The sequence below is a fragment of the Ensifer sp. R1-3 genome, from assembly GCF_056739175.1.
On the sequence record NZ_CP096515.1, the window covers coordinates 2,035,258 to 2,262,756 of the forward strand.

Genomic DNA, 227,499 nt, shown 5'->3' on the forward strand with positions numbered 1-227,499 from the left:
AGGACGATATCAGGAGCTCCGCCGATCGCCTGTTTCAGCTTTTCCGGCGCCTCGGGATCGAGGAAATCCATCTGCAGGAAGCGGACGCCCGGGATCGGATCCATTTCGAGGAAGTCGATCGCCGCGACCCGCGGATCGGCATCGGTGGAGTTCGTCACCTTGGCGGCGATCTGCGACCAGCTACCGGGTGCCGCGCCCAGATCGATGATGCGCTTGGCGCCGGCAAGAATCTTGTGCTTCTCGTCGATCTCGAGGAGCTTGAACGCCGCTCTTGCGCGGTAGCCTTCGAGCTGCGCCCGCTGAACATAGGGGTCGTTGATGTGGCGCTCGATCCAGCGGCGCGAAGACGCCTTGAGCTTGCCCTTCTTGACCTTCTGTCCGAGCTTGCGGCCGCTGCGATTGCCGCCGATCGGGGATTTCGTCATGCCTCGGTTCCTTCGTGGCGCTTCACCCGTTCCTCGCCCGCCTGCGCAGAACCGAAGCTGCGCTGATGACGGCGCGGACGCCCCCGGCGCCAGGCCCCGTCATCCGCCATCATATCGGTCAGCAGCCCTTCGCGAAGCCCGCGATCGGCGACGCGCATGCGGCTCGACGGCCAGCGGCGGCGGATCGCCTCGAGAATCGCGCAGCCGGCAAGCACCAGATCGGCCCGGTCCGGGCCGATGCAGGGATTGGCGGCACGTGCGGCGAAATCCCAGGAGAGCAGGCGTGCCTGCATGGCCGAGACCTCGTCATCGGAAAGCCAGAGCCCGTCCACGCGGCGGCGGTCGTAACGCGGCAGGTCGAGATGCACGCCGGCGAGCGTCGTCACGGTTCCCGACGTTCCGATCAGATGGAAGCCGTCGCCGTAGGAGCCGCTTGCCAGCGCGTCGACCGAGGGGCTCTCGAAGCCGGCGAGCATGGCCTCGACCTCGCGCACCATCACCTCGAAACTCTGGGGCGTCACATGCTCGCCGCCGTGGCGCTCGGAAAGGGTGACGACGCCCACGGGCAGAGAAGTCCAGTGGGTAATGTGATTGGCAAGCCGGCTCGAGCGATTTTCGCCTATCCGGATGACGGCGATTTCCGACGATCCGCCGCCGATATCGAAGAGCACGACGGACCTGGTTTCGCGGTCGACGAGCGACGAGCAGCCGGACACGGCAAGCCGTGCCTCCGTCTCGCGATCGATGATCTCGAGTTCTAGACCGGTTTCCTCGGCGACGCGCTTCATGAAGGCTTCGCCGTTGGCAGCCGCACGCGCAGCCTCGGTCGCAATCAGCCGGCGACGGCGGATCGACCGGGCACCGAGCTTGGCGGCACAGACCTTGAGCGCTTCGACCGAGCGCTCCATCGCGTCGTCCGAAAGCCGCCCGCTGGCGCCGAGCCCCTCGCCCAAGCGGACGATTCGCGAAAACGCATCGACCACACGGAACTGGCCCGGCCGGGTCGGCTGCGCGACGAGCAGCCGGCAATTGTTGGTGCCGAGGTCGAGTGCCGCATAAAGCGGTGCCGGCGGCTCGCCCGGCGCGACGAACGGCGCACCGAGCCTCTCCGGACGCGCCTGCTGTTGCGCGGCGGCATCGCCGTTCCGAGGCCGCGCAGTATCGCCGGGCCGCTCGCCCGGCCGCAGGCTTGTCGTCGGGTTGTCCGCGGAAGCCAGCGGCCGCCCCTGAAGGCCGCGCCGATGGCGCGCCTTCCTGTTGCGCTTTTGGCCGCCCTTCTTGTCGCTGAGCGCCGCATCCAAAGCCGGCGCGCTTGCACCGGAGGCAACGGACTGATCTTGCGGTCTTGCTGATTTCGAACGCCGGCGCCGTTTGCGCTTGCGCGACGGCTCCGCCTCGTTCAGTGCTGCGGGACGCCCTGCTTCTCCGGACGGGCCGGATCCGCTGGCAATTGCAGACGGGGAACCGGACAGCTTACGCCGCCTCCGTTTGCCCTTGCCGCCCCGCGGCGCGCCTGTGCGCGCCTCGCTGCGGCCTGCTGCCGACGCCCCGGATTCAGACGGCTTCTCGCCGTGATCGGGGTCTTTCACTTGTCTCAACCATGGCGCCGCGCGAAGCCTGACGGCCGCTCAAGGCGCTCTCTCGATTTTGCGTTGGCGCGACTGTACCAGCGCCGCTTCTTTTCGCCAAACTTTTTTTGAAACCATAGCGGAGCGGGCGACCCCGACCGCCCTCCCCCTTCGGTTGCCGGACATCGATCAAGGATCGATGGACTTTCGAGCTCAACCCAAACCTAAAAGGACACAGCCCGGCCGCATTTTTTTGGCAAAAGGTATTTGCATCGGGCGTTCTTTTGTTTATAAGCCCGCCACACCGACGCGGCGGTACACCGCCTGCGGGCCTTGGGGAATAGGTTAACGGTAGACCAGCGGACTCTGACTCCGTTAGTCCTGGTTCGAATCCAGGTTCCCCAGCCAACTCTCCCTAAACGCCCTTGATTCCTTGATTTCCAGTCGTGCCGGATCCCATTTTAGCGTCATTGGCGACCTCTTCGTGCCAGCCCGCGCGGACGATCGGCCTCATTCGCAGTTTCTGCAGTATCATCGCGAGCAGGTGTTCAAGGGGTGAGGAAGCGGAAATGATTTCCGCTCTCCGTACAGATATCTACTCCTCGCCGAAAAAGTCCTCATCCAGCCGCTTGAACTCGACGGTGCGATAGCTGCGAACGCAGACGCCGTGCTCGATCATCAGGTCGGCCAATTCCTGGCCATCGATGAGGATCACCCGTTGGGCCAGATGCTTGACGTAGTCGCGCGCCGGTTGGCTGAAGGTGGAGGTGGTGACGAAGACGCCCTTGGTGGCGCCGAGGCCGACGAGACTTCCGACGAAGCCGTTCACGTCCGGGCGACCAACCGGGTTGTCGAGATCGTCAGCGACCCGCTCCGCGACCTCGGCAACGCGGGTCTCTCCCTCGGCGGCGAGACGCAACACGGGGAGCATAAGGCTCTGGTAGTCCGGAATCATCGAGTATGCTCCTCGACAAGGTTGAGGGTCGGACGTCACGCGCTCCTCACTACATCCATGAGCCGCGAGTAATCGGTTACAACATCATACTTGACGTGGTCGTTCGTCACAGAGCTTCCGATTCTCTCGAAGAATCTCCGGGCACACTCAATCTTCGTGCTCTCAAATTCGCGCAGCTTCAGTGAGGACAAGGTGCCCTTGGTCTCGGCGACGAAATAGATATGCCGGACCGAACTTTCTTTGAATGAGATGGCCCAATCCGGATTGTAGTCCCCCACTGGTGTCGGTATCGCGAAGCCTTTCGGAAGCTTGGCGTAGACGACGATCTCGTTGCTGATGTCCAACTGCTCGACGAACTTGCGCTCGGTATCAGAATCGAGAAGCGCATAGTCGTAGACATGCTTCTTCAATTTCTCGCTCGCTCTGGAGAAGTCCTGAACGATTTGGCTGGCCGTGAAGATATCGGTCTCATAGCGCTCGGCAACAGCATCGTAGGTCAAGCGCTCGATGACCATCGTTGCCTTCTGCTCAATGATTAGGCGGGAGGCATCGCTGATAAAGTGCTCCGGGTTTTCCTTGAACTGTGCAAATACACTCGGTTGTATCCCGGTCAGAATCTCCGCCATGGTCTGGCGGGTGAGTTGCGTTGCTTCTGCAAGCTTTGCCAGTAAATCGTACTTTACAAGTGAGGTGACCGTCTCAGCTTGATAGCTCGCTTGCTCGTTTTCACGGAAGCTTTTGCCATCCCCAACGGCATCATAGGTCAAGCCATCGCGTTGAATGCCGGCGGTAACGGTATATCGGAGCGGGGTCACCCGAAGATGGCTGTCTAGCGCGCTGATGCACTTGCCGATCAGTTCTGCTGGTTCAAATTCGACTCTGTATACGGCCTTTTGGTTGATCCGGCCCCAGAGCTCCTGAAATTCTTTCCGGTGGAAGTTGTCGTTAAGCGGGTTGCGCCTAGAGCGGCGGTCGTCCTGCATCTTTGGCAACTGCCGTTCGTTGAAGACGCCGTCAATCAGCCCCACGATCTGGTCGGTGTAGGGCTTCAAATCTTCCGGCAGTTCAGCCAGCGTCCCGTTTTCACGGGCGCTCTGATACTTCTCCGTGATGTTCTTCTGCCTGTCGACATATTCGTTTTGAACAAGATAGAACTCGATCCCCGCTGCCATGTCGGACGACACCTCGATCGACGCGCTCTCCGCCTCTATGAGCTTGCCCTTGAAATATTCTTCGTTCGCCTGGCGCGGTCGGGCTGTCAGTGCTTCGACCATTTCCTTCTGAAGCGCATCCACAAAATTCTTGTAGCTCTCGCTGGCAACAACCGTCAGCACGTTAATGTCGTGGACCGTGACTGGATTATCCATGCGGTCGCCGTTCTGGTCCACGCTCAAACGCAGACCACGACCGACTTCCTGGCGGCGTGAGATCTGGTTTTCACTGTGCTTCAACATGCACATCACGAAGACGTTCGGATTGTCCCAGCCTTCACGCAGCGCCGAGTGGGAGAAGATGAAGCGGGTCGGCTCCGCAAGCGATAGCAATCTCTCCTTGTCTTTCAGGATGAGGTCATATGCGTCCGGATCTTCCGACTGACCCCTGTTGTCGCCTGTTCTAGCGACATCGGGGTCTTTGAGGCGGTTCGTTTTCTTGTCGATCGAGAAATAGCCGTTGTGGGTCTTCGCGGGATCGATACCGGCTATCCGACTGCCCCTCGTAAGCGAGGGCGAGCTGATTCCGCAGATCATTGAAGCGGTTGTTCACCGGCGTCGCGGACAGCATCAGCACCTTGGTTTTCACCCCGGCGCGGATGACCTTGTTCATCAGCTTCTGGTATCGAGTCTCGCGGTCCTTGTAGACATCGTTATTCCGGAAGTTATGGGACTCATCGATCACCACGAGGTCATAGTTGCCCCAGTTCACCCGGTTCAGCGGAATGCCGAAGGATTCACCGGACGTGCGCGACAGATCCGTGTGGCAGAGGACGTCATAGTTGAAGCGGTCTTTGGCAAAGATGTTCGTGGTGAGATTGCTGTTGTAGTTCCGCCAGTTGTCCGCCAGCTTCTTCGGACAAAGAACCAGCACGGACTTGTTGCGGAGCTCGTAGTATTTGACCACAGCAAGCGCAGTGAAGGTTTTCCCTAGGCCGACCGAGTCAGCCAAGATGCAGCCGTTGTAGGTTTCAAGCTTGTTGATGATCCCCGTTGCGGCGTCGCGCTGGTAGTTGAACAGCTTGTTCCAGACGATGCTGTCTCGATAGCCGGTCAGATCATTCGGCAGAACGTCCTCATCGATATCCTCCAGGAATTCCCGAAAGATGTTGTACAGCATCAGGAAGTAGACCCGCTCAGGGGCGTTCTCCTGGTAGACGGACTCAATGTGGTCGCAGACCGCGTCAGTCACATCCCGGAGCTTGTCCGCGTCGTTCCAGATCTGGTTGAAAAGCTGGAGATACACGCTGGTATGCGCCGGCTCATCCATCCGGGTCACGAAGTTTGAGACCGCGTTGCCCTTCTGGTAACCGAGATCAACGGCTGTGAAACCGCTGATTGGCATGTAAGCAACGGCGGCGCCAATGGTCTCCACATGAGCGAATGGCTGCATTGCGGCCTGAGTACCGTTAGACTTGAACCGAACTTTCTTGCGGATCCACGCTGCACACTCCCGAGCCACGGCGCGTTGAGTGAGCTTGTTCCGAAGCTTGATCTCGAATTCGCTGCCATAAAGGCTGCTTTCCCGCCCCGCCTTTGGGATGAAGAACTCGCGTTTTTCTTTGCGCAGTTTGTCGGTCGCTTCCGTCGGCACGAATGTCGGAGCCGTGAAAATGAATTGTAGGCTTTCGATCTTGGACAGCTCAGACTTCAAGGCTTCATACGCATAGATCGAGAAGCACGACGCTGCGATCTTCACGCGAGAGCCGCGGCTCAACGTTTCCTTCAGATCATCGCCTAAGAGTTGGGAAGTGTTGTCGATGATTTTCATACGGCGCCGTCAAACCTGAAAGTGGAACTTGCAGAAACGGCACTGCTCTGACGCATGAAAAACACTCCTCGAGATCGCACCGATTCTTCCCTTCGCCAGTCAACCGTCGCACGGAGTTCACCGCATATGCTGAGAAAGATGGTTACAAAAAGGGGTCCATCGAGATCAAGACAAAAGTAGTCGGCGCGGGTGCTGCCGGTTTTGCTGGCAATGTTTTGATTGGCGGCGTCATCGGAATGGGTGTGGACGCAGCGACTGGAGCGGCGTTGGACCATTATCCCAACCCTGCGCATATCGAACTGGTCCCGCTGGAAAAGCGTGCTCCCGATAAGGCGGCCAAACCAAAAAGGCGGAAACACACGAGCACGGCTAAACCATCCGTATAGCGCCACGCTCTTCAGCGAACACAGGCCCGCCGCTCTTGACCGGCGGGCTTGTCGAGCGCCCCGCCATACCTCTCCTCGCAGCATCGTCGTTGCCTGCCATTCATCCGGCGTTCAGGGCCGATCTTCGAAACTAAGCGCTCAGAGATGCGTTGATCCGGCATTACGAGAATACGACGAAGGAGCCCGACCATGAAGCTTTTGACCATCGCAGCGGCGGCCGGCGTGGCTCTCACCCTGTGCGCCGGCAACGCGCTGGCCGACCCCTGGAAAGACGAAAGCGGTCACGGGCGCTGGCGTGGGTATCATGACGAGCCACGCTATGAACGAAGAGCATACAAGGAAGAGTATCGCCGCGGTCGCTGCAAGATCGAGCGGAAATGGGACGAGGACGAGTACAAGGAAGAGATCAAGTGCAAGCGCGGGCCGCGGCCTGCCTATGGATATTACCGGTACTGAACGCAGCTCGCGTGGCTATCCTCCGGTCGGGCGCCGGCGGCGCTCGCCGGCGGCCGGTCGGTGCCGCTTATCAGTCGACGCATCTGGTCCATGGCAGAGATCATCGCGCGCGGAGCCCGAAACATCCGGACCATTGACCATCGCTTGACAACGACAGCCAAAGGCCAGAAAACACGTTCCATGGGGTTGCGATCACCCCACGAGGCGACAGCCGAAGCATCGCGTCCGATAAACCGCCAGGCGGAGGACGCGCCATGTCTTCACTTCTCGAAATTTCCCCCGAAAAGCTTGCCCGCTTCATAGGCACCCCGAACTGCCCGGTCCTCATCGCCGTGCGCTGGTGCCGTGACGCGACTGATGAGATACACACATGGCCGTCGCCGAAGAAGGGAGCGTGGAATTGACCGAAACTGCACAGAACACCACCGCATCGGCTCAAGGTCAGGCTTTGAGCCATGGTATTTCCTTTGGCGAGGCGCTCCGGGTCTGGGCACGCGTGGCGGCTTTGAGCTTTGGTGGCCCAGCCGGACAGATCGCGATGATGCACCGCATCATTGTCGAGGAGAAACGCTGGATTGGCGAGACCCGGTTTCTACATGCGCTGAACTATTGCACCCTGCTGCCGGGGCCGGAAGCGCAGCAGCTTGCAATCTATATCGGCTGGCTCATGCACAAGACCAAGGGCGGTCTGGTCGCCGGAGCCCTGTTCGTGCTCCCCGGCGCCGTTGCCATCATGGTGCTGAGCTGGATCTACGCCATCTTCGGAAATGTCGGCGCCGTTCAGGCGCTGTTCTTTGGATTGAAGGCCGCGGTTCTGGCGATCGTGCTCGAAGCGGTTCTTCGTATCGGCCGCCGGGCGCTCAGGAACCGTGCCATGATAGCCCTTGCCGCCGGGGCATTCATCGCGCTCTTCCTGTTCCGCGCTCCCTTCCCACTGGTCGTCCTCACTGCGGGTCTCATCGGCTTTGTCGGCGGTCGAGCCGGCTGGGCTGCCTTTCAGGCGGGGAACGGACACGGAAAAGTTGGCAGCAGGCAAGTCGCTGATATCGAGACCGCGCTTGGCGAAGAGGTTCCGGCCCATGCACGACCCCCAATCAGCTGGTCGCTCAAGGTTGCCGGTGTCGCTCTCTTTTTGTGGTTCGCTCCGGTGCTGGCACTTGTCGCGTTGCTTGGCCCAGGCAATGTCTTCACCGACATCTCGATCTTCTTTTCGAAGATGGCGATGGTTACCTTTGGCGGCGCCTATGCGGTTCTCTCCTATGTCGCTCAACAAGCCGTCGAGCACTATCATTGGCTGAAACCCGGCGAGATGCTCGACGGTCTCGGCATGGCTGAGACGACGCCTGGCCCGCTGATCATGGTCACTCAGTTCGTGGGCTTCATGGGCGCCTACCGCGACCCCGGTCTGCTTCATCCATTGCTCGCCGGCACGCTCGGCGCGCTGCTCACGACCTGGGTGACTTTCGTGCCCTGCTTTCTCTGGATTTTCCTCGGCGCGCCGTTCATGGAAACGATGCGCAACAACAGGGCTCTGTCCGCCGCGCTGGCGGCGATCACCGCGGCGGTCGTCGGGGTCATCCTCAATCTGGCAGTCTGGTTCGCGTTGCACGTGCTCTTTCGCGAACTCTATGAAGCGCGCGGATTCGGCATGACGGTCGATGTGCCGGTTCTGAGTTCTGTGAACCTTGCCTCTCTCATCCTGACCGTCGGCGCGATTGTCGCGGTGTTCCGGTTCAAAATCGGCATGCTGACAGTCTTGGCCGGCTGCTCCCTCATCGGCCTCGTCTATGGATTGTTCATGGGGTGGATCTAGCTCCCGAAAACGCGATCCGGCAGCGCTTCGATTGAGAAGCGCGCAGGGCTCGAGGGAGGGGGCGCTCCGAGCGAAGGTATGAAGGCGGTGCAAAGCATTCATCCGGCCACCTATCTTTTTGCGGCGCGCGCCTTACGCGATTTTGGCGACGGGTTCGTCGCCATTCTGTTGCCGGTCTATCTGCTTGCTTTGGGATTTTCGCCGCTGCAGGTCGGCGTCATCGCGACCGCATCGCTCTCCGGCTCCGCACTCTTGACGATCGCGATCGGATTCCTCGGTGCGCGCCGTGATCTCCGCGGCTTGCTCCTGGCCGCCGCCGGCCTGATGGTCGCCTCCGGTGTCGCCATGTCTATCGTCAATGATTACGCGCTCCTGCTGGTGGTCGCCTTTGCAGGTACGATCAATCCATCGGCAGGCAGCGTGAGCGTCTTCGTCCCACTGGAGCATGCGGTGCTTACCCGCGAAGTGGCGAGTGCCGAGCGGACGCGCATGTTCGCTCGCTACAGCCTCGCCGGAGCGCTCGCAAGCGCCGTCGGGGCGCTCGCGGCAGCTCTACCGGATTTCATGACGACCTTCGGGTTCGGGCAACTGACCGCCATCAAGCTGATGTTCGTTGTCTACGCGCTTTTAGGTCTGGCTGGCGCAGTACTTTATGCCCGCATGCCTCCGCGCATCACCCGCGGCGAGCCTGCGAAAGCAGCACTTGGCCCTTCGCGCGCTATCGTATTCAAGCTCGCAGCCCTGTTCAGCCTCGATGCATTCGCTGGCGGGTTCGTGGTGCAGTCGTTGCTCGCCCTGTGGCTGTTCGAGCAATTCAATTTGTCGCTCGCGGAAGCCGGGGTGTTTTTCTTCTGGTCGGGCGTGCTGTCGGCCTTCTCTTTTCCTGTCGCCGCATGGTTATCGAAGCGGGTTGGCCTCATCAACACGATGGTGTTCACTCACATCCCATCGAGCATCGCCCTGATGCTGGCAGCATTCGCGCCTACCTTGCCGCTGGCGCTTGCCTTGCTATTGATACGTGCGGCACTCTCGCAAATGGATGTTCCGACGCGTTCATCCTATGTGATGGCGGTCGTGACCGAGGCGGAACGCGCCGCGGCCGCAAGCTTCACCTCGGTGCCGCGCAGTCTCGCCGCAGCGGTCAGCCCTGCACTGGCAGGCGCTCTCTTCGCTGCTTCGTTTCGTGCTTGGCCGTTCCTAATCTGCGCCGCGCTGAAGATCACCTACGACGTCCTGCTCTTGCTGCAGTTCCGACACCACAAGCCACCTGAGGAATACTGAGCCGACCGCCTCCTTGGGAGAACAGACGTGAGCCGCTCGCGTGGCTATCTTCCGGTGAGGCGCTCCGCACCAGGAACCACGCCGCGGCTGACCCGTTCTCCTTCTGCCGAAAGGAGAAGACGATGAGTACCAAGGATACCAATGCCACTCCGGAACAGTCGGAACCAGCCGACGTCCGTCAGCCGGCAAACCGAAAGAAGCACCGGGACGAGGAGTCGATCGCACCACCAGCGGTCCAGCCTCCAGGGGCAAAGGACACAAGTGAGAAACCCGAGGTGAACCCGGTCACCGGCGGGGCGTTGTAGCGCTCGCCGCGCCTATTTGACCACCTGCACGACGGTGCGGCTCTTCACATCCGCGATGACGCGCTTCTCGTTGACCACCGCAAAACCATAGCGCCTGTCGGCTGGAACCGTATTGAGAAAGACTGTTTCAGGCACCGGTTTGCCGACGGATATCTGTTCCTGCAGCACAAGCGGCCGTTGCGGAAACGGCTGCAGTTCGACGTATTCCGTCACGCCTGGCGGCGGCGGATCGATCGCCGCACCCTCAACGGGCCCTGCGACAGCCGCCACGGTCGTATCGGCAGCGCTGATTTCGTTTGTGCTTTGCGCTTGGGCAGGAGCCGCGGTCAAGAAAACCGCAACACCCAATGCAACGGAGCTCTTGACGAGGACAATTGTCATGAGAGCTACTCCAGCTACGAATCCCTTCTCATGAAGAATCGCCTGCCGAGAGCTTTGTTCCGGCGTGCCTGCGGCATCAGACCTTGGTCCTACACGGGAAGGTTAAAGGTCCTAGGACCGTTGCACGCTGCTCCTCGTGACGCATATCGCTCTGAGACGACCACGGCGGCATCCTCGTCAGCCGTCCACGTCGTCTGAAGGTCCCGGAGCCAACGCGATTGTCCCTTCTAAACGCTCCGGGACTCTTCATTTCCGTCCATACACGGGGGACCGTCTAAGCGGAGACCCGGCTTGGCCTGCGCACGGCCCTCACCTTCCCGCTGCTTCCTCCGCCACAGTAAAACCGGTCTCCGCCATCGGATTCGAGGCCGGAAACGCCTACACCCGGGGGCATCTCGAGCGTTTCGAGGACTTCTCCCGTTTCCGGGTCAAGGCGCCTCAGGTCGCTCTCGTCGCCTTCCCATGTGGCATGCCAGAGCTCGCCGTCGACCCAGGTGACGCCCGTGACGACTCGGTTGGATTCGATGGTGCGGAGAATCTTCCCGGTGTCGGGGTCGACCTGGTGGATCTTCCGCCCTCGATAATGGCCCACCCAGAGCGTTCCTTCAGCCCAGGCGAGGCCTGAATCGCCGCCCTCGGCAGGCGCCGGAATGGTGGCAAGCACGCGGCCGGTCGCCGGATCGATCTTCTGGATACGATCCTCTGCAATCTGGAACAGATGCTGACCGTCGAAGGCCGTTCCCGCATGTGCGGCGACATCGATCGAGCGCACCGTCTTGCCGCTCTCCGGATCGAGGGCGTTCAGCCTGTCGCCGGAGGCGAACCAGACGTGCCGGCCATCGAAGGTGACGCCGGCCACCTGCCCGGTATTCGGGAAAGGTCCGTATTCCTGAAGAATTTCTGCTTTCGATCGTTTCATCTTTCCATCCTCGTCGCTGTAATGTCTCGCATCCTAGTCGCTCGGTAGCGGGCCCGGGAGTAACAAGACTGTCGGGAAGCCCAGGACGGGCGGGGTCATCCAGCGAAGCGCCCGTCCGCGGCCGAAGGACTGCACCTTGCCGGCCGACGCAAGCTGCTCGAGTGCCCGCTGCACGGTGCGCGGGCTCGCCCCGAGCGCAATCGCCAGCGCCGAGCTCGACCACGATTCGCCGTCGGCAAGGAAGGCAAGCACCGCCGCATGTTGGTCTTCGACGGGCGGCGCCAGCACGACGATCTCACCGGCGGCGCGGGGTGAGAGCGCGAAACCCTGCTTCGTCGCCCGCACTTCCGCCAGAGACCGAAGCTCTGCCCGAAGGCGTCCGATCTCCACGCGCAACCGGGCGCGGTGGGATTCGTCTGCATGTCTCGCACGGAAGGCGCGCGCTAGGAGCGTTGCTCTCGGCACGTCTTCCGGCCAGGCTTCGCCGAGCGCACGCGCAAGCGCGAAGAGCACCGGGCGCGTGGCGAGCGAGACCACGCGCTTTTCGTTCCGCACCACATTGCGGCAGGCATCCACCACGAGTGCCCCGGAAGAGAGCAGCGTTTCGACTTCCTCGATGAGGAGAGACCGCTCACCGCCGCTGCCGATCAGGCGCGCGACCGGCGCATCCAGCACGAGCGATGCGCTTTCGACCTCAGCCGTCAGTGCCGGGATGTCGGCTTCGCGCGCGGCGCGTTCGGCTCGGGTGAGCGAGATCCGCGCGGCTTTCGCCTGCAGACGCCGTATGGCGATGCCGGCGATGACCAGTTCGCGGGCCGCCCGCGTCGCCGGGGGGAGCGGCATGCCGGAGTCGAGCTCCGCAAGCGCGCCTTCGGCCTCGTCCAGGCGGCCGATGAGAAGCAGGCGCCGGGCCTCGAGATTGCGCGCATGCGCGGCATTGACGTGATCGCCACGCGCTTCGAGGGTCGATCTCGCCGCTTCGAGCGTTTTCGTGGGCCAGCCGAGATCCCGCGAGACGAGAGCGATCTCGGCCTCGGCGACGATGCAGCGCGCACGCGCCACCGCCTGTCTCTGGCCGAAGGCATGCGCAGCACTTCTGAGAAGGGTCTTCGCCCGGCCGAAATCGCCGAGCTGCGCCATCGCAATGCCCCGAAGCGCGAGCGCATGGGCGTCGTCGCGCAAAGCCACGCGGTTCAGTACGCCGAGAAGATCGCCGGCCGCGAGCGCCCGTGCCGCAGCGGTGATCAGCGAGTCCATCGAAATCCCGTCACACTTGTCACTCTCACCGTTCGATCTCCGGCTCTAGTCTGGGTTCCTGTCGGTCGAGCAACCCGCCCCCGGGCAATGTACGACGACAAATGGCCAAAGGAGAAGAATGATGACGGCACATGCAATCGGAACACGGGAAGAATGGCTGGCTGCGCGGCTCGACCTGCTCGAGGCCGAAAAGAACCTGACGCGGCGAAGCGACGAGCTGGCGAAGTGGCGCCGGGAATTGCCTTGGGTACGGATCGACAAGGCGTACCGGTTCGAGACTGACGAAGGCGAGGCCTCGCTGCGCGACCTCTTCAAGGGGCGTTCGCAACTCCTCGTCTACCATTTCATGTTCGGGCCCGATTATACCGCCGGCTGCCCGTCCTGTTCGGCGATCGCCGATGGTTTCAACGGGATCGTCGTTCATCTCGAAAACCACGACGTCGCCTTCTCCGCGGTCTCGCGCGCGCCGCTTGCGAAGCTCACGGCCTATAAGCGACGGCTGGGATGGAGCTTCCCCTGGGCTTCTTCGGACGACGGCGCCTTCAACCGTGATTTCTGCGTCTGGTTCACCGAACAACAACAGCGCGAGGGCGGCATCGAGTATAATTTCCGCCGCGAGCCGCCAATCCCCGAGCAACCGGCGTCCGAGCCGCTCGCGGGCAGGACGGTCCGGGAATGGGACGCAAGCGGCAGCGAGGGGCCGGTCGCACAGATCGCAGCCATGACGGGGACCGACGTCGCCACCTATACACGCGACAGGCCCGGTGTCAGCGCCTTCGCGCTCGAAGACGGCATCGTCTACCACACCTACTCCAGTTATGCGCGTGGACTGGATGGGCTATGGGGCATGTATCAGTGGCTCGACCGGACCCCCAAGGGACGCAACGAGAACGGCATCTGGTGGCGCCGCCACGACGAATATGCCCAAGGGTGACCGTCCGATGCGGCTCGCAACGGGTACCGCCGCGCGTGGCCTGGCCGACTGGCTGGGCCTCGCCGCCGCACCGGCTTTCGCGGTCATGGCGCTTCTGACCGCCGGCGGTGATGCGGATATCTGCTCATCGATACAAGGTGCTTCGCTGCTGAGCGGAATGAGCAGCATGTATTTGCTGATGTCCGTTTTTCACCTGGCACCATGGCTGAAGCTGATTTCCGCAAGACGGGAAGCGCCAACCGATCCGGCGCTTCCGCGGATCACTCCGCCGACTTGAACTGCAGCGTGAACACGTTGCCGGCGATCTCGTCGGAGAGTGATTTCGAGAACTCCAGCGGCACGCAATTCTGGAGCGCCTCGGTGGCGGCGGTCACGAAAGCCTGCCGCTGCTTTTCGTCGCCGTTCACTTCGATCGCGGTCGGCCGGGGCGGGCCCATCAACGTACCGTCGCCGCGGAACCCGAACCTGAGGGTGACGAAGGAATCCTTGAAGCCTTGCGGCGGAGTCCAGCATCTGCCAAGCGCGGCTCCAAGGTCGGCCACCGTATAAAGCGGCTCGGCGTGGAGCCTCTCAGCCCCCGAAACGGCAAGGATTAGACCAGTGCAAGCCAGTCTCGCCATCTGCATCGTCTTCAGCCCCTGTCCCAGAGGATGGTGAAGCTAGAGCGGGATGAGGAAAAGTGTGTGCGGTTTTCCGCCCGCATCCCGCGTCTCAACCCACTAGAATCGATCAATTCATGCCTTTAGGCCGACGGCCTGAAACCATCATGATCTAGCAGATTCGGAAACGCCTGCAACAGGCCCGTATTCACATACGGACTTGCGCCTCAGCGGCGCTTCGTTTTCAGCGCCGCATGGCTCGTGAGGCTGAGAAAGACGGCCAGGAACATGATGCCGAGGATCTTGAAGCCCTCCTCGACGAAAACCAGTCCGGCGAAGTTTTCCGAAACCGCGTCCACCAGGAAGGAACAGCCGAGCGAGGCGACGGCGGCAGCAAGCAGGACCCACTGAATATTCCGGCGGATAAACCAGGCGTGATAACAGAGCGTCGCCAGCAACAGCATATGGGGAACAAGGACAAACGGCTCCGGGACCCCGGCCGTGGCAATCGCCTCATGAAGCATCAGAAGATCGTCGATGCCCATCAACCCGGAAAAGAGCCCGCCGGCGAGAAGCGTGCGTCGCAGATGCGGCGCGTCGTAGCCGGCTCCGGACCAATAGGCCTGGAGAGCAGCGATCCCTCCCGTAAACCAGAGAATGACGCCGAGATTGGAGACCAGCCCGAAATACTTCGGCTGCCCGGCAATCGCGTTGGGGTCGCGTACGAGGTCGTAGTAGTCGATGCCAAAAAGCCGGTCGGCGATGACGATCGACGTCAACAGCACGATGCAGGAGCAGATGACCAGGAGGGCGTAGTGGAAATCACCCTGTATTCGCCTCTCCCTTGTCAGGGCTTTGGCCGTGGTGATGCCTTCGACATCCATCTCGATCCTCCGCAACAGATGCCCCAGCCATGCCACCGCGGACGGTCAGCTGCCTTTGTGACAGTTTTATGACAAGGCGCGACCGGCGGTTGCGGACCTCCCGGCATGGTGGTCCGGGACGCGCGGCACGGTCCCGCACACAACGGAACCTTGCAGGTTTTCGGACGTTAATCGTTGCGTCGTGTGCCCACCGGCCCGCGACAAGGTCGCAATTTACTTGCGGTGGTACGGAACCCCTCCCCTAGGGTCATGCTGATTGGGGATCTATGCAAAGGCGAATTTGCAGGCGGGGTGACGGAGAGAAAGGATGTATGCCATGAACCAGCACGAAGAATTGCGGGAGAAGCCGCCGCTCGATCCTGCCACCGGCCAACCGACGCCGCGGGACCCGGAAGCGCCCGTGACCAGATCGCGCCGTAGCAGCTGGCCTTTGCTGGTCATCATTCTTGCCGGTCTGATACTCGCGTTGATCGCCTGGCTCCCGGCAGAGCTGACCAGGGATGCCGAGAACGAGCCGGTCGCGCCGGGCCAAACCGAGACGACCCCGTCCGACGCCACCCCGCCGGCCGCTCAACCCGCGCCTGCGGACCAGGCCGCGCCTACTGAGGCCGCACCTACGGACCAGGCGACGCCGCCCGCCGGGGGAACCACGGCGCCGGCAGCACCTGAGACCCAGACCCCGGCAGCGCCCGAGACGCCGGCAGCACCGGCAGCACCTGCCACGCCGGCACAGCCGCAGAGCGCTCCTGCGCAGTAGAACGACGAACGCCCCTTGTCGAGCGGGATGAAGCGGCTTGCCGCGCCATCCCGCTCTTCTGCAGTTAGATCCTCCCCGAGGGGTCGAGTGACGGAGCGGGTTCGTCTTTCATGAACGAAATCTTTGCCGACATCCTTGCCGATACCCAAACACCTTATCCGGTGATATTCGCGCGGCTCTTCGGCGCGGTCCTGCTCGGCGCAATGATCGGCGTCGAGCGTGAGAAGCGGCAGCGGCCGGCAGGGCTCAGGACCCATATTCTCGTCAGCCTCGCCTCCGCGATCTTCGCGGTGGTCGCCATCGAAAGCGTGCACATGAAAAGCCTTTCCGGCCCCGAGGTGCGCATCGATCCCATTCGCGTCGTGGAAGCCGTAACCGCGGGAGTGGCCTTTCTCGCTGCCGGCATGATCGTCTTTTCGAAGGGGGAGGTGAAGGGGCTGACGACCGGCGCCGGCATGTGGCTTGCCGGCGCCGTCGGTCTCTCGGTCGGCTTCGGCTTCTGGCTGATCGCGGCCTTCGCCGCCGTTGCGAGCCTCGTCGTGCTCTTTGTCCTCGGCCGGCTGGAGGTGGCGCTGCAGTGGAAGGCACCGGACGAGTTCTACAACACGGGTTCTACGTCGCAGAAGAATGAAGATGCAGGAGAAGACCGGCCCCGAGACCGGGACGATATACGCGAACGTTGATCGGAGCCGCCAATGGCGGCTCGATCAGCGCAGTTCGGAAATTGGGGTTGTTTGATACCCGCCCAAGGGGAGCGGACGGTTATCGAAGACCGCCCTCCCCTCCTTCAGGCCATGAATGACAGCAACGGCCTTGCGGGCTTCGTCCGGCGTCGCGAACAGCTGGCCTTCCAGGGACCAGACGCTGAATTTCACGGCCATGAACCGCAACCGTCCGTTCTCCGGAATCAGCGCGCCGACAGCCTCGCCGGCAAACTCCACCGTCTGCTTGCTCATCGTGTTTGAAACTCCTCCCTCGGCCGGGCAAAGCCCAAGCGGGCCGACTCTTGCGGTCAGCCGCAGGAGAAACACGCGAAGCGCAGGTTGGTTCCGGCGCCGAACGGAAAAAGCTTGAGCCATGAAGGATAAGGACCTCCGGATGGAAACCGCTCTATGCGAGGAAGCGCTCCGGCCGATACGGCGTGATGTCGATCACAGGCTTCTCACCCGTCATCGCCTGTGCCAGCGCCCGGCCGGTGACCGGCCCGAGCGTCATGCCGTGATGCGCGTGGCCGAAGGCGAACCAGAGGCCTTCGTGCCGTGGAGCTTTGCCGATAACAGGCATCATGTCGGGCGTGCAGGGGCGCGCGCCCATCCACGGTTCCTCGTCGCGCCGCTCGGCGAGCGGGAAGAACTCGCGAGCGACCCGCTCCGCTCGTGTCAGCTGCACCGGCGTTTTCGGCGCATCGCGCAACGCGAACTCGGCGCCGGTCGTCAGCCGGATACCGCGCAGCATCGGCGCCAGGAAATATCCCTTCTCGGCGTCGAGCACCCAGTTGTTGAGCTGAGCGCCCTCCCTGATGCCATAATGCATGTGGTAGCCGCGCTTCACGGCGAGCGGGAAATGGTAGCCGAGCTTTCGCGTCACCGTGTCGGCCCACGGCCCGAGCGCGACGACGACCTCCCGGGCTTCCAAAGGGCCGTCCGGTGTGGCGACACGCCAGCCCGCCCCTTCCAGAATATGCTCCAGCGTCGCCGCATCGCCGGAAACGAGCCGGCCGCCGAGCGACTGGAAGTAGGCGAGATATGCCTTGTTCAGGCTGTGCGGATCGCGGATCGACCACGGATCGGTCCAGCGCAGGCCGCCGGCGAGTTCGGCCTGGATGGATGGTTCGATCGTCTTCAGCTCGCTGGTCGAAAGCTTCTGGTGATTGACTCCGAAGCCGGCGGAAAGCCGCTCTGCGTCCTTATAGGCCGCGTCCCGCTCCTTTTCGGTGCGGAAAACCTTCATCCAGCCATCCTTGCGAATGAGGTCGCCGGCGCCGGATGCGTCGATCAAGTCCTGATGTTCCGCGATCGAATGTTCGATAAGCGGTGCATAAAGATGGGCTATCTTCTGGTGCTGGGTGAAGCCCGAGTGCCACCAGTAGCGCGCGAGGAACGGCACGAGACTGGGCAGCGCACGGAAGTGATAGCTGGCGTCGATCGTGTTGTTCAGGGCGTAACGGAAAAGCGCTCCGAAATTGTGCGGGAAGCCGTAGGGGAAGACGCCCTCGCGCTGTATCAGGCCTGCATTGCCGTAGGACGTCTCCTCCCCCGCACCGCGCCGGTCCAGAAGCACCACCGACTTTCCAAGCCGAGCCAGATGGATCGCGCTGGAAATGCCGACAATGCCGGCACCGAGAACCACTACGTCCGTCTTCATGTGCAGATGCTCTCCTATCCGTCAAACCGCCGTGCCGCGTCACTTCACGACGACAACTTCCAGGGATTTCGTGGGAGGTGGTGTCCTGACATGCGCGGCGGGTATTCGCATGAATAGCCAAGCGAGCCCGGCAGGGCAAGGGAACAGAGCGTCACACCGCAACTGGAAAGGGGTGGAGACGAGAGCTCCACCCCTTATCGTTCGGCACCAATTTGCGGGCGGCAAGCCCCGCCTGGAGGCTCACGTTCGCCGGATGAGACCCGCTACGAGCGAGATCACGAGGAATATGAGGAACAGGAAGAACAGGACCTGCGCAATTCCCGCCGAAGCGCCGGCAATTCCGCCGAAGCCGAGCACACCGGCGATGATCGCGACGATCAGAAACACGAGAGCGTAATAGAGCATCTGCTATCTCCTTGTCTGCGCTACCGAAATCGAAACGCGTGTCGGCTCGCCTTTGTTCCCGGATCGGCCCCGGCTGCGCGGCGCGAGGGTGTTTGCGTGGTTCAGAAAGCATTGATTAACCAAGAGAACCGCAAATAGAACGGAACTTATATTTCCCGTGCAAGCGAGAGGAACCTTCGAAAGGCGCTTGGCGTTGTTCGCATTGAAAGAATTTCCGGGAAGACAATGAAGATACCATCGCGACATATTTGGAAGACCGTAAACGAGGCCGGCCGTTATCAGGCGGATCTGCGCGATCGGAATCTTCATATAGGCAGGACGATGCGCGACCTTCAGCGCCACTCCGAGGAAAAGTACAACAAGCGGATCCAGGCACTGCTTGAAACTCTGGAACGTGCCGAACGCCAGTCGCATAAATGACGATCGCTCCGTGTCCCTCCGGCAACAGGCATGCGCCCTGGCGTCGTGCCGCGCGGAACAAAAGGCGCCAATCGGCGTTTTGGCGACAATAACAAGCGCCGCGGCGGCGGCATCCATGGGAGATGGGAATGCAAGCCTCGGCGGCGCCTGTTGTGATCACCCCTCCAGTGGGGATCGACGCTCAGATGAGCGTCGCAGCGGCTCCAGCCATGGCCTCGGCGCGCATTTCCGCCGAAGACTGTGCTCGGCAACTCCAGCAGTTCTGTATCAACCCTGAATAGGAACGCGTCATGAAGAAGCTACTCGTCGTCGCAAGCCTGATCCTTCCCCTGGCTGCCTGCACGCAAACCGAACGAGGTGCGGCGATCGGCGCTGCCTCCGGCGGTATCATCGGTGGTGCCATATCGAATGATGTCAGGGGAGCTGCGGTAGGCGCCGCTGTCGGCGGTGTCGCCGGAGCCCTTATCGGTCGTGCGAACGAGCCCGGCTATTGCGTCTATCGCGACCGCTACGGCCGCCGCTATACCGCGCGCTGCTGATACGAACGGCCAGCCGAGCCGCGCTCCGGCCGGCTCGGCTCGTTTCGTCGGTGGCCGACTGGCGTGAACGCTGCGACGTTACTCGCGCGGTCGTTCTTCGGCCTCATCCAGACGGTGCAGAAGGTCCAGAAAGTGCTGCGGCACCGGCTCGTTCTCCACCGCCTGGTAGAGCGCCTTCAGCTTCGAAGCGATTTGACCGTGAGGTTGCGTCGTCTCGGCGGGGGCGACCCCCGCTGGCACGGCGCCTTTCTTTGAGGACTTCTTCATCTTCCCGTTCCGTGCGGGCTGCAGTTCCGCGCCATTTCAGATCCGCGGTAACCTGATGTGGCGCTTTTCGTGCCTGTCGGGTTCAGCTTCGGCCAATCCCATCCAAGGCCGCACCAGCCGGTCGCCCAATTCATTTGCCGCGACTGTTTCTCAAGGCTTTCCATAAACCGGAATACGTGCTCAAAACATTTGAGGTATCCTGCTGCGCGCCGTCGGCAAGACAGGAACATATGCATAATAGTTTAGGAAGGTCTAAATGCCACTTTCCACAAGGATTGCGCCCCACCTCCCCTATCTTCGGCGTTACGCCCGTGCCGTCACCGGCTCGCAAGCAGCAGGCGATGCCTATGTCGCTGCCGTGCTCGAAGCGCTGATCGACGATCTCGGGCTTTTTCCAGCCGCGTCGAACGATCGCATCGGTCTTTACAAGCTGTTCTGTTCCCTGTTCGAAAAACTCAAGATCGACCGAACCCAGCTCGCCTCACCTTTCGCATGGGAGCAGAGGGCGGCCTCCAATCTCTCCCTCATCGCGCCGCCCCAGAGACAGGCATTCCTGCTCGTCGCCCTCGAGGGTTTCTCGACCGGCGAGGCGGCGGAAATCATGGGGCTTGACCAAGGCGCCTTCGGCAAGCTGCTGACCAGCGCCTCGGAGGAGATTTCGCGCCAGATCGCAACCGACGTGATGATCATCGAGGATGAGCCTCTCATCGCGTTGGATATCGAGGACATGGTGACGAGCCTCGGTCATCGGGTCACCGGGATCGCCCGCACGCGCCGCGAGGCGCTTGATCTCTATCACCAGACATCGCCAAAAATGGTGCTTGCGGATATCCAGCTGGCCGACGGCAGTTCGGGCATCGACGCGGTCAACGACATCCTGACGCAGGCGGCCGTACCGGTCATCTTCATCACCGCCTTTCCCGAACGGCTGCTGACCGGCAAGAAGCCCGAGCCGGCCTTTCTGGTAACCAAACCCTTCAACCCCGAAACCGTGAAGGCGCTGATCAGCCAGGCTCTTTTCTTCGACGAACATGCGCGAGCCGGAGCGAGCTAGATAACCCTTGAAGTCAGCATGAAGGGTCAGCCCGGCAACTGGCGTTCCGGCTGGGGCAGCAGGATCTGCTCGAATATGATCATCGCGATCAGCGACAGCGGAAAGGCGAGGAGCGCCCCGACAGCACCCCACATCCACGTCCAGAAAATGATCGCGACGAAGACCAGAAACGGATTGATATCGAAGCGTTGGCCGAGGATGGCGGGCACCAGCAGATTTTCCATGGCGAGGTGAACGGTGAAGAAGGCGACCGCCGGGGCGATGGCCACGATGAGCGCATCATGCGTCATCAGCCCGCCGACGACCAAAGAGAGGGTCATGAAGGTGACGCCGAGATAGGGAATGAAACTCGAGACGAAGGCGAACAGCCCCCAAAGCGGGGGCATCGCCAGTCCGCCGACCAGCGCAATGACCATGGTTATGAAGCCCAGCGCCAGATAGATCAGGCTGGCGGTCGAGAAATATTGCGTAAGCGCATCCTCGAGGGCGTTCATTACCCGGATCGCGCTCAGGCGACCTTCGCGGCTGGGAAAAGCGAGAATGATCGTGCTGCGCAGCTGAACGCGCCCGAGCAGGAAGAGTACAAGGGCGGCCAGGAAGATCAGGGTCTGCACCAGAGCGGGCGTCAGGCTCGCCGCCGCGCCGCCGATCAGCGGTCCCGCATTCTTGACGATGACGTCGGCAAAAGCCTCTTCTCCGCTGCCGCGGGCAAGCGCTACGTTTACCCATTCGAAGCGCTGCAGATAGGGCAGTATCCGCTCCATGAGGCCTTCGACGAGCCGCGGCGCCTCGCGCGCGACCTCGGTGATCGGCCAGAGGATGGCATTGACCAGGTATGACAGGCCAAGCAGAAAACATAGCGCCAGCAAAAGGCCGCCGAACATGGGCGGCAGCCCGAACCGGGCCAGTTCATCGGCAGCGCGGCCGAGAACGATGCCGATGACGACGGCGAGCGTGATCGGCAGGAGGATCGCTTCCATCGTATAGACGACTGCCGCGCAGGCGATCACGAACAGGCCGATGACGCTCCAGGCGCCGGCGAGATCGATGCTGTCGCGTTTTCTGGCGACGATCGCCGATGCCTCTGCCAGAGCGATTTCCCTCTCCGCTTCGCGCTTTCGTCGACGCTCGGCCGTCGTCCGCCCGGCTATGTCCATCGGCACCTACCTCTCAAACGCTCGTGCGGCGAACAGCCCGTTCGCGGATGCAGGACGGAGGTGGCGCACTCCACCGCAGGATGCCCCCCGCGAAGCGTTGCTCAATGTTGCTCAGGCGGGAACAGGTGGAGCGTGGCGGAAAGCAGGCCAAGCCCACCGATGATGATCAGCAATGTGTAGGCCACGTCCTCCGGCGTCCGCAGGAAGAGACCCATGCCAAGTACCAGCACGGCAAGCGCCGACACGACGAGCCGTGGCACCCAGTAGAGCATGTCTCAACCTCCATTGCGGAACGCACCGATAAACGCCGCAACTGCGGAAATCGTTCCTGCGCGACACGCGTGTAAGGACGGCAGCAAAACGCCGCCGGCCCAGGGGCCGACGGCGGGGAAAGTGGAGCGTATATCTGCTTGCGTGAAACGGCTTAGAGAGCTGCCGTCACGATGACTTCGACGAGATATTCCGGGGTTGCGAGTTTCGCTTCGCCGGTCGCGCGGGCCGGCGCGTGGCCCTGAGGCACCCAGGCGTCCCAGACCGAGTTCATCTTGGCGAAGTCCGCCATGTCGGCAAGCCAGACGGTCGCGGAAAGAATGCGCGTCTTGTCCGTGCCTGCGAGCGCCAGCAGACGATCGACCTCCGCCAGCGCCTGCTTCGTCTGGGTGACGACGTCGTCGCCGGCATTGCCGACCTGGCCGGCGAGAAAGACCGTGTTGTTGTAGACCACGGCCTGGCTCATCCGCGGGCCGGTTTCGAAACGCTTGATTTCCATAATCCTCATCCTGGTATTGAGCCGAACAACGGTCTGCCGGCATTTGGGTGATACGTATTTCCGCTCAGGCGGCATTCTTCCGGGCGAGCCGGGCCTTGATGCTGGCAACATCCGCCCGCGGCGTCGCCGCGAACAATGTCTTCGTATAATCGTGCTGCGGGTCGGAGAATACCGCGTCCCGGCTGCCATACTCGACCGCTTCGCCGTAATACATCACCATTACGTCATCGGCGATGTAGCGCACCACCGACAGATCGTGACTGATGAAGACATAGGTGAGCTTGAATTCGTCCTGCAGATCGGCGAGCAGGTTCAGAACCTGCGCCTGTACGGAGAGGTCGAGGGCCGAAACCGGCTCATCCAGAACCAGAAGCTTGGGATTGAGCATCAGCGCACGGGCGATCGCGATGCGCTGCCGCTGGCCGCCGGAGAACATGTGCGGATAGCGATTGTAGTGCTTCTCCTCGAGGCCGACCTTCTTCAACATCGCCATTGCCCGCTCGCGGCGTTCGCCTGCCGGGACCTTGGTGTTGATGATGAGCGGTTCCGCGAGAATATCGCCGATCTTCTGGCGAGGATTGAGGGAGCCGTAAGGGTTCTGAAAGACGATCTGGACCTTGCGGCGCATCTCCGCCGTCAGCCCTTCGCGGGCGATGTCGACCGTCTTGCCGTCGATCAACAGCTCTCCCGCGGTCGCCGGGTCGATGAGCGTGATGATGCGTCCGAGCGTAGACTTGCCGCAGCCGCTTTCGCCCACGATCGCGAGCGTCTTGCCCTCGTCGACCGTGAAGCTTACGCCCTTCAGCGCATGAACGGTGCGCGCCTTGCGGAACAGGTTGCCGGGAATGTGATAGTCACGCACCAGGTTGCGGGCTTCGAGAACATGGGTCATCGAGCAGCTCCCTCGAGCATTTGTTGCTCATTGAAAAGTTCGGAAATCGTCGGCAAGCGATCTCCCGTCGCATTCTCCGGCAAGGCCGAGAGAAGCGCGCGGGTGTAATTGCTCTTCGGCGACTCGAACAGCGACAGGACATCCGCCTCTTCGATCTTCCGGCCCTTGTACTGCACGATGACGCGATCCGCCGTCTCCGCCACGACGCCCATGTTATGGGTGATCATGATGAGGCCCATGCGGAATTCCTGCTGCAGCTTCATCAGGAGATCGAGAATCTGCTTCTGGATCGTCACGTCCAGTGCGGTTGTCGGCTCGTCTGCGATGAGCAGTTTCGGGTTGCAGGCAAGCGCGATGGCGACCATCACGCGTTGGCACTGCCCGCCCGACATCTGGTGCGGAAAGTGCCCGAGGCGCTCGGCCGGGTCGGGAATGCCTACCGCCTCGAAAAGCTCGATCGCGCGCTTGCGCCGCGCGGCCCGGTCGAGGCCCATATGTATCCGCAGCACTTCCTCGATCTGGAAACCGACGGTGAAGCATGGATTGAGGCTGGCGATGGGCTCCTGAAAGATCATCGCAATGTCCTTGCCGACGATCTTGCGACGGTCGGAGGCCGGCATCTTCAATAGATCCCGTCCGTTGAAGGCGAGTTTGTCCGCGGTCACCTTGGCGGTCCAGGGCAGAAGCCCCATGGCGGCAAGCATGGACACGGATTTGCCGGAGCCCGATTCCCCGACGATCGCCAGGACCTCGCCCTCATGCACTTTGAGCGAGACGCCGTCGACGGCTCGGAACGGCCCGGACGCCGTCTGGAATTCGACGACGAGGTTTTCGATTTCGAGAAGCGCCATGTCAGGACCTCTTCAGCTTGGGGTCTAGAGCGTCGCGCAGGCCGTCGCCCATCAGATTGATTGCCAGAACGGTCACGAGGATAGCGAGGCCTGGAAGCGTCACGACCCACCAGGCACGGAGGATGAATTCGCGTGCTTCCGCCAGCATCGTTCCCCATTCCGGCGTCGGCGGCTGCGCCCCCATGCCCAGGAAGCCGAGTGCCGCCGCATCGAGGATCGCGCTCGAAAACGAGAGCGTCGCCTGAACGATGAGCGGTGCCATGCAGTTCGGCAGGATGGTCTTGAACATCAGCCTCGCATGTCCGGCTCCGGCGACCTTCGCCGCCACCACGTAGTCGCGCGTCTTCTCCGTCATCACCGCCGCCCGCGTCAGGCGAACGAAATGCGGCTGGAAAACCAGCGCGATCGCGATCATCGCATTGGTGAGGCCCGGCCCCAGCACCGCCACCAGGACGAGCGCCAGCAGGAGCGAAGGGAAGGCCAGGATGATGTCCATGACCCGCATGATGACCGTGTCGATCCACCCGCGGAAATAGCCGGCGATGACGCCGACGAGGATTCCGCCGGTCAGCGACAAAACCGTCACGATGACGCCGACGAAGAGCGAGAAGCGGGTGCCGTAGATGAGACGGGAGAGCATGTCGCGGCCGACGGCGTCGGTGCCGAGCAGGAAAGTCGCGCGGCCGCCTTCCTGCCAGACGGGCGGGAGCAGCACCGCCTCACGGAACTGGATGGTCGGGTTATGGGGTGCCACCAGCGGAGCGAAGATGGCGAGCAGCACCAGGAACAGGAAGAAGAACAGGCCGATGACGGCGCCGCGGTTCTCCGAGAAATAATACCAGAACTCGGCGAGACGCGCCCGGCGCGTCGGATCGGTCGATATGGCGGTTGTTGCGGTAGCTTCGGTCATATCGCTCTCCTCAGTGCCGGATGCGGGGGTTGATCAGGCCGTAGAGCAGATCCACGGCGAGGTTCACCAGCATGATGACCGCGGCTATGATCAGGAGCCCGCCCTGTATGACGGCATAGTCGCGCCGGAAGACCGAATCGACCATCCATTTGCCGATCCCCGGCCAGGAGAAGATCGTCTCCGTCAGGATCGCGCCCGCCAGCATCACACCGATCTGCAGGCCGATGGTGGTGACGACAGGGATCATCGCATTGCGCAGCGCATGAATGCCGACCACACGGAAGGTGGAGAGCCCCTTGGCACGCGCGGTGCGCACATAGTCCTCGGAAAGCACTTCGAGCATTGCCGAGCGGGTCTGGCGCGCGATGACGGCGAGCGGAATGGTGCCGAGAACGATCGTCGGCAGGATGAGGTGATTGAAGGCCGACTGGAACGCCCCTTCCTGGCCGGACAATAGCGAGTCGACCAGCATGAAGCCGGTGACAGACGGGAAGAAGAACATCAACGAGATACGCCCGGACACCGGCGTCCACTGCAGAATGCCGGAGACCACGATGATCAACAGCAGGCCCCACCAGAAAATCGGCATCGAGAAGCCGATGAGCGCGGTGCCCATGATGATCTGGTCGAAGATGGACCCGCGCTTGACTGCCGCAACGACACCGGCGGGGATGCCGACGATCACCGCGAAGATGATGGAGCAGAGCGACAGTTCGACGGTCGCCGGGAAGAGCTCCATGAACTGATCGATCACCGGCTTCTTGGTGACGATGGACGTTCCGAAATCGCCCTGCAGAACGCCCCAGAGATAATCCAGGTACTGCATGACGATGGGGCGGTCGAAGCCCAATTGGTGGGAGATCTCGGCGTGCCGCTCCGGCGACATCACGCGTTCGCCGGAAAGCAGCGCCACGGGATCGCCGGGAAGCAGGCGGATGAAGGAAAAGGCGATGATGGAAACCCCGATGAAAGTCGGGATCAGAACTGCCAAACGCCCCAGAAGGAATCGGAACATAGTCAAACCTCATGCCAACCGTGGCCGCATGAGCGGCGCACTGGCAAAAAGGAAGAGGGGCGCTCGCCAGCGGCAAACGCCCCCTTCGGATCATTCGATAAGATTACTCTACAATATCAACGCCGTCGAAAGCAAAGTCGCCGAGCGGGCTCTGCACGAAGCCTTCGACATTCTTGCGCATCGGGACGATGGAGAGCGAGTGGTCGAGCGTCGCCCAGGGGGCTTCGCGCTTGAAGAGGACCTGCGCCTCCTCGTAGAGCTTGGTGCGCTCTGCCACGTCGGATGCTTCCTTCGCCTTCGTGACGAGTTCGTCGAACTCCTTGTCGCACCACTGCGCGCGGTTGTTGCCGCCGACAGCGTCGCAACCGAGCAGCGTGTCGAGGAAGTTGTCCGGGTCGCCATTGTCGCCCGTCCAGCCGAGGATGACCGCACCGTCGCGGTCCTTCGCCTTGGACTTCTCGAGATATTCCGCCCATTCGTAGGAGACGATTTCGACCTTGACGCCGACCTTGGCGAAATCGGCCTGCATCAGCTCAGCGGCACGGCGGGCGTTCAGCATGTAGGGACGCGCGACCGGCATCGCCCAGACCTTCATCGAAAGGTCCTTGACGCCGGCATCCTCGAGCATCTTCTTCGCCGCTTCCGGATCGTAGGTGTCGTCTTCGATGTGTTCGTTATAGGACCACATCGTCGGCGGGATCGGGTTGGTCGCCGGCGTGGCCTGGCCCTGGAAGACGGCGTCGACGATCGCCTGCTTGTTGATCGCCTTGTTCAGCGCCTTGCGCACTTCGACCTTGTCGAAGGGCGGCTGCGTCGTGTTGTAGGCGAGATATGCGACGTTGAGGCCGGCCTGCTCCATCACCTTGAGGTTCGGATCGGCCTTCATGGCTTCCACATCGGCCGCATTCGGATAGGGCATCAGGTGGCATTCGCCGGCCTGCAGCTTCTGGAAGCGAACGGCCGCATCCGTGGTGATCGCGAAAACCAGATCGTCGATCTTCTGTTTTCCGCCCCAGAAGTCCGGATGAGCCTTGTAGCGGATGACCGCGTCCTGCTGGTAGCCGACGAAGGCGAAAGGACCGGTGCCGAGCGGCATCTGGTTGAGCTGGTTCATCTTGCCTTCGGCCTGCAGCTTGTCGGCATATTCCTTCGACATGATCGATGCGAAGGGCATGGCAAGATTGGCGAGGAACGGCGCTTCCTTGCGCTTCAGCTTGATCTTGACCGTCATGTCGTCGACTTTCTCGACCGACTCGAGCAGTTCCGGCAGGCCCATGCCGGCGAAATATTCCCAGGAACCGCCGGTTACGTAGCCGTGCCACGGATGGTCGGACTTCCACTGGCGCTCGATCGAGAAGATCACATCATCGGCGTTCAGTTCGCGGGTGGGCGTGAAGAACTCGGTCGTCTGGAACTTGACGCCGGGACGCAGCTTGAAAGTATATTCGAGACCATCGTCGGAAATCGTCCAGCTTTCGGCGAGCCCGGGCTCGGTCTCCGTCGTGCCCTTCTTGAACTCGAGAAGACGGCTGTAAACGGTATGCGCGGCAGCGTCGAACGTGGTGCCGGCCGTATAGAGGCCCGGGTCAAAGCCTTCCGGCGACCCTTCCGAGCAGAAGACGAAAGTTTTCGACCAGGCAGTGCCGGCCATCAGCGTGGCAATCGCCGTCGCTGCCAAGAGAGTAGTGAGCTTTTTCATGAGCTTGCTTCCCAGATTTGTTTTTGTTCTCGCAATTTATCTGACGCGGCATGACGTTTACACCCGGTCAAGGCCGGATGGAACGACATTTGGCGTCGCAATGCAATAAGTCGCTTTGGAATTTTGTCTATGCGAAAAATTCTTCCGCAAATAGAACGTGCGGAACTATCCCCGACTTTCGCCGACAACCGCGGTTCCGGGGCAAGCAGCCCGAGTCGTGAACCCTTAAGGGGAGTGCAGATAAACTCTAAGCTGTGCTGTCGAAGGGAAGCATTCGACCTCGAAAGTGCTCACCACCGTTCGAGGTTCTGAGTTCGCCCGCCGGAAGCACGAGCCGCCGAGGCAACTGGAAGCAGCAGGTCGCGGGTGAGCTCCGTCACCAGCATGCGTGCCGCGGCATGCGTGGGCTTTCCGCCCGCTCTCACGTTGCTTCAGGGCGGAGCTTTACGGCCCGCAAGCTCGCAGACGCGAGTGAATTCAGGCGGCCGAGGTCTGCGGGCGCACCGGCTCTTCCAGGCCAAGGAGGAAGTTGATCTGCGGCCGGGCCTTGACCAGGTCGTCGATCGTGTATCCCTGAAGTACTTCGAAAAAGGCGTTCAGCGCCTTGCGCAGCGCGGCATTGAGGCCACAGCTGTCCACCAGCGGGCAGTCGATCTCGCCCGCCTCGAAGCATTCCGCCATGGCGAAACTGTCTTCCGTCACCTTCACGACGTCGAAAAGAGTGATCTCCGACGCCGGTCTCGGCAGGCGGACTCCGCCGTTGCGGCCGCGTACCGTCTCGACCAGGCCGGCTCTCGTGAGAGGCTGCAGGATCTTGAAAAGGAACAGTTCGGAAACGCCGTAAGCCCTGGCAATCTCGGGAATGCGGCTGAGCTTCTCGCCGTTCGCAGCGCAGTACATCAACATGCGTACCGCGTAGTTGGTTTGCTTCGTCAGACGCATTTTTTGCTCCGGATCCGATAAATTCGTGCCTCATCATATAGGACGGATCGTAGTTTGGAACAATTCCAAAAAGTGGAAAAGTTCACGAAGGTTATCTCTTCACCGTTTCGCTTGTTGACTGGCGCGCCTGCTGGCGGCAGAAATACGAGAAATATGATTGACTAAGTTAAGTTTAAAACACGAAAAAGGAGAGAACACCATGAATATTTCAAAAGCGCTGATCGGTGCGCTGTCCGTGGCGGCGACATTTCTTGCCTCGACGGCACCTGTCCGCGCCGATGGGGAGGTCAACATCTACTCCTACCGGCAGCCGGACCTCATTCAGCCGCTATTGGACGCCTTCACCAAGAAGACGGGCATCACGACCAACGTGCTCTTCCTCGACAAGGGTCTCGTCGAGCGCATTCAGGCCGAAGGCGCGAACTCTCCCGCCGACGTAATCCTGACCGTGGATATCAGCCGCCTGACCGAGGCCAAGGATGCGGGCGTGACGCAACCGGTCGCCAACGAGACCATCAACAAGGACATCCCCGACCATTTCCGCGATCCGGACGGCAACTGGTTCGGCCTGACGACGCGCGGCCGCGTCGTCTATGCCTCGAAGGAGCGCGTCGCTCAGGACGACATCACCTATGAGGAGCTCGCCGACCCGAAGTGGAAGGGCAAGATCTGCACCCGCGACGGCCAGCACTCCTACAATGTCGGCCTGTTCGCCTCCATGATCGCCCACCACGGCGAAGCCGAAGCGGAAAAGTGGCTCACGGGCCTCAGGAACAATCTTGCCAAGAAGCCGGACGGCGGCGACCGCGACCAGGCCAAGGCAATCTTCGCCGGGGAGTGCGACCTGGCGCTCGGCAACAGCTACTATGTCGGCCTGATGATCACCAACGAGAAGGAGCCCGAACAGAAGGAATGGGCCTCGGCGATCAAGGTTCTGTTCCCGAACACGAAGGACCGGGGCACCCATGTGAACATCTCCGGCATGGCGCTCGCCAAGAACGCGCCGAACAAGGAGAATGCCCTGAAGCTCATGGAGTTCCTGTCCGAAGGCGAAGCGCAGAAGATCTATGCCGAGCAGGTCTTCGAATATCCGGTGCTGCCGGGCGCCGAACCATCGGAAGTCGTCAAGTCCTTCGGTGAGATCAAGCCCGACACGCTGCCGCTCGCCGAAATCGCGGCAAACCGCAAGAAGGCCTCGGAACTCGTCGACAAGGTCGGCTACAACGACGGCCCGCAGGATTGACGGGAACACGCCGGATAGGTGCGACGACGGCGGGCGAATGCCCGCCGTTTTCGTCCGTGCCGGCGGAAGTGCTCCCTATTTCCGTTCGTGGCCGATCCAGTCCAGGATCGCCTTGCGCCGCTCCGGCGTCGAGGGATGCGTCGAAAAGATGCTCGTTCCACCTTTATCGTCGAGCTTCGTTTCCAGCAGTTCGAAGAAACGGGCGATCGCTGCCGGATCGAAACCCGCCTTCATCATCAGTTCGACCGAGTGCCTGTCCGCTTCCGCCTCTGCTGAGCGTGAGTAGGAAAGTGCGAGGAGGCCGCCGCCCTGCACCAGCATGTCCTCGGCTCCCGATCCGATATCGCCGGCGACCAGCATGAGGAGGGCAGTGATGCCGGCGGCACGATAGATCTGTCGAAGGCTGTGCTTGTGCGCGACATGGCCGATCTCATGGGCCAGCACGCCGAGGATCATCTCGGTATCTTCGCCCGCGAGTTCCACGAGTTCGTCGGTAAGGATCAGTGTTCCGTCAGGCAAGGCGAAGGCGTTCGGACCGAGCGCGCCGCCTCCGCGGAAGTGGAGCGTATAGCCCGCCTCTCCCCGTGCGGATTGCGACGCGACGCGGCGGAACCCTTCCACGATCCTGTTGCGCTTCGCCTCGTCGAGCTTCGACTTGTCCAGCAGGGTCCGATCCATCGTCTCCAGGGCGCTCGCCGACATGATTTGCGGCACGGCCGGCGGCGTGACGGCGATGGCAACCTCCACCAGCAAGGGCAGTGCCGAGCGATAAATCAGCGCGCCAAGCAGGATCGCGGCGGCGACGAAGGCGATCAGCCGCGGATGGAAGCGCTCCAGCCGGTGGATCGCTCCCTCGCTTGCGCGACCTTTCCCGGTTAGGAACCGGTCGACCGCGTCATTGTCGGCAGTCTCGAACAGCGATCCGTCCGGAAAGGTGACCCGGCGCGGAATGCGGCCTACCCGGGACGATATCTCGATCGAGTGCAGGTTGCCGCCCGCAAGCTCGCCGCCGCTTTCTCCGTCGACGACAAGGTGCCCTGCTCTCTCGACGAGGCTTGCGGGAACCGAGCGACTCGATCCCGGAGGATGCCACTCGCCTGAAGCGATCGTCGTGCCGTCAGAAGCCAAAGTCGAATCCTTCTATATCCATGAATTCGGCACCGACCGCCGAGCCCTCCTGCGCAATCTGCGACAAGAGTTCGCCGACATCTCCTTCGAATCGCACGCCCGTATGCTCGTTCACGTAGCGCGCCATCCTCACTGCCGCCCAGGGCCGCATCAGGCCGAGCGTAACAAGGGTAACGATCAGGTTTGAGACGGCGATCCAGGTATAGCGCAGGCGCGACAGGTCGCTCAACAGCCGATGCCTGCCGTCGAAAGAGGTGGCGGACCAGGCGACGTTGCGCACGCCGGCGCGGTAGATCAGCGCCGCCAGGCCGAAGATCGCGAAGAGAAGGAGGTAACCGAGCACAAGCAGCAAGCCGGTAAACCCCTGCAAAGCCTGGGAAGAGAGTTCGGCACCCTCTGCCACGGCGTTGACCAACGCCACGCCGAGGAAAACAAAGAAGCCGCCGATCAGCATGCCCAGCACCAGGACCGCGGCCGGGGCCACCCAGGTTCTGTAGAGCCGACCAAGAGGGGGATCGGTCGAAAACGGCTTCTGACCATAGCGCAGATTGTTGCCGACATAGCGGTAGGACCAGCGGCTGGCGAGCGGCGCCAAAATGCCGAGGGTCAAGGCCGCCAGGACCGGACCGATGATAAAAGCAAGGAACGCCCCGCCGGCGCCGCCGACGAAGTCGAAGCGCACGTTGCGGTAGCTCGTCACCCTTGCGCTGAAGCGCAGCCCCCGCGCGACGAGCCAGGGTACGAAGAAAAGCATCAGGACGCCGAGACCGATGCCGACGAGCGGCACGAATGTGAGCATGATGTTGTAGAGGACCAGATAGGCGAACACGATCAGGCGGCCGATGAGGATCTGCCCGCCACTCGCGTGATACTCGAACCCGCGCCCGAGCAGGATGGTGTTGCCGTAGAAATAACGATTGCGGCGGACCTTCGCCCAGGCCGAATAGATGCCGAGCGTTATGATCGTCAAAAGGATATTGACGATCCATATCCCGAAATATTCCCTGCCGCTTCCCGTGAAGGATAGGCGCTGGATATCCCCTTCAGCCGCGCGTCCGAAGCTGCGCTCGCCGGCATTTTGTGCCGGCAACGACTCTGCCATTGTCATGGTGCCCCCTACAAACCGATGCCTGCCGCCTCAGCGGCAGGTGCCGCTTGAATATTCGACGGCCATCCCCCAACGACCATCTGCTAGAGCACTTAGGTAACGGTTTTCCGAAGTGCGTATCTGACGAAGGATGCGAATCTGCGATTCGCATCGAGCACAACTGACGATAGTTTCCCTGCCGGATCTCGCGCAACAAAAAAGAGCCTCCCGAAGGAGGCTCCGATTGGAGGAGGAGAGCTTTGTTCGCGTTACCGCATCGTCGGTATCGAGAACTCGGCGCCGTCCTTGATGCCTGACGGCCAGCGCGAGGTGATGGTCTTGGTCCGGGTCCAGAACTTGATCGAATCCGTGCCATGCTGATTGAGGTCGCCGAAGGACGAGGATTTCCAGCCGCCGAAAGAATGATAGGCGAGCGGAACCGGGATCGGAACATTGACGCCGACCATGCCGATATTGATGCGGGAGGCGAAGTCGCGCGCCGCATCGCCGTCGCGGGTATAGATGGCGACACCATTGCCGTATTCATGCTTCATCGGCAGCGACAGGGCCTCTTCGTAGTTCCTGGCGCGGACGACCGAAAGGACGGGTCCGAAGATTTCGGTCTTGTAGATGTCCATGTCGGGTGTGACGTCATCGAAGAGGCAGCCGCCGATGAAGTGGCCGTTCTCATAGCCCTGCAGCTTGAAGTCGCGGCCGTCGACCACGAGCTTCGCACCCTGCTCGATGCCGCTGTCGATCAGGCTGCGGATGCGCTGTTCCGCCTCCTTGGTGACGACGGGGCCCATATCGGCCTTTTCGTCGGTATAGGGACCGATGCGCAGGCTTTCGACCATCGGCACGAGCTTGTCGATCAGCCGGTTTGCGGTTTCCTCGCCGACCGGAACAGCGACCGAGATCGCCATGCAGCGCTCGCCCGCGGAACCGTAGCCGGCGCCGATGAGGGCGTTGGCCGCCTGGTCGAGGTCGGCGTCCGGCATGATGATCATGTGGTTCTTTGCGCCGCCGAAGCATTGCGCACGCTTGCCGTTCATCGCAGCCGTGCCGTAGACGTAGCGGGCGATCGGGGTCGAGCCGACGAAGGAGACGGCGGCGATATCGGGATGCGTCAGAATCGCATCGACCGCGCCCTTGTCACCGTTGACGACGTTGAGGATGCCCGCCGGCAGACCGGCTTCGATCATCAGTTCGGCAAGGCGGATCGGCACGGAGGGATCGCGTTCGGAAGGCTTGAGGATGAACGCATTGCCGCAGGCGATCGCCGGGGCGAACATCCACATAGGGATCATGCCAGGGAAGTTGAACGGGGTGATGCCGGCGCCGATGCCGACCGGCTGGCGGATCGAGTACATGTCGATGCCGGGACCGGCGCCTTCGGTGAATTCGCTCTTCTGCAGGTGCGGAATGCCGATGACGAATTCGCAGACCTCGAGGCCGCGCACGATGTCGCCCTTGGCGTCGTCGATGGTCTTGCCATGCTCGCGGGAGAGCATTTCGGCCAGCTCGTTCATGTTGTCGTTCAGGAGCTGGACGAACTTCATGAAGACGCGGGCGCGGCGCTGCGGATTGGTTGCGGCCCACTTGGGCTGGGCAGCCTTGGCGCTCTCGACGGCGGCGGCCAGGTCCGCGTCGCTCGCCAGCGCCACGGTGCCTTGAACTTCGCCCGTTGCCGGGTTGAAGATGTTGCTGACGCGACCGCTCGTGCGGGCAACGCGCTTGCCGTCGATGAAATGACCGAGCTCATACATGAGTGTTCCTCCTGACCCTTGATTGTGCCCTCATGATCGCACTACGATTTCAACAATTCAATTTCCGAATTTCAGGAACCGTTGTGCGCAAATTAAAGTCCATGAAAGCGTTCGCATGAACTGGGACGACGTCCGGGTATTTCTGGCTGTCGCGCGGACGGGCCAGATCCTCGCCGCCTCGAAAAGGCTCGGCATCAATCACGCGACGCTCAGCCGGCGGGTTACCGCGCTCGAGGAAAGACTGAAAGCGAAGCTCCTCATCCGGCGTCCCAACGGCTGCGAACTGACGGCCGAAGGCGAGGTCTTCTTTGCCGCGGCCGAGCGCATGGAAACCGAGATGCTCGCCGCCCAATCGCAGGTCGGGCGGATCGACACGGCGATCGCCGGCACCGTGCGCATCGGCGCGCCTGACGGTTTCGGCGTCTCCTTCCTGGCGCCGCGTCTCGGGCGGCTCACGGCACGTTACCCGGAACTGAAGCTCCAGCTCGTTCCTGTTCCGCGCTCCTTCTCGCTGTCGCAGCGCGAGGCCGACATCGCGATCACCATCGAGCGGCCGGAACAGGGGCGGCTCGTCTCGTCCAAGCTCACCGACTATACACTGGGTCTCTACGCATCGGCAGAATATCTTGGCCGCTACGGCACACCCGGGTCTGTCGACGATCTCAAGAACCATCGCCGGATCGGCTATGTGGAAGACCTCATCTTCACGCCGTCACTCAATTTCTCCACCGAGGTCATGCGCAGCTGGGACGCCTCCTTCGAGATCTCCAGCGCCATGGGCCAGACCGAGGCGGTCCGCTCCAGCGCCGGGATCGGCATCCTGCACAATTATATAGCCCGGCAATATCCGGAGCTTGTACGCCTGCTCCCCGATAGGACGATCCGCCGCGCCTATTGGACGACCTATCACGAGAGCGCCCGCGACCTGGTGCGCGTGCGCACGGTCGCAGCGTTCCTGCAGGAAATGGTGACGGCGGAGCATCAGATATTCGTTTAGCGCGGGATGAGGAAAAATGTGCGGCTTTCCGCCTGCATCGCGCGTCTCAACTCGACCTGAAATCATCGCTGTCAGCCGAGCAGCATCTTCAGATGGTCGTTGAGGAAACGACCCTTCGGGTCCAATTCCCTTCGCAGCGCACGGAAGTCTCCGGCGCGCGGATAGAGATGCGTCACGTCGTCGGTGTCGAGGAAATGCATCTTCCCCCAATGCGGCCGCGAGTCGTATCCGCGCAGGATCTGGTCGACGTCCTTCAAAAACGCCCAGTAATCGATCCCCGGGCCGCCCGAGACGGAGAGCGTGATGCTGTCCTGGTGATGGAACGGGCTCATCCACGCCGGATCGCCGGCGGTGAAGCGATACTCGATCGGATAGATGCAGTTCGTATGCTTGTTGAGCATGAGGTCGCGCACGGCTCTGACGGCCGCCTTGCCGTGTTCCACGGGCACCGCATATTCGAGTTCGACGAAGTTCGGGACGTATTCGATGGGATAGACTTCCGAACTGTAGGCGATCTTTTCGAACTCGCTCTCCATCGGCGCCGCATCGGTGATGTCCATCACCTTCATTTCGCAGACGTCGGCCGATTTGTTCGTAGATGAGACGGCCGAGGTATCCGGCAGGCAGTAGAGATGGCGGCTTTCCGGCGTCGGGCACCAGAAGAATCCGAAATGCCGGTGGTTTTCCGCCAGTTCGTCATGGCGCTCCATGCAGGTCTCGAAGTCGTCACGCCACAGCCGCTCGTGCAGGTTATAGGCATCCATGACGTTGAGGGTCATGGACGAGATGATACCGAGCGTGCCGACCGAGACCTGCGCCGCGTGGAGGAGTTCTTCGTCACTCCCATCGATGTCGAGGATCTCCCCGTTCGCCTTTACGATTCGCATTCCGGCGATCGAAGAGGCCATGTTTCCGAGCTTGATCCCGGTCCCGTGGGTTCCGGTGGTAAAGGCGCCGGCGACCGCCTGGCTATCGATATCCCCCTGATTGATCAGCGAGAGTCCGTGCTGCTTCAGCGTCTTGCCCACCTCGTTGATGCGCGTTCCGCCTGCTACGGTAATCTGCTTGCGTGTCTTGTCGACCTTCTGAACGCCCCTGAGATCTGCGAGCGACAAAAGGAGACCACTGGTTCCGACGACCGGCGTGAAGGAGTGGCCCGAACCCGAGACGCGAACTCCGAGATCCCGCTTGTCCGCTTCTGCGACCAGCTCCGCCAGTTCGGCCTCGGTGCCGGGCGAGGCCTTGTACTGCGATACGCAGTACTGATTGCCGACCCAGTTCCGCCAGACTCCACCTTTCTCGAAAGCCATGTTTCTTCCCCTCACATCGCTGTAAAACAATTGTCTACGAACAGATGGGCGCCGCTGACAAAGCTTGCGTCGTCGCTCGCAAGATAAAGGGCGGCCTTGGCGACCTCGTCCGGCCGGCACATCCGGCCCTGTTGGGCGGCGATCGCTGCGTCGGAAACATCGACCCCGTAGCGGGTCAGTTCCTCGACTTCCCTCTGGCCGTGAGCCGTCTGGATAAAGCCGGGGCAAACCGCATTGCACCGGATGTTCCGGTCCCTGAACTCCACGGCGACGGACCGGGCGAACATGTGGCACGCCCCCTTGGTCGTATTGTAAAGGACCTCCATCGGGGTTGCCGCAACCGCCGATATGGAAGAGGTGCAGACGATCGATCCGCCCCCGGCGTCGATCATCTGGGGAAGGACGGCGCGGGTCATGAGGAACATGCTGCGCACGTTGACGGCCATCAGCCGGTCCCACTCCTCGGCCGTCGTCTCCAGGAACGGCCGAATGACGATGGTGCCAGCATGGTTGAACAGGACCGTGATCGGTCCGAGTTCTCCCGAAACCCTCTCCACCGCCTGCGTTACCTGACGTTCGTCCGACACATCAGCCGAGGCGAACGCAGCCCTGAAGCCCTCGCTGCGGAGGCGGGCGGCGACCGTTTCCCCTTGGCTCTGCGGGAGATCTACGATCCCGACCGCTGCGCCCTCCCGAGCGAAAAGTTCGGTGGCGGCGAGACCACACCCCCCTGCCCCGCCGCTGATAAGCGCAATTTTTCCATGCAATCGACCAGCCACCTGCTCCTCCAGCTGTCGTAGTGCTGCCTATGGCGCGGCTTGGAGGACGGCTCTCTTGGCGTTTTGGTGTCTGATGTCCGGCCGGCTTGCGGGCAGCTATGATGCTTGTTCCACGCTGTCACATTGCCGGAGGATGACGAGCAGGTCCATATTCCTGCGACGGATCGTGCGCTTATTCTCAGGAGAAACAGCAATCACGGATGATTTTGAAGAAAAATGGTACGGTTGGGGGGGATCGAACCTCCGACCTCAGGTGCCACAAACCTGCGCTCTAACCAACTGAGCTACAACCGCACTCGGCAAGCGACTCCAACTTCGTTTGGGGTCGTCGCTTGGCGGCTCACATACGGTCACTCACACCGATTTGCAAGCCTTAAGTTCAGATTATCCAGCAAAAAGACCGGATGGCAAGCCACCCGGTCTTTGCTTTGAATCCGATCGATACGGCGCGGCCGATCAGCCCTTCTTGAGGCTGGACATCGCCTTTTCCGCGGCATCCTTGCCGGGCTTGGCAACGTTCTCGGCGACCTTGCGCGTCGCTTCCTGCATCGTCTTCGCCTGCTCGACGGCAAGCTCGGCCTGCTTGCGGATGAAGGCGGTCTGCAGTTCGACGAGTTCGGAGAGCGACCTCACGCCGAGCAGAGCTTCCATGTGCGAGAGCGAGCTTTCGGCATTGGTGCGCAGCGCGTCGATGGCCTTGAGGCCGAGTTCGACGGTGCCCGACTGAGCGCTCTCGACCGTCGCTTCGACGGTCTTCGCTGCTTCTTCGGTCGCGGTCTTCATCTTGGCGTAGGCTTCCTTCGACTGCGCGGCGCCCTTTTCGGCGAACTCGCGGAAGCTGTCGGCAAACTTGGTCGGGTCGAAAGAGAGGGAAAATGCGTCTTCGGTCTTCCTGGTAGCCATTTCATGCGCTCCTTGGTGTGGCCCTCTTCAGAGGCGCCGTTTTGATTGATGGCCGTTCTATAGCCGATTTGGTTGTGCGTTGCAATAAATTTGTGCAGTGCACAATAAGCCATGCCCATTAACCTTCCGCGCCGAAAGACGTGGCCGAGGTCGTCCCGTTGCTGGACCCTCGCCGATGGGCTGGGTATTAATAGAGCGTTAACGCGCAAGCGATCCGTCAGTAGGTCTGCCGATGCCCGAAAGACAGTACCCCTTCATCGACATTGCCGTGCATGCACGGGTGCGGGAGCATTTTGCCCGGGGGGATGCGTCCGTCCTTTTTTCGAAGAATGTCGCGCGGGTGCTATGGGCCAACGACCAGGGCGCAAAGCTGTTCGGGACGGCCTCGGTCTACGATTTCATCGATACCGACCTCGACCCGAGCGATCTTTCGCTTCGCCAGCTGCGCGCCGCCGCGGCGCAGCTCGCGGCCGTCGGGGACCGCCGGCAGCTTCTGATCCGTATGGTATCGGGCTTTCGCCGGCTTCCGCTCAACGCCGCCGTGGAGATGATCCTCATCGGGCCCGGCGAAGAGGCAATCCTGTTCACCGTGCCCAACAACGGCAAGGCGCTTTCGACCGAAGCGCGCGCAGAGGCGATGATTGCTGGCCTCGACGGGCCGGACACGCATATGGCCGTGCTCGACGCCGATGGGACCGTCATTGCCGGCTCGCCCGGCTTCGAGAGTCTTGGCCTTTCGGCGGATATTCGCCGGACGCTCGTTGCAGCCGCTGCGAGCGACAAGGATCGGCTGATCAAGCGTCCGGTCGCGACGGAAAAAGGGCGCCTGCCGGCGGCAGTCGGCAAGATTTCGGACCATCCGGCGCTCCACCTGCTCTTCGCGGTCGAGGCAATTCTCGAGAAATCCGAGACCGGAGAGGCGATCGGCGCGGCGGCGGAGCAGGCTATCCCCGCCGCACCTGCGGCGCCCGTCGAAACACGAGAGGCGGTCCCCTCCTCCGCGGCACCGGCGGAGACGGAACAGCCGGCGGGCCGCCTCGAGGAAGCCGAGCCCGCTCCCTCGCCGGAGGCGGCAGCACCGGCAGAACACGAAGCGTCCGTCGGGGACGGCACCGACGACGAAGCGCAAGGGGAGCTCGCTCCGCAGGACGAGGCCGAGGCCGCCGATCTCGCCGAGCCTGAAACGCCGCTTGAAGCAGAACCGGCTTCCGGTGAACCGGCTGCCGATGCGGACCGTGGCGGAGAAACCGCCGACTTCGCTTTCGCAGCCGGCGGACGGGCGGTACGGTTCGTCTGGAAGATCGACGCGGAGGGACGTTTCAGCGAAATTTCCGAAGAGTTCGCGTCAGCCGTCGGCCCGAAGGCCGCCGACGTGATCGGCGTTAGCTTCACCGATCTCGCCGATCGCTACGATCTCGACCCCGACGACAAGATCAACGAGCTCCTGCATCGCCGCGATACCTGGTCCGGCAAGACGATCTTCTGGCCGGTCCAGGGAACCAATCTCAAGGTGCCGGTCGATCTCGCCGCTCTTCCCACCTATTCCCGTTCGCGCGAGTTCGACGGCTTCCGCGGCTTCGGCATCGTCAGGATCGCCGACGCTGTGCCGGACGCCAAGGCGGCCGGGCTTGCGCTCGACCGGCCGGCGCCGGCGCAGACCGCGCAGGCTTCAAGCGACATGTCGTCCGAGGGCGCCGGTGCGCCGCAGGCTGAGGCTGGCTCCAAGACCGGCCCTGCCGGCAGTGGGAAAGATGCGGCCGAGGCTGCACCGGACGTATCCGAAGACCCGTTCCGCGGCGAACAGCCGGCGCTGCGGGTCGTCGAAACGGCCGGCAGGCAGGCCTCCGACAAGGTCATCGATCTCGACGAGCGCCGACCGGCGGGAGCCGGCGCGCTGACCCGCGGCGAGCAGGCGGCCTTCCGCGAGATTGCAAGGCAGCTCGGCGAGCATTTCGCCCCTGACCAGCTGCCGCAGGAAGGCAAAGCCGAAGGCCGGCACGAAGCTGACACCTCCCCCAGCACGCCGGCTGACACGGAAGAAAGCCGACAGACGGAGAAAGCGGAGGCGCCAGGCGGATGGCACGATGCGACGCCGGCGGGCGAGACCCCTGCTGCGGCAATGGAGCCCGGCCTCACCGCACGCAATGGTGCAGCCATGAGCAGCGAGATCCTCGACAGGCTGCCGGTCGCATTGCTGGTTCACCACGGCGACGCTTTGCTGCATGCCAATGCGGAATTCCTGCGGCTGACCGGATATGAGAATCTCGAAGCCTTCGAACAGGAGGGTGGCCTGGAGGCCCTGTTCGCTCTCGGAAACGAGGCCGGCGCGGCAAAGCCGAACGGAACCATGACGCTGGTCCGCAAGGATGGCAGGCTCATTCCCGTCGGCGCCCACCTGCATTCGATCCGATGGGAAGGAAAGAGCGCGCTGATGCTTGCGCTGACCCCGGCCGGCGCAAGCGAAGCGGAGAAGCAGGCGCGCGAAGACGAAGGAGCGGCAGAGGCAAGCCGGCTTCGGATGGAGATCGACGAGCTCCGATCGATTCTGGAAACCGCGACCGATGGGGTCGTGGTCCTCGGACGGGACGGCGACATCCGGACGATGAACCGTTCCGCAAGCGCGCTCTTCGACTATGACGAGGCCGATATGCGCGGAAAGCCGTTCGCCGCGCTCTTCGCCCATGAGAGCCAGAAGGCAGTGATCGACTATCTCCAAGGCCTTTCCGGCCACGGTGTCGCAAGCGTGCTCAACGACGGCCGGGAAGTGATCGGCCGCGAAGCCGCCGGCGGCTTCATTCCGTTGTTCATGACCATCGGCCGGCTCTCCTCCTCCAACGGTTACTGCGCGGTCATCCGCGACATCACCCAGTGGAAGCGGACCGAAGAGGAGCTTCGCAACGCCAAGCGCGCCGCAGAGACGGCAAACGCCCACAAGACGGAATTCCTGGCCCGGGTCAGCCACGAGATCCGCACGCCGCTCAACGCCATCATCGGGTTTTCCGACATGATGGCGAGCGAGCATTTCGGCCCCATCGGCCATCCGCGTTATATCGAATATGCCGGCGACATCGGCCGGTCGGGGCGTCACGTCCTCGACATCGTCAACGATCTGCTCGACATCTCGAAGATCGAGGCCGGCGAGATGGATCTCGACTTCGGCGCCGTGGATCTCAACGAGGCCGTCTCCGAGGCCGTGTCGCTGGTGCAGCCGCAGGCCAATAGCCAACGCGTGATCATCCGCACTTCGCTGTCGGGATCCGTGCCCGAGGTCGTCGCCGACGACCGTTCGATCAAGCAGATCGCCCTGAACATCCTGGCGAATGCCATCCGCTTTACGCCGTCGGGCGGCCAGATTGTCGTGTCGACGTCCTACGAGGCTAATGGCAGCGTCATCCTGAGAATCCGCGACACGGGCATCGGCATGACCCGCAGCGAGCTCGACCAGGCGATGAAGCCCTTCCGCCAGGTCACGACCGGCGGCCGCAAGCGTGGCGACGGCACCGGGCTTGGCCTGCCGCTGACGAAGGCGATGGCGGAAGCGAACCGCGCGCAGTTCGCCATCACTTCGGCCCCGAACGAGGGCACGCTGGTGGAAATATCCTTTCCCTCACAACGCGTCTTGGCCAATTGAGACCGAATGCTGTAAGGAAATGTTGACCTGCGGGAGCCAGTTTGTCGGTTCTTGAAGGTTGAGGAAACTGCGGGCCGTTCCCTCACTCGTCATTTCGATCGGCATTGCTTCGGACGGATCGTTTGCACTTCACCGCCAAAAGCCTCAAGCGGCGCTACGCCAGCTCCGGCACCGGCCTTCACCATCCGCTCCTCACCGGCTGGGCCGGACTCGCCTCCGCCGTCGTGCTCATGCCGATTCTTGCCATTGCGTGGCTAGCCGTTTCCGGCGGCACCGCAGACTGGCCGCATCTCATCGAAAACGTGATCCCGCGTGCAACCGGTCGCACGCTTCTCCTGGTCCTGTTCACAGGCACCGCCACCGCCATGATCGGCATCGTCACCGCCTGGCTGGTGGCAACCTATGAATTTCCGTTACGCCGCTTCCTTTCGGCGGCCCTGGTGCTGCCGCTTGCCATACCGGCCTACCTTTCGGCCTATGCCTTCGGGGAGCTGCTCACCTTCACCGGCCCTGTGCAGGGCCTGGTGCGGGCCCTCTTCGGATTTCAGACGAGCCGCGATTACTGGTTTCCCGACGTGCGTTCCCTCGGCGGCGCGGTGCTCGTTCTGAGCTCGGTGCTCTATCCCTATATCTATCTCGCCTGCCGTTCCATGTTCCTCATGCAGGGCCGCGCCGCCGCGGACGTGGCGCGGACGCTCGGGGCCGGACCGCTGAAGGTCTTCTTCCGCGTCCAGCTTCCGATGGCGCGGCCGGCGATCATGATCGGCCTCACGCTCGTTGCCATGGAAACGCTGAACGATATCGGGGCGGTAGAATTTCTCGGCGTGCAGACCCTGACCTTCTCCATCTTCGATACCTGGCTCAACCGTGGCAGCCTCGCCGGCGCGGCGCAGATCGCCTGCATCATGCTGGTTTTCGTCATCGGCCTGATGATGGTCGAGCGGGCGGCACGCCGCAGACAGCGCTTTGCGAGCCAGAAGACCACGGCCGCAGTTCACGACGCCGCGAGGCTGAAACTTTCCGGCTGGAAGAAATGGGCCGCGACGGCCGCCTGCCTTCTGCCGATACTGTCGGGCTTTGCCGTTCCCTTCCTTGTTCTGGGCGACTATGCCCTGAAACGCCTCGACCAGTTCCTGGCGCCGCGCCTCCTGAGCGCGCTGCTGCACAGCATCCTGGTGTCCGGTCTGACAGCGTTTGCGACCGTGCTCCTGGGTTTCGTGCTCGCCTATGCCGCGCGCACCGGGCGTTCGCGCATCACCGATATCGCCGGGCGGCTCGCCTCCTTCGGCTATGGCGTGCCCGGTACCGTACTGGCGATCGGGGTGCTCTTTCCGCTCGCCGCCCTCGACAACACCATCGACGCCGAGATGCGGGGGCTTTTCGGGATTTCCACCGGCCTGCTCATGAGCGGCACCGGCTTTGCCATCATCTATGCCTGCACGGTCCGCTTCCTGACCATGGCGGAAGGGACGCTCGAGGCCGGCTTCCAGAAACTGTCGCCGCATCTCGATATGGCCGCACGCGCGCTCGGGCGCACGAGCGGCCAGACGCTGCGCGCGGTGCTCCTGCCGATGATGCGGCCCGCAGTGCTGACGGCCGCGCTCCTCGTCTTCATAGAAACGATGAAGGAGCTTTCCGCGACCATCATGCTGCGCCCGTTCAATTTCAATACGCTGGCGACGCTCGTCTACGAGGATGCCTCGCGGGCGAAGGTGGAAGACGCCTCCGTTGCGGCGATGATCATCGTCCTCGCCGGGATGGTCCCCGTCATCCTGGTGTCCCGGTCGCTCGAACGCCGGTCATAGATCACGTATTCCTGTGCGCGTCGCAGGGATGAGATGGGTGGGCAGAGGGGGGTGTCACCCGACCTAAAATCTCGTGATCTATGCAAGGGATCGCACCCTCTCCGCCCTCATCCCTGTGCTCGTCACAGGGATCCAGCGGCGCCGCGTCTGCGGCACGGGAAAGTCCCCAGCCCAAGGACTTGGGCTGGCCGGATTCCTGTGACGAGCACAGGAATGAGGAAGTCGGGGATGAGCCGGCACTACGACAACGTCCGCTTGCGGTATGCGAGTGAGTCTCACGGACTGCACCCACTCTTCCTTCCATTCTCCTGCCCCGCGTCAGCGGCGCGGGCAGAGGAACAGCGGCGCAATGGAGACGGATGTCAGCCCCAATTCAGCTCTTGAGTTCCTCGAGCGCCGCAAAGAGGTCGAGAGCTTCCGGGTTCGCCAGCGCTTCCTTGTTCTTGACCGGACGGCCGTGCACCACGTCGCGCACCGCCAGTTCGACGATCTTGCCGGACTTGGTGCGCGGGATGTCGGCGACGGCGATGATCTTCGCCGGCACGTGCCGCGGCGAGGCGCCGGACCTGATCCGGTTCTTGATCTCCCTGGTCAGTGCTTCGGTCAGCTCGACCCCGCGGGCCAGCCGCACGAACAGAACGACGCGGACATCGTCCTCCCAGTCCTGGCCGATGCACAGTGCTTCGGCGACTTCATCCATCTGTTCGACCTGATTGTAGATCTCCGCCGTGCCGATGCGCACGCCGCCGGGGTTCAATGTCGCGTCGGAACGGCCGTGGATGACGATGCCGCCATGCGGTGTCCATTCGGCAAAATCGCCGTGGCACCAGACATTGTCGAACCGGTCGAAATAGGCGGCTCGATACTTCGCGCCGTCCGGATCGTTCCAGAACATGACAGGCATCGACGGAAACGCCCTGGTGCAGACGAGTTCGCCCTTTTCCCCCCGCACCGGCTTGCCTTCGTCGTTCCAGACATCGACGGCGAGCCCGAGGCCGGGGCCCTGGATCTCTCCGCGCCACACGGGTTTCAGGGGATTGCCGAGCACGAAGCAGGAGACGATGTCGGTGCCGCCGGAAATCGAGGCGAGCTGGAGATCGGGCTTGATACCCTCATAGACGAAGGAGAAGCCCTCCGGCGAAAGCGGCGAGCCGGTGGACGTCATGAGCCGCAAGGACGACAGATCGTGCGTCCTTGCCGGGGTGAACCCGCCCTTGCGCACGGCGTCGATATATTTCGCCGAGGTGCCGAACACGGCGAAGCGTTCGGCGGCGGCATAATCGAAGAGCACGTTGCCGTCGGGGCAAAAAGGTGAGCCGTCATAGAGGCACAGAGTTGCGCCCACGGCGAGGCCCGAGGCCAGCCAGTTCCACATCATCCAGCCGCAGGTGGTGAAATAGAACAGCCGCTCGCCGTCCCTCAGCCCGCAATGGAAGCGATGTTCCTTGAGGTGCTGCAGCAGCGTTCCGCCGGCCGAATGGACGATGCATTTGGGTACGCCGGTCGTGCCCGAGGAGAACAGTATGTAGAGCGGATGGCCGAACGGCAGGCGCTCGAAGACAAGCGGTCCGGCCTGGAATCCGGCGATGAAATCGGCAAGCGTCACCCCGCCCTCGACGGTCGGCGCAAGCGCGGCGCTGTTTCCGGCATAGGGAACGATGACGGTGGGCGCGCCGAGCGACTTGGCCACCGCACGCACCTTCGAGTCCACGTCCTGCCGCTTGCCGTTGTACCAGTAGCCGTCGCAAACGATGAAGAGCTTGGGGGCGATCTGGCCGAAGCGGTCGAGGACGCCCTGCTCGCCGAAATCGGGCGAACAGGACGACCAGATGGCGCCGACGGAAGCGGTCGCAAGCATGAGTGCGATCGTCTCGGGCATGTTCGGCATCATCGCGGCGACGCGGTCGCCGGCGCCGATCCCCTGCGCCCTCAGCGCCTGTTGCAGACGCGACACCAGGGCGCGCAGTTCGTCCCAGGTCAGCCGGTAGCTCACCTTGTCCTCGCCGCGGAAGATCAAGGCATCGCCGCTCCCCGTCTTGCGCAGCAGGTTTTCGGCGAAGTTGAGCCTCGCTTCCGGAAAGAAACGGGCATCGAGCATCCGGTCGCCGTCGACGAGCGCCTTCTCCCCGCTTTCGCCGATGACCTTGCAATGTTCCCATACGGCGGTCCAGAACGCGCCGCGCTCGTTCACCGACCAGTCATGAAAGGCATCATAGTCGGCGAAGCTGCGCCCGAAGCGCTCCCCGCACCAGTCAATGAACTCAGCCATCGGGCTGCGTTCGACTATCTCCCTGTCCGGAACCCACAAAGGTCGTTCTGCTTGCATGCTCTCCTCCACTCTTCGGACTTTTCTATATCATGCTGCAGCGCGGTACAAACAGCGCGGATGCGGCTCCGCATGGTCGCGACGGCGACATTTTCATGTCAGTGGCATTTGCTTTATGCAAGCCGAAGTCCTATCCAAGCGGCTTACCCGAGGCGATGGCAAGTCCGACCGAATGACGAGGAAGATGTTCCAGATATTGCGCGATTCGCGCCTGTGGGCGCGGCTTCGTCGACGCCACCTCGTTTGGTCGGCCGCCATAGGCATCGCCCTCGCCGCCGCGTACAATGCCGCGCTGCCGCTCGTGGTTTCGACGACCGAGGCCCGCGCGACGATGGAGCGGATGCTCGACGACTGGTCGGGCGGGAAGAGCACGATCAGCGGCGAGCCGGAAGTCCGGTTCTGGCCGGAACCCCTGGTGACGCTCCCCGCAACGACGATCGTCTCCACCGGACCCGAACCGCGCCGGCTCGCAGAGATCGGCCGCATCACCGCTTCATTCAGCCTGCTTTCTGCACTTCGGGGCGAACAGGCTCTTGAGGAGATCACGCTCGTCGATCCGGTCATCACGCTCGAGCGCGGAGCGGACGGCGCCGTCAACTGGCAAAAGCCGGACTGGCTGGTGCCGCCGGGCAATGCCATGCCGCGGGATGAGGCTCCCTTCGGAGATATCACGATCGAGAATGGCCGCTTCCGCGTTGTCGACCGCCTGGCGGCGACCGGGGAGGGCGTAGACGTCGCGGGGATTTCCGGCACCCTCAAATGGCCTTCCTTCGGGGGGCGGCTGAGCGCACAATTTGCCGCGGTCATCGGCGGCGAAGCGGTAGGCTGGGCCTTCGTATGCGAAGAACCGCTCGCCCTCTTTGCCAGGCGCAACGCCGCTCTCAAGACATCGCTGACGTCGGCTCCGTTGACCTTTTCCTTCGAGGGCACCGGCAATTTCTCGTCGCAGCCTTTCGCCTCCGGCCATCTGCAGATGTCCGCACCTTCGCTGGCAGCGCTTGCCGCGTGGTACCGCGGGGCTCCGGATGCGGAATTGCCCCCGGGCGGATTCAGTATCGATACGAGGGTGACCACCGGTGAGACGGCGCTGAAGCTCGAGGAGCTCCAGCTGGCGATCGGCGAGGCCACGGCGACGGGCGTTCTGGACGTGCAATTGCCGTCCGGCAAAGGGCCGCGCGTGGAAGGCACGCTCGCCTTCGACCGGATCGATCTCAACGGTTTGCCATTGGCAACGCTGAAGCCGGCGCAGGGGGACGACCGCGGATGGCGGATGGCCCAGGCTCTTGTCGGGGGCTGGCGCCTGGATGTCCGGCTGTCGTCGCAGGAAGTCCTGGCCGGTCCGTTGCACCTGACCGATGTCGCGGCCGGGGTGATGATCGATGGAAGCCGGGTTTCGCTCGACATCGGAGACAGCACCTATGCGAATGGCAGGCTGAGCGGCCGCGCCGTGCTCTCGGAGAAAGGGGTGGGGCAAGGCGGCAAGCTGCAGGTGAACCTGAAAGACGCCGACTTCGCTGCGGTCCTCGACAGCTTCGGCCTCAAGGGTCCCGTTCCGACAGGCCGGGGCGTTCTCAGCGTCGATCTTGCCACCGGCCGCCCCCTCTGGGAGGCCGGCGTCGCCGATGTCTTCGGCCATGTCGATTATTCGCTCACCAATGGCAGGCTCGCCGATTTCGACGTTCACGCCTTCACCGATCTCGTGCGCAAGGGGGAATTCTTCTCCCTGTCGCAGGCAAGCGACGGCACGCTCGAGTTCCAGACGGCAGACATCGAGGCGAGCTTCGGCGGCGGCACCGCCCGGCTGGACCGGGCCGCTTTCGTCGGCCCCGCCGGCAATATTTCGGTGACCGGCGTCGTCCCCTATCGAAGCGGCAGTCTGGCCCTGGCGGGGACGCTCGCGGCCCCCGAGGCCGGCAAGGAGCCGCTGCAATTCTTCATCGGCGGCTCCTGGCCGAATGCGGTGATCTCGCCGCTTTCGGTTCTCCTCAGCCCGAAGTGACATCTATGCAATAACGCACTTCCGGACGGAAAACCGTTACACACTTTTCCTGGAAATGCTTTGAGGCGTGTTGAGATCGGGGAATCTCGCCGCGGCTTGTTTGATCTTCTCATCCCTGTGCTCGTCACAGGGATCCAGCCAGACCAAGTCCTTGGGCTGAAAGAATTCTTCCCCGCGCCGCAGACGCGGCGCTGCTCTCATCTCTGTGACGAGCACAGAGATGACGAGGAAGAGAGATGGCACTCCTCCGAGCAGCCGTCACAAACTCGAGATGAACCTCAACGCGCCCTCGCTCACCCAATCGCCGCGAAGGCTGCTCGCTCGTCCTTTTCGCGCTGGACTTCACGACGCTTCGTGACGATCGATGCGACGATCACGCCCAGCGCGACGATGCCGATCAGGATCGTGCAGATGGCATTGATTTCCGGCGTCACGCCGAGACGGACCTGGCTGTAGATCTTCATCGGCAGCGTCGTGGCGCCCGGCCCGGTCGTGAAGCTTGAAATCACGAGATCGTCGAGCGAGAGCGTGAAAGCGAGAATCCAGCCGGAAAAGACGGCCGGCGCGATCACCGGCAGCGTGATCGCGAAGAAGGTCCTGACCGGGGTCGCGCCGAGATCGAGCGCCGCCTCCTCGATCGACTGGTCGAAGCTCAGAAGACGCGACTGGACCACGACCGCGACGAAACACATGGTGAAGGTGATATGGGCGAGCGTGATCGTCCAGAAACCGCGGTCGAACCCGATCGCCACGAAGAGCAGCAGCAGCGACAGGCCGGTGATCACCTCCGGCATCACCAGGGGCGCATATACCATGCCGGAGAACAGAACGCGGCCGCGAAAGCGGGTGTAGCGCACCAGCGCGAGCGCCGCCAGAGTTCCGAGGACGGTCGCGCAGGTCGCCGAAAGGAGCGCCACCCGGATCGTTACCCAGGCCGCGTCAAGAAGTCCCTGGTTATGCCAGAGCTGGGTGTACCATTTGGTCGAGAACCCGGCCCAGACGGTGACCAGTTTCGACTCGTTGAAGGAGAAGATCACCAGGAGCACGATCGGCAGATAGAGAAAGCCGAAGCCCAGAACGACCGAGGCGATGTTGAAACGGGACCACTTCTCCATAGGTCACCTCTCCTCGCCGTCGGCTTTGGCCTGGATGTTCTGGAAATAGACGATCGGTATCACCAGGATCATGAGCAGGATGATCGCCACCGCCGACGAAACCGGCCAGTCGCGATTGGAATTGAATTCGCTCCACAAGGTCTTGCCGATCATCAGTGTTTCCGAGCCGCCGAGGAGGTCGGGGATCACGAATTCGCCGACAGCCGGAATGAAAACGAGCAGGCAGCCCGCCACCACGCCGGGGAGCGACAGAGGAAAGGTCACGCGCCAGAAGGCGGCGGCAGGCGTGCAGCCGAGGTCCTGGGCGGCTTCCGTCAGCGAATGGTCCATCTTCTCAAGCGCCGAGTAGATCGGCAGCACCATGAAGGGCAGATAGGAATAGACGATGCCGATATAGATCGCCAAGTTGGTGTTGAGGATGATGAGCGGCTGATCGATCAGGCCGACCGCCGACAGAAACTGATTGAGCAGGCCCTCCGGCTTCAGGATGGCGATCCAGGCATAGACGCGGATCAGAAAGCTCGTCCAGAAGGGCAGGATCACCATCATCAGCAGCGTGGGCCGCAGCGAACGCGGCGCCTTTGCCATGCCATAGGCGATCGGATAGCCGATCAGGAGCGTCAGGAAGGTCGAGATGGCGGCGATGACGACGCTCGACACATAGGCGTTGAAATAGAGGACGTCCTCCGTCAGCCAGACGTAGTTGTCGAGCGAGAATTCGCCGAGCTTCTCGATGATGCCGGAAAGGCCGCCGGCCAGGTCGAAGACGGGCATATAGGGCGGCATCGCAACGGCCGTCTGCGACAGCGAGATGCGGAAAACGATGAAGAAGGGGATGAGGAAGAAGAACAGGAGCCAGGCATAGGGAATGATTATGACCAGGCGGCTGACGAGGGCTGAGGCAAGTTTCGCCATGGCTTCAATCCTTCAATACGACGCCCGCGTCGTCGCCGAAGGAGATCCAGACCTGCTGGTCGTAGCCGAGCGGGTCCTCGACCGTCCGCACCGCATTCAGCGATGACGCCTTGACGACCTTGCCGTCCTTCAGCCGGATGTGAAAAACCGTCATGTCGCCGAGGTAGCCGATGTCCCATATCTCGCCTTCGGCGGCGTTCACCGGCGCATGCGCCGGCGGCTGTCGGCCGATTCTGATCTTCTCGGGCCGGATGGCGACGGCCGTCTTTGCGCCGTTCCCCGGTTTTTCCGGCGACGCCATCCGAACCGGGATACCGCCCGTCGTCTCGACACGGACATAGCCGTCTTCAGCCGAGGTCACCTTGCCGTCGAATATGTTCACGTCACCGATGAAGTCGGCGACGAAGCGCGAATTCGGCGCTTCGTAGATCTCCGCCGGCGTCGCCACCTGGACGACCTTGCCGTGGCTCATGACGGCGATGCGGTCCGCCATGGTCATCGCCTCTTCCTGGTCGTGGGTGACGACGACGAAGGTGAGGCCGAGTTCCTGCTGCAGGTCCATGAGCTCGAATTGCGTTTCCTCGCGCAGCTTCTTGTCGAGCGCGCCGAGCGGCTCGTCGAGCAGCAGCACCTTCGGCCGCTTTGCCAGGGAACGGGCAAGGGCGACGCGCTGGCGCTGGCCGCCGGAAAGCTGATGCGGCTTGCGCTTGGCGAACTTCTCCAGCTTGACGAGCTTCAGCATCTGCGCGACGCGTTCGGCGATGTCCGCTTTCGGCATTCCGTCCTGTTTCAGGCCGAAGGCGACGTTGTTTTCGACCGTCATGTGCGGAAACAGCGCATAGGACTGGAACATCATATTGACCGGGCGGCGATAGGGCGGGATGCCCGCCAGGCTCTGGCCGTCGAGGATGATTTCGCCCGATGTCGGCTGCTCGAAACCGGCCAGCATCCGCAGGAGGGTGGATTTGCCGCAGCCCGAAGCGCCGAGGAGCGCGAAGAATTCGCGCGTGTAGATGTTCAGCGAAAGATCGTCCACGGCGGTGAAGTCACCGAACTTTTTGGTGACGTTCTTGACGGAAATGAAAGGCTTGGAGGCGGGGTCCGCCCATGGCGCGAAAGAACGCCGGATACTTCCGAGAGACTTCATCATCTATCCTCGAATGGCACAGTCCATACGCAATGGCCGGCGCCGACACGTCGAGAGTTGAGCGCAGAAACTTACAAGAAAATTGCCCGGATTTGAGGTCCGGGCAGTTCGTTTTCGCTCCTACTGACCAGTGACGATCCTGGTCCAGAGCCGGGTCAATACCCTCTGCTCCTTGGCCTCGAAGGGCGTCGTGGTGAAGAGTTTCTGCATCACGGCATCGGACGGATAGATGGCGGTGTCTTCGAGCACTTCCTTGTCGAGGAACTGCTGCGAGGCCTTGTTGCCATTGGCGTAGAACACGTAGTTCGAGGCCTTGGCGATGACTTCCGGCTTCATCATGTAGTTGATGAACTCGTGCGCCTCGGCGACATGCGGTGCGTCGGCAGGGATAGCCAGCATGTCGAACCACATCTGCGCGCCCTGCTCCGGGATCGAATAGTCGACCGTCACGCCGGCCTTTGCCTCGGCCGCACGGTCGCGCGCCTGGAAGACGTCGCCCGAGAAGCCGACGGCCAGGCAGATGTCGCCGTTTGCGAGCGCGTTGATATATTCAGACGAATGGAACTTGCGGATATTGGGACGGACCTTCATCAGCAGGTCGGCTGCCTTTTCGAGATCCGCCTGGTTGTGGCTGTCGGGATTGAGCCCCAGATAGGCGAGCGCCGAGGGCATGATGTCGGTGGGCGAATCGAGGAGATGGATGCCGCAGTCCTTGAACTTCGCCGCAATCTTCGGGTCGAAAATCACATCCCAGTTCGGCTTCTCGTCCGTGCCGAGAATCTCCTTCATCTTCTCGACATTGTAGCCGATGCCGGTCGTGCCCCACATGTAGTCGACGGCGTATTCGTTGCCGGGATCGTACTGCGCGGTACGCTCCATGACCATGTCCCACATGTTGGAAATGTTCGGCAGCTTCGACTTGTCGAGCTTCTGGAACACCCCGGCAGCGATCTGGCGCTGCAGGAAATAGGCGGTCGGAACGACGACGTCGTAACCGGAACCGCCGGCGAGCAGCTTCGTTTCCAGAATCTCGTTCGAGTCGAAGACGTCATAGACGACCTTGATGCCAGTCTCCTTGGTGAACTCCTCCAGAATACTGTCGTCGATATAGTCCGACCAGTTATAGACATTGACGACCCGCTCCTGGGCGAAAGCCAGCATGGTGGATCCCGCAAGCACCGCGGTGGTCAAGGTTGCGACGATGAGTTTGGACATACAACTCCCCTCTTGATTATCGGCTCGGGACAGTAATCTTCTTCTCCAGTGCCGTTACGCCCCGTCTGTTGATCGTGCCGATGCGGAGGTTAGGCATCTTTCTCGATAAGCTCAAGGAGTTAGAGCGGTTCCGGGAAAAAAGTGGCTCGCGGTTTTCCAGCCCGAAATTCCCTCCTCTCACCTCATCCCTGTACTTCTCACAGGGGCCCAGCAGCGCCGCGTCTGCGGACGCGTAAGAGTTCAATCGGCCCAAGGACTTGGGCCGGCTGGATTCCTGTGACGTTTCGGGACTCGCGGTCGTATAACGACGTCCGCCTGCGGATTGCGCGCCATTTCGCGCGGGCTCACTGAAAGTCGAAGACGCTCAGCCCGGTGGCCATTTCGTCGAGACCGAGCGGTCGGGTGATCGGCGGTTCGGCGCGCGCCAGGCACCCCTGCCGCTCGCAAAGCCGGCAGGCCGGACCGATTGCGATCGCCGGCATGACTGCGGCGGCGCCATAGACGATCTCATTCGCGAAGGTGGCCTCGCAGCCGATGAGAATCGCCGTGCGCCGAACCCGTTCGTGGAAGGCGGCCTGCGGACCGTCGACGGTGCGGGCGACAGTGAGGAATACGGTGCCATCAGGCATCTCGACGCGGTCGACGAGAAGCTGGCCGGGCACGGCAAAGGCAGCCTGGACGTTGAGCTTGGGACAGCCGCCGCCGAAGCGGGCATGGGGAAATCCTTGCGCTCCGGCGCGACGCAGCCTGTTGCCGGCGCTGTCGATCTCCATGAGAAAAAACGGAACCCCCGCCGCGCCGGCCCGCTGCAGCATCGTGAGACGATTGGCGACCTGCTCGTAGGAGACCTGGAAACGCGCCGCAAGAACCGCGACATCGTATTTCATCCGCTGCGCGGCGGCGAGAAATGCCGCATAGGGCATCATCAGCGCATGGGCGGCATAGCGCGCCAGTTCGAAGCGGCCGATGCGCCGCGCTTCGGCGGTGGTAAAGCGGAACTGCTCGAGCTCGGCGGCAATCGCCTCGTGGCAGGCGATCGAAGCCACCTCGATCGCGATCTCGCGCAGCTGATCGAAAGGCGACAGACGTTCGGAGATGAAGAGGCGCATCGAGTGGCGGTCGAAGCGGCGGCGCAGGGTGGGCATAACGTGCACCGGCAGGGTCCGGACCGCAAGTCCGTGCTCCCTTCTCAGCCAAGCCTTCATTGCGCCTGAAAGATCGTCGCCGGGCGAGAGGCTTGCATGCAGGGCCTCCGCCGCCTCCTCTATGCGGACGAAGTGATTGGGCCGAGCCTCGAACGCCTCGCGGACTTCGTCCATCGGCAGCCGGGTATCGGCAAGTGCCGCCATATGTCCCTCGCCCGCCAGCAGAGCGGCGAGATCCCTCAGACGCGAGGCCTGTTCGCGGTAAGCGCGATAAAGCTTGACGATGCCGCCGGAGACGTTCGGCGCCGCTTCGGCGACCTCCACCAGCTCCTGGTCCCCCGGCAGTTCGCCGGCAAGCAGCGGATCGGCAAAGACCTCGCGCAGCTGCGCAAGACCGCTGCCCGCCTCACCCTGAAGCTCTTCGAGATCGACCTTGTAGACGGAGGCCAGTTTCAAGAGCAGCTGCACCGTCAGCGGCCGCTGGTTGCGCTCGATGAGATTCAAATAGGAAGGAGAGATGCCAAGCGCCTCGGCCATGGCCGTCTGCGTCAGCTGAAGGCCGTTGCGGATCCGCCTGACCCGCGGCCCCGCAAAGATCTTGTTCTCGGCCATTGTAATTCCCTTTACAAACCAGGCAGATGATCCGCTTTGACATCTTTTACAAGTTTACTTGCGGATACTGTCAAAGGCAAGACAAGCTAACCCGTTTCCGCCGGCTTGAAACGGGAATTCGATAGCGGGCTTCTGCAGCGCAATGTAAAAACTGTCACATGATCTTCCGGCCTAGAGAAGCCGTAAGACGAAAGCCGAAGACGAACCGATTTCACGAGGAGGCAGGTATGACTGATTTTTACAAGCTCGTTCCAAATGCGCCGGAGGGGCGCTTCGACGGAATCGAGCGGCCCTATTCCGCCGAGGATGTGAAGCGGCTCAGGGGCTCGGTGGAGATCCGTTATTCGCTTGCCGAAATGGGGGCGAACCGCCTCTGGAAGCTCATCCACGAGGAAGACTTCGTCAATGCACTCGGCGCGCTTTCCGGCAATCAGGCGATGCAGATGGTGCGCGCAGGCTTGAAGGCGATCTATCTCTCCGGCTGGCAGGTCGCAGCCGACGCCAACACCGCTTCGGCCATGTATCCGGACCAGTCGCTCTATCCGGCCAACGCGGCTCCGGAACTCGCCAAGCGCATCAACCGCACGCTTCAGCGCGCCGACCAGATCGAGACGGCGGAGGGCAAGGGTCTCTCCGTCGAGACCTGGTTCGCGCCGATCGTCGCCGATGCGGAAGCCGGCTTCGGCGGGCCGCTCAACGCCTTCGAGATCATGAAGGCCTTCATCGAAGCGGGTGCGGCGGGCGTCCATTACGAGGACCAGCTCGCGTCCGAAAAGAAGTGCGGCCATCTCGGCGGCAAGGTGCTGATCCCGACCGCGGCGCATATCCGCAATCTGAACGCGGCACGGCTTGCCGCCGACGTGATGGGCACGCCGACGCTGGTCATCGCCCGCACGGACGCGGAAGCGGCGAAACTGCTCACCTCTGATATCGACGAGCGCGACCGCCCATTCGTCGACTATGATGCCGGCCGCACCGTCGAGGGCTTCTACCAGGTGAAGAACGGCATCGAGCCCTGCATCGCCCGCGCGATCGCCTATGCGCCGCATTGCGACCTCATCTGGTGCGAGACCTCCAAGCCCGACCTGGAGCAGGCGCGCAAATTCGCCGAAGGCGTGCACAAGGCACATCCGGGCAAGCTGCTCGCCTATAATTGCTCGCCGTCCTTCAACTGGAAGAAGAACCTCGACGACGCGACGATCGCCAAGTTCCAGCGCGAATTGGGCGCCATGGGCTACAAGTTCCAGTTCATCACGCTCGCCGGCTTCCATCAGCTGAACTACGGCATGTTCGAACTGGCGCGCGGCTACAGGGATCGTCAGATGGCGGCCTATTCGGAGCTGCAGGAAGCGGAATTCGCTGCCGAAGCCAACGGCTATACGGCCACCAAGCACCAGCGCGAAGTGGGCACCGGCTATTTCGATGCCGTGTCGGTCGCGATCACCGGCGGCCAGTCGTCGACCACTGCCATGAAGGAATCCACCGAGCACGATCAGTTCCGCCCGGCAGCAGAATGAACGAGCGGGACGCGCGACACCCCTGCCCCGCCGCGCGTCCCCAACCAGACCTCGAAACTGAAGCGGGGATCAACGAAGTCCCCCGCGACCATCGCCCAAAGGAGCACTCCGATGACTGTACAGACACGCGTCAAGGAACGGGCCGAGGAACAATCATCGGCCATGACACCGGAACAGCAGGCGGCGATCCGCATGGTCGCCAACGACCTGCACCGCCTCAACCAGGCGGTGATGAAGGCCGTCGATGCGGGGGTTTCCGTAGAACTGGTCCGTTCGGCGCGCCATCACGGCGGCGACGGCAACTGGGGCGACCTGCTGATCCCCGTCATCGTCACGCAAGGCAGGCACTGATGGCTATCCTGACCTGGACAACGGTAGCACTCATCCTTTCCGCCCTGAGTTGCAGCCACTTCAACCGGCAGAGGCCAGCGGTCCGCGAGGCGCGCGCCGGCCGAGGTCGACGCAAATGAGACAAGGACCGGCCGGCCCCAGCGCCGGCCGGTCAAGGCTGGAGGCTCATGCCGAATTGCGCGGCGGGCGCTTGCCGGCAAAAAGGTCCGTATGGCTGCGCAGGAAACGTGTCATCCGGTCTACGACGGTGCGGATGTCGCGCCTGTGGCGGTCCTCGTTGTTCATGACGATCCACTGCCGGTGTCTGAGCGGCTCGATCTCGTCGCCCACCCGCTCGAGGAGGGGATCGAGATCGCCGACGAAACAGGGAAGCACCGTCCGTCCCGCGCCGGCTCGCGCGAGATCCAGCAAGGACCGAGGCCGTGTGACGGTTGCAACGATCCGGCCCGGCGCATGCTCGTGCGGCCATCTCAGATAGGCCGATATCGCATCCTCTTCGGCGACTGCGACCCAGCGCTCCACTCCGCCCGGCGCGTTCTTCTGCCGGTAGGCGGCATAGGCGACTTCGCCCACCGGCCGCGCCGCAAGATAGGTTTCCTCCGGCTCGAAGGCACGGATGCCGATATCGCTTTCGCGGTAGGCGAGATTCGCCCGCGCCTCGCCGATCGTCAGCGAAATGTTGAAAGCGTCCCGTTCCGTGCAGATGGCGGGAAAATTCTCGGCGATCAGCCAGGAGACCCATGTGCCGGCCGCGATGCGGACGACGGTCGCCCCCTCGCCCTCCTTCTGCCAGCTTTCGACCTTGCGGGCCGCGGCCTCCATTTCCTGCAACTGTTCGAAGAGAAAGCGGCCGTCTCCCGTCAGCGTGTAGCCGGTCTGGCTGCGGATGAAGAGCGAGCGGCCGGTGCGCTCCTCGAGTTCCAGCATCCGGCGGCCGACCGTGGCAGGGCTGAGTCCCGTCGCCTGCGCCGCCCCGGTCAACCCGCCGGTACGCGCAACCGTGACGAAGCAGCGGTAGATGTCCCAATCCGTGTTTTTCATAGCTGAAAAACATATGGCGAAATCGGCTGTATGTAAAACAATTCCGGATGCATAAAAAAGGGGATGCCCAAGAATGAAGGAGCATCACCATGGATATGATGGCAATGGCACTGCTGTTCGATATGGCCTCGAGGAACCGTCACTGGGACGAGAGGTTCGAGCCCCGGCCGCCGAGCCGCCGGCGGCGCTTCGCGAAACGCCTGCTTTCGGCAGTGTTCCGCAGGCGGCAACCGGCGGAGACAAGTGAAGGTTGCGCCGGCAGCTTTACTGTTTCCTGCGCAGGCGGCGTCAAATGAAAGCGCCGCGCATCCGGGATGCGCGGCGCCCTAGCAGCGTTTTGAATCCGATTAGGCCGCCCGGTAGCTGTGGTCGGCTGCGGCCACCGGCTCGAGCCGGAACTGCTCGACCAGCATCATCAGCGTATCCGCCTGATTGGCGAGCGCCCGGCTGGTGCCGGTCGCCTCCTCCACCATCGAGGCGTTCTGCTGCGTCATCTGGTCCATCTGGTTGACGGAACCGTTGACCTCGTTCAGGGCTGCGGCCTGATCGCGGCTGGCCGTGGCGATCATCTCGACATGCTGGCTGACCGTGACGATCTCGGCGCTGATCGAGGCGAGCACCGCGCCCGTTTCCTTGACGAGACGCGAGCCGGAACTCACCTCTTGGGTCGATTTGTCGATCAGCCCCTTGATCTCTCGCGCCGCCTCGGCCGAGCGCTGCGCCAGTTCGCGCACTTCCTGAGCCACGACGGCAAAGCCCTTGCCCGCCTCGCCGGCACGCGCCGCTTCGATACCGGCATTGAGCGCCAGGAGGTTGGTCTGGAAGGCGATATCGTCGATCACTTCGATGATCTGCTCGATCTGGCGGGAGGCCGCCTCGATGCGGCCCATGGCGGCGACGGCGTTGGTGACGACCGTCGCCGAACTGTCGGCGCTCCGCTTGGTATGAGACACGGCCTGGTTCGCCTCGTGCGCCCGCTCCGCCGAGGAGCGCACCGTCACGGTGATCTGGTCGACGGCCGCCGCCGTCTCCTCGAGCGAAGCGGCCTGAGCCTCTGTCCGCTTCGACAGCGCGTCGGCGGACCGATGCATGTCGGCGCCACCCTGCTGGATCGCCTGGGCATTGGCGCGAATCTGCGCCAGCGTATCCTGAAGGCGGAAGAGCGATCCGTTGAAATCCAGCCGCAACTGTTCGAGACGGCCGGCGAAGGGCACTTCGATCTGCCGCGACAGGTCGCCCTGTGCCAGGCGTCCGAGACCGGCTGCGAGTTCGCTCACGGCAAGATCGATCTGTCTGTCGAGCTCGCGCTTCTCGGCATCGTTGCGGCTGCGCTCGGCCTCGGCGCGGGCACGCTCTTCGGCGCTTTCCGCCTCGATGCGCACCTTGGAGAGCGCATTTTCCTTGAAGACGCCGAGGGCACGCGCCATGTCGCCGATCTCGTCTCGGCGCGTGCCGCCGTCGATCGAGGTATCGAGCGCGCCGTCCGCCAGCCGCCGCATGGCAGCCGTGATCTGGCCGATCGGCTTTTTCAGCGTGAGCGTGAGCGCGATGCCGGCCAGGAGCGCGATCACGACGCCGGTGATCGTCGCCGCAACGGAGATCTGATTGGCTTCCGCACGCTCGCTGCCGGCGGCGACCTTCTGCTGCTCGGCAAACCCGGTGAGGTCGCTCCAGATCTCGTTGATCGCGGCGCCCGCGGCCTCGAATTCGACAGTGCGCTTATCCGTGATCTCGACCAGCGCAAGGCCATCCTTCTTCATCCCGTCGATGATCGGCAGAAGTGCGCCGGCGGCCTGGTCGAAGAAGCTCATGCCGCTCGCGATGCCGCGCAGAGTTGTGAGGTTGGACTGGACTGCAAGGAACCTGTCGAGGAGCTTCTTGCGGCTTTCCTCGCTCGTCGTTCCGAGAAATGCCGCGGCGGCGATCTGAATGTCGGTAAGCGATGTGGAGAGCCTGCGTGTCGCGGTCAGTACCGACTCCGTCCCTGCGATCTTGCCGTCGAGCTCGCTGAATATCTGCGTCGCCTCGCGCATCTTGCCGACCGAAGCTGCCTCCAGCCGGAAGCTGGCGGTGCGGAAACGGTCGACATATTTGGAAAGGCCGGCGAGCGTTTCGGGGCCGGGCGGCGTCTTGATAAGGGCGCCGATCGCCCCGGAAGCAGAATTGACGGTTTCGGCAAGGGATTTCTCGCCCTTCGGCAAAAGCACGAAGATATCCCGTTGCGTGCGGCCTATGGCCGGGAAGTGACCCTCTGCGACCTTCAGCTTCTCCTCGACCGTTATCGCCCCGCTCACCGCGGTCGCGAATTCGGCGTAGAAGCGGCTGGCGCGTATGAGTTTTTCGGCGTTGCGCAGCATCGTCTTCGCCGCATTCTCGTCCTTGCGCACCGCGTATTGCAGCCGGTTCGCCTCTTCGTTGATCTTCGCCTGTTCGGCCGCCAGACGCTCCAGATCGGCCCTCGTCTCGGCCCGGAGCTTCTGCTCGCCCTCATGCAATGTCCAGAGCCCGTCGATGCGCGTCTCGATGTCGCTGGTCGCGGCAATGGCGGCAGCCAGCTCGTCCTCGCCGTTTCCGCCCGCAACCTGCGCCGCGGTTTCGGTCAGAACTTCCTTCTGCGTGACGATTGCGTCCTTGAGCATCCGCCGACTTTCGTCGGTTGTCTGCTGCAGGAAGTTGTTCATCTGGGCATAGACGTCCTTGAAGCCGCTCAGCGTCTTGAGGACGCTGTTCGAAATCTCCATGCGGCCCTGCAGCAGTCCAGAGGCATAAAGTCCGGTTATGCCGACGGCCGAGATGCTGACGACGAAGGGCAGGATGAAGAACAGAACCTTCGTCTGAATCTTGAAGCGGGCAAGTATCCTGTCGATGAACATGGAAAACACCTTGGCTACAGCGCGCGTTCGCCTCCCCGATGGCTCGAAGCGCTCCGGGGCGCGTCAGGTGAACGCACCAAAGGCGCTCGGGCGCCACCCGATGCGCAAACAGGCTGATGTTTTTCGGAAAAGTCATGCGGCGCACGCCGCCAGCCCGCCAGCAGTCATTGCGGGACCGCGCAGCCGGCTTGGCGGCGAGGACCTGGCGGTGCTCATTTGCTCGCCATAATCATTTCAAACGATTAAGAATTCCATAAGCGGAATTTGCCCCGTTGGGGGCGAAATACCGGTGCTCCGGCGCATCGACGTGGCGCGTCGGAAGCGACGCCTCAAAGCCAGGAAAAGAGAGCAACGGCCGTGACGGCAAACAGAGCGAGCGTCGCGAGGTAAGCCGTCAATTCGTTCTGCCCGCGGCTTTTCTCTGCGCGGGCGATGGCTATTGCACGGGGACGGCGGCGTTGCTGGTTCATGGCCTCTTGTCCTTGTCGCTGCAGCACCGAGCGTCTTGGGCGCGCAAGGTCGATGCAGCACTTCGAGTTGCCGGCAAAGACCGGTCTGCCTTTGCCGTTACGATCATGGTGCATCCATCCTGCGGCTGAAGAAAGTCCCCGAAATGGAAACAATGTGGTTTCCGCTTGTTGACTTCCGCTGCCCTTCGAGGCTGTCGCGCCATGATAAACAGGTTCAGTAATCTCCCTTATATTTCCCTTAAGAATGGCTGAAGAAGCAAATCACCAATTTTGCCGCACGGTTACACGTCTTGACCGGCGACGAAGCCCGAGGCCCAGGCCCATTGGAAATTGTAGCCTCCGAGCCAGCCGGTCACGTCGACACACTCGCCGACGAAGTAGAGGCCGGGGACTTCTTTTGCCTGCATGGTCCGGGAGTCGAGCGCACGCGTATCGACGCCGCCGAGCGTGACCTCGGCCGTCCGGTAGCCTTCCGATCCCGCCGGCTTCACCGCCCAAACCTGGATGGAGCTGGCAAGCGCGTCGATCGCCTTGTCGGAAAGGTCGGCAAGCATGCGCCCCGTCAGCTTCGCTTCGTCGGCGAAGAACTGCGCGAGCCGGCGCGGCAGGATGTCGGCAAGTGCCGTCTGGACTGCCTGGCGGCCGTTCGCCCGGCGCATTCCCTTGAGGATCGAGGCGATATCGATGTCCGGCATCAGCCGGAGGATGATCTCCTCACCCTCACGCCAATAGGATGAAATCTGCAGGATAGCCGGTCCGCTCAAGCCTCGATGGGTGATGAGGACAGCCTCGCGGAAGGCGGCCTTCCCGAACCGCGCCTCGGCATCGGCCGCGACGCCGGCAAGCGCGCCGAGCTTTGCGAGTTGCGCCTGGTCGAGTGTCAGGGGAACCAGTGCCGGCCGGGTTTCGACAACAGGCAGGCCGAACTGCTCCGCGATGCGATAGGCAAGACCCGTCGCTCCCATTTTCGGGATGGACTTGCCGCCGCTCGCCACGATCAGCGAGGCGGCGTCGACCGTGCCGGCGCTCGTCGTCACACGGAACCCGGAGGCGGTCCTCTCAACCTCGCCGATGCTGGTTTCGAGCCTCAGTTGCGCTCCCGCCTCCTTCATCTCCGCCATCAGCATGCGGATGATGTCCTTGGCCGAATGATCGCAGAAGAGCTGGCCGAGCGTTTTCTCGTGCCAGCCGATGCCATGGCGCTCGACGAGGGCGACGAAGTCCTGCGGCCGATATCGGGCAAGCGCCGACTTGCAGAAATGCGGGTTGCCGGAGAGAAAGTTCCTGGGGCCTGCATGGATATTCGTAAAATTGCAGCGGCCGCCGCCCGAGATGCGGATCTTCTCGCCGGGCGTCCTGGCGTGGTCGATGACGAGCACGCGGCGCCCGCGCTTACCCGCCTCGATGGCGCACATCATGCCGGCGGCGCCCGCCCCGATGATCACCACGTCCTGCTTTTCCGCCACGGAAGCTTCCTTCTGTTTCCGTATCCTCCTTTCCGGCGAGCAGGGCGAAAGTCAATCGCGTGCATCTAGCTAATTGCCAAACTGCGGCTATGATTGCGCTATCCGAAGCCAAACCCGGTGATTTATGTCTTCCAAGAGAAGTGTTGCCCAAGAGACAGCAAAGGTCAGCAAGAGTTCGAAGATACCCCTCGCCCTGCATGCCGCCCGTGGCGTGAAGACCTGGACCGAAGCGGTCGACTGGCTCAAGATCCGCGGCATCGAAGATATCGAGTGCATCACGCCGGACCTTGCCGGCGTTGCGCGCGGCAAGATGATGCCGACGTCCAAGTTCACGTCCAATACCTCGCTTGCCTTGCCCTCGGCGATCTACCGGCACACGATTTCCGGCGAATATCCGGAGGAGACGGGGCAATTCCGCTATGATTCCCGCGACAGCGACATCAAGCTCGTTCCGGACCTGTCCACCCTTTCCATCGTTCCATGGGAAAGCGACCCGACGGCGCAGGTCATCTGCGACATCGTCGGCTCGCAGGGCGAGCAGATCAGCTACACCCCGCGCAATGTGCTGAAGCGCGTCATCGAGCTCTACCGGCAGAAGGGCTGGAAACCGGTGGTCGCACCGGAGATCGAATTCTATCTCGTCGCCCAGAACGACGACCCGGACTATCCGCTGCGGCCGCCGAAGGGCCGGTCCGGCCGCTCGATCCTCGGCGGCCAGGGCTATTCGATCGCCGGCATCAACGAGTTCGACGAGCTCATCGACGACATCTACCATTTTTCCGAAAAACAAGGCCTCGAGATCGATACGCTGATTCACGAAGAGGGGCCGGCCCAGCTCGAGATCAACCTCAGGCACGGCGATCCGATCGAGCTTGCCGACCAGGTCTTCCTGTTCAAGCGGACCATCCGCGAAGCGGCGCTGAAGCACGGAATCTATGCGACGTTCATGGCCAAGCCCATGCAGGGCCAGCCCGGCTCCGCCATGCATATCCACCAATCGGTGATCGACATCGAGACCGGCCGCAACATCTTCTCCAATCCCGACGGCTCGCCATCTCAGGCGTTCTTTTCCTTCATAGGCGGCATGCAGCTTTACGTGCCGCGGACGTTGTCGATGATGGCGCCCTATGTGAACTCCTATCGGCGCCTCACGCCGGACATGTCGGCCCCGGTCAACACCGCCTGGGGCTATGACAACCGGACCACGGCGTTCCGTATCCCCGTCTCCGATCCGGTCGCCCGGCGCATCGAGAACCGCCTGCCGAGCTCCGATGCGAACCCCTACCTGGCGCTCGCGGCTTCGCTCGGCTGCGGCTATCTCGGCATCATCGAGGGCCTGCAGGCGACACCGCCCACGGAACACACCGCCAATGAGGGCGAAATCGAACTGCCGCGAGGGCTGCTCGAGGCGGTTTCGCTGCTCGAATCGGCTCCTGCGCTGGCGGAGGTGTTCAGCGCCGAGTTCATCGCCATCTATGCGGGCGTGAAGCGCGGCGAGTTCGAAACCTTCATGCAGGTCATCAGCCCGTGGGAACGCGAGTTCCTGCTCCTGAATGTCTGATCCGGAATAGCGTTCCATGACCTGGCAAAGCCCGATCTCGCCCGGATATTCCTGGTACGAGGCGACGATTCCCGAGCGGCCCGTCTTCCCGGTCATGCCGGGCTCCCGCAAGGCCGACGTCGCCATTATCGGCGGCGGCTACACCGGCCTGCAGGCCGCCTGCAATCTCGCCCGGAGCGGGACGGACGTCACGCTGATCGACGCCTGCCGCTTCGGCGACGGCGCCTCGGGCCGAAATGGCGGGCAGTTCGGCACCGGGCAACGTGTCTGGGCCGACGAAACGGAGGAGGTGCTCGGCCGCGAATGGGCGCAACGGCTCTTCGATATGGCCGAGAACGCCAAGCGCTATGTCCTGGGATTTGCCGAAGAGCACGCGATCGACATCGAATTCATGCCGGGCCAGCTCTCGGTCGGCCACAAGGCAAGCCTCGAAAGGGACTATCGCAACCACGTCGAGGCGATGACCGGGCGGTACGGCTATCCGCACCTTTCCTTCATGGATCGCGAGGAGACCGTGAGCCGGCTCGGCTCCAGCCATTACCACTTCGGTATCCGCGACACCGGGACCGGCCACATCCACCCGATGAAGCTGGTTGTGGGGCTCGCCAGACAGGCGGCGCTCGCCGGCGCCAATCTCTACGAAGGGACGAAGGCGCTCAAGATCGAGAAGAAGGGCGGCGCGGTCGTCATCGAGACGACAAGCGGCACGATCACGGCCGACCGGGCGCTGATCGCCTGCAATGGCTATATCGGCAATCTCGAGCCGGTGACCGCGAGCCACGTCATGCCGATCCGCTCCTTCATCGGCGCGACGACGGTGCTGCGCGGCCATCCCGAGATTCTGCCCGGCGGCGAATCGGTCGACGATTCGCGCTTCGTCGTTCGCTATTTCCGAAAATCGAAAGACGGGCGGCTGCTCTTCGGCGGGCGCGAAGCCTACACCGCCGACAATCCGCGCGACATTTCGGCGCACATACGCCGGCAGATCTGCGAAATCTACCCGGATCTCGCCGATGTCGAGATCACCCATGCCTGGGGCGGCTCGGTCGGCATCACCATGCCGCGCCAACCCTTCTGCCGCGAGGTCATGCCGGGCGTCACCACGATCGGCGGTTATTCCGGCCATGGCGTCATGCTCGCCAATTATTGCGGCAAGCTCTATGCCGAGCTCGCGCTCGGCAAGTCAACCGAGCTCGATCTGCTGAAGCAGCTCAAGATACCCGCCTTCCCCGGCGGGACGCGGTTCCGCTCGGCACTCCTGTTCCTGGCGCTCAGCTGGTACGCACTGCGCGACCGTTTCTAAAGGGAAGGCCGTCCCTGATTTCCGACGGTGGCGCAAAGTCCTTGAAATCCCGCATATTTCTGTTCCCCGGACGGCGGTGATATAAGGATCGGTGCGTCGGCAGCCGTGCGGCCGCCCATTTTGTTGCGGTGCACCCTAGCCATTTTAAATCGATTAGATTATACCAGCCCAGACCTCAACGAGATCGAGACATCCCATGAGCAGCCAGATCATTCCCGTCGAACCGTTTGACTATGTGGTGTTCGGGGGCACCGGCGATCTAGCGGAGCGCAAGCTGCTGCCGGCACTTTATCACCGTCAGATGGAAGGTCAGTTCACGGAACCGACGCGGATCATCGGCGCATCGCGCGCGAGCCTTTCCCATGACGAATACCGCAGGTTCGCGAGCGACGCCCTGAAAGAACACCTGAAGTCCGGGGAGTTCAACGAGGCGGAAGTCGAGAAATTCACCTCGCGTCTCTATTACGTCTCCGTCGACGCCAAGTCCGAGCAGGGCTGGGACGATCTGAAGAAGCTCCTGGAAGAGGGCAAGGATCGTACCCGTGCCTTCTATCTCGCCGTCGGGCCGGCGATTTTCAGCGACATTTCCGAAAAGATCCGCGATCACAAGCTTATCACGAGGAACACCCGCATCGTCGTCGAGAAGCCGATCGGCCGCGACCTCGCTTCCGCGACGGAGCTCAACGACACGATCGGCAAGGTCTTCCGCGAAGAGCAGATTTTCCGCATCGACCACTATCTCGGCAAGGAAACGGTGCAGAATCTGATGGCACTGCGCTTCGCCAACGCACTTTACGAGCCATTGTGGAATTCCGCCCACATCGACCACGTGCAGATCACCGTTTCCGAAGCCGTCGGGCTCGAGAATCGCGCAGGCTACTACGACAAGGCGGGCGCGCTGCGCGACATGGTGCAGAACCATATCCTCCAGCTTCTCTGTTTCGTCGCAATGGAGGCGCCGACGTCGATGGACGCGGAGGCCGTGCGCGACGAGAAGCTCAAGGTGCTTCGCGCGCTGAAGCCGATCACCGCCTCCAATGTCGAGCAGGTGACGGTCCGGGGCCAATACCGCGCGGGCGCATCGTCCGGAGGCCCGGTCAAGGGCTATCTCGAAGAGCTCGAAGGAGGCGTTTCCAACACGGAAACCTTCGTCGCGATCAAGGCCGAGATCAGCAATTGGCGCTGGGCAGGCGTGCCCTTCTATCTGCGTACCGGAAAGCGCATGGCGGGCCGCATGTCGGAGATCGTCATCACCTTCAAGCAGATCCCGCACTCGATCTTCGATCAGAGTGCCGGCCGGATTTCGGCCAACCAGCTGATGATCCGCCTGCAGCCGAATGAAGGCGTCAAGCAGTCGCTGATGATCAAGGATCCCGGACCGGGCGGCATGCGGCTGAGGAACGTGCCCCTCGACATGAGCTTCGCCGAGGCCTTCGCGGTCCGCAATGCCGATGCCTATGAACGCCTGTTGCTGGACGTCATCCGCAACAACCAGACCCTGTTCGTGCGCCGCGACGAAGTGGAAGCGGCCTGGCAATGGATCGACCCGATCCTCAAGGCCTGGGAAGCAACCGGACAGCAGGTGCAAGGATATACCGCCGGAACCTGGGGCCCGAGCCAGTCGATCGCGCTGATCGAGCGCGACGGCCGCACTTGGAACGATGCGATCTAGGGCCGATCATGAGCGCGAACATGCACATATTCGAAAATCCGTCCGCACTGGCCGAGGCCCTCGCGGATGACGTCGGTGCAAGGCTCGCCGCCGCGATCGCTGCGAGAGGCACGGCAAGCCTCGCGGTATCGGGCGGCTCGACCCCGAAGGCCTTTTTCCGGTCGCTGTCGCGTCGCGAGCTCGATTGGTCGAAAGTGACGGTCACCCTCGTCGACGAGCGCTTCGTGCCGCCGGAAAACGACCGCTCCAACCATCGTCTGGTTGCCGACAACCTGCTCAAGGACGGAGCTGCTGAGGCGCGTTTCGTTCCGCTCTATCAGGCGGCCGAGACTGCGGAAGCGGCCGCGGCGATCGCGAGCGGGAGGACGGCAAGCCTCGGCGCCCCCCTCGATGTCGTGGTGCTCGGCATGGGAACGGACGGCCATACGGCCTCGTTCTTCCCCGGGGGGACGCGCCTTGAAGAGGCGCTCGACCCCACGACGCCACGCGGCGTGATCACCATGGAAGCGGAAGGCGCCGGCGAACCCCGCCTCACCTTCACCTTCTCCAGCCTGCAGGATGCCGGCTATCTGGTGCTGCATATCGAAGGCAGCGGCAAGAAAGAGGTGCTTGCTCAGGCCGAAGCGTCCGGCGACGAGGCGGAGATGCCCATCCGGGCCATGCTTCGGCGGGCCGCATCGCCGCTGCAGATATACTGGGCGCCCTGAGGCGACCCGGAAAGCGCCGCAACGCTGTGGCGCTCAAAGCCGATGATCGATGAAAAAGAGGAGTCGTAAGACTCCGGAAGAGGATGTGTCCATGTCCGCCGATTCCCGCATAGCCGCCATTACCGCCCGCATCGTCGAACGCTCGAAGCCCCACCGCGAGCCCTACCTCGATCGCGTCCGCAGCGCTGCGACGAACGGACCGCACCGGACCGTTCTCGGCTGCGGCAATCTCGCGCATGGATTTGCGGTCTGTTCTCCCGCCGAGAAGGTGGCCCTTGCGGGCGACCGCGTCCCCAATCTCGGCATCATCACCTCCTACAACGACATGCTCTCGGCGCATCAGCCGTTCGAAACCTATCCGGCACTGATCCGGGAGGCCGCGCACGAGGCGGGCGGCGTCGCTCAGGTCGCCGGCGGCGTTCCGGCAATGTGCGACGGCGTCACCCAAGGCCAGCCGGGCATGGAGCTGTCGCTCTTCTCGCGCGATGTCATCGCCATGGCGGCCGGCATCGGCCTGTCGCACAACATGTTCGACGCGGCCGTCTATCTCGGCGTCTGCGACAAGATCGTGCCCGGACTCGCGATCGCCGCGCTCACCTTCGGCCATCTGCCCGCGGTCTTCATCCCCGCCGGACCGATGACCACGGGCCTGCCGAACGATGAGAAGGCCAAGGTTCGGCAACTCTTCGCCGAAGGCAAGGTCGGCCGCGACGAGCTCCTGGAGGCTGAGTCCAAGTCCTATCACGGCCCTGGCACCTGTACCTTCTACGGCACCGCCAATTCCAACCAGATGCTGATGGAGATCATGGGCTTCCACCTGCCCGGCGCCTCCTTCATCAATCCCGGCACGCCGCTTCGCGACGCGCTGACCAGGGAAGCGACGAAGCGGGCGCTTGCGATCACCGCGCTCGGCAACGAATTCACGCCCGCCGGCGAGATGATCGACGAACGGTCGATCGTCAACGGCGTCGTCGGCCTGCATGCGACCGGCGGCTCGACGAACCACACGATGCATCTCGTCGCGATGGCCCGCGCCGCGGGCATCGTGCTTACCTGGCAGGACATTTCGGAGCTTTCCGATCTCGTGCCGCTGCTCGCGCGCGTCTATCCGAACGGGCTGGCCGACGTGAACCATTTCCACGCGGCAGGCGGCATGGGCTTCCTGATCGCCCAACTCCTCAGGAAAGGCTTGCTGCACGACGATGTCCGCACCGTCTACGGGCAGGGGCTGAGCGCCTATGCGATCGACGTGAAGCTCGGCGAGAACGGCAGCGTCAAGCGCGAGCCCGCGCCGGAGGCAAGCGCCGACCCGAAGGTGCTCGCGACCGTCGACCGCCCGTTCCAGCACACCGGCGGCCTCAAGATGCTGAGCGGCAATATCGGCAAGGCGGTCATCAAGATCTCCGCCGTCAAGCCGGAGAGCCACGTCATCGAAGCGCCGGCCAAGATCTTCAACGATCAGGCGGAACTGAACGCCGCCTTCAAGGCGGGAAAGCTCGAAGGCGATTTCGTGGCCGTCGTGCGCTTTCAGGGGCCAAAGGCCAACGGCATGCCGGAACTGCACAAGCTGACAACGGTGCTCGGCATCCTGCAGGATCGCGGCCAGAAAGTCGCGATTCTCACCGACGGGCGCATGTCCGGTGCCTCCGGCAAGGTTCCGGCAGCGATCCACGTGACCCCGGAAGCGAAGGAAGGCGGCCCGATCGCACGTATCCAGGAAGGCGACATCGTCCGCATAGACGCGATCAACGGCAAGGTCGAGGTGCTCGTCGAGGACATCGCGCTGAAGACGCGCGTTCCGGCGCATATCGACCTCTCCGACAACGAGTTCGGCATGGGCCGCGAGCTCTTCGCTCCGTTCAGACAGATCGCCGGTGCGGCCGACCGCGGCGGAAGCGTGCTGTTCCATTAGGCAAGGCCCAGTCCGATCGGGTTATCGCGGGAACCGCCCCCTCTGGCCTGCCGGCCATCTCCCCCACAGGGGGCTACGGCATGCACATATCTCTACAGCGCCGCGCGTCTTATGAGACGCGCAAAGGTCGCTGTAGCACTTTGATCTGCTGCATGTTTTTGTCCTTTAATCGGATACGATTAAAGGAAACATGCAGTAGATTACCCCTCATCCGCCTGCCGGCACCTTCTCCCCGCAAGCGGGGCGAAGGAACAAGCGGCGCCGACTGAACCTCGCATTCACCGCCCGCTCGAGGGAGCGAGCGGGCGCGGCATATCCCTTCTCCCCGCCTGCGGCAGGGCTGTCCGGGGAAAGTTCCGGGTGAATCGAAATGTCGCAGGCGCATGCCCCGTCAGACGGCGTTTTTCCGTCTATTTTCTGGTTGTCGAGACTCAGAAAAGGAGACGGAGCATGCGGTTCACCCCTAGCATTTTCGCCCAGCTGCTGAAAGCGATTGATCGCCGCAGCTTTCAGGCGATTGTGGATCGTCATGCCGGGGATGCCTACGACAAGTGCTTTACCAGCTGGGATCATCTGGTGGCACTGATCTATGCCCAGTTGAGCGCCACGACCAGCCTGCGCGGGTTGGAGGCGAGCTTCAACGCCAACAGTCAGCATCATTACCATCTCGGCAGTGGCCGGCTGATGCGCTCGACGCTGTCGGACGCCAACCGCCGCCGCCCGGTCGCCGTCTTCGCCGAGACCTTCGCGCTTCTGGCCGGTCAGCTCGACCGGCAGACGCGCCGGGAGGGCACCAAGATGCTGCGGCTGATCGATTCGACCCCGATCCCGCTGGGTAAGCTGTACGATTGGGCCAAGTCGAACGGCCGCATCCGCGGCATGAAGCTGCATGTCGTCTATGATCCCAAGGCCGATTGTCCAGGCATCCTCGACATCACCGACGCCAACGTCAACGACGCCCAGATCGGCCGCACGATCACCATCGAAAAGGGCGCAACCTATGTCTTCGACAAGGGCTACTGCCATTACGGCTGGTGGACGGCGATCGCCGAAGCCGGCGCCAGTTTCGTCACCCGGCCGAAGACCAACATGGGACTGGCTTTGGTCGCTGAACGCCCCGTTGAGCAACCTCAAGGCGATGGCTTCCTGGTCCTCGAAGACAGCCAGGTCAGCCTCGCCAGCAAGGGCGATTCCAAGCTGCCGATCGGCTTGCGCCGGGTAATCGTCAAGCGCCAGGACGGCGATACGATCACGCTTCTGACCAACGACCTCGAGCGCTCCGCCGTCGAGATCGGCCAGCTCTATAAGGATCGCTGGCAGATCGAGCTTCTGTTCCGCTGGATCAAACAGCACCTCAAGATCCGCAAGTTCCTCGGCAACAACGACAACGCCATCCGCCTGCAGATCTTCGCGGCGATGATCGCCTATGCACTGTTGCGCATCGCCGCCCGCCTCGCCCGCGTCCCTCTACCGATCCTGCGCTTCACCGACCTCGTCACCCAGTGCCTGTTCCAGCGCAAAAGCATCGCCGAAATCCACAAGCCGCCGCAGGTCAATCCAAGCCGACCAAAACCCCGGACCATCCCAAACCAAATGGTCTTCCGCTATGCATGAATTTTCCCCGGACAGCCCTGCGCCTGCGGGGAGAAGGTGGCGGCAGCCGGTTGAGGGGCAATCCCACGCTCGGCCCTTCCCTCGAACCGCCAGGTTGTGGGGAGATGGCCGGCAGCCCAGAGGGAGTATAGCCCGCAAACCACACCGAGCATCGCCAGCGGACGGCCGCGTCATTCTCAGCGATAGATGTCGAGCGTGCGGTTCCGATGGTTCGGATGGGTGCTGTAGACGAAGATCCGGTTGAGGTCCCGCTCGCTCAGGAGCCGCAGGAAGCGCGCCTCGATGATGTTGTTGGCGTGGACCCGCCTCAGGAGGCAGCCGATCAGGGGAATGCGGGCGCTCGGTATGTCGAGATAGAAATTCTGCGGCAGCTGGAACTGGGTCAGGATGCCGATCAGGGCGCTGCTCCGGGAGAGCTTGATGATCTCGCAGCGGCGCGACGAGAGATGCTGCATACCCTTTTCGGTGAATTCGATCCGCGCCTCGTTCCGCGTGTCCTCCATCGGGAAATTCGCCTCCCGATCGTACATGAATGACTCTTCCTTGTTGAGAAAGTGCCGGTTGATCACGGGGGCTGCACTGCTCATCGAACTCGCCTTTCGCATTCCACTGCGACGACGCTAACCCATGAAATTTAACAGAGAGTTCAGGGCTGCATGCCGAAAATGCCCCCGTCCCCGCAGCCGATCTACGCCCGATAGCTCTGTCCATTGGTGTCGAAGAGATGCAGCTTGGCCTTGTCGGCCGTGAACCGCACCTTGTCGCCGCGGCCGACCCGGGCGATACCGGGCATCTTGGCGATGATCGGCTCGTTTTCGACCAGTCCTTCGATGTAGAGCAAGGTCACCTCGCCCAGCGCCTCGACGATCGAGACCGTGCCCTCGAACAGGAAGTCGTCGGCCTCGGTCGCCCGCAGGTCTTCCGGGCGGACGCCGAAGCTCGCCGTCTTGCCGTTTTCGGAGGCATTCGTCGGAACATCGAGCGTCACCGACTTTCCGCCCGCGAGCGAGACGGCGGTCTGTTGGCCGGTCGCGGTGATCGTCGCCGGGATGACGTTCATGGCCGGGGAGCCGATGAAACGCGCGACGAAGAGGTTTGCCGGCCGCTCGTAGAGTTCGAGGGGCGCCCCGACCTGTTCGATGTGACCGGCGGAGAGGACCACGATCCGGTCGGCGAGCGTCATCGCCTCCACCTGGTCATGGGTGACGTAGATCATGGTGGTGTCCGACATCCGCTCGCTTAGCTTGGCGATCTCGATGCGGGTCGCTACCCGGAGCGCGGCGTCGAGGTTGGAGAGCGGCTCGTCGAAAAGGAAGACCTTGGGATTGCGGCAGATCGCCCGGCCGATGGCCACGCGCTGCCGCTGGCCGCCGGAAAGCGCCTTCGGAAGCCGGTCGAGATATGGGGTGAGCTGAAGCATATCCGCGGCTCCACGCACACGCCCGTCGATCTCCTCCTTCGATTCCCTGGCGATGCGCATGCCGAAGGCCATGTTGTCGTAAACGGTCATATGCGGATAGAGCGCATAGGACTGGAACACCATGGCGATGCCGCGCTTCGAAGGCGGCACGTCGTTGACCCGCTCGCCGTCGATGAACATGTCGCCGCCGGTTATCTCCTCGAGCCCGGCGATCATGCGCAGAAGCGTCGACTTCCCGCATCCGGACGGTCCTACGAAGACGACGAACTCGCCTTCCTTGATGTCGAGATCGATGCCGTGAATTACGTCGACGGCCCCGTAGGACTTGCGGATATCTTTCAGCAGCAGGCCTGTCATGGCACCCTCCCCTCGGTTCTCAGGCCAGGCGCGCGAAAAACGCGCCCCAGGCCGGCAGCTTGACCTCGTGATCCAGTATCTCAGAGACGAAGCCGTGACCCTCGAGCGGCTCCAGCCGCTTCATCGGCAGTTCCTTCGTCGCAGCTTCGTCGCTCATGTTGAACAGGCAAAAGACTTTCTCGTTGCCATGGCTGCGCAGGAAGCCGAGCAAGGAGCCCCTGGTCTCGACGAATTCGATCTCGCCCTTGGCCAATGCCGGATTTGCCTTTCTGAAGGCGAGAAAGCGTCGGTAGTGATGCAGCACCGAGGCCGGGTCGCCCTCCTGCGCGGCAACCGCCCGCGGAATGTGGCTCTCCGAAATCGGCAGCCACGGCGTCGCGCTGCTGAAGCCGCCATCGGGCAGGCTCTCCCACACCATCGGCGTGCGGCAGCCGTCCCGGCCCTTGAAGTCGGGCCAGAACTGGATGCCATAGGGATCCTGGAGATCCTCATAGTCGAGCTCCGCCTCGGCGAGCGCGAGTTCCTCGCCCTGATAGATGCAGACGGTACCGCGCAGCGACATCAAAAGGCTGGCGAGCAACTTCGCATGCGCGTCGTGATCGGTGACGCCGTCGGCCCAGCGGCTGACGTGGCGGACCACGTCATGGTTCGAGAAGGCCCAACAGGCCCAGCCTTCGGGGGCCGCCCTGTGGAAGTCGCGCAGAACCTCGGCCACGCGCTGCGGCGTCAGCCGGTCGGGCGCCAGAAACTCGAAGGCGTAGCACATGTGCACCTTGTCGCCGCCCGACGTGTATTCGCCTGCGATCTCGAGGCCGCGCTGGCTGTCGCCGACCTCGCCGACGGCGGCGATCGCCGGGAACTCGTCCATAACCGCGCGGAAGCGCTTCAGGAACTCCAGGTTCTCCGGCCGGTTCTTGTCGTAGATATGCTCCTGATAGTTATAGGGATTGACCGCCGGCGCAGTCGAGGCGTTTCGGCGTTCGGGCACGAGCGCGGGGTTGTCGCGCAACTCGCGGTCATGGAAATAGAAGTTGATGGTGTCGAGCCGGAAACCGTCGACGCCCCGCTCCAGCCAGAAGCGCTCGACGGCAAGCAGCGCTTCCTGAACCTGCGGGTTATGCAGATTGAGGTCGGGCTGCGAAGTGAGGAAGTTGTGCAGATAATATTGCAGGCGGGTCGGATCCCACTGCCAGGCGGACCCGCCGAAAATCGACAGCCAGTTGTTGGGCGGTGTGCCGTCCGGCTTCGAATCCGCCCAGACGTACCAGTCCGCTTTCGCATTGCTGCGGCTGGAGCGGCTTTCGACGAACCAGGGGTGCCGGTCGGAGGTATGTGACAGCACGAGGTCGATCATCACCCGGAGACCGAGCCGGTGGGCCTCTGCGATCAGCGCATCGAAGTCTTCGAGCGTCCCGAAGATCGGGTCGACATCGACATAGTTTGAGACGTCGTAGCCGAAGTCCCGCATCGGCGACGTAAAGAAGGGCGATATCCAGATCGCATCCGCGCCGAGCCCTGCAATGTGGGGCAGACGGGCCGTTATCCCCTGCAGATCGCCGATGCCATCGCCATTGGTGTCCTGAAAGGAGCGCGGATAGATCTGATAGATCACCGCGCCGCGCCACCAATCCCTATCGGGCTCGAGGAGTGAGCTCGTCGTTTCGTTCATTGTCATGCTGTTCAGGGTTCCTTGTCTGAAATCGATCAGCCGCCCTTGACCGACCCAGCCAGCAGACCGCGCACCAGGTAGCGTTGCAGGGCGAAGAAGACGATCAGCGGAACGACGATGGTGATGAAGGCGGAAGCGGTGAGAATTTCCCAATTGCCGCCGCGGGAGCCGAGGAGATTGACCAGACGCCCGGTCAGCACCAGCTTGTCGTCCCCCGCGCCGAGGAAGACGATGGCGACGAGAAGGTCGTTCCAGGTCCAGAGAAACTGGAAGATGGCAAAGGAGGCGAGCGCCGGAAACGACAGGGGCAGAATGATCTTGACGAAGATATCGAAATCGCTGGCGCCGTCGACGCGCGCGGATTCCATGATCTCGCGCGGCAGGCCGGCCATGTAGTTGCGCAGGAGATAGATGGCGAGCGGCAGGCCGAAGCCGGTATGGGCGAGCCAGATGCCCATATAGGTCTTGGCGGAGACGCCGAAGAAGGCGCCGACGCCATTATAAAGCTGCAGCAGCGGAATGAGCGACATCTGCAGCGGCACGACCAGAAGGCCGACGACCACGGCGAGCAGCACCGCGCGGCCGGGAAAGGGCATCCAGGCGAGCGCGTAGGCAGCGAAGGCCGCAATCAGGATCGGAATGACGGTCGAGGGTACGGCGACGGTCAGCGAATTCAGGAAGGACCTGCCGATGCCCGCAGCACTCAGGACCTCGGCATAATTGTCGAGCGTGAAGCGCGGTGGCGTGGCGGCCGTAAAGAATATCCGCTGGCCGCGCGAACCCTCCATCCGCTGATCCGAAACGATTTCGAAGCTGCCGTCGGATTGTACCGTCAGCCTTTCGCCGTCGTTGAGCTCAGCCGTTTCGCCGGGCTTGAATTTAGTGGGTTCGCGGCTGGAAAATCCGAAGGCCGAAACCTCGCCCCGGCCCTCCAGCAGGTTTCCGGAAATCACGAACTTGCCGTCGCGCTCGACCTGGTCCTCGGCCGAGGGCGCGCGGACGACGGCATTGCGCGACGAGCTGGAAAGAGCCGTCCACCAGCCGGAAACGGCGAGCTGGTCCTTGTCGCGCAAGGAGGAAATCAAGAGGCCGGCCGTCGGCAGGGTCCAGAGCAGGACCAGAAGCAGGACGGAAAGATGCACGGCCCAGGTGAGCGGAGAACGCCTTGACGGATTCATCTCAGTGGCCTCCCGATTCCCTGGTCGCGTTGCGGATGTTCCAGATCATGATCGGGACGACCAGGATCATGATGACCACCGCGATTGCCGCGCCTCGGCCGAAGTCGCCGCCGCCGCGGAACATCCAGTCGAACATGAGATTGGCAAGCACCTGGCTCTGCCATTGCCCGTTCGTCATCGCCAGCACGATATCGAAAACCTTGAGGACCAGGATGGTGATGGTCGTCCACACGACGGCGATCGTGCCCCAGATCTGCGGCACCATGATCTTGAAGAAAATCTGCCAGCCATTGGCGCCGTCGATGACCGCCGCCTCGATCGTCTCCTCCGGAATGCCGCGCAGCGCCGCCGAAAGGATGACCATGGCAAAGCCGGTCTGGATCCAGATGAGGATGACCATCAGGAAGAAGTTGTTCCAGAAGGGCAGCGTGATCCAGGCCTGCGGCTCGCCGCCAAGCGCGACGACGATGGCGTTCAGGAGACCGATCTGTTCGGAGCCTGCGGCGCGGTAATCATAGATGAATTTCCAGATGACGGCTGCGCCGACGAAGGAAATCGCCATCGGCATGAAGATCAGCGTCTTGGCGATATTGCCCCACCAGATGCGGTCGGTCAGTGCCGCAATGATCAGGCCGAAGAAGGTCGAAAGCGCCGGCACGACGAGGAGCCAGAGGAAATTGTTGAAGATCGACTGGCGGAATTCGCCGTCATTGATCATCCAGGAATAGTTGCTCAGGCCGACGAAGTTCTGGCCTCCCCGACCGTGAAGGCTCAGCCAGACCGATTGGACGACGGGGTAGACGAGGTAGAGCGTCAGCGCCAGCAGGGCGGGGGCGAGAAACAGCCAGGGACGAATGCTGTTGGCGATACGCAGGTTGCGCGAGGCGACGGCCCCGAACTTCCCCTTGGAGGGGAAGATCCAGTCGAGAACGAGATTCGTGCTCCAGAAATAGGCCGCGCAGACCAGAACGCCGGCCACCATCGTCAGAATGGCAGCAATCAACTGTTCCATGACACATTCCTCCCCTCTCACGCCTTCGCAGGCGCCTGCTTCAGGCGCCTTGTATAACGGCGGCTGCTTTTATTGGCGGCCCTCTACAGCGCCGCGCGTCTTATCAGACGCGCAAAGGTCGCTGTAGCGCTTTGATCTGCTGCATGCTTTTGTCCTTTAATCGGATAGGATTAAAGGAAACATGCAGTAGCCGGAGGGCCGCCCAACGAGGAACAGGCGGACGATGCCCCCACCGTCCGACCGACCGGATCTTACTTGATGGAGTCCCATGCCTTCTGTACGCCGGCCGCGACGTCGGCCGAGGACTTGCCCCCGACGAAATCGACCATGCCGGTCCAGAAGGCGCCGGCGCCGATCTTGCCGGGCATCAGGTCGGAGCCGTCGAAGCGGAACGTCGTGGCGTTCAGCAGGATTTCACCCTGTTTCTTCAGCGGCGGATTTCCGTAGACGTCGACATTGACGCTCTTGTAAGGCGTGAGGAAGCTCGTCTGCGCCATCCAGACCTCGTGCGCGATCGGGGTCTTCAGGAACTCGATGAAGGCGCGTGCCGCCGGCGTGTCCTTGGTGATCATCGCAAGCGTGCCTGCGCCGAGCACCGGATTACCGAGCTCCTTTTTGCTTTCATAAGGCGGCATGTAGAAGAAGTCGGCATCCTCTCCGACGACCTTGCCTTCCGGGAAGAAGGACGGAATGAACGAGGCCTGGTGGTGCAGGTAGCACTTCGGCGGAGAACTGAAGAGGCCTTTCGGGCTGTCCCGGAAGTCGGTCGACGCCACCGCCGCTGCGCCGCCGTCGACGAAGGCGTCATTGCGCGCGAACCAGCCGAACTCCTCCAGTGCACCCGTGACCGCCGCATCCGTGAAGGGTATCTCGTTCTTCACCCATTTGTCGTAGGTCTCGGCGGGCTGGGTCCGCAGCATCAGGTCCTCGACCCAGTCGGTCGCCGGCCAACCGGTCGCGCCGCCCGAACCGAGACCGATGCACCACGGCTTTTCGCCGTCTTCGGCGATCTTCTCCGTCAGCGCTTTCAATTCTTCCATGGTCTTGGGCACTTCGTAGCCGGCATCCTCGAAGTTCTCCGGCACGTACCAGACGAGAGACTTGACGTCGATCTTGTACGGGAAGGCGTAAAGCGCGGACGTTCCGTCCTTGCCGTTATAGGTGGAGAGGTCGACCCAGGACTGGCCTGCAGCATAGTTGTCGAGGAGCCATTGCTTGGTTTCGTCGCCGAGCGGCGTCAGAAGGCCCTTGGCGGCCAGATCGGCGATGAGACCCGGCTGCGGCAGGATTGCGACATCAGGCGGGCTTCCCGCCTGCGTATCGATGACGATCTGCTGCTCGTAGTTTTCCGAGGAGGAATATTTGAGCTCCACGCCGGTCGCCTCGACGAAATAGGCGTAGACGCTCTTGAACAGAGCCTCGTCCTCGCCGCGCCAGGGACCGAAGATGGTGAGCGTCTGACCCTTGAGGTCGTGACCCTTCTTGAACTCCTCCAGGCTCGCCCAGTTGAACCTGGAATCCTCTCCCGGCTTGAATTTCAGGTCGGCGGCGCCGGCAGTCCCTGCAAGCCCAGCAGTCCCTGTAAGCAATGCGAATGCGGCCACGCCGATCAGCAATGATCTCTTCACCTCTTGTCCTCCCCCAAAAAGAAGCCCGGGCGGACGCCTCGGGCGAATGTCAAAGCGCGAATTCATGGCTCCGTTTATGCCGAGCATTCAAAGCGCTTTGAGTTCGATAACACTCCATCGCTGCAGAGAAAGAGTCAAGAGCTTTCCTTCCCCTGCAGAATTGTGCGGCATTTTTGCTTTGCGGCAACGTTTTGCGGCGCAAGATGCGGGTTTTTCGCTTTTTTGAAGCCGATCCCGATGATACAGGTCATCAGAGGTGCTTGCCGAAGCAAGAAAAATGAAAAAGATATTCAAAGCGCTTTGGAAGGATTCTCGCCATGCCGGTCAATCTCAAGCAATTGGCGGAACTGCTCGGCCTGTCCCAGACCACGGTCAGCCGGGCGCTGAACGGCTATCCGGAGGTCAATGCGGAAACGCGGGCACGGGTGCTGGAGGCGGTGCGCGAGACGGGATACAGGCCCAACCGTGCCGCACAGCGCCTCGCGACCGGGAAAGCCTATTCGATCGGGCTCGTCATGCCGATCGCAGCCGGAATCGATTCGGACATCCATTTCGGTGAATTCCTGGCGGGGCTGGCGGAGGAAGCGGTGGAGCACGATTTCCACTTCGTGTTGAACCCCAGTGCGCCCGAAGACGAGGAGGCGACATTCCGCCGGCTTGCAGCGAGCGGCAATGTCGACGCTGTCTTCATCGCCTATATGCGCGCCAACGATCCCCGCATCGAGATGCTGAAGGCACTTTCCATTCCCTTCGTGGTGCATGGCCGCTCCATCGGCGGTCCCCGGGACTATCCGTTCCTCGACGTGGACAATACCGGCGCCTTCTACGACGCCGCCAGGCTTCTCATCCAGCTCGGCCACAACCGCATCGCCCTGATCAACGGGCCGGAACACCTCACCTTCTCCATCCGCAGGAGGAAAGGGCTGGTGCGCGCGCTCGCGGAGAAGGGTCTCAACCTCGACGATGCGCTCGTCCATCACTCTGCGATGACCGACGAGCATGGCTATCGGAGCATGCAGCGTTTCCTCAAACGGCCGGCCCCGCCGACCGCCGTCCTTTGTTCCAGTACAGTGTTGGCGCTCGGCGCCGTACGGGCGATCAACCAGGCCGGACTCGCCATCGGCACCGACATCTCGCTCATCGCCCATGACGACGTGCTGCCGATGCTGAAACCCGAGAACTTCAGCGTACCGCTGACGACGACGCGCTCCTCGCTTCGCGCGGCAGGTGCACGCATCGCCAAGCGGCTGATCGGCGGCATCCTCAATCAGGGAGACTATCCCGAGCAGGAGCTTTGGCGCGCCGAACTGATCGTGCGTGCCTCGACGGGGCCTGCACCGGACAGATCACCCCTCCCCAACCCCTCCCCACAGGTGGGAGGGGCTTAACCCGCCGCATCCATCTCGCCTTTCCGGACCGTTCCAGCAGAGTGGACGGCCGAAAAGCATGTAGCGGGCGCAGCAACGAAGCCCCTCCCTCTTGTGGGGAGCTACGGCATGCACATATCTCTTGTTGTCCAGCCCTTCGCGGACTTACTCCGGAGTGGCGGCATCTGCATTTCCAGCTGTGCCGAGGCTTGCGGATGGGTCCTTGGGATCAAACCCGTATGCGCTAACATTGGCATTAGCGGTCACCCGCCCCTCATCCGACTGCCGGCACCTTCTCCCCGCAGGCGGGGAGAAGGGACAAGCGGCGCCAACTGAACCCCGCATTCACCGCCCGCCCGAGGGAGCGAGCGCGGGCGCGGCATATCCCTTCTCCCCGCCTGCGGGGAGAAGGTGGCGGCAGCCGGTTGAGGGGCAACCCCGACCGAGCGGGGTTGAGGCGGTTGGGTTCCCGAGGGATCCCTTTCATGAGCAGTATCCGCCGCACCGGCGCGCAAGAGATATGTGCATGCCGTAGTTGTGGGGAGGGGTTGGGGAGGGCTGTCTTAGACCCAAGCAGCAGTCAGAACTTCGGAGGCTTGCGGCCGGCCATGCGGCAGGCGGCGATGATCGTGTTCGCCATCAGCATGGCGATCGTCATCGGCCCGACGCCCCCCGGAACAGGCGTGATCACGCCTGCGACCTTCGCACACTCGTCGAAGGCGACATCGCCGACGAGCTTCGTCCTGCCCTCGCCGCGTTCGGGCGCCGGGACGCGGTTGATGCCGACGTCGACCACCATGGCACCGGGCTTGACCCAGTCCGCCTTGACCATCTCGGGGCGCCCGACCGCGGCTACCAGGATGTCCGCGTTGCGGCAAACGGCCGCCAGATCCTTGGTGCGCGAATGCGCCGTCGTGACCGTCGCATTGGCCGCGAGAAGCAGGGCGGACATCGGCTTGCCGAAGAGGTTGGAGCGGCCGATGACGACGGCATTGAGCCCGGAAAGATCATCGCCGTAAGTCCGGCGCACGAAGACCATCGCGCCGGCCGGCGTGCAGGAGACGAGCCCGCCTTCGAGGTCGCCGGTCGCGAGCTTGCCGGCATTGACGACATGCAGTCCGTCGACGTCCTTTTCCGGAAGGATCGACTGGATGATCGGTTCCGAGCGGAGGTGTTTCGGCAAAGGCAGCTGCACGAGAATGCCGTGGATTGACGGATCCGCATTGAGCTCGGCGACCAGCGCCGCGAGCTCCTCCTGCGAGGTCTCCTCGGGCAGCGTGTGCTGGACCGACAGGAAGCCGCATTCCTTCGCCATCCTGCTCTTCGCCGACACGTAAGTGTGGCTTGCGGGATCGTCCCCGACGATGACGACCGCGAGACCCGCGCGCACGCCCGTCTCGCTTTCCAGTGCGCTCGTGGCGGATTTCACGGTTTCGATGACCGAAGCAGCAACGTCCTTGCCATCAATCACAGTCGTCACGGCGTATCTCCCGATTAGTCCCGAACGCGGCACACTCTAGATCAAGCCGCATCCGGCGATTGCCTGCATGCGCCCTATGCTGTTCCAAACGCATAATTGCAAGTGCCCGGCGCGCATGGAAGCGCCATCCGCAGTGCGACGCGGCAATTTCGTTGTACCGATGAGAGATCGCCTTGCTCCCTGGGGCGCATCGACGATTCCGGCTTTTGCATTGCCGAGACCGGGCGTAAAATCCTCATTCGAAAGGCTGTTTTGGATTCAACCTCTGTTTAGGAAGATTTACTGTACTCATTGCATCGAATCGGCGCGGGCTTTGACGATGACGTCGGACGGCCAGGACAGTTTCATCCATTTTCAGACGAAGCTGGAAGATGCGTCGGATATCGAGCTCGTCGTCATCGTGCCCACGTTCCGGCGTCCGGATCATCTCGTCAAGACGCTGAGGACCATCGTCTCGCAGCGGCCCGATGTCCCCCTCGCGACCATTGTCGTCGAAAACGACGCGGACGGGCTGGCCGGCGCGCAGGCGGCCAAAGACTTCTTCAGCGGCCATTCCTTCGATTCCTCCGTCGTCGTCGCACGCCGCCACGGATATGCCCATGCCTGCAATGCCGGATTGACAGCCGCTCTCGAACTCTTTCCGAGAATCGGCCTCGTCGCCGTCATCTATGATGACGAGATAGCCGCTCCCGAATGGCTCGATTGTCTGATGGCGGTGCAGGAAGCCCATGACGCGGACATCGTCGGCGGTCCGCAGCTTCCGGTCTTGGGGCATCCTCAGGAACAGAAGTGGAAGCGCCACCCCGTCTTCGCACCTCCCTACCATGGGAGCGGGCCCGTACCCGTCCTTTACTCCGCAGGCAACGTCCTGATCACGCGACGGGTGCTCGACGGCATGCCGCGGCCGTTCCTGGATCCGGCGCTGAATATCGTCGGCATCGGCGACGCGGATTTCTTCGACCGGTGCAAGGCGAAAGGCTTCTCCTTCGCCTGGGCTGCGGATGCCTGGGTCGCGGAATCGGTTCCGGCTCATCACACGACGGCTTCGTGGACACGTGCCCGCAGCCTCGAGAAAGGTGCGATTTCGACGCTGATGGAGCACCAGCGCGACGCGACCTTCTCCGGACGACTGAAAACCCTCTGCAAGTCCCTATGGCTGCTGGCCTCGTCGCTGCCGGTAGGGCTCAGGCTCTGGAGAGAGACCGGCCTTGCCGCGGCCAGCCTCCATCCTCTCCACGTCGCGATCGGCCGGCTGACCGCCAGGATAGACGCGGACGATACGCGGGACGGCAATCGCGACAGGGACTGACGCAGTCGCCGGCAAAACGCGCGGCACGGCAGGCGTCAGTGCGCGCTCGTCGCCTGCACCGCGCTCTCCGGTAGCCGATCAGAGGCCCCCTGGCCGTTCCTGTCGAGGATCGGCACAGGCTTCTGATAAGGGCGGTTCTGGCTGTTGGCGACGCGTTCCACGTCCTCTTTGGTCAGATACTCGAGCTGCTCGACCAGAACTTCGGAAATGACCTCGCTTCCGAGCTTTCTGTTGAGGCCATCCTTGACCGCAACCTTGAAGGCAGCCAGGTCGAACGTAGCCGTATCGGCGACATCGATGAATCTCGAGCCCACGAGCATGTCGTAGAGCTCGTCGGTGACGAGCTGGCGCAGAGGCGCATGCAGCTTGGCGATACCTTCCCGCGATGCCGAAAAGGAGAGCTTGGCAAGGAAATAGCCCTGCACCGCACCGTCCTTGATGGACGGGATCGTTATCATCTCCCCGGGGACATATTCCTGCGACGCGCGCCGGTCCGCCTCCGCATCCGAAACCACCGGCGCCGAGGCATGCTGCATCGAAAAATAAACCGACCCGAGCGTGACGGCGCAGACCCAGACTCCGGTGAGGACGAGCTTCAACATCAGAAATCGCTGTAGCGGAATTGCGCTTCGGTATAGATGCCGTCCGCATCCGCATCCTGGGCGGCGGTCTTGAGGAGATCGACGACGGAGCGGACCGCTTCCAGGTGCGCCGCCACCTTCTGCGCGTTGACTTGCAGCTTGCTCCTGAGATGGCGCGTCTGCGCCGCGAAGGCCGGCGAGATCTCACCCGGCCCCGCGTCGCGATGAAGCATGGTCAACTCGTAGAGGCACCGGCTCTTGTGGGCATTCGACGTCTTGAGGTCGAATTCGGGGTCCGCACCGATACGGCTGTTCTCGTTGTCGATGATCATCTCCAGTCGGCCGAGAACATTTTGGATCCGCAGGTCGTTGGATGCCACAGCTTCCATAATCAACTCCCATATGCACTATCGCAGGGCGCGGGCGGAACGATGCCCAGGCATTCTTTCGCCCGCTTGTTTCGATTGGTATGAATGTACTTCGCCAAGCCGCTTCGCGGTCCGGGCGACAAGCATCAGGCCTGCTTCTTCTCTTCATCGTTGGGCAGGAAGGACGAGAGCGCCTTGCGCTCATATTCCTGGACCATGCCGGCGGCGAGGTTCCGGCTGTCGCCGTCGAGCGAGGCGTTCACCCGGTCGGTCGCATCGTCGCCTACCATCTGATCGGCGATGCCGATCCCGCCGCCCTTGGCAAGCACGTCGCCGATCTGCTCGGCCATCATGCTTTTCCAGATGTCGCCGGAGGTGCCCTTGCCGAAGACGTTTTCGCTTTCGCTCGGAAGCATGGATTTCACGAAATTCTGCAGGACCATCGCCTCGAATTTCCGATAGGTCTCCGGGATCTTCTTCGCTTCGGCCCGATTGCTGATGTCTCCAAGACCGCTCGATCCCTCGGCAGAATTGAGCACCGAAGAAACGTGCGCCGCGAAGCCATCGCCATTTTCCGCGAGGCTGGTCGCCTGAAAAGCGGCGCGATTGGCCTTGAGCCGCGCCTGGGCCTCCTGGACCTCAGCCGGATCGGCCGCGCGGACGACGTCCATCACCAGATCGCTGGGCGGAGAAATAGCCATGTCAGATCCTCTCAAGGCCGAAGCCGGCACCTCGTTTGCCGGGCAAGGCGATGTTCGTGAAGCGGAAAGCCACCCTTGCCGGCTCCCCGGTTGAGGCACTATCGCCCGTCAACCTTACCGGAAGCTGGCGCGCCGCCCGAGACGTGCTGGTCGATCAGGTCGAGGATCGAATTGTCGGCGGCTTCGCGGTCCTCCGACAGCCGGGCATCCTTCATGTGTTCCTCGAGCCGGTCGCCCTTGGCGCGTTCCTTCATCATGCGGGCTTCATGCACCTGCTGGATTCCGAGCAGCATCTGGTCCTTCTGCACGAGGCGCCCGAGTTGGGAGGCATAGTGACCTGAAAACACGCGATGCATCGGATGGGCCGAGCCCATGGCGTCGACCACGACGTCGATCGTTCCGGCAAGTTCGGTCCGTTGGCGGGCGGTCTCGGCCACTTCGCTTTCGGCCATCCGCTCCAGGTGCCGCTGGACGGCGACCAGGCGTTTCAGCTTTTCCGACCGCGCCTTCATCGAGCTAGCCGCCCTGCATGACGGGCGCGAAGCCGTCGGCGAAGAGACGCAGCATCGCGGCGATGCCGAGATAGAGAAGGAACAGGCCGCCCATGATGAGGTAGGGCTGGGAAATGAAGTAGACCGGTATCTGCGGCGCCAGCTTGTTGACCATCCCGATCGCCACGTTGAACAGCAGGCCGTAGATCACGAAGGGGCTGGCGAGCCGGAGCATGATCATGAAGGTCTGACCGAGCGAATTGGTGAGCGTGATCAGCGTGCCCTGCGGGTCGAAGCCGGCGCCGATCGGCATCACCCGGTAGGACTGCGCGATCGCCTCGAAAATCACGTGGTGGAAATCCAGCATGAAGAGAATCATCAGCCCGGCAAAACCGATCATGCTGGTGAGCTGGTTTTCCGCCGTATCCTCCAGCACGTCCGCCGCCGGCGGCGAGCCGAACCCCATCAGCATGGTGATCGCGGTGCCGGCGAACTGCAGCCCGAGCACGTAGTAGCGCGCGACGAGCCCGATCACCGCGCCGACGGCGGTCTCGGTCGCGACGAGGTAGAGATAGTCGTGACCCTTGCCCGTCACCTGCGGATAGATGTCCGTCCACATGATCGGCAGGATGGCCATGGAGAGCGCCACCGCGATGAACAGCCGTATCTGCATGGGGACGCGCGCGGTCGAGAATCCCGGCATGATCATGACGCAGCCGCCGATCCGGCAGAAGGCCGCAAACAGCGCCAGAACCGTGCCCTCGGGGTCGGTGATCATGAAATCGAGCCGATGATCTTGATCTCGAGTCCCTTGGCGAGCTCGACATGCGAGAGCACGGGCAACGTGGCGAAGAGGCGTTCGATGATCATGCGCACATAAGACCGGGATTCGGGCGAACTTACCAGTACGAAGGGCATGCCGCGGTCGAGATGTTCACGGATTACCTTCGTCGCCTGCTCGCTGAACTCCTCGAGATGGCGCGGGTCGATATCGAACTCGACGATCTCACCCTTGGCGTCGCGCTTGAGCGCCTGGTGGAAGACCATGTCCCATTTGTTCCCAAGCCTCAGCACGCGCAGCACGCCATTGTCGGCGAGATCGCCGCAGAGCTGCTGCGACATGCGCACCCGCACATGTTCGACGATCTGCTCGGTCTTGCGCACATGCGGGGCGAGCTCCGCCACGGCTTCGAGGATCAGATGAAGATTGCGGATCGAGACGCGTTCGGCGAGCAGCAGTTTCAGCACCGCCTGCAGGCCGGAATAGGACATGTGCGAGGTACAGATCTCGTCCGCGAGCTTGCGGTATTCCGGGTCGAGCCGTTCGATCAGCACCTTCACGTCCTTGTAGGAGAGAAGCTGCGGAAGATTGTTGCGGATCACTTCGCTCAAATGCGTCAGCACCACCGATACGTTGTCGATCGGGTGGAAGCCTTCGCGCTTCAGGTCTTCCGTGAACGTCTCGAGGATCGACACCGCCGGCATGCCGAATGCCGGTTCCCGGATGTCGTCGCCAGGCACGCTCGGCCGCCGCCCGCCGCCGGTAACCACCAGCACTTCGCCCACGCGGACCGTGTTGGAGGCGATCGTGGTGCCGTGGATGCGGACATGATAGGCCTTGTCGGGGATGGTGATGTCGTCGGAGACCTTGATCTCCGGAACGACGAGGCCGTATTGGAGGGCGAACTTCCGGCGCATCTTGCCGACGCGGAAGGCAAGCTCCTGATGGGCGCCCAGCAGCCTGGTGGAGACCTGTTTGCCGAGCAGCAGCTCGATCTCCGCGGTCTTCAGCACCGATTTGACCGAATCCTTGTCGCTTTCCTTGCTCTGCTGCGCCTTCGCCGCCTCCTCGTCCCGCTTTGCCGCCTTCTCGGCCTCGATCTGCTTCGGAATGAACCAGGCGAGGAAAGCCATGCCGCCGCCAAGCGCCGCAAAGGGGAGGAAAGGCAGGCCGGGCGTGACGGAGAGCAGGACGATCAGCCCGGAGGCAACCATCAGCGCCCGGGGATAACCGCTGAGCTGGCCGACGACCGCCTGGTCTGTGGAACCGGCGGTGCCGCCGCGCGAGACGAGCAGGCCGGCGGCGAGCGACACGATCAGCGCCGGGATCTGGGAGACGAGACCGTCGCCGACGGAAAGCTTGACGAACACATCGGCCGCCTCGCCGATCTCCATGTCATGCCGCAGATAGCCGATGATGATGCCGCCGAAGACGTTAATCGCGGTGATGATCAGGCCGGCGATCGCATCGCCGCGCACGAATTTGGACGCACCGTCCATGGCGCCGAAGAAGGAGCTCTCCTCCTCCAGCTCGCGGCGGCGGCGCTGCGCTTCCTTCTCGTCGATCAGGCCGGCCGAGAGGTCGGCATCGATCGACATCTGCTTGCCGGGGATCGCATCGAGGGTGAAACGGGCGCCGACTTCGGCGATACGCGTGGCACCCTTGGTGATGACGATGAAGTTCACCGTGATCAGGATCAGGAAGACGATGAGACCGATCACGAAGTCCCCGGACATGACGAGGCTGGCGAAACCGGAGATGACCCCGCCTGCGGCGCCATGGCCCTCATGCCCATGGGAAAGGATGACGCGCGTGGTGGCGATGTTCAGCGCCAGACGGATCATGGTCGAGATCAGCAGAATCGTCGGGAAGGACGAGAAATCGAGCGGCCGCTGGATCCAGAGCGCGACCATCAGGATCAGCACCGAGAACGAAATGGAGAAGGCGAGCCCGAGATCGATCAGGAAGGGGGGAATGGGCAGGAACAGGATCGACAGGATCATCACGATCCCGAGCGCAAAGCCGACGTCCCGGCTCTTGGGTGCAAGTTTCGGGATGGTCAGCGTCGCCTGTTGTGCCATGTCTCTTCCGTCTCTTCATGAGAGGCGGGCAGCGATCATAAGATCCTGCCCAAGGGTATGGCAGAGTCCTAGAGGGCCAAGCTTGCGCGAAGGTGGTATGGGGTAAGCGGGTTGTCGCCGATCTCTAAAACCCGCTCTGTATCCGCGAGAACACGATGTCGGTGAAGATCGATATCTGCGCGCCGACGAAGGGCGCGGAAATGGCGGCGGTGATCATCACCGCGAGAATCTTCGGCACGAATGTCAGCGTCATCTCCTGGACCTGGGTCAGGGCCTGGATGAAGGCGATGCCGACGCCGACCACCATTGCGGCGAGAACGGCAGGGCCCGAGGCCACGATCACTGTCCAGATCGCCGCCTGTACGATGTCGAGGGCATCTGCCTCATTCATGGGAACTCACTTCATTATGACGCCCGGACCGATGACGAGCTCCTTGCCCGTATCGAGCACCGCGATGATTCCATCGGAGTATAGTTTCACCTCCTTGACGACGCCAGTGGTCTTGCCGTCGGCGCTGGTGACGGTCCTGCCGATCACCGCGTCCGCCTCGCTGAGCGCCGTGCGCTGCAGCAGGCTCTCGAGGTTCTTGTTGGTCTTGATCGTCTGCTCCACCTGCGAGAAGGTCGCAAGCTGCGCGATCTGCTGCGTCGCGTCCATCGGCTGCGTCGGATCCTGGTTCTTCATCTGCGCTACGAGCAGCTTGAGGAAGCTCTCGTAGTTGAGCGTCGCCGCGCTGGCGTCGCCCGCCGAGTCCGTGGCGGAAACCGTGGGCGTGTAGCTGTTGGACGTGTTGTTTACGCCGCTTACCGCCATGGCGCGATCTCCTTGCGTATCTGTTCCACCGTCGCAGGCGTCAGTTCCTGCGCGTTGAGTATCTGGTCCTCGATCGGATAAAGCCCCCGGATCGCCTTCAGCGCCTCGAAGGCCCGGCCCTGCGTGACCAGCCCGTCGATGCGCTTGAGTTCCGCCAGCACCTCGTCGTGCTTGAAGCAGTTGAGCAGCATCACGATCGACTTGCGGAACATCGCGGTCGACTGGTCCGCGCCTTCCGGATTGATCAGGATCATCTGGGCGATGAAATAGAGCTGCCGCAGCGGTGTCGTCGCATCTTCGGGCTGCAGGACGTGGTTTTCCAGGAGGAAGGTCACGTCGTTCAGGAATTCGATCGCGACCTTGCGGTCGACGCGCAGCACTGCGCCGTTTACAAAGATCCTTTCGCCCGATTTCAGCGAAATACGCAGTGTGCTCTTCATTTCAGTCCATCCCTGATGATGGTGGTTATGTCGATTATGCCCTGGAAGTTGGAAGACTCGCGTTTGCGGATCTTCTCCGTCTCGTTCAGAATCCAGATTCCGATCGAGATGAGGTTGGCGCGCAGCTCTTCGTTGAGCTGGTTATCCGGCGCGCGCAGATCTTCGATGAAACGGATCCAGAGACGCCGGGTGAAGTAGACCGCTTCGATCGCTTCCCGGGTGTATCCGTCCTTTTCCTTCGCCGCCTGCAAGAGCGCGATGGAACGATCGAGAACCTGCTTCTCCCGATCCTTGGAAACGGCTACGCCTTCCTCCATGATCTCGGCGTATGCAAACTGATACATTCAGACATCCCTCATGCTTGTCCGCATCCTCTAGTCATTAGAGGAAGTCTATCAAACTCAACCGCTGGATCCGCGCCGTCAGTGTGTAGGAGGTCTCTACTTGCGTCAGCAGCGTGTTCATCCGTGTCGAAGCCTCGTAGGTGTCGACGCCTTCGAGATCGGTAATATGTGTGTTGATCAGCTTGATCTGGGCTTGAAGGGAGGTATTCGCCTTTTTCACGCGCGCTTCGGAAATACCGAGAGTGCTGCGCTCCGCCGTGATCTGCGTATTGGCCTGCTCGACATAGCCGAGCGCGGCCTCGCCGATATAGGCACGGACCTCGGAGCTGACATTTTCGTCCATCAGTTCCAGCGCGATCACGCTGGCGAGAGCGAATTTCCGGAAGCCTTCCGTCGTCGCATTGGTGGAGCTCTGCACCACTTCCGTCGTGCTGATGCGGCTCGTCATGTTCTGGCTCGATGCCTTGGACCAATCGGCAGCCCATTGCGCATCGCTTGCATAAAGCGGCTCGAGCGTGTTGGTGATGAAGTCCTCCATCTCCGCCTTCGTGAAATCGCTCATGGAGGCAATGCCGTTCGCCGACATGTAGGTGGCGAGCGCGGTGTCGAAGGTCGACTTCGCCGCAGCATTATAGTCCTCGAGGGGTCTCACATCGGTGTTGATGCCGGCGAAGAGAAATTCGCCGTTGAAGGACAGGTTCGCCGCCGACGAAAAGGCCGACATGGCGCTCTGTATTTCGGTCTTCTGGATCGCGAGCTGATCGGCGGCATCATTGCCCTTGAAGGTGACGAGGGTGTTGCGCACCTGCTGCGCCGCTTCGGCCATCGCGGAGAGGGCAGATTGCGAGGCGGCAAGCCGCTGGGTGACGACGGAATTGGTATCGACGAGCGTACCGAGCCGCGCGAGCTCGCGCTGCAGGCTCACGGACCGCGCCGCCGAGGAACCGAGCGCCAGCCCGACATCGGCGTGGCGGCCGGTCGTCACCTCCGTCTGCAGCTTCAGAAGTTCAGCCTGCCCCTGCTGGATGGTCAGCCGCATGGCGTTCTGAACGGCCAGGTTCGAAACGAAGGACGTCTTCATGATTACCTCACGGCTTCGAGAAGCGACGCCATCATGGCGTCGACGGTGCTGATCAACTTGGCCGAGGCCTTGTAGGACTGCTCCAGGTCGAGAAGCAGCGACAGTTCCTCGTCGATGCTCACCCCGGTCACGCTGCCGAGCGCCTCCTGCGTGCGCGCCAGCAACGCCGCCTTGTTGTCATCGGCCGTGGAGGCGCCGCTGCGTATCTGCTCGAACCAGCCGATGGAAGACGCGGCGAATTCCATGATCGAGCTCGTGGCGTCGAGCCCGGTCGCGCCGTCGAACGCCATGTCGCCGTCCATCGCAGTGACGAAACCGTCGAGCAGGACCGTATAACCGGCATTGCCGTCCGGGTTCGAAACGACGCCGTTGAAGCCGCCGTCGCGCAGGAGGAAGGGATTGGCCTTCGCCGCGGGATTGACCGAAAGGCTCGCGGCGAGCCCCGGCTGGACGGCGCCGGCGGCCGGTACGGTTCCGCCCGACCAGGTGAAGAGTCCCGGCAGGCCGCCTTCCTTGAACAGGGTGACGAGGCCGCGCGCCATCTCGTCGAGCTGCGACTGGAACGTCGGAGCGATGTCGTCGCGCAGCTGAAGCAGGCCTGCGAGCTTGCCCTGGGCACTGGTATCGGCGCCGCTGCCGGCAGCGAGCGGCACGCCGTCGATGAATATGCCGTTGCCGGTGACCGTAGCATCGTAAGCGCTCTTCGGCGCAAACGTGACTTCTCTCGGAAGCGTCTCGAAGAGAACGGTGCCGCCCGAGGTGTAGATGACGGTATCGTTGTTTGCCCGCGTGACGGTGGAGATACCGACAAGCTCCGATACCTGCTTCAGGATCTTGTCGCGATCGTCGAGCGCAGCGGTCGCGTCCGTTCCGGCAGCCGTCGCCTGTCTGACGGCATTGTTCGCCGTCTCGAACTGCGCGAGAAGGCGGTTCAGATTGGCGACCTCCTCGGCGATTTTCTTGTCCGAGTCGAGACGAAGGTCCTGAACGGCGGCCGACGTCTTGCTGATCGAGTTGGCAAGATCCGATGCATCCGACACCACGGTGGCGGCGATCGTCGCATTGCCGGGCGTCGACGCGAAAGTCTGCAGGCTGTTGCGGAAGGCCGAGAGATAGGTGGAGGGCGACGACTCGTAGTCATTGCCGCCGAGCGCCGATTTCATGATCTCAAGCCCGGACAGGAGGCTGCTCTGCGCGGAGGACTGCGAGATGCCGATCAGGTTCTGCTTGAGGAGCGCCTCGTTCTGCGCCCGATAGATCGATACGACCTGGGCGCCGCCCGGGGTGGTCCCGAGCATCGCCATGCGGCGCGAGTAGTCCGCATTGCCGGAATTGGCAATGTTCTTCGAGACCGTGGCGGTTTGTTGCGCCGTGGTGCTGAACGCGGATTGCGCAATGGCGATTGCAGAAGACAGCGACATGCCGGGGACCGTTTTCTCAGAGCACTCCCGGGAAGAGCCCGTAATGGGCCTTACGTCCGGAAGTGCGTAGTTTCGAAGTTGGAATTACCGCTTCAGATTGACGAGAACTTCGAGCAGTTCCGAACCGGTCTGGAAGACCTTGGAGTTTGCCGTGTAGTTGCGCTGCGACTCGATCATCGCCGTCAGTTCCTCGGCGATATCGACATTCGAGCTTTCGAGCGCGCCGGAGAGGATTTCGCCGAAATCGCCCGAGCCGGCGAAGCCGGTGATGATGACGCCGGAGTCGACGCCCTGCGAATAGACGTTACCGGATTCCGGCTTCAGCTTGTCCGGGCTCTGGACATTGGCGAGCGCGATGCGATAGCGCGGATCGAGCTTGCCGTTCTCGTATTTGACATAGACGATGCCGTCGGAGTCGATCTGGTAACCGGCAACCTTGCTCGGCGCATTGCCGTCGATATTGCCGCCGTCGGCATTGAAGGCGTAGCCGAGCTGCGTCGTCTTCGTCAGATCGATAGTGAGGGCCGAGAGGTTCGCGCCGGTGCCGGGAAGGGCCGTCATCGCCGATGTCGTCAATGTGGCAGGGGTCGCGGTAAGGGATCCGTCCGCGTTGAAATTCAGCGTCTGTGTACCGAGGACCGTTGACGACGTCCGGTCGACCACCTCGACGGACCACGCATTCGCGCCAGTTTTCTCGTAGTTGAAATCCAGAATGCGGGTATTGCCCTGGCTGTCATAGACGACGAGCGAAGTGGTGGAAACATCGCCCACGGCAGCACCCGAGGGCAGGTTCGCGCCCATGGAGCCCTTGGTCGAACCGGTCGCGATAAGCCCATCCGAAGCGAGATTGACCCTGGTCAGGCCATCGAAACCGTTGACGACGACCGTCGGGTCGACGCCGGCCTCGTATTCGTAGCCCATCAGCGTGAAGCCGGCGGCATTGACCAGATTGCCTTCGCTGTCCGGAACGAAGGAGCCGGCGCGGGTCAGATATTCCTGGCCATTGGCGCCTTCGACGATGAAGAAGCCGCCGCCGTCGATCGCCAGGTCGCTGGCCGAGGTGGTGAAGGTCGTCGCGCCCTGCTGCGAGATGCTGTAGCGCACCTCCGTCTGCACGCCGCCGGAATTATAGGATCCGTTGCCCGACGGCAGGATCATCGATGAGAATTCCGTCGATGCGCGCTTGTAGCCCGTGGTGTTGGCGTTCGCGATATTCTCGGCGACTGTGCTGAGCCGGTTGGACTGGGCGTTCATGCCGGACACGCCCGTTCTCATGGTACCGTAGAGACTCATATCGGATCCTCATTTCCTTGTTGCGGCGACACTAGAGACCGGGCCTTGCGTGAACCTGTCTTGAGCTATCCTCGCCCTGCCCTTCAGCGCTCAATTCCAGTCGATGCAGTAGCCAAGGAAACGCTTGGAATCGATCGGGTCGAAGCCGAGCTTCTTGCGCAGTTTCTTGCGCAGCTTGCTGATGTGGCTTTCGACGACATTCTCTTCGACGTCCTCGTCGAAGATGCCGTAGATCGCGTTGAATATCTGCGACTTGGACACCCGGCGCCCGCGGTTGGCGACGAGATATTCGAGAATACGTCGTTCGCGACGGGGAAGCGCGAAGACTTCGCCGTTGATCTCGGGATCGCGCCCGTCGGCAAAAACGCGGATGGGACCGATATCCGTGAAGTTGGCGATGGCCGTCAAACGCCGGCGGATCGCTGCGACGCGTGCGAGGATTTCCCTCGGATGCACCGGCTTGCGGACCACGTCGTCGACACCGCAGTCGAAGAGCGCAAGCGTGTTTTCCAGCGACGGCGTGTCGCTCATGGCGATGACCGGGGCACGGGAGCGATCCCGGATCGCGCGCGGCAGGGTCAAAGTGCTCTCCCCCTGCCCGATCAGGAAGGCTTCGACAGCGTCGATATCGGAATCGGCGGCGGAGCTTACCCACTCGCCGAACTCCCTCGGATCGAAGCCCGTCGAGGGAATGCCCTCGCGGCCGAACAGGGACGCGTAGCCGTCCTTCACAAGAGCTCTATCATCAACCACCACGATCATTCGCCCGCCTCCGAATCAGTATGGATGCCACATTGATACAGAGGTACGAATCCCGGGAATCGGGAACAACTAGAGGAAGTTAATGGGGGATTTTAATAGTTGATTAAGAATTGCGTGCCGATTTGGCCTATATCTAGTAGGTGATCGTTAACCTTACCACTAACATGATGTTGAAAAGTTAACGCGAGATGCTGAAATCGCTTGCGATCACAATCTGTCCGCATTGTCGCCACAATGAGGCAGCCGCTGCGGTAATGCAACCGCAAGTCGGTCATCGGCAAAACTGCTGCGCGTTCGGCGTCCACTTGCCATAGCCGGTCGCGACCAGGTTTGCGATGACGCGGCAGACGTATTTCTTCTGCGCCGGATCATTGTTGGGGCCGGCGTGATAGCGAGCGACCGCCATCGTCCAACTCTCGTGCCGGGCGCGCAGATCGGACAGGAAGCGGGCCGCATATTCGACATTCCTGCGCGGGTCGAGCATCTCCTCGGGAGAGCTGAAATGTTCGCCGTGAAAGTGGTAGTTGATCTGCATGCAGCCGAGATCGATGAGCTTGGCGCCCTCGGCACGCGCCGCGCCGAAACGCGTGAGGACATCCTGGACGCTTTGCCCGAAATAGGCCTTGCCTTCGATGTTCATCGCATAGGGCTGCAGGGATCCCTTTCGGCCCGTCTCGGTCAATCCGACGGAATAGAGAATCCCGGTCGGGACGCCGTATTTGGAGGCGGCGGATGCGATCTCGCGTTCGCAGACGCCTGCGCTCGCAAGGGCGCTACATGTAGACGTGGCCAGCGCGAGAACGCTCGGCACCGTCAGGCACATCGTCCGTAGCATCATTGCCCGCCCACCTTTCCGTCGCCGCCCGGCCGCCATCCCGCGGCTGACGCCCCTGGCCATCATCACCTGCCCGCTCGCGGCCCTCGTAACCGAGCTGTGCCTGAGCCTGGGACTGTCCGCCGCCGCCACTTGCGGAATCTCCGCCGCCGTTGAAGACGATGTTCACCTGGTCGACCGCAAATCCTTGCGCCCGCAGGGCCTTCACCATTTCGCTCTGATCGTCGCGCAACTGGCGGAAGGCCTCACCGGTTTCGACCTTCAGATCGACCTGCAGCTCGTCGTCCTTCAGCCTCAGCGTCGCCGTCACCATGCCGAGGTCGACCGGGTGCATCTGGATCTTCAGCGTATTGAGCGTCTTGCCGGCCTGGCTCCAGGCTTCGGGCTTCGTCGTCGCGGCGCTCGACTGCAATGCCTCGGCCCATCCGCTATCGCCGGCGATCGCGGTCGTCACCGACGTGGCGTTCTCGTTGACCGCAAGGCCGAGATAGCGGCGCGCCTCCAGGACGGTCACGGTCTCCACTCCGGGTTTGACCGACGATCGGCTGTTCTCCACGACGGCCCGCTCGCCATCCCGGGAAATGCTCATGGAAACGGCCTGCCCCTTACCGTCGGCACGGGCGAAGCGGAAAAACCGATCCGGCTCGCTGTCGCCGGTCACCTCCCCGGCCTGCAGATGCTCGCCGTCCGCCACGTCCGGAGATATGCCGCCTACAGCCTTTGCCGGACCGTCGGAGCCGTCTCGAACCGCCGAGGCGGGCTTTGCCCTGCCTTCCGGCTGCGAAGCCGCAGCCACCGCCGGTGCGGCGCCTGTAAGCATCGACAGGAGATCGGAGACGGTCCCGCCGACAGGCTCGGCATTCTCGTCACCTTCCGTCGCCGTCATACCCGACGCTTCGTCTATGGCGTCGCGCAAGGCATGCACTGCTTCGCGCGAGTGGGCTGCCGCCGGTTCCACCGGCTCGGCCGTTTCCTCGCCTGCATCATCGCGGCCGAGCGACAGAGGCGTCGTGCCGGCAGGGTGGCCGTGCTGCAATCGTTTCGCCGCCTGGTCCCGCGTAATGATCGCGCGCTCGGAGGCGGGTCGAGCGTCGGGCGATGCAGCATCCGCCATGGATGCCGGAACGTCCGCGCCAAAGCCGTCGACCTTCGGCACCGCCGAGGCGTTGGCGACGGGCTCACTTCGCGCTTCGCCCGCAGATGTCTGGCCGCCTTGCCCCTGCGTCCTGCGGCGGCCTGCATCGGCGATCGCCTCGCCAAACGCTCCGGGCTCGGCCTCCGGCTGACCCCGAACGCTCAGCGCCTGTGCCGGCCTGCTTGCGGCGGGCGCGCGCAAACTCTCGTCAAGAGGCCTCATTGTCCTTCCCCCTTCAGCAGCGCATCGATCTCATCGATCTTCGAACGACCGCTGGCAAGAAAGCCGTCGAAAGCCGGATCGCCTGGAGCGGCGGCATCGGCTTCGGCCGTCATCTCGGATGTCCTGCCGGGCGACTCCTCGACCGGCTGGCCGAATGGGCTCATGCCGCTTCCGCTTTCCTCCGCAGCCAACTCGCTTTGCTCCCCGGCTGGTCTTTCCGCTATAGGCGCGGGTGCTTGCGCCGGGCTTTCTCCCAATGGTGGCCGGACCACCGCATCGGCAACGGCCTTGGCCGCCTCGCGCAGAGCGCGGTCGCGCGGCGACAGCTTTTCGTCGGGGATCGCTTCGAGGGCTTCGGCGGCCGAGAAGACATCCGCGGACGGCACGGCCGCCAGCCCCTCGTAGAAGCTCGCAAGCACCTGCGATCGGGAACTGTCATCCCCCGCCAGTTCCTCGGCGCGCCTGGACGCCAGCCGCGCCAGGGCCTGGTTGCCGGCAATCGCGGCGCGGCGCGCCACCCTGAGATAGACCTCGCGCTGGCGCGCGCTGTCCATGAAGGAGAGTATCTCCGAGACGCGCCCATCGGCCGCCTCGTCGAAATGGGCGACCGCCAGCTCGACGAAGACATCGGCAAACTGGCTTGCATAGGGTGACGTCAGGTATCGCCGCGCATAGTTCAGCGCATAGCGAAAGCCCTTTTCCGGAAGGCCGGCCTGCGCCGCCAGCGAGACCGAACGGCGAAGGGCAGCCTCCTCGATTATGGTGCCCGGCGCCGTCAGGCGCGCCCAATCGTAATGTTTCATCGCCTCGATCGGATCCTGCTGCGACATGGCGTTGCCGAGGATCAGGAACAGATACGGACCGATGCGGGAATTCTTGTATTCCGGGGCGGCCTTGGTGAGATTCTCGACGATCAGAGGGCCCTTGCCGTTCAGATATTGCCTGAGCGCATCGGTTACCCGGGAATCGAAATTGCCCTCGATGTCGCGGTCGGCCAACAGGTCGAGCGTCGCCGGATTGCCGCCGCTCATGACATAGACGAGAGCCGCGTCGACATTGCGCGGATCGCGAAACGCCGAAGGACCGGCGGCTCTCAGCCGCTCGTCGATCGCGCCGAGCATGAAGCGCTGCATCTCGATCGCCGAATGGTCGCCGAGCACCACCGAATCCTGCACATATTGCAGCGACCTTATCATCTTGTAGGGCGTGAGCTCCTCCGTCCCGTTCGCGCGGGCAAGGCCAAGCGCGAGGGGAGCGGCAAGTGCCGACGCCGCAAGGAGGGTGCAGAGCCGCTTCAGCATTTCTCAGCCCTGGCCCGACTGCAGCAGGATTTCGATCCGTCGGTTCGCAGGCGCATAGGCATCGTTCGGCACCTGGAGCCGGCGGTCGGCAAAACCGCTGATCTGCTTCACGCGCTCTTCATCCAGGCCGCCGCGCACGAGCATGTAATAGGCGCTCTGGGCGCGTGCCGCCGAAAGGCGCCAATTGTCGTAGGTGCCATCCTTGAACGGCCGCCCGTCGGTATGGCCGCGAACCGCCACGGCGCCCGGGCGCTCGGCGAGCAGCCTGCCGATCTTCTCCATCGCGAGCACCAGCTCCTTTTGCGGCACGGCGGAGCCGACCGCGAACATCGGCGCATCCGTCTGCTCGCTGATCGTCACCAGCAGTCCGCCCTCGGCCGGGGTTACCGCCAGGCCTTCAAGGAGCCGCCCGGCCTCGCCGCCGAGCTCCTTTTCGATTTCGGCCTTAAGGGCTTCGGCTTCTTTCTGCGGATTTTCAGCCGGCGCTTGGTTCTCGGGTGCATCCGCGGCCTTTGCGCCCTCTGCCTTATCCGGCACGTTAGGCGCGGAAGCCGCTTCGCGGGCGCTGTTTGCCGCTGACGCCACATCGCTTTCGGCCGTGTTGCCTGCGTCCTTCACCTCCACCTGCTTGGTCCAGAAGTCCGGGTCGAAGGGATCGCGATAGGCTTCGCCGCCGGCGGCGCCGGTTGAAGGCCCGGACTGGGCCGCGCCGCCGTCGCCCTTGACGCTGATATTCGCCTCGTGACCCACTTCGCGGGCGATTTCGGACAGGACCGAGTAGGGATTTTCGAAGAAGTCGGCGTCGGAATATTTGGTCTCTTCGCCCGAGGTCGCCGTCAGCTGATCGCCGGTCTTGGCCGAACCGCCCGACTTCGTCTGTTCGCCGTCGACCTTGGAGCGCTGCTGCGTCTGTTCGCCCTGCGCATCCTTGGCAGGATCCTTGAGGCCCTTCTCGGCCGGCTTCTGATCGGTCAACTGCACCGGATTGAAATAGGCGGCGATCGCCGCCTTGGTCTCCTCGTTCGCGGCGTTGATCAGCCACATGACGAGGAAGAAGGCCATCATCGCCGTCATGAAGTCGGCATAGGCGATCTTCCACCCGCCGCCGTGATGGCCGTCGTGGTTGTCTGCCGAACGCCGGACGATGATGATTTCGTTCTTGCCGTTGTGATTGCTCTCGTCGTTCATGCCAGAACCTTGCGAACAGTATCGGACCACGCGGCCATTCGCGTCACCAGTATCGCCTCGCCTATTTCGACGGTCAGGTCGACGTCACCGCTTTCGACGTGACGGAACGCGGCCGTTTCGGGCAAGAGGGCTTTCAATGCTTCGAAAAGCGCAAGCGGCCCCCGCACCGTAATCGCGATCCCTTCGCCGGCAGCGAGGCCGTGCCGGACCATGCCGGCCAGGTTCTCGACCGCGCGCTTGGCGAGCGCCTCGTCCATGACCGGAGCAAGGACGCGCGCCGCCTGGTCGCCGAGCGCGAGCGCCAGCCGATCCGCCATTTCGCCGAAACCGGCGGCGATCCTGGCGGCTGCCTGTTCCTCGAGGCGCTGCTTCAGGGCCTCGGTCTCTTCTGCATGGCGCGCCTTGAGATCGGCGATCTCTTTCTGATGCTCGAGAGCGAGTTCGGCGCTGGCCTCGGCACGTCCCTGCGCAAAGGCTTCGCGGCGCTCGGCGTCGATATCGATCTCGGGCATGGCCGGCCTCGCACCGGCACGGTTCTCCGAAAGGCCGGTGTCGAGGTCCGGAAAATATCTCGGCGGTACCCGCGCGAGCTCGATCCTGGGCGGGCTGAAGTCCTTGAGATAGCGGGACAGCGACGCGCTCATCGGCACGCCTCCTGCCCGCACGTCACCAGCGTCGATGCTCCACGCCTTACCGGCAGAGGCTGCCCCAGCACCCGAAAATCCATAGAGCCTGACACGTCTTAAATGTCTCCTTCGGCCCCTCGCCCGAGACAGCGACAGGACCGGCATTCTCGATGTGCAACGGTTCGCCAAAAGCGGAGCCCACCGATGCAAGCGGCAGCCAAAACCCTCTTGGCCGGCAGTCGGACTACAGCACCGCGCGTCCCATCAGACGCGCAAAGGTCGCTGCTTGAATGACTGCGGAAGGGAGGCTATCCGGTCAAACTTGTGCGAAAATGAAGGTGTTGGACCGCGCCAGGGCAACAGCGCGGTCCAACCGGCTTCCGCCATGCCGATGACCGGCGGCGCGGCGGAAGGAAGGTTTGAAATCAGGTTTGGGGTGGGGCGTATTCAAGACCCCTCCCCGACCCCTCCCCACAGGGGGGAGGGGCAGGAGTGTGCCGCGCCGCGTCCGGTTCATTCACCCTCTCTTCCAGCAGTAGCGCGGCGAGAAGAGACGAGGGAGCGGCAGGTTAAGCCCCTCCCCCTTGTGGGGAGGGGTTGGGGAGGGGTGTTGTCCTCTCCCTCACGCGCCCAAACCTTCCCTTATTCCTGGAACAGGCGGAGGATGTTCTCGGAGGTGGTGTTGGCGATCGACAGTGACTGGATGCCGAGCTGCTGCTGCGTCTGCAGCGCCTTCAGCCGTGTCGATTCCTCGTTCATGTCGGCATCGACGAGACGCCCGACGCCCTTGTCGATCACATCCATCAGATTGGCGACGAAGCTTTCCTGCATCTCGATGCGGCTGGTGATCGCGCCGAGCGTGGCGGCGGAGTCGGTCAGCTGGCTGATGAGCTCGTCGACGACGCTGATCATGTCGCCCAGCTGCGCGGCGGTCGTTGCGTTGTCGATCTCGATCTCGGTCGCGCCCCCGGGAGCTGCGCCTGCATCGATGAGATAGTAATTGCGGGCCGTGCCGGTCGGCGTGGACTGAAGCGCATCCGCATTCACCGCCTTGGTTAGCATGCCGCGGCTTGGATCGGTGACGTCGATCAGAACGGACTTGGCGGTGTCGTAATTGAGCGTCGACACGGTAACGCTGCCGTCGGCGCTGCGGTTGAAGGAGGCGACGATCGATTTGGTGCCCAGTGCTGCAGAAGCACCGTTATAGAGCCAGTTCTCGCCGGAGAAGGAGGCCGACTGCGCGGCCGAGTTCAACTGGCTCTTGAGCTCGGCCACTTCCTTGTTGATCTTATCCTTGTCGACGCCCGGCTCGCTTGCCGCGACGAGCTTGGCCTTGATCTCGGTCATCACGTCGATGACCGTATCCATCGCCGAATAGAACGTATCGACCTTGGCTGCTCCGAGGCCCAAGGCGTCGTGAACCGTCGACAACGCGGCATTGTCCGACCGCATCGTGGTTGCGATGGACCAATAGGCGGCATTGTCGGCCGCGGTTTCCACGCGAAAGCCGGAGGAGATGCGGCCCTGAGTCGTCTCGAGATTATGGTTGATCGCGCGCAATGTCTGCAACGCCGCCATGGCGGCGGGGTTGGTCATGATGCTGGTCATTGGTGGTCACCCTGGGGCGCTATGCTGCCCTGGTTGGGGAAATCGGACCATTCCGGAAAGCCGGCAACGACGGTGAGGCGTCATGCGCGCTGACACCTTTTTGCCCTGGGTGACAGACCGCCGTTCTTAACGAACCATTAACGGAAATGGTTAAGAAAAAGTTAACAACGTTAACGGATCGGTAATGAAGGTGAAGAATTCGTTTAAAGCCGTCAGCCTGGCACAAGGTCGGCACCAAAACGAAAACCCGCAGCCCCTTCCAGGACCGCGGGTTTTTCTCCTTCAGAGCGGGACGAAGCCGCCCCCTAGCCGGGGCGCCGCTTACTGACGGAAGAGCTGGAGGATGTTTTCCGAATTGGTGTTGGCGATCGACAGCGACTGGATGGCAAGCTGCTGCTGTGTCTGCAGTGCCTTGAGCCTGGTCGATTCTTCGTTCATGTCGGCGTCGACAAGGCGGCCGATGCCCGAGTCGATCGAGTCGGTGAGCTTCGATACGAACTCTTCCTGCATGCCGATGCGCATGGAAATCGAGCCCAGCGCCGATGTGGCGCTGATCAGATCCTCGAGCGCTTCGTCGACGCCCCTGATCAGCGCGTCGAGGTTTGCTGCCTGCGCGGCGTTGGTGATGTCGATATTCTCGATCGAGGCAGGTGCAGGTACGCTGGCAGCCGGGCCGGCGGTTGTGTCTACGGCCCAGGAATCGGCGGTGATGGGAGCTGCAGCGGTCGTCACGGCAGCGACTTCCTGACCCGGTGCACCGGATGATGCAACCGCTTCGACCCAAACGCCCTCAACCTTTACATAGTTCACACCTCCGGCAAGGGCGTAGTTGCCCTGGAATACCGCGCCGCCGGCGATGAGGTCATCAACGGTGTAGGCCGCCACCGTATGCTCGGATACGACGCCGCCGGTGTTGATCGAAAGCGTGACGCTTGACTCGGAGACATCATAAACCTTGTCCAGAATCCCGTTGTTGCCAACGGTATCGAAGAGGACGGAGTTGCCGTCGAGAACATAGTCGATCGTCTTTACGGACACGACGCCCGAGGAATCGCGGACGAAAGAACCGACAACGCTCTTCGTGACGGGCGCAGTTAGATCCGCCTGGAGCCAGTTCTCGCCACTGAAGGAAGCGGCCGTTGCAATGCTCGTCAGCTGTTGCTTGAGCTGTTCGATCTCTTCCTGAATCTTGGCCTTATCGACACCATCTTCGGTGGCAGCGACGAGCTTGGCGCGAATTTCCTTCACCACCTCGACGGCATTCTCCATCCCGGCATAGGCCGTGTCGACCTTGGCCGCACCGAGACCCAGGGCATCCTGAACGGCGGAAAGCGCCATGTTGTCCGATCGCATCGTGGTGGCGATCGACCAGTAGGCAGCGTTATCCGAAGCCGTGCCGACGCGGAGGCCCGAGGACACGCGAGCCTGCGTTTCCTCCATGTTGGAGTCGATACCGCGCAGGGTCTGGAGTGCAGCCATCGCTGCAACATTGGTGAGAATGCTGGTCATTACGGGCCCCTTTGAATGGCTAGTTGGAAAGGGACATCCCGGCTGCCCCGGGGGAACGAACGCGAGGCATCATGCCGTTAACCCCTTCTTCGTCTTGGTTAACCGTTCGTTGCGTTGAGCCCAATTAGCGCAGTTATGGTTAACAAAGGTTAAACGGCTATTCGCCGAGGGAACGAGGAAAGGGGCCACACTTGATGAGCGCGGCCCCTTTGAAGGTTCGAACAGGGTGGCAGTCGCTCAATTCGCGACCACCTTTCCGAGTCTGATTAGCGGAAGAGCGTGAGGACGTTTTCCGAAGCCGAGTTAGCGATCGACAGCGACTGGATGGCGAGCTGCTGCTGAGTCTGCAGGGCCTTCAGGCGGGTCGATTCTTCGTTCATGTCCGCGTCGACGAGACGGCCGACACCCGAGTCGATCGAGTCCGAGAGCTTGTTGACGAAATCGCTCTGCAGGTCAATGCGCATGGCGATCGAGCCGAGGTCGGCGGCCGCGCTCGTCATGTCCGTCAACGCGGCGTCGACACCGCTGATCAGGGCATCGAGCGCAGCTGCACCCATTCCGACGATGTTGATTCCGGCAACGGACTGCCCGGCCGAAACGTTGGTGGCAGGGGCGTTGCCGACATCGACAACCCAGCTGTTTGCAGTGATGGTACCAGCTGCCGTCGTGGTGGCGGCAAGCTCCTGACCGGTGGCACCGGTTGCGGCCGTTTCAGCCCGAACCCAGACGTTGTCGACCTTGACGTAGCTGTTACCGCCCTGAAGAGCGTAGTTGCCCTGGAATTCCGCGCCGGCCTGGGTAAGCGATTCCAGCGAATAGGCAGCAACCGTGTGCTGGGATGCGACACCGTTCGTGTTGATCGTCAGCGTGACGCTTGCCTGCGAGACGTTGTAGACCTTGTCCAGGATGCCGGTGTTACCCACCGTATCAAACAGAACCGAGTTGGTGTTGAGGCTGTAGTCGACCTTCTTCACGGACACGGCGCCGCTTGCGTCACGGACGAACGAGCCGACCACGCTCTTGGTGACGGCGCCGCCGCTGAGGTCCGCCTGCAGCCAGTTTTCGCCCGAGAACGAAGCGGCCTCGGAAATGCTCGTCAGCTGATCCTTGAGCTGATCGATTTCTTCCTGGATCTTGGCCTTGTCGACGCCGTCTTCGGTAGCGGCAACGAGTTTTTTCTTGATTTCCTTCACGACTTCGATGGCCGATTCCATACCGGAATAGGCGGTATCAACCTTGGCAGCGCCGAGGCCGAGGGCGTCCTGTACGGCCGAAAGGGCCATGTTATCGGAGCGCATGGTGGTCGCGATCGACCAGTAGGCGGCGTTGTCAGCGGCCTGGCCGACGCGCAGACCGGAGGAGACATGCGCCTGCGTCTCTTCCATGTTGGAGCCGATGGTGCGCAGGGTCTGGAGAGCGGCCATTGCCGCAATGTTAGTGAGAATGCTCGTCATGGTTTAGTGCCCCTTGATGGCTGATGAGAAGGGACATTCCGGTTCCACCGGCGAAAGACGGTCAACGTCATGCTTGCTAACCAGCTGTTATTGCTGAAGTTAGCCCGTCCTTTCGATGGGTCTAGATAATCTCAGGTTGGTTAATGAAGCACTAAGCGCGAGAGAGATCTTGCGTAAATTTTTCAACCCATGCGCGTGCGCGCGTGCCATAGCATGTTTAAGAAATGGTGAAGCACGACTTCGCGACGAGACAATGCAAAAAACCGCGCTCGATCTCCGGGCGCGGTTCGAAGGAAGCGGATGCAGGCAAAAGCTTGCCTGCATCCGGCTATTGCATATCTTCTTAGCGGAAGAGCGACAGGACGTTCTGCGAGTCCGAGTTGGCGATCGACAGGGCCTGGATGGCGAGCTGCTGCTGGGTCTGCAGGGCCTTGAGGCGGGTCGACTCCTCGTTCATGTCCGCGTCGACGAGACGGCCGACGCCCGACTCGATCGAGTCCGAGAGCTTGTTGACGAATTCGCTCTGCAGGTCGATGCGCGAGGAGATGGAGCCGAGCGAGGCGGCAGCGCTGGTCATGTCTGTCAAAGCGGCGTCGACACCGCTGATCAGGGCATCGAGCGCAGCTGCACCCATTCCGACGATGTTGATGTTCGCGACCGACTGGCCGGCCGAAACGTTGGCGGCAGGAGCGTTGCCGACATCGACGACCCAGCTGTCTGCAGTGATGGTACCAGCTGCCGTCGTGGTGGCGGCGATTTCTTGACCGGTGGCGCCGGTTGCAGCGGTCTCAGCCCGAACCCAGACGTTTTCGACCTTGACGTAGCTGTTACCGCCCTGAAGAGCATAGTTGCCCTGGAACTCCGCACCGGCTTCGGTGAGGGACTCCAGCGAATAGGCAGCAACCGTATGCTGCGATTCGACGCCGTTGGTGTTGACCGTCAGCGTGACGCTTGCCTGCGAGACGTTGTAGACCTTGTCCAGAATGCCGGTATCGCCGACCGTGTCGAAGAGAACCGAGTTGGCGTTGAGGCTGTAATCGACCTTCTTGACGGCTACGGAACCGCTTGCGTCACGGACGAACGAGCCGACGACGCTCTTGGTGACGGCGCCGCCGCTGAGGTCCGCCTGCAGCCAGTTCTCACCGGAGAAGGAAGCCGCGTCGGCGATGCTCGTCAGTTGGTCCTTGAGCTGAGTGATTTCTTCTTGGATCTTGGCCTTGTCGACGCCGTCTTCGGTGGCGGCAACGAGCTTGGCCTTGATTTCCTTCACGACTTCGATCGCCGATTCCATACCGGAATAGGCGGTGTCGACCTTGGCAGCACCGAGGCCGAGCGCGTCCTGGACTGCGGAGAGAGCCTGGTTGTCGGAGCGCATGGTGGTCGCGATCGACCAGTAAGCGGCGTTGTCGGAGGCCGAACCGACGCGAAGGCCGGAGGAGATGCGGCTCTGCGTGTCTTCCATGCTGGAAGAGATCGAGCGCAGCGTCGAAAGCGCGGCCATTGCGGAGTTGTTGGTGAGAATGCTGGTCATATTCGTTTGTCCCTACGAAATACTGATTGGGGGGACATACCGGACTGAAAATCGCTACCGGTCCCGACGGTCCGGCATCATGCCACTCGGCTCCGCTCAACTCGTGATGGATACCAAACCCGTCGTGTGAGGACGAAATTCGCAGCCATTCATTGCCAAGTGTTTAACCGGAGAAGGGCGTGCCCGGTCCCGGCGAAGGTGTGGTTAATCGCCTGTGAAATCCTATGCTTAACGGATTCTTGCCGGACCGCCGTGCCTGGCGGCGGGGCCTCAGATAAAGGAGCGCACGAGGCTGCCGACCAGCAGGTTCCAGCCGTCGATCAGCACGAAGAACAGGATCTTGAAGGGCAGCGAAATCGCCGTCGGGGGAAGCATCATCATGCCCATCGCCATGGTGATGGTCGCGACGATCAGGTCGATCACGAGGAAGGGCAGCATGATCAGGAAGCCGATCTCGAAGCCGCGGCGGATCTCCGAGATCATGAAGGCCGGCACGACGGCGCGCAGGTCCACCTTTTCGTCGACGACGACGGTCTGGCCCTTCTCCCGGGCGATGTCGATGAAGAGCTGCAGGTCCTTGTCGCGGGTATTGGCCAGCATGAACTCGCGGAAAGGCTCCGACATCCGCTGCATCGCATCCGTCTCGGAGATCTCGTTCTTCAGGAGCGGATCGATGCCGTCGCGCCAGGCGCGGTCGAAGGTCGGCGCCATGACGTAGAAGGTCATGAAGAGCGCGAGCGACACCATGATCATGTTGGAGGGCGTCGTCGCCAGTCCCATCCCTGAGCGCAGGATCGCAAAGGCGATGACGAAGCGCGGGAAGCTCGTCACCATGATCAGGATACCCGGGGCCACCGAAAGAACGGTCAGGAGGCCGAAGGTGCGGATGATCCACGAGGCGACGGAGCCGTCGACCGGTGTATTCAGGATATCGGCGGGGAAGCTCTGAGCCCCGGCAATTCCCGACATCGCCATCATGGCGATTATGAAGGTGGCAAACCGGAGCATCAGCGAATCATTGGATGACGAAGGTGCGGAACATCACATTCGTTACGCGGCCCTCGGAGCGCAGGTCAACCCGCTCCTGGATGTCATCCCGGAGATATTGGAAGCCGCGCGGGCCTTGAATCTGCTGCAGCGACACGGTCTTCAGATAGGCTGCAATGTCCTGGTGTATCGTTTCCGCCAGCGCAACGTCGGGAGCGCCATCGAACTGGAGCGCGACCTCGAGGCGAACCCAGTTTTCGGCCGGATAGGCCAGGTTCGTCGTAATGGGATCGAGCTGCACGATGCCGTGTGCCACCTCTGACATTTTCGGTATGTCCGCCTCGCCGGTGGCGTTCGCAGGCAGTTCGGCCGCGGCTTCCGTCTTCTCCGCCGGCGGCGGTGCCAGGAGCATGCCGGCGAGCCAGCCGCCGCCGCCGGCAACGAGGGTCAGCACCGCCACGGCGGCGATGGTCATCAGCCGCGAGGGGGCGTTCGCTTCTTTGCTCTCGATTTCTTCCATCGTGCTTCCGGCCGGTCAGAGGGGCGAGACGAGATCGACGATCTGCTGACCCCACGGCGGCTGCTGGACCTCCGTCAGGCGGCCGCGGCCGCCATAGGAGATGCGCGCCTCGGCGATGCGGTCGTAGGAGATGACGTTGTCGGCATCCACGTCGCGCGGCCGGACGATGCCTGCGACATTGAGGATGCGCAGCTCGTGGTTGACGCGCACTTCCTGCGAGCCGCTGATCAGCAGGTTGCCGTTTTCGAGGACGCCGGTCACGACCGCGGCGACCAGCAGCCTGAGCTTCTCCGAACGCTCGGTCTTGCCGTCGCCTTCCGTCTTGGTGTTTGAGCCGTATTCGAGATCGCCCGACCAGGCGAAGTCGCTCGTCTGGGACTGTCCGCTTGCGCCGAGATTGAAGCCGCTCGAATTCTTGCGGCTGCGGTCCGTCTCGTTTTCGAAAGAGGCCTTGTCGTCGATACGGATGTCGACCGTCAGGATGTCGCCGATATTGATCGCCCGCGCATCCTTGAAGAGGGCCGCCTGCTGGTCGTTCCAAAGCGAGTACCCGTTCGTGACGTGGCGCGGCTGCTTCGGATACATGGCAAGCTGGGGCGTCTGCGTATATTGCAGGCCGCTGCCGATCGGGCTCATGGCCGGCGCCCGCCCGATCTCGTTGAAGGCCTGGTTCTGGCAACCCGCCAGGAGCCCTGCGGCCAGTACGGCCGTGATGCGCGTTCTCATGATGGCTCCTTGGAGGTATTGGGATCGCTCGCGCTCGAAATGATGTTGGTCAGCACCGCTGCCCTTTCGTCGCTCATTTCGCTCAGGATCAGCGACGACTGGCGCGGCGGCAGGCGCATGACGATTGCGGCCGCGATCTCCGGACGCACCATCTCGAGTTTGCCGGCGGCGGCATCCGGCTTCATCGTCTTGTAGATGTCGACAAGGCCAAGCTCCGCCTGTTTGAGGAAATCGTTGCGGCGCTTAAGCCAGTCCTCGTATTCCGCCCGGCGCGTCTCCAGCGTCGCGATCCGCTCATCGACATTCGCTCTCAGCTTCTCCAGGTCCTGGCGCTGCAGAACGTAGCGCTGGTCGCGCGCGGCGTCGGCGATATTGGTGCAGAACTTTTCGATTTCGCTCGCCGTCGCGCTGTCGGCCGGCGGCGCCGTGACGTCCTGCGCGAATGCACCGGGCATCGAAAGCAGGAGCGCGGCGGCGACCGGGCCCAGGAGAACGCGGCGCGCCTTGCCGAAAAGACGATCGAAGTTTCCGGTCATTGCAGAACAAGCTCCGCCTGTAGGGCTCCCGCCGATTTGATGCTCTGGAGGATCGCGATGATCCCGTCCGGCTTGACGCCGATGCTGTTCAGGCCCGCGACGAGCGAACGCAGGCTCGAGCCGTTGAGGATGGCGACCGTGCCGCCGTCGGCCTGCGCTTCGATCGTGGTATTGGGCTCGTAGGCCGTCTCGCCGCGCGAGAAGGGTTCCGGCTGGACGATCGTCGGCGTCTCGCTGACCTGCACCGTCAGCGTGCCGTAGCTGACGGCCACTTCGGCGACGCGGACGTCCTGGCCGATGACGATCGTACCGGTGCGTTCGTTGATGACGACCCGGGCCGGCGCGTCGGTCTCGATCACCAGGTTTTCCACGTCCGCCATCAGGCGCGCGAGATCCGCCATCTTCGGCTTCTGGACCAGGACGGACTGCGAGTCCAAGGCTTCGGCGATCCGGCCGCCAAATTGCGCCGCGGCATATCTGTTGATCGCCGCGGCCATGCCGACGGCGGTCGAAAAGTCCGGATTGCGCAGCTGCAGCACCAGGTTGAAGCCGTCCTTGAACTTCGACGGCAGTTCCCGCTCGATGATGGCGCCGTTCGGAACACGTCCCGCCGTGGTCACGCCCTGGCTCAATTGGGCGGCTTCACCTTGCGCGTTGAAACCGCTGACGACCACCGAGCCCTGCGCCACGGCATAGATCTGGCCGTCGGCACCTGAAAGCGAGGTCATGACCAGCGTACCGCCGCGCAGCGACGTCGCATCGCCCAGCGAACCGACGGTCACGTCGAGCCGGCTGCCTGGGCTCGCGAAAGGAGGCAGCGTGGCGGTGACGAGCACCGCCGCGACGTTGCGCGTGCGCGAATCCCCGCCCTGCGTGGAAATGCCGAGGTTCTGCAGCATGGCGCGGATCGACTGATCCGTGAACGGAGAAGAGCGCAGGCTGTCACCGGTGCCCTGCAGGCCGACGACCAGGCCGTAACCGATGAGCTGGTTGTCCCTGCCCGACTGCAGGGACGCGACGTCCTTGATCCGCGAGGCCGCATAGGCGGAAGTCAAGGTCGCGGCGAAGACCACCGCGAGGGTCAGCAGCCACTTGCATGCATTGATCTTCATTTCGCCACCACATGGATCGTGCTGTCCGCCATCACCGTCCCGGAGACGATCACGCCGGTATCGACGTTGCGCACGCGGATCAGGTCGCCGACCGCGGCATCCTGCAGCGGCGAGCCGGCGGCCGTTATCGTCAGACCGCCATTGTTGAAGACGAGGCGAACGGTGGAGCCGCGTTCGACCGCATATTGCTCGCGCAGCGCCGAGGCCAGGATGACCCGCCCGGGAAGAAGGGTCCGCTTGGTCACCATGCCGTCGACCTCGTCGATCGAGCGCACATAGCCGTCGCGCAGGTCCGGGTTGGTCACGTCGACCACCTCCAGCATGCTCGCATCGAGCTTTTCGCCGGGATAGATCGTCTGCTTCGGAATGACGGCCGTCGGCGGCTCGGCAAGGGCTGCTGCCGGCAAAAGCAGGCAACTCGCCATGGCCGCATACAGAACGGCACGTGCCGGCTGAGCGCGGCCGCCTGCAACTGCTTTTCCTCCGGGGGATCGGCGAAACATCATGTTTGCCTCCTCTTCCTGTTACCTCAGGTTCTTGCTCACCGTGGCGGCCATTTCGTCCGCGGCCTGGATGATCTTCGAATTCATCTCATAGGCACGCTGGGCCGAGATGAGGTCGGTAATCTCCTTGACCGGATCGACGTTCGAGGATTCCAGGTAATTCTGCTTGACCTGCGCAAAGCCCGGATCGGCCGGCGTGCCGACGATCGGATCCCCGGAGGCCGGCGTCTGACGGAACAGGTTCTCGCCCATCGGCTCGAGACCCGCCTCGTTGACGAAGTTCGCGATCGTCAGCTGGCCGATTTCCTGCAGTTCCGTATCGTTGCCGATCCGCACCATCACCTGGCCCGACGAGGTGAAGACGATCTCGGTCGCGTCCTGCGGCACGGTGACGCCCGGAACCACGGTATAGCCGTCGATGGTCACGAGCTGGCCCGTGGCATTGGTGTTGAAAGCCCCCGAGCGGGTGTAGACCGTCTCGCCATCCGGCGTCTCGATCTGAAACCAGCCGCGGCCGACAAGCGCCAGGTCGTAGTCGTTGCCGGTGTTGACGAGGCTGCCCTGGATATGAAGGTTGCGCACGGCGGAGGTCTGGACGCCCAAGCCGATGATCGCGCCTTCAGGCACGATCGCCTGGTTGGAGCGGTTCGGGACGCCCTGCGCCCGCTCGGTCTGGTAGAGCAGGTCCGAAAATTCTGCGCGCGCCCGCTTGTAGCCGGTCGTGTTGATGTTCGCGATGTTGTTCGCGATGACTTCGAGATTCAATTGCTGGGCGTTCATGCCCGTGGCGGCGATGGAAAGGGCTTTCATGTCTCTTTTCCTCAGATCTGCATGCGCGCGATTTCGAGATAGGCGGTGACCACCTTGTCGCGGATGGCGATTGCGGTCTGGAGAGACTGCTCGGCGCTCATGACGGCATCGACGACTTCGCGGGTGTTCGCCTCTCCGCGGATCGCCTGCAGCGAAGTGCCCTCCGCCGACTTCATCGAGCGGATGGCGTCCGTGGTCATGTTGCCGAGGACTTCGGCGAAGCTCCCCGCCTGTGGCGCGGCCGTGCCGGCGCCCGGCATGACGAGCGAGGCGGAAGAGGCCGGGCCGGCACCTTCGGTCTCCCTGATGGTGGAAAACGCGCCGACGGACTGAATTGCATCGATCATTATTGCGAAGCCCTCAACAGGTCGATTGTCTGGGAGATGAGATCGCGAGACTGCTTGATGGTCTGCAGATTGGCCTCGTAGGCACGGTTGGCCTCGCGCATGTCCGCCATCTCGATGAGGATGTTGACGTTCGGCAATTTCACCATGCCTTTCTCGTCGGCGGCCGGATTGCCCGGGTCGAACTCGATGTTGAAATCCGAATCGTCGGTGCCGAGGCGTTCGACCTCGACGAGGGACGCACCGCTTGCCCGGTCGACCTCCGCGGCGAAGCTGATCGTCTTGCGGCGGAAAGGATCGGCGCCGGGGGCGTCGCCGGTCGAGCGGGCATTGGCGATGTTTTCCGAGACGATGCGCAAACGCGTCGATTCCGCCTGCAGACCGGAGGCGGAAACTTTCAGTGCCGAGGTCAATGGATCCATGGTCGCTTACTTCCGTACCGTCATGAGAATCATCCGATGAAAGGACTTCACGAGCCCGGCATTGAGCTCGTAGTCGCGCTTGATCGCGCCGGTCTTCATCAATTCCTCTTCGAGCGCGACCGTATTGCCGGACTGCTGCACGGCGACATCGTCGAGAGCGCTGACTTCGGTCACATGCGCGGCTTCCGGGCTTTCGGTGAAATGGGCGCGGTGGGTCGCGGCCATCTGGATGCCGGTGTTCTGGAGCACGCTTTCGAAGGGCTGAACGTCTTTCGCCCTGTAGTGCGGCGTGTTGGCATTGGCGATGTTGCCCGCCACCACGTTCTGGCGAACGGTCAGCCACTGGGCCTGCCGCGACGCGAGTTCGAAAAGCTGAATCGGTTCCATCAAGAGCTCCTGCTGATGATGGCGAACCTAGGCCGGTAATCTTGCGTGGGACTTGTCGGGGATGCGGAAGAAACTATTTCGGGCGTCTCATAAGGCCCCTCCCCAACCCCTCCCCACAAGGGGGAGGGGCTACTTCTGCCGCACCCTCGCGGCCAGAAAATCAGCCTTTGCGTAATCCGCGAACTTGCGAAATGCTAGGCGCTCGCCGCAGGCGCCTAGCCCCTCCCCCTTGTGGGGAGGGGTTGGGGAGGGGTCTGGACGTACTTCGCCACACCTCGGCAAAGGCGCTACTTCGCCTCGAAGATCTCGCCCTTGGACGTGATCATCACCCAGCGGCCGTCGCGCTCCTCGAAGGTCGCAAGCCGGCTGTTGTCCGGCAACACCGAACCGATACGGACGATATACATGCCGCTCGCGTCCTCGATGAGCGCGCGGCCATTGGCGACGTGCATGAGTTTGAAGCTCTCTTTTCCGGGGAACGGCTGATCGGGAGCCCCCATGTCCGTGCCTTCGGCGGGATCCTGATCGAGCCCCGGCACCGTCGCCGTCGTCAGGCGATCGACCGCGGCGGCGGTCTCCTCGTCCATGTCCGTCATTGCCAGCGGCGACACCGACAGGATCTGCCGGTCCGGGCGCTCCGGCAGATCGCGCGTCGTTCCCTGCCAGAGCGAAGGCATCGAGAATTTCTCCGGATGCAGGTAGACGTACCACGGCAGGAACGTCGCACAGGCAGCCATGGCCAGGCCGATCGCACCGAGTATCTTGTCGATCAGCGGCATCCGGGTTTCGCGGCGCCGTTGGCGCACGATCTCGTCTGCATCGAAGTCCGTCAATTTCATCCCCTTCCGCGCAGGCCGGCGGCGCCCGGCTGATTGCCCATCGCGGCTGCCTTCAGCGCGTTGGCGAGATCCGTGAAAGCGTCGAAGGCAGGTCGTTCGCCGGGCATCTGCTTCAAGACGTCGTAGATGACCGGCACCTGCTTGATCGCCATGTCGAGATCGGCGTCGCCGCCCGGCCGGTAGCCGCCGATAAGCCTGAGGTCCCGGGTTTCCTCGAAGCGGTGGATCAAGGACTTCAGCCGGGCAACCAGCTTCTCCTGGTCCGGCGTCCAGGCTTTTCTGGCCAAGCGCGAGATGGAGGCGAGCGGATTGACCGGTGGGTAGCGCCCCTCTTCGGCAAGGCTTCGGTCGAGGACGATGTGCCCGTCGAGAATGCCGCGCGCCGAGTCGGCGACCGGGTCGTTGTGATTGTCGCCATCGACCAGGATCGAAATGATCGCCGTGATCGTGCCCGTTCCCTCGGCGCCGGGCCCGGCCCGCTCGAGCAGCCGCGGCAATTCGGTGAAGACCGAGGCCGGATAGCCGCGGGCGATCGGCGGCTCCCCCGCTGCCGTCGCCACCTCACGGATCGCATGGGCGAAACGCGTGACGCTGTCGACGATGAGCAGCACGTTGTCGCCCTTGTCGCGATAATGTTCGGCAATCGTGACCGCGGTCAGCGGCGCCATTTTTCTCAGCATCGGGCTCTCGTCGCTGGTGGCGACGACGGCGACCGATTTCGAAAGATTGTCGCCCAGCGTGTCCTCGATGAATTCGCGCACTTCGCGGCCGCGCTCGCCGACCAGGGCGATCACCACCTTGTCGAAGGCGTCGGCGCGGGCCAGCATGGAAAGCAGCGTCGATTTGCCGACGCCGGAGCCCGCGAAGATTCCGAGGCGCTGCCCGAGGCAGAGCGGGGAGAAGATGTCTATCGCCCGCACGCCCGTCCTGAAGCCCTGCTCCACCCGCTTGCGCGTCATGGATGGCGGCGCGGTGTTCGCGATCGAGCGGCGGATGTCGCCCTGCAGCAGCGCGCCCAGGCCGTCGATCGGCTCGGCCAGCGCATTGATGGTGCGGCCGCACCAGTTGTCGGTCGGCGCTATGCGGAAGGCGCCCTTGCGGATGACGACGTCATGGATGCCGATCGGGTCACCCGGTTCGATCGGGCAGACGACCACCCGCTCGGGCTCGACGCGGACGACTTCGCCGAGATGGGTGCCGGTCGTGCTCTTGTGCGCCACGAAGTCCCCGAGCCGGACGTGCCGCGACAGGCCGCCGACCGTGTAATGCCCCGGCGAAATCGTCTGGACATGACCGCCCGGTGCGATGGCAAAGTCGGGATTTGCATAGCGCTCGACCAGCCCGGCGAGTGCCGCGAGCGACGTCGATGTTGCAGTTTTTTCAGCGGCTTCGCGTGCCATCCGGCTTTCCGTCCCGTCCCGCCCCAAATTCCGTCGATAGAACCGTCAACGGCTGCCGCCGAGCGTCTCGATAGCCTTATCGAGCGATCCCTCACTGTCGCGCATAAGCGCGGTGACGTTGTCGAAGGCGCGGGTGATCATGATCAGCTGCGACATTTCCTGTATGGCGTTCACGTTCGACTCCTCCAGGAAGCCCTGCATCACGCCGACGTCGAACCGGTCAACGACCGGTTCCGGCTGGGCGGCCGGCATAACGGAACTGTTGTCGTAACGCATGAAGCCTTTGCTGAAATCCGCCTCGTAAAGCCCGAGCAGGGCGATCTGGACGCCGTTCTGGTGAATGGCACCATCGGCACCGACGGCAATTTCACCGGCACCGCCGTTCAGCTGGATCGGCGCGCCGCCGGCGTCGAGCACCGGATATCCCTTGATGGTTACGAGCTCGCCGGTCTCCGTCAGGGTGAACCGGCCGTCGCGCGTCAGCGCCGGGCCGCCGGGCGTGTCGATCGAGAACCAGGCGTCACCCTTGATGGCGAAATCGAGTGCGGAGCCGGTGCGCGCGAGCGCGCCGGTTTTGGTGCTCAGGAATTCCTCGCCCTCCGAAACATAGGAGACCTTTGTCGGCTTGGTGTCGCCCAGCACCTGGTTGAACTTCACTTCCGTCGCGCGGAAGCCGACCGTGTTGGAGTTGGCAATATTGTCGGCAAGCGTGTTCAGGCGCTTTTCAAGCGCCATCTGAGACGAAAGCGCGACATAGAGACCGGTCTGCAAATCAGCGTCCCCCGAGTTTCAGATTGTTGATGGTCAGGAGCAGGTCGGGAGAAATTCCGTAGCCGCTCGACGCGCCGAAAACCGCAAGTGGGTCATAGCCGTCGGAGGAATTGTCGATTTCCCAAAGAGCGGTGAAGCGGTCCAGGAACTCGGCTATTTTCCGAGGGTCCTTGAAATCCTTGAAATCGATCGCCGCCTCGTAGGCCTCAGCCTGGCGATCCACGTCGGCGGCCGCGAATTCGGCCGGCAGCTGCAGGACGGTTCGGACCACATGCGAGAGGGCCTCGTCGGCGATGATTTCGTAGCCATTGGCGATCGTCGGCGCCATGCGCTGGAAATAGAGCGCCAGCCGCACGCCGGTGTTTTCCTCGCCGGCCTTCTGCTCCAGCGTCTGGCGCGTATATTTTTCGGCCACACCCTTCTGCGCCCGCTCGAAGGCAGTGGCGGCTTCGCCGTGCCGGGCGAAATTCAACGACTCGACCAGCGCCTTGTAGCGCCCGTCGGCCAGCTTGTTGGCAAAGGCGTCGTCACTGTCGATGCCTTCGGCGAGCACCTTGCGCATGAAGGCCTTGGCATAGGCCATGTCCTCGAGGCCGTGCGCCTTCATCGCGTAGTTGTAGAGCCGGCTGTCGGCGAAGAAATCGTCGAGCGTTTTGATGCTGCCGATCTTCGACAGGTAGTACTCCGTCTCGCGGGCGACGTCCGGCTGCGCCGAAACGCGTTCCAGCGATTTCGTCAGGTCCGCAGTGATCAGCCTGTAGCTCGTATAGGTCGTCGTCACGATCGGCTCGCCCTGTCGCAATGAAGCGGGATGAGGAAATGTGTCCGGACCGGACGCGATTGCGGTCCGACCCTGGCCAACCCTGCCGGCGTTGGCTTGCGCGAACCTGTCCCGGACGCGGGGTTTCCGCGGCCAGCCTCACGCAAGGATCGAACCCTATTTCATCGGAGGAAATTCACGATCGCGACAGGTATCGGCATGAACATCATCATCGGGCTTCTTGTGACTTTCGGCTGTATCCTCGGCGGCTACATGGCGATGGGCGGCCACCTGGAAGTCCTCAACCAGCCCTTCGAGCTGATGATCATCGGCGGGGCCGGCATCGGCGGCTTCATCATGGCCAACTCGATGAAGGTGGTCAAAGACACCGGCAAGGCACTCGGCGAGGCCTTCAGGCACAAGGTGCCGAAGGAACGCGAATACCTCGACACGCTCGGCGTGCTCTACAGCCTGATGCGCGACCTGAGGACAAAATCCCGCAACGAGATCGAGAGCCACATCGACAATCCGGAAGAGTCTTCGATCTTCCAGTCCGCACCCACCGTCCTGCAGAACAAGGAGCTGACCGCCTTCATCTGCGATTATGTGCGCCTGATCATCATCGGCAACGCCCGCTCGCATGAGATCGAGGCGCTGATGGACGAGGAAATCCAGACGATCACCCACGACAAGATGAAGTGCTACCACGCGATGACGACCATGGGCGATGCTCTGCCCGCGATCGGCATCGTCGCCGCGGTTCTCGGCGTCATCAAGGCAATGGGCGCGATCAGCGAGGCACCGGAGGTGCTGGGCGCCAAGATTGCCGCCGCGCTCGTCGGAACGCTGCTCGGCGTGTTTCTTTCCTATTCGATCGTCGGGCCCCTCGTCGCGAACATCAAGTCCGTGCGGGAAAAGCAGAACCGTCTCTATGTCATCGTCAAGCAGACGCTGCTTGCCTACATGAACGGCTCGGTTCCGCAGGTCGCACTCGAATACGGCCGCAAGACCATCTCCGCCTATGAGCGGCCGTCCATCGATGCGGTCGAGCAGGAAATGATGAATCCCGGCGGCGGCAGCGAAAGCAAGGCGGCCTGACATGAGCACAAGCACCGCATCGAACGTCCATGCATTCGACAGGAGGCTGATCGCGCGCATGACCGGCGCGCTCGGCGATGACAAGGTCATCGGCCGAACCGCTCTCGAGCTGGCGCAGGTCTTCGATGAACGCCTGCCCGGTGTCCTGCAATCGGAGACCGGATGCGACGTCACGATCGCCTATGCGGGCTTCCGAACGGGGCTTCGCAACGATCTCATCGCGGCTCTCGGAGACGGAGTCCTGCTCGGCGATCTTTCACTGCGCAACTGGTGCGCGGACTTCCAGGTCGGCTGCGACAGCCCGGTTCTGATCGCACTCGTCGAGGCTCTGCTCGGGGCCGAACCAACGAGCATAGAGGAACCCGCGCCGCGCTCTCTGTCGAAGATCGAGATCGATGTCGCCTTGCCGGTATTTCACGGCATCGCCGAGGTCCTGCGCACCGCGGTGAACGCGCCCGGCGGGTTCGAGCCCGTCGTCGGCCGCCCGTACAACAGTGCGGAACGGGCAAAGCCTGATCCGGTGCTCGAAGATGTCTTCGCAGCCTCGATCGACATGACCATAGGCCTCGGGCCGGTGCTCTCCACCTTCTCCGTCATCGTCCCGCAAAGCACGCTCCTCAAGACCCGGATCGTCTCTCGGAAGGGTACGGCCGAGGACCGGAATGCGAAGACCGAATGGACGGAACAGCTGGAGGAGCAGGTCCGCCGATCGGCTGTCGCGCTCGAGGCACGCATCCGGCTGGAAAGCCTGACGCTCGACACGCTCAGCCGCCTGCAGGCCGGGGACGTCATCCCTTTCCACGACGGGCAGGATGTCCGCGTGGAGGTGAGCGCCAACGGGCGCGACCTCTATGTCTGCGAGTTCGGCCGTTCGGGATCGCGATACACGGTCCGGGTCAAGGATACCCACGGCTCCGAGCAGGACATCCTTCGCCACATCATGAGTTAATCCGCCCTCTCCCGGCAGAATGCCTGAGGCAAGCTTCAACTGGAATATTCGGCACATGGCACCCAAGAAAGCAGCACCCATCGCAGAACCGGCCGTATTCGCGGCAGATGCCGAGCTCGACCAGGCGATCGACGACCTGCGCGGCGTTCTCAAGAAGGACGGCGAGGCTGACTTCGGGGCAGATTTCTCCGCAGCCGGGCCGCTCGAACAGCCCATGGATTTCGGCAGCGACTTCGGTTCCGCCGACGGTGCTGGATTCGGCGGCGATTTCGCTGCCGGCTTCGGCGGCGGCCTCGCGGAAACCGGGGCAGCCAGCGGCTTCGACGCGGGCTCCGGGTTTGCCGGCGGGGATTTCGATGCGGCACCGACTGCCGGTGAAACAGCGCCCGGCAGCGGAATGACCGCCAACATGGACCTGATCATGGACATCCCGATCGATGTCCAGATCGTGCTCGGGACCAGCCGCATGCAGGTCTCCGGTCTCATGGCGCTTACCGAGGGCGCAACGATCGCGCTCGACCGAAAGATCGGCGAACCGGTCGAGATCATGGTCAACGGCCGGGTGATCGGCCGCGGAGAAATCACCGTTCTCGAGGGCGATGTGACCCGCTTCGGCGTCAAGCTCCTGGAGATCAAGGGCACTAAGAAATAGAGCGGGATGAGGAAAGGTGTAAGCGGTTTTCCGCCCGCATCCCGTTTCAACTCACTAGGAGCCCGATGACCGGGCGGGGATGAATCCATGACGGATTTCGGAAGTTTCGAGGCACAGGCTCAGGTGCTTGCACAACCGTTGAGCCAGACGGAAAAGGCGGCCGCGGTGCTGCTCGCCATGGGCAAGTCGATTGCCGGGAAGCTGTTGAAATTCTTCACCCAGAGCGAGCTGCAGGCCATCATCGCCGCGGCACAGTCGCTCAGAGCCGTCCCGCCGCACGAGCTCGAAGCCCTCGTCAACGAGTTCGAGGATCTCTTCACCGAAGGTGCAGGCCTCATGGACAATGCCAAGGCCATGGAGAGCATTCTCGAAGAGGGCCTGACGCCGGACGAGGTGGACGGGCTCCTCGGCCGCCGGGCCACCTTCCAGTCCTACGAGGCGAGCATCTGGGACCGGCTGATGGATTGCGATCCGGTGATCATCGCGCAATTGCTCGCCCGGGAACATCCGCAGACGATCGCCTATGTTCTGTCGATGATGCCGTCGAGCTTCGGCGCCAAGGTGCTGCTGCAGCTTTCCGACAAGCAGCGGCCCGAGATTCTCAACCGTGCCGTCAACATCAAGAACGTCAACCCGAAGGCGGCGGCGATCATCGAGGCGCGGGTTATCGAAATCATCGAAGAGATGGAGGCCGATCGCAACTCGCCCGGCCCGGCGAAGATCGCCGAAGTGATGAACGAACTCGAGAAGCCGCAGGTCGACACGCTGCTCGCCTCGCTCGAAACGATCAGCACCGATTCGGTCAAGAAGGTGCGGCCGAAGATATTCCTCTTCGACGACATCCTTTTCATGCCGCAGCGGAGCCGCGTGCAGCTCTTCAACGACGTCTCCACCGACGTCATCACCATGGCGCTCAGAGGTTCTGCGGCGGAGTTGCGCGAGTCTATCCTCGCCTCCATCGGCGCCCGCCAGCGGCGCATGATCGAATCGGACCTCGCCGCCGGCGACGCCGGCATCAATCCCCGCGATATTGCGATCGCGAGGCGCTCGATCACGCAGGAGGCGATTCGCCTCTCCGCAAGCGGGCAGCTCGAGCTCAAGGAAAAGGAGCCGGAGGCCGCCTGACGCCTCCAGCCTGCCGGTATATCGCGTTTGGTTTCCGATTTCTGTTGACCCGCGCGGGCTGCCGCACACCCACCCTTGCGCAGGGACCTGTCCGGGTTCACCACAACAGCGTGCGCTTGCGTCTGCTGCCACGATTCCCTCGCGAATTCGGGTCGAGCGGTAACCGGAAGCGTCGTTCAGATTGTCGCCTGCTGAGGAGCTTGCTGGTTCATGGCGGAAGAGCAGGACAAGGACAGTAAAACAGAAGCGCCGTCGGAAAAGAAGATTTCCGACGCGACCGAAAAAGGCAACGTCCCTTTCTCGCGTGAGGTGACCGCTTTCGCCTCGACGCTGGCAATCTACATTTTCGTCGTCTTTTTCCTTTCGGACGGCGCGGCAAACATGGCCGAGGCGCTGAAGGACATTTTCGAGCAGCCGGAAGCCTGGAGGCTCGATACGGCAACGGACGCCGTCGCCCTGATTTCGCATGTCGTTCTGAAATGCGCCGCGCTGGTTCTGCCGGTTTTCATCCTGCTCATCCTCTTCGGCGTCGGATCGTCGATCTTCCAGAACCTGCCGCGGCCGGTCCTCGACCGCATCCAGCCGAAATGGAACCGGGTATCGCCCGCGGCCGGTTTCAAGCGGATCTACGGCGTTCAGGGGCTGGTGGAATTCGGCAAGTCGCTGTTCAAGATAATTGTCGTTTCGATCGTCGTCGTCCTCGTGCTCTGGAACGATTATTTCGCCACGCTCGACATGATGTTCTCCGATCCGGTGACGATCTTCACGACGATGATCTCCGACCTCAAGCAGATCATCATCGTCGTTCTCTTCGCCACCGCGACGCTCGCCATCGTCGACCTCTTCTGGACGCGCCATCACTGGTACACAGAGCTCAGGATGACGAGGCAGGAGGTCAAGGACGAGCTGAAGCAATCGCAGGGCGACCCGATCGTCAAATCGCGGCTCAGATCGATGCAGCGCGACCGCGCCCGCAAGCGGATGATCTCCTCGGTTCCGCGCGCAACCCTGATCATCGCCAACCCGACCCACTATGCCGTAGCGCTGCGTTATGTGCGCGAGGAGAGTGACGCGCCGGTCGTCGTGGCTATGGGCAAGGACCTGGTGGCCCTGAAGATCCGCGAAATTGCGGAGAAGAACGGCATCCCCGTCTTCGAGGATCCGCCGCTTGCACGCTCCATGTTTGCACAAGTCTCGGTGGATAGTGTCATTCCACCGGTGTTTTACAAGGCAGTCGCCGAACTGATTCACCGGGTTTATGCAGCTCAGCCGCAACAAAGACGGGTGACATGATCTTGAAAAAGTGCCAATTCTCCGAAGAACGAGAACAGATAGTTGCGGAGGCGATCCGTCCGGTTGCGACCGAATTGCGCCTCATCGATGCTGCGGATTTCATCGCGCTCCTGCGCTTCGAGTCCTATGCGAGCATCGCCGATTTGGTGGAATCGGCGGCAGAGCTCTACTTCCTGCCCGGCACCGTGAACTTCGGCCTCGGCGGCAACTATAATCTCGACTGGGACAGTCGCCCGGAGGTCATCCTCGACCTCGAACTGAAGCCCCGCGGCGTCACGGTCTATGCGCGCCTCGTGCTCGCGGGCGATACGGCCGGCATCGAGATCAGCCACATCAACTTTCAACAGCCCTCGGGCGATCCGGACGAGAATACCGCCTTTCTCGCCAAGAGCCTGGCAGAATCGAAGTTCGTCAAAACCTATCCGCTGCCCCTGGCGAGCTGAGGAGCTGGCTAGCTGATATAGCCGAGGCGGATCGCCTTGGCGATCGCCTGGATCCGGTTGACGGAGTCGAGCTTCGTCGTCGCTGCCCCCAGATAGGCATTCACCGTGTGCACCGAGAGACCCATCTTCTCGGCGATCTCCTCGCTGATATGTCCGTCGCCGGCCATTTGCAGGCAGGCGATTTCGCGATCGCTCAAGGCCTCCGCCTTGAACAGACGCTTCTCGTCGGCGGCCAGGAGGTCTGCCATGATCTGCGCGCTGCGGCCGTGAAGCTCCACGATCTGTTCGCCCGAAGCATCGATGTAGCTTCCGGCGAACATCACATAGCCATTGCCCTGCGCGCCAAGCCGTATCGGAAAGGCGATGCCCGAATAGGGAAGCTTGCGCTCCCTCAGCCGCCGTGTGAACGGGCCGAAATCCGAGACTTCGGCGGTCTGATGCTCGCCCTGACCGTTCCAGAGGACCGGCAGCAACGAAAGATCGAGATGCTGGAGCAGTTCGTCGCCATAGAGCATTATCAGATCACGCGCGTTTTCCTCGCAAGAGGCTCCCCAGTTGTGGAGGACGCAGGTGAGCTTGCGCGTTGCAGGAAGGCCCCTGCCATTCGTTCGCAGAACGGCGAAATTCTTCGCGTTGATCTGCCGTTGCATGGCCTGCAAGCGCGTCACCAGAGTCGCTGCCCGCGCCGCGCGGGCGTTGCGGCCCGACCGGCCGGCGTCGTCGCGATCTTCGGTCGCGAGATAAGCCATCGTCACCGCTCCTAAACCAGATTGTTGCGCACGGCGTGGGCGATCGCTTCCGACCGCGTTCGCGTCGCCGTCTTGCGCATTACGCTGGTGATGTAATTGTTGATCGTGTTGCGGGAGATCCCGAGTATGACGGCGATCTCATCGCTCGTCTTGCCTTCGGCAATCCAGAACAGACATTCGAGCTCGCGCTCGGTCAGTTCGCATTCCCTATCGTGACGCACATCGGCTTTGATATTATGACTGGCGACATAGCCGGCAAGCACCGCGATGTCGCGCAGCGCCTCCTGGGAGAGGATCACGTCCTCGGGGAAGAGCAGCATCAAGGAGAACCGCGTGCGCCCCACGCTGAAGGTCACGGCGCAATAGCTCCGGCTGACCCCCCGCGGCAAGCCGATATCGTCGGGCATCGTATGGAAGGCCGGCTGCAGTTGGGCGAGGCACCTTTCCAGTTCGGTGATCTTCGCATGGAGCCCGGCGATGATCCCCGAAAGGCGCCGAACGATGTCGAACGGCCAGTCGGAACAGACGACAAAATCAAGTCCGCCGTCCTGCGAGACATCGTGCCGGGCGAGAAGGTAATGGGTTGCGCCGACATACTCCGTCAGCGCTGCCAATCCGTTGCCGAGACCCGCGCCCGAGGCCACTTCCCCAAGCCTTCGGATCAGTTGCTCCCTTGATATTTTGCGTCCACACACCCGCGGCGCAGCGGTCTCCGAAGACCAGACTGCGTCCGACCGCGACATTTCCATGACTTTCAGCCCCCGTGCCGGATTCGACGCCCTGAAATGTCACGCTTGCCCTGTCGTCCCCGACAGCCGGCTTCGCCGGTATTCTTGCCACCAAGCGAGTATCAGGACGCGAATCAATTGCTAAACTGTACATCGCCGCCCCCAAAAAGACAGGGCGTCCCGTTGCGCGATTACTTGGCAACCTTGCCCTGCGCATTCACGTATGCGTGAGCGGCCGGGCGCGCTTCTTTTCCGACCAATTCGCTAATCAAGGCATTGATTATTAACGGCATCCGGCGATCGCTGTGCGTGGCCGTGCAGTTGAAAATCCGTGACATCGGACGGGAGTTCGCCTTTTCGTTGCAGATCAGTTGCTCGCCGGACGCCTCAACTCTTCATCCAAGACTTACTTTAAGCCGGGGAATGTTGCCGAAATGCATCAAATCCTGCCGGGGTCATTGATAGCAACGCCGGGAATGCGGAAAGTCTGCTCACCAAATTATATTCAGCTCTTTCGAAGATATATTTTAATGCAACTCCGGAACCAGCAAACAACGCGGAGTAACGGGCTGCGCAAGCCGCAGCACGGAGAGCGCCGCGTGAATCTAAATTAATTAAAATTTGGTTTAAATTTGCCGACGGCCATCGGACGTGATTCCGGACGCGGGGCGGATTCTTTAGCCAGACTCCTCCGCGTCATCGCCAGCCGGAGCTAGACTCGCCAATACTCCCGGAAGGCCCGCTGCGCCGGCGCGGGCCGGATCGAGGCGCGCTCGCAACGGGCAAGTCCCGCCTGTTGGGCGGGACTTCGTTCCAATTCAGGTTTCCGCCGGCATCTTTCACGCCGCTCGGTCGACTGCCCATTTTCGCAGTATCTTCGCTGCCCGCTCTTCGCTGATCTCGACCATCCGGGCGAGGCGCCGCTCCGGCCCTTCCTTGACGCGGCGGTTGAAGCCGGCCTCGTCGCCGAGATTGAGCAGGTCGTCGCCGCCGTCGAAGCCGAAGTCGGAGCCGAAGCCCTCCATGAGGGCGCCCCCTGCGCCGGCGCCGGCTGGCGAGAAGTCCGGCAGTTCGAGCCCGGCGGCTTCGCCTTCGAGCTTGCCCGCCTGTCCGCCGAAGCCCAGCTGGCGGGCAAGCGGCCGCATCCCGAACCATACCACCAGGAAGGCGACCGCGACGAAGGCGAGCGCGTTGATGATGCCGCCGAGGTTGCGCGTCAGCATTTCCATGATCCCCGGGCCCGGCACCGCCTGGTCGAGGAGCTGTGTCTCCACGAAATCCATGGCGTTCAGCGTCACGACGTCGCCGCGGCCCGGATCTATCCCGGCGGCGGAGGAAACGATCTTCTGCATCTCCTGGAGATAGGCATCGATTTTCGCCTGATCTGCCGGTTCGCCGGCCATGGCCGCGAGGCGCCCGCGATTGACGACGACCGCGATCGACAGCCGCTCGATCGAATAGCTGTTCTTGACGGTGGCGATCGTCTTGCTGTTGATCTCGTAATTCGTCTGCTCTTCCTTCTTCTCCGCCTCGTCGCTCGACTGCTGACCGGCTCCGCCGCGCGGCGCCGCCTGGGGGACGTTCTGCTGTACCGTGGCGGCATTGTCCGGCTGCTGCTGGCTGGACTTTTGCTCTTCCTTGATCACGCGCGTCGAGCGCTCGACGCGCGATTCCGGATCGAAGACCGTCTCCTGAATCTGCTGCGCATCGGTGTTGAGCCTGGCGGTGACGCTGGTGCGGAAATTGTCCATCCCGAGGAATGGCGCGAGAGCATTGTCGATCTTCTTTTCGAGATCGGACTGGACGTTCTGGACGACGCCGAGTGACTGATTGAGCGCGCTGTTCGACGGGTCGTCGCCGGATGCGAGCAGCTGGCCGGTCGAATCGAGGACGGTGACGTCGTCGACATCGAGGCCCGGCACGGAAGACGCGACCAGATGCCGAATGGAGGACGCAGCGCTACGGCCGACCGTGGCGCTTGCCCGTATCATGACCGAGGCCGTCGGCGTCTGCTCTGCCTTGCGGAAGCTGCCGCGCTCCGGCATGACGATGTGGACGCGTGCGGCGGCGATGCCGGAAATCTGCTGGATCGTGCGGGCGATTTCGCCCTCGAGCGCCCGAACGCGGGTCACTTCCTGCATGAAGGACGTCAGCCCGAGCGAACCGACATTGTCGAAGAGCTCGTAACCGGCATTGGCGCTGCTCGGCAGGCCGCGCTCGGCAAGCAGCAGACGGGCCTTGCCGGTCATGCCGACGGGCACCTGGATGCTGCCGCCGTCGGTGCCGACTTCGAAGTCGACATTGGCCTCCGCAAGCGCAATGCTGATCTGGGTGACGTCGCTGCGTTCGAGACCGACATAGAGCGTCTCGAAGGACGGCCGGTTGACATAGATACCGGCACCGAGGACGAAGCCGATCGCCACGACGCCAGCCACGGCAAGCGCAATGAGCTTTCCTTGTCCGAGATTGCTCAGATTTTTCGTGAACGTCGAGAATTGATCGAACAGATTCATTCTGTTTCCGCACCCAGTATCGCAAGGCACCCGCTCCGATTATCCGGTCGGTACCCTGCGCAGATCCAACATTCGGGTTTGCTGGAAAAACGGCCTGCGCTCAGCCGTTCTGCATTAGCCGCGAATCTACCAGCCCCGGAAGCGAAGCTAGGCCACGAAACTTGCGCGAACTTGGCGAAGGGCAGGCATCGGCGAACTGTCGCGCAGCGCACCGCTCCGGTCGCGCGGCCGCCCCTCATCCGCCTGCCGGCACCTTCCCCCCGCAAGCGCTACGGCATGCACATATCTCTTGTTGTCCAGCCCTTCGCGGACTTACTCCGGAGTGGCGGCATCTGTATTTCCAGCAGTGGCGAGGCTTGCGGATGGGTCCTCGGGATCAAACCCGTATGCGCTAACATTGGCATTAGCGGTCACCCGCCCCTCACATGAGGAATTCGCTGTCAATCCCTGCCGTGTAAGAGGACTTTCCTCGTTGTTCGACGGGTGCGGTCTTCCTCTCGTCCCGACCTTGTGCGTTTTTCTGGGATCGGGGGTGGATCGGGGCAAGGGTCGGCCATCGGCCGGCCGCGCAGCGGCTTGCCCTTGCGGCGATCCACCCCCGATCCCACGATGGCGTGTCGGGTCCGTGGTTGCATGCCCGTGTGTCGAGGCATTGCCGCGTTGCCTGCGCTCGTTTTCGCGAGAAGCCGGGGAGCCCTTGTCACCATGCGCGTCGGACGGGCCGTTCGGCGCATAACCTCACATACGGTCGCCGCCGGCCGGCGGCTGCACCAATCTTCCGCTTGCAGCGGGAGGGCTCGGGAGAACGGGACCAGTCTCATCCACGGCGTTGTCTGCCAAGGGGCAGTCGGTTCGTTCACCCGGATTCTCCGAAGCCGATCAGGCTGCGGAGAAAGCGTGCAGCGGCATCAGGCGGTGGTCATCGCCATGCCCTCGATGTCGACGCCTTGGGTGACGTATTTCCACACCGCCACGAGAAGCTTGCGCGCCAGCGCTGTGATCATCACCTTTTTGAAGCGGCCGCCGTTCTGCCTGACCCGGTCGTGGAACCAGCGGCTGAGTGCGGTCTGCGGCTGATGGCGCAGCCACAGCCAGGCCAGCTGGATCAGCGTCGCGCGCAGCCGCGGATTGCCCGCCTTGGAGACGCCCTGCTCGTAATCGATCGTGCCGCTTCGCCAGGGCGTCGGCGCCAGTCCGGCATAGGCGGCTACTTGCCGGCGGTTGGCGAACGGCCGGAACAGGCCTTCGGTGAAGAGGACGCTGGCAAAGCCCAGGCCGATGCCCTTGATCTCGAGTAGCCGCGCCATGACGGCGGCGTCCGTCCCGGCGGCGGCCGCCTGCGCCTCGGCCGCCAGTGCCTTGAGCGCCGCCAGCAGCGCCTTCAACTGCTCAAGAAGCAATTCCAGCCGCTCGAGCAGCCGCGCGAGTTGCGCCTGCAGATGCGGCCCGAGCGCACGCCCGTCGCCGCCGCGCAGCTCCGCCAGGCGCTGCCGGCGGTCGCGGCGCAGCGGCCGGTAGTCGCGGATCCCCTGGGCGAACAGCAGGCCCTTGATGCGGTTGACCGCGCGGACGCGCTCGGCGGTCAATTCCTGGCGCTCCCGCACCAGCCGGCGGCGATCCTCATGCTCCGGCGTCGGCGCCTTGACCATCGCGCAGACGCGCGGCTCGCCGCGCTTGAAGGCCAGCAGCGTGCGCACCAGCATCTCGCCATCGATCCGGTCCGTCTTCGTCCGCCGGCGCCGCCGCGGCATGGCGATCGAGGCAGGATCGACGACATGGCTCTCGATCCCCTCGGCCTCCAGAGCCCGGTGGATCCAGAAGCCGTCGAGACCGGCCTCCTGGACGACGATCACCGGAAAGCGGCGACCGGTGCGCGCCTCGGCCTTGCGCCTGAGCGTCGCGAAGCGTTCGAGAAGCCCGGCCAGATCGCCGCCATCCACCTGGTGCCGCGACATCTTCTCGCCCGCGCCCGGCGACAGCGACGTCACCAGCCATGTCGACCGCGACAGTTCCAATGAAACGAAAATTGCGCCAAGATCAGTGCGGATAGTGCCCGTGCAATCGGGGCTTCGTGTAATCACAGCCATGAGACCCTCCAAGGTGCTGGGTTGGTAACACCACCACTTTGGCAAAAGCCGCGGCGCTATCCACCCCCTCATGGAATCTCATCCGCCTGCCGGCACCTTCTCCCCGCAGGCGGGGAGAAGGGACAAGCGGCGCCAACTGAACCCCGCATTCACCATCCGCCCGAGGGAGCGAGTGGGCGCGGCATATCCCTTCTCCCCGCCTGCGGGGAGAAGGTGGCGGCAGCCGGTTGAGGGGCAACCCCGACCGAGCGGGGTTGAGGCGGTTGGGTCCCCGAGGGATCCCTTTCATGAGCAGTATCCGCCGCACCGGCGCGCAAGAGATATGTGCATGCCGTAGCCCGCAAGCGGGGCGAAGGGACAAGAGGCATGCTCCACATGTCCGCTCTCCCTGCCTGCGCTAGGGTATATACATATCTGCTCCTCTGGCGGGAGCCGAGCCGTGGGGAGAAACCGGCTGGCTTCCAGTTTTGCGGTCTGCCGATGGCATCGTTTGGGATAGGTGAAGGTCAAGCCGCTTGTCGTCCCCACAAGGAGGGAGAATATTTGCGGCGGGGCCCGCTTCCCCTTCTGCGTTCTGCCCGTGGCATCGTTTTGGGCATGCGAAGGTCAAACCAATGTCGTCTGCCCCAAGGCAATGGTCCCGCGGGAGGGTCAGATGTATACAGGCCCTAGCCCGCGCGCGGGGAGAGGGTTAGGGTGAGGGGCGGGCGACCGCACGCCTCAGAAGGCCTCGAAGTCGCCAGCCGCCTTGGTCAGCGGCTGCGAATGCCCATGCCGGAGGATACCGCTGCCGAGCGCCTTCTTCATGTCGGCAAGCTTGACGAGGCTGACTGCGGTGGTGACGTCGACCAGGCAGGTGTCGGGAATGGAGGCGGTGATGGTATCGATGAACTCCGCGAGCCCGCGCGCCTTCTGCACCGCGAGGTCGATGCCCTGCAGCACCATGATCCTGTCCGCGCCGGGGCCGTCATCGCTCATGAGTTGGGGCTCTATGCGCTCGATCAGATAGGCGACGTCGTGGAGCTCCGTGACGACGCGCATCAGCACGTCCGGCAGCGATTCTTCCGCGTGAGGCTGGTTGTGGTCTTTCTGCATTGTTCCTCACATGGCCTCGGCCGGTATGATCAGAAGAATTCGATGGGGCTTTCGGCCGGCTTCGGCACGGCGGGCCTCTGGTCCATCTGAAGCGCCCGCTGTGCCTCGACGCCTGTCAGGGCATATTGGCGCGCGCGCCCGGACGACGGCCAGTATTCGAGCTTGCGCCCGTGGTCGCCGCCGGTGCTTTCGCCGACGATTCGGATACCCTCGTCCATCAGGAACTGGCGTGCGAAGGCGGCATTCTGCTCGCCGACGTTCGAGAAACGCGCAATCGTCCTGGCGCCGCCGAAGATTTTCGCCTCCAGCCGGTCGCGGCGCGCCCCCTGCTTCAGAAGGCCGTTGATGAGAAGCTCCATCAGGTGCACGCCGTAGCGCGTGGCGTCCGCGCCGGAACTCGGCGACGTCGCCGAACCCGGCAGCAGGAAGTGATTCATGCCGCCGACGCCGGCCGCCGGATCGCGCATGCAGGCGGCCACGCAGGAACCGAGAATGGTCGAAAGCACGATATCCGGATCGTTGACGACCTTGAACTCGCCCTGAATGACATGGACGCGCCTCCCGGCAGCCTCGGTGTTCATTTCAGCGCCCCGAACACGGCCTCGATCGCGGCTTTCATCTTTTCGATCGTGAACGGCTTTGCCAGCACGTTGTTGGCGCCGAGCGCAGCCGCCTTCTGCACCAGCGCGCGGTCGCCCTGTGCCGTCAGAATGATGAAGGCCGCCTTCTTGGTGGCGGGGTTTGCACGCACCGCCTGGAGCAGGCCCAACCCATCCATTTTCGGCATGTTGAAATCGGAGATCACTAGATGATGGGGATTCTGAGCCATGATCTTCATGCCCTGCTCCCCGTCACCGGCCGCGGTGATCTGCTTGAAGCCGAGCTGCTGCAGTGCGTCGCCCAGGAGCAGACGGCTCGTGACCTGATCGTCGACGATCAGAACTTTTATCTTTTCGGCGAGAGACATTATTCGATTCCTTCTTTTCGGGCAGCCGCCGTCTTCAAAATCTCCTCCCCGATCGATCCGAGGGGGAGCTGCGTTTCGACCGCGCCCAATTCATAGGCGACGCGCGGCATGCCGTAGACGACACAGGTCTTTTCGTTCTGACCGAAGGTGCGTGCTCCGGCATGCCGCAATTTCAGGAGACCGGCGGCGCCATCGCGGCCCATTCCGGTGAGAATCACCCCGATGGCGTTCCGGCCCGCCAGTTCGGCGACGGAATCGAACAGCACGTCGACCGAGGGACGATGTCCGTTGACCGGCGGATGATCCACCAGTCGGCAGCAGGGTGCTGCGGCATTATGGACCTCAAGATGGCGTTCGCCGCCGGGCGCCAGATAGACCCTGCCGACCTCGAGCCGCGCGCCATCCGTCGCCTCTTGGACCGTCGGGGCGCAAAGCCGGTTCAGCCGTTCGGCGAAGCTCTTGGTGAAGGTGTGCGGCATGTGCTGCGTGATCACCGTCGGCGGACAATTCGCCGGGAACTTCTGCAAGACCGTGATCAGCGCCTCGACCCCGCCGGTCGAGGCTCCGATCGCGACGATCTTGCGCCCTGCCCGGTAGTCGGAAACGGCTGTCGCCGCCGGCGCGGCCGCCCTGTTGCTGGTGATCATGGACTTGCGCTGCGAACGCGCGGCCGCCTTGACCTTTTCGGCGAGATCGCGGAACGGATGCGTATCCCCCGGCTGGGGCTTGCCGACGCAGTCGAAGGCGCCGATCTCGAGCGCGGCGATCGTCGCTTCGGCGCCCCTATGGGTCAGCGTCGAGACCATGATCACCGGCATGGGCCTCAGCCGCATGATCTTGTCGAGGAATTCGAGGCCGTTCATGTTCGGCATCTCGATGTCGAGGGTCACGACATCGGGGTCAAGCTGCTTGATCGCCTGACGCGCCTCGAGCGCGTCGGCAGCCTGACCGACGACCGCAATGTCCGGATCGGCATTGAGCACGGCGGAGATGAGGCCGCGCATGGTGGCCGAGTCGTCTACGACGAGAACACGTGCGGGAGCGCTCATGCCCGGCCCCCGTGGAACTTGCCGGTATGGCGATAGGTCGTGATGCCGATATTGTCGAACAGCGCCTTGGCATCCCCCGACACACGTTCCGAGTGGCCGATATAGAGGTGCCCGCCATTGTCCAGCACACCGGCGAAGCGCGACCAGATCTTCATCTGCGTCGGCTCGTCGAAATAGATCACGACATTGCGGCAGAAGATCACGTCGAACGGCCCCTTGATCGGCCACTGCGCCATGAGATTGAGTTCGTTGAAGGTGATCAGCCGCTTGACGCGATCGTCGACCTGCCACTTGCGGCGGCCGCCGGCTTCGACCTCGCTGAACCATTGCTTGCGCATGGCAGGGTTCACCGTCTCGAGCGCCGTCGCATCGTAGGCGCCGGCCCGCGCCAGCGCCAGGATCTTCGGGTCGATATCGGTCGCGAGGATGCGGAAGTCGTAGTCCGCAGCATTGGGCAGCAAAGACAACACCGTCAGCGCGATCGAATAGGGCTCCTGGCCATCCGAACACGCAGCAGACCAGATGCGGACGCGACCGCCGTTCTTCGCGCGGGCGATAAGACCAGGCAGAACGTCTGTTTTCAGGTGCTCGAAATGATGGTTCTCGCGGAAAAAGCGGGTGAAATTCGTCGTGAGATGCGAAAGCATGTCGCGGCGCGCCGCCGCACCGGCAGGCGAAGCGACGAGCTGGCAGTAGTCGCGGAACCCCTTCAGTCCGAGATTGCGGATATGCTTCGAAAGCCGCGAATAGACGAGCGATGCCTTGGATTCGTTGAGATAGATGCCGGCATCCGCGTAGATCATCGCGGCGATCTCGGTGAGATCGCGGCGGGTCAGCGGATATTCTCCGCTCGCGAGACATTCGTCCGGATACGGCCTCTGATCGATGTTGGCCTGGACCCTCATGCCGCCTCCCTTTCCTCGCTCGGGAAGACCGAGTCGAGCTCTACGAGGCAGATCATGCGCCCCTCTATCGCCAACACGCCGCGTGCGAAACTCCGCTCGAAATCGGACGCGATGTCCGGCGTCGGCTGAATATCGCGATCGGAGACGGTGAGAATGTCGGAAACGGCGTCGACCAGCAGGCCGACCACCCTGCTCTTGACCTGCGCGACGATGATCACGTGCCGAACCGTCGGCTCGGCCGCCTTCATGCCTAGCCGGGCGGAGAAATCGACGATCGGCAGCACGGCGCCGCGCAGATTGATGACGCCGAGCACGTAGGCGGGCGCATGCGGCATCGGGGTCGCCGGCGTCCATCCGCGAATTTCTCGCACCGACATGATGTTGACGCAGAATTCCTGGTCGCCGACGCGGAAGGCGATCAGCTCCCGTCCGCCATTGGTCAGATGTTTTGCGGCATTGGTCATGGGAATTATCCGGCTGCAGCAAGAGACATTTCAGGTTTCAGGGATTGCCCGCGCGACGCAGCGACGATGGCGTCGACATCGAGGATGAGTGCCACGCGCCCGTCGCCGAGAATTGTGGCCGCGGCGATGCCGGGCACATGGGTGTAGTTGGCTTCGAGGCTCTTGATCACCACCTGGCGCTGGCCCTGGATGGCATCGACCATCAACGCGCGCTGGCCGCCGCCTTCGGATTCGACGAGAAGCGCCACGCCTTCGACCGGGTTGGCCTGTGCCCCGCGGAAGTTCAGGATGCGGCCCACGTCTACGAGCGGGCAGAAGGAGTCGCGGATCGAGATCAGCCGCTGGCTGGAACCGAAGCTGTGGATCGCGGAGGCCTCCGGCTGCAGCGTCTCGACGATTGCCGTCAGCGGCACGACGAGCGTCTGGTTGGCGACGGTCACCACCATGCCGTCGAGAACGGCGAGCGTCAGCGGCAGACTCATGGTGAAGATCGAGCCCTGGCCCGGCTTCGAAGAGATGTTGATGCGGCCGCCGAGTGCCTGGATGGAGCGCTTGACGACATCCATGCCGACACCGCGGCCGGAAATGTCGGAGATCTTGTCGGCCGTGGAGAAACCCGCGTGGAAGATCAGGTTGTCGACCTCCTCGTCCGAAAGGTTTGCGTCCGCGGCAATGAGATCGTTGTCGATCGCCTTCTGGCGCACCTTCTCGCGATTGATGCCGGCGCCGTCGTCGGCAAGCTCTATGACGATGCGGCCGGAGCGGTGCTTGGCCGTGAGCCGCACGGTTCCTTCCGGGCTCTTGCCCGCGGCAACCCGCTTTTCGGGCGTCTCGAGGCCGTGATCGACCGCGTTGCGGATCATGTGCGTGAGTGGCTCGGCGAGCTTGTCGATGACCGTCTTGTCGACTTCCGTATTTTCACCCTCGGTGATGAGACGGACGGACTTGCCGGTCATGTCGGCGATTTCGCGGACGATGCGGGACATGCGCTGGAAGACCGGCTTGACCGGCTGAGCGCGGATCGCCATGACACTGTCCTGGATTTCGCGCGTAAGCTGCTGCAGTTCCTCCAGGCCCATATTGATCGACGACGTGCCGTTGGTGTCGTTTTCGATCACGCTCTGCGACAGCATCGCCTGGTTGATGACGAGTTCGCCGACGAGGTTGATCAGGCGGTCGACACGATCGAGATCGACGCGAATGGTCGGGGTCGCGGCGGAAGCGGCCTGCTGGGCGGCAGCCTGTGCCGCCGATGCCGATTGGGAATTGCGGGCATTCTCCGTGGAGACGCGCGCCGTGGACTGCGCCATTTGCAGGACGTTGCTCGCCGTCTGCGCCGCCGCGACGGCCGCATTCCGGGGGTCGCCCTCGCTGGCGGCGGCCCGGTCCTCTTCCCCGGCAGGCGCCTGGGCTTCGTCCTCGAGGATCGAAAGGTCGAAGGGGACGGGCTGCATCGGCAGGTCTTCGTCCATCCCGACCGTACCGCCGGCGAGCGCGACGTCGAGCTCGCAATCCCACTCGGCGAATTCGAACACGGAGCGGATCGCCTCTTCGCCCTTGTCGGTTGTGAGCGAAATCTTCCAGGAGAAATAGGCCTGCTCCGGATTCATCCGGTCCAGCGGCGGCAGAGTGTCCATGTCGCAATGGATGCTCATTTCGCCGAGACGCGAGAGATCGCGCAGGAGCAGCGTGGCGTCATTGCCCTTGGAATAAAGATCCGATTTGGGCTTGAAGACGATCTCATAGGTGGACGGTTCGATCGTCGGCTCGTCGCCTGTCTCGAAATCGTCGAAGGAGAAGGCAACGGGCTGGAAGCCTTCCTCGTTGACGACCGGAGCAGCCGGGGCAACGCCGGCCGGCGCCGTTTTCGGCGCGGACTCGGCGGCGGCTTGCGGCAGTTCGCCGTTGGCGAGCGCTTCGAGTTCCTTGATCAGTTGCCGGCTGCGCGCCTCGTCGACGCCGCCGCCGTCACGCGCGGCGTTGGTGAGATCGGCAAGCACGTCCGCCGATCTCAGCATGACTTTCAGGACGTCCTGATTGGGTTCCAGCCTGTTGGATCGAACGCAGTCGAGCGTCGTCTCGAACACATGCGCGAAGGAGACGAGATCGTCGAGCCCGAAGGCGCCGGCGCCGCCCTTGATGGAATGGACCGCACGGAAAACGGCATTCACCGTTTCCGGATCGCGATCGCCGTCATTGAGCTTGAGGAGACCCGATTCCAGTTCCGCGAGTTGCTCCTCGCATTCCTGGAAGAAAATCTCTTTGATTTCGTTCATATCCATTGGATGGCTGTCCCCGGATTTCAGGCCGTTACGCGCTCGATGGCATCGATCAGCTTGGTCGGGTCGAAGGGTTTGACGATCCAGCCGGTGGCGCCCGCCTGCCGCGCGCGGTTCTTCTTCTCCGCATCGCTCTCGGTGGTCAGCACGAGGATCGGCACCGCACGGTAGCGATCGTTCTTGCGCACACCCTCGATGAAGCCGAAGCCGTCGAGGCGCGGCATGTTGATGTCCGTTACGATCACGTCGGGGTTGGCCGTATCGAGCTTCTCGAGGCCCTCGACGCCATCCTCCGCCTGGATCGTTTCGAATCCGGCATTGTTGAGGGTGACGAGAAGCATGTTCCGGATCGTCCGGGAATCGTCGACAGTCAGAACTCTCTTCTTCATTGCTCAAATCTCCTTTGCCATCAGGGGACCGATGTCCGCCCCGATGAGCTGTGTCGTCTTGATGAAAGCGTCGGACACCTCGGCAAAGGTGAAAGACAGGCGATCCGCTTCCCAGCTTCTCGCGGCGGCCATGAGCACCTGGACACAAAGCGCCCCAACGCGCTCGACCGCGGACGCGTCGATCGCCACGGCGCCGCCTTTCAGTGCCAGGAGCCTTTCATGCAGCACCGTTGCCTCGTTCAGGTCCAAAACCGGAGCGAGCATCAGCGTGTTTCGTGCGGAGTTTCTGCTGGCCATTTTTCCCTCGCTTGAAATGCTCTACCTAGCGCCGCCATCCGGCCAGATGACGTTCGGACGTGACTTCGCCGAACGGGCTCGTGGTCTCGTCTTCCGGAGCCTCTATCCTCATCCGCGGGGCGAAGCTCGCGGCCGATCTCGCCTGACGGTCGAGATGAAAGCGACGGACGGTCTCGCCCAGTTCCACGATGACGCCGTGAAGATCGTCGGTGGACGCGAGGGCCGCGCCCGCGAGTGCGGCGCTTCGGTTCATCGCCTGCGCGACCCCGCCGATCTCCGAGGTTGCGGAGGCGAGATCGTTCACCTGACATTCCGCCTCGCGGGCAATGCCGGTGACGGCCTCGTTTATGGAGACTACCTGTTCGGCGATGCTGCTGATCGCGTGCTGGGTCCGGCCGACGATCTCGACGCCGGCCACGACCTGTCCCTTGGTTCCGGTCACGAGTTGCTTGATCTCGCGCGCCGCTTCGCCGGAGCGTTGCGCGAGCGCACGCACCTCCTGTGCGACGACCGCGAAACCGCGGCCGCTTTCGCCGGCCCGTGCGGCTTCGATGCCCGCATTGAGCGCCAGGAGATTGGTCTGGAAGGCGATCTCGTCGATCACGCCGATGATCTGACCGATTTTCTCGGCAGAAGCCTCGATGTCCGCCATGGCCGAGATCGCCTGGCCGGCGATCTCGCCGCTGCGCTCCACCGCGATGCGGGTTCGGCTTGCCTGGGCCTCGGTCTCGCCGATCCGGATCGCTCCGGTGCGGATCCGCTCGGTTACGGTGCCGAGGCTCACGAGATGCTGGTCGATGGCTTTCGCTTCTGCGCCGGCATTGCCTGAGAATTCGGCGGCACTGCCGCGCAGGTCCGAGACGATGGCCTCGGCCGCCGTGGCGCGTTTGTCGGCCGCGTGCAGCGCATCCCTGATCTGGCCCAATGCCGTGTTGAGGCCCGCCACGATCGGCTGGTAGGTATCCGGCGCATCTTCCGGAAGACGCGCGGTCAGGTCGCCCTCCCCCAGAGCCCGAAGAAAATCCGCGAAGAGTGTCTTCAACTCGCTTTCGTCGTCCCGGCGCTGCTCCGAAAGCTGGCGCTGGTGCTGCTGGCGCAGCGCGTTGAAACGCAGCGAAACCGCAATTTCCGTGTCGACGAAAGCGGCGCGCACGAGAGCGGCGACGAGGTCGCGGAGTTCCCTCCTGCGTGCCTTGCCGAGAGAGAGGATCGATTTCGGCCAGGCATCCTCGATCGCACCGAGGATAAGGTGCTCGAGCACGATCGCGTGGCTGGCGATCTGCCAGCGCGGGTCGAGACCCATGCGACTTTCGGTATCGGCAAGCACCTTCACGCGCTCGGCATAGAGCCCGTCGAAACGGGCGTCCGTGAGCACGTTCCAGTGCGACGACTGAAGATCGTGCAGGCGGTCGATCTGGCGGTCGCTGTCGAAGTGGCGCGCCGCATCGGGGCTCGCCTGCAGGCGGTGCGAGAGGGCTCGCAGCGCCAGTTCGATGCGTGGCGAAAGAGCCTGGCGGTGATCGCGCAGCAGCGCGCAGGCATCCTCGTCGAGACCGGCAAAGCGCAGGCGTTCCAGCAGGCTGCCCGCCTGGCCCTTTCTCGCCTGTTCTGACGCTTCCTGTTTCACGCTGGTCCCCGGCTGCTGATGCGTCCCGCATTCGAAATCCGCTGGGGAAGGGTCGCCGCCTGCGGCCGGTCACGCCCACCCGATGAGAGCAGCGCGCCCGGAAGCGCCCGCCATCGTCCGTCCCACAGTGATTTCAGTGAAAGTGGATACCGGACCGAAACCGGTACGGCGGTGCGGCATCATGCCTTGAGGAGAAGTCGAGACTTCCTATTCCGACGTGTTGGACCATGTTTATGGTTAATTCCTTGCTTGAAAGTTAATGCCTCCTGCCTCTTAACCGGAATCGCTAAAATTCAACCGGAGCTTTGCCGTCCACTATCGATGCAACGTTTTCTTTGAACGCAGCCACAGGTTTTCAATGATGAGAGTTTAGAATTGCGGATCTACTTGCCGTTCAGTATCGAAGCATACAGCGCCATGCGTCTCTCATCGGACGGGCAGAGGTCGCTAGAGCATTTGAAGTGCTGCATGTTTCTTGTGTCGTCTGCGATTCAAAACATGCAGGTGTAATGGCGCGAAATACGCGTTGAGTAGCATCTTCAGGCACAGGGCGGCATCATGACGGTGCACCACGGGACGTGAACAATGATTGTTCTTGGAATAGGCGCCATCATCACCGCAACGCTCGCAATGGCGGCGATATCGATCGTCGTCAATCTTGAGCACGGCCGCGCAACGAGCAGAACTTCCGTCTTCTGAGATTCCTTTACGGATCGCTCCGGACATGCGCGGCAGTGCGCCGGCGCCATGCCTCGGCATAAGCCGCATAGGCGTCCGGCTTGGCGGCCGGTATCGCCTCGGCCCCCGTCCTGACGCGGGCGCCCGCGACGAGGCAGGCGGCGCCAAGGCTCGTTCCCGTGCTGTTCAGCCTGTTGGCGAGCACCGGCCGGCCGGTGGCGGCCGCAAGCATCCTCAGATAGGCGTCGTTCAAGGCAAACGGCCCCTCGACCAGGATCTCGCCCCTTGCGCCGATCAGATCGAGGCAGGTCGCCGTCATCAGTGCAAGATGAAAGGAGACGACCGCGAGCCGTTCGGCGGGAGCGAGCTTGTCTTCGTCCGCCGTCCAATGGGGCCTCGCAGCCGGAAACGGCCCTGAACCACCCGGCAGCGACGGCAGCAGCATATGCCCTTGCTCCAGGACACTCGCTTCCGCCTCCGGCGAGGCCGTCGGCGGATCGTCGCCGATCAGCAGGGAATAGGCGCGCCCGCCCATGAAGCGGGCCGAAGGCACCGGATCGCCGAGTGCGTTGACGTTGATGAGCGTGTCGCGCCGCTCGTCGAGTTTCACGGGCTCGGCGCCGACCGCGAGCATCACGACCCAGGTCCCGGTCGAGGCTACGGAGAATGGCGCCTGGCGCGTAATGAGATGCGGCAGCAACGAAGCGTTGGAATCGTGAATGCCGCAGTGGACCGGCGTTTCCGGTGGCAGACCGGTCTCATCCGCAACCTGCCGAAGCAAGGGACCAAGCACGTCGCCCGCCCTTCGCACCGGCGCAAAGAGATGGCGCCAGCCCTGCTCGTCGACCATCGACGAGAAGGTTGCCGCCTTCGGGTTCCAGAGATCGGTGTGGCAGCCGAGCGAGGTCAACTCGTTCGTCCTGACCCCCGTCAAGCGGTAGGACCAATATTGCGCATAGGTGAGGATCGTCGCGACGCGGGCGAAATGCTCCGGAAACATGCGCTGCTGCCAGAAGAGCTGAGCGCCGACATTGAGCCCCATCGGCAGGCGAGCCGAACCGGTCTCCGTGAAGGGAGGGCGCGCCTTCTCATATTCCTCCGCGAGCGCATCCGGCCCGGTGAATTCATAGTCCAGAACCGGCAAGGCGAGTTCGCCCGCTTCGTCGAGCAGCACGGCGGTCGCGCCGTGCGTGGTCACCGAAATCGCTTCCACCGGGTGCTCGCGGTGAAGCGCCGCTAGACTGTCAAGAACGAAACGCCAAAGGCGCTCGGTGTCGAAATGCGGGTAGGGCCCGTCGTCGCTCACGCCATTGCCGGACTTGCGCACGGCGATTTCCTCGAAGCGCTCGAGATCGACCAGTGCGACCTTGGCGTTTGTCTTGCCGATATCGATGACGGCGACGGTTTTCATCATCATTTGAGGTGGAAGACGGTTTTGAGCGGCACGGCGACCGGCTCGTTGTCGGCGCGGGTCTCCATGATATCGGCCATATGGGCCCACCATTTCCGCATCACCGGATGCGACGGCAGGTCGCCCATCCTGTGATCGTCCGACCGCCAGAGCACGCCGAAAAGCAGGCAGTTCTCCTCATCGAGGTGGATCGAATAATCGGAGACACCGGCGTCCTTCAGGAGCGTGACCAGTTCCGGCCAGATCGCGTCGTGACGCGCCTGGTATTCGGCGGCCTTGCCGGGATGGAGCCGCATGCGGAAGGCATATTTTTCCATGACTTGCATCTCAATGAACGGGACGGCGGCGGGCGCGCTGCCAGAGGATCGGCAGCGCGATCACCGAAATCAGGAGCAGGCCGATGAAGATCGACATGACGATGCCGGGCACGTTCAGGAGGCCGAAGCCGAAGGTGACCATGCCCATGATCAGCGCCGCCAGAACGACGCCGGGTATCGTGCCGGAGCCGCCGAGGATATTGACGCCGCCGAGCACCACCATGGTCACGACCTCGAGCTCCCAGCCGAGCGCGATCGAGGGCCGTGTGGAGCCGAGCCGCGAAGTGAGGCAGACGGAGGCGAGCCCGGCCATGAGGCCGGTCAGCAGGAAGAGCGTGAACTTGACCCGCCCGACCCGAACGCCGGAAAAGAGTGCAGCCGTCTGGTTGTTGCCGATGGCATAGACGGCACGGCCGAAATTCGTCCTGTGCAGCAGGACTCCGTAAATGACGGCGAGCACGACGAAGAGCGTGAACTCGAAGGAGAAAACCCACCAGACATAGCCCTGGCCGAACCAGGCGAAGCTCTCGGGATAGCCGGTAAAGGCCTGGTCGCCGAGCACGATGAAGGACAGGCCGCGAAACAGGCTCATGGTGCCGATCGTCACCACGATCGACGGCAGGCCGAGGCCCGTGATCAGGAGCCCGTTGACGAGACCGCAGAGGAGACCGACGCCAAGGCCGATCGCGACGAGCGCCGGCGTGTCGAAACCGAGTTGCACGGCATAGCCCATGGCGGTCGAGGCAAGGGCGATGATGGAAGCGACCGAGAGGTCGATCTCGCCGGAGATGATCACCAGCGCCATGGCGAAGGCGATCATCGCCTTCTCGGTGAAGTTGAACGTAGCGTCGGAGAGGTTCCACGGATCGAGGAAATAGGGCGACGCCAGCGAATTGCCGAGGAAGATCACGATGGCGACCACGAAGAGCAGCGCTTCCCAGCTCTTCAGAAGGCGAGCGCCGCCTCCTTGCAGGCGATCGGGAATGTTGCGGGGAGAAATTTGCGCGTCCGCCATCAGACCGCCTCCGCTTTCTTGAGAATGACCCTGCCCTTGCGCCGCTCGGCGCGGGCGTTGACGGCGACCGCGATGATGATGACCGTTCCGGATATCGCCAGTTGCGCGAAAGGCGAGATATTGATGACCGGCAGAGCGTTCTTGATCACGCCGAGGAAGAGCGCTCCGAGGACCGCGCCCGCCACCGAGCCGATGCCGCCGGCAATCGAAATGCCGCCGATGACGCAAGCCGCGATGATGTCGAGCTCGAAGCCGGCCGCGATGTCCACATAGGCGACCGCATAGCGCGATACCCAGAGGTAGCCCGACAGACCCGCAAGCGCGCCCGAGAGACAATAGGCGAAGAAGCGCGTGCGTCCGACATCGATGCCGGTATAGACGGCTGCGTGCGGATTGCCGCCGACGGCATAGAAGGCGCGCCCGAGCGGCGTGCGACCCATGACCAGGAACATCAGCGCGACCATGACGAGCGAGAGCCAGGAAAGCACCGGCATGCCGGCCACATCCAGCCGCGGCAGCGCCTTGAAGGCGTCGCTCATCTCATGGGCATTGATCCACTTGCCGTTCGTCAGCACGAAGATGAGGCCGCGATAGATCGTCAGCGTCCCGAGCGTGACGACGATCGGGGGAATATTGAGCTTCCAGACCAACGTGCCGTTGATCGCCCCGAGGAAGCCGCCCAGCGCCATGACGGCGACAATGATGAGCGGTATCGGCAAGCCGGGAAAGGCGTTGTTCAACATGGCCGCGACCATGCCGCAGAGCGCGAGGTTGGCCGCCATCGACAAATCGATGCAGCGGGTGAGAATGACGGCCATCTGCCCGAGCGCCAGGATGACGAGGATAGAGGTGTCGCTATAGACGCGCGCGAGATTGGACGGAGCCACGAAAGCCGGAAAGCGCAAGGCGATCAGGGCAAGCAGCACGGCAATCGCGACGACGAGCAGGATTTCTCGGTTCTTGAGGAGCCTGGCCATCATGCGGCCCTCCCATCGGCTTGCGTTTCGATGCCTGCGGCGGCCCGCACCAGCTTCTCAGCGGTCAGTTCAGACCGCTCGTATCTTCCGGCGACGCGCCCCTCGCGCATGACGATGACGCGGTCAGACATCCCCATGATCTCGGGAATTTCCGAGGACACCATGATGACGCTCAAGCCTTGCGCCGCAAGCTCGCTCATGAAGGCATGAACGGCGGCCTTGGAGCCGATGTCGATGCCCTTGGTCGGCTCGTCGAGGATGATGACCTTCGGCCGGGTCGCGAGCCACTTGGCGATGACCACCTTCTGCTGGTTGCCGCCGGAAAGCGTGCCGACGTCCTGATCGAGCGCGGCGGCCCGCAGATCGAGGCGGGAGGTGTATTCGCGCGCCAGCGCGAATTCCTCGGCAAGCCGCAGGAAGCCCGAGCGCGAGGTGTGTGAAAGCGAGGGCAGCGTCACATTCTGGAAGATCGGCATGCCGATGATCGCCCCCTGCCGTCCGCGCTCTTCCGGCACATAGACGATGCCGGCGCGGATCGCCTCCGCCGGGCTGCGGATGACCAGCACCTCGCCATCGAGCTTCACGGCACCGGCGGACGGCCGGGTGATGCCGATCAGCGACTGCATGAATTCCGAACGCCCGGCGCCGACCAGACCATAGAAACCCAGGATCTCGCCGCGCCTGAGTTCGAAGTTGATGTCCTCGAATTCGGTCGGGTGGCGATAACCGGAAACGGTAAGCACCGGCTGACCGATGGTCACCTCCTTCTTCGGATAGACGGAGCCGACGGCGCGGCCGACCATCATGCGGACGAGATCGTCCTGGCTGACGTCGGCGATCAGCCCTTCGCCGATCATCGCCCCGTCGCGAAAGACGGTATAGCGGTCTGCGATGCGGAAGATCTCATCGAATTTGTGGCTGATGAACAGGACGGCCTTGCCGTCGGCCTTGAGCCGTTCGATCAGATCGTAGAGCTCGTGAATTTCCTTGTGCGACAGCGCGGCCGTCGGCTCGTCCATGATGACGACGCGCGCATCGACCGAAAGCGCCCGTGCGATCGCGACCAGATGCTTCTTGGCGATGCCGAGATCGCGCAGGCGGATCGTCGGGTCGAAATCGGCGCCCGCGCGGCGCAACAGGGCCTGAGCGTCGGCGTTGAGCTGCTTCCAGTCGATGAGGCCGAAGCGGTTGCGCGGTGCGTGGCCGAGAAAGATATTTTCCGCGACGGAGAGCTCGTCGAAGAGCACCGTCTCCTGATGAATCGCCGTGACCCCGGCGCGGGACGCCGCAAGGGCGGTCGGAAAGGTGGTCTCCGTGTCGCCGAGCCGGATGGTGCCCGCATCAGGCTGATAGATGCCGGTCAGTATCTTGACGAGCGTCGACTTGCCGGCGCCGTTCTCGCCGACGAGCGCCGTCACCGAGCCGGGATAGAGAGCGAGCGAGACATCGGAAAGAGCGCGCACGCCCGGAAAGGACTTCGATATGCCTTCAAGCGCAATGGCGGGCTTCATCCGCGATGTGGTTGTGTCCTGCAACAAGAGTGGATCCACCAGTTCAGTCGTTTCAATTGGGTGGCGGCCAAGCCCTCGATCACATGAGGCTGCCCCTCTCCTCGGGTTTAACCTGAGGACTAGCCCTCTCCCCGCAGGCGGGGAGAGGGCGGCCGGCAGGCCGGATGAGGGGCAAACACCCCAGCACGATCAGAAGATCTTCGCGAATTCCTCGACGTTCGAGGCATCATAGACGAACGGGTCGGCCATGGCGCCTTCGTTGTTCTCGTCGAGCTTGACCGTGCCCATGCGGCCCATCTTGAGTTCCGCGCCGGGCTTGGCTTCGGCACCGTTGATGAGGTCATAGGCGATCATCGTTGCCGAATAGCCGAGGTCGATCGGGTTCCAGATGGCGAAGGACTTCGAGGCGCCGGACTTCACGTGTCCGGCCATTTCGGAGGGAAGGCCGAGACCGGTGACGTTGATCTGGCCGATCTTGCCGGCGTCGGTCACGGCCTGCGCCGCGGCGACGATGCCGACGGAGGTCGGCGCGATGATGGCCTTCAGGTTCGGATGGGACTGGATGAGCCCTTGCGTCTCGCGATAGGACTTGTCGGCCAGGTCGTCGCCATAGACGGTGGCGACCACATTGATGCCTTTGTAGTTGCCCTGGACCTTCTTCATTTCGGCGATCCACGTATTCTGATTGGTCGCCGTTGCGGAGGCCGAGAGCACTGCGACATCGCCGCCTTCGGGCAGATTGTCGGCGGCGAGCTTGATGATCATGTTGCCGATCAGCGGGCTCGATGACGGATTGAGATGCATCAAGCGGCCTTCCTTGGCCACACCCGAATCCCAGGAGATGACCTTGATGCCGCGGTCCATCGCCTTCTTCAGTGCCGGGACGAGCGCGTCCGTGTCGTTGGCCGAAACCGCGATCGCATCGACTTTCTGCGCGATCAGCGAGTTGATCACTTCGATCTGGCCTTCGGCCGTCGTCGAGGTCGGGCCGGTATAGATGATCTCGACGTCGCCGAGTTCCTTGGCCGCTTCCTGAGCGCCCTTGTTGGCGGCTTCGAAGAAGCCGATGCCCAGTGCCTTGACGACAAGCGCGATCTTCTTGTTTTCCGCATGAGCGGCATTAGCCATCAGCGCCACGGCGACGGCGGCCGTCACCATCAATGATTTCAGGACTTTCATCGTTTTTTCTCCTCCCATGGGCCCGCATCCGGAGTGGCTGCGTCTTCCTGCCCGAACAATCATTTCCCGATCTTCACCCGGAAGCTCGGGACATCAGCTCCTCTCCCCATGCTTCATGCGGATGTCGAAGCCTTTTCGGCGTCGGCCTTTGCGCTCTGAGTGGCGACGATCAGGCTGACGCCGGCATTCTCAAGCATCGAGGCATGTCTGTCCTCGATACCTGAATCGGTAATGACGGTGGCGATGCGCTTGAGGCCGCACAGAATGAGGCTCGAGCGCCTGTGAAATTTCGAGGAGTCGACGAGCACGACGAGGTCGTCGGCCTGGTCGATCAGCTTCTGCTCGGCCTGGATCAGCAGCGGATCGGCCTCCATCAGCCCGAGAGGCCCCAGCCCCTGCGCCCCCATGAACATGCGCCGCGCATAGAAGTTGCGCGTCACGTCGTTCTCGAAGGGGCTCAATATGATGTTCTGCTCGCGATAGATCGTCCCGCCCGACAGCATCACGGTGTTCTTTGAATGCTTGAGCAGGTGTTCGGCGATCGGGAAGGAATTGGTGAAGACCTGCATCCGGCGATTGGCCAGGAAATGCACCATCTGAAAGGTCGTGGTGCCGCCATTGATGATGATCGGCTCGCCGTCCTGACAGAGCGCCACCGCTTCCCGGGCGATCGCCTGCTTCTCCCGCGCATGCAGACCTTCGTTCACCCGGAAGGGACGGCCGGCAAGGCCTACGAACTGTGGAGGGTTGATCGCTTCGGCACCGCCCCTGACGCGGCGCAGCCGCTTCTGCACATGCAGCGCCGCGATGTCGCGGCGGATCGTCGCCTCCGAGCTGCCGGTGAGATCCACCAATTCGGGCACGGTTGCGACCGGCTTTTCCTGCACCGCCGACAGGATGATCCTGTGTCTTTCTTTCTCGTGCATGCGCTCCTCCGATGCTCCGCATGCTTCCATCCATTCCGAGCATTGTCAATCACAATCAATCATGTTTTTCCATTGTGCGGCGCATCATGAACGTTTTTGATCGTTTTTGATTGACATCCGCGTAATCACCGTGTGATCTGGTGCCAATCATATGGCCGCGGTTCATGTTGCGGCAGCCAGATCAGCGGGAGGAGTTGGACATGCTCGACAAGCACCAGGGCGCGCGCCTTGCCAATCTTTGGGACGACGGCAAGGCGGCAGGAATGACCGAGCCGGAAAAGCTCCTCTACCGTTCGAACCTCCTCGGATCGGACAAGCGGATCACCAATTACGGCGGCGGCAATACCTCCGCCAAGGTCATGGAAAAGGATCCGCTGACCGGCGAAATTGTCGAGGTCCTCTGGGTCAAGGGCTCCGGCGGCGACGTCGGCACGATCAAGATGGATGGCTTCTCCACCCTCTACATGGACAAGCTCCGCGCGCTGAAGGGCATCTATCGCGGCGTCGAATTCGAAGACGAGATGGTCGGCTACCTGCCCCATTGCACTTTCAACCTCAACCCCCGCGCCGCCTCGATCGACACGCCGCTGCACGCCTATGTTCCGAAGCCGCATGTCGACCACATGCATCCGGATGCGATCATCGCCATCGCCGCCTCGAAGAACAGCAGGGAACTGACGAGCAAGATCTTCGGCGACGAGATCGGCTGGCTGCCGTGGAAGCGGCCTGGCTACGAACTCGGGCTCTGGCTTGAAAAGTTCTGCCAGGAGAACCCGGATGCGCGCGGCGTCGTGCTCGAAAGCCACGGCCTCTTCACCTGGGGCGACACGGCGAAGGAGGCTTACGAGACGACGATCGAGATCATCAACCGCGCCATCGCCTGGTTCGAGACCGAGAACACGGGTCCCGCCTTCGGCGGCCGGTCCAAACCGGTGCTCGCCGCCGCCGATCGCGCCGCCATCGCCAAGAAGCTGATGCCGGTGATCCGCGGTCTCATCAGCGCGGGGGAAAGCAAGGTCGGTCATTTCGACGACAGTCAGGCGGTGCTCGATTTCGTGACTTCGACCAGCCTCGAGCCGCTGGCGGCGCTCGGCACGAGCTGCCCCGACCACTTTCTGCGCACCAAGATCCGGCCGCTGGTCGTCGATTTCGACCCGGCGCAGCCGGATGTCGGCAATACCCTTGCGGGCCTGCCCGAGGCGATCGCCACCTATCGCGCCGACTACGCTGCCTATTACGAGCGCTGCAAGCGCGCCGACAGCCCGGCCATGCGTGATCCGAACGCGGTGGTCTATCTGGTGCCGGGCGTCGGCATGATCACCTTCGCCAAGGACAAGGCGACGGCGCGCATCTCGGCAGAGTTCTACGTCAATGCGATCAACGTGATGCGCGGCGCGTCCGGCGTGTCGACCTATGTCGGGCTGCCGGAGCAGGAAGCTTTCGATATCGAATACTGGCTGCTCGAAGAAGCCAAGCTGCAGCGTATGCCGAAGCCGAAGAGCCTTGCCGGGCGCATCGCGCTCGTCACCGGCGGCGCCGGCGGCATCGGCAAGGCGACGGCCAACCGGCTGATGCAGGAGGGCGCCTGCGTGGTGCTTGCCGATATCGACGAGACGGCGCTCGAAGCTGCTCAGACGGAGCTTTCCACCCGATACGGCAAGGACTTCGTCCGTTCCGTCAACATGAACGTCACGAGCGAGGCAGCCGTCGAATCGGGCTTCGGCGACGCGCTGCTTGCCTTCGGCGGCCTCGATATTCTCGTTTCCAATGCCGGCCTCGCCACTTCGGCGGCCGTGGAGGACACGACGCTGGCGCTCTGGAACAAGAACATGGACATTCTCGCGACCGGCTACTTCCTGGTCTCGCGCGAGGCTTTCCGCATCTTCCGCAACCAGAAGGCCGGCGGCAATGTCGTTTTCGTCGCCTCGAAGAACGGGCTTGCGGCCTCTCCCGGGGCGTCGGCCTATTGCACGGCGAAGGCGGCCGAAATCCACCTCGCCCGCTGCCTGGCGCTCGAAGGAGCGTCGGCGCAGATCCGCGTCAACGTGGTCAATCCCGACGCGGTTCTGCGCGGCTCCAAGATCTGGACCGGCGAATGGAAGGAGCAGCGGGCAGCAGCCTACAAGATGGACGTCGACGAGCTGGAGGCGCATTACCGCGAACGCTCGATGCTGAAGCTCAGCGTCTTCCCGGAAGATATCGCCGAGGCGATCTACTTCCTCGCTTCCGACATGTCGGCGAAGTCCACCGGCAATATCGTCAATGTCGACGCGGGCAATGCCCAGTCCTTCACCCGCTGATAGGGAGGCTCCGATGACCCTGATGATCAGCACATCCGTCCTCGATGCCGAGAATGCGAGCCGCCGGGACGCTCTGACACGTGACTATGAAAGCCTCGGCGATCGCCTCGCCCGCCGCGGCATCGATATCGATGCGGTGAAGGCCAAGGTCGCGGCCTACGGCGTTGCGGTCCCGTCATGGGGCGTCGGCACCGGCGGCACGCGCTTCGCCCGTTTCCCCGGCCCCGGCGAGCCGCGCAACATATTCGACAAGCTTGAGGACTGCGCCGTCATCCAGCAATTGACGCGGGCGACGCCGGCCGTGTCGCTCCACATCCCCTGGGACAAGGTCTCCGATCTTGGGGGCCTGAAGGAGAAGGGCTCGGCGCTCGGCTTGAGCTTCGACGCGATGAACTCTAACACCTTTTCGGACGCGCCCGGTCAGGCGCATTCCTACAAGTTCGGCTCCCTTTCGCACACCGATTCCGCGACCCGGCGCCAGGCGATCGAGCATAATCTCGAATGCGTCGAGATCGGCAAGGCGCTCGGTTCCAAGGCATTGACGGTCTGGGTCGGCGACGGCTCCAACGTCCCCGGCCAGAGCAATTTCACCCGGGCCTTCGAACGCTATCTCGACTCGATGAAGGCGGTATACGCGGCGCTTCCGGATGATTGGCGCATCTTCACCGAGCACAAGATGTTCGAACCGGCCTTCTACTCTACGGTCGTGCAGGATTGGGGCACGAACTACCTGATCGCACAGGAACTCGGGCCCAAGGCCTTCTGCCTCGTCGATCTCGGGCACCACGCACCGAACGTCAACATCGAGATGATCGTCGCCCGGCTGATCCAGTTCAAGAAGCTCGGGGGCTTCCATTTCAACGATTCGAAATACGGCGACGACGATCTCGATACCGGATCGATCGACCCCTACCGCCTGTTCCTCGTCTTCAACGAGCTCGTCGATGCGGAGACACGCGCCGCGGACGGGTTCGATCCGGCCCATATGCTCGACCAGAGCCACAACGTGACGGACCCGATCGAAAGCCTGATGACCAGCGCCATGGAGGTCGGCCGTGCCTATGCTCAGGCGCTTATCGTCGATCGCAAGGCACTTGCAGGCTATCAGGAGGAGAACGATGCGCTGATGGCATCAGAAACACTGAAGACTGCCTTCCGGACCGACGTCGAGCCCATCCTCGCCATGGCCCGCCTGGAAAATGACGGCGCAATCGCGCCGGTTGCCGCCTACCGGGCAAGCGGCTACCGCGCCAGGGTGGCGGCCGAGCGTCCTGCAGTCGCCGGCGGTGGCGGCGGCATCGTCTGAACGGCACCGTCTGAGCGGCACCGGCAGCGGCTTTCTCCGAACCAGAACGGTAGAAAGTCGCGGCAGCGGCGCAGAAGGCATTCCGCGCGGTCAAAAATTCAGCGCGCGACCAAATTGCCTTCTATCTCATTCCGAAACATGGTTTATCCTCTTCTTCAGATACAACGAGAGGGTGATTCATGGGCATTGAAAGCATTCTGGTATTCCTGATCGTCGGCGCGGTTGCAGGCTGGCTTGCCGGTTTGATCGTCAGCGGAGGCGGCTTCGGTCTGCTCGGGAATATCGTGATCGGCATCGTCGGCGCCTTCATCGCCGGCCTTCTCTTCCCGGCCATCGGGATCAGCATCGGCACCGGCATCTTTTCTGCCATTATTCACTCGACGATCGGCGCCGTGATCCTTCTGGTGCTGATTCGCGTCGTCAAACAGGCCTGATCCGCGTTTACCATCATACGGTCCGCGCCAGGCGTGGACCGGCCATCGCAAGCCAATGAGCGGAGGCGAAAATGACCGAACTCTACGCGGAAAAGATCGAAGACGCGCTCAAGTCGTACATCGCGGACCACCCCGGTACCCTGACGCGCGAACAGGCGATTTCCACGATTCTCGAAACCTGGTTCGCAAGCCACGGCTACCTGCCGTCGCAGCAGGAAGGGATGCGTCCCGAAGATCTCGATGCCTCGAATGACGACTGAAATGTGCCGCGCCCGAACGGCGGTTTTTAGCCATGCGCGGCCTGCACGCTGATTTCATCCAAAGTACAGATTGCCAGAAATGAGTCTTGCTTCCGTCAAACAGTTCTTTTCCCGGCACGCGCCGGACATCGACGTCATCGAGCTGGAGCAAAGCACCGCAACCGTGGCGCTCGCGGCAGAGGGTCATGGCGTCGAACCGGCGCAGATAGCCAAGACCCTCGCGCTCCGGGTCGGCGACGAAATCATCCTCATCGTCACGCGCGGCGATGCGCGCCTCGACAACAGGAAGTACAAGGCGCGGTTCGGAACCAAGGCGCGCATGCTCGGCTTCGACGAGGTCGAGGCGGAAACGGGCCATCCGGTGGGCGGGGTCTGTCCCTTCGGCCTCGCCAAGCCCCACAGCGTCTATTGCGACGAGTCGCTCAAGTCGTTCGACATCGTCGTTCCCGCCGCCGGTGCGACCAACGCCGCCGTCCATATCAGCCCGGAGCGGATGGCCGAGCTGACCGGTGCAAAATGGATCGATGTCTCGGCGGTGTAGCGTCTACGTGCCGCAGCACGCAGTGGTCCCGGAACAGCGGCCTTGGAATGGCCACATAGTTTAACTGAATGCTGGCACTCCCACCCCGCGAAGCAGGCCGATGAGTCGGAATGCCATCGCGCTGTAGATATGGAGCGGTACGGAGAATGAGAGCACTCGCATGCGCCTTCACCATCGCCATTATGGCGGCATGCCCGACGCAAGCGATGGACCGGTCCCTCGTCCGGCAATTCGAGAAGCTCGATCCCCAGACGCGGCTGGAGCAGCGTTGCGACACGGAAGCGATGGAGCGTATCGGCGCAGACAAGAACCGGTTCAAACCGGACAAGGTCATCGCCTATACCTTTGCCGATCCCGTCATGAAAGGCGACAAGATGAAGGCGACGGGCGCGGTATTCCGAAGCAAGGGGGACTGGTACAAGCTGGCATTCAGGTGCAAGACGGATTCCGAGCACCTCGAAGTGCTGTCTTTCGAATACAAGATCGGCGAACGCGTGCCGCGGGAGAACTGGAACCAGCTCTATCTTTACCCCTGAGGGAGCCGCACAATCTCGTCTAAAGGACCGCCATCAGGAACACGAAGGACCCGAGCGACAGTACGGCGATGATGCTCATCAGCACCTTCATCATGTGTTCCGTCATTTCGTACATCCTACCCAACTCCCCAGGAAGACGAATGCCGCACCTGCGCCGGACCGACGGGCCAGCCGGCCCGTCATCATCGACGTCAAGAATTTTGTAAGAAATTGGTTAACAAATCACTTCCATGGGCGTGATCCGGCTTGCTTCGCCCCGCGACCCGCATTGGCGCGCGATTAACGCAGGACCCCGCCTGTCTTCGAACCGCCCTGCGACTGCCCGCCTCCCGGGCCGCCCTGCGACACGCCGCCGCCATGCGCGCTACCGGGATTTGGTCCGTCCGGCCCGTTGCCGTAACCGTTGTTGCCCTTCGAACCACCACCGCCACCGCCGCCCGACTTGGCGATCGCATTCGAGGTGAGGCTCGTGGAAAGCAGCATGGTGACGGCGGGTGGCGTCACCACCGCGAAGCGCCCACAGTTCTTCAGAAACTCGCGCCGGTCTTCGTCGCTGCGCGACGGCAGCCCGTTTGGCATTTCGGAACTCATGGACGCCTCCCCTGTGCGTTGACTGTTTCGCCGAATTTACAGTAATATTTTGCCAGACAATAGTGTTACATTTGGGTGCGTCCCGGAATATAGAATACTATATAATCAATTGTAATTAATCACAGATAGCTACAAATATATATTTCCGCTTACATTAAAGAACGTTACGGGAAACCGGCACCTTCAGTTATCAATATCTGTCCTAGATCTTTCCTGACGGCCTCGACCGAAAGATGCGTCGTAGCTCGCGGATTTTCCGCTTGGCCTCCTGGCGCCGCGATGGGTATGGCGCACCGCCGTACCGGTCCCAGGACGGGTAGTGGGCGATCTCGGTCAAGAGCGTGAAAACGGTGAGGGGGACGACGAGATAATCCCTTCCAAGCTGGACCTGTCTGCGTTGCAATTGAAGCCGCGGCAGCTTCCCGGCAGACAAACCGGACGCCCCGCCTATCCCGAACAGCGTGTCGGCCGTCAGAATTTGCGTCTCGACCGCATGTCTTTCGTAGCCCCTGGCGAAAAGCGACATCAAATGCTCCCAGTCGACGCTGTCCGAGGCTGCGAGCTTCGACAGATCGAGAAGGTGTCGCAGATCGATCAGGCCGCGCCAGTAGTCGCCATCCTGGAACTGATCATGCAGGATCAGGAAGACGATCTGGGCAAAGGGCGTGGGAACGCGGACGTCTCCTCCATCGAGGGCTATCCTGCGGCTGTGCCCATACAGCCATTCGATGTCGCTGAAGGAGGCCGGCCCTTTCGGCCGGCATTGAAGATCGATGCTCCCAGCATCCGTCGGCCGCTCCAGGACTGCAGGCAGATGGAATTTGGGGTTTCCCGGCCATGAACCGCTGCCGGCGGCAAGGCGGATCTCGTAACCGATGTCCTGCAGTGCTCCAATCGATGAGGCCATGTCGGCGGGGCGGACGAGAATATCGATGTCGGTCAGCATCCGCGCTCCGATCTCGTCCGGCTTCTGTCCGACCAGGATTGCCGCACCCTTCATGAGGACCGGCTCCACGCCGATGCGGTTGAGGCAGTGTACCGCCTCGGTCAGTTGCGCCAGCAGTCTCCTGTTGCGCTCCGCGTTCCTGTCGTAAATCAGAGAGAGGTATCGGCGGACATCCTCGGGCACGTCCCCCGCATATTTCCTCGCCGCGAGAGCGAGCGAGGAAACCGTCAGGCTTTCATTCGCAAGCGCGATGACGTGCTCCCAGTCCACGTCAGCCGGAGGATTGCCTTTGAGGCAGGATGTGAGCGCAAGAAGGCTTCGGTAGCTACGACCCGTCATGGTGCCCGCTCAGCATCTCTACGGCCTCGTCCAGTCGCATATAGGAAAGCTCGATGGCACTGGCGCCGCGGATAGCGCCCAGCAGGGCGTCGAACTGCGACAGATCGAGGCGCCGTGTCGGCGTAAAGGCGCCGAGAAAGAGTTCCGACAGAACCCGCGCCGGTTCGACCGCGGCAAGTGCGGTCCGACCTTTGCGGCGGCGCAGAAGCGCGATGGTGCCGAGCGGTACCGCATCGTCAGACGCAAAGGGGACCGACGCAAGGTAGCGGACATATTGGTTGTCGAGGCGGCGATGAACCGGCGCCGCTTCGATCGTGCCGCGCATGCCTTCGAGGAGACCCCATGAGCCGCGCTTCAGAGCAGGGGCGAAGGGAACGCCCCGCAGCAGGCCGTCCGGCCTCATCAGCGCGATATCGTCGCCGCCGCAGGCAAAGCCTGCTTCGAGGAGCGCGAGGGCGAGGGTCGACTTGCCCGCGCCCGGCGCGCCGCAAATCAGAAGCCCCTTCCCGTTCTTCACCAGGAGGGCGGCATGAAGCGCGACCTTCGTGCCGAGGCTTGCCAGCACATCCTCCGTCAGCAGCGCTTTCAGCGCCGGCACCGCTTCGTTGACCGCGACGATCATACAGGGGGAACGGCTGCGGCTGACGCACACGCGGTTGCCGAACTTGGCCACCGCGTAGGAGGCCGACGGCTTCAGGCCCTCCGACGCCTGATGATCGAATACGGGCAAGATCAGATCGAGGAGACCTCTATCGTGATAGGCTATCGAGACGGCGGCTCCCTGCAGATCCAGCACATGCGTGTGCAGCGGCTCCCCCTCCTCGGCGTCGAAAGCAATCTCCAGCAGACCCTCGCCGGACATGTAAAGGAGGTAGTCCCACACCGATCTGCGCGCTTCGGCCCGGCCGGCGCCACGCGCCACGAGATCGGCCTCCAGCCGGCGCTGCGACATGGATTCGGCGAGAAGGCAGGTGAGATACGCCGTAAGATCGTCGACCTCAAAGATCTGCTGCGACGCTTCGACGAAAATCGTCTTGCGCTGTCCAAGCAGAAAAAATCGTGCCCCGTCGGAGACGCGGAACTTCATTCCAACTCCCCTCGCGCTGCCGCGTGCCTCGGCATGTTTTCGTATTTGTGGTCGAAAATTCGCGATCCCGCCAGCCCCGATGAGGCGCCAACGGCAGAGGATTCAATGGGATACTGCTAAAGATACATGTTTCGGCGGTGAAATAAGCAGCTTGGATTAGGGGCGCCGATGAGTGCCGTGGCCTCGAACTGCCCGCGCGGGGTTGGTGTGACGGCTGCGCACGGCCAACTCGTACAAACGATCGCTTTGCGCATTTATTGTGTGCATGTTCTTGCTACGCGATATTTTACGCATATATTTGCGCATAATGGAGGGCTGATGCCGAAATTTGAAGATGATCGCCGTAAGATAGTTTCCCGCCTTGAAAGTGAGGGCTGGCACAATATCGGCGGCGAAGAACATGATAATTTCGTTAAGGCCGGCCACAGGAAAATTCAGGTGCCTCGCCACTGTGTGGTTACGCAAGGCGTGGCGCGCTCGATAGCTAAGGCGGCGGGTTGGAAATGACCGGCCAACGGACGGAGACGGAAATGGCTAGGTTTTTTGCTCTACTGGACGGACATGATGGGGCTTACGGTGTCGCCTTTCCTGATGCACCGGGCGCGACTGCGATGGGCAGGACTGTAGATGAGGCATTGCGCAATGCTGCGGCCGCGATCGCCGATTGGATCGACGACGGCGAGGTCCCGGAGCCGCGAAGCATTGACGAACTGCGTCAGGACCCCGAGGTCGCCGAACAACTCGCGGATGGAGCGGCCTTCGTTGTCGTTCCCGCCATTGTCGAGGATAGCCGCCCGGTAAAGGCCAATATTTCGATGGAAGCCGGACTCTTGGCGGCTATCGACGAGGCCGCAAGTTCCGCCGGTTTGACACGTTCCGCATTTCTGGTGACAGCCGCGAGAGAGAAAATATTCGGCGGGTCGTTGCGCGACAGTGTCCGGGAAATGGTTAAGCGGGACGCACGTTAACGTCTGCGCCACGCGAAGGAGGCTGCACGTCCACGACGACCGGCGCCCCGCCAAATAGCCATCCATTGCGCTTTCTCGCCATCGCTTCTATCTAAATCAAAGAAATGGTGCCCGGAGGCGGATTTGAACCACCGACACGCGGATTTTCAATCCGCTGCTCTACCAACTGAGCTATCCGGGCATCTGCCTTGACGGCGGCAGTTTCCTTCGGGAAACCGCTGGGGCGTGTCGTTCGCCCCGGAAGCGAGCGGGGTTATAACATCTTGTTCGGCCGTGTCCAGCACCAAATGACTCTTTTTCGAAGGAATTTAGCTGCCCGCGGAAAAGTGGTGAAAGTCGAAGAAATTCAGAGAGATCGCCGGCGCCCGCGAATTCCCCGGGGCCGCTCGACAATAACGAACGTTTCGGTGGAGAGAAGAATTACCGTTCGTCGCCGTCGTCGGCCTTCGACTCGTCGTCGGCGACCGGGATCGCATAGGAACCGGACAGCCAGCGATTGAGATCGACGTTACGGCATCGCTCGGAGCAGAAGGGATAATGCTCGCGCACGGACGGGCGTCCGCACTCCGCACAGGGACGCGTTGCACGCAGGGGTTCTACGTTCGATCCGTTTTTCTTGCCTCCGCCGCGCATCTTCTCAGCCTTCCAGCCAACGATCATGCACGTCGTACCCTTCGCCGACGAGGAGATTGACGGTCTCATAGAGCGGCAAGCCTACCACATTGGTGTAGGAGCCGACCAGCTTCACGACGAACCCTCCGGCAATTCCCTGGATACCATAGCCCCCTGCCTTGCCGCGCCACTGGCCGGAAGCGAGGTAGCTCTCGATATCGAGCGTGGAAAGGCGCTTGAAGCGCACCTTGGTGTCGATCACCTTCTGGCGAAGCGTGCGGTCGGGCGTGACGAGGCAGATGCCCGTATAGACGCGGTGGCTGCGGCCCGACAGAAGGTGCAGTGCGCTCGATGCCTCGCTCACCAGTTCCGGCTTCGGCAGGATACGGCGGCCGACGCAAACTACGGTGTCGGCTGCGAGAATGTAGCTGCCGTCCCAGGCGGGGTCGCCGGTAATCGCAGAAAGCGCGGCCTTCGCCTTTTCGGCCGACAGCCTGCGGGCGAGCGACCGCGGATGCTCCGAACGCTTCGGCGTTTCGTCCAGGTCCATCGGCATGAGGCGCGCGGGCTCGATTCCCGCCTGCGCCAGGAGCTCGACGCGACGCGGCGATCCGGACGCCAGTATCAGTTTCTTGGTCACTGCCATCGATGCGAGCCGTTATTCCCGGATGTTTGCGTCAAGGTCATGCATGTCGCTGCCCAAAAGCGCTCAGCATTTCGGGGCGGCATGCATTGGCCGGAGCCTACTTGAAGCGGTAGGTGATACGGCCCTTCGTCAGATCATAGGGCGTCATCTCGACGAGCACCTTGTCGCCGGCCAGAACGCGGATACGGTTCTTGCGCATGCGGCCCGCCGTGTGGGCGATGATCTCGTGCTCGTTTTCAAGCTTCACGCGAAAGGTCGCGTTGGGAAGCAATTCCGTGACCACGCCCGGAAACTCTAGGACTTCTTCTTTCGCCATGCAGGACTGTTCTTTCTCGTGTTCAATAGCGGATGCAACAGGCATCCTCGAAAAGTTGCCGGAAACTACACAATCGCCGCGGCTTTGTGAACCGCTTTGATCAGGCTTTTTCGGGTAGCCGATCTTGGCGCACCGGATCGCGGCGCAAGGATCGGGATCATGCCGCCGGAGGACTGCCTTTCTGCTGGCTTTCCACGGCGAGACGGCTTGCGATCAGCGTCGCCAGATGATCGCGCACCGCCCGGTAGGCGGCCACGATCTGCTCCCGTGTGCCGGTCGCAACGGTCGGGTCGGGTGTCGGCCAATATACCACATCCACTGCCATGGATCGGGTCAATTCAAGCGCCATGTGGTGGGCTTCGGGCGCCAGCGTCACGATGAGGTCGAAGTAATCGTCCTCAAGCTCTTCGAGCGTGCGCGGCTGATGCCGGCCGATCGTCAGCCCGACCTCTTCGAGAACCACGTCCACGAAGGGATCGCGCTCGCCCTGCCGGACGCCGGCGGAGGCGACATAGGTCCCTTTCGGAAGCGCTACGCGGGCGAGCGCCTCGGCCATCGGCGAACGGATGGCGTTCATGCCGCACATGAAAAGAACCGAGCGGGGCGCTTTCGATTGCGGCGTGGCGGTCGCGATCATCTCCGCCTCCCCGTCAGCCGCGCCAGTAGAGCACGCAGACAAGCGTGAAGAGCCGGCGTGCCGTATCGAAATCCAGCCTGATCTTGCCCGACAGCCGGTCCATCAGGGTCTGCGAACCCTCGTTGTGGATGCCGCGCCGCCCCATGTCGATCGCCTCGATCTGGCTCGGCGTAGCCGACCGGATCGCCTGGTAATAGCTTTCGCAGATCATGAAGTAGTCCTTCACGATACGGCGAAAAGGCGTGAGCGAGAGGATGTGGGTGGCGACCTCGGTACCGCCGTCGGTCGAAATCCGGAAGACCAGCTTCGCGTCGACCAGCGACAGATTGAGCCGATAGGGGCCCCCGGGATGCCCGACGGGCTCGAACAGGTTTTCTTCGAGCAGGTCGAAGATCGCAACCGCGCGCTCGTGCTCCACGTCCGGCGTCGAGCGGCCGATCGTCTCGTCCAGCACGACATCGCAGAGCCGCAGGTTGCGATCGGCCTTCATCCCTCTTCCCCGAGATTGAGGCGGATGGCGACCGACCGGGCATGGGCCTCGAGGCCTTCCGATCTCGCCAGCGCGATCGCGGCGGGCCCGAGAATGCGCAACTGATCCGGGCCGAGCCGCAGGATCGAGGTTCGCTTCACATAGTCGAGCACGCCGAGGCCGGAGGAGAACCGCGCCGAACGCGCCGTCGGCAGCACGTGGTTGGACCCGCCCACATAATCGCCGATGACTTCGGGTGTGTGCCTGCCGATGAAGATCGCACCGGCATTGCGGATCGCGGGGACCATCGCGTCCGGATCGGCGGTCGCCAGTTCGAGATGTTCCGGGGCGATGCGGTTGGCGAGCGGCACGGCCTTGTCGAAATCCGGAACCAGGATCACGGCGCCGAAATCGCGCCAGCTCGCTGCCGCCGTCTCGGCGCGCGGCAGCGTCTTCAGCTGACGCTCCACCGCCTTTTCGACCGCGTCGCCGAAGGCGGCATCGTCGGTGATCAGGATTGCCTGCGCGCCGGCGTCGTGCTCGGCCTGGGCGAGCAGGTCCGCGGCGATCCAATCCGGATCGTTGTCGCGGTCCGCGATCACCAGCACTTCCGACGGCCCGGCGATCATGTCGATGCCGACGGTGCCGAAAACCTGCCGCTTGGCGGCCGCGACATAGGCATTTCCAGGGCCGACGATCTTCGCCACCGGCTCGATCGTCTCGGTGCCGTAAGCGAGCGCCGCCACGGCCTGCGCGCCGCCGATGCGGTAGATCTCCTCGACGCCGGCGAGGCGGGCGGCCGCGAGCACCGCCGGATTGATCGACCCGCCGCTGGCCGGCACGACCATGACGATGCGCGGCACGCCCGCGACCTTGGCCGGCAGGGCGTTCATCAGAACCGAGCTCGGATAGCTCGCCGTGCCGCCCGGCACATAGAGACCGACCGCGTCGATCGGTGTCCAGCGCGAGCCGAGGCCGACGCCCATCTGGTCTTCGTAAATGTCGTCCTTCGGCAATTGCCGCCGGTGATGCGCCTCGATGCGGGTCGCCGCGACCTTCAATGCGCCGAGTACTTCCGGAGCGACCGCGTGGATCGCCGCGTCTATTTCCGCCGACGTCACCGCCATGCCGGTTACAGTAAAGTCGATCCCGTCGAAACGCGCGGAATAGTCGGCGAGCGCCGCATCTCCGCGGGCGCGGACATCGTCGATGATGGCGCGCACGACGGCGTTGACGTCTTCGGAAACTTCCCGTTTGGTCGTCAGGAACGCGGCGAAATCGCGCTCAAAGCTCGTATCGAGATAGTTCAGCCTGATTGCCAATGCGATGATCCTTTTGGTGGTGGCCGGCGGGGACGCTCAAGCGGGAGTTCTCAATCCGGCGTCCTCAGGCGCCCTCGGGGTGGCGCGGCTTGAACGCCGTCTCCCAGGCGCCGCCGGTATCGGCAAACTGCACCTCGATGCACTCCACATCGAGCGCGATCGATGCCTCGCCCGCGAGCACCAGCTCGATCGTGCCTTCCGGCCCCTCCCCCTTGACGTCGAAACGCAGGGCGAGAAGATCGAGCACCGCTTCCATGTCGGTGCGATCGAAGCCGAGCGACCGCACGGCACTGACGCATTTGAACAGAAGGACGGCACGGCGCCGCTCGAAGCTGCGGCGCTTGCCCTCCGCCTTCTCCCAGACGAAGCGGTTGACCACCAGGGTGAACTGCCGGCGCCGGGCGTCGTAGGCGGTGCCCGCCACCTTGAAGACTGCGTCCTGCACATGGGCGGAGACGACACCAAGGTCTTCCTCGTCGAGTGCCAGCAGTTTCAAAGCATCCATGCGATTCATCCCGTCCGTTTTCATGCCCCGCATTTTAGCGGGCGATCGTCAAGGACATAGGACGTTGCGCCCGAAACCGCAACGGCTCGGGCGCGGGAAGTGACCGAAAGGGCTACAGCGGCTCCGCGCACCTGATTGGACGCGCCAGGCCGGATCAGTCGCTGACGCGCTCGACATGGGCGCCGCAGCGCGTGAGCTTCTCTTCGAGGCGTTCGAAGCCGCGGTCGAGATGGTAGACGCGCGAGACCATGGTCTCGCCTTCGGCAGCGAGGCCGGCGATGACGAGCGAGACGGAGGCCCTGAGATCCGTCGCCATCACCGGTGCGCCCTTCAGCCGCGACACGCCCTCGACCTTGGCCGTCTGGCCGGAAAGCGAGATCTTGGCGCCGAGCCGCGCCAGTTCCTGCACATGCATGAAGCGGTTTTCGAAGATCGTCTCGGTAATGTGGGAAACCCCGCTCGACCGGGTCATCAGCCCCATGAACTGCGCCTGGAGGTCGGTGGGGAAGCCGGGGAACGGATCGGTGACGATATCGACCGGCTTGATGCCGGCGCCGTTGCGAACGATGCGGATACCGCTGTTCGTCTCGCTGATCTCCGCGCCGGCACGGCGGATCGCCTCCAGCGCCGTGTCCAGGAGGCTCGCCTCGGTGTCTTCGAGAATGACGTCGCCGCCTGCCATGGCGACCGCCATCGCATAGGTTCCCGTCTCGATGCGGTCGGGCAGCACGCGGTGGCGGGCGCCCGAGAGCGAGCGCACGCCCTCGATGGTAACAGTGCTCGTGCCCTGGCCGCTGATCTTCGCGCCCATGGCGTTCAGGCATTTGGCGAGGTCGACGACTTCGGGCTCGCGTGCGGCATTGCCGAGCACGGTCGTGCCGTTGGCAAGCGTTGCCGCCATCATCAGCACATGCGTCGCACCGACGGAAACTTTCGGGAACACGTAGCGCGCACCGATGAGCCCGCCTGCCGGCGCCGTGGCGTTGACGTAGCCGCCATCGATCTCGATGTTGGCGCCGAGTGCTGCCAGTCCCTCTATGAAGAGGTCGACCGGACGCGTTCCGATGGCGCAGCCGCCCGGCAGAGACACCCGCGCCTTGCCTTCGCGGGCGAGCAGCGGCCCGATGACCCAGAAGCTCGCGCGCATCTTCGAGACGAGTTCATAAGGCGCCGTCGTCGAAACGATGTTGCGGCTGGTGAAATGCACCGTGCGGGCATAGCTCTCGCCCTGGCGCTCGCGCCGGCCGTTGACGGAAATGTCGGCACCATGATTGCCGAGGATGCGGATCAATTGCTCGACATCGGCCAGATGCGGGACGTTTTCGAGCGTCAGCGTGTCGTCGGTCAGGAGCGACGCGATCATCAGCGGCAAGGCGGCGTTCTTCGCGCCGGAGATGGGGATCACCCCGTGGAGTTCATTTCCGCCTACAATCCTGATGCGATCCATGAGACCTCTCGCACGGGCGCTGCCCGCCTTTCTGGAAAATCGATGCCGATCCGGCATTGTTGAAGGGCGTCTCTTTAGTGGAGATGCGGTGAAATTAGAAGTGCCTTGAAATGCGGGGGTGCAGGGAAAGCGAGGACCCGGAAGGCCCCGCCTGCCGCCGGTTGCAGAACCTAATCTTCCGATTCGTCCGATTTTGCGGCAGGCAATCCGGATGTCTCGTCCGCAGCACCCGCCCGGCGCGCGCGCATCTGCTGCTTGCGCCGCTGGAGATTGTCGCGCAGGTTCTTCGCCAGACGCTGCCGCCTCGCCTCGGCCTCGCTCGAATGCCCTGCGCCTTTTCCCCGCCCCGGCGCATGCTTATTGTGGTCGTCGCTCTGCATGGCCATCCATTACCGCAAAACCAGGGCCTTCGGAAGCGGCAAGCCGGCCAGGTGAGAGCGAAATCGGGGAAAACCGCGAAGCGGCTTCCGGGCCGGTCCGTGCCGCAAAAGGCTGCAATGGAAGAGCTTGCGCGCCCTGGACCGTGTGAGCCCGCCATCTTCCCGGCGTGGCCCGCCCAAAAACTTCGAAATGCGGCTTGCGCTCTCCCTCAAGCTATGGCAATAGGCCCCTCGCCTGATGCGGCTTGCCACGAAGCGCCGCCGGATGCTGCTATAGCTCAGGGGTAGAGCACTCCCTTGGTAAGGGAGAGGCCGAGAGTTCAAATCTCTCTAGCAGCACCAGTTTTCCTCTAGAGAACAGTTATTTGCCAGCCATGAAGGCCGATGCCTTACGCCTGCGTTTGCCGCGGCAGGTACCAGACGTCGACGGGGAGCCGCCGGCCCGCCAGGGCGGCTGATTTCAGGGACATCCAGCCGGCTGTCGGGATCGGGCCTTGCAGCCGCTCGATCAGCGCAAGCGAGATCACAAGCGGAGCGTCGAGCGACTTGGCCAGGGTTTCGAGTCTTTGCGCCACGTTCACCGCATCGCCTATCACGGTGAACTCGCTGTGGACGCCGCTGTCCAGAACGCCTCCGACGACCGTGCCGTAGTGCAGGCCGATGACGGCATCGAGGGTGGGATAGCCGTTCGAGAGGTTGTGGTTCCTCCAGTCGTCGAGCGCGTCGACCAGATCCAGCGCACAGGCAAGTGCCCGGTCGGCATCGTTTTCCATGGGCCGCGGCTGTCCGAATACGGCCATGACACCGTCTCCGATGAACTTGTCGACGGTCCCCCCATGATCGAAGATCGTCTGGGAGACGAACCGGCGGTATTCCGCCAGAACGGAGGCCAGATCGCCGGCGGTGGCAGTCTCGGCGAATCTGGTGAAGTCGCGCAGGTCGACGAACATGATCGCCGCGTTGCGCCGGCCGAGGCCGAAAGCATCGCCGCCTTTCTGCAGTTCCGCCACGATCAGCGGCGAGAAGAACCGCGAGAGATTGCGACGCCGCTGGTCCGCTTCGAGCGCCTCGTTGCGCGTCCGGTCGTGATCCCTCGCAAGCAGGTAGGTGGCAAAGGCTGTGAAGCCGAAGCTCACCGTCAGCCCGAAGTCCTGACTGAAGAAGGAAGAAAGCAGCGCCATGACGTCTCTGGCCCCGTGTCTCACCGCCGAGAGGGCCAGCATGGCCACCCAGGAAACGAGGACGATCCCGGAAAAAGTGAGAACGAGGCGGCGGTCGAGCTGGAGGCCGGCGTGGATGAGCAGGACGAAACCGACCACGAGGCTGGTCGTGGTCAGGTTATGGTCCTCGGAAGCCGGAGCGAGGATATAGGCGTAAAGGATCGCCGCGACGAGCAGCCCGTCCAGAACGACGAACAGCGTCTTGAGCCAGAAACGGCCGGGGAGAAACAGTGCGGTCGCGACCGAAACGATGCTGATGATGAAATAGGCGATGACGACGACGTAGTGCGTGTCTCTGGTTCCCTCGCTTCCACCGAGCAGGAGGTTTGCAATCAAGATCGCGAAGGCGACAAACCTCAGTGCGCTCGAGCGGATTTCCTTTGCGAAGTCCCAGGGTGCGTGAAGCGTATACGTCATGTCCTACCCGATCAGGGGTGATGCTTACCGGTTAGCCGGCAAAGCCGGATGGGGAGGCGGCGGCAATCCCGCCGCCTCCCCCCGGTGGACTACTTCACCTCGGTGACGGTCAGCTTGCCGTCGACGCGTTCGGCAACGAACTCGATCTGATCGCCTTCCTTCAGCTTCGACAGCAGGGCTTCGTCCTTGACCCGGAAGACCATCGTCATTCCAGGCATTTCGAGCTCCTTCAGGTCCTCGTGCATCAGTGTGACCTTCTTCGCCTTGGCATCGACCTTCTTGACAGTGCCTTTGGTGAAGTCGGCGGCGAAAGCGCCATAGGCCGTGCCGAGAGCGAGGGCGAAGGCCAGCGTGGACTTTACGATCGTTTTCATGTGAGACCCTTTCCTGAGGATTTATTTCTGTGCGACGGTCACGTCGCCGTGCATGCCCGCGTCGTAGTGACCCGGCACCAGGCACGCGATCTTGAACGTGCCGGCATTGGTGAATTTCCAGACGATTTCGCCGGACTTTCCGGGGGTGAGACGGATCGCATTCGGATCCTCGTGCTCCATGTCGGGGAATTTCTCCATCGCCGCCTTGTGCTCCATGACCTTGTCCTGCTGGTCGAGGACGAATTCATGCTCGAGCTCGCCGGCGTTCTTGATCGCGAAACGGACGGTCTGGCCCTCGCGGACCTGGAAGTCCGACGGCGCGAAGATCATCTGGCCGTCATCCGTCTCCTTCATGGTCACCCGGATCGTCTGGGTGACGTCGGCCTTCTTGCCGGGTTCCCCGACGGCCATGACCTCGTCATGACCGCCCTCGTGACTGCCGGAAGCGAGCGCCGGTGAGGCGAGCGCCGCGGCAAGAAGTCCGAAGATTGCAGCTTTCATCGTATTGTCCTTTGGTTGGTTGAAGATGGTCATGCGGTATCACCCGTGTTTGGAGTGCTTCGGCGTGATCTGGGTCTTTGCGTTGTCGGCCCTGGTCCAGTCGGGAAGCTCGCCCGTCCACTCCCAGGCCTGCGTTCCGGGCGGGTTTTCGTACCAGCCGGGATCGGAGTAATCGTCCGCCGAGATGCCCTCGCGCACCTTGACGACGGAGAACATGCCGCCCATCTCGATCGGCCCGTGCGGTCCCCAGCCGGTCATCATGGGTATGGTGTTTTCGGGAAGTTCCATTTCCATCTTGCCCATGTCGGACATGCCGGCCGTGCCCATCGGCATGTACTCCGGGCGGACTTTCCGGATCTTCTGCGCGACTTCCTTCTTGTCGACGCCGATGAAGGTCGGGATGTCGTGTCCCATGGCGTTCATCGTGTGGTGCGACTTATGGCAATGGATCGCCCAGTCACCCGCGTATTTGGCGTCGAATTCGTAGGCCCGCATGGCGCCGACCGGAATGTCGATGCTGACCTCCGGCCACCGCGCCTCCGGCCGGACCCAGCCGCCGTCGGTGCATGTGACCTCGAAATCGTAGCCGTGCATGTGGATCGGGTGGTTGGTCATGGTGAGGTTGCCGACCCGGACGCGCACACGGTCGTTCTTGGAAACGACGAGGGGGCTGATGTCGGGGAAAATGCGGCTGTTCCAGCACCACATATTGAAGTTGGTCATTTCCATGACGCGCGGCACGTAGGAGCCCGGCTCGATGTCGTAGGCGTTGAGCAGGAACACGAAATCCCGGTCGACCGGCATGAACTTCGGGTCCTTGGGATGGATCACGAAGAAGCCCATCATCCCCATCGCCATCTGCACCATTTCGTCGGAATGCGGGTGGTACATGAAGGTGCCGGACTTCACGAGATCGAACTCGTAGACGAAGGTCTTGCCGGGCGGGATGTGCGGCTGCGACAGCCCGCCGACCCCATCCATGCCGGACGGCAGGATCATGCCGTGCCAGTGGATCGTCGTCGGCTCCGGCAGCTTGTTGGTGACGAAGATGCGGACCCGATCGCCCTCGACCGCTTCGATCGTCGGTCCCGGCGACTGGCCGTTATAGCCCCAGAGATAGGCGGTCATGCCCTCGGCCATCTCGCGCTCGACCGGCTCGGCGACGAGATGGAACTCCTTGACACCGCTGTTCATCCGGTGAGGCGCGGTCCAGCCGTTGACGGTCACCACCGGGTTGTAGTCGGGGCCGGAGGCCGGACGGACGGGAGCTTGCGTTTCCGCCGTCTCCATGATTGCCGCTTCCGGCAGACCCATATTCGACGTTTTCGCCCAGGCGGCGGTGGATACCAGTGCGGCGCTCGCGCCGAGTAACTGTCGTCTGTTGAACATGTTCGGTTCCTTTCTCAGTTGCCGCTTTCGGCGGCCGCTGCGACCTCGGTTTCGCCGGAGGCTCCCCCGCCGTAAATCGCCGGAGCCAGATCCGCCTCGGCCAGCCAGAAGTCACGCTTGGCGTTGATCGCGAGCAGGATCGAATTGACCTTTTCGCGGCTGTCGGCGAGCAGTTCGAAGGTGCTGGTGATCATCCCGTTATAGGTGAGGAGGGACTGCTCCTCGATCTTGGTGCGCAGCGGCACGACGCTGTTGCGGTAGTGCCGGGCGATGTCGTAGTTGGCGCGGTAGGCCTGATAGGCCGAGCGTGCTTCCGAGCGGACATTGACCGCCTTCTCGGCGAGAAGGTTCGCCGCCCGCATATAGGCGAGCTCGGCCTTGCGCATACGCGCCTTGCCGCTGTCGAAGATGGGAATGGCGAATTCGAGATCGACCCGGCCGGTCGTCTCCGACGAAATGTCGCCGTCCTCCTTTGCCCGCTCGGTCTCGAAGCCGGCGAGGAGGTTGAGGTCGGTGACGTAACGGGTGGCCTCGGTCAGATTGTAGGATCTGGCCGTCGCCTCCAGGTCGAGCTTCGCCATCTGGAGATCGACACGGCGCCGCAGGGCTTCCGCCTCGATCTGGTCGCGCTTCATCAGGCCCTTCGGCAGGGAAGCCAGCCGGTTCGGCACCTGGAATTTGACGTCCGAACCCCAGAGGCCCATCAGCCGCGTCAGCTCCTCCTTGGCCAGACGCGCCTCGAGCCGCGCCTTGGCCCCTTCTCCCGCCAGTTCGGCGTAGAAGACATGCTCGCGGGCCTGCGACCCCTTCGTCATGGCCCCGCTCTCGCCGAGCTTTTCGGCAAGCTCGGACGCCGCGTCGGCCGCCGCCTGCGCCTGGTTGAGCTGGCCCACCGTTTCCCAAGCCGCTACGGCATTGATCCAGGCACGCCGCGTCTCGGAAGCAAGCTGCAACGTGCGCGAAGCGGCATCCAGCTGCGCCTTCCGGAACTCGGTGTCGGCGAGCGCGATATTCCTGTCGCGGGTGACGAGCGCGAGGATATTGGAGACGATCGCGCCCTCGACGGTCCGGAATGCGGTAAGCCCCGGCGTGCCGATTCCCGTAAGCCCGACACCGACGGTCGGGTTGACGAGCATTGTCGCCTGCCAGGCGTCGGCCGCCGACTCGCCGAGATCGGCATAGGCCGCCTGCAGCCCCTTGTTGTTGAGCAGCGCGACCTGGACCGCCGTCTCGACGTCGATGGTCTTCTTCGCCATCAGCGCCTTCACCCGCTCGGAGACGGAGCGGGCCTGTTCCTGGTTCTGCACCCATACGGTCTGCTTGCCGGCGGCTTCGGCCGTTGTCGCCGCGACCAGGGAAAACCCGGCATTCTTAACCGCGTACTCGCCAGCGGTAACGCAGCCGCCGAGTACCAGCGGCAGTGCGAGCGTCGCCGCCAGCTTCATCCTGGCTTTCATCATGATGCGCCTCCTTTCGGAGCCTGCGCATCGTTCTGGTCGCGCCATGGTTTGGGATCGACGGCCCTGCGGTCCGTATAGCCCGCGACAGGACTCGTATAGGCAACGGGGCGCACGTCGGCATCGTTGGCCGGGAGCTCCCCCGAAGCGATCACATCGGGAGGCAGAGTGGCGGCGCAACCGCTCGCAAGAAGCGGCAGGACGGCCACGAAAAACAGATGTTTCATGGATTTATCCGAATAGGAGATTGCGGCAGCGCTCGAGAGCAAGGCTTGCTCGCGAACACGCGTTCGACCCGTCAATCGGACGGGTGCATCCTATTCAGGCGCTTGGGGGCCGGTGCAGCAGCGGCATTTCGCCCGTCGTCCGGGCGTCGTCGACGAATTCCCGGACGGGGGATACGCGGGGTCCGCCAATAGCGTCGGTCGCCGCGAGAATCGCCATGCCGGCACAGAAGTCTTTGCAGCATTGCTGCTTCGCGGGCGTTTGGTCGCCTTCGGCAGAGGAGTCTTGATCGCCGTGCGAATGCACGCCGCTCGCCATATCGTGATGGTCGCTCGACTGCGCGATTTCAGATTTGGACCAGCCGCTGTGCATGGCTGCGGAGGAACTCGGCAATGCGTATACCGCCAGTGACACGAAAATCACCAGGCGGAACAGAATCAACAGCTTTTGCGTCGTGATTCGCAGCATGCCCATGCTCAATGCCTATCATCGGGCTCAAAATTGTCAATCTTCAGCTCACATCGACACGCAAGGCGCATCGACGTGTGGCGCGACTACAACGGGCGAACTTCGCCGCTGCAACCCGATTTCGAGTTCTAGGGCTTACAACGATGGCAAGGTCAATCGGAAAATTTCGGGGACGAGAAATAATTGAAAGTCTCAGGTGCCGTGGCATGCCCGCCACGGTCAGGAAATTGTTAACCATATTCTCCGTTCCTCGGGGAACAGCCCGGCCGGCGCCACAGGAATAACTCTATTCCGCGCTCTTTCGAACGCGGAAGCAAAACAACAGGTCGGAGAAGATGGATATGATCAAATCGGGTCTCGGCGTCACCGTCGCGGTTCTCGCCCTGTCCATCACAGTCAGCGGCATCCTGCATTTTGCGCTGTCCAGCTACCGCCCGGCGGCGAATGCCGCCGTGTCGCACGAAATCACCTCATCGATACCACGATGAAAGAGGCCGCCTTGTCAGGCGCACAAAGATCGCCCGAGGATATGCGTCAGGAAACGCGGCGACGCTGTTCCGGGCCGAAATCTCCCAGCTGAGCCAGAAGTTCGTCGCAGGAGCACTTCTTCGTGTCCATCAAGTCGAGAATGCGTTTGGCGGCCCTGTTGGCCTCCACACCATCCCTGCCGACGTTGTGCAGAGCGCACCAGATATCGAGCGCTCCGCGCATGACGTCCACGTCATCCGGAGAATAGGCCTGACGCACGAACCCCTCCCAAGGTGTACCTCAACGACCTCATCATGGGGCAATCGGGGGGAAATTCAAGGAAATAGTGAGGTACCGCAATAAGTCATATGATTGAGGGATTCGAAGCCGCAGCCGCCGGTTTCTTTTCTCTCGTCACACCCGTACGGATTGCTCCACGAAATCCTCGCTGCCGAAAAATTTCAGATAGCGCTCGACCTCGGCTGGATCCCCCGTCGCCTTGCGCGGGTTGTCCGAGAGCTTGACGGCCGGACGGCCATTTGCCTCGCTGACCTTGCATACGATGGAGATCGGGTTGAGGCCGTTGATTTCGGTCGGGGCGCAGCCGGCGAAATCATTCGTCAGGTTCGTTCCCCAGCCGAAGCTCATGCGCACGCGCCCTTCGAAATGGCAGTAGGTCCTGATGATCGTGTCGACGTCGAGGCCGTCGGAGAAGATCAGAAGCTTCTCCCGGGGGTCTCGGCCCATCTTCTTCCACCAGGCGATGATCTTCTCGCCTCCCTCGATGGGCGGGGCACTGTCCGGCCGGAAGCCGGTCCAGTCCGCCACCCAGACGGGTGCATCCCTGAGGAACGCGGCCGTCCCGAACGCGTCCGGGAGCACGATCAGGAGGTTGCCGCCATAGAGCTGGTTCCAGTCCTGCAGAACCTTGTAGGGCGCGGCCGCAAGCTCGCGGTCGTTGCGGGCAAGCGCCGCAGCCACCATCGGCAGCTCGTGCGCATTGGTGCCGACCGCCTCCAGATCATTGTCCATTGCCAGCAGCACGTTGCTCGAGCCTGTGAAGGACGAGCCGATGCCTTCCTTCAGCGCCTCGACGCACCAGCGCTGCCATAGGAAGCTGTGCCGCCGGCGCGTACCGAAGTCGGAAATGCGCAGGTTCGGATGCTCCCGCAACTGCTCGACCTTCGACCACATCTTGGCCTTGGCGCGGGCATAGAGGACGTCCAGCGTGAATGGGCCGAGCCCTTTCATCGCCGCGCGCGAGCGCAACTCGTTGATGATCGCGAGCGCAGGGATTTCCCACATCGTCGTCTCGGCCCAGCGGCCACGAAAGGTCAGTTCGAATTGGCCGTCACGACGCGACAGCGCGTATTCCGGAAGGCGGAATCTTGCGAGCCAGGCGAGAAATTCCGGCGAAAAGATCTGCGTGCGGCCATAGAAGCTGTTACCCGCAAGCCATATCATTTCTTTCTTGGTGAAGCGCAGGCCTCGCGCGTGGTCGAGCTGGTCGCGCAGTTCCTGTTCGTCGATCTCGTCGGCAAGGCGCACCGTCTTCGTGCGGTTGATCAGCGAAAAGGTCGCGTCCACGTCCGGATAGAGCTGCCAGATCATCTGCAGCATCAAAAGCTTGTAGAAATCCGTATCGAGCAGGCTGCGGACGATCGGATCGAGCTTCCAGGTATGGTTATAGACCCGTCGCGCGATATCGGTCTTTGGCATGCAATACGCTCCTCTTGGACCGTCATGACCCGCTCTGAAGCGAGGCGATCGTGGTCGATATCCTAAGTCCGAGCGGGGACGCGGCCGACGCCGCGCTTCCCCGTCCCGGGGGCGACTAGATCAGCCGGACGCCGGCATCGCGCATGCGCAGGGTCATGGCCGCAAGCGAGCCGTTCAGATCGATGCCACGGCAGGCGCCGAGCACCACCGACGTCGAAAAGCCCTTGGCGACCGCATCGAGTGCCGAGAAGGCAACGCAGAAATCGGTAGCCAGGCCGCAAAGCGTCACGCCTTTTATGCCGCGCTCGCGCAGGTAACCGGCAAGCCCGGTCGGGGTCCGGTGATCGTTTTCGAAAAAGGCGGAATAACTGTCGATCTCGCGACGGAAGCCCTTGCGTATGACGAGCTCCGCCGAGGTCCATCGCAGGGACGGATGAAAATCGGCACCGGCGCTCCCCTGGACGCAATGCTCGGGCCAGAGCGTCTGCTCTCCGTAAGGCATCGCCACGGTCTGAAACGGAGCCTTGCCCGGATGCGTCGAGGCGAAACTGGAATGGCCGGCCGGGTGCCAGTCCTGCGTCAGGACGACATGCGGCGACGCGTCGATGAGGCGATTGACGGCGGGCACGATTTCATCGCCGCCCTCGACCGCGAGAGCGCCGCCGGGGCAGAAGTCGTTCTGCATATCGATAACGATCAGGGCTTCGTCAGCCATTGCCTCTCGCAAATCCGGCCGAGCCGCATCGGCCATCAACAAATCGATCCCGATCACGATGATTCAGGTCGGATCGACCTAAGTCATGAACGTGATCGATTCTAATAAGTTAGAGCGGGATGCGGGCGGAAAACCGCATGCACTTTTCCTCATCCCGCTCTAAACCAGATCAACCATAGAACGCGCGCCGCGGCAAGCATGTTCGACGCTCGCGACGCGAATCCCGGCGAACCTGCGAACCTTATAAAGGTGATTGATTATAGGACGTTAATGCATGCCGGCCGAAAGCATTCCGCCGGCAACCGCGTCGACACCGCCCACGCCTGGTGTCGGCCTACTCCAACGTCAGTTGTTGAAATCGTTGAGATTGTCGGCGACGTTCACGCCGGAATTCACGATACCGATCGGCCGTGCCACGAAATCGAGGAACTTCGTGATGTCGACAGAGGGATGGCGCGAGGCGTAGATGACGTCGCGATTCTTGACCGGGAAGGTCTGACCGACGATGAGGCTGTCCGGTTTCGTCATGTCGAACCGGTAGACGACCGGGTAGCGCCCGACGCGGTCGGCCTTCATGCCCTTGCTCAGCAGCTTGTGAAAACGCTCCTGCCCGAGCAGGCTCATGACGATATCCGGCTCCTCGTAGCGGAACACGAAGTAACCCTTGGCATCCACCGTCCGATCCGAGCCGCCGCCGGCGAGCGCCACGGCCTCGAGCAGGTTGAGATCGTTGGCGCCGAATTCGACGCGCTGATTTGCCCGCACCTGGCCGAGCACCGTGAAGGTGCGCGGATCGCGCGTCACGAAGATCTGGTCGCCCGGCTTTACGTGAATGTTTTCCGAGGGGCTCTCGATGATCGATTTCAGCAGGACCGTGCCGGTCTTCTTGCCGCGCACCAGCGTCACATAGGTCTCGTAGGGCTGCGCCGATGGGCCGCCCGCCTTCGCGATGACCTCGTTGATCGTCTCGCTGACGAGATTGAGAGGCACGACCGAAGGACGGCCGACGGCACCGGACACCGTGACGATGCGCGACGCCGTCGACGTCGACGTCACGATCACGTCCGGCTCGACGGCCTTCTGTTTCAATGCATCGAGGATCGCCTGGCGCGCCTGCTCGAGCGTCAGGCCGGCAAAACGGACCGATCCGACATAAGGAATTGCCGCCTTGCCATCGGGCTGGACGACGAGATCGATGCTCGTCTGCTTCGATTCAGTTGTGGAAAACAGCCCGTCGCTGCCCGCCTCGAAGATCGTGACCTTCAGCTGGTCACCAATGCCGATGACCACCTGACCGACGCCGCCGCCGATGCCGAAGCGGCGGCTGAGGGTTGTGGAAACATATTCGGAAACGAGCCGCGCCGACTGGCCATCGACATCTACAATATCAAATACCGTCGCGTTCCTTCTGCCGATCTCCGAGCCGGACTGGCCGGCATCCGAAACGATATCGGTTGTCAGAGGGCCCTCGCCCGGCACGGCCTGGCATCCCGCAAGCGCAGTACAAAGCAGAAGGGCAGTCACTCGTTTCACTACGACACTCCGTGTTCGGCACAGCAATGATTCCATACAGATATCTGCGCCGCATTTTCCCGGCAGGGAATCCGCCGATCTCTGAAAAGCACAAAGGCCGTCCCACAACAAGCCACCTCGCCGCGACAGCCGGCAAAATAATCGAGACTGCGCTCTTCCGGCCATACCGCCTCGATATTGGTTACGAACCGTCGCCGTAATTGTATTGGATGGATCGCAGGAGACGTATATCTAGCCCTTCGGGGTTGAAAGCTAGGCACTATGAGTTAAAAGCTCACTAATACAGCGCAGGGGATAAAACCGGGGATACCCGCAGAGCAGGAATGTCGCCGATTGCAATTTACGTTAGACCTTGCAATGGGCTAAGACAATTTTAACGGCAGTTCAGAGCGTTCGATCTTACATGACGGTTGAAATCATAGGGCGTGCATGCCTTGCCCCGGGAGCGAAATCTCCGCAGGCGCTGTTCAAAATCCTTCGTCAGGGCAAGTGCACCGTGACCCGCGTCCCTTCGGACCGCTGGGACCTTGCGCGTTTCTGGCACCCGGTCATGGGCACGCCCGGCAAGACCTATTCGTTTGCCGCCGGCGTTCTCGACCATATCTACGATTTCGATCCCGCCGTTTTCGGGATGTCGCAGCGCGAGGCCATGTATATGGACCCGCAGCAGCGGGTTCTGTTGCAGCTCGCCTGGCGAGCGCTCGAGGACGCCAATATTTCCGTGGCGTCGCTGCACGGTGAAAATGTCGGCGTCTATGTCGGCGCCTCCAGCCTCGACCACGCCAATCTGACGGTCGACGATCCGGCTGCCGCCGGGCCCTACTTCATGACGGGCAACACGCTGTCGATCGTCTCCAACCGTATTTCCCACGTCTTCGGCCTGAGCGGTCCGAGCATGACCGTCGACACGGCCTGTTCCTCTTCGCTCGTAGCCCTCGATCAGGCGATGCGGGCGCTGAACGCCGGAGAGATCGACACGGCCATCGTCGGCGGCGTCAATATCCTCGCCCACCCGCTTCCCTTCGTCGGCTTCGCCCAGGCGCGCATGCTCTCGCCCGAAGGGCTCTGCCGCGCCTATGACAATGACGGCGCCGGCTATGTTCGCGCCGAGGGCGGCGTCGTCTTCGTCCTGCGCCGCACGGACCGGGCGCAACGCGAGCGCGACCGGAGCTATGCCCGGATCGTCGCCTCCGGTGTCAATTCGGCCGGCCGCACCAACGGCATCTCGCTGCCCTCGCGCGAGGCGCAGGCCAATCTGCTGAGGATGATCTACGAAGGCAACGGCATCGACGCCAATCAGGTTGCCTTCGTAGAAGGCCATGGTACCGGCACGAAGGTCGGCGACCCGGCGGAGGTATGGTCCATAGGCACGGTGATCGGCGCGAAGCGCCGGGCTCCGGTGCCGATCGGCTCGATAAAGTCCAATATCGGCCATACCGAGCCGGCCTCCGGCCTGTTCGGGATGATGAAGGCGGTTCTGGCTCTGGAGAACAATTATCTGCCGGCCTCGCTGCATTTCGAGACGCCGAACGAGCAGATCGACTTCGACGGCCTCAATGTCCGTGTGACCGCCAATCCGATCGAGCTTCTGAAGGGCAAGCGGGCGCGGCTCGCCGGCATCAATTCCTTCGGCTTCGGCGGCGCCAACGCCCATGTCGTCATCAGCGATCCGGATCCGGCACAGGCGGAAAAGGCTGCGACCTCGCCGGCGGGCCACGTGTTTCTGGCAAGCGCCCATACCGCGTCGAGCCTCGAAAACCTGCTCAGAGACTATAAGGCCGCCTTTGCGGGCGCGACGAAGGAAGAGACGCGCGCGATCGTCGCCGCCTCCGGCGCCAATCGGACGCATATGCGCCATCGGTTCGCGGCACGCAGCGATCATCCCGAAGATATCGTCCGGGCGATTGCCAACCACCTGGAAAAGCCCGGCTCCGATATCGGGGAGACGGGCGAAGCGGCCGCGAAAGAAGCAAAGGTCGCCTTCGTCTTCTCCGGCAACGGCTCGCAATGGGCCGGCATGGGTGTCGAGGCCTTCCGCGAGAATCTGCACTTCCGTCAGTCGTTCACTTCGGTCAGCGCCCTTTTCAGGTTCCATTCGGATATCGTCCTCACCGATCTCCTGACCGACCCCGAACTCGACAGGAAGCTCGCGGATACGAAGGTGGCCCAGCCGCTGCTTTTCGCGATACAGGCCGCGCTCTCCGACTCGCTCGTGGCCATGGGCATCAAGCCGACCGCCGTCTTCGGTCATTCGGTCGGCGAAATCGCCGCGGCCTATGCAGCGGGGGCGCTGTCGCTCGTCGACGCCGTGTCGATCGTCGCCAAACGATCGCTGCACCAGGACCTTCTGGCCGGCCAGGGCACGATGGCGGCCGTTATGCTGGGCGAGGAGGCAGCCAAGGCTTTCGCGGCGGAGCGCGGTCTCGACGATGTCTGCGTCGCAGCAATCAACGCTCACAATTCGGTGACGATTTCCGGCCCGGCGAACGAGATTTCGGCGTTCCGCGACGCTGCGCGCAAGGCGAAAATCCCGGTTCAGATCCTCGACATCAATTATCCGTTCCACCATCCGATCATCGACCGGGCGAAAGAGGCGTTCCTCTCCGATATCCCTGATATCGCCCCCCGCCGGACGGAGCTGGCCTATCTGTCGACCGTCACGGGTGCCGCGCTCGACGGGACTGCTCTCGATCCCGACTACTGGTGGAAGAACGTTCGCGAGCCCGTGCGTTTCCAGGCCGCTGCCGAGGCCGCGCTCGATCTCGGCTGCATGCTGTTCATCGAGATCTCGCCGCGTCCGATCCTTGGCTCCTATGTCAAGGAGACGATCAAGCAGGCGGCAGTGCCGGCTTCGGTGGTGGCGACATTGCTGCGCGACGCCGGCGCGAACGGCCACGATCCGATCTCCGCGTCGATGGCGCGCGCAGTCGCCCACGGTGCCGCCGTCGACCGGTCGCGTGTCTATGGCAAGCGGGACGCATTCATCGAACTCCCCGCACTGCCCTTCGAGCCGGTGGAACTGCGGCCGGCGGCCACGACCGATGCGACGGATCTCTTCGGACGTTCCGCAAAGCCCTATCGGCTCAACGGCTGGCGCGGCGACCCCAATGCGGGAAGCTGGAAAAACCACGTCGACGCGCATCTCTTCCCTGATCTCGCCGAACACGTGGTCGACGGCAAGGCGATCCTCCCGGGCAGCGGTTTCATCGAAATCGCCGTTTCCGCCGCCCAGCAATATCACGGCAGCGACGAGGTCGAGATCACCAATCTGGAGATCGTCCGCCCGCTCGAACTGAGCGACAGCCGTATCATGGAACTCTCGACCATCCTGTCGCCGGAGACCGGCGACATCGAGATCCGGTCGCGCGAACGTCTCTCGGAAGACGATTGGACGGTGCATGCCGTCGCGCGAAGCCGCAAGCCCTTACCGGCGACGAGCAACGACTGTCCGTCCACCAAAGGCTTGGCGAAGACGGCGACCGTGACGGCGGCCAAGGCCTATGAAACGGCGAAGCAGTTCGGGCTGGACTACGGCCCGCAATTCCAGCTTCTCTCCAAAGCCGTGGCCTATGGCGACCGGCTTATCGACGTCGAGTTGAAGCACCCCCAGGCATCGGGGCACCCCCACGTCACCTACGCCCTTCATCCGATCTCGGTCGACGCGACCTTCCACGGCCTGGTCGCACTCTTCGACCGCTTCACCGGCGACAAGGGCGGCGCCCCCTATATTCCTGTCCGTTTCGGCTCCGTGCGCGTCGTCAATGCCGGCCGGCCGATCGCCCGCGCGACGATCGAGATCGAGCGGGTCAGCGCCAACTCGATCAAGGCACGGTTCCATTTCTTCGACGAGACCGGCGTCGCGATCGCACACTTCGAGGATTGCCGCTTCCGCCGTACCTATCTGCGCAAGCACAAGACGCTTGAAGGCCTTTCCTTCCACTATGAGGCAGTTCTGTCCGACGTGGTCATGCCCGGCACGAAAGTTGCGACGGCCATGCCTGCGACGCTGGCCGAGCCGATCGATGACAATGGCGTCGACAACGCGACCCTGCTCTTCAACGCCGCCATCTACCGCGCCTGCCAGGAAATTGCCCTGAAGCTCGGCAGGGGGACCGCCACAGTGCGAGGCGACGCGCTGCCCGGGGACTTCGCGTTCCAGTGCTTCCTGACGAGCTGCCTGCTGACGCTCGAGGATGCCGGCCTTTGCGAGCACCAGAACGGCAACTGGAAGGTCGCACGGGAGTTCTCGCTTCCGACCGTTCCGGAGATCCTTGGCGAGCTCTATGGCGACCGCCCCGATCGTGCGGTGGAAGCGGTGCTCGTCAACAACGCCTATGCGGAAGCACTCAGCCGTCTCAACGCGCTGCTTGGGCCGGTGCGTGCAGGCGACGACGCGGCTTCGTTCAATGCCGGTTTCATCAGCGAAGCGACGCTCGACCATCAGGCCGTGCATTCCGTGGCGAGCCGGTCGCGCATGGACCAGGTGCTTCATACGGTCGAACAAGTTCTCGCTGCGCAGCCGGCAGGCGCCCGCCTGCGGCTCATCGAACTCGGCAGCGTCTCCGCCGGCTTCAGCCGCCGGCTGGCCGATCTGGCAGCGCGCAATGGTGCAGCACTTTCCATTTTCGAGCCGCGCGACAATGCACAACGGAATCTGGAAATCGCCTTCGAGGAGGATGCGCATGTGCGCGTTCTGAAGAAGAGCGAATTCGCCGATATCGGCCCGTTCGACCTCGCCGTCAGTGCTTCGGACAATCTCTACCAGCTGATCGAAGAGGAGAGCGGCGTCCGCACGGCCCTTCGCTCCATGCCCGCCGGAAGCGGGTTCGTCGCGGCCGTCAGCGCGCCGTCGATCTTCGCCGATTTCGCCCTGGGTCTCTCGGGCGGATGGTTCGAGCGCAGCCAGACGGCAGAATTCCCGATCGGCAGGATCGCGGCCGTACCCCATTGGCAGAAGTGTCTCGCAGATCTCGACCTCGGCGACGTGGTCGTGACGGATCGCGAATGCCCGCATGGGAACACCATCCTGATCGAGGCCCGTGGCACAGCGGCGGCGGGTGCAGGCGCCGAGCCGGGGGAAACCGCGACACCATATCTGCTGATCGAGACTGCCACTGCCCAGAAACCGGTCGCGGCCGGCGGAAGGAGTGCCGCTCCCGTCCGTGTGACAGGCGACCTTGCCGCAGATATGGCGACGCTCCGCGCAGCCCTCGAAGCCATGGGCGACAGACCGTTGCGCGCAGTTTTCATGTCCGAGGCGGAGCGCGCCGGCGGCGACGGTTCGGCCCTGCTGCAGACGCGCGTATTGGCGCTCAGCGCCTTTGCCGAGGCATTGAAACAGCATCTCGCCGGCGTCGAGCCGGAGGGCGACGACCGGCCGCGCCTTGTGCTCGTGGCCCCGGGCGGCGCTCCCTTGTCAGCCTCGGCAAGCTCCGGGCTGAATTCCGGATTGTGGGCCTTCGCCCGCGTCCTTCAGAACGAATATGAGTTTATCGACGTTCACACGCTCGATCTTGCCGGTGATGCCGACATCGGCCGCAAGGATATGCTTGCCGCAGCGCTTCCCCTGCTGACGGTTTCGGGACAGAACCGGGAATGGCTGCTCGACCGGAAGACGGGCCTGCTGTCGGAGCTTCGGGCCGTACCCGGCGCAACGAACAAGGCTGACGGGAAAACCAACGCCTTCGCGGCCGCGACCATTCGCCAGCGCGTCAGCTCGCAGGTTGCAAGCATCGCCTGGGAAGAGGCGAGCGTACCGGAGCCGGGCCCCAACGAGGTCGTCGTCGCCGTCGCGGCAACCGGCTTGAATTTCCGCGACGTGATGTGGGCCATGGGCCTGTTGCCGGAAGAGGCGTTGGAAGACGGCTTCGCCGGGGCAACCATCGGCATGGAACTGTCCGGCCACGTGGTCGCGGTCGGCGAAGAGATCGACGATCTCGCGGTCGGCGATGCGGTGATGGCGATCGCCTCCGCCGCCTTCTCGACCCATGCGGTCGTCGCGCGCGCCGGCATCGCCAAGCTGCCGCGAGCGTTGAGCCCGGTGGCCGCGGCCACATTGCCGGTCGCCTTCCTTACCGCCTACTACGCCATTGTCGAGCTCGGCCGCATTCAGGCTGGAGAGACGATTTTGATCCACGGTGCTGCCGGCGGCGTCGGCCTTGCCGCGCTCCAGGTCGCAAAGCTCAAGGGCGCCAAGGTCATCGCCACGGCGGGAACGCGCGAAAAGCGGCGTTTCCTGACGATGCTCGGCGCCGATCATGTCTTCGATTCGCGTTCGCTCGGCTTCGTCGAGGATGTCCGTTCGGTCACCGGCGGGGAAGGCGTCGACCTCGTGCTCAATTCGCTTTTCGCCGAAGCGATGGAGCAGAGCCTCTCGCTGGTGAAACCCTTTGGCCGGTTCCTGGAACTCGGCAAGCGCGACTATTACGCCGACAGCAAGATCGGGCTCAGGCCGTTCCGCCGCAATGTCAGCTATTTCGGCATCGACGCCGATCAGTTGCTGGTGAATGCGCCGGATCTGACCAGGCGCATCTTCATGGAGATCGGAGCGCTCTTCGAGGAAGGCAAGCTCACGCCGCTTCCCTATCGCGCCTTCGATTACGATGAAATCGGCAATGCCTTCCGGCTGATGCAGAATGCCGGGCATATCGGCAAGATCGTGGTGCTGCCGCCCGTTGCCGGCAGGCACGAGGTGACGGCGAAGGCTGTGAGGGGCATGAAGGTCGACCCGGACGGCGTCCATCTCGTCGTCGGCGGCATCGGCGGCTTCGGCCTCGTCGCCGCCAACTGGCTCGTCGAGAAAGGCGCACGCCGTATTGCGCTTTGCTCCCGCCGAGGCCAGCCGGATGCGGAAACGCGCGCGATGATCGAGCGCTGGCAGAATGGCGGCGTTGCGGCTTCGGTCCATGCTTGCGACATCACGGATGCCGCGGCCGTGGAGACGCTTCTGGCGACGCTTCGTTCGGAAGCACCGCTTCGCTCCGTCGTTCACGCGGCGATGGTGCTCGACGATGCGCTGATCAGCAATCTGAGCCGCGAACGCAACCGGCCGGTCATCGAAACGAAAGCCAAGGGCGCGGCAATTCTCGATCGCCTTACCCGTGGTGACAGGCTCGACAACTTCATCCTGTTCTCCTCGGCCACGACGCTGGTCGGCAACCCCGGCCAGGCGAACTATGTCGCCGCCAACGGCTATCTCGAAGGCCTTGCCCGTGCACGGCGCCAGGAGGGCCTGGCAGGGCTCGCCGTCGGCTTCGGCGCGATTGCCGATGCCGGCTACCTGACGCAGAACGCCGATGTCAACGACCTGCTCGCCAAGCGCATCGGCAAAACGGCGCTGAAGGCCCAGGTGGCGCTCGACATGGTGGAAAACCACATCGCCGCGGATCCGGGCACGGTCGACGCGGCCGTCGTGATGATTTCGGAGATCGACTGGACGGCTGCGCGGAACCTGCCGGTCGCCCGCAACGCGCTCTTCGAGGTGATCCTGCGCAGCGCCGATCAGCATGCCGCTGGCGCCGAGGGCACGACGATGGATCTCGTCGCCATGATCGAAGGCAAATCGCCGCAGGAGGCCGAGGACATCCTCTTCGATCTGGTGGCCGGCGAGATCGCTGCCATCCTTCGCGTCTCGAAGGATACGGTCACTCGCGGAAAGATATTGAAGGAGATCGGCCTCGACAGCCTCATGGCCGTTGAACTCGGCATGAGTTTCCAGCAGAACACCGGCTTCGACATGCCTTTGAGCGGCGTCGCGGACAATACCACGGTCGGCGACATCGCGCGCAAGCTCCATGAAAAGGTAAGCAAGCGTGACCAGGGCAACGAGAACGAGGCCGGTGACGACAAGCTTGTAACAGAACTCACGCAGCGTCATGTCGGAGCGGACAAGGAAAAAGCACTGAGTCAATGAGCAACGACGGAAACGGCCAGACCTTCCCGAAGATGAACAGCAGTCTCAAGGAGAGCCTGTTGGACAGGATGCGGAACACGCATCAATCGTCCGAGCGCAACCGGATGGCGCGCTCGGAGCGGGAGTTGCCGCCGGCTCCGCGTCGCCAGCAGGCGCGTTTCGAGGATTTGCCCGAGTATAAGCAGGTCCTTACGCAGAAGATCGCCAGCGAGCAGCTCGGCATCGCCAACCCGTTCTACCGGCCGCATCAGACGGCAGCCGGTGCGACGACGATGATCGATGGCCGCAAGCTGATCAACTTCGCCTCCTATGACTATCTCGGGCTCAACCGGCATGCTCACGTCCTCGAGCGGGCGCGCGAGACGATCGCCGGCTTCGGGATTTCCGCGTCGGCGAGCCGCCTCGTTGCCGGCGAACGGCCGCAGCATGTGGAGCTCGAAGAAAAGATCGCGCAATTCTACGGCGTTGATGCCGCCGTCTGTTTCGTAAGCGGCTACCTGACGAATGTCGCCGCGATCAGCTGCCTGATGGGGCCGAAGGACCTCGTCATCCACGACGAGTTCATCCACAACAGCGCGCTCGCCGGGATCAAGCTTTCAGGCGCGACACGCCGCTTCTTCAAGCACAACGACACCGCGGATCTCGAGCATGTCCTGCGCACCGTCGCCGGTGACTACCGGCGCATCCTCGTGATCGTCGAGGGCATCTACTCGATGGACGGCGACGTCGCCAATCTGCCGGCGCTTCTGAAGCTCAGGGCCGAATACGGCTTCTGGCTGATGGTCGACGAGGCGCATTCGCTCGGGGTCCTCGGCCGGCACGGCAGGGGCCTCGCCGAACATTTCGGGGCCGATCCGCACGAAGTCGACATCTGGATGGGAACATTGTCGAAGACGACGTCGAGCTGCGGCGGCTACATAGCAGGAAGCGCCGCCCTGGCGGCCGTGCTGAAGGCATCTGCCGGCGGCTTCGTCTATAGCGTCGGCCTCGCCCCCGTGCTTGCCGCATCCGCGGTCGCCAGCCTCGACATCCTGGCAAGCGAACCGGAACGCACGGCGGCGGTGAGACGCAACGGCAGCCTGTTCCTGAAGCTTGCCAAGGAGGCCGGCCTCGATACCGGGCTGAGCGGCGGCTTTTCGGTCGTGCCTGTCATCGTCGGGGATTCGCTGCGCGCCGTCCAGCTTTCGAACGACCTGCTCGCCGCCGGCGTCAACGTCCTGCCGATCATCCACCCGGCGGTGCCGGAAGGACAGGCGCGCTTGCGCTTCTTCATCACCTGCGACCACACCGAGGAACAGATCCGCCGCACCGTCACATTGACGGCCGAACGCCTGAAGGATCTCACCGACCGCAATTTCGGCCTCGGCGGCGTCGATATCGAGAAGATGCTGAGTGCGCTCTCGGCGCGCTGACCACCAGCCGCCGCAGGCGGGCCGCCAACGGGTTCGTCCATGACACATGTGATCATCACCGGCGGCTCGAGCGGAATTGGCCTCGCGGTCGCCTCGATCTACGCGGCCCGCGGAGCGCGGCTCTCTCTTGTCGCACGCTCGCGCGATCTTCTGGAGAAGGCAGCACAGAATCTGGTAGCCGAACACGGTCTCGAGGCTGGAGCTGTCCGTGTGGAGGCCGCCGATGTCTCCAAAGGAGAGGAGATCGAGGCCGCGATCTTCCGCTGTGTGGATGCGTTCGGACCCTGCGACGTTCTCGTGACCTCGGCAGGCGTCGTCGAACCGGCGCCATTCGAAGCGATGCAGGGCGCGGCCTTCGACCGGCAGATGGAAACGAACTTTTCGGGCACGGTGCATGCCGTGCGCGCAGTTTATCCGGACATGAAGAACAGGCGCCGCGGCCATATTCTGATGGTTTCTTCGGGTGCCGGCCTGATCGGCATCTACGGATATACCGCCTACTGCGCCTCGAAGTTCGCGCTTAACGGGTTCGCCCAGGCGCTGCGCAGCGAAGCGCGCGCCCACAATGTCGGCATTTCGATCTGCTTTCCACCCGATACGGAGACGCCGCAATTCAAGAGGGAGCTTGCCGCCCGGCCAGTGGAGGCAAGCGTAATCATGGGAACCGTCCGCCCATGGACGGCCGAGGCGGTCGCGCGAAAGATCGTCAAGGGCATCGACCGGCGGCGCTTCGAGATTTATTTTGGCGCGGTCTTGTATCTTCTCGGCCGCTTCGGGCCGGCGGTCAGGCCTTTCCTCAATTGGTGGTTCGACCGGGCAATCGCGCGCAACAGTGGACTGTGACGGCGGCGCCCGCGGCCATGCTTGTGCCAGCCAATATTAGGCTTTAAGTGTCGGGAGAAGCCTTCTGCCGAGGCGGCGACGGTGAAATGGCTCAAAGGTATCGGCTTGGCGCTCATTCCCTTCAACCTGCATGACTACCCGATAGCCTTGACCCTCGGGTGCTACCTGCTGTCCTGCGCGGTGATCTTCTATACGGACCGGTTCGCCCTTCCGGCGCGCGAACGCAGGAAGAACGCACCGAAATACGGGAGCAATCGGGACAGGATCGACCATCTCGCCCGGCTGCCGGTCATCGCGCTCGTCTTTGCCGGCTTCTTCGCGATCTCGTGGCGGCCCCTCTATGCCGCCGCCGGCACGATGAGTTTCTTCATCATTTTCACCGGCATTTCCCGCGCGAAGTTCAAGTTCATCCGTGAGCCGCTGGTCTTTTCCGATATCGCCCTGGTCGCGGATGTCTTCAAGTACAAGACGATCTTCTATGCGAGCTCGCTGAACATCGTCTTCTGGATCGTCGCCTTCCTTTACGTGTTCGGCGTATCGGCACTTTACATGTATTTCGAGCCGACGATCCTGCCCGAAAGAAGCAGGCTCTTCTGGGTTCTGGTGATGGTGGGGATCGCCGCCGGACCCTGGGGCCTGTTGTTTTACGGGCCCGTGAACCGCCCGACGGCCGCTCTCGTGCAGAGACTGGTGAAGGCGATCAACGTCAAGATGAACACGGTGCGTTTCGGTACCTTCGCTTCCGTCGTCTTCCATTTCATCATCTGGCTCGGCGTCAAGCGCGACAAGATCGTCGCCGAATTGTCGGAAATACTGCGCGCCGCGGTGCACGACCTCATCGGCCACGAGGAGGCCCCGCTGATCATCGTATGGCAGTCGGAGTCCTTCATCGACATGCGGCATTTCGGTGTCGATTCGATCAAGCTTCCGACGGTCGACCGGTTGCGCAAGCAGGCGGTGCAATGGGGGCGCTTGAGCAATGTCTTCGAGGGCGGCTACACGCTGCGCACCGAATTTGCCGTCCTGAGCGGCCTTGTGCCCGACGACATCCACGTCGATGCCAGCTATCCTTATCTCCGTGCCGCGCACTATGCCGATATCGTCTGGCCCGGAAAGCTCAAGCGCGCCGGCTGGCGCACGCATTTCATTCATCCCTATGACCGGACGTTCTTCCTGCGGCACAAGGCGATGCCCCTGCTCGGCTTCGAGAAGCTTACCATGCTCGATGCCTTCGACCATAAACCGGAGCGGGATGGGCTTTATGTCTCCGACGCCACCCTGGCAGCCCGCGTGCTCGCCGAAGTCGAGAAGCTGCCGGAAGAGGAGAGCGGCTTTTTCTTCGTCGCCTCGATGGCAAATCACGGCCCCTGGGAACCGGGGCGCGTCGGTACGCTCACCAATCCCGTCGATATCTACCTGGCCATCCTCGAGCAGTCTGACGCTGCGTTGAAGCAGCTGATCGACGGCCTCAACAAGCTCGACCGGCCGGTCTGGTTCGTCTTTTACGGCGACCACGCGCCCCTTCTGAAATCTTTCGCGGATCCCTTCCCGGATCCCCGCACGGATTATTTCATCGTGCCGCTCGCCAAGGCGCGCGCTGCGGCCCACAGCCCGAAGCGGGCGAAGGACGAGGATCCTTGGAACCTGCTCGGCTCCATGCTGAAGCACGCCAATCTGCACAAGGACGCGCTGCAATAGCAGCGTCTTCCGGAATCCGCCCGATGACAGCAGATACGACCATAGATCCCGCGGCGCCAAGAACCTTCCTGTTCTTGCAGGGACCGGCGTCGCCGGTCTTCGCCAAGGTCGCCGGGCATCTCGAAGTGCTGGGCCATTGCTGCCTGCGCATCAACCTCAATCCCGGCGACCAGATCTTCTGGCGGCGCCGGGGCGGCCATAACTACCGTGGCTCGTTGGCGCGGTGGCCGGCCTATGTGGAGGCCTTCATCCGCCGCCACGCCGTCACCGACCTCGTCCTGCTCGGCGAAGAGCGCCCCTATCACCGGATCGCCACAGCTGCCGCGCGAAAAGCCGGCGTCCGAGTCTTTGTGGTCGAAATGGGCTATCTCAGGCCGGACTGGTTGACGCTCGAGCGCGGCGGCATGTCGTCCAACTCGCACTTTCCGGTCGATCCCGCGCAAATCCTGCGAGCGGCAACGGGACTGCCCGAGCCCGACTGGCAACGGTGCTACGGGCAGAGCTTTCTTGCGGAGGCGGCATACGACCTCCTCTACAACCTGCCGAACGTGTTTTTCTGCTTCCTCTTTCCCGGCTACCGCCGGCACGGCATCTTTCATCCGCTCGCCGAATATGCCGGGTGGATCCGGCGGCTGGCGGCCGGCAAAGGCGAGCAGCGGCGCGCGGATGCGTTGATCCGCTCGCTTTCGGCGAAAAATGCGCCGTACTTCGTCTATCCGCTTCAACTTGAAACGGACTATCAATTGCGTGCGCATTCACCCTTCGGCAGCCAGCGGGAAGCGATCGACGGCATCCTTGCCTCTTTCGCGCGCCGTGCGCCGGCAGGAACCAGGCTCGCCGTCAAGGTGCACCCGCTCGACAACAGCCTGATCTCCTGGCGCAGGATCGTCGCGGACAAGGCCGCCTCACTCGGTGTCGGCGACAGGGTCCTCTATCTCGACGGCGGCAATCTCGATTCGCTCACGGAGCACAGTTGCGGAATGGTAACGGTCAACTCGACCGCCGGACTGCATGCTCTGAAGCAGGGCAAGCCCGTGAAGGTCCTGGGAAAGGCCGTCTTCGACATTGCCGGTCTCACCGACCAGCAGCCGCTCGACGCGTTCTGGACGGCGCCCGAGGCACCGGATCCGGTGCTGAGCGGGGCAATGTTCAGGCTGATGGCCGCTTCGATCCAGGTGCGCGGGAACTTCTATTCCCGTGCGGGTACGGATGCCGGCGCCAAGGCGATCGCCGAGCGGCTGCACCGCAACGACGTCAATGAACCGGGCGCCTTCGTCGACCCGCCGCCCCGGCAAAAGCCGGTGAAACTCAGCGAAGATCAGGCGACGCCGGCGCGCAGCAGATCGTGAATGTGCAGGATGCCGACCGGGGCGCCGGCCTCGTCGACGAGGAACAGCACGGTGACCTTGTGGTCCTGCATGAATTCCATGGCGGCGCTGGCAAGGACGTCACCCTTGATCACCCGCGGGTTGCGCGACATCACCTCCTGGACCGGTTGCGCCAACAGGTCGCCCGCCATGTGACGGCGCAGGTCGCCGTCGGTGATGACGCCGATCAGCTTGCCGCTTTCATCTGTTATGCCGACGACGCCGAAGCCCCTGGCCGACATTTCGATGACCGCCTCGCTCATCGGACGGCCGACGGAGAGTAACGGCATCTGTCCGGTGCCATGCGCCAGCTCCTGAACCAGGCGCAGCTGCGCGCCCAGCTTGCCGCCCGGATGGAAGGTCTTGAAATCCTCGGCCGAGAAGCCGCGCCGCTCCAGGAGCGCGATCGCCAGAGCATCGCCGACGGCAAGCTGCAGCATGGCCGAGGTCGTCGGCGCCAGGCCGTGCGGACAGGCCTCCGGCACCTTCGGCAGCACGAGGGCTATCTCGGAATTGCGTGCGAGCGTGCTCTCGCGGTTGGAGCAGATCGAGACGATCGGCACCTTGAAGCGCTTGGCGTATGTCAGCATGTTGGCGAGTTCCGCCGTTTCGCCCGACCAGGAGAGCAGCACCAGCGCATCCTGAGCGGTGATCATGCCGAGGTCGCCGTGGCTTGCCTCGGTCGGATGGACGAAATAGGCCGAGGTGCCGGTGGATGCGAGGGTGGCTGCAATCTTGCGGCCGATATGCCCGCTCTTGCCGACCCCGGAAACGACGACGCGGCCGTCGCCGTCGCCCATCAGTTCGACCGCATTGACGAGGGCGCCCGCGAAGGCCTGGTCACTGGTCAGATGGTCTGCAAGGGCCTTGATGCCGTTCGTCGCCGTCGTCAGCGTCCTGCCGATCGACTCCAGCACGGTGCCACCGGCATGCGCATCCGCCGTCGCGTGTCTCACACCCATCATCGACCCCCTTTAGGGCACCTCCGGGAAAACTGCGTCACGGTTTTCCGCCGGAAGTGCGTAGCCAAAAAACGGCCTCGTCAGCGGGCCGCAGCAAGATAGACGCCAGATAGGCTCTTTTCATGGACAAACCAAGCCTTTCGGCGGCCATTTATACCAAACCGGCGACGTTTCGAACCGTCATGCTCAGCCGACGCGCTTTTCGACCGAGGTCTCCGGAGGAAGGACCCCGCCGGCGGCGAATTCGGCGAGCGTCATCGAATCGAGGATGGAGGACATCGCGTCACGCACCGATGTCATCGAGATGCGCACCCGGCAGGTCTCCGGATCGGTGCAGTCGTCGCACATTTCATAGGCCGTGCGGCTGGCGCAGCGTATCGGCGCCAGCGGGCCGTCGAGCGTCCTTATGACATGGCCGATGCGAATCTCGGAGGCCGGTCGCGACAGGGAATAACCACCGCCCGGTCCTTTCTTCGAGCGCAACACGCCGGCGTTGCGCAGTTCCAGGAGTATAGTGTCTAGAAACTTTTTCGGAATGTTGTTGCGCTGTGCGATTTCGGTGATGAAGGCAGTCTGCCCGGGTGGAAGCCGTGCCAGGTCGACCAATGCTTTCAGTCCGTATTTTCCCTTCTTCGTCAGCATTCGAGTCAATTCTCCCCGATCCCGCAGAAACGCCGGATCCGACCTCGGAAACAGTCTTGTCCCGGCATAGCACAAGAATGCGCTGCCAATACACTGATATAGTCGACAACGGAGAAGGATCGGTAACCGAGGATGGAAGAGTGCAGGAGCGCGTCAGGGTTTCAATGTATCACTGACGCGCCCCAGAGAATTTCTTGTCCTGGAAGAGAATTTCTTGTCCTGGAACGGTTCGCACGTCACGCGGCGGCGATGCCGGGCGTCCGATTGGTGAGGTTCCGCCCGCCCTGGGCGGAAAGGAGCCGGCCAATGGCCGCGCGTGCTTCATCGACCGAACGGAAGCGTTGCGCGTCCAGGTCCCAGACGTGATACTTGACGGCCAGGAACTTCAGACGGTCTTGGTCGGGAACGACGACTCCGACGGCTTCACCACCATATTCGATAACTTGCTTGCTCATGTAAATAACGCTCCTCCGCACCCACGGGCGCGGATAATTCAATTCTCGGCAAAGGATGAACTCGGTAAGTTTGAACGGTCACATTCGGCGAAGTTGACGAATGAGACCTTTAACCGTTGCACGACAATGGGAACGTGAGCCGCAGAAAGCGGCGGTCGAGAATTCGAACATGTCACTCTCCTTTGGCTGGCCCGGCATAGGACGCCAGGCGCTCATGAACAAATCGAAGCGGACTCCTTCCGCTTCCCACAGTGGCAAACTAAAATAATCTACCAATTTCGTCAACTGCAGAAACACGAACGCGAAAAATAATTCTCACTACTCGTTTCCGCAGCTGGCGCGTCGGCAAATCCGTTCGCCTGTCCGGGCTATCACGCTATCTAGGTAGCGCCGAATCGCCGTGCAAGGGACGGGTCGAATATAGGCAGGAATTTCCGACGAAAAAGGGGCAGCCCTCGTAGAGGCTGCCCCTTTGCCGGGATCGACACGGCGGGATCAGGAAAGGCGCGGACGGTTTTCCGCCCGCATCCGTCGACGGCGCGAGGCCGTCAGGCCGTCGGCGTTTCCGCCTGCTGCCCGGCGGAACGAGCGGCTTCCCGCTCCTTCCACCAGCGGCTCAGGAACAGGAGGATCGGACCGCCGATATAGATGGACGAGGTCGTCGCGACGATGACGCCGAAGATCATCGGCCAGGCGAAGCTCTGCACCGCCTCGCCGCCCCAGATCGCCATCGGCACAAGGGAAAGCGCCGTTGCAGCCGAGGTGAAGATGCATCGCGCGATCACCTGGTTGATGCTCATGTCGATGAGATCGGAGAACGGCATCGACTTGTACTTGCGCAGGTTTTCGCGCATGCGGTCGTAGACCACCACCTTGTCGTTCACCGAATAGCCGATCATCGTCAGCAGCGCTGCGATCGCCGTCAGGTTGAAGTCGATGCCCGTGAGTGCAAAGAACCCGACGGTCTTGGTGATGTCGAGCAAGAGCACGGCGATCGCGCCGACGGCGAAGTGCCATTCGAAGCGGAACCAGATGTAGAGCAGGATCGCCAACATGGCGAGGGCGACGGCGAGGAAGCCGGATCGCGCAAGTTCGCCACTGACCGTCGGACCGACGACCTCGGTCCGCTCCATGCTGGCACCGGGGATGGCGGTCGTCACCGCATCCTTGACCTTGTTCAGTGCCACCGTCTGCGCCTGCTCGCCCCCCGGCTGCCGCTGCACGCGGATCAGCACCGATTGGCCGCCGCCGAAGTCCTGGAGCGCCACCTCGCCGAGATTGAGCTCCTCGAGGCTTTGACGCAGTGTCGGCAGATTGATCTTCTCCTTCGAAACCGCCTCGACCTGAATGCCACCGATGAAATCGATGCCGTAATTGAGACCCGGCGTGAAGAACAGGATGACGGAGCTGATCGACAGGAATGCCGAAAAGCCGATCGCGAGGAACCGGCCCTTCATGAAGGAGAAGGTGGGCAGCTGCGGCACCTTGCCAAAAAGCGACGGGATTTCCAGCTTCTTCATCTTGCGGCGCACGACGACTTCGCGCATCAGCAGGCGCACGACCGTAACCGATGTGAACATCGAAATGCCGATGCCCAGCATCATGGTGACGGCAAAGCCCTTCACCGGCCCGCTGCCGAACCAGAAGAGAAGCACCGTGCCCGCAAGCGTCGTGACGTTGGAGTCGATGATCGTCGCATAAGCCTTGTTGAAGCCGATATCCAGCGCCTTCATCGCGCCGGCGCCCGCCTCGGTCTCTTCGCGGATACGCGCATTGATCAGGATGTTCGCGTCCACGGCCATGCCGATGCCGAGAATGATACCGGCGATACCGGGCAAGGTCAGCGTCGAACCTATGAGGCCGAGTACGCCGATCGTCATGATCGTGTGCAACACCAGGCCGACATTGGCGATCATACCCCAGGCCCCGTAGAGGATGACCATGAGGACCACGACGAGGCCGAAACCGGCGAGACCGGTAAAGAGGCCCATGCGAATCGAGTCGCTGCCGAGATTCGGGCCGACCGAGCGCTCTTCGATGATCGTCAGCGGTGCCGGCAGCGCACCGGAGCGCAGGAGTGCGGAAAGAACCGTCGCCTCCTCGACCGTGAAGCTGCCGCTGATCTGGCCGCGGCCACCGAGAATGGGCTCGTTGATGACCGGCGCCGTCAGCACCTTGCCGTCGAGTACGATCGCAAACGGCCGGCCGACGTTTTCGCGGGTGATGTCGGCGAACTGGCGGGCACCGAGCGAGTCGAAGCTGAAATCGACGACCGGCTGGTTGGTGCGCTGATCGAAGCCGACCTTGGCGTCGTCCAGCCGCTCGCCGGAAATGGCGACGCGGCTTTCGACCGGATAGCGGTTGCCGTCATTGGCGCCCGGCAGAATGTCGACCCCACGCGGCGCCGGCTGTGTGACGTCGACGCTCTGATCGAGCATGTGGAAGCTCATCTGTGCCGTCGAACCCAGAAGCTCGCGCAGGCGTGTCGGATCCTGAAGGCCGGGCAGCTGGACCAGAATGCGGTTGGAACCGATGCGCTGGATCAGCGGTTCGGCGACGCCGACCTGGTCGACGCGGTTGCGGATGATTTCCAGGCTCTGCTCGACCGCCTTGGTCATGCGGTCGGCAAGACCCGCCTCGGTCATCGCCAGGGTGATGACATCGCCCGCCGTCGTTACCTCGACCTCAGGAGCCGGGGCGGCGAAACCCACCGTGCTCACGGGCGTCGCCAGTTCCTGCAGCTTCGGCAGAACCTTGTCCCGGTCCTGAGCATCGGGGATGCTTACGGTCACGCTGTTGCCGCTGATGCGCGCCGAGGAGGCGGAGACGCGCTCGCCGCGCAGGACGCGACGGGTATCGTCGAGAAGCGAGTTGAGGCGAGCCTTCTGCAGCCCCGCCCCGTCCACCTCGAGAACGAGGTGCGAACCGCCCCTCAGATCGAGGCCGAGCGTGACCGGCTCGAACGGGAGGACGGAAGCGACCTGCTCCCTCATGGCCGGCGTCAGAACGCTCGGTAGCGCCGCAAGGCATCCGAAGATGATGATCGCGACATAGGCGAGGACCGCCCATCTGGATGTACGCATGTGGGAATTCCATAAACGCCTGAACGCGCCTTGGGCAGCGTCCGGGCTGGGTTTTCATCAATGGCTGAGGCGGGATCGAAAGCCCTGCCGAACTCAAACGATGGCTGCCGCCGGTGGCGGCGCGCGGATGCACTCGTTCTGGCACGGCGCGGCGCGTGCGATTTCGGCTCGCGGCAGAGATGGAGAAGGAGAAGCCACGGGCGCAGCGAGCGCCACGCGTTGAAATTGGATGCATGGCGCCGGATCGCCGCCGGGCATCGACTTGCCGTCAGCGCGCTCGCCGCTGAAACGGAGGTCGGGCAGTGCAACCGCCCTGCAAATCTGGCGGGCGACCGGCCGGTCGGAGGAACCTGTATCGGGTTGAGCGACATTGCCGGCCGGCGCTCCGGCCGCGCGGCCTGCTGCACCCTGGCCGACCGCGATGACCTGCATGGAAAGAGAGGCGCAGAACAGCCACAGCACGGCGAGAAGCCGGCTGGCGTGCATGCTCCTGCTGCCACCACCCATGAGGTCCATCGAGGACGCGGTCCCTTTCTCTTTGCGTCCGGTCAATCCGCGATCGAACGCAAGCGAGACGAATTCAGCCCGATCACCAGGCTAAACGAAGAACGTGGCCGGATTCGAGCATGTGCGCTCTTAACATCACTCCGGGCCGGAAAAGTCAAATCCGGGCCGTCACGCAGTGGCGCCGGCGGTTCTTTCCTGATGGATTTCGATGAGCGAAGGCCCCGGGCGGGACGCCGCATCGGCGAGCGCGCGCGGCAGATCCTTCACGGTCCCCAGCCGCTCAGCGGGCAGGCCGTAGGCTTTGGCGGTCAGCAGGAAATCGGGTGCGGAAGGTTTGACACCTTCCGGCGTGATCCCCGATTCGACCATGTAGGATTCGATCTCACGGTATCCGTCATTGTTCCAGACGAGGAAGACGACCCTGGCATCCGCATCCACCGCCGAGCCGATCTCGGCCAGGGAAAACTGGAACCCGCCATCGCCGACGAGGCATATGACCGGCCGCCCACGATCGGCGACCGCAGCGCCCACCGCAGCGGGAGGCGCATAGCCGAGCGAGCCGTAGCCCGTCGCCGAATTGAACCAGGCTCTTTGCCGCGGCGCGTCGCAATAGAGGTTGCCGGCATAGACGGCCTGGGTCGAGTCCCCGACGATGGTGCAGTCGGGGAGCGTCCGGTAGATCGCCTCGACGACGCCGATTTCCGCAAGCATTTTCGGTGTCAGCTCCTTAAGCGCCGCCTTGCGCGCGGCCTCCGCCCGCAAGCTCCCATCCTTGGCCGCCGCATGGTCCGGCAGGAAGCCGAGAATGCCCGCAGTCGCAGCCTTCGCGCCGGAGAGGATCGAAAGCGCAGCTTGCGGCCCACGCGCGAGCTGCGCCGCATCGATGTCGGTGCGAATAAGGTTCTTCAGCAGCGGAAAGCCGCCATCCGCATAGAGATCATAATCGGTCTGGCCCATCTCGGTGCCGAGCGCCAGCACGAGATCCGCCTCCCGCAGCAGCGCGCGGACCGCCTTGAGGCTCGGGCTTGCCGGCACCCGGAGCGGATGGCCGGCAAGCATGCCGCGGGCGTTGACCGTCGTGACCACCGGCGCGCCGATCCGCTCGGCGAGTTCGCGCACTTCCGCTTCCGCGGTCAGGGCGCCGCCGCCGCACAGGATGACCGGCCGCGCGGCTTCCGCGCAGAGGATCGCCGCCGTCTGCAGCGTTTCGCTGTCGGAGCGCGGGCGCGTCGCCGCCGCCGGCTTTGCCGGCCGGCCCTCGATCTTCAGGGCCATCACGTCGGTCGGAATTTCGATATGGACCGGGCCTGGCCGGCCGGAAAGCAGAACGGCAAAGGCGCGGTCGACGACGAGCGGCAGATCGGCGGGGTTGAGAAGTGTGTGCGAATAGAGCGCCAGCGTCTTCATCATTCCATTCTGATCGGGCAGCTCGTGCAGCAGTCCCCGGCCATGACCGAGGGAATCCCGGCGGTTGACGCCGGAGATCACCAGCATCGGAATCGAGTCCTGCCGGGCCTGCGCCATGGCGGTGATCGTGTTGGTAAGGCCCGGGCCGGTGATCACGAGCGCCACGCCCGGCTTGCCGCTGACGCGCGCATATCCGTCGGCCATGAAGCCGGCACCCTGTTCGTGACGCGGCGTGACGTGGCGAATTCTAGATGCGGCAAGGCCGCGGTAAAGTTCGACCGTATGCACGCCCGGAATGCCGAATACGACCTCCACGCCGTTTGCTTCCAGGAGATCGACGAGGGTCTCGCCGACGGTTTTCGATTCGACGGTCATGCGCGGCGCTCCTTGCGGATGGTGCAGCGTTCGGCGAGCGCGGCGATGCGGCGGCATGCCTCCTCGATGGCGGCATCCGGAACGGTCAGGCTCACGCGCAGGAAGTTGCGTGCCTTGTCGCCGAAGGAGGACCCCGGCATCACCGCAACGCCCTCCTCTTCCAGGAGTGCCCAGGCGAAGGCTTCGCCGGAGAGGCCCGTGCCGGAGACGTCGATCAGCGCAAACATACCGGCCTCCGGCGGCAGCACCGAAACCCCGGACGCCCCCGCAAGACCGTCGATGATCCGCCGGGCGCGCCGGCTGTAGGATTCCCGCATCTGCCTCGCCGTATCGATGTCATGCGTCAGCGCGTAAGCGGTCATATCGGCGATGAACGGCTGCTGGCCGAAAAGCATGGTCTCGGAAATCGGCAGCAGGCGCTCGGTGAACTCGGCCGGGCCGACGGCCCAGCCGCTGCGAAAGCCGGGTGCTGCATGCGACTTCGAGATGGACGAGACGACGACCGTGCGTTCGGCAAGATCGGGATTGTCGAATGGCGAGGCGAAGAGCGCATCGAAGACGAGCTCCTCATAGACCTCGTCGCAGACGATCCAGAGATCGTGCCGCCGCGCGACTTCACCGATCGCCGCGATCTCTTCCGCCGTCAAAACGGCGCCGGTGGGGTTGTGCGGCGTATTGAGGAGCAGCACGCGGCATTCGGGCGTGACCGCCTTTTCCAGATCCTCCGCCCGCATGTGGAAGCCGTTTTCCGGGTTCAGCGGTACGAATACCGGATGGGCCCCCGTGGACCGGATGACGCCTTCATAGGTCGCGTACAGGGGGTCTCCGACGAGCACGCCGTCTCCCGCCTCGGCGAGCGCGAACATGACGGCAAAGAGCGCCGTCTGCGTTCCCGGGAAGCAAAGAATGTTCTCCGCGGTCACGGCAGCACGGCGGCGGCGGTATCTTTCGGTAAGCGCCGCCACGACTGCCGGCTCCCCGCGGCCGTTTGAATAGCGGTAGCGTCCCGCATTCATGGCCCGCTGGCACTCTTCCAGAAGCGCGCGGTCCGGCGGCAGATCCGGTTCGCCGATGGTCAGCTCGATGAGCTCGGCGCCACTCGCCTTCAGCTGACGTGCGCGGGTGTGCAGCGTCCATTTGCCGGAACCGAGCTCGGCAAGACGTGATGTGATCGACGCGTAGCGCAAGAATTCACTCCCTCATTCGATTTCTATTTTTCAATCCGAAGGCCGAGCAGGGCTTCGACCGAGGCCATGGCGATGCCGACCAGTTCGCCCTCTCGAAAGAGATCGCCGGCGAGGCAGCCTTCGACCCAGAGCCCGTCCACGAGGCCGTTGATCGCGATTGCGTAGCGGCGGCACTCCTCGGGATCGGCAGGCCGGCCCTTGGCCGAAAGAAAATCGCTGAGCAACTCCTGCAACGCGTTGCGGAAGGCGAGGTAGCCGTCGCGATGGATTTCCGCGAGCACCGGATCGACCCGCACCTGACTGATGAAGGCGGCCCAGAGAGAGATGCTGCGGCTGTCGGCGACCGGTTCGGTCAGATTGATGGCGATGAAGTCCTTGAGACGCGTCGCCGGATCGCCCTCGACATTCTTCGCCTTCTCCGTGAGAGAGGCGATGACGGCGCGGTAAGCCTCCGCAACCATCTGGTCTTTGGATTCGAAATAATGGCGGACGAGCCCTGCGGTAACGCCGGCGCGAACGGCGATCTGGCGGACGGTCGCTCCCTTGAGGCCGAATTCCGAAATGCAGTCCAGCGTCGCCTCGATCAGTTCCTGGCGCCGCTCGCCCTCGGGGGCGCGATAAAAGCTGCGCCGGTTCACCGCATGCCCCGCGCCGTGCCGTTCAGCCAGATCGTCATTGCCTGCGAACCGGTTGGGCTCATGCGTTGCTCCCGGGGATGACCGTTGTTGCGAGGAGCGTCAGAAAATCGACGCGGGTATTATTATACGCTTGAATAATAGCGACACAAGTGCAACGATGCCATCCAGAAACAGCGTGACAAGCCGAAGATGCTGCACGAGAGAAAGACCAGGGGAACTGTTTTTATGGCTTCAACCAGCGTTCCGCGAACGAGAGGAGCCGCGCGCCGATGACGGATGCGGCCCAGGCAATCGCGGTTACCGACCTCCACAAGCGTTTCGGGCCATTGGAAGTGCTGAAGGGCGTGTCGCTGAGCGCGCGGCAGGGCGACGTTATCGCGATCATCGGCGGCAGCGGTTCCGGTAAATCCACGCTTCTCCGTTGCATCAACATGCTGGAACTGCCCTCGGCCGGCCAGATCAGCGTGCACGGAGAAGAGATCCGCATGAAGCCGGACGGCCACGGCGGATTGATGCCGGCCGACCGCAAGCAGGTCCAGCGGATCCGCACCCAGCTCGGCATGGTTTTCCAAAGCTTCAATCTCTGGCAGCACATGACAATTCTCCAGAACGTCATCGAGGCGCCGGTGCACGTACTCGGCAAAACCAAGGCTGAAGCAGTCGAGACGGCCGAGGCGCTGCTCCGCCGGGTCGGCCTTTACGAGAAGCGGGATGCCTATCCGGCTTTCCTGTCAGGCGGTCAGCAGCAACGCGCCGCCATTGCCCGGGCGCTTGCGATCCAGCCGCTGGTCATGCTCTTCGACGAGCCGACCTCTGCGCTCGATCCGGAGCTCGTCGGCGAAGTGCTTTCGGTCATCGGCGATCTGGCGCGGGAAGAGCGGACGATGGTGCTCGTGACCCATGAGATGAAATTCGCGCGTGACGTCGCCAACCACATCGTTTTCCTGCACAACGGCGTGATCGAGGAACAGGGTCCGCCAGAGGCGATCTTCGGCGCTCCGAAATCCGAAAGGCTCAAGAAGTTCATCAGCTCCATTCACTGAATTCCGCAATGCTCGACAATCAAAAAAGGGAACGGCATGAAGAAGACGTTGAAACTCGTGGCGCTCGCCGCCGCTCTTGCGATCACAGGCGCGGCCGCCGCCTCGGCCCAACAGGTCAAGGTGGGAATCGCGGCGGAGCCTTATCCGCCCTTCACCTCACCTGACGCCAGCGGCAACTGGGAAGGCTGGGAGATCGAGTTCATGAAGGCCATGTGCGCCGAGGCCAAGCTCGATTGCGTCGTCACCCCGGTTGCCTGGGACGGCATCATTCCGGCGCTGACCTCGAAGAAGATCGACATGATCATCGGCTCCATGTCGATCACCGCGGAGCGGCTGAAGACCATCGACTTCTCCGACAAGTACTACAACACGCCGACCGGCATCATCGGCGCCAAGGGCGACGACATCAAGCCGACGCCGGAGGGTCTCGCCGGCAAGACGATCGGGGTGCAGGTGTCCACCGTGCACCAGGCCTATGCCATGAAACACTTTGCGCCGGCCGGCGTCGAAGTGAAGGAATATCAGACGCAGGACGAGGCAAACCAGGATCTCGCCGCCGGCCGCGTCGATGCCGTCCAGGCTGACGCGATCGCCCTAGATGCCTTCCTGAAAAGCGACCAGGGCAAGCAGTGCTGCGATTACAAGGGCGAAGTCGCCGAAGACGTCGACGTCATCGGGCCCGGCGTCGGCGTAGGGTTGCGCAAGGGAGAGACGGAACTCAAGGAAAAGGTCAACGCGGCGATCAAGGCGATCCGCGAGAACGGTACCTACGACGCCTTCTCGAAGAAATACTTCGACTTCGACATCTACGGCGGATAACCGCGACCTGCCGGCGGTCCGGGCGACCGCCGGCCTTGAATTCGTGTTCGAGCGGGATGCGCATTGCGGGCATCGCCCATGATCCCGCTCTTGTTTAAGAGGCTGCCTTGCTCGGGGATTCCTTTATCAACTGGAGCCTGCTTTCGCTCTCGGCGCCCGGCTGGGGCGGCGTCCTGCTGCAGGGCTTCCTCAGCTCGATCGAGATCGCAGTCGGCGGCTATGCGCTCGGGCTCGCACTCGGTATCGGCGGGGCCTTCGGCAAGCTCTATGGCGGGCCGGTGCTTCGCGATCTCCTGGAGTGCTACACGACGGTGGTTCGCGCGGTGCCCGAGCTCGTGCTCATCCTGCTCCTCTACTATGCCGGCACCGATCTTCTGAACCAGCTCCTTGGCGCCATCGGGGTCGGAGCCGTCGATATCAGCGGGCTCGTGGCCGGTATCTTCGTGATCGGGGTCGTGCAAGGCGCCTATTCGACGGAGGTGCTTCGCGGCGCGATCAAGGCGGTTCCCGCCGGCCAGATCGAGGCGGCACGCGCCTACGGCATGTCGCCGCTCCTGGTGCTGCGGCGCATCACGCTTCCGGCGATGCTGCCCTATGCCATCCCCGGCCTTGCCAATCTGTGGCTGATCGCCACCAAGGACACGGCGTTGCTCGCTGTCGTCGGTTTCAGCGAATTGACGCTCGTCACGCGGCAGGCGGCAGGCGCCACCAAGGCCTATCTCCTCTTCTTCTGCGCCGCCGGCGCGCTCTATCTGGCGCTGACGCTCGTTTCCAACGTCTTCATCGGCATGCTCGAACGCCATGCGCGGCGCGGCTTCGCGGAGCAACGATGACCGACGAAACCACCCACGCGCTCGCATACACGCCGGAAGACCTCCCGAGAAAGGAGAGTTTCCTCAAGCCTCATCGCATCGTGCTGATGCTTCTCTTCGCGGCGCTCGTGGTGGCGGTCGCGGTCTTCATGCGCTGGGACTGGCTGCCGCGCTACCTGCCGAGGCTCGGCTCCGGCATTCTCGTGAGCCTGGCGATGCTCTTCAGCACGGCGATCCTCGGCTTCCTCCTGGCAGTGCCGCTTGGCCTCGCCCAGGTGACCGGGCCATGGTTCTTCAAGGCTCCGGCCCGCATCTTCTGTACCGTCATCCGCGGGACGCCGCTGCTGCTGCAGCTGTGGCTCCTCTATTACGGGCTCGGCTCGCTGTTTCCGCAGTTCCCGGCCATCCGGCAATCCTTTCTCTGGCCGTATCTGCGCGAGGCCTGGCCCTATGGGGTGGCGGCGCTCACGGTATCCTTCGCCGCCTATGAGGGCGAGGTCATGCGCGGCGCGTTCGCCGGCGTGCCGTCCGGGGAATTGGAGGCCGCCCGTGCCTACGGCATGGGCCGCTGGACGATGTTCCGGCGCATCTGGCTGCCGCGGGCGATCCACCGCGCGCTGCCCACCCTCAACGGCGAGACCGTGCTGCAGCTGAAATCCACGCCGCTCGTCGCGACGATCACCGTCGTCGACGTCTATGCGGTGATCTCGAAGGTGCGGCAGGAAACCTACCTGACCTATGAGCCGCTCCTGCTGCTCGCGGCCATCTACATGTGCCTGACCGCCATCCTGGTCGTGGCCTTCCGTTACTTCGAAAACCGCATACCCACCCGTGGTGCCTGACATGAAGCTTTCCGCCGCCATCGACAATGCCATGCCGGAACTCGTCGCCATCCGGCGCGATCTGCATGCCCATCCCGAGCTTGGGCTCGAAGAAACGCGGACATCCGCCTTCATCGCCCGCCACCTCGAAGAGCTCGGCTATGAGGTGGCGACGGGCATCGCGAAAACGGGCGTGGTCGGCACGCTAAGGAATGGCACCGGGTCGCGCTCGATCGGCATCCGCGCCGATATCGATGCGCTGCCGATCCAGGAGGAAACCGGGGTCGCCTATGCAAGCACGAAGCCGGGCCTGATGCATGCCTGCGGTCATGACGGCCACACGGCGATGCTGCTCGGCGCCGCCCGCGCGCTTGCCGAGCGAAGGAATTTCGACGGCACGATCCACCTCATCTTTCAGCCGGCGGAGGAGAATGCCGGTGGCGCGAAGATCATGGTCGACGAGGGTCTCTTCGACAGATTTCCCTGCGACGCCGTGTTCGCGCTCCACAACGAACCGAACCTGCCCTTCGGCCAGTTCGCTCTGCGCGAAGGCCCGATCATGGCGGCGGTCGACGAGGCACGGATCACCGTTCACGGCCGCGGCGGCCACGGCGCCGAGCCGCAGGCGACGGCCGATCCGATCGTCTGCGGCGCCAGCATCGTCATGGCGCTGCAGACCATCGTCGCACGCAACATCCACCCGATGGACCCCTCCGTCGTGACCGTCGGCGCATTTCACGCGGGCTCGGCGAGCAACATCATCCCGGAGCGCGCGGAGATCGTCGTCGGCATACGTTCCTTCGATCCCGCGGTCCGCGACGAGCTCGAACGCCGCATCCGGATGATCGCCGAGGCTCAAGCGTCAAGCTTCGGCATGCGCGCAACCGTCGATTACGAGCGGAGCTACGACGCCACGATCAACCACAAGGCGGAGACGGATTTCCTCCGAGAGGCCGCCATCCGCTTCGCCGGCGCCGACAAGGTCGTCGATCTCGCCCGGCCGTTCATGGGAAGCGAGGACTTCGCCTATATGCTCAAGGAAAGGCCCGGCAGCTATTTCTTCCTGGGCTCGCGGGTGACGGGCGAGGAGAAATCGCTCCACCACCCCGGCTATGATTTCAACGACGATCTGCTGCCGATCGGCGCTGCCTTCTGGACCGAACTCGCCGAAGCCTACCTCGCGCGCCGGTGAGATTGGGGACGGGCGCCCGACTGCTTCGACCCGCAATGCGGTTCAAAATGCCGCGCGCGAACGATTGCCGCAGTGTGACAACGTGGCGATCCGCCCGTCATTGACCTTTGGCAATATTGCGTCAGATTCAATCACACGATGCAGATCGCAGATATCAGACGCCGTTCGCGTCTGAGCTTGCGGTTTCCGCCCGAAAGGATCAGCGCCGTGTTCGAAGCTTTTGACGCAACTGTCCTTGCACGCATACAGTTCGCCTTCACCGTCTCCTTCCACATCATTTTCCCGGCCTTCTCCATCGGACTTGCCAGCTATCTGGCCGTCCTCGAAGCGCTCTGGCTCTGGAAGAAGGACGAGGTCTATCTGGAGCTCTTCAACTTCTGGAAGACGATCTTCGCCGTCGCTTTCGGCATGGGCGTCGTCTCCGGCATCGTCATGTCCTACCAGTTCGGCACCAACTGGAGCGTGTTTTCCGACAAGGCCGGGCCGGTGATCGGGCCGCTGATGGGCTATGAGGTGCTGACCGCCTTCTTCCTCGAAGCGGGCTTTCTCGGCGTCATGCTTTTCGGCCTCAACCGGGTCGGCCCGAAGCTGCATTTTTTCGCAACTGCGATGGTCGCGCTCGGCACGCTGATCTCGGCCACCTGGATCCTCGCGGTGAACTCCTGGATGCAGACGCCCGCCGGCTTCTCCGTCAACGAGGCCGGGCAGTTCATTCCCGACGACTGGTGGGCGGTGATCTTCAATCCGTCTTTCCCGTATCGGCTGACGCACATGGTGCTTGCCGCCTATCTGACGACGGCCTTCGTCGTCGGCGCCTGCGGGGCGTGGCACCTCCTGCGCAAGACCGCTCCGCGGCGCGCCCGCACGATGTTCTCGATGGCCATGTGGATGGCGGCGATCGTCGCGCCGATCCAGATCTTCGCCGGCGACCAGCACGGACTCAACACGCTCGAACATCAGCCGGCAAAGGTGATGGCGATGGAAGGGCATTATCAAAGCCATCCGGAAGGCGCGCCGCTGATCCTCTTCGGCATGCCGAACTCCGCCGAGAAGCGCGTCGACTACGCGCTCGAAATCCCGAAGCTTTCGAGCCTGATCCTGAAGCACTCGCTCGATGCGCCCCTTGCCGGTCTCGACACCATACCCGAGGACCGGCACCCGCCGGTCGCCATCGTCTTCTGGTCGTTCCGCGTCATGGTGGCGATCGGCTTCGCCATGCTCGGTCTCGGGCTCTGGAGCCTCTGGTGTCGGCTGCGCGGCACGCTCGACACGAATGCCGCGCTCCACCGCGCGGCGGTGCTCATGGGCCCGGCGGGCTTCGTGGCAGTGCTTGCCGGCTGGATCACGACGGAGGTCGGGCGGCAGCCCTACACGATCTATGGGCACCTTTTGACGGCGGACTCGATTTCCCCGATCGCAGCGCCGGCTGTCGGCGCCTCGCTCGTCGCCTTCATCATCGTCTATTTCCTCGTTTTCGGCGCCGGCACCTTCTACATCCTGCGGCTGATGGCACGTCTGCCGCGCGATACGATGCCCGAACTCGACGAAGGACCCTTGCGCACGGCCGGAGTGACGCCCGGGCCGGCAACAGCCAACCAGGGAGGCCATCATGGCCATTGATCTGCCACTGATCTGGGCCGCGATCATCGCCTTTGCGGTGCTTGCCTATGTCGTTCTCGACGGTTTCGACCTCGGCGTCGGGATATTGTTTCCGTTTTTCCCCGAGAAGCACGACCGCGACGTCATGATGAACTCCGTTGCCCCCGTATGGGACGGCAATGAAACCTGGCTCGTGCTCGGCGGCGGAGGGCTGCTCGCCGTGTTTCCGCTCGCCTATGCGACGATCCTGCCCGCGCTTTACGCGCCCATCATCGCCATGCTGATCGGCCTCATCTTCCGCGGCGTGGCTTTCGAGTACCGCTGGCGCACGCAGCGCGGCGAATTCCTGTGGAACTGGGCCTTTGCGGGCGGGTCGATGCTCGCTGCCTTCGCGCAAGGCCTGGCGCTCGGCGCCCTCGTGCAGGGCATCCCGGTCGAGAACCGGGCCTATGTCGGCGGCTGGTGGGACTGGCTGACGCCGTTTTCAATCGCAACCGGGCTGGCGATCGTGATCGGATATGCGCTTCTCGGAGCGACCTGGCTGGTGATGAAGACCCGTGGCGAGCTCGCCGAACGCGCACGTGGCGTCGCGCTTCGAACCGCTCTCGCCACGGTCGCGGCAATGGGCATCGTCAGCCTCTGGACGCCGTTTCTTGAGCCGGTCTACCTGGAGCGCTGGTTCGGCTGGCCGACGGCGATCTTCAGCGTCATCGTGCCGCTGTTGGTCCTCGGCTGCCTCTACCTCCTTCTCAAAGGCATCCGCGACCGGCACGATGTCCAGCCCTTCATCGCCGCGCTCGGCCTGTTCGTGCTCGGCTATATCGGCATCGGCATCAGCTTCTATCCCTTCATGGTGCCGCCTTCGCTGACGATCTGGGATGCCGCCGCGCCGGACGAGAGCCTCGCCTTCCTGCTCGTCGGCGCGCTTGTTCTGGTACCGATGATTCTCGCCTATACCGCCTATGCCTACTGGGTCTTCCGCGGCAAGGTCGATCCGGAGGAGGGCTACCATTGACGCGCTCCAGCGGGACTGCCCGCAAGCTTCTCTGGTTCGTGGGCCTCTGGGCCGCCGGCGTCGCTGCGGTCAGCATCGTGGGTCTTGCGATCAAGCTTGCTCTCGGCGCGTGAAAACCCCCGTTGCAGCGGAGCTGCCATGCTGCGTCGGTTTAACCCCTTCTCAGCCGGCGTTCCCTTTGCTAGCAGTTCGGCGCGATCAAATGGAGCGGCCTCCGCTCCGCGAGGACCCGACATGCAGAAAACACCCGCAGAATGCACGACGATGGCCGACATACGTGTGGAGATCGATCGGCTCGACCGCGCTTTGATGACGCTTTTCGCCGAACGGTGGGGCTATATCGAGCGGGCCGCGGAGATCAAACGCCCGCTCAACCTGAAGGCGGACATCCCGGCACGGGTGGCGGAGGTGAAGGAAAACGCGCGCCGGAATGCGGTCGAGCTCGGCCTCGATCCGGACTTCTACGAACGATTCTGGGGACAACTCGTCGAGCGTGCCATTGCGCATGAGCGGAAACTGCTCGGAGAGGACGACGCCTGAAGGCTTCAGCCAAAGGGCTCAGCCGTTGGCGATCAACCGCTCGTCCTGTTCCTCGTCGAAGCTGTTCTTGCGGCTGAGATGGCTTTCCCAGTCGAAGGCGCTCCGGACGATATGCTCAAGGCTCGCATGGGTCGGGACCCAATCGAGCTTCAGCCGGGCTACGGACGGGTCGGCGACTATTTGCGCCGGATCGCCCGGGCGCCGCGGCGCGTAGTCCACCATAAAATCGCGGCCGGAGACCTGGCGCACGGTATCGAGCACCTGCAGCACCGAGAAGCCGTGGCCATAGCCGCAATTCGCAACCAACGGTTCACCGCCAGCCCTTAGATAGGCGAGCGCGCTCCTGTGTGCCGCCACGAGATCACTCACATGGATATAGTCTCTGACGCCGGTACCGTCCGCCGTCGGATAGTCCGTGCCCAAGACATCGATCTTTCGGCGCCTCCCGAGCGCCGCCTCGCAGGCGACCTTGATCAGATGTGTGGCGCCGAACGTCGACTGGCCGGCGCGGCCGAGCGGGTCGGCCCCGGCCACGTTGAAATAGCGCAACGCGACAAAGCGGAAATCATGCGCGGCCGCAGCGTCCTGCAGCATCATCTCCGACATCAGCTTGGAGCGGCCGTAAGGGCTCTGGGGCCGCAGGGCGGCCGTCTCGCTGACCGGGTCGGGCGTGTCCTGGGTTCCATAGACGGCGGCGGTCGAAGAAAAGACGAAATGGCGAGTACCGGCCTCGACGGTTGCCGCAATGAGCGTGCGGGTATTGGCCGTATTGTTCTCATAATAGGCAAGCGGGTTGGCGACCGATTCCGGTACGACGGCCGAGCCCGCGAAATGGACGACCGAGTCGATGTCGTTCTCGGCAAACACCCGCTGGAGCAGCGCCCGGTCACCGACATCGCCGAAGTAGAAGCGCGCCTCCGGTGCGACCGCCCAGCGGAATCCGGTCGACAGACAGTCGAGCACCACCACCGCTTCGCCGCCGTCGAGCAACGACCAGACCATGTGGCTGCCGATATAACCTGCCCCGCCTGTTACCAATACCGCCATTTCCCGTCCCCTGTCCCTGCATATGCGGGATCAGAAAAGACGAGTTCACGTTTCAGAAATGGTAAATCGCAGCGCTGTTCGCCTGCCCGCAGCACCTATTCTCGGTTGTGTGGTTAAGGGTCCGCCGCACCGATCGCTAGGATTTTACCGATTGGCAGTATCGTCGTCGAAAACGCTCCGTCAGCGGCTGAGGATGTAGCGCTGCAAGCGCTCTGCGGCCTCGGCGATCTGGAGCGGATCGCGCAGGAAGCAGGCGCGCATGAAAAGCGCTCCGCCCTCGCCGAAGGCCGTCCCCGGCGCGAGACCGACGCCGGTCCGGTCGACGATGTCGAGTGCCGCGGCCCGCGAGTCGGTGACGCCGTCGATCTTCAGGAAGGCGTAAAGCGCGCCATCGGGTTTCAGCGTTTCGACGCGGTTAGTCGCGATCAGCGCGTCGCAGAGCGTATCGCGGTTGCGCTTCGCTTTGGCGATGTTCTCTTCGACGAAGCCGTCGCCCTCGTCGAGCGCGGCGACTGCCCCGCGCTGCATGAACTGCGCGACACCGGAGGTCGAATACTGGATGAGATTTTCGAGCACCTGTCCCATCGCCGGCGGCGCCACGATCCACCCGACACGCCAGCCGGTCATGGACCAGTTCTTGGAAAAGGAATTGACGAAGAGGATGCGGTCCTCCTCCTCCATCACGTCGAGGAAGGACGGCGCCCGGCCGCCGAGATAATAGTAAAGCGCGTAGATCTCGTCGGCGATGATCCAGAGTCCATGTTTACGCGCGAGCGCCAGAATGGCCTTGAGATCGTCGCGGGTGGCGGTCCAGCCGGTGGGGTTGGACGGCGTGTTGATGAAAAGCGCCCGCGTCCTCTCCCCGATCGCCGCCTGAAGACGTTCGGGATCGAGCTGCCATTTGCCGCCTTCGAACTGCAACGGAACGGCGACCGGGCGAACGCCGGAGAGGTCCGCAGCGGCCGCGAAATTCGGCCAGGCGGGCGTCAGCAGGACCACCTCGTCGCCGGGAGAGCCTACCGCCTCGATCGCAAGCTTGATCGCCTGCATTCCCGAACCGGTAACATAAAAGTTCTCGGGCGAAAGCGCCTTCTGGAACCGGCGCTGGTAATAGCGGACCAGCGCCTCTCGCAGCGGCGGGATGCCGCGCTGCCAGGTGTAGAAGGTCTCGCCTGCCATCAGCGCGTCGGCCGCGGCGCGACTGACGAAATCCGGCGTCGGCAGATCACCTTCGCCGACCCAGAGCGGGATCAGTCCTTCACGCCCGCGAGCATAGTTGACCACTTCGACGATGCCGCTTTCGGGCGCTGCCGTCGCGCGGGGGCTGAGGCTGGTCATGATCGTCATCGGCGGGCTCCTGATTGCCTGCCGTTTCTAGACGCTTTGGCGTCGGCGATCACGCGAATTTCTCTGACCTGTTTATCGAATTCTGTGATGTTTCCATCACCCGGCGGCCCCGGACCGCCGAGTGTCCGGCGCCTCAGGCGCGCTGCCTCAGAAGATCGCGAATTTCGGAGAGAAGCAGGATGTCCTGCGGCGGCGGTGCGGCCGGGTCCGGCGCCTTATCCCTTTCGACCGAAGCACGCGCGCGATTCACGAGCTTGATCAGCAGGAAGATGATCCAGGCGAGGATCAGGAAGTTGATGAGCACGGTGATGAAATTGCCATAGGCAAAGACCGCGCCCTGTTCGCGTGCGGCGGCGAGCGTCGGCGCAGTGACACTGGCGGAGAGTGGCAGGAAATAGTTGGAGAAATCGAAGCCGCCGCCGGTGATCGCTCCCACGACCGGCATAACGAGATCATTGACGACCGAATCGACAATCTTGCTAAAGGCCGCACCGATGATCACGCCGACCGCAAGGTCCATGACGTTGCCGCGGGCGATAAACTCCTTGAATTCGTTCAGCATGCCTCTCTCCGTGGAAATCCCCCGAAGGGCCCCCCGCACCTGTCTTGCGCGGCAACCGCCGGTAGGAATCTAGACCAAAGCCCCGTGTGAGGAAATCGTACTCCTTGCATTTGGTCAAGCTCCGCGGATATCGGCGGGTGATCTTGAACTTAAGACTGATGCGCCGGCCGATTTCCAACCAAATGGACTTGCCCTATGCTGGCCGCGGAGGAGTGAGGCATGCTTTCGGGTTCGGTCATTTTTGCCTCGGCCTTCGCCTACCTGCTGCTGCTCTTCGCAGTTGCAAGCTATGGCGACCGGCGAGCCAGACGCAACGAGATTGCCGCGAAGGGCAGGCCGCTCGTCTATGCGCTGAGCCTGGCAATCTACTGCACATCCTGGACCTATTTCGGCGGCGTCGGCCTTGCGGCGGAGCGCGGACTCGAATTCACCGGCATCTATATCGGCCCGATCCTGATGTTCACGCTCGGCATGCCGCTGATCCGCCGCATCGTTCGGCTCGCCAAGACCGAAAAGCTCACCTCCGTCGCCGATTTCGTGGCTGCGCGCTACGGCAAGAACCCGGCCGTTGCGGCAATCGTCGCGCTGATCTCGCTCGTCGGGGCCATTCCCTATATCGCATTGCAGCTCAAGGCAGTGTCGAGTTCTGTCGCCACGATGATCGACACCAGCGATTACGGCATAGGCTCGGGCGAGAACTTCGTCGACCTGCCGCTTCTGGTCACACTCTTTCTCGCCTGTTTTGCGATCGTCTTCGGTACGCGCCATACGGATGCGACGGAACACCAGGACGGCCTGATCCTCGCGATCGCGATGGAATCGGTCGTCAAGCTCGTGGCTATGCTCACGGTGGGCGTCTATATCGTCTTCGTCCTGTTCGGCGGGCCTGCGAATCTATGGGCAGAAGCGCAGCAAAGCGCCACCGTGATCGCCGCCCTCGAATACCAGACGCCGGTCGCGCGCTGGATTCTGATGATCGCGCTTTCCGCCTTCGGTATCATCATGCTTCCCCGGCAGTTCCACGTGACGGTCGTGGAAAACCGCACCGATAACGAACTGCGCACGGCCGGCATCCTCTTCCCGCTTTATCTGATCGCAATCAACGCCTTCGTCCTGCCGATCGCGATCGCCGGCATCCTGACCTTCTCCGGCTCCGGCAATGCGGATCTCTATCTTCTGGCACTGCCGCTTGCCGGCGACGTGCCGCTCGTCACGCTCTTCACCTTCATCGGCGGCTTCTCCGCAGCGACCGCCATGGTCATCGTCGCTTCGGTCGCGCTCTCGATCATGGTCTCGAACGACATCGTCATGCCGGTATTCCTGCGCCGCAGGCTCGGCACCCGCGGTTCTCTCCAGGAGGACATGGCCGGTACGCTCCTCAATATCCGCCGCACGGCGATCTTCGTCGTTCTTTTCCTCGGCTACGGCTATTATCGCGCCGCCGACATCAGCGCCGGCCTCGCCTCGCTCGGGCTGCTCTCCTTCGCCGCCATCGCGCAGATGGCGCCGGCGCTCCTCGGCGGTCTCGTCTGGCGGCAGGCCAATGCCCGCGGCGCGATCGCGGGGATGGTCAGCGGCTTTCTCGTCTGGGCCTATGTCCTTTTCCTGCCGAGCCTCGGCGGGCCGGACAATTCTCACATCGCCTCCACGGTGCTCAGCTTCCTGCTGCCCTTCACCGATCTCTTCTCCGGCGCGCAGTCAGACCCGCTGGTGAATGCGACGGCTCTCAGCATGCTCGTCAATGTCGCGGCCTATATCGTGGGTTCGCTGACGCGCGCGCCCAAACCCCTGGAGCGCTTCCAGGCGGGCGTCTTCATCACCCGCCGCTCACGCACCGAGCGGACCTTCCGCGGGCGCAAGACCAAGGTGACGGTGCGCGACCTCAAGACGACGATCGGCCGTTACATGGGCGAGGAGCGCATGCAGCGCTCCTTCCATACCTATGAACAGCAATCCGGCCGCTGGCTCGACGACCACGCCTCCGCCGACATGGCGCTTGTCCACTTCTCGGAACAATTGCTCGGAAGCGCAATCGGCTCGTCCTCCGCCCGGCTCGTCCTTTCGCTTGTCCTGCAGCGCATGGACGACACCTCCTCCGACACCGCCTGGCTGCTCGACCAGGCGAGCGAGGCGCTCCAATACAACCAGGACATGCTGCATACGGCGCTCTCGCAGATGGACCAGGGCATTGCCGTCTTCGACAACGCCAACAATCTCATCATCTGGAACCGCCGTTTCCGAGAACTCATGGATCTCCCCGAGGCCGCCGGACAGGTGGGCTTTCCGCTGGCCGACATCGTCGCCATCCTTGCCCGCCGCGGGGATGTCCGCAAGGATGAGGAGAAGGCGCTGATCGCCAACTTCCTGACGCTCGACAAGCCCTTCCTGCTCGAACTTGCCGGCGGCGCCCGCATCCTCGAAGTCAGAAGCAATGCCATGCCCGACAAGGGCATCGTCACGACCTACACCGACATAACCCAGCGCGTCGCGGCCGACATGGCGCTCAAACAGGCGAATGAAACGCTGGAATTGCGCGTCGCCGAGCGGACGGGAGAACTCACACGCGTCAACCGCGAACTGGGCGAGGCAAGAGCGGCCGCCGAGGAGGCGAACATCGGCAAGACCCGCTTCTTCGCCGCTGCCGGTCACGACATCCTGCAGCCCTTGAACGCGGCGCGGCTCTACTCGTCGTCGCTGGTCGAGCGACTGGGCGATTCCGACAACCGGGCGCTGGTGCAGAACATCGATTCCTCGCTCGAATCGGTGGAAGCCATCCTCGGCGCCGTGCTCGACATTTCGCGGCTCGACACCGGCGCGATGAAGCCGCGCCTGCAGTCCGTACCGCTCGACGACTTGCTCAGGCGGATCGAGACGGATTTCGCGCCGATGGCGAGGGCGAAGGATATCGAACTCGTCATCATGCCGACATCGCTCGCGGCGCGCAGCGATCCGAACCTGCTCAGGCGCCTCGTCCAGAACCTCGTATCGAACGCCATAAAATACACACTTCGGGGCAAGGTGCTGGTCGGCGTGCGCCGGCACGGGCAGACGGCGACGATCGAAGTTCTCGATTCGGGTATCGGCATTCCATCATCGAAATTCCGCACCGTCTTCAAGGAATTCGCGCGCCTTGAAGAAGGTGCGCGAACCGCGTCGGGGCTCGGCCTCGGTCTCTCCATCGTCGACCGCATCTCGCGGGTTCTCAATCACCCGGTCGGCCTGCAATCGAAGCCGGGAAAGGGCACCGGCTTCAAGGTCACCGTGCCGCTCGACAAGAGCGCCGGCGGCAGGCTGAAACCGCAATCCGTCGCAGCGGCGAAAACGAGCGAAGCACTGGCCGGGCTCAACGTCATCTGCATCGACAACGAGCCGAAGATCCTCGAAGGCATGGCCCTGCTGCTCGGCGGTTGGGGCTGCAGCGTGATGACCGCCGAGTCGCTCGCCGCCTGCACTGAAATGGCGCCCGGCAGGCTGGGCGTGCGTCCCGACGCGATCATCGCCGACTATCACCTCGGCGATGGCACCGGTGTCGAGGCGATCGCCGCGATCCGCGGCCTCTGGCAGGAGAGTATCCCCGCCCTCATGGTAACGGCCGACCGTTCGCCCGAGGTGCGCGGCGCCGCCGAACGGGACGGCGTCTCGCTGCAGCACAAGCCCGTCCGCCCGGCGGCTCTGCGCGCCTGGCTCACCCAGCTTGCCGCGGCGGGACGCGCGGCGGCGGAATAAAGTGGCTTACCGTTCGGGATTGCCCCTCATCCGGCCTGCCGGCCACCTTCTCCCCGCAGGCGGGGCGAAGGGACAAGCTGCGAACTCCCGGCGCACTCTAACCGTCTGCGAGGCAGCGGGATGAGGGGCAAAAATCGCAAATCCCAGGAGCGGCCGACTCAGGCCGCCGCGACCGTCCCCAGCTTCGATAGCTGGATCACCGCCTGTGTACGGCTGTCGACGTTGAGCTTCAGGAGGATCGCCGAGACATGCGCCTTGATCGTCGCCTCGGAGACGCCGAGTTCATAGGCGATCTGCTTGTTGAGCAGCCCCTCGGCCAGCATCGAGAGGACGCGGGACTGCTGCGGCGTCAGCGTCTGCAGCCGATGCAGCAGGTCGGCGACTTCCGGCTCGTATTCCTGGTTCTGGTCGTAACCGGGCGGGACGAACACCTCGCCGGCCATCACCTTTGCGATGCCTTCGCGGATTTCCTCGATACCGGCCGATTTGGACAGGAACCCTGCGGCGCCCAGATCGAGCGCGCGATGGATGGTCGCCGGATCGTCATGGGCCGAGACGATCATCACGGGCAGGCTCGGAAACTCGGCACGCAGCGCGATCAGCCCCGAAAGCCCGCTGACGCCGGGCATGGTCAGGTCGAGCAGCATCAGATCGGCGTCCGGATTGTCGGCCGCAGCCCTGCGCGCAGCGGCAAAATCGCCGGCCTCGACGATGGCCGGTGCGCCCGCCATGCCACTCAGCGCCTGGCGCATTGCGCCGCGGAAGAGCGGGTGGTCGTCGGCGATGATGATGGTCATTTCCGGCATGATGACGCTCCCTCCCAAGAGCCTCGGCCGCGATCCTGCAGCCTCGCGCTGTGGATCCGCCGCATCATCTTATTCCCAAATGATCCCTGTTTCAGGGAAACATGCGCGACGCGCGTCCTCCGGCACGCCACGGCTTCGTTCTCAGGTCTTCTGCGGCAGATTCTCACCCTCGTCGGCGGAATCGCTGCCCTTGTCCTCGAATTCCTTCACGATTCCCATGAACTTGCGCATCATTCTTTCCATGATGCTCATTGCCCGGTCAATCTCTTCATCGTCGGGAAGCGCCGGTTCGGCCGCGGTTTCACCGCTTTCCACGGCCTTTTCAAGCGCTTCGATGCGACTGGTGAGGAGATCGAGTTCGCGCTCGAATGCGGCTCTCTCGTCGGCCGCCATCCTGCAGATGAGCTCCCCGCCCTTTTCCTGGCACAAGGTGACCTCGCCGGTCTCGGTGTCGAGCCGGGCTAATCCGGTTTCCGACTTCTGCATGCTGTAGCGGCCGGGCGAGGCTTCCTGCGCAGCCGCCGGGGCAATGAGACCGAAGCCCAACCCGACTGCGAGTATTGCGACTGCCTGTCTCATGACGTTCTCTCCGTTGAGTGCTTACGGAAAATCCGCCTCGATCTCATGCTGTGCGGTGGACAGGCGCCGATATTTGCGGCAAGGCCATCACTCATGCTCACGACGGATAAGCGAACAAAGATGAACGCTACCATATACAAGATCGTTCCGGCACTTCTATGGCAGGAAGCGCGACGGACCGGCGCGTTTGCAGGCGCCCCCGTCGATCTCGCCGACGGGTTCATTCATTTTTCGACCGGGGACCAGGTCGTCGAAACGGCCGCCAGGCATTTCGAGGGTCAGGACGACCTGCTGCTCGTTGCGGTCGACGCGACGGCGCTGGGCGACAAACTCGTTTATGAGCCCTCCCGCGGCGGCGCGCTGTTTCCGCATCTTTACGCTCCGCTTCCGCTTGAAGCCGTATTGTGGGAGAAGCCCCTGCCGCTGCGGCCGGACGGTCAGCACAGCTTCCCGGAACTCGCCCCATGATCGGCCAGTTGGAGCACCTCGCACGGCGCGGCCTTTTCCTCTTCGACCCGGAAGCTGCACACGGCCTTTCGATCAAGGCGCTGAAGAGCGGCCTGGTGCCGAGCTGCGCCGCGCCGGCCGACCCCCGGCTCGGGCAAACCGTGGCGGGCCTCGTTTTTTCCAACCCGATCGGCATGGCTGCCGGCTACGACAAGAACGCCGAAGTCCCGGAAGCGCTGCTGAAGATCGGCTTCGGCTTTACCGAGATCGGCACGGTGACGCCGAGGCCACAGGCGGGCAACGACAAGCCGCGGCTCTTCCGGCTCGTCGAGGATGAGGCGGTGATCAACCGGCTCGGCTTTAACAACGAGGGGCACGGGGCGGCGCTGGCGCGGCTCAAGGCCTGCTCGCGCGAGGCGCTGATCGGCGTCAATATCGGCGCCAACAAGGACAGCGCCGACCGGATCGCCGACTATGTGACAGGCATCCGAACCTTCTACGCGGTCGCGCGCTATTTCACCGCCAACATCTCCTCGCCCAACACGCCGGGCCTGCGCGACCTGCAGGCGCGCGAGAGTCTCTCGGCGCTGCTTTCGGCCGTGCTTGCCGCCCGGGACGATGAGGCGCGAAAAGGCGGGCGGCAGGTCCCGGTCTTCCTCAAGATCGCTCCGGACCTGACCGAAGAGGGCATGGACGACATCGCAGCCGAGGTGCTGGCGCATGGTCTGGACGGGCTGATCGTTTCCAACACGACGCTTTCGCGCGAGGGTCTGAAAGACCGGCGTCAGGCCAACGAAACCGGCGGCCTTTCCGGAAAACCGCTCTTCGAGAAATCGACGGCGGTGCTCGCCCGGATGCGCAAGCGGGTGGGACCGCACTTGCCGATCATCGGGGTCGGCGGCGTGTGCTCGGCGGAAACCGCAGCGGAAAAGATCCGCGCCGGAGCCGATCTCGTCCAGCTTTACTCCTGCATGGTCTATGAGGGACCGGGATTGCCGGGCCGGATCGTGCGCGGCCTCTCGGCCCTTTGCGAGCGCGAGAAACTTGCCTCGATCCGCGACATACGCGACAGCCGGCTCGACTACTGGAGCGGCCGGAACGTCTGAGCCGCCCGGCGCGGTATCATCAGCAGCAGGAAAGCGCCGCGCAGCAGCAGGAACAGGTTGAGCCCGGCCCAGAGACCGTGATTGCCGAAGGCAGGGACGAGCACGGCAAGCGCCGCCACGTAGCCGATGAAGGCAGCCAGCATCATGTTGCGCATGTCGCGCGACCAGCCGGCACCGATGAAGACGCCGTCCATCAGGAAGGCGAGTGCGCCGGTCAGCGCCGTCACGGCCGCCCACGGCATGTATTCATAGGCGAGCGCGCGCACGTCCGGCGCAGTCGTCAGCATGTTCACCACGGCGTTGCCGAAAGCGAGCAGCGCGAGCGTGGTCAATGCGGCGAGGCCGAGCGACCAAAGGGCAGTCATCCGCAGAACCCGGTCGAAAGCCGGGCGATAGCCGGCACCGATCGACCGGCCCGTCAGTTGCTCGGCTGCGGTGGCGAGCCCGTCGAGATAATAGCCGGCCACAAGGAAGATCGTCATCAGCACTGCGTTCGCCGCAAGCGTCACCGGCCCGAAGGACGTACCGATCCGGGTCACGAGCGTGAAGGCGGCCAGAAGGGCGAAGGAGCGGATCATGATATCGCGGTTGAGGCCGAATAATTTCTTGAGGCGGTCGCGCGCAAATATCATCGCCCAACCGGGCGCGTCCTTGCTGTCGAAACGGCCGTAGACGATTGCAAAACCCGCAAGCGCGCCGATCACCTCCCCCGCCACGGTGCCGATCGCGACGCCGGCCACGCCCCAGCCGAGGAAGAGGCCGAGCAGGATCGAAAGCACGATATTGGTGCCATTGATCAGCGTCTGCAGCATCAGGCCGAGAGTGCCCTCGCCGCGCCCGAGCACGAATCCGAGGATGGCGTAGTTGGCGAGGGCGGCCGGGCCGGAGAGGATGCGATAGAGGAAATAGGTGCGCGTCACCTCCGCAACTTCCGGACCGGGCCCCATGAGCCAGAGACCGGCGGAAAGCAGGATGGGCGATATAAGCACGATGGCGGCGCCGGTAACGAGCGCGATCATGAGCGAACGCCAGAAGACCGCCTGCTGCTCGCGCCGGTCTCCACGGCCATAGGCCTGCGCGACGAGACCCGTGGTTGCGGCACGCAGGAAATTGAAGGTGGTGAAGATGAGGTCGAACATCACCGCGCCGACCGCGAGACCTGCGAGCAGTTCCGCCTGACCGAGCCGGCCGACGACGGCCGTGTCGACGAGGCCGAGCAGCGGCGTCGTCAGGAAGCCGAGCGTCATCGGCAGGGCGATCGAGAAGATAAGCCGGTTGGTGACCAGGAAAGGTCCGGCTTCTGGATTGTTCGTGTCGCGCTCGAGGCTTTGCGTGGCCGTCATGATCCTGTCCCTACGGTCCGATTCCGTAGGTCACCCGGGAATCAGCTCAGCTGCAGAGCACCATGGCCCAATAGGGGCGGTTTCCGGAAGCGGAATTCTGCGCCACGGCGACGCCGAGCCCCCGGTAATTGCCGAGCATGTTTTCGAGATGCTTCGGAGAATTGAACCAGGCATCGTAGGCGCGCTCGGCGTCCTTTTGACCCACGGCGATGTTTTCGGCGGCCGGCAGCGTGACGCCCTGCCCCTTCATCCGATCATAGAAACTGTCCCGCCAGCCGATATTGTGCCGCATCTTGCCCGCGCTCGCCATGCGTGCCGCCTGATGCATGGCCGCAACGGAAGCGACCGGATCGCCGGAAAGCGCAGGAAGGCCCCTGCCCTTGCGCAGCGTGTTGACGTAGCCGAGCGTCGCGTCGGTCTGATCGCTGCCCGTACCGCCGTCCGGAGAAAGAAGGTTCGAGGTGGTGCAGCCGGTGATCAAGCCGAGGGAAACCACGGCACCGGCACGCAGAAGCAGCCGTCTGCGGGCGACAAAGATCTGGTCGTGCATGCTTACCGTCGATAGCTGAAGAGACGCAGAATGATGAAGAGCGGAATGACCACGACCGCGCCGAGGAGCAGGTAGTCGCCCACCCGTCCGAGAGCCGCGAATCCGGTCCGCCAGAGATCGAGGAGGAAGTTGCGGATACCGTAATAGATATCGGCCGGATACCAGTCGAAGACCGTCATCACGAAGCCGACCAGGATCGACACCACCAGCAGCTTGACGAGCACGCGTAGCGGCGAGTCCCCCAAAAATTTATTTATTCCGTCCGACATCAGCGAGAACTTCTCCTGTTTCCCTTCACATAAGCCGCCATTCCCAAGCGTGCAAGGCATGACGGTCCCAGGTGCCGCTTCCAGAATCCGCTTGTATTTTGCCTTTTCCGGCGTCAGAAGCGTCCATCGCAACCAAGCCGCATCTCCATGACCTTCAACCAGCTCTCCTCCGGCGACCTGATCGCCGACCGCCGCGCCGACTACGCGAAGATGCTTGCGGAAGCGGGCGATGCGCCAGGTGCGGCGGAACTCATGGCCCAGGCGTTGGAGCTTGCCCCGGACTGGGCGGCCGGCTGGTTCCGGCTGGCGGACTATGAAGAGAAATCGGGCCGAATAGAGGCAGCCGTCGACGCGCTGCGCAATACGCTTCGGCTCAATCCGGAAGACATCTTCGGCGCCAGCCTCAAGCTCGCTTTGCTCGGCGCTACCGAGACGCCCGAACAGCCGCCGAGCGTTTACGTCGAGCGCCTTTTCGACGACTATGCCGAGCGCTTCGACCACGCGCTCGTCGAAAAGCTCGGCTACAGCGTCCCGGAGAAGCTTGCGGCCGTGATCGGCCGGGTGAACGGCGGCGGGCGGTTTCGCCACGTCACCGATCTCGGCTGCGGCACCGGGCTCTTCGGCGAGCGTATCCGCGATCGCGCCGATTTCCTCGAGGGTTTCGATCTTTCCGCCAATATGCTCGCCAAGGCCGAAGCCAAGGGTGTCTATGACCGCCTCGCCCAGGCGGACCTTTCATTGGCTCCGGAGGATTCGGGCGTGTTCGGCGCGCTGGAGCATCGGCGTGCCGATCTCGTCAGCGCGGCGGACGTGCTGATGTATCTCGGCAATCTCGAAGGTGTCTTCGTCATCGCCGACCGCCTGCTCGCACCGGGCGGGCTCTTCGCGTTTTCCGTCGAGGATGCATGCGGGGCCGACGGCTTCGTGCTGCGTCCGTCGCTGCGCTACGCGCATCCGGAAGCCTATATCGCCTCCCTCTGCAAAGAGAGCGGCCTGTCCATGATCGCGACCGAGCGCACGATCATCCGCAGGGATGCCGGCGAGCCCGTCGCCGGGATATTGTTCCTCGCCTGCAAGCCGGCTTGATGCAGCCCCGACCGGGCGGCGAAAATAGGTCAGCATTGCTTACATATTTTGCTTGTATTTTTTGTGCGCTGCAGCAATGGTGATGCCATCGCGATCTGAGGGTCAGCCATGGCACAGGCAAGCAGCGTTTTCGGTCTCTGGAATACCAGTCCCACACGGCACACGCCCGTGGAGGACGTTCAAGGCGTCTTTTCGGGCAGCCTTGTCGCCGCCCTCGGTCTCTATTTCCTGGCGAGTGCCGGACTTCTGACCGGCAGCACCGCAGGCGTCGCCTTTCTTTTGCATTACGCCACGGGCGTGAATTTCGGTCTCACCTTCTTCCTGCTCAATCTGCCGTTCTTCTACCTGTCGCTGAAGCGGCTCGGTCCGGCCTTCACGCTCAAGACCTTCATTGCCATTGCGCTCACCTCGTTCCTGACCGACATGCAATCGCGTCTCTTCGAGATCGGGCAGATCCACCCCGGCTGGGCCGCTCTCATCGGCGGCCTTCTCCTCGGATACGGTCTCCTGGCGCTCTACCGCCACCGCGCGAGCCTCGGCGGCGTCGGCATATTGGGCATCTACCTGCAGGAGCGCTTCGGCATTCGCGCCGGTCTGGTGCAACTCGCGATCGACTTGGTCGTTCTCGCGGCAGCATTCTTCGTGACGACGCCGACGGTCGTCATCTGGTCGGTGCTCGGCGCAGTCGTCCTCAACCTTTTCGTGGCGATCAACCACCGCGCCGACCGCTATATCGCGCTGTAACGCCCAGAGCTTCAGGAAAACATCCCGCTCTAAGCCGCCACGGCCGGCGCGTCGATCGGGGGCAAGGCGCGGAAGCCGACGCACAGCCGGTTCCACACGTTGATGGCGCCGATCGCGACGGTGATCTTGGTCATTTCCTCCTCGTTGAAATGCGCCTTGAGCGCCTCATAGGCGTCGTCGGGCGCGCGTGTCTCCGCCACATTGGTCAGCGCCTCGGTCCAGCCGAGGACCGCCCGTTCGCGCTCATCGAAATGCGGCGATTCGCGCCAGACACAGACGAGGTTGATCCATTGCTGACTGAGGCCGCTGTGGCGCGCCTCCTTGGTGTGCATGTCCACGCAATAGGCGCAGCCATTGATCTGCGATGCGCGCAGCTTGATCAGGTGGATAAGGCGAGGCTCGATTCCCGAGCCTTTGACATAGCTGTCGAGCGCGGCGACCGCCTTGTAGGCGTCCGGAGCGGCTTTCGCAAAATTCACACGTGACTGCATGATCTTCTCCTGTCTGGCTGATTGGATGGTGTTTCACATCAGGCGGCGTTGCCCGATTTCCGTTCATGAAGGGCGAGAAAACCGTTCGTTCGCGCCGCGATCGCCCCGTCGCGGTCGATAGCTTTCAGGTCGGCCATGATGGCGGCGATGGTCACGCGCCGGAGTTCGGCGCGATAGGCCTGCTCGGCCCTGAGCATCGCGACATTGATCGTGCACGGCGCGGCCGGCTTGCAGGAATAGGGATTGGGGCCGCGAAGGCGGATTTCGTTGCAGCGAAAGGCCGGCTCCGGCCCCTCCACCGCGAGGACGATATCGAGCAGGGTGATCTTCTCGGGCGCGCGTGCAAGCCGGTAGCCGCCCTTCGGCCCCGGCACGGCCTCGAGCAGTCCGGCCCCAGACATCGCCTGCAGATGCTTCAGCAGGTAACTGGTCGAGACGCCGTGGAACTCGGCGAGCGCTGCGGCCGACAGGGTACTGCCAGGCTGAAGACAGCTCAGCATCGTCACGCTGTGAATAGCCTGTTCGACGCCGTCGCCGAGTTTCATTTGCGCCTCCTATCGTAGATAAAATTTATCCATGATTTGCGTTTCGAGTCAATCCTTGCAACAGCACGAAGAATGCCGGCTTCTCTTTTGCCGCGTTTGATCTACCTTTGTTCTCCGTGGACAGGATCGATTCTCCGTCGCCGGAAGGCGACGCCCTGACGTTGCCGGCACCCTTTCTCCGGTGGTTCGCCGAAAAGGGTTGGCGTCCGCGCGCCCATCAGCTCGAACTTCTGTCACGCGCCGAGGCGGGCGAGAGCACGCTTCTGATCGCGCCGACCGGAGCCGGCAAAACGCTCGCCGGCTTTCTGCCTTCGCTCGTCGACATCACCAGGCGCGGCAGGATCCCGCCCGGCGCGCCCTTCACCGGCATCCACACGCTCTACATCTCGCCGCTCAAGGCGCTTGCCGTCGACATCGAGCGCAACCTCATGAAACCGGTCGGCGAGATGGGGCTGCCGGTGAGTATCGAAAACCGTACCGGCGACACGCCGCAGGGCAAGCGGCAGAGGCAGAAGCTCAACCCGCCCGACATACTGCTCACGACACCGGAGCAGCTCGCGCTGCTTCTGGCCAATGGCGAGGCGGAGCGCTTCTTCAAGGACCTGCGCTATGTGGTTCTGGACGAGCTGCACTCGCTGGTGATGTCGAAGCGCGGCCATCTCCTATCGCTCGGCCTCGCGCGGCTGCGCCGCCTGGCGCCCCGTCTCCAGACGATGGGGCTTTCGGCTACGGTCGCCGATCCGATGGATCTGCAGCGCTGGCTGGTCGCTCAATTTCTCGCCAAGGAGAACCATGCGGGGCTGATCACCGTTTCCGGGGGCGCAAAGCCCGAGATCTCCATCCTGCGGACCGAGAACCAGGTGCCTTGGGCCGGGCATTCGGCGCGTTATGCAATCCCGGACGTCTACGCCGCCATCAAGGAACACCGAACGACGCTGCTCTTCGTCAACACCCGCAGCCAGGCCGAGATGCTGTTCCAGGAACTCTGGAAGATCAACGACGACGATCTGCCGATCGCTCTGCACCACGGCTCTCTCGATGTCGCCCAGCGCCGCAGGGTCGAGGCGGCAATGGCCGAAAACCGTCTGCGCGCCGTCGTCGCCACGTCGACCCTAGATCTCGGCATCGACTGGGGCGACGTCGATCTGGTCGTCCATGTCGGAGCGCCGAAGGGAGCAAGCCGGCTTGCGCAACGCATCGGCCGCGCCAACCACCGCATGGACGAACCGAGCCGCGCCATCCTGGTTCCGGCCAACCGTTTCGAGGTCATGGAGTGCCAGGCGGCGCTCGACGCCAATTACGTCGGCGCTCAGGACACGCCGTCGATCGGCAAGGGTGCGCTCGACGTGCTGGCGCAGCACATCCTCGGCATGGCCTGCGCGCAGCCTTTCGATGCGCTGGAACTCTATGAAGAGGTGATCAGCGCCGCGCCTTATGCCCGGCTTGCCTGGGAAACCTTCGAGCGGGCCGTCGATCTCGTCGCCACAGGCGGCTATGCCCTCCGCACCTATGAGCGCTATGCCCGCATCCGAAAGACGAAGGACGGGCTCTGGCGGGTCTCCAACCCGATGGTTGCGCAGCAATACCGCCTGAATGTCGGAACGATCGTCGAGTCGCCGATGCTGAACATCCGCATGGTCAAGCGCAACCAGCGCGGTTCGCTTGGCCGCGGCGGCATGTCGCTCGGCAAAGTCGAGGAATCGTTCCTCGAAATGCTTTCACCGGGCGACACCTTCCTCTTTTCCGGCAAGGTGCTGCGCTTCGAAGGCATCCGCGAGAACGAGTGCCTGGTTTCGCAGGCGTTTTCCTTCGATCCCAAGGTGCCGAGTTATGCCGGCGGCAAGTTTCCGCTCTCCACCTATCTCGCAGCACAGGTAAGAAAGATGCTCGCCGATCCGGCGCGCCGCGCCGGTCTGCCCGACCAGGTCAGGGACTGGCTAGCGCTGCAGGGCGACGTGTCGATGCTTCCGCGCGACGACGAACTCCTGATCGAGACCTTCCCGCGGGGCAGCCGGCACTACATGGTCATCTACGCCTTCGAAGGCAGGCTCGCCCACCAGACGCTCGGCATGCTCCTTACCCGCCGTCTCGACCGTGCCGGCCTGAAGCCGCTCGGCTTCGTCGCGACCGACTATTCGCTCGCCGTCTGGGCGCTCGACGACATGGGCGCGGCGTTCCGGGCGCGGGCGCCGTCGCTCGGCCAGCTCTTCGACGAGGATATGCTGGGCGACGATCTGGAGGCGTGGCTGAACGAATCCTTCCTCCTGAAACGTACCTTCCGCAATTGCGCGGTCATCGCCGGACTAATCGAGCAGCGCCACCCCGGCAGGGAGAAGACCGGGCGGCAGATCACCGTTTCCGCCGACCTCATTTACGACGTATTGCGCGCGCACGAGCCGGATCACATTCTCCTCGAGGCGACGCGCAACGATGCGGCCACGGGACTTTTGGACATCGGCCGCCTCGGCTCAATGCTCAAGCGGATCAAGGGCCATATCACCCACCGCAGGCTCGATCAGATCTCGCCGCTCGCCATACCGGTCATGCTGGAGATCGGGCGGGAATCGGTGCATGGAGAAGCACAAGACTTCCTGCTCACGGAAGCGGCCGACGATCTGATCAACGAGGCGATGGGCGGTCACGGTACGGATGGATGAGAGAGAATTATGAGAGAGCAAAAAATCCTCCCGAAGCCCGGCCCAACCCCTCCGCGGCGCCCCTCATCCGCCTGCCGGCACCTTCTCCCCGCAGGCGGGGAGAAGGGACCCGCGGCAAGCGCCGCCACTACCGTTTTCACCGGCGTATCGTGGGGCACGTCCCCTCTCCCCGCATGCGGGGAGAGGGTTAGGGTAAGAAGCCTTTCTCGCCCACTCACAAGAACACCGCAATGACCATGCATCGGCTCATCTACGCGACATCACCTGCCGTCAACCCATCCCTGCACGCGCGCACGTCCATCAATGGAGTCGCCGCGATCTGCGATCCGCTCGGCGGTCTCTACTTTCCCGAAAGCCGGACGCTCGTCGTATCCGACCTCCATCTCGAAAAAGGCTCCGCCTTTGCCCGACGCGGCATGATGCTGCCTCCCTACGATACGCTTGCGACGCTCCGGATATTGGATGCGGTCATCGCCCGCCACGACCCCGCGACGGTCATCAGCCTCGGCGACAATTTCCACGACCGGAAGGGATCGGCTGCAATGCCGGAAACCTTCCGCCAGATGATCGCGGCCATGGCCTGTGGCCGCGAATGGATATGGATCAACGGCAATCATGATCCGGACGGCGCACAGGGGCTGCCCGGCGCCTCCATGGACGAGCTCCGCCACGCGGGCCTGGTCTTCCGGCACGAACCTTCGAGACGCGACGGGATCGGCGAGATCGCCGGCCACCTGCATCCCTCGGCGACGGTGAGGCGGCGGGAAAGATCGGTGAGGCGCGCCTGCTTCGCGACCGACGGCAAGCGCCTCGTCATGCCTGCTTTCGGGGTCACGACGGGAGGTCTCGACCTCAGGCACCGTGAGATGAGCGGCCTCTTCGACCGGCAGCAGCTCGTCGCCCACATGCTCGGCCGCGACCGGATCTATTCGGTGCGCTTCGCCAACCTTCTCGGGTGAGGTTGGAGCACTTCCAGGAAAAGTGTGTAACGGTTTTCCGTCCGGAAGTGCGTAGTTTCAAAAAGGGTTGGAGCGGGGTGCGGGCGGAAAACCGCCCACACTTTTCCTCACCCCGCTCTCTAGAACGCGTTGAAAGTCAGCGTCGTCAGCGAGCGAGAGATGCCGGGAACCGTGGCGATATTGTCGTTGATGAACTTTCCGATGTCCTGGCCTTCCTCGACGTAGACCTTCAGAAGCAGATCATAGTCACCGCTGGTCGAATACATCTCCGAGACGATCTCCTTGCGGTAAATCTCGTCGGCCACCTCATAGGTCTTGCCGGGGGCGCATTGCAGTTGCACGAAAATCGGTTTCATGGGGTTTCCTCAAGTTTCGCATCGTTTGCCGCCGATGCCCGTGCTTCCTTAAACCGCCATAACGCAAAATGGAACGCCAACTCGGTTTGCCGGCTCCCTCACTCCTTGCGGAAGAGCAGGCTGGCACCCCAGCCGGTGACGACCGCGAGGGTTACGGCCAGGAGGCCGTAGATCACCGGCTGGTCGTGGGCGGCGCGGGTAATCGCCTGTTCGAGGCCGGTCTTCACCACCCTGAGCGGAAGAGCCTTGGCGGCGACGAAGACGCCATCGCGGAAGAGATAGGCGCGTACGACATGGATGCCGTTCGGGACGTTGGCCGGCAGCCGCACCGAGGCCTTGAACAGGCTCGAACTGATGAACTGCACCCCGCCCGGATCCCGCTGATAGACGCCGCTCGTCTCGCGAATCCTCCGGAAGGCGTTGCGGAACTCGCCGAGCGTGCTGCCGTCGCCGACGAAGCCGAGCGGCACCAGCCGCATGTGGTCGACGCCGATGCCCATATTGGCGATGTCGCGCCGCGGCGCGATCGTCTCGATGGCGCGGGTACTCGAAAGCGAGTAGGCCTCCGGCACGAGCTCGAAGGTCATCGACTGGGTATTGACCCAGATACCGAATACCCGCTCCTTCTTTCGCACCGTCGCATTGTCCTTCGGCCCTTCCAGCGCGACGATGATATTGTATTTGCCCTGCGCCAGGAGGCTGGGGTCGAAACCATCGATGGCGCCGAAGATCGTCAGGTCGGCGCCGCGGAAATCGGAGGTGATGGCAATCTCTTCCGTCGAGATGCCGATCTCGAGCTTCTCGGTGAAGTCGGTGACCTGGCGCTCCAGAACCTGCGCTGCGGCCGGGGTGGCGACGGCGAGAACCAGGGCGACGAGCGAGTGAAGGAGAAGCGAGCGCATCAGAAGCCTGCCGCCGCGGATACGACCGAGTAAATGTCCTTCGGCGGTATGACGAGCTCGACCGCCAGGCGGATGCCGACGGCGAGAACGAGCAGCGCCAGCAGTGCCCTGAGCTGCTCGCCGCGCAGCCGCTGGCCGACGCGCACGCCATATTGCGCACCGATGACGCCGGCGATCATCAGCACGAAGGCCAGCACGATGTCGACGGTGTAGTTGGTCGAGGCCTGGACGATCACCGTATAGGCGGAGACGAAGACGATCTGGAAGAGCGAGGTGCCCACGACGACGCTGGTCGGGATGCGCAACAGATAGATCATGGCAGGCACCATGATGAAGCCGCCGCCGACGCCCATCACCGAGGTCAGCACGCCGATGGAAAAGCCGAGCGTCGCCACGGGGATGACACTCAGATAGATCTTCGACTTCTTGAAGCGCATCTTCAGCGGCAGGCCGTGGATCCAATTGTGCTGCCCGGGCCGCCTGAGCTGCGCCGGCTGGTTCTTCGCCGCCTTGCGCATGGCGCCGATGCTCTCCCACAGCATCAGCGCGCCGACCGAGCCGAGAAGTACCACGTAAAGCAGCGAGATCACCAGATCGAGCTGGCCGATGCTCCTGAGCAGCGAGAACAGCCAGACGCCGACGGTCGCGCCCACAAGGCCGCCGCACAGGAGCACCGTGCCGAGCTTGATATCGATGGTGCCGCGGCGGAAATGGGCGATCGCCCCTGATATCGACGAGGCGACCACCTGGTTGGCGCCGGTCGCCACCGCCACGACGGGCGGAATATTGTAGAAGATCAGGAGCGGCGTGATCAGAAACCCGCCGCCGACGCCGAACATGCCGGACAGAAAGCCGACGGCCGCGCCCATGCCGAGAATGATGAAGATGTTCACCGACAACTCAGCAATGGGCAGATAGACCGTCACGGCCGCACCTCGATATGCCAGCGGCCCGCAGTGCGGGCGGAAATTGCTCCTCCACAATTCCTAACCGCAAACAATTGAGGAATTGTGCAATGTTTCACTATTCTCAAGCTTCACGCGCCCGAAGAGGCGCACGGCGCTATCCTTCGAAGTGGTACATGATCAACCACGGACGGGGATGTATTGGTGGACCGTTCGCGCCCCTGAGGGAGAAACGGGCGACACTTTCTCTCATGCGCTCCCGGGCCAGAGCTGTCAACCTTTTCAGGGACATGCGCGGCCCCGCAGGCACGCCTGCGGCCTTATGGCACCACGACATGCGCGGAACCGCTCAAACGGTTCAGCTGTTCCGCTTCAAAAGCTCCCGGACCAGCCCATCGGTGATCTCACCGGTCGGCTCCTGGCCGACCGATTTCTGAAAGGCCTTGATGGCGGCAGTCGTCTTCTGGCCTACCTGGCCGTCCGGCTTGCCGGCATCGAAGCCGTTATTGTTGAGGATCGCCTGGATGTTGCGAACGGCTCTGGTCATATCGACGGTGGCCGTCTTGGTCGGTGGACCGACCCAGGCATCCGGAACCTCCACCGTGTTCGCCTCGGCGTCGAGAGGCTGAGCCTTCCAGGCGTCGACTTTTGCCTTGGCACTCGAAAGCTCCTCGGGCTTCAGCGCCTTGGCGATCTCATCGCGCTTTTCTGCCGCATCCTTGTCACCGTCGCGGGCCGCGATAGCAAACCATCTGTAGGAATCTTCCAGATTTCGGGCCAGACCGTCGCCCCGCGCATAGAGGACGGCGAGGTTGAACTGGCTGTCGCGAACGCCGAGATTGGCGGCTTTCTCGAACCATTTGGCCGCTTCGGCGAGATCCGGCGCGCCGTCCCGGCCGCCGGCGAGCATGACGGCGAGATTATGGATCGCACTGGCGTTGCCGGCCGCAGCCGCCTTGAGATAGAGCGCCTTGGCCTTTGCTGCGTCGCGCTGAACGCCCGCGCCCTTCTCATAAAGGTTGGCGAGCCGGTACTCGGCCGGTACCACGCCGGCGTCGGCGGCGCGCTGATACCATTTGACGGCTTCCGCCCGATCTTCCCCGACACCCCGCCCTTCCGTGAAGCGGGCGCCTATTTCGTAGAAGGCGAGAGGGTCGCCGCCCTTGGCCGCGGTTACGAGCGCGGGCGGTCCGAAGCCCTCCGGCAGAACGATCTCGCTCATCTTGGCCGGCTCAGCGGCTGAACTTTCTGAAGACGGCTGCAAGGTCGAGATGGGTCCAGGCGTTTGCGCCTCCGCCGGCCGCATCAAGGCCGCCTGGCCGTCGCCAACGCCACCAATGGCCTCGTCAATCTTGCCGGCCTCGGCGGCGGCTGGCTGCGTTGGCGGTTGTTTTGCCGCTATCGCCGGCGCATCCGTCTTCTCCGCACCGGCAGGAGCCCTAGGCTCTTCCCCAATCTTCGCGGTAGCTGCCGTTTGGACGACGCGGTCGACGGCGGCCTTCGGCTCCGCAACCTCTGCCCTGCGCTCGATCGCTGCAACCGGCGGAGCGCTCGGGGCCTCCTTGCCTTTCAGCACCGTGCTGACGAGCGGATAGGACATGATCGCGAGCAGCACGGCGCCGACCGCAATCAGGATCGGACGGCGGTGGCGGGCGAGCGCGCCGCCGACGGCGGATGGCGCCTTGCTTTCCTTGACGCGGTTGAGCGTATCGGATTCCTCGACGGCCAGCTGCGCCGCGCGCCGCGCGGCAGCGATGAAGTCCGCCTTTTCGCCCTCGTTCGCCTCCTGCGCGCCACGGGCAATCTGACCGGCACGGACGCGCTCGAGGATCTTCTTGACGTCCGGCACGCCGGAGCCGGGCTCGAGGAGCTGATTGGCATCCTCGGGAGCGAGCATTTCGGAGGGGTCGATCGAGGGGGCGGGCTCGACCATCTGCCGCGCCTGGATCGGCATTCCCTCGTTCTGCTTCGGCGCGAAGCGCCGGGTCAGACCGGCAAGCAGGCCCGTCTTCGCCGCACGGGCCTCCACCTTGATCTCGCCGTCTTCGACCATTGCGACTTCGGCGGCATCATTCGCCTCAGCCGCGGCCGCCACCGGTGCGTGGATGGAGGTTTCGCTTTCGGCCGCGAGCGCGTGTGCCGCGCGTTCCACGTCCTCGTCGCGTTCCGCCTTCGTCAAAGTGCCCGCGGCTTCGAGGGGCGCAGCCTTGGGCATCGGAGCATGAGAAGCCGGAGGCTCCCGCTCTTCCAGCCGCTCCAGTTTCTCGGCGATATGGACGAGCGTTTCATGCAGCGCCTCGAAGGTGCGCGCGGTCCGTTCGTCGCTCGAACGGCTGAGTTCCTCCAATGTACGCAGATCCTCGGCGAGCGCCGAGATGGCCGCCATGTCGGTACTCGCCGCCATCTGCGGTGCGGTGTTTCTGGAATATGCCTCCATCACCGCTTCCGCGGCCTGCCGGGCAGCCTCGATAATATACTCGTCGCTGGTCGCGAGATAGTCTTCCAGCGTATTCATGCGGCTCTCGAATTCCGCGGGCACGCCTGCCGTCTCACCGTGGGACTGGCTGATCAGCGTCGAGAGATTTCCGATCTGAGCTTCGAGATTGCGCAGCGCCTGCCGGTCGTCGAAGGGCGCGGCATGCGTCTCCTCCAGGCGCTGGGCGATACCTGCCAAGCGATCCTCGAGGCGATCGAAGCGCGTGTCCGCCGAGGGCTCGACATTGCCCGCAAGCCCATCGATACGGCGGGCGAGATCGTCGAGGCGCTCAGCCAATGCATCGGTGATGCTGTCGCCCGAGAGGGCTTCGATCTTCCGGGAAATGTCGGCAAGACGATCTGTAAGATCCGGCTCCGCGCCTGGCCGATTGTGCTCCAGCACCGCGGAAAGCTGGTCCAGGCGCTCTTCCAATCGGGCCGCCGCCTTCTCGCCGGCAAGGTCCTCTACGCGAGCTGCCAGCGCCTCGATCCGCGCGCCGAGGCCGGAATCGACGGGATTGGAGAGGGTGTCGATCTGCCGGGACAGATCGCCGAGCCTGTTCTCCAGACGATCAACGAATGAACCGTCGGTGCCGGCCACATTACGGCTGCCGGCGGCGATCGCCCGGCTGATCTCATCGAGCCGCCTGTCGAGATCGGCGAATTGCGGGGCCAGGCGCCTCTCGTCCGGCTGGATCTGGCGTCCGAGCATCTCGATCGCCTGGGCGACCGCGACAAGCTTGCTCTCGAGGACCTCGACTCCGGCGCCCCTGTCCAGGGAATTGATCTGCGCCTTGATCTCGTCGAGCCGGTAGGCGAGCGCGACCAGCTCATCGTCGCGGTTCTGGTCGAAGGCGTTCAGCCGGTCCTCGACGCCGGTCCAGCGGTTTTCCATGCGGCGCATGCTGTCTTCGCGAGCGAGGCCTTCGAGCATTGACCTCAGGTCATCGAATTCGATCCTGAGCGCATCGGCCTCGGCGGGCGAAGCCTGCCGGCCAAGTTCCTTGATGCCGGCCGAAAGCCGCTCGATATCGTGCCGCACGTCCTCGGCGAAACGGCGGTCCTGGGCGGCTTCGGCCTTTATGCCCCGGATTTCCGACCGCAGCGCATGCATCTCGCGGGAGAGGCCGTCATCGAGGTCGCGCTTCAGCTCATGCCTCAGACCGACCAGCGCCTCGGCGATATCCGCTGCAGCCGAAGAGCGTCCCGATGGCGCGGCTGCTGCCTGAGGAGGCTGGTAGCGTGCCTCTGCCGCGAGGCGGGTCGGAGCGAGGCGGTCGGATTCGCTCGGCGCAGCGCGTTCGCGCAGCGGCGACCGCTCGCGCGCCGCATTGAGCGCCCGCTGGCGGTCGATGATCTCGGAGACCGCTTCGCTCGGGGCCGGACGCGGCCGCTCGGGCTGCCGCGTCTCGCGGCTGACGCTGCTCATGAGCCCCTCGATGCGCGCTTCGAGCCCTTCGATGGTGCGGTTCAGGGCATCGAGCGACGGCCGGTCGCCATAGGACGGGCTGCCCATGCGCTGAGAAGTGGATCGCGATCCGTTCATTGCCTCTTCGCCCCTGTGTCGCTTTGGCCCTATAAATTCGACCGTCACCGAAGCCGCCGAAGGAGCCCGGGCTTCCCCGGCTATCGCCCCAACTTCGGCGGCACCGCCGATGTGGGCAAAGCCGCAACAATGCAAAGACGGGACCGGTTGCAGCTTTGACCATCTCAAAGCGCACAATTCATTAAACGTGGTAAATAAGCCGTTAACCGATCCGATTTTTAACGATTTATTGTCGCCCGGTCCGCCGCCATCTCCTGCCCGATGGTCACTTGGGGCGGCGGGAGGCAGGAGCGAAACTTTCGCTTCGCGGGAATTTTGACGTTTACGCAAACGTCAAAATTCGATAGCATCCGTTCAAGTCGCACACCGCCACGGGTGCGCGCTCGACACAGTGGGAAGCGGGTCTGCCGTGCGGCGCGGCCCGAAAGGACATCAAGGCGAGGAAAAGCATGCCCATCTACAAGGCTCCGGTCGACGACACCCTGTTCATCCTCAACGACGTGCTCGGCATCGAGCGCTACCACAATCTCCCCGGCTTTGCTGATGTGACGCCGGACATGACGGCCGCGATCCTCGGCGAGGCCGCAAAGCTCGCAGAAGAGGTCCTCTTCCCGATCAATCTTTCCGGCGACCAGGAGGGCTGCAAGCGTCACGAGGACGGCTCCGTCACCGTACCCAAGGGCTTCAAGGAAGCCTACGACCTTTATCGCGAAGGCGGCTGGCTTGGCCTTGCCGCCCCGGAAGAATTCGGCGGCCAGGGCCTGCCCTACACGCTCCACACCGCCGTCGGCGAATTCATGTCCGCGGCCAACATGTCGCTTATGATGTATCCGGGCCTGACGCAGGGGGCGATCGCGGCGATCCTGGTGCATGGTTCCGAGGAACAGAAGCGGGCCTATCTGCCCAAAATGGTCGACGGCACCTGGACCGGCACGATGAACCTCACGGAGCCCCATTGCGGCACCGACCTGGGCCTGCTGCGCACCAAGGCCGCTCCGAACGGCGACGGCTCCTACAGGATCTCCGGCCAGAAGATCTTCATCTCCGCCGGCGAGCACGACATGGCGGAGAATGTCGTCCACCTGGTGCTGGCCCGCATCGAGGGCGCGCCTGATGGTGTAAAGGGCATCTCGCTCTTCATCGTGCCGAAATTCAAGCTCGACGCCAGCGGCGAGCCGGGCGAACGCAACGGCGTTTCCTGCGGCGCGATCGAACACAAGATGGGCATCCACGGCAACGCGACCTGCGTCATGAATTATGACGAGGCGACCGGCTACCTGATCGGCACGGAGAACAAGGGCCTCAGCGCCATGTTCGTGATGATGAACGAGGCCAGGCTTGCCGTCGGCATGCAGGGGCTTTCGATCGCCGAAGTCGCCTATCAGAATGCTGCGAGCTACGCGCGCGAACGCATCCAGGGCCGCTCCCTCTCCGGCCCCAAGGCGCCGGACAAGAAGGCCGATCCGATCATCGTCCATCCGGACATCCGCCGCACGCTGATGACGATCAGGGCCTTCAACGAAGGCGGCCGCGCCTTCACGCTCTGGACGGCGCTGAAGTCGGACATCGCCCATCGTTCAGACAGCGAAGAGGAGCGCCAGACGGCGGACGACATCCTCAGTCTGATGACGCCGATCCTCAAGGGCGTGCTGACGGACAAGGGCTTCGATCATGCGGTGATGGCGCAGCAGGTCTTCGGCGGCCACGGCTATATCGAAGAGCACGGTATGAGCCAGTATGTGCGCGACGCCCGCATCGCCATGATCTACGAGGGTGCCAACGGCATCCAGGCGCTCGACCTTGTCGGCCGCAAGCTCGCGATGAACGGCGGCCGCGCCGTCATGGCTCTGTTCAAGGAGATCGGCGACTTCTGCGAGGAGAACCGCGGCGACGAAAAGCTCTCGGGCTACACCAAGGCCTTGAAGAAAGGGCTGAACGACCTGCAGGCCGCGACGATGTGGTTCATGCAGAATGCCATGGCCAAGCCCGACAATGCCGGAGCCGGCTCTACCGACTATATGCATCTCTTCGGCCTCGTCGTCCTCGGCTATATGTGGGCGCGGATGGCGAAGACGGCGGAGGAGAAGCTTGCCGCTGGCGAAACGCAACGCGCGGACTATCTCAAGAACAAGCTGATCACGGCGAGGTTCTTCATGGAGCGCATCCTGCCTGAAACGGAGTTGCGCAAGATCCGTATCGAAACCGGCGCCGACACGATGATGGCGCTGGACGCGGCCGCGTTCTGATTTCAGACTGGAGCCGGATCGAAAGCGAGAAGCGGCTTCCGCCCGAATCCCGCTCCGATTGATAATGCGCGGCCCGAGGAAACGCCGCCGAAAGGGAGATCAAGAGATGACGAAAGTCTTCGTTTACGACCACGTGCGCACGCCGCGCGGCCGTGGCAAGAAGGACGGCGCGCTGCACGAGGTGCCCTCCGTGCGGCTCGCCGCCAAGGTGCTCGAGGCCGTGCGCGATCGCAACGGGCTCGACACTTCGACGGTCGACGACGTCATCATGGGTTGCGTCGACCCGGTCATGGATGCGGGTGCGGTCATCCCGAAAGCTGCAGCCTTCGAGGCCGGCTATTCGACGCGTGCGCCCGGCATGCAGATCTCCCGCTTCTGCGCCTCCGGCCTCGACGCGGTCAATTTCGGCGCCGCGAAGATCGCCCAAGGAGCGGACGACATCGTGATCGCCGGCGGCGTCGAGTCGATGTCCCGCGTCGGCCTGGGCATGTCGGGCGGCGCCTGGTTCATGGACCCCTCGGTCAACCTGCCCGCCTATTTCATGCCGCAGGGCGTTTCGGCCGACCTGATCGCCACGAAATACGGTTTCTCGCGCGACGACGTCGACGCCTATGCGGTGGAAAGCCAGAAGCGCGCCGCCAATGCCTGGGAGAAGGGCTATTTCAAGAACTCGGTCGTCCCGGTCAAGGACCAGAACGGCCTGGTCATTCTCGACCGCGACGAGC

General features: G+C 63.0%; 213 protein-coding genes and 4 tRNA genes (2 of these 217 cut by a window edge). 66 read left to right on the forward strand and 151 right to left on the reverse strand.

Annotated features, from left to right (window positions below):
• Both M1D43_RS09825 and M1D43_RS09830 read right to left on the reverse strand, forming a co-directional pair.
• On the reverse strand, positions 1-425 hold the 5' portion of the coding sequence (locus M1D43_RS09825; RefSeq protein WP_100669377.1) for an RlmE family RNA methyltransferase. Its footprint begins 313 nt before the window's first position; only the first 425 of its 738 coding nucleotides appear in the window; its start codon is at positions 423-425; its stop codon lies off the left edge, out of view.
• A complete protein-coding gene (locus tag M1D43_RS09830; RefSeq protein WP_318853715.1) occupies positions 422-2,014 on the reverse strand; it encodes a Ppx/GppA phosphatase family protein in 1,593 nt (530 codons plus the stop codon). Before M1D43_RS09830 ends, M1D43_RS09825 begins: the two co-directional genes overlap by 4 nt.
• Before the next feature lie 313 nt (positions 2,015-2,327).
• Between M1D43_RS09830 and M1D43_RS09835 the strand changes: the two genes are divergently transcribed.
• Positions 2,328-2,401 (forward strand) — tRNA-Gln (locus M1D43_RS09835).
• A gap of 187 nt (positions 2,402-2,588) precedes the next feature.
• Here M1D43_RS09835 and M1D43_RS09840 read toward each other — a convergent pair.
• From M1D43_RS09840 to M1D43_RS09850, 3 genes are all read right to left on the reverse strand, one after another.
• Positions 2,589-2,948 (reverse strand): restriction endonuclease, encoded by a 360-nt coding sequence (locus tag M1D43_RS09840; RefSeq protein WP_153314409.1) that lies wholly within the window; start codon positions 2,946-2,948, stop codon positions 2,589-2,591.
• Positions 2,949-2,983: 35 nt separating this feature from the next.
• The gene (locus tag M1D43_RS09845) at positions 2,984-4,408 is read right to left on the reverse strand and encodes a restriction endonuclease (RefSeq protein WP_318853729.1); all 1,425 of its coding nucleotides are present in this window, start codon (positions 4,406-4,408) and stop codon (positions 2,984-2,986) included.
• A gap of 154 nt (positions 4,409-4,562) precedes the next feature.
• Positions 4,563-5,930, reverse strand: coding sequence for an SNF2-related protein (locus M1D43_RS09850; protein ID WP_234889500.1), 1,368 nt, complete (start codon positions 5,928-5,930; stop codon positions 4,563-4,565).
• Positions 5,931-6,505: 575 nt separating this feature from the next.
• Here M1D43_RS09850 and M1D43_RS09855 point away from each other — a divergent pair.
• The 5 genes from M1D43_RS09855 (at position 6,506) to M1D43_RS09875 (ending at position 10,171) form a co-directional block, all read left to right on the forward strand.
• Positions 6,506-6,772, forward strand: a complete 267-nt coding sequence (locus tag M1D43_RS09855) for a hypothetical protein (RefSeq protein WP_010968791.1) — start codon at positions 6,506-6,508, stop codon at positions 6,770-6,772.
• Between the two features lie 254 nt (positions 6,773-7,026).
• Positions 7,027-7,176, forward strand: a complete 150-nt coding sequence (locus tag M1D43_RS09860; protein WP_013844064.1) for a hypothetical protein — start codon at positions 7,027-7,029, stop codon at positions 7,174-7,176.
• A complete protein-coding gene (gene chrA / locus M1D43_RS09865) occupies positions 7,143-8,585 on the forward strand; it encodes a chromate efflux transporter (RefSeq protein WP_010968790.1) in 1,443 nt (480 codons plus the stop codon). Before M1D43_RS09860 ends, chrA begins: the two co-directional genes overlap by 34 nt.
• A 78-nt stretch (positions 8,586-8,663) precedes the next feature.
• Positions 8,664-9,866 carry an MFS transporter gene (locus tag M1D43_RS09870; protein WP_153314404.1) on the forward strand — a complete coding sequence of 401 codons (1,203 nt, stop codon included), beginning with the start codon at positions 8,664-8,666 and terminating at the stop codon, positions 9,864-9,866.
• Positions 9,867-9,988: 122 nt separating this feature from the next.
• Complete coding sequence (locus M1D43_RS09875) at positions 9,989-10,171, forward strand: hypothetical protein (RefSeq protein WP_013844062.1); 183 nt, start codon at positions 9,989-9,991, stop codon at positions 10,169-10,171.
• A 12-nt stretch (positions 10,172-10,183) separates the two neighbouring features.
• Here the strand turns inward: M1D43_RS09875 and M1D43_RS09880 are convergent, their stop codons facing one another.
• The 3 genes from M1D43_RS09880 to M1D43_RS09890 form a co-directional block, all read right to left on the reverse strand.
• On the reverse strand, positions 10,184-10,552 hold the full coding sequence (locus tag M1D43_RS09880) for a DUF1236 domain-containing protein (protein WP_010968788.1): 369 nt from the start codon (positions 10,550-10,552) through the stop codon (positions 10,184-10,186).
• Between the two features lie 274 nt (positions 10,553-10,826).
• The gene (locus M1D43_RS09885; RefSeq protein ID WP_153314402.1) at positions 10,827-11,471 is read right to left on the reverse strand and encodes a Vgb family protein; all 645 of its coding nucleotides are present in this window, start codon (positions 11,469-11,471) and stop codon (positions 10,827-10,829) included.
• 33 nt (positions 11,472-11,504) lie between these two features.
• Positions 11,505-12,728 (reverse strand): helix-turn-helix domain-containing protein, encoded by a 1,224-nt coding sequence (locus M1D43_RS09890; RefSeq protein WP_153314400.1) that lies wholly within the window; start codon positions 12,726-12,728, stop codon positions 11,505-11,507.
• Positions 12,729-12,849: 121 nt separating this feature from the next.
• Here M1D43_RS09890 and M1D43_RS09895 point away from each other — a divergent pair, with 121 nt between their 5' ends.
• Together M1D43_RS09895 and M1D43_RS09900 are read left to right on the forward strand one after the other, a co-directional pair.
• Positions 12,850-13,662, forward strand: coding sequence for a DUF899 domain-containing protein (locus M1D43_RS09895; RefSeq protein ID WP_192923474.1), 813 nt, complete (start codon positions 12,850-12,852; stop codon positions 13,660-13,662).
• 7 nt (positions 13,663-13,669) lie between these two features.
• A complete protein-coding gene (locus tag M1D43_RS09900; protein ID WP_013844061.1) occupies positions 13,670-13,939 on the forward strand; it encodes a hypothetical protein in 270 nt (89 codons plus the stop codon).
• Here M1D43_RS09900 and M1D43_RS09905 read toward each other — a convergent pair.
• Both M1D43_RS09905 and M1D43_RS09910 read right to left on the reverse strand, forming a co-directional pair.
• Positions 13,923-14,288 carry a UCP034077 family protein gene (locus M1D43_RS09905; RefSeq protein ID WP_010968784.1) on the reverse strand — a complete coding sequence of 122 codons (366 nt, stop codon included), beginning with the start codon at positions 14,286-14,288 and terminating at the stop codon, positions 13,923-13,925. The genes M1D43_RS09900 and M1D43_RS09905 overlap by 17 nt on opposite strands.
• Before the next feature lie 200 nt (positions 14,289-14,488).
• Positions 14,489-15,145 carry a DUF8692 domain-containing protein gene (locus tag M1D43_RS09910; RefSeq protein WP_003527174.1) on the reverse strand — a complete coding sequence of 219 codons (657 nt, stop codon included), beginning with the start codon at positions 15,143-15,145 and terminating at the stop codon, positions 14,489-14,491.
• Positions 15,146-15,452: 307 nt separating this feature from the next.
• Between M1D43_RS09910 and M1D43_RS09915 the strand changes: the two genes are divergently transcribed.
• On the forward strand, positions 15,453-15,902 hold the full coding sequence (locus M1D43_RS09915) for a hypothetical protein (RefSeq protein ID WP_192923473.1): 450 nt from the start codon (positions 15,453-15,455) through the stop codon (positions 15,900-15,902).
• Positions 15,903-16,012: 110 nt separating this feature from the next.
• Positions 16,013-16,585, forward strand: a complete 573-nt coding sequence (locus tag M1D43_RS09920) for an MgtC/SapB family protein (RefSeq protein ID WP_010968781.1) — start codon at positions 16,013-16,015, stop codon at positions 16,583-16,585.
• 24 nt (positions 16,586-16,609) lie between these two features.
• On the opposite strand, the gene M1D43_RS09925 is transcribed toward M1D43_RS09920, so the two are convergent.
• The 3 genes from M1D43_RS09925 to M1D43_RS09935 form a co-directional block, all read right to left on the reverse strand.
• Positions 16,610-16,858: a hypothetical protein gene (locus tag M1D43_RS09925; protein WP_010968780.1), complete on the reverse strand. Its 249-nt coding sequence runs from the start codon at positions 16,856-16,858 to the stop codon at positions 16,610-16,612.
• A gap of 154 nt (positions 16,859-17,012) precedes the next feature.
• Positions 17,013-18,266: an NAD(P)/FAD-dependent oxidoreductase gene (locus M1D43_RS09930; RefSeq protein ID WP_003527152.1), complete on the reverse strand. Its 1,254-nt coding sequence runs from the start codon at positions 18,264-18,266 to the stop codon at positions 17,013-17,015.
• A 240-nt stretch (positions 18,267-18,506) separates the two neighbouring features.
• The gene (locus tag M1D43_RS09935) at positions 18,507-18,671 is read right to left on the reverse strand and encodes a DUF1328 domain-containing protein (protein WP_003527150.1); all 165 of its coding nucleotides are present in this window, start codon (positions 18,669-18,671) and stop codon (positions 18,507-18,509) included.
• 710 nt (positions 18,672-19,381) lie between these two features.
• Here M1D43_RS09935 and M1D43_RS09940 point away from each other — a divergent pair.
• Positions 19,382-19,630, forward strand: a complete 249-nt coding sequence (locus M1D43_RS09940; protein ID WP_003527142.1) for a YMGG-like glycine zipper-containing protein — start codon at positions 19,382-19,384, stop codon at positions 19,628-19,630.
• Between the two features lie 78 nt (positions 19,631-19,708).
• On the opposite strand, the gene M1D43_RS09945 is transcribed toward M1D43_RS09940, so the two are convergent.
• Positions 19,709-19,897, reverse strand: a complete 189-nt coding sequence (locus tag M1D43_RS09945; protein ID WP_003527140.1) for a NepR family anti-sigma factor — start codon at positions 19,895-19,897, stop codon at positions 19,709-19,711.
• A 256-nt stretch (positions 19,898-20,153) separates the two neighbouring features.
• On the opposite strand from M1D43_RS09945, the gene rsiB2 reads away from it, so the two are divergent.
• Positions 20,154-20,951 carry a PhyR-type response regulator RsiB2 gene (rsiB2, locus tag M1D43_RS09950; protein WP_153320594.1) on the forward strand — a complete coding sequence of 266 codons (798 nt, stop codon included), beginning with the start codon at positions 20,154-20,156 and terminating at the stop codon, positions 20,949-20,951.
• A gap of 26 nt (positions 20,952-20,977) precedes the next feature.
• Here the strand turns inward: rsiB2 and M1D43_RS09955 are convergent, their stop codons facing one another.
• The 9 genes from M1D43_RS09955 to rirA form a co-directional block, all read right to left on the reverse strand.
• Complete coding sequence (locus M1D43_RS09955) at positions 20,978-22,108, reverse strand: AI-2E family transporter (RefSeq protein ID WP_028010399.1); 1,131 nt, start codon at positions 22,106-22,108, stop codon at positions 20,978-20,980.
• 101 nt (positions 22,109-22,209) lie between these two features.
• Positions 22,210-22,380, reverse strand: a complete 171-nt coding sequence (locus M1D43_RS09960) for a hypothetical protein (protein WP_153314392.1) — start codon at positions 22,378-22,380, stop codon at positions 22,210-22,212.
• A 152-nt stretch (positions 22,381-22,532) separates the two neighbouring features.
• On the reverse strand, positions 22,533-22,877 hold the full coding sequence (locus M1D43_RS09965) for a RidA family protein (protein ID WP_027990469.1): 345 nt from the start codon (positions 22,875-22,877) through the stop codon (positions 22,533-22,535).
• A gap of 64 nt (positions 22,878-22,941) precedes the next feature.
• A complete protein-coding gene (locus M1D43_RS09970; protein WP_003527132.1) occupies positions 22,942-23,769 on the reverse strand; it encodes a dipeptide ABC transporter ATP-binding protein in 828 nt (275 codons plus the stop codon).
• A complete protein-coding gene (locus M1D43_RS09975) occupies positions 23,766-24,620 on the reverse strand; it encodes an ABC transporter ATP-binding protein (RefSeq protein WP_153314390.1) in 855 nt (284 codons plus the stop codon). Before M1D43_RS09975 ends, M1D43_RS09970 begins: the two co-directional genes overlap by 4 nt.
• 1 nt (position 24,621) lies before the next feature.
• A complete protein-coding gene (locus tag M1D43_RS09980; RefSeq protein ID WP_003527129.1) occupies positions 24,622-25,530 on the reverse strand; it encodes an ABC transporter permease subunit in 909 nt (302 codons plus the stop codon).
• A 10-nt stretch (positions 25,531-25,540) separates the two neighbouring features.
• Positions 25,541-26,545, reverse strand: a complete 1,005-nt coding sequence (locus M1D43_RS09985; RefSeq protein WP_153314388.1) for an ABC transporter permease subunit — start codon at positions 26,543-26,545, stop codon at positions 25,541-25,543.
• 103 nt (positions 26,546-26,648) lie between these two features.
• Complete coding sequence (locus M1D43_RS09990) at positions 26,649-28,244, reverse strand: ABC transporter substrate-binding protein (protein WP_153314386.1); 1,596 nt, start codon at positions 28,242-28,244, stop codon at positions 26,649-26,651.
• A 477-nt stretch (positions 28,245-28,721) separates the two neighbouring features.
• Positions 28,722-29,186: an iron-responsive transcriptional regulator RirA gene (gene rirA / locus M1D43_RS09995; RefSeq protein ID WP_003527122.1), complete on the reverse strand. Its 465-nt coding sequence runs from the start codon at positions 29,184-29,186 to the stop codon at positions 28,722-28,724.
• A gap of 199 nt (positions 29,187-29,385) precedes the next feature.
• Here rirA and M1D43_RS10000 point away from each other — a divergent pair, with 199 nt between their 5' ends.
• Positions 29,386-30,429, forward strand: a complete 1,044-nt coding sequence (locus tag M1D43_RS10000; protein ID WP_010968778.1) for a Fe(3+) ABC transporter substrate-binding protein — start codon at positions 29,386-29,388, stop codon at positions 30,427-30,429.
• A 75-nt stretch (positions 30,430-30,504) separates the two neighbouring features.
• Here the strand turns inward: M1D43_RS10000 and M1D43_RS10005 are convergent, their stop codons facing one another.
• From M1D43_RS10005 to M1D43_RS10015, 3 genes are all read right to left on the reverse strand, one after another.
• The gene (locus M1D43_RS10005) at positions 30,505-31,557 is read right to left on the reverse strand and encodes a M48 family metallopeptidase (protein ID WP_010968777.1); all 1,053 of its coding nucleotides are present in this window, start codon (positions 31,555-31,557) and stop codon (positions 30,505-30,507) included.
• Positions 31,547-32,665 carry a YjgN family protein gene (locus M1D43_RS10010; RefSeq protein ID WP_013844056.1) on the reverse strand — a complete coding sequence of 373 codons (1,119 nt, stop codon included), beginning with the start codon at positions 32,663-32,665 and terminating at the stop codon, positions 31,547-31,549. The genes M1D43_RS10005 and M1D43_RS10010 overlap by 11 nt, the downstream gene beginning before the upstream one ends.
• 248 nt (positions 32,666-32,913) lie before the next feature.
• Positions 32,914-34,410, reverse strand: coding sequence for a CoA-acylating methylmalonate-semialdehyde dehydrogenase (locus tag M1D43_RS10015; protein ID WP_153314384.1), 1,497 nt, complete (start codon positions 34,408-34,410; stop codon positions 32,914-32,916).
• 115 nt (positions 34,411-34,525) lie between these two features.
• On the opposite strand from M1D43_RS10015, the gene M1D43_RS10020 reads away from it, so the two are divergent.
• Positions 34,526-35,407 carry a LysR family transcriptional regulator gene (locus tag M1D43_RS10020; RefSeq protein ID WP_153314382.1) on the forward strand — a complete coding sequence of 294 codons (882 nt, stop codon included), beginning with the start codon at positions 34,526-34,528 and terminating at the stop codon, positions 35,405-35,407.
• A gap of 71 nt (positions 35,408-35,478) precedes the next feature.
• On the opposite strand, the gene M1D43_RS10025 is transcribed toward M1D43_RS10020, so the two are convergent.
• The 4 genes from M1D43_RS10025 to phaP1 form a co-directional block, all read right to left on the reverse strand.
• Positions 35,479-36,717: a D-arabinono-1,4-lactone oxidase gene (locus M1D43_RS10025; protein ID WP_153314380.1), complete on the reverse strand. Its 1,239-nt coding sequence runs from the start codon at positions 36,715-36,717 to the stop codon at positions 35,479-35,481.
• 11 nt (positions 36,718-36,728) lie between these two features.
• Positions 36,729-37,496: an SDR family NAD(P)-dependent oxidoreductase gene (locus M1D43_RS10030; protein WP_027990900.1), complete on the reverse strand. Its 768-nt coding sequence runs from the start codon at positions 37,494-37,496 to the stop codon at positions 36,729-36,731.
• A gap of 217 nt (positions 37,497-37,713) precedes the next feature.
• Positions 37,714-37,790, reverse strand: a tRNA-His gene (locus M1D43_RS10035).
• A 162-nt stretch (positions 37,791-37,952) separates the two neighbouring features.
• A complete protein-coding gene (phaP1, locus tag M1D43_RS10040) occupies positions 37,953-38,399 on the reverse strand; it encodes a phasin PhaP1 (protein WP_003527110.1) in 447 nt (148 codons plus the stop codon).
• Positions 38,400-38,631: 232 nt separating this feature from the next.
• Between phaP1 and M1D43_RS10045 the strand changes: the two genes are divergently transcribed.
• The gene (locus tag M1D43_RS10045) at positions 38,632-42,030 is read left to right on the forward strand and encodes a PAS domain S-box protein (RefSeq protein ID WP_153314376.1); all 3,399 of its coding nucleotides are present in this window, start codon (positions 38,632-38,634) and stop codon (positions 42,028-42,030) included.
• Between the two features lie 122 nt (positions 42,031-42,152).
• Complete coding sequence (locus M1D43_RS10050; RefSeq protein WP_127595366.1) at positions 42,153-43,835, forward strand: ABC transporter permease; 1,683 nt, start codon at positions 42,153-42,155, stop codon at positions 43,833-43,835.
• 373 nt (positions 43,836-44,208) lie between these two features.
• On the opposite strand, the gene M1D43_RS10055 is transcribed toward M1D43_RS10050, so the two are convergent.
• Positions 44,209-46,161, reverse strand: a complete 1,953-nt coding sequence (locus tag M1D43_RS10055; protein ID WP_153314374.1) for an acetoacetate--CoA ligase — start codon at positions 46,159-46,161, stop codon at positions 44,209-44,211.
• Positions 46,162-46,333: 172 nt separating this feature from the next.
• On the opposite strand from M1D43_RS10055, the gene M1D43_RS10060 reads away from it, so the two are divergent.
• Entirely contained in the window at positions 46,334-48,160 is a 1,827-nt protein-coding gene (locus M1D43_RS10060) for an AsmA family protein (protein WP_192923472.1), read from the forward strand.
• A 293-nt stretch (positions 48,161-48,453) separates the two neighbouring features.
• On the opposite strand, the gene M1D43_RS10065 is transcribed toward M1D43_RS10060, so the two are convergent.
• The 5 genes from M1D43_RS10065 to M1D43_RS10085 form a co-directional block, all read right to left on the reverse strand.
• Complete coding sequence (locus M1D43_RS10065) at positions 48,454-49,275, reverse strand: ABC transporter permease (RefSeq protein ID WP_003527099.1); 822 nt, start codon at positions 49,273-49,275, stop codon at positions 48,454-48,456.
• Positions 49,276-49,278: 3 nt separating this feature from the next.
• Complete coding sequence (locus M1D43_RS10070) at positions 49,279-50,190, reverse strand: ABC transporter permease subunit (protein WP_153314372.1); 912 nt, start codon at positions 50,188-50,190, stop codon at positions 49,279-49,281.
• Between the two features lie 4 nt (positions 50,191-50,194).
• Positions 50,195-51,337 carry an ABC transporter ATP-binding protein gene (locus M1D43_RS10075; RefSeq protein WP_192923471.1) on the reverse strand — a complete coding sequence of 381 codons (1,143 nt, stop codon included), beginning with the start codon at positions 51,335-51,337 and terminating at the stop codon, positions 50,195-50,197.
• A gap of 120 nt (positions 51,338-51,457) precedes the next feature.
• Positions 51,458-52,552: a polyamine ABC transporter substrate-binding protein gene (locus M1D43_RS10080; RefSeq protein ID WP_153314368.1), complete on the reverse strand. Its 1,095-nt coding sequence runs from the start codon at positions 52,550-52,552 to the stop codon at positions 51,458-51,460.
• 344 nt (positions 52,553-52,896) lie between these two features.
• Complete coding sequence (locus M1D43_RS10085; RefSeq protein WP_153314366.1) at positions 52,897-54,309, reverse strand: helix-turn-helix domain-containing protein; 1,413 nt, start codon at positions 54,307-54,309, stop codon at positions 52,897-52,899.
• 227 nt (positions 54,310-54,536) lie between these two features.
• On the opposite strand from M1D43_RS10085, the gene aceA reads away from it, so the two are divergent.
• The gene (gene aceA / locus M1D43_RS10090) at positions 54,537-55,826 is read left to right on the forward strand and encodes an isocitrate lyase (RefSeq protein ID WP_003527089.1); all 1,290 of its coding nucleotides are present in this window, start codon (positions 54,537-54,539) and stop codon (positions 55,824-55,826) included.
• 111 nt (positions 55,827-55,937) lie between these two features.
• Positions 55,938-56,177, forward strand: a complete 240-nt coding sequence (locus tag M1D43_RS10095; RefSeq protein ID WP_003527087.1) for an SMc00767 family acetate metabolism repressor — start codon at positions 55,938-55,940, stop codon at positions 56,175-56,177.
• A gap of 165 nt (positions 56,178-56,342) precedes the next feature.
• Here M1D43_RS10095 and M1D43_RS10100 read toward each other — a convergent pair whose 3' ends face one another.
• Complete coding sequence (locus tag M1D43_RS10100; RefSeq protein ID WP_027992365.1) at positions 56,343-57,218, reverse strand: LysR family transcriptional regulator; 876 nt, start codon at positions 57,216-57,218, stop codon at positions 56,343-56,345.
• Between the two features lie 89 nt (positions 57,219-57,307).
• Here M1D43_RS10100 and M1D43_RS10105 point away from each other — a divergent pair, with 89 nt between their 5' ends.
• Positions 57,308-57,514, forward strand: coding sequence for a hypothetical protein (locus tag M1D43_RS10105; protein WP_027992364.1), 207 nt, complete (start codon positions 57,308-57,310; stop codon positions 57,512-57,514).
• 51 nt (positions 57,515-57,565) lie between these two features.
• On the opposite strand, the gene M1D43_RS10110 is transcribed toward M1D43_RS10105, so the two are convergent.
• The 3 genes from M1D43_RS10110 to M1D43_RS10120 form a co-directional block, all read right to left on the reverse strand.
• Entirely contained in the window at positions 57,566-60,091 is a 2,526-nt protein-coding gene (locus M1D43_RS10110) for a methyl-accepting chemotaxis protein (protein ID WP_153314364.1), read from the reverse strand.
• 329 nt (positions 60,092-60,420) lie between these two features.
• Positions 60,421-60,561, reverse strand: a complete 141-nt coding sequence (locus tag M1D43_RS10115; RefSeq protein ID WP_010968761.1) for a hypothetical protein — start codon at positions 60,559-60,561, stop codon at positions 60,421-60,423.
• Between the two features lie 281 nt (positions 60,562-60,842).
• The gene (locus M1D43_RS10120; protein ID WP_318853727.1) at positions 60,843-62,027 is read right to left on the reverse strand and encodes a BaiN/RdsA family NAD(P)/FAD-dependent oxidoreductase; all 1,185 of its coding nucleotides are present in this window, start codon (positions 62,025-62,027) and stop codon (positions 60,843-60,845) included.
• A 124-nt stretch (positions 62,028-62,151) separates the two neighbouring features.
• Between M1D43_RS10120 and M1D43_RS10125 the strand changes: the two genes are divergently transcribed.
• The 6 genes from M1D43_RS10125 (at position 62,152) to M1D43_RS10150 (ending at position 70,796) form a co-directional block, all read left to right on the forward strand.
• The gene (locus M1D43_RS10125; protein ID WP_003527057.1) at positions 62,152-63,588 is read left to right on the forward strand and encodes a glutamine synthetase family protein; all 1,437 of its coding nucleotides are present in this window, start codon (positions 62,152-62,154) and stop codon (positions 63,586-63,588) included.
• 16 nt (positions 63,589-63,604) lie between these two features.
• On the forward strand, positions 63,605-64,891 hold the full coding sequence (locus tag M1D43_RS10130) for an NAD(P)/FAD-dependent oxidoreductase (RefSeq protein WP_153314362.1): 1,287 nt from the start codon (positions 63,605-63,607) through the stop codon (positions 64,889-64,891).
• 196 nt (positions 64,892-65,087) lie between these two features.
• The gene (gene zwf / locus M1D43_RS10135) at positions 65,088-66,563 is read left to right on the forward strand and encodes a glucose-6-phosphate dehydrogenase (RefSeq protein WP_003527054.1); all 1,476 of its coding nucleotides are present in this window, start codon (positions 65,088-65,090) and stop codon (positions 66,561-66,563) included.
• Between the two features lie 8 nt (positions 66,564-66,571).
• Positions 66,572-67,270: a 6-phosphogluconolactonase gene (gene pgl, locus M1D43_RS10140; protein ID WP_003527053.1), complete on the forward strand. Its 699-nt coding sequence runs from the start codon at positions 66,572-66,574 to the stop codon at positions 67,268-67,270.
• Between the two features lie 91 nt (positions 67,271-67,361).
• Positions 67,362-69,182 (forward strand): phosphogluconate dehydratase, encoded by a 1,821-nt coding sequence (gene edd, locus M1D43_RS10145; RefSeq protein WP_153314360.1) that lies wholly within the window; start codon positions 67,362-67,364, stop codon positions 69,180-69,182.
• Between the two features lie 450 nt (positions 69,183-69,632).
• On the forward strand, positions 69,633-70,796 hold the full coding sequence (locus tag M1D43_RS10150) for an IS4-like element ISRm16 family transposase (RefSeq protein ID WP_003537933.1): 1,164 nt from the start codon (positions 69,633-69,635) through the stop codon (positions 70,794-70,796).
• Between the two features lie 176 nt (positions 70,797-70,972).
• Here the strand turns inward: M1D43_RS10150 and M1D43_RS10155 are convergent, their stop codons facing one another.
• The 6 genes from M1D43_RS10155 to M1D43_RS10180 form a co-directional block, all read right to left on the reverse strand.
• A complete protein-coding gene (locus M1D43_RS10155; RefSeq protein ID WP_010968758.1) occupies positions 70,973-71,383 on the reverse strand; it encodes a hypothetical protein in 411 nt (136 codons plus the stop codon).
• 101 nt (positions 71,384-71,484) lie between these two features.
• On the reverse strand, positions 71,485-72,573 hold the full coding sequence (locus M1D43_RS10160) for an ABC transporter ATP-binding protein (RefSeq protein WP_153313961.1): 1,089 nt from the start codon (positions 72,571-72,573) through the stop codon (positions 71,485-71,487).
• A gap of 19 nt (positions 72,574-72,592) precedes the next feature.
• Positions 72,593-74,248, reverse strand: a complete 1,656-nt coding sequence (bglA, locus tag M1D43_RS10165; RefSeq protein WP_153313960.1) for a beta-galactosidase BglA — start codon at positions 74,246-74,248, stop codon at positions 72,593-72,595.
• 29 nt (positions 74,249-74,277) lie between these two features.
• On the reverse strand, positions 74,278-75,420 hold the full coding sequence (locus M1D43_RS10170) for a carbohydrate ABC transporter permease (protein ID WP_153313959.1): 1,143 nt from the start codon (positions 75,418-75,420) through the stop codon (positions 74,278-74,280).
• 1 nt (position 75,421) lies between these two features.
• Positions 75,422-76,432, reverse strand: a complete 1,011-nt coding sequence (locus M1D43_RS10175) for a carbohydrate ABC transporter permease (RefSeq protein WP_003529835.1) — start codon at positions 76,430-76,432, stop codon at positions 75,422-75,424.
• 251 nt (positions 76,433-76,683) lie between these two features.
• The gene (locus M1D43_RS10180) at positions 76,684-78,060 is read right to left on the reverse strand and encodes an extracellular solute-binding protein (RefSeq protein WP_248446054.1); all 1,377 of its coding nucleotides are present in this window, start codon (positions 78,058-78,060) and stop codon (positions 76,684-76,686) included.
• Positions 78,061-78,377: 317 nt separating this feature from the next.
• Between M1D43_RS10180 and M1D43_RS10185 the strand changes: the two genes are divergently transcribed.
• Positions 78,378-79,448, forward strand: a complete 1,071-nt coding sequence (locus M1D43_RS10185) for a substrate-binding domain-containing protein (protein WP_014529028.1) — start codon at positions 78,378-78,380, stop codon at positions 79,446-79,448.
• A gap of 559 nt (positions 79,449-80,007) precedes the next feature.
• Here M1D43_RS10185 and folD read toward each other — a convergent pair.
• A complete protein-coding gene (gene folD / locus M1D43_RS10190) occupies positions 80,008-80,907 on the reverse strand; it encodes a bifunctional methylenetetrahydrofolate dehydrogenase/methenyltetrahydrofolate cyclohydrolase FolD (RefSeq protein WP_027993872.1) in 900 nt (299 codons plus the stop codon).
• A gap of 319 nt (positions 80,908-81,226) precedes the next feature.
• Here folD and M1D43_RS10195 point away from each other — a divergent pair, with 319 nt between their 5' ends.
• The gene (locus M1D43_RS10195; protein WP_027993873.1) at positions 81,227-82,216 is read left to right on the forward strand and encodes a glycosyltransferase family 2 protein; all 990 of its coding nucleotides are present in this window, start codon (positions 81,227-81,229) and stop codon (positions 82,214-82,216) included.
• A 35-nt stretch (positions 82,217-82,251) separates the two neighbouring features.
• Here M1D43_RS10195 and M1D43_RS10200 read toward each other — a convergent pair whose 3' ends face one another.
• The 37 genes from M1D43_RS10200 to M1D43_RS10380 all read right to left on the reverse strand — a co-directional run bounded on the left by M1D43_RS10200 (position 82,252) and on the right by M1D43_RS10380 (position 114,921).
• Positions 82,252-82,818, reverse strand: a complete 567-nt coding sequence (locus M1D43_RS10200; RefSeq protein ID WP_003529849.1) for a hypothetical protein — start codon at positions 82,816-82,818, stop codon at positions 82,252-82,254.
• Positions 82,818-83,186: a hypothetical protein gene (locus tag M1D43_RS10205; protein ID WP_003529850.1), complete on the reverse strand. Its 369-nt coding sequence runs from the start codon at positions 83,184-83,186 to the stop codon at positions 82,818-82,820. The genes M1D43_RS10200 and M1D43_RS10205 overlap by 1 nt, the downstream gene beginning before the upstream one ends.
• A 125-nt stretch (positions 83,187-83,311) precedes the next feature.
• Positions 83,312-83,866, reverse strand: a complete 555-nt coding sequence (locus tag M1D43_RS10210) for a rod-binding protein (protein WP_003529851.1) — start codon at positions 83,864-83,866, stop codon at positions 83,312-83,314.
• Between the two features lie 98 nt (positions 83,867-83,964).
• The gene (locus tag M1D43_RS10215; RefSeq protein WP_003529852.1) at positions 83,965-84,378 is read right to left on the reverse strand and encodes a hypothetical protein; all 414 of its coding nucleotides are present in this window, start codon (positions 84,376-84,378) and stop codon (positions 83,965-83,967) included.
• A 4-nt stretch (positions 84,379-84,382) separates the two neighbouring features.
• Entirely contained in the window at positions 84,383-85,135 is a 753-nt protein-coding gene (gene fliR, locus M1D43_RS10220; RefSeq protein WP_003529853.1) for a flagellar biosynthetic protein FliR, read from the reverse strand.
• A complete protein-coding gene (gene flhA, locus M1D43_RS10225; protein ID WP_014526612.1) occupies positions 85,132-87,219 on the reverse strand; it encodes a flagellar biosynthesis protein FlhA in 2,088 nt (695 codons plus the stop codon). Before flhA ends, fliR begins: the two co-directional genes overlap by 4 nt.
• A gap of 124 nt (positions 87,220-87,343) precedes the next feature.
• Positions 87,344-87,610 (reverse strand): flagellar biosynthetic protein FliQ, encoded by a 267-nt coding sequence (locus tag M1D43_RS10230; RefSeq protein ID WP_003529857.1) that lies wholly within the window; start codon positions 87,608-87,610, stop codon positions 87,344-87,346.
• Between the two features lie 6 nt (positions 87,611-87,616).
• Positions 87,617-88,033, reverse strand: a complete 417-nt coding sequence (flgD, locus tag M1D43_RS10235) for a flagellar hook assembly protein FlgD (protein WP_003529859.1) — start codon at positions 88,031-88,033, stop codon at positions 87,617-87,619.
• The gene (gene flbT, locus M1D43_RS10240; RefSeq protein WP_003529861.1) at positions 88,024-88,473 is read right to left on the reverse strand and encodes a flagellar biosynthesis repressor FlbT; all 450 of its coding nucleotides are present in this window, start codon (positions 88,471-88,473) and stop codon (positions 88,024-88,026) included. The genes flgD and flbT overlap by 10 nt, the downstream gene beginning before the upstream one ends.
• Positions 88,470-88,817 (reverse strand): flagellar biosynthesis regulator FlaF, encoded by a 348-nt coding sequence (flaF, locus tag M1D43_RS10245; RefSeq protein WP_003529863.1) that lies wholly within the window; start codon positions 88,815-88,817, stop codon positions 88,470-88,472. The genes flbT and flaF overlap by 4 nt, the downstream gene beginning before the upstream one ends.
• Positions 88,818-88,854: 37 nt before the next feature.
• The gene (locus M1D43_RS10250) at positions 88,855-89,898 is read right to left on the reverse strand and encodes a flagellar hook-associated family protein (RefSeq protein WP_153313106.1); all 1,044 of its coding nucleotides are present in this window, start codon (positions 89,896-89,898) and stop codon (positions 88,855-88,857) included.
• A 2-nt stretch (positions 89,899-89,900) separates the two neighbouring features.
• A complete protein-coding gene (gene flgK / locus M1D43_RS10255; protein ID WP_127540887.1) occupies positions 89,901-91,319 on the reverse strand; it encodes a flagellar hook-associated protein FlgK in 1,419 nt (472 codons plus the stop codon).
• 84 nt (positions 91,320-91,403) lie between these two features.
• Positions 91,404-92,612, reverse strand: a complete 1,209-nt coding sequence (locus M1D43_RS10260; RefSeq protein ID WP_153313105.1) for a flagellar hook protein FlgE — start codon at positions 92,610-92,612, stop codon at positions 91,404-91,406.
• 90 nt (positions 92,613-92,702) lie between these two features.
• Positions 92,703-93,374 carry a transcriptional activator Rem gene (gene rem, locus M1D43_RS10265; protein ID WP_003529872.1) on the reverse strand — a complete coding sequence of 224 codons (672 nt, stop codon included), beginning with the start codon at positions 93,372-93,374 and terminating at the stop codon, positions 92,703-92,705.
• Positions 93,375-93,645: 271 nt separating this feature from the next.
• Positions 93,646-94,197, reverse strand: coding sequence for a transglycosylase SLT domain-containing protein (locus tag M1D43_RS10270; RefSeq protein ID WP_192923389.1), 552 nt, complete (start codon positions 94,195-94,197; stop codon positions 93,646-93,648).
• Complete coding sequence (fliK, locus tag M1D43_RS10275) at positions 94,148-95,566, reverse strand: flagellar hook-length control protein FliK (protein ID WP_153313103.1); 1,419 nt, start codon at positions 95,564-95,566, stop codon at positions 94,148-94,150. Before fliK ends, M1D43_RS10270 begins: the two co-directional genes overlap by 50 nt.
• Entirely contained in the window at positions 95,563-96,867 is a 1,305-nt protein-coding gene (gene motC / locus M1D43_RS10280) for a chemotaxis protein MotC (RefSeq protein ID WP_153313102.1), read from the reverse strand. Before motC ends, fliK begins: the two co-directional genes overlap by 4 nt.
• A 3-nt stretch (positions 96,868-96,870) precedes the next feature.
• A complete protein-coding gene (locus M1D43_RS10285; protein WP_127595443.1) occupies positions 96,871-98,055 on the reverse strand; it encodes a flagellar motor protein MotB in 1,185 nt (394 codons plus the stop codon).
• Positions 98,052-98,699, reverse strand: a complete 648-nt coding sequence (locus tag M1D43_RS10290) for a hypothetical protein (protein ID WP_153313101.1) — start codon at positions 98,697-98,699, stop codon at positions 98,052-98,054. The genes M1D43_RS10285 and M1D43_RS10290 overlap by 4 nt, the downstream gene beginning before the upstream one ends.
• Before the next feature lie 624 nt (positions 98,700-99,323).
• Positions 99,324-100,289: a flagellin N-terminal helical domain-containing protein gene (locus M1D43_RS10295; protein ID WP_127595449.1), complete on the reverse strand. Its 966-nt coding sequence runs from the start codon at positions 100,287-100,289 to the stop codon at positions 99,324-99,326.
• A gap of 321 nt (positions 100,290-100,610) precedes the next feature.
• Positions 100,611-101,798: a flagellin N-terminal helical domain-containing protein gene (locus M1D43_RS10300; RefSeq protein ID WP_003529883.1), complete on the reverse strand. Its 1,188-nt coding sequence runs from the start codon at positions 101,796-101,798 to the stop codon at positions 100,611-100,613.
• A 266-nt stretch (positions 101,799-102,064) separates the two neighbouring features.
• Positions 102,065-103,252 carry a flagellin N-terminal helical domain-containing protein gene (locus M1D43_RS10305; RefSeq protein WP_127595452.1) on the reverse strand — a complete coding sequence of 396 codons (1,188 nt, stop codon included), beginning with the start codon at positions 103,250-103,252 and terminating at the stop codon, positions 102,065-102,067.
• A 343-nt stretch (positions 103,253-103,595) separates the two neighbouring features.
• A complete protein-coding gene (locus tag M1D43_RS10310; RefSeq protein WP_003529885.1) occupies positions 103,596-104,783 on the reverse strand; it encodes a flagellin N-terminal helical domain-containing protein in 1,188 nt (395 codons plus the stop codon).
• A 270-nt stretch (positions 104,784-105,053) separates the two neighbouring features.
• Entirely contained in the window at positions 105,054-105,791 is a 738-nt protein-coding gene (fliP, locus tag M1D43_RS10315; protein ID WP_003529886.1) for a flagellar type III secretion system pore protein FliP, read from the reverse strand.
• Positions 105,792-105,798: 7 nt separating this feature from the next.
• Positions 105,799-106,290, reverse strand: coding sequence for a flagellar basal body-associated FliL family protein (locus M1D43_RS10320; protein ID WP_127595455.1), 492 nt, complete (start codon positions 106,288-106,290; stop codon positions 105,799-105,801).
• 15 nt (positions 106,291-106,305) lie between these two features.
• A complete protein-coding gene (gene flgH / locus M1D43_RS10325) occupies positions 106,306-107,016 on the reverse strand; it encodes a flagellar basal body L-ring protein FlgH (protein WP_013844034.1) in 711 nt (236 codons plus the stop codon).
• A complete protein-coding gene (locus M1D43_RS10330; RefSeq protein WP_010968733.1) occupies positions 107,013-107,552 on the reverse strand; it encodes a MotE family protein in 540 nt (179 codons plus the stop codon). The genes flgH and M1D43_RS10330 overlap by 4 nt, the downstream gene beginning before the upstream one ends.
• Positions 107,549-108,664 (reverse strand): flagellar basal body P-ring protein FlgI, encoded by a 1,116-nt coding sequence (locus tag M1D43_RS10335; protein WP_127542034.1) that lies wholly within the window; start codon positions 108,662-108,664, stop codon positions 107,549-107,551. Before M1D43_RS10335 ends, M1D43_RS10330 begins: the two co-directional genes overlap by 4 nt.
• On the reverse strand, positions 108,661-109,170 hold the full coding sequence (flgA, locus tag M1D43_RS10340) for a flagellar basal body P-ring formation chaperone FlgA (protein ID WP_164819097.1): 510 nt from the start codon (positions 109,168-109,170) through the stop codon (positions 108,661-108,663). Before flgA ends, M1D43_RS10335 begins: the two co-directional genes overlap by 4 nt.
• 18 nt (positions 109,171-109,188) lie before the next feature.
• Complete coding sequence (gene flgG, locus M1D43_RS10345) at positions 109,189-109,977, reverse strand: flagellar basal-body rod protein FlgG (RefSeq protein WP_003529896.1); 789 nt, start codon at positions 109,975-109,977, stop codon at positions 109,189-109,191.
• Positions 109,978-109,988: 11 nt separating this feature from the next.
• Positions 109,989-110,324, reverse strand: coding sequence for a flagellar hook-basal body complex protein FliE (gene fliE, locus M1D43_RS10350; protein WP_003529899.1), 336 nt, complete (start codon positions 110,322-110,324; stop codon positions 109,989-109,991).
• On the reverse strand, positions 110,324-110,743 hold the full coding sequence (flgC, locus tag M1D43_RS10355) for a flagellar basal body rod protein FlgC (protein WP_003529902.1): 420 nt from the start codon (positions 110,741-110,743) through the stop codon (positions 110,324-110,326). Before flgC ends, fliE begins: the two co-directional genes overlap by 1 nt.
• A 6-nt stretch (positions 110,744-110,749) precedes the next feature.
• Positions 110,750-111,130, reverse strand: coding sequence for a flagellar basal body rod protein FlgB (flgB, locus tag M1D43_RS10360; RefSeq protein WP_003529904.1), 381 nt, complete (start codon positions 111,128-111,130; stop codon positions 110,750-110,752).
• A gap of 287 nt (positions 111,131-111,417) precedes the next feature.
• Positions 111,418-111,969: a hypothetical protein gene (locus M1D43_RS10365; RefSeq protein WP_003529906.1), complete on the reverse strand. Its 552-nt coding sequence runs from the start codon at positions 111,967-111,969 to the stop codon at positions 111,418-111,420.
• Positions 111,966-113,369 (reverse strand): flagellar protein export ATPase FliI, encoded by a 1,404-nt coding sequence (fliI, locus tag M1D43_RS10370; protein WP_153313100.1) that lies wholly within the window; start codon positions 113,367-113,369, stop codon positions 111,966-111,968. Before fliI ends, M1D43_RS10365 begins: the two co-directional genes overlap by 4 nt.
• 45 nt (positions 113,370-113,414) lie before the next feature.
• Positions 113,415-114,140 (reverse strand): flagellar basal-body rod protein FlgF, encoded by a 726-nt coding sequence (gene flgF, locus M1D43_RS10375; protein WP_010968729.1) that lies wholly within the window; start codon positions 114,138-114,140, stop codon positions 113,415-113,417.
• A gap of 1 nt (position 114,141) precedes the next feature.
• Positions 114,142-114,921, reverse strand: coding sequence for a DUF1217 domain-containing protein (locus M1D43_RS10380; protein ID WP_318854002.1), 780 nt, complete (start codon positions 114,919-114,921; stop codon positions 114,142-114,144).
• A gap of 198 nt (positions 114,922-115,119) precedes the next feature.
• Between M1D43_RS10380 and motA the strand changes: the two genes are divergently transcribed.
• From motA to M1D43_RS10410, 6 genes are all read left to right on the forward strand, one after another.
• Positions 115,120-115,998 (forward strand): flagellar motor stator protein MotA, encoded by an 879-nt coding sequence (gene motA, locus M1D43_RS10385; RefSeq protein WP_003529914.1) that lies wholly within the window; start codon positions 115,120-115,122, stop codon positions 115,996-115,998.
• A 1-nt stretch (position 115,999) separates the two neighbouring features.
• Positions 116,000-116,947 (forward strand): FliM/FliN family flagellar motor switch protein, encoded by a 948-nt coding sequence (locus M1D43_RS10390; RefSeq protein WP_153313098.1) that lies wholly within the window; start codon positions 116,000-116,002, stop codon positions 116,945-116,947.
• A 55-nt stretch (positions 116,948-117,002) separates the two neighbouring features.
• Entirely contained in the window at positions 117,003-117,599 is a 597-nt protein-coding gene (gene fliN, locus M1D43_RS10395; protein ID WP_192923388.1) for a flagellar motor switch protein FliN, read from the forward strand.
• An 87-nt stretch (positions 117,600-117,686) separates the two neighbouring features.
• Positions 117,687-118,724, forward strand: a complete 1,038-nt coding sequence (fliG, locus tag M1D43_RS10400; RefSeq protein WP_153313096.1) for a flagellar motor switch protein FliG — start codon at positions 117,687-117,689, stop codon at positions 118,722-118,724.
• Positions 118,725-118,934: 210 nt separating this feature from the next.
• Positions 118,935-120,017, forward strand: a complete 1,083-nt coding sequence (gene flhB / locus M1D43_RS10405) for a flagellar biosynthesis protein FlhB (RefSeq protein ID WP_010968725.1) — start codon at positions 118,935-118,937, stop codon at positions 120,015-120,017.
• Positions 120,018-120,019: 2 nt separating this feature from the next.
• Complete coding sequence (locus M1D43_RS10410) at positions 120,020-120,460, forward strand: BspJ family T4SS effector nucleomodulin (protein ID WP_003529924.1); 441 nt, start codon at positions 120,020-120,022, stop codon at positions 120,458-120,460.
• Positions 120,461-120,468: 8 nt separating this feature from the next.
• Here M1D43_RS10410 and visR read toward each other — a convergent pair whose 3' ends face one another.
• From visR to M1D43_RS10515, 21 genes are all read right to left on the reverse strand, one after another.
• The gene (gene visR, locus M1D43_RS10415) at positions 120,469-121,209 is read right to left on the reverse strand and encodes a transcriptional regulator VisR (RefSeq protein WP_003529926.1); all 741 of its coding nucleotides are present in this window, start codon (positions 121,207-121,209) and stop codon (positions 120,469-120,471) included.
• Between the two features lie 11 nt (positions 121,210-121,220).
• Positions 121,221-121,958: a transcriptional regulator VisN gene (visN, locus tag M1D43_RS10420; protein WP_153313095.1), complete on the reverse strand. Its 738-nt coding sequence runs from the start codon at positions 121,956-121,958 to the stop codon at positions 121,221-121,223.
• Between the two features lie 818 nt (positions 121,959-122,776).
• Positions 122,777-124,450: a flagellar basal-body MS-ring/collar protein FliF gene (fliF, locus tag M1D43_RS10425; protein ID WP_010968722.1), complete on the reverse strand. Its 1,674-nt coding sequence runs from the start codon at positions 124,448-124,450 to the stop codon at positions 122,777-122,779.
• Positions 124,451-125,358: 908 nt separating this feature from the next.
• Positions 125,359-126,537 carry an IS110 family RNA-guided transposase gene (locus M1D43_RS10430; RefSeq protein ID WP_498813947.1) on the reverse strand — a complete coding sequence of 393 codons (1,179 nt, stop codon included), beginning with the start codon at positions 126,535-126,537 and terminating at the stop codon, positions 125,359-125,361.
• A gap of 720 nt (positions 126,538-127,257) precedes the next feature.
• Positions 127,258-127,632 (reverse strand): chemotaxis protein CheT, encoded by a 375-nt coding sequence (cheT, locus tag M1D43_RS10435; RefSeq protein ID WP_153313137.1) that lies wholly within the window; start codon positions 127,630-127,632, stop codon positions 127,258-127,260.
• Positions 127,633-127,661: 29 nt separating this feature from the next.
• Positions 127,662-128,213, reverse strand: coding sequence for a chemoreceptor glutamine deamidase CheD (gene cheD, locus M1D43_RS10440; RefSeq protein ID WP_003529934.1), 552 nt, complete (start codon positions 128,211-128,213; stop codon positions 127,662-127,664).
• Positions 128,210-128,599, reverse strand: a complete 390-nt coding sequence (locus M1D43_RS10445; protein ID WP_003529938.1) for a response regulator — start codon at positions 128,597-128,599, stop codon at positions 128,210-128,212. The genes cheD and M1D43_RS10445 overlap by 4 nt, the downstream gene beginning before the upstream one ends.
• Positions 128,599-129,648 (reverse strand): protein-glutamate O-methylesterase CheB, encoded by a 1,050-nt coding sequence (gene cheB / locus M1D43_RS10450; protein ID WP_127539874.1) that lies wholly within the window; start codon positions 129,646-129,648, stop codon positions 128,599-128,601. The genes M1D43_RS10445 and cheB overlap by 1 nt, the downstream gene beginning before the upstream one ends.
• A complete protein-coding gene (cheR, locus tag M1D43_RS10455; protein ID WP_003529944.1) occupies positions 129,645-130,553 on the reverse strand; it encodes a protein-glutamate O-methyltransferase CheR in 909 nt (302 codons plus the stop codon). The genes cheB and cheR overlap by 4 nt, the downstream gene beginning before the upstream one ends.
• Positions 130,550-131,017, reverse strand: coding sequence for a chemotaxis protein CheW (locus M1D43_RS10460; RefSeq protein WP_014528989.1), 468 nt, complete (start codon positions 131,015-131,017; stop codon positions 130,550-130,552). Before M1D43_RS10460 ends, cheR begins: the two co-directional genes overlap by 4 nt.
• Before the next feature lie 5 nt (positions 131,018-131,022).
• Entirely contained in the window at positions 131,023-133,299 is a 2,277-nt protein-coding gene (locus tag M1D43_RS10465; RefSeq protein ID WP_127539875.1) for a chemotaxis protein CheA, read from the reverse strand.
• Between the two features lie 20 nt (positions 133,300-133,319).
• Positions 133,320-133,685 carry a response regulator gene (locus M1D43_RS10470; RefSeq protein ID WP_003529950.1) on the reverse strand — a complete coding sequence of 122 codons (366 nt, stop codon included), beginning with the start codon at positions 133,683-133,685 and terminating at the stop codon, positions 133,320-133,322.
• A 3-nt stretch (positions 133,686-133,688) separates the two neighbouring features.
• Entirely contained in the window at positions 133,689-133,982 is a 294-nt protein-coding gene (locus M1D43_RS10475) for an STAS domain-containing protein (protein WP_014528987.1), read from the reverse strand.
• 25 nt (positions 133,983-134,007) lie between these two features.
• Positions 134,008-135,609 (reverse strand): globin-coupled sensor protein, encoded by a 1,602-nt coding sequence (locus M1D43_RS10480; RefSeq protein WP_318853551.1) that lies wholly within the window; start codon positions 135,607-135,609, stop codon positions 134,008-134,010.
• Between the two features lie 706 nt (positions 135,610-136,315).
• Positions 136,316-137,704 carry an FGGY-family carbohydrate kinase gene (locus M1D43_RS10485; protein ID WP_153313138.1) on the reverse strand — a complete coding sequence of 463 codons (1,389 nt, stop codon included), beginning with the start codon at positions 137,702-137,704 and terminating at the stop codon, positions 136,316-136,318.
• On the reverse strand, positions 137,701-138,015 hold the full coding sequence (gene rhaM / locus M1D43_RS10490) for an L-rhamnose mutarotase (protein WP_003529957.1): 315 nt from the start codon (positions 138,013-138,015) through the stop codon (positions 137,701-137,703). The genes M1D43_RS10485 and rhaM overlap by 4 nt, the downstream gene beginning before the upstream one ends.
• 10 nt (positions 138,016-138,025) lie before the next feature.
• Positions 138,026-139,030: an ABC transporter permease gene (locus tag M1D43_RS10495; protein ID WP_003529958.1), complete on the reverse strand. Its 1,005-nt coding sequence runs from the start codon at positions 139,028-139,030 to the stop codon at positions 138,026-138,028.
• On the reverse strand, positions 139,030-140,010 hold the full coding sequence (locus M1D43_RS10500) for an ABC transporter permease (RefSeq protein WP_014528983.1): 981 nt from the start codon (positions 140,008-140,010) through the stop codon (positions 139,030-139,032). Before M1D43_RS10500 ends, M1D43_RS10495 begins: the two co-directional genes overlap by 1 nt.
• A complete protein-coding gene (locus tag M1D43_RS10505) occupies positions 140,007-141,518 on the reverse strand; it encodes a sugar ABC transporter ATP-binding protein (RefSeq protein WP_003529960.1) in 1,512 nt (503 codons plus the stop codon). The genes M1D43_RS10500 and M1D43_RS10505 overlap by 4 nt, the downstream gene beginning before the upstream one ends.
• A gap of 189 nt (positions 141,519-141,707) precedes the next feature.
• Positions 141,708-142,697 carry a rhamnose ABC transporter substrate-binding protein gene (gene rhaS, locus M1D43_RS10510; RefSeq protein WP_004436001.1) on the reverse strand — a complete coding sequence of 330 codons (990 nt, stop codon included), beginning with the start codon at positions 142,695-142,697 and terminating at the stop codon, positions 141,708-141,710.
• 113 nt (positions 142,698-142,810) lie between these two features.
• Positions 142,811-143,623, reverse strand: a complete 813-nt coding sequence (locus M1D43_RS10515) for a DeoR/GlpR family DNA-binding transcription regulator (protein WP_153313139.1) — start codon at positions 143,621-143,623, stop codon at positions 142,811-142,813.
• A 200-nt stretch (positions 143,624-143,823) separates the two neighbouring features.
• Here M1D43_RS10515 and M1D43_RS10520 point away from each other — a divergent pair, with 200 nt between their 5' ends.
• The 6 genes from M1D43_RS10520 (at position 143,824) to M1D43_RS10545 (ending at position 149,000) form a co-directional block, all read left to right on the forward strand.
• On the forward strand, positions 143,824-145,923 hold the full coding sequence (locus M1D43_RS10520) for a bifunctional rhamnulose-1-phosphate aldolase/short-chain dehydrogenase (RefSeq protein WP_010968714.1): 2,100 nt from the start codon (positions 143,824-143,826) through the stop codon (positions 145,921-145,923).
• Between the two features lie 13 nt (positions 145,924-145,936).
• Positions 145,937-147,229 carry an L-rhamnose catabolism isomerase gene (gene rhaI / locus M1D43_RS10525; protein ID WP_153313140.1) on the forward strand — a complete coding sequence of 431 codons (1,293 nt, stop codon included), beginning with the start codon at positions 145,937-145,939 and terminating at the stop codon, positions 147,227-147,229.
• A 179-nt stretch (positions 147,230-147,408) separates the two neighbouring features.
• Positions 147,409-147,663, forward strand: coding sequence for a GlsB/YeaQ/YmgE family stress response membrane protein (locus M1D43_RS10530; protein WP_004435988.1), 255 nt, complete (start codon positions 147,409-147,411; stop codon positions 147,661-147,663).
• A 71-nt stretch (positions 147,664-147,734) separates the two neighbouring features.
• A complete protein-coding gene (locus M1D43_RS10535) occupies positions 147,735-147,923 on the forward strand; it encodes a hypothetical protein (RefSeq protein ID WP_004435975.1) in 189 nt (62 codons plus the stop codon).
• Positions 147,924-148,002: 79 nt separating this feature from the next.
• Positions 148,003-148,464: a YbaK/EbsC family protein gene (locus M1D43_RS10540; protein WP_153313141.1), complete on the forward strand. Its 462-nt coding sequence runs from the start codon at positions 148,003-148,005 to the stop codon at positions 148,462-148,464.
• Between the two features lie 146 nt (positions 148,465-148,610).
• The gene (locus M1D43_RS10545; RefSeq protein ID WP_153313142.1) at positions 148,611-149,000 is read left to right on the forward strand and encodes a DUF930 domain-containing protein; all 390 of its coding nucleotides are present in this window, start codon (positions 148,611-148,613) and stop codon (positions 148,998-149,000) included.
• Positions 149,001-149,279: 279 nt separating this feature from the next.
• Here M1D43_RS10545 and M1D43_RS10550 read toward each other — a convergent pair whose 3' ends face one another.
• From M1D43_RS10550 to M1D43_RS10560, 3 genes are all read right to left on the reverse strand, one after another.
• Entirely contained in the window at positions 149,280-149,591 is a 312-nt protein-coding gene (locus tag M1D43_RS10550; protein ID WP_004435964.1) for a hypothetical protein, read from the reverse strand.
• Positions 149,592-149,793: 202 nt separating this feature from the next.
• Complete coding sequence (locus tag M1D43_RS10555; RefSeq protein ID WP_153313143.1) at positions 149,794-150,876, reverse strand: nucleotidyltransferase family protein; 1,083 nt, start codon at positions 150,874-150,876, stop codon at positions 149,794-149,796.
• On the reverse strand, positions 150,863-151,963 hold the full coding sequence (locus tag M1D43_RS10560; RefSeq protein WP_498813950.1) for a serine kinase: 1,101 nt from the start codon (positions 151,961-151,963) through the stop codon (positions 150,863-150,865). The genes M1D43_RS10555 and M1D43_RS10560 overlap by 14 nt, the downstream gene beginning before the upstream one ends.
• A gap of 318 nt (positions 151,964-152,281) precedes the next feature.
• Here M1D43_RS10560 and M1D43_RS10565 point away from each other — a divergent pair, with 318 nt between their 5' ends.
• Together M1D43_RS10565 and M1D43_RS10570 are read left to right on the forward strand one after the other, a co-directional pair.
• Positions 152,282-152,470, forward strand: coding sequence for a type II toxin-antitoxin system HicA family toxin (locus M1D43_RS10565; RefSeq protein ID WP_153313145.1), 189 nt, complete (start codon positions 152,282-152,284; stop codon positions 152,468-152,470).
• Complete coding sequence (locus M1D43_RS10570) at positions 152,467-152,931, forward strand: type II toxin-antitoxin system HicB family antitoxin (protein WP_153313146.1); 465 nt, start codon at positions 152,467-152,469, stop codon at positions 152,929-152,931. Before M1D43_RS10565 ends, M1D43_RS10570 begins: the two co-directional genes overlap by 4 nt.
• 105 nt (positions 152,932-153,036) lie before the next feature.
• Here M1D43_RS10570 and M1D43_RS10575 read toward each other — a convergent pair.
• The 10 genes from M1D43_RS10575 to M1D43_RS10620 all read right to left on the reverse strand — a co-directional run bounded on the left by M1D43_RS10575 (position 153,037) and on the right by M1D43_RS10620 (position 159,271).
• Positions 153,037-153,112 (reverse strand) — tRNA-Phe (locus M1D43_RS10575).
• 239 nt (positions 153,113-153,351) lie between these two features.
• Positions 153,352-153,564: a DNA gyrase inhibitor YacG gene (gene yacG, locus M1D43_RS10580; protein WP_010968706.1), complete on the reverse strand. Its 213-nt coding sequence runs from the start codon at positions 153,562-153,564 to the stop codon at positions 153,352-153,354.
• A gap of 4 nt (positions 153,565-153,568) precedes the next feature.
• A complete protein-coding gene (locus tag M1D43_RS10585) occupies positions 153,569-154,189 on the reverse strand; it encodes a Maf-like protein (RefSeq protein ID WP_004435951.1) in 621 nt (206 codons plus the stop codon).
• 97 nt (positions 154,190-154,286) lie between these two features.
• Positions 154,287-154,505, reverse strand: a complete 219-nt coding sequence (gene infA, locus M1D43_RS10590) for a translation initiation factor IF-1 (RefSeq protein WP_004435948.1) — start codon at positions 154,503-154,505, stop codon at positions 154,287-154,289.
• A gap of 157 nt (positions 154,506-154,662) precedes the next feature.
• Entirely contained in the window at positions 154,663-155,142 is a 480-nt protein-coding gene (locus M1D43_RS10595) for an arsenate-mycothiol transferase ArsC (RefSeq protein ID WP_004435917.1), read from the reverse strand.
• A 13-nt stretch (positions 155,143-155,155) separates the two neighbouring features.
• The gene (locus M1D43_RS10600) at positions 155,156-155,632 is read right to left on the reverse strand and encodes a UPF0262 family protein (RefSeq protein WP_010968704.1); all 477 of its coding nucleotides are present in this window, start codon (positions 155,630-155,632) and stop codon (positions 155,156-155,158) included.
• Positions 155,629-156,933 carry a histidinol dehydrogenase gene (gene hisD / locus M1D43_RS10605; RefSeq protein ID WP_010968703.1) on the reverse strand — a complete coding sequence of 435 codons (1,305 nt, stop codon included), beginning with the start codon at positions 156,931-156,933 and terminating at the stop codon, positions 155,629-155,631. Before hisD ends, M1D43_RS10600 begins: the two co-directional genes overlap by 4 nt.
• A 64-nt stretch (positions 156,934-156,997) precedes the next feature.
• Positions 156,998-157,438: a DUF2948 family protein gene (locus tag M1D43_RS10610; protein ID WP_010968702.1), complete on the reverse strand. Its 441-nt coding sequence runs from the start codon at positions 157,436-157,438 to the stop codon at positions 156,998-157,000.
• A 154-nt stretch (positions 157,439-157,592) separates the two neighbouring features.
• On the reverse strand, positions 157,593-158,885 hold the full coding sequence (gene murA / locus M1D43_RS10615) for a UDP-N-acetylglucosamine 1-carboxyvinyltransferase (RefSeq protein WP_015007155.1): 1,293 nt from the start codon (positions 158,883-158,885) through the stop codon (positions 157,593-157,595).
• Between the two features lie 170 nt (positions 158,886-159,055).
• Entirely contained in the window at positions 159,056-159,271 is a 216-nt protein-coding gene (locus M1D43_RS10620; RefSeq protein WP_153313147.1) for a hypothetical protein, read from the reverse strand.
• Between the two features lie 261 nt (positions 159,272-159,532).
• On the opposite strand from M1D43_RS10620, the gene M1D43_RS10625 reads away from it, so the two are divergent.
• A tRNA-Thr gene (locus M1D43_RS10625) sits at positions 159,533-159,607 on the forward strand.
• Between the two features lie 47 nt (positions 159,608-159,654).
• Here the strand turns inward: M1D43_RS10625 and M1D43_RS10630 are convergent.
• The 7 genes from M1D43_RS10630 to M1D43_RS10660 all read right to left on the reverse strand — a co-directional run bounded on the left by M1D43_RS10630 (position 159,655) and on the right by M1D43_RS10660 (position 165,322).
• The gene (locus tag M1D43_RS10630; protein ID WP_127539901.1) at positions 159,655-160,902 is read right to left on the reverse strand and encodes an adenylate/guanylate cyclase domain-containing protein; all 1,248 of its coding nucleotides are present in this window, start codon (positions 160,900-160,902) and stop codon (positions 159,655-159,657) included.
• An 89-nt stretch (positions 160,903-160,991) separates the two neighbouring features.
• Entirely contained in the window at positions 160,992-161,276 is a 285-nt protein-coding gene (locus tag M1D43_RS10635) for a copper-binding protein (RefSeq protein ID WP_010968683.1), read from the reverse strand.
• 21 nt (positions 161,277-161,297) lie between these two features.
• A complete protein-coding gene (locus M1D43_RS10640; protein WP_010968682.1) occupies positions 161,298-161,777 on the reverse strand; it encodes a cupredoxin domain-containing protein in 480 nt (159 codons plus the stop codon).
• A gap of 39 nt (positions 161,778-161,816) precedes the next feature.
• Entirely contained in the window at positions 161,817-163,166 is a 1,350-nt protein-coding gene (locus tag M1D43_RS10645; protein ID WP_004435899.1) for a multicopper oxidase family protein, read from the reverse strand.
• Positions 163,167-163,180: 14 nt separating this feature from the next.
• Positions 163,181-164,626 (reverse strand): TolC family protein, encoded by a 1,446-nt coding sequence (locus tag M1D43_RS10650; protein ID WP_153313148.1) that lies wholly within the window; start codon positions 164,624-164,626, stop codon positions 163,181-163,183.
• Positions 164,623-164,850 (reverse strand): hypothetical protein, encoded by a 228-nt coding sequence (locus tag M1D43_RS10655; protein ID WP_013843958.1) that lies wholly within the window; start codon positions 164,848-164,850, stop codon positions 164,623-164,625. Before M1D43_RS10655 ends, M1D43_RS10650 begins: the two co-directional genes overlap by 4 nt.
• A gap of 94 nt (positions 164,851-164,944) precedes the next feature.
• Positions 164,945-165,322 (reverse strand): hypothetical protein, encoded by a 378-nt coding sequence (locus tag M1D43_RS10660; protein ID WP_153313149.1) that lies wholly within the window; start codon positions 165,320-165,322, stop codon positions 164,945-164,947.
• Between the two features lie 335 nt (positions 165,323-165,657).
• Between M1D43_RS10660 and M1D43_RS10665 the strand changes: the two genes are divergently transcribed.
• Positions 165,658-165,804, forward strand: coding sequence for a hypothetical protein (locus M1D43_RS10665; RefSeq protein WP_015007151.1), 147 nt, complete (start codon positions 165,658-165,660; stop codon positions 165,802-165,804).
• Between the two features lie 46 nt (positions 165,805-165,850).
• On the opposite strand, the gene M1D43_RS10670 is transcribed toward M1D43_RS10665, so the two are convergent.
• The 4 genes from M1D43_RS10670 to M1D43_RS10685 form a co-directional block, all read right to left on the reverse strand.
• The gene (locus tag M1D43_RS10670) at positions 165,851-166,063 is read right to left on the reverse strand and encodes a hypothetical protein (protein ID WP_004435886.1); all 213 of its coding nucleotides are present in this window, start codon (positions 166,061-166,063) and stop codon (positions 165,851-165,853) included.
• A 135-nt stretch (positions 166,064-166,198) separates the two neighbouring features.
• Positions 166,199-167,503: a nicotinate phosphoribosyltransferase gene (gene pncB, locus M1D43_RS10675; RefSeq protein WP_153313150.1), complete on the reverse strand. Its 1,305-nt coding sequence runs from the start codon at positions 167,501-167,503 to the stop codon at positions 166,199-166,201.
• A 115-nt stretch (positions 167,504-167,618) separates the two neighbouring features.
• Positions 167,619-168,218 (reverse strand): bifunctional nicotinamidase/pyrazinamidase, encoded by a 600-nt coding sequence (pncA, locus tag M1D43_RS10680; protein ID WP_153313151.1) that lies wholly within the window; start codon positions 168,216-168,218, stop codon positions 167,619-167,621.
• Between the two features lie 345 nt (positions 168,219-168,563).
• Positions 168,564-169,751, reverse strand: a complete 1,188-nt coding sequence (locus tag M1D43_RS10685) for a polysaccharide biosynthesis/export family protein (protein ID WP_013843956.1) — start codon at positions 169,749-169,751, stop codon at positions 168,564-168,566.
• A gap of 403 nt (positions 169,752-170,154) precedes the next feature.
• On the opposite strand from M1D43_RS10685, the gene M1D43_RS10690 reads away from it, so the two are divergent.
• The 5 genes from M1D43_RS10690 (at position 170,155) to M1D43_RS10710 (ending at position 182,965) form a co-directional block, all read left to right on the forward strand.
• On the forward strand, positions 170,155-177,663 hold the full coding sequence (locus tag M1D43_RS10690) for a type I polyketide synthase (RefSeq protein ID WP_153313152.1): 7,509 nt from the start codon (positions 170,155-170,157) through the stop codon (positions 177,661-177,663).
• Positions 177,660-179,075 carry an aminotransferase class I/II-fold pyridoxal phosphate-dependent enzyme gene (locus M1D43_RS10695; protein ID WP_004435872.1) on the forward strand — a complete coding sequence of 472 codons (1,416 nt, stop codon included), beginning with the start codon at positions 177,660-177,662 and terminating at the stop codon, positions 179,073-179,075. Before M1D43_RS10690 ends, M1D43_RS10695 begins: the two co-directional genes overlap by 4 nt.
• Positions 179,076-179,114: 39 nt before the next feature.
• Positions 179,115-179,918 (forward strand): SDR family oxidoreductase, encoded by an 804-nt coding sequence (locus M1D43_RS10700; protein WP_153313153.1) that lies wholly within the window; start codon positions 179,115-179,117, stop codon positions 179,916-179,918.
• 81 nt (positions 179,919-179,999) lie between these two features.
• A complete protein-coding gene (locus tag M1D43_RS10705; protein ID WP_318853549.1) occupies positions 180,000-181,616 on the forward strand; it encodes an LTA synthase family protein in 1,617 nt (538 codons plus the stop codon).
• Between the two features lie 23 nt (positions 181,617-181,639).
• Complete coding sequence (locus M1D43_RS10710) at positions 181,640-182,965, forward strand: capsule polysaccharide biogenesis protein (RefSeq protein WP_153313154.1); 1,326 nt, start codon at positions 181,640-181,642, stop codon at positions 182,963-182,965.
• On the opposite strand, the gene M1D43_RS10715 is transcribed toward M1D43_RS10710, so the two are convergent.
• From M1D43_RS10715 to M1D43_RS10750, 8 genes are all read right to left on the reverse strand, one after another.
• Positions 182,935-183,948, reverse strand: coding sequence for a KpsF/GutQ family sugar-phosphate isomerase (locus M1D43_RS10715; protein WP_153313155.1), 1,014 nt, complete (start codon positions 183,946-183,948; stop codon positions 182,935-182,937). The two genes, M1D43_RS10710 and M1D43_RS10715, sit on opposite strands and share 31 nt — an antisense overlap.
• A gap of 183 nt (positions 183,949-184,131) precedes the next feature.
• Positions 184,132-184,587 (reverse strand): RrF2 family transcriptional regulator, encoded by a 456-nt coding sequence (locus M1D43_RS10720; RefSeq protein WP_010968668.1) that lies wholly within the window; start codon positions 184,585-184,587, stop codon positions 184,132-184,134.
• A gap of 236 nt (positions 184,588-184,823) precedes the next feature.
• Positions 184,824-185,042, reverse strand: a complete 219-nt coding sequence (locus M1D43_RS10725; RefSeq protein WP_004435856.1) for a hypothetical protein — start codon at positions 185,040-185,042, stop codon at positions 184,824-184,826.
• Positions 185,043-185,590: 548 nt separating this feature from the next.
• On the reverse strand, positions 185,591-188,125 hold the full coding sequence (gene secD, locus M1D43_RS10730) for a protein translocase subunit SecD (protein ID WP_013843950.1): 2,535 nt from the start codon (positions 188,123-188,125) through the stop codon (positions 185,591-185,593).
• Between the two features lie 93 nt (positions 188,126-188,218).
• Entirely contained in the window at positions 188,219-188,641 is a 423-nt protein-coding gene (locus tag M1D43_RS10735) for a hypothetical protein (RefSeq protein ID WP_192923396.1), read from the reverse strand.
• Between the two features lie 159 nt (positions 188,642-188,800).
• Positions 188,801-190,414, reverse strand: a complete 1,614-nt coding sequence (locus tag M1D43_RS10740; protein WP_498813954.1) for a 5-guanidino-2-oxopentanoate decarboxylase — start codon at positions 190,412-190,414, stop codon at positions 188,801-188,803.
• Positions 190,411-191,601 carry a pyridoxal phosphate-dependent aminotransferase gene (locus M1D43_RS10745; protein ID WP_153313157.1) on the reverse strand — a complete coding sequence of 397 codons (1,191 nt, stop codon included), beginning with the start codon at positions 191,599-191,601 and terminating at the stop codon, positions 190,411-190,413. The genes M1D43_RS10740 and M1D43_RS10745 overlap by 4 nt, the downstream gene beginning before the upstream one ends.
• A 23-nt stretch (positions 191,602-191,624) precedes the next feature.
• Complete coding sequence (locus M1D43_RS10750; protein ID WP_013843946.1) at positions 191,625-192,239, reverse strand: TetR family transcriptional regulator C-terminal domain-containing protein; 615 nt, start codon at positions 192,237-192,239, stop codon at positions 191,625-191,627.
• 269 nt (positions 192,240-192,508) lie between these two features.
• On the opposite strand from M1D43_RS10750, the gene M1D43_RS10755 reads away from it, so the two are divergent.
• From M1D43_RS10755 to M1D43_RS10790, 8 genes are all read left to right on the forward strand, one after another.
• Positions 192,509-193,282 (forward strand): ABC transporter ATP-binding protein, encoded by a 774-nt coding sequence (locus tag M1D43_RS10755; protein WP_013843945.1) that lies wholly within the window; start codon positions 192,509-192,511, stop codon positions 193,280-193,282.
• A gap of 36 nt (positions 193,283-193,318) precedes the next feature.
• Complete coding sequence (locus M1D43_RS10760) at positions 193,319-194,101, forward strand: transporter substrate-binding domain-containing protein (RefSeq protein ID WP_003530910.1); 783 nt, start codon at positions 193,319-193,321, stop codon at positions 194,099-194,101.
• Between the two features lie 107 nt (positions 194,102-194,208).
• Positions 194,209-194,934 carry an ABC transporter permease gene (locus tag M1D43_RS10765; protein ID WP_010968661.1) on the forward strand — a complete coding sequence of 242 codons (726 nt, stop codon included), beginning with the start codon at positions 194,209-194,211 and terminating at the stop codon, positions 194,932-194,934.
• Positions 194,931-195,755: an ABC transporter permease gene (locus tag M1D43_RS10770; RefSeq protein ID WP_013843943.1), complete on the forward strand. Its 825-nt coding sequence runs from the start codon at positions 194,931-194,933 to the stop codon at positions 195,753-195,755. The genes M1D43_RS10765 and M1D43_RS10770 overlap by 4 nt, the downstream gene beginning before the upstream one ends.
• Position 195,756: 1 nt before the next feature.
• Complete coding sequence (locus M1D43_RS10775) at positions 195,757-196,926, forward strand: M20 aminoacylase family protein (RefSeq protein WP_014526598.1); 1,170 nt, start codon at positions 195,757-195,759, stop codon at positions 196,924-196,926.
• A gap of 138 nt (positions 196,927-197,064) precedes the next feature.
• Positions 197,065-198,546, forward strand: a complete 1,482-nt coding sequence (locus tag M1D43_RS10780; protein ID WP_010968659.1) for a cytochrome ubiquinol oxidase subunit I — start codon at positions 197,065-197,067, stop codon at positions 198,544-198,546.
• Positions 198,536-199,540 carry a cytochrome d ubiquinol oxidase subunit II gene (cydB, locus tag M1D43_RS10785; protein ID WP_013843940.1) on the forward strand — a complete coding sequence of 335 codons (1,005 nt, stop codon included), beginning with the start codon at positions 198,536-198,538 and terminating at the stop codon, positions 199,538-199,540. The genes M1D43_RS10780 and cydB overlap by 11 nt, the downstream gene beginning before the upstream one ends.
• A 234-nt stretch (positions 199,541-199,774) precedes the next feature.
• Entirely contained in the window at positions 199,775-200,080 is a 306-nt protein-coding gene (locus tag M1D43_RS10790) for a chorismate mutase family protein (RefSeq protein WP_010968657.1), read from the forward strand.
• Between the two features lie 18 nt (positions 200,081-200,098).
• On the opposite strand, the gene galE is transcribed toward M1D43_RS10790, so the two are convergent.
• The 3 genes from galE to mscL form a co-directional block, all read right to left on the reverse strand.
• Entirely contained in the window at positions 200,099-201,127 is a 1,029-nt protein-coding gene (galE, locus tag M1D43_RS10795; protein ID WP_153313159.1) for a UDP-glucose 4-epimerase GalE, read from the reverse strand.
• Between the two features lie 180 nt (positions 201,128-201,307).
• Complete coding sequence (locus M1D43_RS10800) at positions 201,308-202,474, reverse strand: pyridoxal phosphate-dependent aminotransferase (protein ID WP_153313160.1); 1,167 nt, start codon at positions 202,472-202,474, stop codon at positions 201,308-201,310.
• Between the two features lie 133 nt (positions 202,475-202,607).
• The gene (gene mscL, locus M1D43_RS10805) at positions 202,608-203,036 is read right to left on the reverse strand and encodes a large conductance mechanosensitive channel protein MscL (protein ID WP_003530102.1); all 429 of its coding nucleotides are present in this window, start codon (positions 203,034-203,036) and stop codon (positions 202,608-202,610) included.
• A 219-nt stretch (positions 203,037-203,255) separates the two neighbouring features.
• On the opposite strand from mscL, the gene M1D43_RS10810 reads away from it, so the two are divergent.
• Positions 203,256-206,762, forward strand: coding sequence for a hybrid sensor histidine kinase/response regulator (locus M1D43_RS10810; RefSeq protein ID WP_153313161.1), 3,507 nt, complete (start codon positions 203,256-203,258; stop codon positions 206,760-206,762).
• A 158-nt stretch (positions 206,763-206,920) separates the two neighbouring features.
• Here the strand turns inward: M1D43_RS10810 and M1D43_RS10815 are convergent, their stop codons facing one another.
• Positions 206,921-207,568 carry a response regulator gene (locus M1D43_RS10815; RefSeq protein WP_003530107.1) on the reverse strand — a complete coding sequence of 216 codons (648 nt, stop codon included), beginning with the start codon at positions 207,566-207,568 and terminating at the stop codon, positions 206,921-206,923.
• Positions 207,569-207,709: 141 nt separating this feature from the next.
• Entirely contained in the window at positions 207,710-208,147 is a 438-nt protein-coding gene (locus tag M1D43_RS10820) for a hypothetical protein (protein ID WP_013843935.1), read from the reverse strand.
• A gap of 120 nt (positions 208,148-208,267) precedes the next feature.
• Here M1D43_RS10820 and M1D43_RS10825 point away from each other — a divergent pair, with 120 nt between their 5' ends.
• Both M1D43_RS10825 and M1D43_RS10830 read left to right on the forward strand, forming a co-directional pair.
• Positions 208,268-208,615, forward strand: a complete 348-nt coding sequence (locus tag M1D43_RS10825; RefSeq protein ID WP_010968652.1) for a DUF952 domain-containing protein — start codon at positions 208,268-208,270, stop codon at positions 208,613-208,615.
• Positions 208,612-209,700, forward strand: coding sequence for a quinone-dependent dihydroorotate dehydrogenase (locus tag M1D43_RS10830; RefSeq protein WP_153313162.1), 1,089 nt, complete (start codon positions 208,612-208,614; stop codon positions 209,698-209,700). The genes M1D43_RS10825 and M1D43_RS10830 overlap by 4 nt, the downstream gene beginning before the upstream one ends.
• On the opposite strand, the gene M1D43_RS10835 is transcribed toward M1D43_RS10830, so the two are convergent.
• Genes M1D43_RS10835 through M1D43_RS10845 form a run of 3 tightly spaced genes read right to left on the reverse strand, consistent with a single transcriptional unit; the run spans position 209,676 to position 211,862 of the window.
• On the reverse strand, positions 209,676-211,043 hold the full coding sequence (locus M1D43_RS10835; protein WP_153313163.1) for an MATE family efflux transporter: 1,368 nt from the start codon (positions 211,041-211,043) through the stop codon (positions 209,676-209,678). The genes M1D43_RS10830 and M1D43_RS10835 overlap by 25 nt on opposite strands.
• 46 nt (positions 211,044-211,089) lie before the next feature.
• Positions 211,090-211,593: a CAP domain-containing protein gene (locus M1D43_RS10840; RefSeq protein ID WP_013843933.1), complete on the reverse strand. Its 504-nt coding sequence runs from the start codon at positions 211,591-211,593 to the stop codon at positions 211,090-211,092.
• A gap of 2 nt (positions 211,594-211,595) precedes the next feature.
• Positions 211,596-211,862 (reverse strand): DUF6460 domain-containing protein, encoded by a 267-nt coding sequence (locus M1D43_RS10845; RefSeq protein WP_003530117.1) that lies wholly within the window; start codon positions 211,860-211,862, stop codon positions 211,596-211,598.
• Between the two features lie 147 nt (positions 211,863-212,009).
• Between M1D43_RS10845 and M1D43_RS10850 the strand changes: the two genes are divergently transcribed.
• Together M1D43_RS10850 and M1D43_RS10855 are read left to right on the forward strand one after the other, a co-directional pair.
• Positions 212,010-212,948 carry a class I SAM-dependent methyltransferase gene (locus tag M1D43_RS10850; protein WP_153313164.1) on the forward strand — a complete coding sequence of 313 codons (939 nt, stop codon included), beginning with the start codon at positions 212,010-212,012 and terminating at the stop codon, positions 212,946-212,948.
• Positions 212,949-213,056: 108 nt separating this feature from the next.
• Positions 213,057-213,692: a YitT family protein gene (locus tag M1D43_RS10855; RefSeq protein WP_003530121.1), complete on the forward strand. Its 636-nt coding sequence runs from the start codon at positions 213,057-213,059 to the stop codon at positions 213,690-213,692.
• A gap of 29 nt (positions 213,693-213,721) precedes the next feature.
• Here M1D43_RS10855 and M1D43_RS10860 read toward each other — a convergent pair whose 3' ends face one another.
• The gene (locus M1D43_RS10860; protein WP_003530123.1) at positions 213,722-214,183 is read right to left on the reverse strand and encodes a carboxymuconolactone decarboxylase family protein; all 462 of its coding nucleotides are present in this window, start codon (positions 214,181-214,183) and stop codon (positions 213,722-213,724) included.
• 38 nt (positions 214,184-214,221) lie between these two features.
• Positions 214,222-214,728 (reverse strand): Rrf2 family transcriptional regulator, encoded by a 507-nt coding sequence (locus M1D43_RS10865; protein ID WP_003530125.1) that lies wholly within the window; start codon positions 214,726-214,728, stop codon positions 214,222-214,224.
• 107 nt (positions 214,729-214,835) lie between these two features.
• Between M1D43_RS10865 and M1D43_RS10870 the strand changes: the two genes are divergently transcribed.
• Positions 214,836-217,385 carry a ligase-associated DNA damage response DEXH box helicase gene (locus tag M1D43_RS10870; protein ID WP_003530127.1) on the forward strand — a complete coding sequence of 850 codons (2,550 nt, stop codon included), beginning with the start codon at positions 214,836-214,838 and terminating at the stop codon, positions 217,383-217,385.
• A gap of 230 nt (positions 217,386-217,615) precedes the next feature.
• Positions 217,616-218,344, forward strand: coding sequence for a ligase-associated DNA damage response endonuclease PdeM (gene pdeM, locus M1D43_RS10875; protein WP_003530129.1), 729 nt, complete (start codon positions 217,616-217,618; stop codon positions 218,342-218,344).
• A 119-nt stretch (positions 218,345-218,463) separates the two neighbouring features.
• On the opposite strand, the gene M1D43_RS10880 is transcribed toward pdeM, so the two are convergent.
• The 4 genes from M1D43_RS10880 to M1D43_RS10895 all read right to left on the reverse strand — a co-directional run bounded on the left by M1D43_RS10880 (position 218,464) and on the right by M1D43_RS10895 (position 224,528).
• A complete protein-coding gene (locus M1D43_RS10880) occupies positions 218,464-218,700 on the reverse strand; it encodes an Lrp/AsnC ligand binding domain-containing protein (protein ID WP_003530131.1) in 237 nt (78 codons plus the stop codon).
• A gap of 98 nt (positions 218,701-218,798) precedes the next feature.
• Positions 218,799-219,602: a TIGR02186 family protein gene (locus M1D43_RS10885; RefSeq protein ID WP_010968644.1), complete on the reverse strand. Its 804-nt coding sequence runs from the start codon at positions 219,600-219,602 to the stop codon at positions 218,799-218,801.
• The gene (locus M1D43_RS10890) at positions 219,602-220,528 is read right to left on the reverse strand and encodes a sulfite exporter TauE/SafE family protein (protein ID WP_003530135.1); all 927 of its coding nucleotides are present in this window, start codon (positions 220,526-220,528) and stop codon (positions 219,602-219,604) included. Before M1D43_RS10890 ends, M1D43_RS10885 begins: the two co-directional genes overlap by 1 nt.
• A gap of 337 nt (positions 220,529-220,865) precedes the next feature.
• The gene (locus M1D43_RS10895) at positions 220,866-224,528 is read right to left on the reverse strand and encodes a peptidoglycan-binding protein (RefSeq protein ID WP_153313165.1); all 3,663 of its coding nucleotides are present in this window, start codon (positions 224,526-224,528) and stop codon (positions 220,866-220,868) included.
• Between the two features lie 449 nt (positions 224,529-224,977).
• Between M1D43_RS10895 and M1D43_RS10900 the strand changes: the two genes are divergently transcribed.
• Positions 224,978-226,774, forward strand: a complete 1,797-nt coding sequence (locus M1D43_RS10900; RefSeq protein ID WP_153313166.1) for an acyl-CoA dehydrogenase C-terminal domain-containing protein — start codon at positions 224,978-224,980, stop codon at positions 226,772-226,774.
• A 106-nt stretch (positions 226,775-226,880) separates the two neighbouring features.
• Positions 226,881-227,499: the 5' portion of an acetyl-CoA C-acetyltransferase gene (locus M1D43_RS10905; protein ID WP_003530141.1), read on the forward strand. Its footprint extends 590 nt past the window's final position; the window shows 619 of its 1,209 coding nt (coding positions 1-619); it begins with the start codon at positions 226,881-226,883; the stop codon falls past the right edge of the window.

Excerpts from the sequence above, each read along its gene's own strand:
- M1D43_RS09850 (WP_234889500.1), bottom strand. The coding sequence starts at position 5,930 with ATGAAAATCATCGACAACACTTCCCAACTCTTAGGCGATGATCTGAAG.
- M1D43_RS10115 (WP_010968761.1), bottom strand. The coding sequence starts at position 60,561 with ATGAACCAGCAACGCCGCCGTCCCCGTGCAATAGCCATCGCCCGCGCA.
- M1D43_RS10210 (WP_003529851.1), bottom strand. The coding sequence starts at position 83,866 with ATGGCTATTTCTCCGCCCAGCGATCTGGTGATGGACGTCGTCCGCGCG.
- flgG (WP_003529896.1), bottom strand. The coding sequence starts at position 109,977 with ATGAAAGCCCTTTCCATCGCCGCCACGGGCATGAACGCCCAGCAATTG.
- M1D43_RS10495 (WP_003529958.1), bottom strand. The coding sequence starts at position 139,030 with ATGGCGGACGCGCAAATTTCTCCCCGCAACATTCCCGATCGCCTGCAA.
- M1D43_RS09935 (WP_003527150.1), bottom strand. The coding sequence starts at position 18,671 with ATGCTCTATTACGCTCTCGTGTTTCTGATCGTCGCGATCATCGCCGGT.
- M1D43_RS09895 (WP_192923474.1), top strand. The coding sequence starts at position 12,850 with ATGACGGCACATGCAATCGGAACACGGGAAGAATGGCTGGCTGCGCGG.
- yacG (WP_010968706.1), bottom strand. The coding sequence starts at position 153,564 with ATGCGCGGCGGAGGCAAGAAAAACGGATCGAACGTAGAACCCCTGCGT.
- M1D43_RS10820 (WP_013843935.1), bottom strand. The coding sequence starts at position 208,147 with ATGAGACAGGCAGTCGCAATACTCGCAGTCGGGTTGGGCTTCGGTCTC.
- M1D43_RS10130 (WP_153314362.1), top strand. The coding sequence starts at position 63,605 with ATGACCTGGCAAAGCCCGATCTCGCCCGGATATTCCTGGTACGAGGCG.
- M1D43_RS10460 (WP_014528989.1), bottom strand. The coding sequence starts at position 131,017 with ATGACCAATGCCGCAAAACATCTGACCAATGGCGGACGGGAGCTGATC.
- M1D43_RS10740 (WP_498813954.1), bottom strand. The coding sequence starts at position 190,414 with ATGACCGTCGAATCGAAAACCGTCGGCGAGACCCTCGTCGATCTCCTG.
- M1D43_RS10855 (WP_003530121.1), top strand. The coding sequence starts at position 213,057 with ATGGCACAGGCAAGCAGCGTTTTCGGTCTCTGGAATACCAGTCCCACA.
- M1D43_RS10775 (WP_014526598.1), top strand. The coding sequence starts at position 195,757 with ATGAAGCTTTCCGCCGCCATCGACAATGCCATGCCGGAACTCGTCGCC.
- pncB (WP_153313150.1), bottom strand. The coding sequence starts at position 167,503 with ATGCCAAAGACCGATATCGCGCGACGGGTCTATAACCATACCTGGAAG.
- M1D43_RS09890 (WP_153314400.1), bottom strand. The coding sequence starts at position 12,728 with ATGGACTCGCTGATCACCGCTGCGGCACGGGCGCTCGCGGCCGGCGAT.
- M1D43_RS09925 (WP_010968780.1), bottom strand. The coding sequence starts at position 16,858 with ATGAGCAAGCAGACGGTGGAGTTTGCCGGCGAGGCTGTCGGCGCGCTG.
- M1D43_RS10285 (WP_127595443.1), bottom strand. The coding sequence starts at position 98,055 with ATGAACGACGAGAGCAATCACAACGGCAAGAACGAAATCATCATCGTC.
- M1D43_RS10850 (WP_153313164.1), top strand. The coding sequence starts at position 212,010 with ATGACCTTCAACCAGCTCTCCTCCGGCGACCTGATCGCCGACCGCCGC.
- M1D43_RS10880 (WP_003530131.1), bottom strand. The coding sequence starts at position 218,700 with ATGAAACCGATTTTCGTGCAACTGCAATGCGCCCCCGGCAAGACCTAT.
- M1D43_RS10055 (WP_153314374.1), bottom strand. The coding sequence starts at position 46,161 with ATGCAAGCAGAACGACCTTTGTGGGTTCCGGACAGGGAGATAGTCGAA.
- rsiB2 (WP_153320594.1), top strand. The coding sequence starts at position 20,154 with ATGCCACTTTCCACAAGGATTGCGCCCCACCTCCCCTATCTTCGGCGT.
- flgK (WP_127540887.1), bottom strand. The coding sequence starts at position 91,319 with ATGTCGCTGTCTTCTGCAATCGCCATTGCGCAATCCGCGTTCAGCACC.
- M1D43_RS10570 (WP_153313146.1), top strand. The coding sequence starts at position 152,467 with ATGACCGGCCAACGGACGGAGACGGAAATGGCTAGGTTTTTTGCTCTA.
- M1D43_RS10690 (WP_153313152.1), top strand. The coding sequence starts at position 170,155 with ATGACGGTTGAAATCATAGGGCGTGCATGCCTTGCCCCGGGAGCGAAA.
- cheT (WP_153313137.1), bottom strand. The coding sequence starts at position 127,632 with ATGCAGAAAGACCACAACCAGCCTCACGCGGAAGAATCGCTGCCGGAC.
- M1D43_RS10695 (WP_004435872.1), top strand. The coding sequence starts at position 177,660 with ATGAGCAACGACGGAAACGGCCAGACCTTCCCGAAGATGAACAGCAGT.
- M1D43_RS10305 (WP_127595452.1), bottom strand. The coding sequence starts at position 103,252 with ATGACGAGCATTCTCACTAACATTGCGGCAATGGCCGCTCTCCAGACC.
- M1D43_RS10865 (WP_003530125.1), bottom strand. The coding sequence starts at position 214,728 with ATGAAACTCGGCGACGGCGTCGAACAGGCTATTCACAGCGTGACGATG.
- chrA (WP_010968790.1), top strand. The coding sequence starts at position 7,143 with ATGGCCGTCGCCGAAGAAGGGAGCGTGGAATTGACCGAAACTGCACAG.
- murA (WP_015007155.1), bottom strand. The coding sequence starts at position 158,885 with ATGGATCGCATCAGGATTGTAGGCGGAAATGAACTCCACGGGGTGATC.
- flhB (WP_010968725.1), top strand. The coding sequence starts at position 118,935 with ATGGCGGAAGAGCAGGACAAGGACAGTAAAACAGAAGCGCCGTCGGAA.
- M1D43_RS10650 (WP_153313148.1), bottom strand. The coding sequence starts at position 164,626 with ATGATGAAAGCCAGGATGAAGCTGGCGGCGACGCTCGCACTGCCGCTG.
- M1D43_RS10835 (WP_153313163.1), bottom strand. The coding sequence starts at position 211,043 with ATGACGGCCACGCAAAGCCTCGAGCGCGACACGAACAATCCAGAAGCC.
- M1D43_RS10000 (WP_010968778.1), top strand. The coding sequence starts at position 29,386 with ATGAATATTTCAAAAGCGCTGATCGGTGCGCTGTCCGTGGCGGCGACA.
- pdeM (WP_003530129.1), top strand. The coding sequence starts at position 217,616 with ATGACCATGCATCGGCTCATCTACGCGACATCACCTGCCGTCAACCCA.
- M1D43_RS10250 (WP_153313106.1), bottom strand. The coding sequence starts at position 89,898 with ATGAAGACGTCCTTCGTTTCGAACCTGGCCGTTCAGAACGCCATGCGG.
- M1D43_RS10045 (WP_153314376.1), top strand. The coding sequence starts at position 38,632 with ATGCCCGAAAGACAGTACCCCTTCATCGACATTGCCGTGCATGCACGG.
- M1D43_RS09860 (WP_013844064.1), top strand. The coding sequence starts at position 7,027 with ATGTCTTCACTTCTCGAAATTTCCCCCGAAAAGCTTGCCCGCTTCATA.
- motC (WP_153313102.1), bottom strand. The coding sequence starts at position 96,867 with ATGCTGAAGCGGCTCTGCACCCTCCTTGCGGCGTCGGCACTTGCCGCT.
- M1D43_RS10755 (WP_013843945.1), top strand. The coding sequence starts at position 192,509 with ATGACGGATGCGGCCCAGGCAATCGCGGTTACCGACCTCCACAAGCGT.
- M1D43_RS10900 (WP_153313166.1), top strand. The coding sequence starts at position 224,978 with ATGCCCATCTACAAGGCTCCGGTCGACGACACCCTGTTCATCCTCAAC.
- M1D43_RS10465 (WP_127539875.1), bottom strand. The coding sequence starts at position 133,299 with ATGGATATGAACGAAATCAAAGAGATTTTCTTCCAGGAATGCGAGGAG.
- cydB (WP_013843940.1), top strand. The coding sequence starts at position 198,536 with ATGGCCATTGATCTGCCACTGATCTGGGCCGCGATCATCGCCTTTGCG.
- M1D43_RS10760 (WP_003530910.1), top strand. The coding sequence starts at position 193,319 with ATGAAGAAGACGTTGAAACTCGTGGCGCTCGCCGCCGCTCTTGCGATC.
- M1D43_RS10600 (WP_010968704.1), bottom strand. The coding sequence starts at position 155,632 with ATGAAGGCCGATCGCAACCTGCGGCTCTGCGATGTCGTGCTGGACGAG.
- M1D43_RS09870 (WP_153314404.1), top strand. The coding sequence starts at position 8,664 with ATGAAGGCGGTGCAAAGCATTCATCCGGCCACCTATCTTTTTGCGGCG.
- aceA (WP_003527089.1), top strand. The coding sequence starts at position 54,537 with ATGACTGATTTTTACAAGCTCGTTCCAAATGCGCCGGAGGGGCGCTTC.
- M1D43_RS10300 (WP_003529883.1), bottom strand. The coding sequence starts at position 101,798 with ATGACCAGCATTCTCACCAATGTTGCAGCGATGGCTGCACTCCAGACC.
- M1D43_RS10555 (WP_153313143.1), bottom strand. The coding sequence starts at position 150,876 with ATGACGGGTCGTAGCTACCGAAGCCTTCTTGCGCTCACATCCTGCCTC.
- M1D43_RS10635 (WP_010968683.1), bottom strand. The coding sequence starts at position 161,276 with ATGAAAACGATCGTAAAGTCCACGCTGGCCTTCGCCCTCGCTCTCGGC.
- M1D43_RS10800 (WP_153313160.1), bottom strand. The coding sequence starts at position 202,474 with ATGACGATCATGACCAGCCTCAGCCCCCGCGCGACGGCAGCGCCCGAA.
- fliN (WP_192923388.1), top strand. The coding sequence starts at position 117,003 with ATGGCACCCAAGAAAGCAGCACCCATCGCAGAACCGGCCGTATTCGCG.
- M1D43_RS09875 (WP_013844062.1), top strand. The coding sequence starts at position 9,989 with ATGAGTACCAAGGATACCAATGCCACTCCGGAACAGTCGGAACCAGCC.
- M1D43_RS10155 (WP_010968758.1), bottom strand. The coding sequence starts at position 71,383 with ATGAGCAGTGCAGCCCCCGTGATCAACCGGCACTTTCTCAACAAGGAA.
- rhaS (WP_004436001.1), bottom strand. The coding sequence starts at position 142,697 with ATGAAAGTCCTGAAATCATTGATGGTGACGGCCGCCGTCGCCGTGGCG.
- M1D43_RS10430 (WP_498813947.1), bottom strand. The coding sequence starts at position 126,537 with ATGGCTGTGATTACACGAAGCCCCGATTGCACGGGCACTATCCGCACT.
- M1D43_RS09840 (WP_153314409.1), bottom strand. The coding sequence starts at position 2,948 with ATGATTCCGGACTACCAGAGCCTTATGCTCCCCGTGTTGCGTCTCGCC.
- M1D43_RS09885 (WP_153314402.1), bottom strand. The coding sequence starts at position 11,471 with ATGAAACGATCGAAAGCAGAAATTCTTCAGGAATACGGACCTTTCCCG.
- M1D43_RS10485 (WP_153313138.1), bottom strand. The coding sequence starts at position 137,704 with ATGATGATGAAAACCGTCGCCGTCATCGATATCGGCAAGACAAACGCC.
- M1D43_RS10230 (WP_003529857.1), bottom strand. The coding sequence starts at position 87,610 with ATGAATGAGGCAGATGCCCTCGACATCGTACAGGCGGCGATCTGGACA.
- M1D43_RS10565 (WP_153313145.1), top strand. The coding sequence starts at position 152,282 with ATGCCGAAATTTGAAGATGATCGCCGTAAGATAGTTTCCCGCCTTGAA.
- edd (WP_153314360.1), top strand. The coding sequence starts at position 67,362 with ATGTCCGCCGATTCCCGCATAGCCGCCATTACCGCCCGCATCGTCGAA.
- M1D43_RS09845 (WP_318853729.1), bottom strand. The coding sequence starts at position 4,408 with ATGTGCATGTTGAAGCACAGTGAAAACCAGATCTCACGCCGCCAGGAA.
- flbT (WP_003529861.1), bottom strand. The coding sequence starts at position 88,473 with ATGAAGAGCACACTGCGTATTTCGCTGAAATCGGGCGAAAGGATCTTT.
- M1D43_RS09900 (WP_013844061.1), top strand. The coding sequence starts at position 13,670 with ATGCGGCTCGCAACGGGTACCGCCGCGCGTGGCCTGGCCGACTGGCTG.
- phaP1 (WP_003527110.1), bottom strand. The coding sequence starts at position 38,399 with ATGGCTACCAGGAAGACCGAAGACGCATTTTCCCTCTCTTTCGACCCG.
- M1D43_RS10825 (WP_010968652.1), top strand. The coding sequence starts at position 208,268 with ATGAACGCTACCATATACAAGATCGTTCCGGCACTTCTATGGCAGGAA.
- M1D43_RS09985 (WP_153314388.1), bottom strand. The coding sequence starts at position 26,545 with ATGTTCCGATTCCTTCTGGGGCGTTTGGCAGTTCTGATCCCGACTTTC.
- M1D43_RS10710 (WP_153313154.1), top strand. The coding sequence starts at position 181,640 with ATGACAGCAGATACGACCATAGATCCCGCGGCGCCAAGAACCTTCCTG.
- M1D43_RS10655 (WP_013843958.1), bottom strand. The coding sequence starts at position 164,850 with ATGAAACATCTGTTTTTCGTGGCCGTCCTGCCGCTTCTTGCGAGCGGT.
- M1D43_RS10390 (WP_153313098.1), top strand. The coding sequence starts at position 116,000 with ATGAGCACAAGCACCGCATCGAACGTCCATGCATTCGACAGGAGGCTG.
- M1D43_RS10475 (WP_014528987.1), bottom strand. The coding sequence starts at position 133,982 with ATGGCCAGCAGAAACTCCGCACGAAACACGCTGATGCTCGCTCCGGTT.
- M1D43_RS10665 (WP_015007151.1), top strand. The coding sequence starts at position 165,658 with ATGATCAAATCGGGTCTCGGCGTCACCGTCGCGGTTCTCGCCCTGTCC.
- M1D43_RS10500 (WP_014528983.1), bottom strand. The coding sequence starts at position 140,010 with ATGATGGCCAGGCTCCTCAAGAACCGAGAAATCCTGCTCGTCGTCGCG.
- M1D43_RS10095 (WP_003527087.1), top strand. The coding sequence starts at position 55,938 with ATGACTGTACAGACACGCGTCAAGGAACGGGCCGAGGAACAATCATCG.
- M1D43_RS10780 (WP_010968659.1), top strand. The coding sequence starts at position 197,065 with ATGCAGATCGCAGATATCAGACGCCGTTCGCGTCTGAGCTTGCGGTTT.
- M1D43_RS09880 (WP_010968788.1), bottom strand. The coding sequence starts at position 10,552 with ATGACAATTGTCCTCGTCAAGAGCTCCGTTGCATTGGGTGTTGCGGTT.
- M1D43_RS10445 (WP_003529938.1), bottom strand. The coding sequence starts at position 128,599 with ATGTCTCTCGCCGAAAAGATAAAAGTTCTGATCGTCGACGATCAGGTC.
- M1D43_RS10085 (WP_153314366.1), bottom strand. The coding sequence starts at position 54,309 with ATGGCCGAGAACAAGATCTTTGCGGGGCCGCGGGTCAGGCGGATCCGC.
- M1D43_RS09965 (WP_027990469.1), bottom strand. The coding sequence starts at position 22,877 with ATGGAAATCAAGCGTTTCGAAACCGGCCCGCGGATGAGCCAGGCCGTG.
- visN (WP_153313095.1), bottom strand. The coding sequence starts at position 121,958 with ATGGAAATGTCGCGGTCGGACGCAGTCTGGTCTTCGGAGACCGCTGCG.
- M1D43_RS10290 (WP_153313101.1), bottom strand. The coding sequence starts at position 98,699 with ATGAGCGCGTCGCTGTCCCGCTATCTCAAGGACTTCAGCCCGCCCAGG.
- M1D43_RS10080 (WP_153314368.1), bottom strand. The coding sequence starts at position 52,552 with ATGTCCAAACTCATCGTCGCAACCTTGACCACCGCGGTGCTTGCGGGA.
- visR (WP_003529926.1), bottom strand. The coding sequence starts at position 121,209 with ATGGCTTATCTCGCGACCGAAGATCGCGACGACGCCGGCCGGTCGGGC.
- M1D43_RS10015 (WP_153314384.1), bottom strand. The coding sequence starts at position 34,410 with ATGTATGAGCTCGGTCATTTCATCGACGGCAAGCGCGTTGCCCGCACG.
- flaF (WP_003529863.1), bottom strand. The coding sequence starts at position 88,817 with ATGTATCAGTTTGCATACGCCGAGATCATGGAGGAAGGCGTAGCCGTT.
- M1D43_RS10630 (WP_127539901.1), bottom strand. The coding sequence starts at position 160,902 with ATGACGTATACGCTTCACGCACCCTGGGACTTCGCAAAGGAAATCCGC.
- M1D43_RS10105 (WP_027992364.1), top strand. The coding sequence starts at position 57,308 with ATGGATATGATGGCAATGGCACTGCTGTTCGATATGGCCTCGAGGAAC.
- M1D43_RS10025 (WP_153314380.1), bottom strand. The coding sequence starts at position 36,717 with ATGGCTTTCGAGAAAGGTGGAGTCTGGCGGAACTGGGTCGGCAATCAG.
- M1D43_RS10620 (WP_153313147.1), bottom strand. The coding sequence starts at position 159,271 with ATGGCCATGCAGAGCGACGACCACAATAAGCATGCGCCGGGGCGGGGA.
- M1D43_RS10270 (WP_192923389.1), bottom strand. The coding sequence starts at position 94,197 with ATGTGCCTGACGGTGCCGAGCGTTCTCGCGCTGGCCACGTCTACATGT.
- M1D43_RS10530 (WP_004435988.1), top strand. The coding sequence starts at position 147,409 with ATGGGCATTGAAAGCATTCTGGTATTCCTGATCGTCGGCGCGGTTGCA.
- M1D43_RS10725 (WP_004435856.1), bottom strand. The coding sequence starts at position 185,042 with ATGAGCAAGCAAGTTATCGAATATGGTGGTGAAGCCGTCGGAGTCGTC.
- motA (WP_003529914.1), top strand. The coding sequence starts at position 115,120 with ATGAACATCATCATCGGGCTTCTTGTGACTTTCGGCTGTATCCTCGGC.
- cheB (WP_127539874.1), bottom strand. The coding sequence starts at position 129,648 with ATGAGCGCTCCCGCACGTGTTCTCGTCGTAGACGACTCGGCCACCATG.
- M1D43_RS10610 (WP_010968702.1), bottom strand. The coding sequence starts at position 157,438 with ATGGATGCTTTGAAACTGCTGGCACTCGACGAGGAAGACCTTGGTGTC.
- M1D43_RS10810 (WP_153313161.1), top strand. The coding sequence starts at position 203,256 with ATGCTTTCGGGTTCGGTCATTTTTGCCTCGGCCTTCGCCTACCTGCTG.
- flgA (WP_164819097.1), bottom strand. The coding sequence starts at position 109,170 with ATGATGTTTCGCCGATCCCCCGGAGGAAAAGCAGTTGCAGGCGGCCGC.
- M1D43_RS09930 (WP_003527152.1), bottom strand. The coding sequence starts at position 18,266 with ATGAAGACGGACGTAGTGGTTCTCGGTGCCGGCATTGTCGGCATTTCC.
- M1D43_RS10640 (WP_010968682.1), bottom strand. The coding sequence starts at position 161,777 with ATGAAAGCTGCAATCTTCGGACTTCTTGCCGCGGCGCTCGCCTCACCG.
- fliE (WP_003529899.1), bottom strand. The coding sequence starts at position 110,324 with ATGATCGATGCAATTCAGTCCGTCGGCGCGTTTTCCACCATCAGGGAG.
- cheD (WP_003529934.1), bottom strand. The coding sequence starts at position 128,213 with ATGAACACCGAGGCTGCCGGGAGGCGCGTCCATGTCATTCAGGGCGAG.
- secD (WP_013843950.1), bottom strand. The coding sequence starts at position 188,125 with ATGCGTACATCCAGATGGGCGGTCCTCGCCTATGTCGCGATCATCATC.
- M1D43_RS10330 (WP_010968733.1), bottom strand. The coding sequence starts at position 107,552 with ATGACCGGAAACTTCGATCGTCTTTTCGGCAAGGCGCGCCGCGTTCTC.
- M1D43_RS09940 (WP_003527142.1), top strand. The coding sequence starts at position 19,382 with ATGAAGAAGCTACTCGTCGTCGCAAGCCTGATCCTTCCCCTGGCTGCC.
- M1D43_RS10550 (WP_004435964.1), bottom strand. The coding sequence starts at position 149,591 with ATGAGTTCCGAAATGCCAAACGGGCTGCCGTCGCGCAGCGACGAAGAC.
- fliK (WP_153313103.1), bottom strand. The coding sequence starts at position 95,566 with ATGAGGCCTCTTGACGAGAGTTTGCGCGCGCCCGCCGCAAGCAGGCCG.
- flgB (WP_003529904.1), bottom strand. The coding sequence starts at position 111,130 with ATGGAACCGATTCAGCTTTTCGAACTCGCGTCGCGGCAGGCCCAGTGG.
- M1D43_RS10295 (WP_127595449.1), bottom strand. The coding sequence starts at position 100,289 with ATGACCAGCATCATGACCAACCCCGCCGCCATGGCGGCGTTGCAGACA.
- rhaI (WP_153313140.1), top strand. The coding sequence starts at position 145,937 with ATGACCCTGATGATCAGCACATCCGTCCTCGATGCCGAGAATGCGAGC.
- M1D43_RS09980 (WP_003527129.1), bottom strand. The coding sequence starts at position 25,530 with ATGACCGAAGCTACCGCAACAACCGCCATATCGACCGATCCGACGCGC.
- M1D43_RS10150 (WP_003537933.1), top strand. The coding sequence starts at position 69,633 with ATGCGGTTCACCCCTAGCATTTTCGCCCAGCTGCTGAAAGCGATTGAT.
- M1D43_RS10735 (WP_192923396.1), bottom strand. The coding sequence starts at position 188,641 with ATGGACCTCATGGGTGGTGGCAGCAGGAGCATGCACGCCAGCCGGCTT.
- M1D43_RS10520 (WP_010968714.1), top strand. The coding sequence starts at position 143,824 with ATGCTCGACAAGCACCAGGGCGCGCGCCTTGCCAATCTTTGGGACGAC.
- M1D43_RS10100 (WP_027992365.1), bottom strand. The coding sequence starts at position 57,218 with ATGAAAAACACGGATTGGGACATCTACCGCTGCTTCGTCACGGTTGCG.
- M1D43_RS10845 (WP_003530117.1), bottom strand. The coding sequence starts at position 211,862 with ATGTCGGACGGAATAAATAAATTTTTGGGGGACTCGCCGCTACGCGTG.
- M1D43_RS10515 (WP_153313139.1), bottom strand. The coding sequence starts at position 143,623 with ATGCACGAGAAAGAAAGACACAGGATCATCCTGTCGGCGGTGCAGGAA.
- cheR (WP_003529944.1), bottom strand. The coding sequence starts at position 130,553 with ATGAGGGTCCAGGCCAACATCGATCAGAGGCCGTATCCGGACGAATGT.
- fliP (WP_003529886.1), bottom strand. The coding sequence starts at position 105,791 with ATGCTCCGGTTTGCCACCTTCATAATCGCCATGATGGCGATGTCGGGA.
- flhA (WP_014526612.1), bottom strand. The coding sequence starts at position 87,219 with ATGGCACAACAGGCGACGCTGACCATCCCGAAACTTGCACCCAAGAGC.
- flgH (WP_013844034.1), bottom strand. The coding sequence starts at position 107,016 with ATGAGAACGCGCATCACGGCCGTACTGGCCGCAGGGCTCCTGGCGGGT.
- M1D43_RS09920 (WP_010968781.1), top strand. The coding sequence starts at position 16,013 with ATGAACGAAATCTTTGCCGACATCCTTGCCGATACCCAAACACCTTAT.
- M1D43_RS09975 (WP_153314390.1), bottom strand. The coding sequence starts at position 24,620 with ATGGCGCTTCTCGAAATCGAAAACCTCGTCGTCGAATTCCAGACGGCG.
- M1D43_RS10215 (WP_003529852.1), bottom strand. The coding sequence starts at position 84,378 with ATGAAGGCGCGGTCGGAAAAGCTGAAACGCCTGGTCGCCGTCCAGCGG.
- M1D43_RS10700 (WP_153313153.1), top strand. The coding sequence starts at position 179,115 with ATGACACATGTGATCATCACCGGCGGCTCGAGCGGAATTGGCCTCGCG.
- pgl (WP_003527053.1), top strand. The coding sequence starts at position 66,572 with ATGAGCGCGAACATGCACATATTCGAAAATCCGTCCGCACTGGCCGAG.
- M1D43_RS10125 (WP_003527057.1), top strand. The coding sequence starts at position 62,152 with ATGTCTTCCAAGAGAAGTGTTGCCCAAGAGACAGCAAAGGTCAGCAAG.
- M1D43_RS10645 (WP_004435899.1), bottom strand. The coding sequence starts at position 163,166 with ATGTTCAACAGACGACAGTTACTCGGCGCGAGCGCCGCACTGGTATCC.
- M1D43_RS10535 (WP_004435975.1), top strand. The coding sequence starts at position 147,735 with ATGACCGAACTCTACGCGGAAAAGATCGAAGACGCGCTCAAGTCGTAC.
- M1D43_RS10720 (WP_010968668.1), bottom strand. The coding sequence starts at position 184,587 with ATGCTGACGAAGAAGGGAAAATACGGACTGAAAGCATTGGTCGACCTG.
- M1D43_RS09960 (WP_153314392.1), bottom strand. The coding sequence starts at position 22,380 with ATGCTCTACTGGGTGCCACGGCTCGTCGTGTCGGCGCTTGCCGTGCTG.
- M1D43_RS10470 (WP_003529950.1), bottom strand. The coding sequence starts at position 133,685 with ATGAAGAAGAGAGTTCTGACTGTCGACGATTCCCGGACGATCCGGAAC.
- galE (WP_153313159.1), bottom strand. The coding sequence starts at position 201,127 with ATGGCGGTATTGGTAACAGGCGGGGCAGGTTATATCGGCAGCCACATG.
- M1D43_RS10815 (WP_003530107.1), bottom strand. The coding sequence starts at position 207,568 with ATGCCGGAAATGACCATCATCATCGCCGACGACCACCCGCTCTTCCGC.
- M1D43_RS10185 (WP_014529028.1), top strand. The coding sequence starts at position 78,378 with ATGCCGGTCAATCTCAAGCAATTGGCGGAACTGCTCGGCCTGTCCCAG.
- M1D43_RS10885 (WP_010968644.1), bottom strand. The coding sequence starts at position 219,602 with ATGCGCTCGCTTCTCCTTCACTCGCTCGTCGCCCTGGTTCTCGCCGTC.
- M1D43_RS09970 (WP_003527132.1), bottom strand. The coding sequence starts at position 23,769 with ATGACCCATGTTCTCGAAGCCCGCAACCTGGTGCGTGACTATCACATT.
- M1D43_RS10830 (WP_153313162.1), top strand. The coding sequence starts at position 208,612 with ATGATCGGCCAGTTGGAGCACCTCGCACGGCGCGGCCTTTTCCTCTTC.
- bglA (WP_153313960.1), bottom strand. The coding sequence starts at position 74,248 with ATGACAATGAACGAAACGACGAGCTCACTCCTCGAGCCCGATAGGGAT.
- M1D43_RS09990 (WP_153314386.1), bottom strand. The coding sequence starts at position 28,244 with ATGAAAAAGCTCACTACTCTCTTGGCAGCGACGGCGATTGCCACGCTG.
- M1D43_RS09915 (WP_192923473.1), top strand. The coding sequence starts at position 15,453 with ATGTATGCCATGAACCAGCACGAAGAATTGCGGGAGAAGCCGCCGCTC.
- M1D43_RS10110 (WP_153314364.1), bottom strand. The coding sequence starts at position 60,091 with ATGTTCATCGACAGGATACTTGCCCGCTTCAAGATTCAGACGAAGGTT.
- fliI (WP_153313100.1), bottom strand. The coding sequence starts at position 113,369 with ATGGCACGCGAAGCCGCTGAAAAAACTGCAACATCGACGTCGCTCGCG.
- M1D43_RS10895 (WP_153313165.1), bottom strand. The coding sequence starts at position 224,528 with ATGAACGGATCGCGATCCACTTCTCAGCGCATGGGCAGCCCGTCCTAT.
- M1D43_RS10560 (WP_498813950.1), bottom strand. The coding sequence starts at position 151,963 with ATGAAGTTCCGCGTCTCCGACGGGGCACGATTTTTTCTGCTTGGACAG.
- fliF (WP_010968722.1), bottom strand. The coding sequence starts at position 124,450 with ATGAATCTGTTCGATCAATTCTCGACGTTCACGAAAAATCTGAGCAAT.
- rhaM (WP_003529957.1), bottom strand. The coding sequence starts at position 138,015 with ATGGAAAAATATGCCTTCCGCATGCGGCTCCATCCCGGCAAGGCCGCC.
- M1D43_RS10715 (WP_153313155.1), bottom strand. The coding sequence starts at position 183,948 with ATGATGGGTGTGAGACACGCGACGGCGGATGCGCATGCCGGTGGCACC.
- M1D43_RS10320 (WP_127595455.1), bottom strand. The coding sequence starts at position 106,290 with ATGGAAGAAATCGAGAGCAAAGAAGCGAACGCCCCCTCGCGGCTGATG.
- M1D43_RS10840 (WP_013843933.1), bottom strand. The coding sequence starts at position 211,593 with ATGCACGACCAGATCTTTGTCGCCCGCAGACGGCTGCTTCTGCGTGCC.
- M1D43_RS10310 (WP_003529885.1), bottom strand. The coding sequence starts at position 104,783 with ATGACCAGCATTCTCACCAACAACTCCGCAATGGCCGCGCTTTCGACG.
- flgC (WP_003529902.1), bottom strand. The coding sequence starts at position 110,743 with ATGGATCCATTGACCTCGGCACTGAAAGTTTCCGCCTCCGGTCTGCAG.
- rem (WP_003529872.1), bottom strand. The coding sequence starts at position 93,374 with ATGATCGTGGTGGTTGATGATAGAGCTCTTGTGAAGGACGGCTACGCG.
- zwf (WP_003527054.1), top strand. The coding sequence starts at position 65,088 with ATGAGCAGCCAGATCATTCCCGTCGAACCGTTTGACTATGTGGTGTTC.
- M1D43_RS09945 (WP_003527140.1), bottom strand. The coding sequence starts at position 19,897 with ATGAAGAAGTCCTCAAAGAAAGGCGCCGTGCCAGCGGGGGTCGCCCCC.
- M1D43_RS10010 (WP_013844056.1), bottom strand. The coding sequence starts at position 32,665 with ATGACAATGGCAGAGTCGTTGCCGGCACAAAATGCCGGCGAGCGCAGC.
- infA (WP_004435948.1), bottom strand. The coding sequence starts at position 154,505 with ATGGCGAAAGAAGAAGTCCTAGAGTTTCCGGGCGTGGTCACGGAATTG.
- M1D43_RS10170 (WP_153313959.1), bottom strand. The coding sequence starts at position 75,420 with ATGAATCCGTCAAGGCGTTCTCCGCTCACCTGGGCCGTGCATCTTTCC.
- M1D43_RS10060 (WP_192923472.1), top strand. The coding sequence starts at position 46,334 with ATGACGAGGAAGATGTTCCAGATATTGCGCGATTCGCGCCTGTGGGCG.
- M1D43_RS10205 (WP_003529850.1), bottom strand. The coding sequence starts at position 83,186 with ATGGAAGCTGTGGCATCCAACGACCTGCGGATCCAAAATGTTCTCGGC.
- mscL (WP_003530102.1), bottom strand. The coding sequence starts at position 203,036 with ATGCTGAACGAATTCAAGGAGTTTATCGCCCGCGGCAACGTCATGGAC.
- M1D43_RS09855 (WP_010968791.1), top strand. The coding sequence starts at position 6,506 with ATGAAGCTTTTGACCATCGCAGCGGCGGCCGGCGTGGCTCTCACCCTG.
- M1D43_RS10260 (WP_153313105.1), bottom strand. The coding sequence starts at position 92,612 with ATGAGTCTCTACGGTACCATGAGAACGGGCGTGTCCGGCATGAACGCC.
- M1D43_RS09955 (WP_028010399.1), bottom strand. The coding sequence starts at position 22,108 with ATGGACATAGCCGGGCGGACGACGGCCGAGCGTCGACGAAAGCGCGAA.
- M1D43_RS10175 (WP_003529835.1), bottom strand. The coding sequence starts at position 76,432 with ATGGAACAGTTGATTGCTGCCATTCTGACGATGGTGGCCGGCGTTCTG.
- M1D43_RS10505 (WP_003529960.1), bottom strand. The coding sequence starts at position 141,518 with ATGAAGCCCGCCATTGCGCTTGAAGGCATATCGAAGTCCTTTCCGGGC.
- M1D43_RS09905 (WP_010968784.1), bottom strand. The coding sequence starts at position 14,288 with ATGCAGATGGCGAGACTGGCTTGCACTGGTCTAATCCTTGCCGTTTCG.
- rirA (WP_003527122.1), bottom strand. The coding sequence starts at position 29,186 with ATGCGTCTGACGAAGCAAACCAACTACGCGGTACGCATGTTGATGTAC.
- M1D43_RS10585 (WP_004435951.1), bottom strand. The coding sequence starts at position 154,189 with ATGGCAGTGACCAAGAAACTGATACTGGCGTCCGGATCGCCGCGTCGC.
- M1D43_RS10160 (WP_153313961.1), bottom strand. The coding sequence starts at position 72,573 with ATGACAGGCCTGCTGCTGAAAGATATCCGCAAGTCCTACGGGGCCGTC.
- flgD (WP_003529859.1), bottom strand. The coding sequence starts at position 88,033 with ATGGCGGTAAGCGGCGTAAACAACACGTCCAACAGCTACACGCCCACG.
- M1D43_RS10790 (WP_010968657.1), top strand. The coding sequence starts at position 199,775 with ATGCAGAAAACACCCGCAGAATGCACGACGATGGCCGACATACGTGTG.
- M1D43_RS10200 (WP_003529849.1), bottom strand. The coding sequence starts at position 82,818 with ATGTTGAAGCTCGTCCTCACCGGAGTCTGGGTCTGCGCCGTCACGCTC.
- M1D43_RS10195 (WP_027993873.1), top strand. The coding sequence starts at position 81,227 with ATGACGTCGGACGGCCAGGACAGTTTCATCCATTTTCAGACGAAGCTG.
- M1D43_RS10365 (WP_003529906.1), bottom strand. The coding sequence starts at position 111,969 with ATGAAATTGACGGACTTCGATGCAGACGAGATCGTGCGCCAACGGCGC.
- M1D43_RS10020 (WP_153314382.1), top strand. The coding sequence starts at position 34,526 with ATGAACTGGGACGACGTCCGGGTATTTCTGGCTGTCGCGCGGACGGGC.
- M1D43_RS10660 (WP_153313149.1), bottom strand. The coding sequence starts at position 165,322 with ATGGGCATGCTGCGAATCACGACGCAAAAGCTGTTGATTCTGTTCCGC.
- fliG (WP_153313096.1), top strand. The coding sequence starts at position 117,687 with ATGACGGATTTCGGAAGTTTCGAGGCACAGGCTCAGGTGCTTGCACAA.
- M1D43_RS10335 (WP_127542034.1), bottom strand. The coding sequence starts at position 108,664 with ATGAAGATCAATGCATGCAAGTGGCTGCTGACCCTCGCGGTGGTCTTC.
- M1D43_RS09910 (WP_003527174.1), bottom strand. The coding sequence starts at position 15,145 with ATGGATGTCGAAGGCATCACCACGGCCAAAGCCCTGACAAGGGAGAGG.
- M1D43_RS10595 (WP_004435917.1), bottom strand. The coding sequence starts at position 155,142 with ATGATCGCGACCGCCACGCCGCAATCGAAAGCGCCCCGCTCGGTTCTT.
- pncA (WP_153313151.1), bottom strand. The coding sequence starts at position 168,218 with ATGGCTGACGAAGCCCTGATCGTTATCGATATGCAGAACGACTTCTGC.
- M1D43_RS10540 (WP_153313141.1), top strand. The coding sequence starts at position 148,003 with ATGAGTCTTGCTTCCGTCAAACAGTTCTTTTCCCGGCACGCGCCGGAC.
- M1D43_RS10545 (WP_153313142.1), top strand. The coding sequence starts at position 148,611 with ATGAGAGCACTCGCATGCGCCTTCACCATCGCCATTATGGCGGCATGC.
- fliR (WP_003529853.1), bottom strand. The coding sequence starts at position 85,135 with ATGATCACCGACCCCGAGGGCACGGTTCTGGCGCTGTTTGCGGCCTTC.
- M1D43_RS10860 (WP_003530123.1), bottom strand. The coding sequence starts at position 214,183 with ATGCAGTCACGTGTGAATTTTGCGAAAGCCGCTCCGGACGCCTACAAG.
- M1D43_RS10070 (WP_153314372.1), bottom strand. The coding sequence starts at position 50,190 with ATGGCGAAACTTGCCTCAGCCCTCGTCAGCCGCCTGGTCATAATCATT.
- M1D43_RS10770 (WP_013843943.1), top strand. The coding sequence starts at position 194,931 with ATGACCGACGAAACCACCCACGCGCTCGCATACACGCCGGAAGACCTC.
- M1D43_RS10075 (WP_192923471.1), bottom strand. The coding sequence starts at position 51,337 with ATGAAGTCTCTCGGAAGTATCCGGCGTTCTTTCGCGCCATGGGCGGAC.
- M1D43_RS10065 (WP_003527099.1), bottom strand. The coding sequence starts at position 49,275 with ATGGAGAAGTGGTCCCGTTTCAACATCGCCTCGGTCGTTCTGGGCTTC.